At 65.2% G+C, this 222,565-nt stretch carries 217 protein-coding genes and 2 pseudogenes (2 of these 219 cut by a window edge); 121 read left to right on the plus strand and 98 right to left on the minus strand.

Going from position 1 to position 222,565, the window contains the following annotated elements:
- From ACE10W_RS16940 to ACE10W_RS16955, 4 genes are all read left to right on the plus strand, one after another.
- Positions 1-108, plus strand: the 3' portion of a protein-coding gene (locus ACE10W_RS16940) for a hypothetical protein (RefSeq protein ID WP_011086702.1). Its footprint begins 99 nt before the window's first position; only the last 108 of its 207 coding nucleotides appear in the window; its start codon lies beyond the left edge, outside the window; it ends in the stop codon at positions 106-108.
- A gap of 118 nt (positions 109-226) precedes the next feature.
- Positions 227-1,426 carry a CaiB/BaiF CoA-transferase family protein gene (locus ACE10W_RS16945; RefSeq protein ID WP_304552775.1) on the plus strand — a complete coding sequence of 400 codons (1,200 nt, stop codon included), beginning with the start codon at positions 227-229 and terminating at the stop codon, positions 1,424-1,426.
- Between the two features lie 169 nt (positions 1,427-1,595).
- The gene (locus ACE10W_RS16950; protein WP_304552776.1) at positions 1,596-2,732 is read left to right on the plus strand and encodes a thiolase family protein; all 1,137 of its coding nucleotides are present in this window, start codon (positions 1,596-1,598) and stop codon (positions 2,730-2,732) included.
- Positions 2,729-3,088: a Zn-ribbon domain-containing OB-fold protein gene (locus ACE10W_RS16955; RefSeq protein ID WP_304552778.1), complete on the plus strand. Its 360-nt coding sequence runs from the start codon at positions 2,729-2,731 to the stop codon at positions 3,086-3,088. The genes ACE10W_RS16950 and ACE10W_RS16955 overlap by 4 nt, the downstream gene beginning before the upstream one ends.
- A gap of 456 nt (positions 3,089-3,544) precedes the next feature.
- Here ACE10W_RS16955 and ACE10W_RS16960 read toward each other — a convergent pair whose 3' ends face one another.
- Positions 3,545-4,303, minus strand: coding sequence for a FadR/GntR family transcriptional regulator (locus ACE10W_RS16960; RefSeq protein ID WP_304552780.1), 759 nt, complete (start codon positions 4,301-4,303; stop codon positions 3,545-3,547).
- 112 nt (positions 4,304-4,415) lie between these two features.
- On the opposite strand from ACE10W_RS16960, the gene ACE10W_RS16965 reads away from it, so the two are divergent.
- The 5 genes from ACE10W_RS16965 to ACE10W_RS16985 all read left to right on the plus strand — a co-directional run bounded on the left by ACE10W_RS16965 (position 4,416) and on the right by ACE10W_RS16985 (position 10,648).
- Positions 4,416-5,822, plus strand: coding sequence for an aspartate aminotransferase family protein (locus ACE10W_RS16965; protein ID WP_370204394.1), 1,407 nt, complete (start codon positions 4,416-4,418; stop codon positions 5,820-5,822).
- A gap of 20 nt (positions 5,823-5,842) precedes the next feature.
- Entirely contained in the window at positions 5,843-7,447 is a 1,605-nt protein-coding gene (locus ACE10W_RS16970; RefSeq protein ID WP_304552784.1) for an ABC transporter substrate-binding protein, read from the plus strand.
- Positions 7,448-7,460: 13 nt separating this feature from the next.
- Positions 7,461-9,692 (plus strand): N,N-dimethylformamidase beta subunit family domain-containing protein, encoded by a 2,232-nt coding sequence (locus ACE10W_RS16975; RefSeq protein ID WP_304552786.1) that lies wholly within the window; start codon positions 7,461-7,463, stop codon positions 9,690-9,692.
- 99 nt (positions 9,693-9,791) lie between these two features.
- Complete coding sequence (locus tag ACE10W_RS16980; RefSeq protein ID WP_028170970.1) at positions 9,792-10,319, plus strand: carboxymuconolactone decarboxylase family protein; 528 nt, start codon at positions 9,792-9,794, stop codon at positions 10,317-10,319.
- Between the two features lie 26 nt (positions 10,320-10,345).
- Entirely contained in the window at positions 10,346-10,648 is a 303-nt protein-coding gene (locus tag ACE10W_RS16985; RefSeq protein ID WP_027543134.1) for a nucleoside triphosphate pyrophosphohydrolase family protein, read from the plus strand.
- A gap of 16 nt (positions 10,649-10,664) precedes the next feature.
- Here ACE10W_RS16985 and glsA read toward each other — a convergent pair whose 3' ends face one another.
- The 4 genes from glsA to ACE10W_RS17005 form a co-directional block, all read right to left on the minus strand.
- Positions 10,665-12,506: a glutaminase A gene (glsA, locus tag ACE10W_RS16990; RefSeq protein ID WP_304552787.1), complete on the minus strand. Its 1,842-nt coding sequence runs from the start codon at positions 12,504-12,506 to the stop codon at positions 10,665-10,667.
- A gap of 20 nt (positions 12,507-12,526) precedes the next feature.
- The gene (locus ACE10W_RS16995) at positions 12,527-14,602 is read right to left on the minus strand and encodes a TRAP transporter permease (protein WP_370204395.1); all 2,076 of its coding nucleotides are present in this window, start codon (positions 14,600-14,602) and stop codon (positions 12,527-12,529) included.
- Between the two features lie 36 nt (positions 14,603-14,638).
- Positions 14,639-15,805, minus strand: a complete 1,167-nt coding sequence (locus tag ACE10W_RS17000) for a TAXI family TRAP transporter solute-binding subunit (RefSeq protein WP_028170973.1) — start codon at positions 15,803-15,805, stop codon at positions 14,639-14,641.
- 314 nt (positions 15,806-16,119) lie between these two features.
- Positions 16,120-16,341, minus strand: a complete 222-nt coding sequence (locus ACE10W_RS17005) for a biotin/lipoyl-containing protein (RefSeq protein ID WP_011086715.1) — start codon at positions 16,339-16,341, stop codon at positions 16,120-16,122.
- Between the two features lie 94 nt (positions 16,342-16,435).
- On the opposite strand from ACE10W_RS17005, the gene ACE10W_RS17010 reads away from it, so the two are divergent.
- From ACE10W_RS17010 to ACE10W_RS17035, 6 genes are all read left to right on the plus strand, one after another.
- Positions 16,436-17,410: an IclR family transcriptional regulator gene (locus tag ACE10W_RS17010; protein ID WP_161535260.1), complete on the plus strand. Its 975-nt coding sequence runs from the start codon at positions 16,436-16,438 to the stop codon at positions 17,408-17,410.
- Positions 17,340-18,899, plus strand: a complete 1,560-nt coding sequence (locus ACE10W_RS17015) for an acyl-CoA carboxylase subunit beta (RefSeq protein WP_304552789.1) — start codon at positions 17,340-17,342, stop codon at positions 18,897-18,899. The genes ACE10W_RS17010 and ACE10W_RS17015 overlap by 71 nt, the downstream gene beginning before the upstream one ends.
- Before the next feature lie 411 nt (positions 18,900-19,310).
- Positions 19,311-20,720 carry a TadE/TadG family type IV pilus assembly protein gene (locus ACE10W_RS17020; protein ID WP_304552790.1) on the plus strand — a complete coding sequence of 470 codons (1,410 nt, stop codon included), beginning with the start codon at positions 19,311-19,313 and terminating at the stop codon, positions 20,718-20,720.
- A gap of 10 nt (positions 20,721-20,730) precedes the next feature.
- Positions 20,731-21,288 carry a TadE/TadG family type IV pilus assembly protein gene (locus ACE10W_RS17025; RefSeq protein WP_304552791.1) on the plus strand — a complete coding sequence of 186 codons (558 nt, stop codon included), beginning with the start codon at positions 20,731-20,733 and terminating at the stop codon, positions 21,286-21,288.
- Between the two features lie 3 nt (positions 21,289-21,291).
- Positions 21,292-21,951, plus strand: coding sequence for a TadE/TadG family type IV pilus assembly protein (locus ACE10W_RS17030; protein WP_304552792.1), 660 nt, complete (start codon positions 21,292-21,294; stop codon positions 21,949-21,951).
- A gap of 306 nt (positions 21,952-22,257) precedes the next feature.
- Complete coding sequence (locus ACE10W_RS17035; RefSeq protein ID WP_304552793.1) at positions 22,258-22,803, plus strand: hypothetical protein; 546 nt, start codon at positions 22,258-22,260, stop codon at positions 22,801-22,803.
- A gap of 193 nt (positions 22,804-22,996) precedes the next feature.
- Here ACE10W_RS17035 and ACE10W_RS17040 read toward each other — a convergent pair.
- Positions 22,997-23,320: pseudogene (locus tag ACE10W_RS17040) on the minus strand (DUF3734 domain-containing protein); the annotation flags it as partial.
- Positions 23,321-23,537: 217 nt separating this feature from the next.
- Here ACE10W_RS17040 and ACE10W_RS17045 point away from each other — a divergent pair.
- Entirely contained in the window at positions 23,538-24,542 is a 1,005-nt protein-coding gene (locus ACE10W_RS17045; RefSeq protein WP_304552794.1) for a transporter, read from the plus strand.
- A gap of 47 nt (positions 24,543-24,589) precedes the next feature.
- Positions 24,590-25,957: a carbohydrate porin gene (locus tag ACE10W_RS17050; protein WP_304552795.1), complete on the plus strand. Its 1,368-nt coding sequence runs from the start codon at positions 24,590-24,592 to the stop codon at positions 25,955-25,957.
- Positions 25,958-25,963: 6 nt separating this feature from the next.
- Here ACE10W_RS17050 and ACE10W_RS17055 read toward each other — a convergent pair whose 3' ends face one another.
- From ACE10W_RS17055 to ACE10W_RS17065, 3 genes are all read right to left on the minus strand, one after another.
- A complete protein-coding gene (locus tag ACE10W_RS17055; protein ID WP_304552797.1) occupies positions 25,964-27,259 on the minus strand; it encodes an MFS transporter in 1,296 nt (431 codons plus the stop codon).
- A gap of 112 nt (positions 27,260-27,371) precedes the next feature.
- Positions 27,372-28,568 (minus strand): acetyl-CoA C-acyltransferase, encoded by a 1,197-nt coding sequence (locus ACE10W_RS17060; RefSeq protein ID WP_304552799.1) that lies wholly within the window; start codon positions 28,566-28,568, stop codon positions 27,372-27,374.
- A 306-nt stretch (positions 28,569-28,874) separates the two neighbouring features.
- A complete protein-coding gene (locus ACE10W_RS17065; protein ID WP_304552801.1) occupies positions 28,875-29,645 on the minus strand; it encodes an enoyl-CoA hydratase in 771 nt (256 codons plus the stop codon).
- 154 nt (positions 29,646-29,799) lie between these two features.
- Here ACE10W_RS17065 and ACE10W_RS17070 point away from each other — a divergent pair, with 154 nt between their 5' ends.
- Together ACE10W_RS17070 and ACE10W_RS17075 are read left to right on the plus strand one after the other, a co-directional pair.
- Positions 29,800-30,333 carry a PaaI family thioesterase gene (locus ACE10W_RS17070; protein WP_028170984.1) on the plus strand — a complete coding sequence of 178 codons (534 nt, stop codon included), beginning with the start codon at positions 29,800-29,802 and terminating at the stop codon, positions 30,331-30,333.
- A gap of 64 nt (positions 30,334-30,397) precedes the next feature.
- Entirely contained in the window at positions 30,398-31,018 is a 621-nt protein-coding gene (locus ACE10W_RS17075; protein WP_028170985.1) for a TetR/AcrR family transcriptional regulator, read from the plus strand.
- A 112-nt stretch (positions 31,019-31,130) separates the two neighbouring features.
- Here the strand turns inward: ACE10W_RS17075 and ACE10W_RS17080 are convergent, their stop codons facing one another.
- Positions 31,131-32,039, minus strand: a complete 909-nt coding sequence (locus tag ACE10W_RS17080) for a LysR family transcriptional regulator (RefSeq protein WP_060911635.1) — start codon at positions 32,037-32,039, stop codon at positions 31,131-31,133.
- Between the two features lie 101 nt (positions 32,040-32,140).
- On the opposite strand from ACE10W_RS17080, the gene ACE10W_RS17085 reads away from it, so the two are divergent.
- From ACE10W_RS17085 to ACE10W_RS17120, 8 genes are all read left to right on the plus strand, one after another.
- Entirely contained in the window at positions 32,141-33,637 is a 1,497-nt protein-coding gene (locus ACE10W_RS17085) for a CoA-acylating methylmalonate-semialdehyde dehydrogenase (RefSeq protein ID WP_027543112.1), read from the plus strand.
- A gap of 22 nt (positions 33,638-33,659) precedes the next feature.
- A complete protein-coding gene (locus ACE10W_RS17090) occupies positions 33,660-34,805 on the plus strand; it encodes an isobutyryl-CoA dehydrogenase (protein ID WP_304552807.1) in 1,146 nt (381 codons plus the stop codon).
- Entirely contained in the window at positions 34,802-35,869 is a 1,068-nt protein-coding gene (locus tag ACE10W_RS17095; RefSeq protein WP_304552809.1) for an enoyl-CoA hydratase/isomerase family protein, read from the plus strand. The genes ACE10W_RS17090 and ACE10W_RS17095 overlap by 4 nt, the downstream gene beginning before the upstream one ends.
- 27 nt (positions 35,870-35,896) lie before the next feature.
- A complete protein-coding gene (gene mmsB / locus ACE10W_RS17100; RefSeq protein ID WP_271556619.1) occupies positions 35,897-36,784 on the plus strand; it encodes a 3-hydroxyisobutyrate dehydrogenase in 888 nt (295 codons plus the stop codon).
- A gap of 132 nt (positions 36,785-36,916) precedes the next feature.
- Complete coding sequence (locus tag ACE10W_RS17105) at positions 36,917-38,635, plus strand: AMP-binding protein (RefSeq protein WP_304552814.1); 1,719 nt, start codon at positions 36,917-36,919, stop codon at positions 38,633-38,635.
- A gap of 132 nt (positions 38,636-38,767) precedes the next feature.
- On the plus strand, positions 38,768-39,247 hold the full coding sequence (locus ACE10W_RS17110) for a MaoC family dehydratase (protein ID WP_011086736.1): 480 nt from the start codon (positions 38,768-38,770) through the stop codon (positions 39,245-39,247).
- Positions 39,248-39,391: 144 nt separating this feature from the next.
- A complete protein-coding gene (locus ACE10W_RS17115; RefSeq protein WP_011086737.1) occupies positions 39,392-40,309 on the plus strand; it encodes an SDR family NAD(P)-dependent oxidoreductase in 918 nt (305 codons plus the stop codon).
- 199 nt (positions 40,310-40,508) lie between these two features.
- The gene (locus ACE10W_RS17120; RefSeq protein ID WP_375762762.1) at positions 40,509-41,687 is read left to right on the plus strand and encodes a TIGR03862 family flavoprotein; all 1,179 of its coding nucleotides are present in this window, start codon (positions 40,509-40,511) and stop codon (positions 41,685-41,687) included.
- A gap of 30 nt (positions 41,688-41,717) precedes the next feature.
- Here the strand turns inward: ACE10W_RS17120 and ACE10W_RS17125 are convergent, their stop codons facing one another.
- Positions 41,718-42,935 carry an MFS transporter gene (locus ACE10W_RS17125; RefSeq protein ID WP_304552821.1) on the minus strand — a complete coding sequence of 406 codons (1,218 nt, stop codon included), beginning with the start codon at positions 42,933-42,935 and terminating at the stop codon, positions 41,718-41,720.
- Positions 42,936-43,027: 92 nt separating this feature from the next.
- On the opposite strand from ACE10W_RS17125, the gene ACE10W_RS17130 reads away from it, so the two are divergent.
- Positions 43,028-43,930, plus strand: a complete 903-nt coding sequence (locus ACE10W_RS17130; protein WP_304552823.1) for a LysR family transcriptional regulator — start codon at positions 43,028-43,030, stop codon at positions 43,928-43,930.
- On the opposite strand, the gene ACE10W_RS17135 is transcribed toward ACE10W_RS17130, so the two are convergent.
- From ACE10W_RS17135 to ACE10W_RS17145, 3 genes are all read right to left on the minus strand, one after another.
- Positions 43,927-45,006 carry a D-TA family PLP-dependent enzyme gene (locus ACE10W_RS17135; protein WP_304552824.1) on the minus strand — a complete coding sequence of 360 codons (1,080 nt, stop codon included), beginning with the start codon at positions 45,004-45,006 and terminating at the stop codon, positions 43,927-43,929. The genes ACE10W_RS17130 and ACE10W_RS17135 overlap by 4 nt on opposite strands.
- A 112-nt stretch (positions 45,007-45,118) precedes the next feature.
- The gene (locus tag ACE10W_RS17140; RefSeq protein WP_304552826.1) at positions 45,119-46,930 is read right to left on the minus strand and encodes an ABC-F family ATP-binding cassette domain-containing protein; all 1,812 of its coding nucleotides are present in this window, start codon (positions 46,928-46,930) and stop codon (positions 45,119-45,121) included.
- Between the two features lie 2 nt (positions 46,931-46,932).
- Positions 46,933-47,436 carry a YaiI/YqxD family protein gene (locus ACE10W_RS17145; RefSeq protein ID WP_304552827.1) on the minus strand — a complete coding sequence of 168 codons (504 nt, stop codon included), beginning with the start codon at positions 47,434-47,436 and terminating at the stop codon, positions 46,933-46,935.
- A 106-nt stretch (positions 47,437-47,542) separates the two neighbouring features.
- Between ACE10W_RS17145 and ACE10W_RS17150 the strand changes: the two genes are divergently transcribed.
- A complete protein-coding gene (locus ACE10W_RS17150; protein WP_304552829.1) occupies positions 47,543-48,343 on the plus strand; it encodes a hypothetical protein in 801 nt (266 codons plus the stop codon).
- 100 nt (positions 48,344-48,443) lie between these two features.
- Here the strand turns inward: ACE10W_RS17150 and ACE10W_RS17155 are convergent, their stop codons facing one another.
- The gene (locus tag ACE10W_RS17155) at positions 48,444-50,816 is read right to left on the minus strand and encodes a xanthine dehydrogenase family protein molybdopterin-binding subunit (protein WP_304552831.1); all 2,373 of its coding nucleotides are present in this window, start codon (positions 50,814-50,816) and stop codon (positions 48,444-48,446) included.
- Between the two features lie 213 nt (positions 50,817-51,029).
- Between ACE10W_RS17155 and ACE10W_RS17160 the strand changes: the two genes are divergently transcribed.
- Positions 51,030-52,103, plus strand: coding sequence for a Ppx/GppA phosphatase family protein (locus tag ACE10W_RS17160; protein ID WP_011086746.1), 1,074 nt, complete (start codon positions 51,030-51,032; stop codon positions 52,101-52,103).
- Between the two features lies 1 nt (position 52,104).
- Positions 52,105-52,791: an RlmE family RNA methyltransferase gene (locus ACE10W_RS17165; protein ID WP_304552834.1), complete on the plus strand. Its 687-nt coding sequence runs from the start codon at positions 52,105-52,107 to the stop codon at positions 52,789-52,791.
- 153 nt (positions 52,792-52,944) lie between these two features.
- Here ACE10W_RS17165 and ACE10W_RS17170 read toward each other — a convergent pair whose 3' ends face one another.
- Positions 52,945-54,435, minus strand: coding sequence for an MFS transporter (locus ACE10W_RS17170; RefSeq protein WP_304552836.1), 1,491 nt, complete (start codon positions 54,433-54,435; stop codon positions 52,945-52,947).
- A gap of 407 nt (positions 54,436-54,842) precedes the next feature.
- Here ACE10W_RS17170 and guaB point away from each other — a divergent pair, with 407 nt between their 5' ends.
- The 3 genes from guaB to ACE10W_RS17185 all read left to right on the plus strand — a co-directional run bounded on the left by guaB (position 54,843) and on the right by ACE10W_RS17185 (position 58,122).
- Positions 54,843-56,336, plus strand: a complete 1,494-nt coding sequence (gene guaB, locus ACE10W_RS17175) for an IMP dehydrogenase (RefSeq protein ID WP_304552838.1) — start codon at positions 54,843-54,845, stop codon at positions 56,334-56,336.
- Positions 56,337-56,627: 291 nt separating this feature from the next.
- Positions 56,628-57,650 (plus strand): NADP-dependent oxidoreductase, encoded by a 1,023-nt coding sequence (locus ACE10W_RS17180; protein WP_304553785.1) that lies wholly within the window; start codon positions 56,628-56,630, stop codon positions 57,648-57,650.
- Between the two features lie 163 nt (positions 57,651-57,813).
- Positions 57,814-58,122 (plus strand): hypothetical protein, encoded by a 309-nt coding sequence (locus tag ACE10W_RS17185; protein ID WP_028170998.1) that lies wholly within the window; start codon positions 57,814-57,816, stop codon positions 58,120-58,122.
- 10 nt (positions 58,123-58,132) lie between these two features.
- Here the strand turns inward: ACE10W_RS17185 and ACE10W_RS17190 are convergent, their stop codons facing one another.
- From ACE10W_RS17190 to ACE10W_RS17235, 10 genes are all read right to left on the minus strand, one after another.
- Complete coding sequence (locus ACE10W_RS17190) at positions 58,133-59,197, minus strand: LacI family DNA-binding transcriptional regulator (RefSeq protein ID WP_304552839.1); 1,065 nt, start codon at positions 59,195-59,197, stop codon at positions 58,133-58,135.
- 41 nt (positions 59,198-59,238) lie between these two features.
- Positions 59,239-60,267, minus strand: coding sequence for a succinylglutamate desuccinylase/aspartoacylase family protein (locus tag ACE10W_RS17195; RefSeq protein WP_375762642.1), 1,029 nt, complete (start codon positions 60,265-60,267; stop codon positions 59,239-59,241).
- A 62-nt stretch (positions 60,268-60,329) separates the two neighbouring features.
- The gene (locus tag ACE10W_RS17200; protein WP_130362418.1) at positions 60,330-60,674 is read right to left on the minus strand and encodes a RidA family protein; all 345 of its coding nucleotides are present in this window, start codon (positions 60,672-60,674) and stop codon (positions 60,330-60,332) included.
- 57 nt (positions 60,675-60,731) lie between these two features.
- Positions 60,732-61,529, minus strand: coding sequence for a transporter substrate-binding domain-containing protein (locus tag ACE10W_RS17205; RefSeq protein ID WP_375762643.1), 798 nt, complete (start codon positions 61,527-61,529; stop codon positions 60,732-60,734).
- 31 nt (positions 61,530-61,560) lie between these two features.
- Entirely contained in the window at positions 61,561-62,289 is a 729-nt protein-coding gene (locus ACE10W_RS17210; RefSeq protein WP_304552843.1) for an amino acid ABC transporter ATP-binding protein, read from the minus strand.
- The gene (locus ACE10W_RS17215; protein WP_092182998.1) at positions 62,276-62,926 is read right to left on the minus strand and encodes an amino acid ABC transporter permease; all 651 of its coding nucleotides are present in this window, start codon (positions 62,924-62,926) and stop codon (positions 62,276-62,278) included. Before ACE10W_RS17215 ends, ACE10W_RS17210 begins: the two co-directional genes overlap by 14 nt.
- 9 nt (positions 62,927-62,935) lie before the next feature.
- A complete protein-coding gene (locus tag ACE10W_RS17220) occupies positions 62,936-63,595 on the minus strand; it encodes an amino acid ABC transporter permease (protein WP_011086757.1) in 660 nt (219 codons plus the stop codon).
- 11 nt (positions 63,596-63,606) lie between these two features.
- Positions 63,607-64,902, minus strand: a complete 1,296-nt coding sequence (locus tag ACE10W_RS17225) for an amino acid deaminase (RefSeq protein WP_271556660.1) — start codon at positions 64,900-64,902, stop codon at positions 63,607-63,609.
- 142 nt (positions 64,903-65,044) lie between these two features.
- Positions 65,045-65,887 carry a metallophosphoesterase gene (locus tag ACE10W_RS17230; protein ID WP_271556662.1) on the minus strand — a complete coding sequence of 281 codons (843 nt, stop codon included), beginning with the start codon at positions 65,885-65,887 and terminating at the stop codon, positions 65,045-65,047.
- A gap of 70 nt (positions 65,888-65,957) precedes the next feature.
- On the minus strand, positions 65,958-66,593 hold the full coding sequence (locus ACE10W_RS17235) for an acriflavin resistance protein (protein WP_271556664.1): 636 nt from the start codon (positions 66,591-66,593) through the stop codon (positions 65,958-65,960).
- 157 nt (positions 66,594-66,750) lie between these two features.
- Between ACE10W_RS17235 and ACE10W_RS17240 the strand changes: the two genes are divergently transcribed.
- Together ACE10W_RS17240 and ACE10W_RS17245 are read left to right on the plus strand one after the other, a co-directional pair.
- Complete coding sequence (locus ACE10W_RS17240; protein WP_028171008.1) at positions 66,751-67,173, plus strand: MAPEG family protein; 423 nt, start codon at positions 66,751-66,753, stop codon at positions 67,171-67,173.
- Positions 67,174-67,208: 35 nt separating this feature from the next.
- Positions 67,209-68,507, plus strand: coding sequence for an RsmB/NOP family class I SAM-dependent RNA methyltransferase (locus ACE10W_RS17245; protein WP_271556666.1), 1,299 nt, complete (start codon positions 67,209-67,211; stop codon positions 68,505-68,507).
- A 263-nt stretch (positions 68,508-68,770) separates the two neighbouring features.
- Here the strand turns inward: ACE10W_RS17245 and ACE10W_RS17250 are convergent, their stop codons facing one another.
- Together ACE10W_RS17250 and ACE10W_RS17255 are read right to left on the minus strand one after the other, a co-directional pair.
- On the minus strand, positions 68,771-68,980 hold the full coding sequence (locus ACE10W_RS17250) for a cold-shock protein (RefSeq protein WP_008141931.1): 210 nt from the start codon (positions 68,978-68,980) through the stop codon (positions 68,771-68,773).
- Positions 68,981-69,247: 267 nt separating this feature from the next.
- Positions 69,248-69,580, minus strand: a complete 333-nt coding sequence (locus ACE10W_RS17255; RefSeq protein ID WP_011086763.1) for a DHCW motif cupin fold protein — start codon at positions 69,578-69,580, stop codon at positions 69,248-69,250.
- A gap of 284 nt (positions 69,581-69,864) precedes the next feature.
- On the opposite strand from ACE10W_RS17255, the gene ACE10W_RS17260 reads away from it, so the two are divergent.
- Positions 69,865-71,022, plus strand: coding sequence for an IS481 family transposase (locus ACE10W_RS17260; protein ID WP_110116441.1), 1,158 nt, complete (start codon positions 69,865-69,867; stop codon positions 71,020-71,022).
- 148 nt (positions 71,023-71,170) lie between these two features.
- On the opposite strand, the gene ACE10W_RS17265 is transcribed toward ACE10W_RS17260, so the two are convergent.
- The gene (locus tag ACE10W_RS17265; protein ID WP_271556668.1) at positions 71,171-71,542 is read right to left on the minus strand and encodes a nuclear transport factor 2 family protein; all 372 of its coding nucleotides are present in this window, start codon (positions 71,540-71,542) and stop codon (positions 71,171-71,173) included.
- A gap of 150 nt (positions 71,543-71,692) precedes the next feature.
- On the opposite strand from ACE10W_RS17265, the gene guaA reads away from it, so the two are divergent.
- A complete protein-coding gene (gene guaA, locus ACE10W_RS17270; protein WP_271556669.1) occupies positions 71,693-73,291 on the plus strand; it encodes a glutamine-hydrolyzing GMP synthase in 1,599 nt (532 codons plus the stop codon).
- 319 nt (positions 73,292-73,610) lie between these two features.
- Here guaA and ACE10W_RS17275 read toward each other — a convergent pair whose 3' ends face one another.
- Together ACE10W_RS17275 and ACE10W_RS17280 are read right to left on the minus strand one after the other, a co-directional pair.
- Complete coding sequence (locus tag ACE10W_RS17275) at positions 73,611-74,204, minus strand: NADPH-dependent F420 reductase (RefSeq protein ID WP_375762644.1); 594 nt, start codon at positions 74,202-74,204, stop codon at positions 73,611-73,613.
- Positions 74,205-74,220: 16 nt separating this feature from the next.
- Positions 74,221-74,955 (minus strand): SDR family NAD(P)-dependent oxidoreductase, encoded by a 735-nt coding sequence (locus ACE10W_RS17280; RefSeq protein ID WP_271613018.1) that lies wholly within the window; start codon positions 74,953-74,955, stop codon positions 74,221-74,223.
- A 284-nt stretch (positions 74,956-75,239) separates the two neighbouring features.
- On the opposite strand from ACE10W_RS17280, the gene ACE10W_RS17285 reads away from it, so the two are divergent.
- A complete protein-coding gene (locus ACE10W_RS17285) occupies positions 75,240-76,136 on the plus strand; it encodes a LysR family transcriptional regulator (protein WP_028171013.1) in 897 nt (298 codons plus the stop codon).
- Between the two features lie 78 nt (positions 76,137-76,214).
- Here ACE10W_RS17285 and ACE10W_RS17290 read toward each other — a convergent pair whose 3' ends face one another.
- Positions 76,215-76,898, minus strand: a complete 684-nt coding sequence (locus tag ACE10W_RS17290; RefSeq protein WP_271556674.1) for an isoprenylcysteine carboxylmethyltransferase family protein — start codon at positions 76,896-76,898, stop codon at positions 76,215-76,217.
- 63 nt (positions 76,899-76,961) lie between these two features.
- Positions 76,962-77,423, minus strand: coding sequence for a GbsR/MarR family transcriptional regulator (locus ACE10W_RS17295; RefSeq protein ID WP_271556676.1), 462 nt, complete (start codon positions 77,421-77,423; stop codon positions 76,962-76,964).
- A 149-nt stretch (positions 77,424-77,572) separates the two neighbouring features.
- Here ACE10W_RS17295 and ACE10W_RS17300 point away from each other — a divergent pair, with 149 nt between their 5' ends.
- The 3 genes from ACE10W_RS17300 to ACE10W_RS17310 all read left to right on the plus strand — a co-directional run bounded on the left by ACE10W_RS17300 (position 77,573) and on the right by ACE10W_RS17310 (position 80,865).
- Entirely contained in the window at positions 77,573-77,956 is a 384-nt protein-coding gene (locus ACE10W_RS17300; RefSeq protein ID WP_271556678.1) for a glyoxalase, read from the plus strand.
- Between the two features lie 239 nt (positions 77,957-78,195).
- Positions 78,196-78,492: a hypothetical protein gene (locus ACE10W_RS17305; protein ID WP_271556680.1), complete on the plus strand. Its 297-nt coding sequence runs from the start codon at positions 78,196-78,198 to the stop codon at positions 78,490-78,492.
- A 147-nt stretch (positions 78,493-78,639) separates the two neighbouring features.
- The gene (locus ACE10W_RS17310; RefSeq protein WP_375762645.1) at positions 78,640-80,865 is read left to right on the plus strand and encodes a hypothetical protein; all 2,226 of its coding nucleotides are present in this window, start codon (positions 78,640-78,642) and stop codon (positions 80,863-80,865) included.
- Positions 80,866-80,956: 91 nt separating this feature from the next.
- Here the strand turns inward: ACE10W_RS17310 and ACE10W_RS17315 are convergent, their stop codons facing one another.
- Positions 80,957-82,348, minus strand: coding sequence for an NAD-dependent succinate-semialdehyde dehydrogenase (locus ACE10W_RS17315; protein WP_011086774.1), 1,392 nt, complete (start codon positions 82,346-82,348; stop codon positions 80,957-80,959).
- Between the two features lie 278 nt (positions 82,349-82,626).
- On the opposite strand from ACE10W_RS17315, the gene ACE10W_RS17320 reads away from it, so the two are divergent.
- On the plus strand, positions 82,627-83,886 hold the full coding sequence (locus ACE10W_RS17320) for a serine hydrolase (RefSeq protein WP_271556685.1): 1,260 nt from the start codon (positions 82,627-82,629) through the stop codon (positions 83,884-83,886).
- A 175-nt stretch (positions 83,887-84,061) separates the two neighbouring features.
- Positions 84,062-84,943, plus strand: a complete 882-nt coding sequence (locus ACE10W_RS17325) for a GyrI-like domain-containing protein (protein WP_271556687.1) — start codon at positions 84,062-84,064, stop codon at positions 84,941-84,943.
- 74 nt (positions 84,944-85,017) lie between these two features.
- Here ACE10W_RS17325 and ACE10W_RS17330 read toward each other — a convergent pair whose 3' ends face one another.
- Positions 85,018-86,568, minus strand: coding sequence for a carboxylesterase/lipase family protein (locus ACE10W_RS17330; RefSeq protein ID WP_271556689.1), 1,551 nt, complete (start codon positions 86,566-86,568; stop codon positions 85,018-85,020).
- 120 nt (positions 86,569-86,688) lie between these two features.
- Here ACE10W_RS17330 and ACE10W_RS17335 point away from each other — a divergent pair, with 120 nt between their 5' ends.
- From ACE10W_RS17335 to ACE10W_RS17345, 3 genes are all read left to right on the plus strand, one after another.
- Entirely contained in the window at positions 86,689-87,480 is a 792-nt protein-coding gene (locus tag ACE10W_RS17335; RefSeq protein ID WP_304565209.1) for a helix-turn-helix domain-containing protein, read from the plus strand.
- 201 nt (positions 87,481-87,681) lie between these two features.
- Complete coding sequence (locus ACE10W_RS17340) at positions 87,682-88,344, plus strand: SRPBCC family protein (RefSeq protein ID WP_011086779.1); 663 nt, start codon at positions 87,682-87,684, stop codon at positions 88,342-88,344.
- Positions 88,344-88,706 (plus strand): helix-turn-helix transcriptional regulator, encoded by a 363-nt coding sequence (locus tag ACE10W_RS17345; RefSeq protein WP_028171024.1) that lies wholly within the window; start codon positions 88,344-88,346, stop codon positions 88,704-88,706. Before ACE10W_RS17340 ends, ACE10W_RS17345 begins: the two co-directional genes overlap by 1 nt.
- A 42-nt stretch (positions 88,707-88,748) precedes the next feature.
- On the opposite strand, the gene ACE10W_RS17350 is transcribed toward ACE10W_RS17345, so the two are convergent.
- Positions 88,749-89,246, minus strand: coding sequence for a peptide deformylase (locus ACE10W_RS17350; RefSeq protein ID WP_028171025.1), 498 nt, complete (start codon positions 89,244-89,246; stop codon positions 88,749-88,751).
- Between the two features lie 77 nt (positions 89,247-89,323).
- On the opposite strand from ACE10W_RS17350, the gene ACE10W_RS17355 reads away from it, so the two are divergent.
- A complete protein-coding gene (locus ACE10W_RS17355) occupies positions 89,324-89,908 on the plus strand; it encodes a TetR/AcrR family transcriptional regulator (RefSeq protein WP_028171026.1) in 585 nt (194 codons plus the stop codon).
- 107 nt (positions 89,909-90,015) lie between these two features.
- Positions 90,016-90,609 (plus strand): DUF308 domain-containing protein, encoded by a 594-nt coding sequence (locus ACE10W_RS17360; RefSeq protein WP_271556694.1) that lies wholly within the window; start codon positions 90,016-90,018, stop codon positions 90,607-90,609.
- 178 nt (positions 90,610-90,787) lie between these two features.
- Here the strand turns inward: ACE10W_RS17360 and ACE10W_RS17365 are convergent, their stop codons facing one another.
- Positions 90,788-91,249, minus strand: a complete 462-nt coding sequence (locus ACE10W_RS17365) for a cupin domain-containing protein (protein WP_271556696.1) — start codon at positions 91,247-91,249, stop codon at positions 90,788-90,790.
- Between the two features lie 184 nt (positions 91,250-91,433).
- Here ACE10W_RS17365 and ACE10W_RS17370 point away from each other — a divergent pair, with 184 nt between their 5' ends.
- On the plus strand, positions 91,434-92,654 hold the full coding sequence (locus tag ACE10W_RS17370; protein ID WP_271556698.1) for an MFS transporter: 1,221 nt from the start codon (positions 91,434-91,436) through the stop codon (positions 92,652-92,654).
- Positions 92,655-92,697: 43 nt separating this feature from the next.
- On the opposite strand, the gene ACE10W_RS17375 is transcribed toward ACE10W_RS17370, so the two are convergent.
- From ACE10W_RS17375 to ACE10W_RS17385, 3 genes are all read right to left on the minus strand, one after another.
- On the minus strand, positions 92,698-93,570 hold the full coding sequence (locus ACE10W_RS17375; protein WP_271556700.1) for a bifunctional helix-turn-helix transcriptional regulator/GNAT family N-acetyltransferase: 873 nt from the start codon (positions 93,568-93,570) through the stop codon (positions 92,698-92,700).
- A gap of 52 nt (positions 93,571-93,622) precedes the next feature.
- A complete protein-coding gene (locus tag ACE10W_RS17380; protein WP_271556702.1) occupies positions 93,623-94,036 on the minus strand; it encodes a cupin domain-containing protein in 414 nt (137 codons plus the stop codon).
- Positions 94,037-94,115: 79 nt separating this feature from the next.
- The gene (locus tag ACE10W_RS17385; RefSeq protein WP_028171032.1) at positions 94,116-94,517 is read right to left on the minus strand and encodes an Ohr family peroxiredoxin; all 402 of its coding nucleotides are present in this window, start codon (positions 94,515-94,517) and stop codon (positions 94,116-94,118) included.
- 148 nt (positions 94,518-94,665) lie between these two features.
- Here ACE10W_RS17385 and ACE10W_RS17390 point away from each other — a divergent pair, with 148 nt between their 5' ends.
- Complete coding sequence (locus tag ACE10W_RS17390; RefSeq protein WP_011086789.1) at positions 94,666-95,136, plus strand: MarR family winged helix-turn-helix transcriptional regulator; 471 nt, start codon at positions 94,666-94,668, stop codon at positions 95,134-95,136.
- Positions 95,137-95,211: 75 nt separating this feature from the next.
- Here ACE10W_RS17390 and ACE10W_RS17395 read toward each other — a convergent pair whose 3' ends face one another.
- The 7 genes from ACE10W_RS17395 to ACE10W_RS17425 form a co-directional block, all read right to left on the minus strand.
- Positions 95,212-95,367, minus strand: a complete 156-nt coding sequence (locus ACE10W_RS17395; RefSeq protein WP_271556705.1) for a hypothetical protein — start codon at positions 95,365-95,367, stop codon at positions 95,212-95,214.
- Between the two features lie 102 nt (positions 95,368-95,469).
- Positions 95,470-95,823, minus strand: a complete 354-nt coding sequence (locus ACE10W_RS17400) for an MmcQ/YjbR family DNA-binding protein (protein ID WP_011086791.1) — start codon at positions 95,821-95,823, stop codon at positions 95,470-95,472.
- Between the two features lie 65 nt (positions 95,824-95,888).
- Entirely contained in the window at positions 95,889-96,932 is a 1,044-nt protein-coding gene (locus tag ACE10W_RS17405; protein ID WP_271556708.1) for a low specificity L-threonine aldolase, read from the minus strand.
- Positions 96,932-98,182, minus strand: a complete 1,251-nt coding sequence (locus ACE10W_RS17410) for a dicarboxylate/amino acid:cation symporter (RefSeq protein WP_271556710.1) — start codon at positions 98,180-98,182, stop codon at positions 96,932-96,934. The genes ACE10W_RS17405 and ACE10W_RS17410 overlap by 1 nt, the downstream gene beginning before the upstream one ends.
- A complete protein-coding gene (locus tag ACE10W_RS17415; RefSeq protein ID WP_038967643.1) occupies positions 98,179-98,862 on the minus strand; it encodes a GntR family transcriptional regulator in 684 nt (227 codons plus the stop codon). The genes ACE10W_RS17410 and ACE10W_RS17415 overlap by 4 nt, the downstream gene beginning before the upstream one ends.
- A gap of 85 nt (positions 98,863-98,947) precedes the next feature.
- On the minus strand, positions 98,948-99,181 hold the full coding sequence (locus ACE10W_RS17420) for a 4-oxalocrotonate tautomerase family protein (protein WP_011086795.1): 234 nt from the start codon (positions 99,179-99,181) through the stop codon (positions 98,948-98,950).
- 36 nt (positions 99,182-99,217) lie between these two features.
- Complete coding sequence (locus tag ACE10W_RS17425) at positions 99,218-99,958, minus strand: SDR family oxidoreductase (protein WP_038967644.1); 741 nt, start codon at positions 99,956-99,958, stop codon at positions 99,218-99,220.
- Positions 99,959-100,062: 104 nt separating this feature from the next.
- On the opposite strand from ACE10W_RS17425, the gene ACE10W_RS17430 reads away from it, so the two are divergent.
- From ACE10W_RS17430 to ACE10W_RS17480, 11 genes are all read left to right on the plus strand, one after another.
- On the plus strand, positions 100,063-100,956 hold the full coding sequence (locus tag ACE10W_RS17430; protein ID WP_028171037.1) for a LysR family transcriptional regulator: 894 nt from the start codon (positions 100,063-100,065) through the stop codon (positions 100,954-100,956).
- Between the two features lie 996 nt (positions 100,957-101,952).
- Positions 101,953-103,617 carry an acetolactate synthase large subunit gene (locus ACE10W_RS17435; RefSeq protein ID WP_271556715.1) on the plus strand — a complete coding sequence of 555 codons (1,665 nt, stop codon included), beginning with the start codon at positions 101,953-101,955 and terminating at the stop codon, positions 103,615-103,617.
- A gap of 208 nt (positions 103,618-103,825) precedes the next feature.
- Positions 103,826-104,173 carry a Lin0512 family protein gene (locus tag ACE10W_RS17440; protein ID WP_028171039.1) on the plus strand — a complete coding sequence of 116 codons (348 nt, stop codon included), beginning with the start codon at positions 103,826-103,828 and terminating at the stop codon, positions 104,171-104,173.
- 4 nt (positions 104,174-104,177) lie between these two features.
- Positions 104,178-104,870: a GNAT family N-acetyltransferase gene (locus tag ACE10W_RS17445; protein ID WP_271556719.1), complete on the plus strand. Its 693-nt coding sequence runs from the start codon at positions 104,178-104,180 to the stop codon at positions 104,868-104,870.
- A 74-nt stretch (positions 104,871-104,944) separates the two neighbouring features.
- A complete protein-coding gene (locus ACE10W_RS17450) occupies positions 104,945-106,129 on the plus strand; it encodes a serine hydrolase (protein WP_271556721.1) in 1,185 nt (394 codons plus the stop codon).
- A gap of 97 nt (positions 106,130-106,226) precedes the next feature.
- A complete protein-coding gene (locus tag ACE10W_RS17455; RefSeq protein ID WP_271556723.1) occupies positions 106,227-106,436 on the plus strand; it encodes a DUF2892 domain-containing protein in 210 nt (69 codons plus the stop codon).
- Complete coding sequence (locus ACE10W_RS17460; protein ID WP_271556725.1) at positions 106,433-106,954, plus strand: RNA polymerase sigma factor; 522 nt, start codon at positions 106,433-106,435, stop codon at positions 106,952-106,954. Before ACE10W_RS17455 ends, ACE10W_RS17460 begins: the two co-directional genes overlap by 4 nt.
- Before the next feature lie 3 nt (positions 106,955-106,957).
- Positions 106,958-107,305, plus strand: a complete 348-nt coding sequence (locus ACE10W_RS17465; protein WP_271556727.1) for a carboxymuconolactone decarboxylase family protein — start codon at positions 106,958-106,960, stop codon at positions 107,303-107,305.
- 27 nt (positions 107,306-107,332) lie between these two features.
- Entirely contained in the window at positions 107,333-107,998 is a 666-nt protein-coding gene (locus ACE10W_RS17470; RefSeq protein WP_271556729.1) for a DUF429 domain-containing protein, read from the plus strand.
- A gap of 117 nt (positions 107,999-108,115) precedes the next feature.
- Positions 108,116-108,259 (plus strand): hypothetical protein, encoded by a 144-nt coding sequence (locus tag ACE10W_RS17475; protein WP_165448151.1) that lies wholly within the window; start codon positions 108,116-108,118, stop codon positions 108,257-108,259.
- Positions 108,260-108,364: 105 nt separating this feature from the next.
- Positions 108,365-109,069, plus strand: a complete 705-nt coding sequence (locus tag ACE10W_RS17480; RefSeq protein ID WP_271556732.1) for a glutathione S-transferase family protein — start codon at positions 108,365-108,367, stop codon at positions 109,067-109,069.
- A 2-nt stretch (positions 109,070-109,071) separates the two neighbouring features.
- On the opposite strand, the gene ACE10W_RS17485 is transcribed toward ACE10W_RS17480, so the two are convergent.
- The 3 genes from ACE10W_RS17485 to ACE10W_RS17495 all read right to left on the minus strand — a co-directional run bounded on the left by ACE10W_RS17485 (position 109,072) and on the right by ACE10W_RS17495 (position 111,079).
- Positions 109,072-109,854: a sulfite exporter TauE/SafE family protein gene (locus ACE10W_RS17485; RefSeq protein WP_271556734.1), complete on the minus strand. Its 783-nt coding sequence runs from the start codon at positions 109,852-109,854 to the stop codon at positions 109,072-109,074.
- Positions 109,855-109,857: 3 nt separating this feature from the next.
- Positions 109,858-110,490, minus strand: a complete 633-nt coding sequence (locus ACE10W_RS17490) for a TetR/AcrR family transcriptional regulator (protein WP_028171048.1) — start codon at positions 110,488-110,490, stop codon at positions 109,858-109,860.
- A 217-nt stretch (positions 110,491-110,707) separates the two neighbouring features.
- Positions 110,708-111,079 carry a tRNA-binding protein gene (locus tag ACE10W_RS17495; RefSeq protein ID WP_011086810.1) on the minus strand — a complete coding sequence of 124 codons (372 nt, stop codon included), beginning with the start codon at positions 111,077-111,079 and terminating at the stop codon, positions 110,708-110,710.
- A 107-nt stretch (positions 111,080-111,186) separates the two neighbouring features.
- Between ACE10W_RS17495 and ACE10W_RS17500 the strand changes: the two genes are divergently transcribed.
- On the plus strand, positions 111,187-111,540 hold the full coding sequence (locus ACE10W_RS17500) for an ArsC family reductase (protein WP_375762646.1): 354 nt from the start codon (positions 111,187-111,189) through the stop codon (positions 111,538-111,540).
- Positions 111,541-111,564: 24 nt separating this feature from the next.
- Here ACE10W_RS17500 and ACE10W_RS17505 read toward each other — a convergent pair whose 3' ends face one another.
- Entirely contained in the window at positions 111,565-112,245 is a 681-nt protein-coding gene (locus ACE10W_RS17505; protein ID WP_271556815.1) for a hypothetical protein, read from the minus strand.
- A 310-nt stretch (positions 112,246-112,555) separates the two neighbouring features.
- Here ACE10W_RS17505 and ACE10W_RS17510 point away from each other — a divergent pair, with 310 nt between their 5' ends.
- The 7 genes from ACE10W_RS17510 to ACE10W_RS17540 all read left to right on the plus strand — a co-directional run bounded on the left by ACE10W_RS17510 (position 112,556) and on the right by ACE10W_RS17540 (position 119,186).
- The gene (locus ACE10W_RS17510) at positions 112,556-113,311 is read left to right on the plus strand and encodes an ABC transporter ATP-binding protein (protein ID WP_011086813.1); all 756 of its coding nucleotides are present in this window, start codon (positions 112,556-112,558) and stop codon (positions 113,309-113,311) included.
- The gene (locus ACE10W_RS17515) at positions 113,304-114,050 is read left to right on the plus strand and encodes an ABC transporter ATP-binding protein (RefSeq protein ID WP_011086814.1); all 747 of its coding nucleotides are present in this window, start codon (positions 113,304-113,306) and stop codon (positions 114,048-114,050) included. The genes ACE10W_RS17510 and ACE10W_RS17515 overlap by 8 nt, the downstream gene beginning before the upstream one ends.
- A gap of 90 nt (positions 114,051-114,140) precedes the next feature.
- The gene (locus tag ACE10W_RS17520) at positions 114,141-115,364 is read left to right on the plus strand and encodes an ABC transporter substrate-binding protein (RefSeq protein ID WP_011086815.1); all 1,224 of its coding nucleotides are present in this window, start codon (positions 114,141-114,143) and stop codon (positions 115,362-115,364) included.
- A gap of 74 nt (positions 115,365-115,438) precedes the next feature.
- Complete coding sequence (locus ACE10W_RS17525; protein WP_011086816.1) at positions 115,439-116,308, plus strand: branched-chain amino acid ABC transporter permease; 870 nt, start codon at positions 115,439-115,441, stop codon at positions 116,306-116,308.
- Between the two features lies 1 nt (position 116,309).
- Positions 116,310-117,278, plus strand: a complete 969-nt coding sequence (locus tag ACE10W_RS17530; RefSeq protein ID WP_011086817.1) for a branched-chain amino acid ABC transporter permease — start codon at positions 116,310-116,312, stop codon at positions 117,276-117,278.
- 156 nt (positions 117,279-117,434) lie between these two features.
- Positions 117,435-118,079 carry a DUF47 domain-containing protein gene (locus tag ACE10W_RS17535; RefSeq protein WP_011086818.1) on the plus strand — a complete coding sequence of 215 codons (645 nt, stop codon included), beginning with the start codon at positions 117,435-117,437 and terminating at the stop codon, positions 118,077-118,079.
- Between the two features lie 99 nt (positions 118,080-118,178).
- Complete coding sequence (locus tag ACE10W_RS17540) at positions 118,179-119,186, plus strand: inorganic phosphate transporter (protein ID WP_011086819.1); 1,008 nt, start codon at positions 118,179-118,181, stop codon at positions 119,184-119,186.
- Here the strand turns inward: ACE10W_RS17540 and sugE are convergent.
- Complete coding sequence (gene sugE, locus ACE10W_RS17545) at positions 119,179-119,493, minus strand: quaternary ammonium compound efflux SMR transporter SugE (RefSeq protein WP_028171053.1); 315 nt, start codon at positions 119,491-119,493, stop codon at positions 119,179-119,181. The genes ACE10W_RS17540 and sugE overlap by 8 nt on opposite strands.
- 158 nt (positions 119,494-119,651) lie before the next feature.
- Here sugE and ACE10W_RS17550 point away from each other — a divergent pair, with 158 nt between their 5' ends.
- From ACE10W_RS17550 to ACE10W_RS17595, 10 genes are all read left to right on the plus strand, one after another.
- Positions 119,652-121,274, plus strand: a complete 1,623-nt coding sequence (locus ACE10W_RS17550) for a peptide chain release factor 3 (RefSeq protein ID WP_011086821.1) — start codon at positions 119,652-119,654, stop codon at positions 121,272-121,274.
- Positions 121,275-121,380: 106 nt separating this feature from the next.
- Complete coding sequence (locus ACE10W_RS17555) at positions 121,381-121,959, plus strand: hypothetical protein (RefSeq protein WP_028171054.1); 579 nt, start codon at positions 121,381-121,383, stop codon at positions 121,957-121,959.
- A gap of 69 nt (positions 121,960-122,028) precedes the next feature.
- Entirely contained in the window at positions 122,029-122,613 is a 585-nt protein-coding gene (locus ACE10W_RS17560; RefSeq protein ID WP_375762647.1) for an NnrU family protein, read from the plus strand.
- Positions 122,614-122,616: 3 nt separating this feature from the next.
- Positions 122,617-123,438 carry a 3-methyl-2-oxobutanoate hydroxymethyltransferase gene (gene panB, locus ACE10W_RS17565; RefSeq protein ID WP_011086824.1) on the plus strand — a complete coding sequence of 274 codons (822 nt, stop codon included), beginning with the start codon at positions 122,617-122,619 and terminating at the stop codon, positions 123,436-123,438.
- Positions 123,439-123,450: 12 nt separating this feature from the next.
- The gene (locus ACE10W_RS17570; protein ID WP_271556750.1) at positions 123,451-125,043 is read left to right on the plus strand and encodes a class I adenylate-forming enzyme family protein; all 1,593 of its coding nucleotides are present in this window, start codon (positions 123,451-123,453) and stop codon (positions 125,041-125,043) included.
- 169 nt (positions 125,044-125,212) lie between these two features.
- Complete coding sequence (locus ACE10W_RS17575) at positions 125,213-125,866, plus strand: tetratricopeptide repeat protein (protein WP_271556751.1); 654 nt, start codon at positions 125,213-125,215, stop codon at positions 125,864-125,866.
- 30 nt (positions 125,867-125,896) lie between these two features.
- Positions 125,897-126,448 carry a hypothetical protein gene (locus tag ACE10W_RS17580; RefSeq protein ID WP_028171058.1) on the plus strand — a complete coding sequence of 184 codons (552 nt, stop codon included), beginning with the start codon at positions 125,897-125,899 and terminating at the stop codon, positions 126,446-126,448.
- A gap of 49 nt (positions 126,449-126,497) precedes the next feature.
- Complete coding sequence (der, locus tag ACE10W_RS17585) at positions 126,498-127,880, plus strand: ribosome biogenesis GTPase Der (RefSeq protein WP_271556754.1); 1,383 nt, start codon at positions 126,498-126,500, stop codon at positions 127,878-127,880.
- The gene (locus tag ACE10W_RS17590; protein ID WP_271556756.1) at positions 127,877-129,151 is read left to right on the plus strand and encodes a TCR/Tet family MFS transporter; all 1,275 of its coding nucleotides are present in this window, start codon (positions 127,877-127,879) and stop codon (positions 129,149-129,151) included. Before der ends, ACE10W_RS17590 begins: the two co-directional genes overlap by 4 nt.
- Positions 129,152-129,516: 365 nt before the next feature.
- Complete coding sequence (locus ACE10W_RS17595) at positions 129,517-132,597, plus strand: autotransporter domain-containing protein (RefSeq protein WP_375762648.1); 3,081 nt, start codon at positions 129,517-129,519, stop codon at positions 132,595-132,597.
- Positions 132,598-132,773: 176 nt separating this feature from the next.
- Here ACE10W_RS17595 and ACE10W_RS17600 read toward each other — a convergent pair whose 3' ends face one another.
- From ACE10W_RS17600 to radA, 6 genes and pseudogenes are all read right to left on the minus strand, one after another.
- Positions 132,774-134,000, minus strand: a complete 1,227-nt coding sequence (locus ACE10W_RS17600) for an ABC transporter substrate-binding protein (RefSeq protein WP_028171062.1) — start codon at positions 133,998-134,000, stop codon at positions 132,774-132,776.
- Positions 134,001-134,164: 164 nt separating this feature from the next.
- Positions 134,165-135,313 (minus strand): annotated as a pseudogene (locus tag ACE10W_RS17605) (hypothetical protein).
- Positions 135,314-135,414: 101 nt separating this feature from the next.
- Positions 135,415-136,155 (minus strand): SDR family NAD(P)-dependent oxidoreductase, encoded by a 741-nt coding sequence (locus ACE10W_RS17610; protein ID WP_011086835.1) that lies wholly within the window; start codon positions 136,153-136,155, stop codon positions 135,415-135,417.
- A 138-nt stretch (positions 136,156-136,293) separates the two neighbouring features.
- A complete protein-coding gene (purF, locus tag ACE10W_RS17615) occupies positions 136,294-137,817 on the minus strand; it encodes an amidophosphoribosyltransferase (RefSeq protein ID WP_011086836.1) in 1,524 nt (507 codons plus the stop codon).
- A 28-nt stretch (positions 137,818-137,845) separates the two neighbouring features.
- Entirely contained in the window at positions 137,846-138,475 is a 630-nt protein-coding gene (locus tag ACE10W_RS17620) for a CvpA family protein (RefSeq protein ID WP_271556816.1), read from the minus strand.
- Positions 138,476-138,642: 167 nt separating this feature from the next.
- Positions 138,643-140,088, minus strand: coding sequence for a DNA repair protein RadA (gene radA, locus ACE10W_RS17625; RefSeq protein WP_271556763.1), 1,446 nt, complete (start codon positions 140,086-140,088; stop codon positions 138,643-138,645).
- 204 nt (positions 140,089-140,292) lie between these two features.
- Between radA and ACE10W_RS17630 the strand changes: the two genes are divergently transcribed.
- Both ACE10W_RS17630 and ACE10W_RS17635 read left to right on the plus strand, forming a co-directional pair.
- Positions 140,293-141,450, plus strand: a complete 1,158-nt coding sequence (locus ACE10W_RS17630; protein WP_271556765.1) for an ABC transporter substrate-binding protein — start codon at positions 140,293-140,295, stop codon at positions 141,448-141,450.
- Positions 141,450-143,519, plus strand: coding sequence for a bifunctional diguanylate cyclase/phosphodiesterase (locus ACE10W_RS17635; protein ID WP_271556767.1), 2,070 nt, complete (start codon positions 141,450-141,452; stop codon positions 143,517-143,519). The genes ACE10W_RS17630 and ACE10W_RS17635 overlap by 1 nt, the downstream gene beginning before the upstream one ends.
- A gap of 11 nt (positions 143,520-143,530) precedes the next feature.
- On the opposite strand, the gene ACE10W_RS17640 is transcribed toward ACE10W_RS17635, so the two are convergent.
- The gene (locus ACE10W_RS17640; RefSeq protein WP_028171067.1) at positions 143,531-144,256 is read right to left on the minus strand and encodes a sulfite exporter TauE/SafE family protein; all 726 of its coding nucleotides are present in this window, start codon (positions 144,254-144,256) and stop codon (positions 143,531-143,533) included.
- 186 nt (positions 144,257-144,442) lie between these two features.
- On the opposite strand from ACE10W_RS17640, the gene ACE10W_RS17645 reads away from it, so the two are divergent.
- The 3 genes from ACE10W_RS17645 to ACE10W_RS17655 all read left to right on the plus strand — a co-directional run bounded on the left by ACE10W_RS17645 (position 144,443) and on the right by ACE10W_RS17655 (position 146,108).
- Positions 144,443-144,760 carry a hypothetical protein gene (locus tag ACE10W_RS17645; RefSeq protein ID WP_271556770.1) on the plus strand — a complete coding sequence of 106 codons (318 nt, stop codon included), beginning with the start codon at positions 144,443-144,445 and terminating at the stop codon, positions 144,758-144,760.
- 76 nt (positions 144,761-144,836) lie between these two features.
- The gene (locus ACE10W_RS17650) at positions 144,837-145,205 is read left to right on the plus strand and encodes a GFA family protein (RefSeq protein ID WP_271556772.1); all 369 of its coding nucleotides are present in this window, start codon (positions 144,837-144,839) and stop codon (positions 145,203-145,205) included.
- A gap of 84 nt (positions 145,206-145,289) precedes the next feature.
- The gene (locus ACE10W_RS17655) at positions 145,290-146,108 is read left to right on the plus strand and encodes a DUF4886 domain-containing protein (RefSeq protein ID WP_271556774.1); all 819 of its coding nucleotides are present in this window, start codon (positions 145,290-145,292) and stop codon (positions 146,106-146,108) included.
- Position 146,109: 1 nt separating this feature from the next.
- Here ACE10W_RS17655 and ACE10W_RS17660 read toward each other — a convergent pair whose 3' ends face one another.
- The gene (locus ACE10W_RS17660) at positions 146,110-146,880 is read right to left on the minus strand and encodes an exodeoxyribonuclease III (protein WP_011086845.1); all 771 of its coding nucleotides are present in this window, start codon (positions 146,878-146,880) and stop codon (positions 146,110-146,112) included.
- 40 nt (positions 146,881-146,920) lie between these two features.
- Between ACE10W_RS17660 and ACE10W_RS17665 the strand changes: the two genes are divergently transcribed.
- Positions 146,921-147,139 (plus strand): hypothetical protein, encoded by a 219-nt coding sequence (locus ACE10W_RS17665; RefSeq protein ID WP_028171072.1) that lies wholly within the window; start codon positions 146,921-146,923, stop codon positions 147,137-147,139.
- 12 nt (positions 147,140-147,151) lie between these two features.
- On the opposite strand, the gene alr is transcribed toward ACE10W_RS17665, so the two are convergent.
- Together alr and ACE10W_RS17675 are read right to left on the minus strand one after the other, a co-directional pair.
- Complete coding sequence (gene alr / locus ACE10W_RS17670) at positions 147,152-148,417, minus strand: alanine racemase (protein ID WP_271556817.1); 1,266 nt, start codon at positions 148,415-148,417, stop codon at positions 147,152-147,154.
- Between the two features lie 46 nt (positions 148,418-148,463).
- On the minus strand, positions 148,464-149,975 hold the full coding sequence (locus ACE10W_RS17675; RefSeq protein WP_271556775.1) for a replicative DNA helicase: 1,512 nt from the start codon (positions 149,973-149,975) through the stop codon (positions 148,464-148,466).
- Positions 149,976-150,528: 553 nt separating this feature from the next.
- Here ACE10W_RS17675 and ACE10W_RS17680 point away from each other — a divergent pair.
- The gene (locus tag ACE10W_RS17680; RefSeq protein WP_082756721.1) at positions 150,529-150,735 is read left to right on the plus strand and encodes a transcriptional regulator; all 207 of its coding nucleotides are present in this window, start codon (positions 150,529-150,531) and stop codon (positions 150,733-150,735) included.
- A 3-nt stretch (positions 150,736-150,738) separates the two neighbouring features.
- Here ACE10W_RS17680 and ACE10W_RS17685 read toward each other — a convergent pair whose 3' ends face one another.
- On the minus strand, positions 150,739-151,989 hold the full coding sequence (locus ACE10W_RS17685) for a cyclopropane-fatty-acyl-phospholipid synthase family protein (protein ID WP_271556776.1): 1,251 nt from the start codon (positions 151,987-151,989) through the stop codon (positions 150,739-150,741).
- Between the two features lie 280 nt (positions 151,990-152,269).
- Between ACE10W_RS17685 and ACE10W_RS17690 the strand changes: the two genes are divergently transcribed.
- The 3 genes from ACE10W_RS17690 (at position 152,270) to ACE10W_RS17700 (ending at position 154,441) form a co-directional block, all read left to right on the plus strand.
- Positions 152,270-153,256, plus strand: coding sequence for a hypothetical protein (locus ACE10W_RS17690; protein ID WP_271556777.1), 987 nt, complete (start codon positions 152,270-152,272; stop codon positions 153,254-153,256).
- A 109-nt stretch (positions 153,257-153,365) separates the two neighbouring features.
- Positions 153,366-153,962: a TetR/AcrR family transcriptional regulator gene (locus tag ACE10W_RS17695; protein WP_271556778.1), complete on the plus strand. Its 597-nt coding sequence runs from the start codon at positions 153,366-153,368 to the stop codon at positions 153,960-153,962.
- Positions 153,963-153,973: 11 nt separating this feature from the next.
- The gene (locus ACE10W_RS17700) at positions 153,974-154,441 is read left to right on the plus strand and encodes a PaaI family thioesterase (RefSeq protein ID WP_375762649.1); all 468 of its coding nucleotides are present in this window, start codon (positions 153,974-153,976) and stop codon (positions 154,439-154,441) included.
- A 117-nt stretch (positions 154,442-154,558) separates the two neighbouring features.
- On the opposite strand, the gene rplI is transcribed toward ACE10W_RS17700, so the two are convergent.
- The 4 genes from rplI to rpsF all read right to left on the minus strand — a co-directional run bounded on the left by rplI (position 154,559) and on the right by rpsF (position 157,066).
- Complete coding sequence (gene rplI / locus ACE10W_RS17705; RefSeq protein WP_011086852.1) at positions 154,559-155,164, minus strand: 50S ribosomal protein L9; 606 nt, start codon at positions 155,162-155,164, stop codon at positions 154,559-154,561.
- A gap of 50 nt (positions 155,165-155,214) precedes the next feature.
- A complete protein-coding gene (locus tag ACE10W_RS17710; protein ID WP_271556780.1) occupies positions 155,215-156,192 on the minus strand; it encodes a DUF2232 domain-containing protein in 978 nt (325 codons plus the stop codon).
- 128 nt (positions 156,193-156,320) lie between these two features.
- On the minus strand, positions 156,321-156,560 hold the full coding sequence (gene rpsR / locus ACE10W_RS17715; protein ID WP_007592020.1) for a 30S ribosomal protein S18: 240 nt from the start codon (positions 156,558-156,560) through the stop codon (positions 156,321-156,323).
- Between the two features lie 5 nt (positions 156,561-156,565).
- A complete protein-coding gene (gene rpsF, locus ACE10W_RS17720) occupies positions 156,566-157,066 on the minus strand; it encodes a 30S ribosomal protein S6 (protein ID WP_028171082.1) in 501 nt (166 codons plus the stop codon).
- A gap of 318 nt (positions 157,067-157,384) precedes the next feature.
- Here rpsF and ACE10W_RS17725 point away from each other — a divergent pair, with 318 nt between their 5' ends.
- From ACE10W_RS17725 to gmk, 9 genes are all read left to right on the plus strand, one after another.
- On the plus strand, positions 157,385-158,092 hold the full coding sequence (locus ACE10W_RS17725) for a TetR/AcrR family transcriptional regulator C-terminal domain-containing protein (protein ID WP_011086855.1): 708 nt from the start codon (positions 157,385-157,387) through the stop codon (positions 158,090-158,092).
- Between the two features lie 3 nt (positions 158,093-158,095).
- Positions 158,096-159,121, plus strand: a complete 1,026-nt coding sequence (locus ACE10W_RS17730) for a fatty acid desaturase family protein (protein ID WP_271556781.1) — start codon at positions 158,096-158,098, stop codon at positions 159,119-159,121.
- Positions 159,122-159,293: 172 nt separating this feature from the next.
- Positions 159,294-160,253 (plus strand): ACP S-malonyltransferase, encoded by a 960-nt coding sequence (gene fabD / locus ACE10W_RS17735; protein ID WP_271556782.1) that lies wholly within the window; start codon positions 159,294-159,296, stop codon positions 160,251-160,253.
- Positions 160,254-160,355: 102 nt separating this feature from the next.
- Positions 160,356-161,093: a 3-oxoacyl-[acyl-carrier-protein] reductase gene (gene fabG / locus ACE10W_RS17740; RefSeq protein ID WP_011086858.1), complete on the plus strand. Its 738-nt coding sequence runs from the start codon at positions 160,356-160,358 to the stop codon at positions 161,091-161,093.
- 311 nt (positions 161,094-161,404) lie between these two features.
- Positions 161,405-161,644 (plus strand): acyl carrier protein, encoded by a 240-nt coding sequence (locus ACE10W_RS17745; RefSeq protein ID WP_008130699.1) that lies wholly within the window; start codon positions 161,405-161,407, stop codon positions 161,642-161,644.
- Between the two features lie 109 nt (positions 161,645-161,753).
- Positions 161,754-163,019, plus strand: coding sequence for a beta-ketoacyl-ACP synthase II (gene fabF, locus ACE10W_RS17750; protein WP_110116071.1), 1,266 nt, complete (start codon positions 161,754-161,756; stop codon positions 163,017-163,019).
- Between the two features lie 125 nt (positions 163,020-163,144).
- Entirely contained in the window at positions 163,145-164,422 is a 1,278-nt protein-coding gene (mltG, locus tag ACE10W_RS17755) for an endolytic transglycosylase MltG (RefSeq protein WP_028171086.1), read from the plus strand.
- A gap of 115 nt (positions 164,423-164,537) precedes the next feature.
- Complete coding sequence (locus ACE10W_RS17760; RefSeq protein ID WP_028171087.1) at positions 164,538-165,425, plus strand: YicC/YloC family endoribonuclease; 888 nt, start codon at positions 164,538-164,540, stop codon at positions 165,423-165,425.
- Between the two features lie 3 nt (positions 165,426-165,428).
- Positions 165,429-166,088, plus strand: coding sequence for a guanylate kinase (gene gmk, locus ACE10W_RS17765; RefSeq protein WP_011086862.1), 660 nt, complete (start codon positions 165,429-165,431; stop codon positions 166,086-166,088).
- On the opposite strand, the gene ACE10W_RS17770 is transcribed toward gmk, so the two are convergent.
- The 14 genes from ACE10W_RS17770 to lptF all read right to left on the minus strand — a co-directional run bounded on the left by ACE10W_RS17770 (position 166,021) and on the right by lptF (position 179,745).
- Positions 166,021-167,217 (minus strand): hypothetical protein, encoded by a 1,197-nt coding sequence (locus tag ACE10W_RS17770; RefSeq protein ID WP_375762650.1) that lies wholly within the window; start codon positions 167,215-167,217, stop codon positions 166,021-166,023. The two genes, gmk and ACE10W_RS17770, sit on opposite strands and share 68 nt — an antisense overlap.
- Positions 167,218-167,347: 130 nt before the next feature.
- Positions 167,348-167,845: a hypothetical protein gene (locus ACE10W_RS17775; protein WP_060913066.1), complete on the minus strand. Its 498-nt coding sequence runs from the start codon at positions 167,843-167,845 to the stop codon at positions 167,348-167,350.
- Between the two features lie 28 nt (positions 167,846-167,873).
- Positions 167,874-169,220 (minus strand): caspase family protein, encoded by a 1,347-nt coding sequence (locus tag ACE10W_RS17780; protein WP_271556784.1) that lies wholly within the window; start codon positions 169,218-169,220, stop codon positions 167,874-167,876.
- Between the two features lie 614 nt (positions 169,221-169,834).
- Positions 169,835-170,056 carry a hypothetical protein gene (locus ACE10W_RS17785; protein WP_271556785.1) on the minus strand — a complete coding sequence of 74 codons (222 nt, stop codon included), beginning with the start codon at positions 170,054-170,056 and terminating at the stop codon, positions 169,835-169,837.
- Positions 170,057-170,111: 55 nt separating this feature from the next.
- Entirely contained in the window at positions 170,112-170,288 is a 177-nt protein-coding gene (locus ACE10W_RS17790; protein ID WP_202633022.1) for a hypothetical protein, read from the minus strand.
- Between the two features lie 36 nt (positions 170,289-170,324).
- Complete coding sequence (locus tag ACE10W_RS17795; protein ID WP_271556786.1) at positions 170,325-170,516, minus strand: hypothetical protein; 192 nt, start codon at positions 170,514-170,516, stop codon at positions 170,325-170,327.
- 205 nt (positions 170,517-170,721) lie between these two features.
- Positions 170,722-170,952: a hypothetical protein gene (locus ACE10W_RS17800; RefSeq protein ID WP_028171091.1), complete on the minus strand. Its 231-nt coding sequence runs from the start codon at positions 170,950-170,952 to the stop codon at positions 170,722-170,724.
- A gap of 74 nt (positions 170,953-171,026) precedes the next feature.
- Positions 171,027-172,085: an alcohol dehydrogenase gene (locus ACE10W_RS17805; RefSeq protein WP_110116073.1), complete on the minus strand. Its 1,059-nt coding sequence runs from the start codon at positions 172,083-172,085 to the stop codon at positions 171,027-171,029.
- A 24-nt stretch (positions 172,086-172,109) separates the two neighbouring features.
- The gene (rsmA, locus tag ACE10W_RS17810) at positions 172,110-172,964 is read right to left on the minus strand and encodes a 16S rRNA (adenine(1518)-N(6)/adenine(1519)-N(6))-dimethyltransferase RsmA (protein WP_271556787.1); all 855 of its coding nucleotides are present in this window, start codon (positions 172,962-172,964) and stop codon (positions 172,110-172,112) included.
- Positions 172,964-174,001 (minus strand): 4-hydroxythreonine-4-phosphate dehydrogenase PdxA, encoded by a 1,038-nt coding sequence (gene pdxA, locus ACE10W_RS17815; RefSeq protein WP_271556788.1) that lies wholly within the window; start codon positions 173,999-174,001, stop codon positions 172,964-172,966. Before pdxA ends, rsmA begins: the two co-directional genes overlap by 1 nt.
- Positions 174,001-174,927 (minus strand): SurA N-terminal domain-containing protein, encoded by a 927-nt coding sequence (locus ACE10W_RS17820; protein ID WP_028171094.1) that lies wholly within the window; start codon positions 174,925-174,927, stop codon positions 174,001-174,003. Before ACE10W_RS17820 ends, pdxA begins: the two co-directional genes overlap by 1 nt.
- Before the next feature lie 68 nt (positions 174,928-174,995).
- Entirely contained in the window at positions 174,996-177,482 is a 2,487-nt protein-coding gene (locus ACE10W_RS17825) for an LPS-assembly protein LptD (protein ID WP_028171095.1), read from the minus strand.
- Positions 177,482-178,579: an LPS export ABC transporter permease LptG gene (gene lptG / locus ACE10W_RS17830; protein WP_038966780.1), complete on the minus strand. Its 1,098-nt coding sequence runs from the start codon at positions 178,577-178,579 to the stop codon at positions 177,482-177,484. Before lptG ends, ACE10W_RS17825 begins: the two co-directional genes overlap by 1 nt.
- Positions 178,576-179,745 carry an LPS export ABC transporter permease LptF gene (gene lptF, locus ACE10W_RS17835; RefSeq protein WP_011086881.1) on the minus strand — a complete coding sequence of 390 codons (1,170 nt, stop codon included), beginning with the start codon at positions 179,743-179,745 and terminating at the stop codon, positions 178,576-178,578. Before lptF ends, lptG begins: the two co-directional genes overlap by 4 nt.
- A gap of 338 nt (positions 179,746-180,083) precedes the next feature.
- On the opposite strand from lptF, the gene ACE10W_RS17840 reads away from it, so the two are divergent.
- The 10 genes from ACE10W_RS17840 to ACE10W_RS17885 all read left to right on the plus strand — a co-directional run bounded on the left by ACE10W_RS17840 (position 180,084) and on the right by ACE10W_RS17885 (position 192,312).
- Complete coding sequence (locus ACE10W_RS17840) at positions 180,084-181,583, plus strand: leucyl aminopeptidase (protein WP_028171097.1); 1,500 nt, start codon at positions 180,084-180,086, stop codon at positions 181,581-181,583.
- Between the two features lie 6 nt (positions 181,584-181,589).
- Positions 181,590-182,042, plus strand: a complete 453-nt coding sequence (locus tag ACE10W_RS17845; RefSeq protein ID WP_011086883.1) for a DNA polymerase III subunit chi — start codon at positions 181,590-181,592, stop codon at positions 182,040-182,042.
- 166 nt (positions 182,043-182,208) lie between these two features.
- Positions 182,209-182,700, plus strand: a complete 492-nt coding sequence (locus ACE10W_RS17850) for a hypothetical protein (RefSeq protein WP_028171098.1) — start codon at positions 182,209-182,211, stop codon at positions 182,698-182,700.
- Between the two features lie 290 nt (positions 182,701-182,990).
- Entirely contained in the window at positions 182,991-184,103 is a 1,113-nt protein-coding gene (locus tag ACE10W_RS17855) for an efflux RND transporter periplasmic adaptor subunit (RefSeq protein WP_375762651.1), read from the plus strand.
- On the plus strand, positions 184,103-187,177 hold the full coding sequence (locus ACE10W_RS17860; RefSeq protein ID WP_375762652.1) for an efflux RND transporter permease subunit: 3,075 nt from the start codon (positions 184,103-184,105) through the stop codon (positions 187,175-187,177). The genes ACE10W_RS17855 and ACE10W_RS17860 overlap by 1 nt, the downstream gene beginning before the upstream one ends.
- A complete protein-coding gene (locus ACE10W_RS17865; RefSeq protein WP_011086887.1) occupies positions 187,174-187,485 on the plus strand; it encodes a DUF3240 family protein in 312 nt (103 codons plus the stop codon). Before ACE10W_RS17860 ends, ACE10W_RS17865 begins: the two co-directional genes overlap by 4 nt.
- A gap of 243 nt (positions 187,486-187,728) precedes the next feature.
- Entirely contained in the window at positions 187,729-188,031 is a 303-nt protein-coding gene (locus ACE10W_RS17870) for a DUF485 domain-containing protein (protein ID WP_028171101.1), read from the plus strand.
- Positions 188,028-189,719: a cation acetate symporter gene (locus tag ACE10W_RS17875; RefSeq protein WP_011086889.1), complete on the plus strand. Its 1,692-nt coding sequence runs from the start codon at positions 188,028-188,030 to the stop codon at positions 189,717-189,719. Before ACE10W_RS17870 ends, ACE10W_RS17875 begins: the two co-directional genes overlap by 4 nt.
- A 183-nt stretch (positions 189,720-189,902) precedes the next feature.
- Entirely contained in the window at positions 189,903-191,639 is a 1,737-nt protein-coding gene (locus ACE10W_RS17880; RefSeq protein WP_231166703.1) for a putative nucleotidyltransferase substrate binding domain-containing protein, read from the plus strand.
- 1 nt (position 191,640) lies between these two features.
- Entirely contained in the window at positions 191,641-192,312 is a 672-nt protein-coding gene (locus ACE10W_RS17885; protein ID WP_011086891.1) for a 3'-5' exonuclease, read from the plus strand.
- A 150-nt stretch (positions 192,313-192,462) separates the two neighbouring features.
- On the opposite strand, the gene ACE10W_RS17890 is transcribed toward ACE10W_RS17885, so the two are convergent.
- The 3 genes from ACE10W_RS17890 to ACE10W_RS17900 all read right to left on the minus strand — a co-directional run bounded on the left by ACE10W_RS17890 (position 192,463) and on the right by ACE10W_RS17900 (position 195,040).
- Positions 192,463-194,325 carry an ABC-F family ATP-binding cassette domain-containing protein gene (locus tag ACE10W_RS17890; protein ID WP_271556790.1) on the minus strand — a complete coding sequence of 621 codons (1,863 nt, stop codon included), beginning with the start codon at positions 194,323-194,325 and terminating at the stop codon, positions 192,463-192,465.
- A gap of 71 nt (positions 194,326-194,396) precedes the next feature.
- A complete protein-coding gene (locus ACE10W_RS17895; RefSeq protein WP_028171105.1) occupies positions 194,397-194,576 on the minus strand; it encodes a hypothetical protein in 180 nt (59 codons plus the stop codon).
- Positions 194,577-194,788: 212 nt separating this feature from the next.
- Positions 194,789-195,040, minus strand: coding sequence for a hypothetical protein (locus ACE10W_RS17900; RefSeq protein ID WP_027576269.1), 252 nt, complete (start codon positions 195,038-195,040; stop codon positions 194,789-194,791).
- A 312-nt stretch (positions 195,041-195,352) separates the two neighbouring features.
- Here ACE10W_RS17900 and ndk point away from each other — a divergent pair, with 312 nt between their 5' ends.
- Together ndk and ACE10W_RS17910 are read left to right on the plus strand one after the other, a co-directional pair.
- The gene (gene ndk, locus ACE10W_RS17905) at positions 195,353-195,775 is read left to right on the plus strand and encodes a nucleoside-diphosphate kinase (protein WP_011086893.1); all 423 of its coding nucleotides are present in this window, start codon (positions 195,353-195,355) and stop codon (positions 195,773-195,775) included.
- Positions 195,776-195,819: 44 nt separating this feature from the next.
- Positions 195,820-196,680 (plus strand): TerC family protein, encoded by an 861-nt coding sequence (locus ACE10W_RS17910; protein WP_028171106.1) that lies wholly within the window; start codon positions 195,820-195,822, stop codon positions 196,678-196,680.
- Between the two features lie 48 nt (positions 196,681-196,728).
- Here ACE10W_RS17910 and ppx read toward each other — a convergent pair whose 3' ends face one another.
- From ppx to ACE10W_RS17930, 4 genes are all read right to left on the minus strand, one after another.
- On the minus strand, positions 196,729-198,231 hold the full coding sequence (ppx, locus tag ACE10W_RS17915) for an exopolyphosphatase (protein WP_271556791.1): 1,503 nt from the start codon (positions 198,229-198,231) through the stop codon (positions 196,729-196,731).
- A 12-nt stretch (positions 198,232-198,243) separates the two neighbouring features.
- Positions 198,244-200,433 carry an RNA degradosome polyphosphate kinase gene (locus tag ACE10W_RS17920; RefSeq protein ID WP_271556818.1) on the minus strand — a complete coding sequence of 730 codons (2,190 nt, stop codon included), beginning with the start codon at positions 200,431-200,433 and terminating at the stop codon, positions 198,244-198,246.
- A 135-nt stretch (positions 200,434-200,568) separates the two neighbouring features.
- The gene (locus ACE10W_RS17925; RefSeq protein ID WP_028171109.1) at positions 200,569-201,246 is read right to left on the minus strand and encodes a DnaA ATPase domain-containing protein; all 678 of its coding nucleotides are present in this window, start codon (positions 201,244-201,246) and stop codon (positions 200,569-200,571) included.
- Positions 201,247-201,337: 91 nt separating this feature from the next.
- Complete coding sequence (locus ACE10W_RS17930; protein WP_011086898.1) at positions 201,338-201,880, minus strand: CDP-alcohol phosphatidyltransferase family protein; 543 nt, start codon at positions 201,878-201,880, stop codon at positions 201,338-201,340.
- Positions 201,881-202,034: 154 nt separating this feature from the next.
- Between ACE10W_RS17930 and purM the strand changes: the two genes are divergently transcribed.
- The gene (purM, locus tag ACE10W_RS17935) at positions 202,035-203,108 is read left to right on the plus strand and encodes a phosphoribosylformylglycinamidine cyclo-ligase (RefSeq protein ID WP_028171110.1); all 1,074 of its coding nucleotides are present in this window, start codon (positions 202,035-202,037) and stop codon (positions 203,106-203,108) included.
- On the plus strand, positions 203,108-203,761 hold the full coding sequence (gene purN / locus ACE10W_RS17940) for a phosphoribosylglycinamide formyltransferase (RefSeq protein WP_028171111.1): 654 nt from the start codon (positions 203,108-203,110) through the stop codon (positions 203,759-203,761). Before purM ends, purN begins: the two co-directional genes overlap by 1 nt.
- Positions 203,762-203,847: 86 nt before the next feature.
- On the opposite strand, the gene ACE10W_RS17945 is transcribed toward purN, so the two are convergent.
- Positions 203,848-204,054, minus strand: coding sequence for a cold-shock protein (locus tag ACE10W_RS17945; protein ID WP_008129967.1), 207 nt, complete (start codon positions 204,052-204,054; stop codon positions 203,848-203,850).
- Positions 204,055-204,432: 378 nt separating this feature from the next.
- Between ACE10W_RS17945 and ACE10W_RS17950 the strand changes: the two genes are divergently transcribed.
- Complete coding sequence (locus ACE10W_RS17950; protein ID WP_028171112.1) at positions 204,433-205,596, plus strand: autotransporter outer membrane beta-barrel domain-containing protein; 1,164 nt, start codon at positions 204,433-204,435, stop codon at positions 205,594-205,596.
- Between the two features lie 18 nt (positions 205,597-205,614).
- On the opposite strand, the gene ACE10W_RS17955 is transcribed toward ACE10W_RS17950, so the two are convergent.
- On the minus strand, positions 205,615-206,655 hold the full coding sequence (locus ACE10W_RS17955; protein ID WP_011086903.1) for a LysR family transcriptional regulator: 1,041 nt from the start codon (positions 206,653-206,655) through the stop codon (positions 205,615-205,617).
- Positions 206,656-206,729: 74 nt separating this feature from the next.
- On the opposite strand from ACE10W_RS17955, the gene ACE10W_RS17960 reads away from it, so the two are divergent.
- From ACE10W_RS17960 to ACE10W_RS17980, 5 genes are all read left to right on the plus strand, one after another.
- Positions 206,730-207,341: a hypothetical protein gene (locus ACE10W_RS17960; RefSeq protein WP_011086904.1), complete on the plus strand. Its 612-nt coding sequence runs from the start codon at positions 206,730-206,732 to the stop codon at positions 207,339-207,341.
- The gene (locus ACE10W_RS17965) at positions 207,328-207,948 is read left to right on the plus strand and encodes a GNAT family N-acetyltransferase (protein ID WP_011086905.1); all 621 of its coding nucleotides are present in this window, start codon (positions 207,328-207,330) and stop codon (positions 207,946-207,948) included. Before ACE10W_RS17960 ends, ACE10W_RS17965 begins: the two co-directional genes overlap by 14 nt.
- Before the next feature lie 25 nt (positions 207,949-207,973).
- Entirely contained in the window at positions 207,974-208,537 is a 564-nt protein-coding gene (locus tag ACE10W_RS17970) for an isochorismatase family protein (protein ID WP_011086906.1), read from the plus strand.
- 34 nt (positions 208,538-208,571) lie between these two features.
- A complete protein-coding gene (locus tag ACE10W_RS17975) occupies positions 208,572-208,745 on the plus strand; it encodes a hypothetical protein (RefSeq protein ID WP_271556792.1) in 174 nt (57 codons plus the stop codon).
- Positions 208,746-208,888: 143 nt separating this feature from the next.
- Complete coding sequence (locus ACE10W_RS17980; RefSeq protein WP_271556793.1) at positions 208,889-210,271, plus strand: aspartate aminotransferase family protein; 1,383 nt, start codon at positions 208,889-208,891, stop codon at positions 210,269-210,271.
- Positions 210,272-210,468: 197 nt separating this feature from the next.
- On the opposite strand, the gene rnd is transcribed toward ACE10W_RS17980, so the two are convergent.
- Both rnd and ACE10W_RS17990 read right to left on the minus strand, forming a co-directional pair.
- Positions 210,469-211,617 carry a ribonuclease D gene (gene rnd / locus ACE10W_RS17985; RefSeq protein ID WP_011086908.1) on the minus strand — a complete coding sequence of 383 codons (1,149 nt, stop codon included), beginning with the start codon at positions 211,615-211,617 and terminating at the stop codon, positions 210,469-210,471.
- A 354-nt stretch (positions 211,618-211,971) separates the two neighbouring features.
- Positions 211,972-212,871 carry a LysR family transcriptional regulator gene (locus ACE10W_RS17990; protein WP_375762653.1) on the minus strand — a complete coding sequence of 300 codons (900 nt, stop codon included), beginning with the start codon at positions 212,869-212,871 and terminating at the stop codon, positions 211,972-211,974.
- 103 nt (positions 212,872-212,974) lie between these two features.
- Here ACE10W_RS17990 and ACE10W_RS17995 point away from each other — a divergent pair, with 103 nt between their 5' ends.
- Positions 212,975-213,964 carry a zinc-dependent alcohol dehydrogenase family protein gene (locus ACE10W_RS17995; RefSeq protein WP_028171117.1) on the plus strand — a complete coding sequence of 330 codons (990 nt, stop codon included), beginning with the start codon at positions 212,975-212,977 and terminating at the stop codon, positions 213,962-213,964.
- A gap of 77 nt (positions 213,965-214,041) precedes the next feature.
- Here the strand turns inward: ACE10W_RS17995 and ACE10W_RS18000 are convergent, their stop codons facing one another.
- From ACE10W_RS18000 to ACE10W_RS18020, 5 genes are all read right to left on the minus strand, one after another.
- Complete coding sequence (locus tag ACE10W_RS18000; RefSeq protein ID WP_028171118.1) at positions 214,042-215,376, minus strand: ABC transporter substrate-binding protein; 1,335 nt, start codon at positions 215,374-215,376, stop codon at positions 214,042-214,044.
- Positions 215,377-215,387: 11 nt separating this feature from the next.
- Complete coding sequence (locus ACE10W_RS18005) at positions 215,388-216,257, minus strand: carbohydrate ABC transporter permease (RefSeq protein WP_060911762.1); 870 nt, start codon at positions 216,255-216,257, stop codon at positions 215,388-215,390.
- Positions 216,254-217,204 (minus strand): carbohydrate ABC transporter permease, encoded by a 951-nt coding sequence (locus tag ACE10W_RS18010; protein ID WP_271556795.1) that lies wholly within the window; start codon positions 217,202-217,204, stop codon positions 216,254-216,256. Before ACE10W_RS18010 ends, ACE10W_RS18005 begins: the two co-directional genes overlap by 4 nt.
- 1 nt (position 217,205) lies before the next feature.
- A complete protein-coding gene (locus tag ACE10W_RS18015; RefSeq protein ID WP_271556796.1) occupies positions 217,206-218,057 on the minus strand; it encodes a phosphodiesterase in 852 nt (283 codons plus the stop codon).
- Positions 218,058-218,266: 209 nt separating this feature from the next.
- Entirely contained in the window at positions 218,267-219,742 is a 1,476-nt protein-coding gene (locus ACE10W_RS18020) for a YdiU family protein (RefSeq protein ID WP_271556797.1), read from the minus strand.
- A gap of 196 nt (positions 219,743-219,938) precedes the next feature.
- On the opposite strand from ACE10W_RS18020, the gene aspS reads away from it, so the two are divergent.
- Positions 219,939-221,711 carry an aspartate--tRNA ligase gene (aspS, locus tag ACE10W_RS18025; RefSeq protein ID WP_271556798.1) on the plus strand — a complete coding sequence of 591 codons (1,773 nt, stop codon included), beginning with the start codon at positions 219,939-219,941 and terminating at the stop codon, positions 221,709-221,711.
- 156 nt (positions 221,712-221,867) lie between these two features.
- Here aspS and ACE10W_RS18030 read toward each other — a convergent pair whose 3' ends face one another.
- A protein-coding gene (locus tag ACE10W_RS18030; protein WP_271556799.1) for a hypothetical protein crosses the window boundary here: on the minus strand, positions 221,868-222,565 show its 3' portion. It continues 1,273 nt past the right edge of the window; only the last 698 of its 1,971 coding nucleotides appear in the window; the start codon falls outside the window, past its right edge; its stop codon occupies positions 221,868-221,870.

Genomic DNA, 222,565 nt, shown 5'->3' on the forward strand with positions numbered 1-222,565 from the left:
GCCGCTTCCGGCGAGCAGAACGAGTCGCGCATCGCGGACCGGATCAGCCAGCAGAACGAAGAGCTCGACCGGCTGCTGAAGATCCGGGAATCCCGCGAGAAGAAATAGCGGCCGCGCCACCACGCATGCAGCCATACGCCGGCCGCCCTTGCGCGCGCGGCGTCGCTGCCGTTAGCTGGACCGAAATCGCGGGCTGAGCCGAGCCCGCGCAATCGGGAGCGAACGAATGGGGCCGCTAAAGGGCATCAAGGTCGTCGACATGACCACCGTGCTGATGGGGCCCTATGCGACCCAGATGCTCGGCGACTACGGTGCCGACGTGATCAAGGTGGAGTCGCTGGACGGCGACGTCACCCGCCTGATCGGCCCGATGCGCCACGCCGGCATGGGCCCGGTGTTTCTCAACACCAACCGCAGCAAGCGTTCGATCTGCCTCGATCTGAAGAAGCCTTCGGGGCGCGATGCCGTGCTGCGCCTGCTCCGGGACGCCGACGTTCTCGTCTACAACGTCCGCCCGCAGGCGATGGCGCGGCTCCAGCTCGGCTATGACGTCGTCTCGGAGATCAATCCGCGCCTCGTCTATGCCGGCGTGTTCGGCTTCGGCCAGGACGGGCCCTATGCGGCCAAACCCGCCTATGACGATCTGATCCAGGGTGCCACCGCGCTGCCGGCGCTGATGGCGCAGACGGGCGACGGCGTGCCGCGCTACGTGCCCAACGCGCTGGTCGACCGCATCGTCGGCCTCACTGCCGTCGGCGCGATCTGCGCCAGCCTCGTGCACCGCGACCGCACCGGGCGCGGCCAGCGCGTCGACATCCCGATGTTCGAGACCATGGCCGGCTTCGTCATGGGCGACCACATGGGCGGGCTCACCTTCGAGCCGCCGCTTGACAAGGGCGGCTATGCCCGCCACCTCTCGCGCGACCGCAGGCCCTACAAGACGTCGGACGGCTATCTCAGTGTCATCGTCTACAACGACAAGCAGTGGGAGAACTTCTTCAAGGCGACGGGTCGCGACGATCTGCGCGCCGACCCCAAATTCGCGACCTTCGCCGGCCGCGCCGGCAATATCGACGTCGTCTATGCCGAGCTCGCCCGCATCTTCGAGACGCGCACGACAGCCGAATGGATCGACCTGCTGACCAAGGCCGACGTGCCGGTCATGCCGATGCACGACCTTGCCTCGATGCTGCACGACGAGCATCTCGAGGCGACCGGCTTCTTCCCGGTCGTGAACCATCCGACCGAGGGCCCGATCCGCAGCATGAAGGTGACGGCGAGCTGGTCGGAGACCGAGGCCGAGACCACCAGGCTTGCGCCGCGTCTCAACGAGCACGGCGCGGAGATACTGAAGGAGATCGGTTATTCCGCCGACGAGATCGCAGCCATGGTCCGCGACGGCGTGACGCGCTCCGCGCCGGAGTAGAGGAGGAAGCGATGGCGCAAACCCTCTCATCCGTCATTCCGGGGCGCGACGAAGTCGCGAGCCCGGAATCCATAACCACCATCGGGAGTAGGGATTCTCAGGTGCGCAATTGCGCACCGGAGCTCGCGCCTAAAGAAGGCGCGCCCCGGAATGACGGGGAGGAGAGAGCATGAGCTTCATCACCGGCGTCGGCCTCACGCCGTACGGCAAGCACGAAGGCTCATCCTCGCTCGACCTGATGAGCAGGGCCGCGCAAGCCGCGCTCGACGATGCCGGGCTGAAGCGTGCCGAGATCGACGGCGTCCTCTGCGGCTACTCCACCGTCTCGCCGCACATCATGCTGGCGACCGTCTTCGCCGAGCACTTTGGTATCCGCCCGAGCTACGCCCATGCCGTGCAGGTCGGCGGCGCCACGGGGTTGGCGATGACGATGCTCGCGCATCATCTCGTTGAGGCCGGCGTCGCGCGCAATGTGCTCGTCGTCGCCGGCGAGAACCGCCTCACGGGACAGAGCCGCGACGCCTCGATCCAGGCGCTGGCGCAGGTCGGCCATCCCGATTACGAGGTGCCGCTCGGCCCGACCATTCCCGCCTATTATGGCCTCGTTGCTAACAGGTACATGCACGAATATGGCGTGACCGAAGAGGACCTTGCTGAATTCGCGGTGCTGATGCGGGCCCACGCCTGCACCCATCCCGGCGCGCAATTCCGAGATCCCATCACGGTCGCGGACGTCATGGCCTCGAAGCCGGTCGCGATGCCGTTGAAACTGCTCGATTGTTGCCCGGTGTCGGACGGCGGCGCGGCCTTCGTCATCAGCCGCGAGCGGACGGGCGAGGCCGGCGTGCGCATCCGCGGCTGCGCCCAGGCCCACACCCATCAGCACGTCACGGCCGCGCCCGGCTTGAGCGAGCTCGGCGCCGAAATCTCGATCGCGCGCGCCAGGGAGGCCACCGGCCTTGCGATCTCCGACGTGCGCTACGCCGCGATCTACGACAGTTTTACGATCACGCTCGCGATGCTGCTGGAGGACCTCGGCCTTGCCGGTCGCGGCGAGGCGGCGGCCCGCGTACGCTCAGGCCATTTTGGCCGCGACGGCGCGATGCCGCTCAACACCCATGGCGGTCTGCTCAGCTACGGCCATTGCGGCGTCGGCGGTGCGATGGCGCATCTGGTCGAGGCGCATTTGCAGATGACGGGGCGCGCGGCGAATCGCCAGGTGCGCGATGCCTCGATCGCACTGCTGCACGGCGACGGCGGCGTGCTGTCGTCCCATGTCAGCATGTTCCTGGAGCGGGTGCGATGAGCGAGCGTCTAGCCGACTGGACCAAGGGCGAACGGGCCATCACCTTTCAGACCTGCGGCGCATGCGGTCATGTGCAGTATTTCCATCGCGCTTTCTGCGCGGCCTGCGGTGGGTCCGGCCCATCCGAGCAGCGCGCCAGCGGCAAGGGCAGGGTCTACGCGACCTCGCTGGTCTGCCGCGCCGCCACGCCCGAGACGCGCGCGCACGTGCCCTACAACATCCTGCTGGTCGATTGTGCCGAGGGTTTTCGCATGATGGCCCACGGCGAGACCGACCTCGCCATCGGCGACGAGGTCAATGCGAGCTTCAAGCCGTTCGCCGGGAAGCTCGTGCCGTTCTTCACCAAAAGCAAATAGCGGGATTTCGTCATTCGGGGGCGGTCCGGAAGACCGAGCCTGGAACGGGTATTCTGGGCCTGGCCTGTGCGAGGGCCACCCCGGAACGACGAAAACTCTTACAACGCTTACAACTCTTACTAGCGCCCGTAGAACAAGATGCTGGCGATGACGAGCATCGCCGTCACCGCCAGCATATGCGCGAGCGCTCCCGAGGCCGCCCCCTTGGTGGCTTCCTTCATGCCTTTTCTCCCTAGACTTGGGCGTGACTCATCGTTGCGCGGCTAGCGCACCCGACGGCCAATTGTTTTTACTCGGAACACCCCTTGCGAGTATCCGCCGCGATTTGTCCCCACGCGGCGAATATCGACTGTGCCAAGGTCGATCAGCAATGCGGCGGCATTTTGACTCGATGATGTTGCTCTTGCGGTCGCGCAGCACAGGGTTTGCGAAAACTTGCTTCAACCGCAAAAAGTTTCATCTGGCCTTCTTGGGAGGATTCGCGGGCGCCTTGGTCGTGGCCATCGATCTGGCATTCGAAGCCTCCATCAGCGCATCCCTGATGTTGGTGAGGTGACGCGTCATGGCGAGGCTCGCCTTGCGTGGGTTCCTCGCTTGAACGGCTTCGAAGATGGCCTCGTGATCCCTGCGCCACATGGGACGATAGTCCTCCATCTGCATGTGGTTGTGAATTTCCTGCCAGATGCCGGACTCGGTTTGCGCGCGCCACAGCGAGTCGCTGATCTGCACCAGCGCGCCGTTCCCCGTCGCCTCGGCCAGCACCATGTGGAAACGGTGATCCGACGTGTCGGCCTCGCGCCCCTGCGCATGTTCCCAGCGCATCATGGCGAGCGCTTCGGCGAGCTGCGCGAAGGTGGCTTCGGTGCCGCGCTGCGCCGCGATCGCGGCGATCTGCGGCTCGATGAGCTGGCGCGCTTCCAGATTCTCGAACGGCCCAAAACCTTCGAGCACATGCACGTCGGGTGCTTCCTGACGACTGATCACATAGACGCCGCTGTTGCTGCGCACCTTCAGCATGCCGGCCATCGCCAGCGACAGGATGGCCTCGCGCACCGTCGGCCGCGACACGCCAAAGGTCTTCGCGAGATCGCGCTCTGCCGGCAGGCGCTGGCCGATCCGGTAACTCGCCTGGATCATCGCAGCAATGCGCCGGGCGACGATCTCGAAGCTGCGTTCGGGCTTGGACGGGGGATCGTGCAACATCTTCGTGCTCATCAGCTCTTTATTTGAGTTTGACAAGCTGCCGCACGAAAGCCAAGCTGGTCAGACCAATTTGGACTGACCAGTTTCGCGCGACCGGGGTTGGGAATGCTCCGTCGGTGGAACGATGGAGGCTGCGCGCGTGTTCGACAGCAAGCCCAATTCAGCCGAGGCGCGCGACATCGCGTTCCATCTGCACTCGCAGACCAACCCACAGCGTCATGCAGAAATCGGACCGCTGATCATGGCGCGCGGCGAGGGCGTCCATGTCTATGACGCGAGCGGCAAGCGTTATCTGGAAGCGATGGCCGGGCTCTGGTGCACCTCGCTCGGCTTTTCCGAGAAGCGCCTCAAGGCCGCAGCGGCGGCGGCCTACGACAAGTTCGGCTTCTATCACAGCTTCAATCACAAGACGCCGGATAACACGATCGAGCTCGCCGAGAAGCTGGTCGAGATCTCGCCGATCCCGGATGCGCAGGCTTATTTCGCCACCTCAGGCTCGGAAGCCACCGAGACGATGGTGAAGCTTGCCTGGGTGTATCACGCGGTTCGTGGCAAGCCCGGGAAGCGGAAGATCATCGCCCGCGATCGCGGTTTCCATGGCTCGACGATCGTTGCGGCCTCGATGTGCGGCCTGCCGCGCATGCATCGTGAATTCGGCCTCCCGCTCGACGGTTTCCTGCACACGCATTGCCCGGATGCCTATCGCGGCACCAGGCCGGGCGAGAGCGAGGCGGCGTTCGTCGATCGCCTTGCCGCCGATCTCGAAGCGCTGATCATGGCCGAGGGACCTGATACGATCGCCGCCTTCATCGCCGAGCCGATCAACGCCGGCGGTGGCATCGTCGTGCCGCCCAAGGGATATTTCGCTGCGATCGAGGCGGTGCTGCGCCGTCACGACATCCTGGTGCTTGGCGACGAGGTGGTCTGCGGCTTCGGCCGCACCGGCAACTGGTTCGGCTGCCAGACGGTCGGCATGAAGCCGGACATGGTGGCGCTCGCCAAGGGCATCACCTCGTCCTACTTCCCGATGTCCGCGGTGTTGCTGGGACGTCCGATCCGGGATGCACTCAGCGAGATGAACAAGGGCGGCGAGCTGTTCGGCCACGGTTTCACGAATTCCGGACACCCGGTCGGCGCGGCCATCGCGCTCGAAACGCTGAATATCTATCACGAGATGGATGTGGTGCCGCATGTTCGCCGCATGGGCAGCCGGCTCCGCGCCGGGCTGGAGCAGATCGCGCGGGATTCGCGCATCGTCGGGCAGGTGCGCGGCGAGGGATTGATGATCGGGGTCGAGCTGGTCGCCGACCCCGCGACGCGGCAGGCCTTCGATCCCGCGCTGAAGGTCGGCGCGATGTTCGACGCGCTCGCGATCGAGAACGGCCTGATCATCCGCGCGATGGGCGACACGATCGGGTTCTGTCCGCCGCTGATCATCGACGAAGCCGGGGTTGACGAGGCGCTCGACCTTTTCGGGCGGACCTTGTTCAGCGCCGAAGCGAAGCTTGCCGAGAAACGTCCATCCGCGTAACCCGTTGAGGAGACCATAGCATGCGCCGTCGAGACCTGCTCCGATCCACACTGGGCGCCGGTCTCGGCGTCGCCTTGGGCTCGACTTTGCCGATGCCGCGGCTGGCCCGCGCGCAAGCCTCGCGCGTGCTGCGCTTCGTGCCGCAGGCCGATGCCGCAATTCTCGATCCGATGATCACCACCGGCCTGGTCAACCGGAACCACGGTTTCCTGATCTGGGATACTCTCTACGGCGTGGATGAGAAATTCCAGGTTCAGCCGCAGATGGTCGCCGGCCATACCGTCGAGAACGACGGCAAGCTCTGGACGATGACGTTGCGGGATGGCTTGAAATTCCACGACGGTGAGCCCGTGCGTGGACGCGACGTGGTGGCCAGCCTGAAACGCTGGGCCTCGCGCGATGCGTTCGGCAATTCGCTCTTCAACCTGGTCGACGAGGTCTCGGCGCCTGATGACAAGACCGTGCGCTGGCGTCTCAAGTCGCCGTTTCCGCTGCTGGCGGAAGCGCTCGGCAAAGTGGGCGCCATCGTTGCCTTTATCATGCCGGAGCGTCTTGCACAGACGGACAGCGTCACGCCGGTCAAGGAGCTGATCGGCTCCGGTCCGTTCAAGTTCCAGGCCGATCAGCACGTGCCCGGCGCGCGTCTGGTCTACACGCGTTTCGACGGCTATGTGCCGCGCCCCGAGGGGACGCCGAGCCTGCTCGCCGGTCCGAAGGTCGCGCATTTCGACCGGGTCGAGTGGCAGGTCATCCCGGATCCCGCGACGGCGGCGGCCGCACTTCAGCAGGGTGAGATCGACTGGTGGGATCAGCCCATCGTCGACCTGTTGCCGAAGCTGAAGGGCAACAAGGCGCTGAATGTCGAGCTGCTCGACCCGATAGGCAATGTCGGCGTGCTGCGTTTCAACCACACGCAGCCGCCCTTCGACAACCCGGCCATCCGCCGCGCGGTGCTCTCCGCCATCAGCCAGAAGGAATTCATGTCCGCAGTCGCGGGAGAGGACAGCAGTCTCTGGCGGGACAAAATCGGCTTCTTCGCGCCCGGCGGCAACATGGCGAACGATGCCGGCATGGAAGCGCTGACCGGCCCTCGGGATATCGCCGCCGCGGCCAAGGCGATCAAGGACGCCGGCTACAAGGGCGAGAAAGTGCTGCTGATGGCGCCGGGCGATTTCCCTGTGATCGGGCAGATGAGCGAAGTCGCGGCTGATCTGTTCCGCAAGCTCGGTTTCAATCTCGACTACGCGGCGATGGACTGGGGCTCGATGCTGCGGCGCATGGGCAACCGCGAGACGCCGGACAAGGGCGGATACAGCGCCTTCTGCACCTATTCCGCGGGTGTCACGCAGCTGAATCCGTCGGCGCATAACTTCATCCGCGGCAGCGGTGACAAGGCGACGTTCGGCTGGGCGAAGAGCGAGAAGCTGGAACAGCTGCGGGATGCCTGGTTCGCCGCTCCCGATGCCGCCGCGCAGGCCAGGATCGGCGTCGAGATGCAGAAGCAGTGCTTTATCGACGTTCCCTATGTTCCGCTTGGTGTCTTCTATCAGCCGACCGCTTACAAGAAGAGCCTGACGGGCATGCTCAAGGGCCTGCCGTTGTTCTGGAACGTGCGCGGGGCCTGAAGAGGGATTTTCGATGCTTCCGATCACCGGCTATGCGGACCGCTGGAGCGTGCGCTCCGGCGACGCCATCAACTTCATGATCGCGGTCAAGGGCGGCGGCCGCTACTCGGCGCGGATCGCGCGCGTGATCTGTGGCGACCCGAACCCGAAGGGGCCCGGCTATCGCGAGATTCCAGTCAAGTGGGATCTCGAAGGCCAGCACGATGGCATCGAGCAGACCATCGCCAAAGGCTCTTGGGTCGATGTATCAGCACTGACGTTGCCGACAGGTCCGATCGCCTTTGCCGCGACCGTCTGGCCGACCCTGCTCGCCGCGGGCAGGCAGGCCGTGCTGAACTGGGCGGGCGCCAGCGGCGCGCTGACGCTTGGCGTCGGCAAGGCGGGCGCTTTTGCGCGGCTTTTCGTTGGCGAGACAACATTCGAGGTCGAGACCGGCATCGCGCTCACCGAGCGGGCGTGGCACGATATCGCGTGTCTGTTCGACCCGGTGACCGGATCGCTGGCGATCGCACAGGCCCCCCGCAAGATCAGGCTCGACCGCGACGAGCGCGCGACGAAAACGCTGGGCGCGCCGCGCACCGCGTTGGCCGGCATGGGGGCCGTCGCGATTGCGGCGGAGCGCGCAGGGCAAGGCGCAGTCCACCATTTCAACGGCAAGATCGAACGGCCGCGCATCACCGATGGCGGTGCGGGCCTTGAGGGCGTCATCGCCGTGCAAGGGTCTGGAGCCGCGGCCCCGGCCGTCGCCGAATGGGATTTTTCCATCGGCATTCCGACCGACATTGCGACCGATATCGGTCCTTCCAGGGCGCACGGCGTTTGCATCAATTTGCCGACGCGCGCGATGACGGGATCGCGCTGGACAGGCGGCGTGACGCATCGCTGGACAGAGGAGCCGAAGCTCTGGGGCGCGATCCATTTCCACGACGACGATATCGGCGATTCCGGCTGGCAGCCGTCGCTGACCTTCACCGTGCCGGACGACTGGAAGAGCGGCGTCTATGCGCTGCACCTGGAAAAGGACGGCGCGCGCGACAACATCGTCTTCTATGTCCGCGCCCGCATACCGGGATCGCAGGCCAAGGTGGCATTCCTCGCCCCGACCTTCAGTTACACGGTCTATAGTCAGTATCAGAAGAAGGGCAGGCAAGCCCTGATCACGGAGCGGTCACTGGCCTGGGGCGCGCTGGCGCAGGCGCCGGACGGCCATCCCGAATACGGCGTGTCGCCCTACAACTTCCATTCGGACGGCAGCGGCGTGGTGATGTCGACCATGCGCCGGCCGCTGATCGACAAGCGCGTGAACCAGATCCACCTCGTCGATCCCAGCGACTACGGTTCCGGCCTGTACTGGATCTCCGCCGACAGCGCCATCACCGATCTTCTGACCCGCAAGGGCATCGATTTCGAAGTCATCACCGATCACGACGTCCATGCCGAAGGCGTCGATCTGCTGTCGAAATATTCCGTGGTTCTGACCGGCCAGCATCCGGAGTACCACACGCACGAGACGCTCGATGCGCTCGGTGCCTATATCGGCAATGGCGGCCGCTTCATGTATCTCGGCGGCAACGGCTTCTACTGGAAAGTGGTGCCGCACGCGACGGGTACCTGGGCTTTCGAGCTGCGACGCGCCGAGGGCGGCATCCGGCTCTGGGAAACGCTCCCCGGCGAGAGCTATCATGCTTTCGACGGCTCCTATGGCGGCCTCTGGCGACGGCTCGGCCGCCCGCCGCAGGCGCTGGTCGGCGTCGGCTTCAGTACGCAAGGGGAGTACATGGGCTTCCCCTACACCTTCCTCGACGGCATTCTCGATCCCCGCGTCGCATTCATGCGCGAGGGCATCGAGGATCTGGCAAGGCCGGGCGCCAAGCTCGGCGAGCGCGGCTTCATGGGCGGTGGCGCCGCAGGCCACGAGCTCGACCGCGCCGACACGCGCCTCGGCACGCCGCATCATGCGATCATCATCGGCCGGGCTGTGCTTACCGATCCGACCTATCAGCCGGTCAATGAAGAGCGCTACGACCACACCTGGCCGGCGTCGCGCGAGGAGATCATCCGTTCCGACCTGACCTTCTTCGAGACGCCGAATGGCGGCGCGGTCTTTTCCGTCGGCTCGATGAATTTCATCGGCGCGTTGCCGGTGGACGGCTACAACAACGTGGCGGCCCTGCTGGTGACCAATATCGTCCGCCGCTTTGCCGATTCCACGCCGTTCCAGGCGCCGAAAGCGTCAACCGCGTAGCGATGACGCGATGCGCGATGATGTTGCGCTTGCGTCAGCGCAAGATTAGTCTTGGGAACTCCGAAAAAACGACAACAAGACCAAGACCCAAGGTGACTGATGGCCCGTATCAACTACAGCGACCCGTCCAAGGCGTCCGATCGCACCCGCGAAATCCTCGACAAGAACCGCCACGCCAACATCTTCCGGATGATGTCGCATTCGCCGAGCTATTTTGAGCAGTATTGCCGGCTCGGCGGCGCCATCCGCCACAAGGGCGAGCTTGATCCGATCGTGCGCGAGCTCGCCATCACGCGCACCGGCATCCTGTGCGAGGCGCCGTACGAGATCGTCGCCCACAAGCGCATCGGCAAGAATGTCGGCGTCACCGACGAGCAGAACGAGGCGCTCGAGAACTGGCAGGCCGCGAGCTGCTTCAATGAGGTGCAACGCGCCGCGCTCGCCTTCACCGACGAGATCGTCAAGCTGAACAAGCCGACGGACGCGACCTTCAAGGCGATCGCATCGAAGCTGACGCCGGCCGCGCTGGTCGAGCTGCAGCTCTCGGTCGGCTTCTACATCATGACGTCGAAATTCCTGGAGACGTTCGAGATCGATCTTCAGCCGGTCACGGAAGTGGTGGGCTGATCCGAAAGCCGGGGCGAGGGATGCCGATGACGATCGATGAATATGCGGCCTGGGCCGCAAGCGTTGCGAAAGTCGACGAGCATCCGTCGAACGAGCGGCTGTCCTATCTCGGGCTCGGCCTCGCCGGTGAATCGGGCGAGGTCGCCGACCACATCAAGAAGCTGCTGCGCGATGACTGGCTCGACAAGGCGGGTCTCGTCGAAGAGCTCGGCGATGTCATCTACTACTGGGCCTGCCTGTGCGCCGCGACCGGCCAGCAGCCATCCGAATTGCTCAAGGCCAGCGCCGCCAAGATCAGGCGGCGGATCAGCGAGGCGGCAAGCCGATAAGCCATACCGGCGCCGCTCAGGTCGACGTCAGGATGTCCACCTTGGCATTGGCCACAATCAGGCGATCGGCGAGCAGCTGCGCCAGGTTACGCATGATCCGCTCGGAGGCGCGCGGATGCTGCTCGCGGAAGCGCTCGAAATCCTTCAGCGGGGCTTCGAAGGCCGTCGCCGCCATGTCGGCGAACACGTCGGCCGAGCGGGTCTGCTCCAGCAGCGCCATCTCGCCGAACGCCATGCCGGCAGTGAGCGTCGCCAGCCGCACGCCGTCGGGCAGCGTGACATGCACCGCGCCGCTGCGCAGGAAGAACAGGGCATCGGCGGGTTCGCCTGTCGTGAGGATTTTTGCGCCGGACTGATAGGTCCTGATGGTGCAGATCGCGCCGAGCTCCGCCAGCTCGTCCGCGCTGAGACCTTCCAGCAGCGGCTGCTCGGCAAGCTCGGTGGTTTCGTGGAAATCGATCGAACCGCCATAGCGGTAGACGATCTGGTCTTCGGCCCATTCGATCGCGGTGTCGAGCAGGTAGAAGTCGCGGACGTTCTTCAGCTCCGCGGTCCACTCTCGCAGGGTATTCCACTCCTTCGAGGCACGCCTGACGCCCGATAGCACCACCGTGACGTTCAGCGCGGCGAGCTCCTCGAAAGCCTCGGCCACGAGCCGCGCGCCGGCGCGCGTGGTGGAGGTGACGCGGTGAAGGTCGAAGATCACGAATTGCGGCCGTGGCCGGCCCGCGAGCCGCCGCGACACGTAGTCGACCGCCGACAGCGACAGCGTGCCGACCAGCTCGATGATCCGCACCTCCTGCTCGTGCGCGGCCAGGATCTCGCGCTCCTGCGCGCGTCGCACGCGCCGCGACGGGCTCTTGCCGATGTCGTAGTCGGCGATGACGGCGTTGCGCGCGTCGTCGCTGCGGTTGAGCATGTGCAGGTCGTAATGCGAGGACAGGGCCTCGCAGACCTTGATGCCGCGTACGCTGTTGCCGTGCTTGTCGAGTTTCGGCGAATAGCTGCCGAGCCCGAGCCGGGCAGGCAGCGCCGCCAGAATGCCGCCGCCGACGCCGCTCTTGGCGGGAATGCCGATGCGGTAGATCCATTCGCCGGCATAGTCGTACATGCCGGAAGACGTCATCACCGACAGCGTGCGCGAGATCGCGTAAGCGCTCATCACCTGCTCGCCGGTCACCGGATTGATGCCGCGATTGGCGAGCGTTGCCGCCATCACCGCGATGTCGCGCGCCGTGACCAGCACCGCGCATTGTCGGAAATAGACGTCGAGCACGGCGGCGACGTTGTCCGAGATCACCGCATTGGTCTTCAGGAGATAGCCGATGGCGCGGTTGCGGTCGCCGGTCTGGCTCTCCGAGCTGTAGACGGCCTCGTCCACGGCGAGATCGCGCCCGGCGAAGCGGCTGAGCGCAAGGCGGATCTGCTCGAAGGCGTCCGCGCCCTTGCTGTCGTAGATCAGTCCGGTGCAGGCGATCGCGCCGGCATTGACCATCGGGTTGAACGGGTGGTTGTCGGAATTGAGCCGGATCGAGTTGAAGGGATCGCCCGACGGCTCGACGCCGATCGCGCTCTCGACGCGGCCGGCGCCCAAAAGATCCAGCGCCAGCGCGAACACGAACGGCTTTGACATCGACTGGATGGTGAAGGGCACCCTGGAGTCGCCGACCTCGTAGACATGGCCGTCCAGCGTGGCGAGGCTGATGCCAAAATAGGCAGGGTCGGCCTTGCCCAGCTCCGGAATGTAGTCGGCCACCGCGCCGGACGTTTCGGCGGAGAATTCGTTGAGGCAGGTGTCGAGAAACCGCAGCAAGGGCGGCTTCGAGCGGGTCCAGGCGGAGGCGGGCGGCGGTGTCATCGCCTCCTTGTGCAACGCAATCAGGGCACGCGCAACCCGTCCGGTATCGGCCCTTGCCGTCGGATCAACAGCAGCGCGATCAAAATCGTTGGCGCGAGGATCGCAAGGCCCAGCATGGTGACCTGCATCTGCGACAGCGGCATGATTCCGCCGCCGGGGGTCGCCACCACGAATCCGCCGATCACCAGCAGCACGCGGATCGGCCATTCCAGCGCGCCTGCGCCGCGGAGGTCGCCGACGAAGGGCTGGTAGCCCTGGATGCCGCCGCAGATGAACAGCGTGCCGAACGCGGCCAGCGCCATCAGGCCGAGGCCGGCGAGATAGGGGCTCGACCCCTGCAGCACCAGCGCCGGATTGAGCACGAAGAAGAACGGGATGAAATAGATGATGCTGCCGACCCACATCGATTCCCAGCCCGTCTTCATCGCGGGCGAGCCGGCGATGCCCGCGGCGGCGAAAGAGGCTATCGCAACCGGCGGCGTGATCGACGACAGCATGCCCCAGTAGAAGATGAACATGTGCACCGCCATCCTGTTCAGCCCGAGCTTCTCCAGCGCCGGCGCGACCAGGATGGCGAGGAAGATGTAGCAGGCCGTCGTCGTCAGCCCGAGGCCGAGAATGAGGCTGGTGAGGGCGCACATGCCGAGCAGCAGGAAGGGATTGTCGCCGGCAATATGCAGCAGGTCGTTGGCGAGGCTCGACACCACGCCGGTCATCGAGAATGCGCCGATCAGGAGGCCGCAGCCGGCGAGGATGCCGACCAGCTCGACGAAAGTACGGCCGTTGACCTCGAGGAATTTGCCGATCGTTGCGAGCGTCCAGCGCGTGTCCTTGGAGAACAGCTGGTTGAGCACGAGTAGCAGCGCGGTGGCGTAGAACGGCGCGTGGCTCTCGCGCTTGAAGTAGAGCAGCATCACGATCAGGAGCGCGATGACGAAGACGTAGTACCAGCCGTCCTTGATCGTATCCATGATCCGCGGCAGCTCGGCGCGCGGAATGCCCTTCAGCCCGTGGCGCGCCGCGTAGGCGTCGACCTGCATGAACAGGCCGACATAATAGAGCGCGGCAGGAATGATCGCGGCGACCGCGACGTCGGCGTAGCTGACATTGAGGAACTGCGCGATCACGAAGGCGGTCGCGCCCATCACCGGCGGCGCCAGCACCGCGCCCGTGGAGGCGCAGGCCTCGATCGCGCCGGCATAGGAGGCGCGAAAGCCGCTCTTCTTCATCACGGGGATGGTCATGGTGCCCGCGGTGAGCACGTTGGAGATGATCGAGCCCGACATCATGCCGAGCAGGCCGCTGGCAAAGATGCAGACCTTCGCCGCGCCGCCGCGGAACGTGCCGCACAGCGCGAAGGCGAGGTTGATGAAGAATTTGCCGGCCCCCGTCATCATCAGCGCGGTGCCGAACACGAGGAAGCCGATCACGGTGTCGGCAAAGGCCTGGATGGGAATGCCGAGCAGGCTCTCGCCCGACAGCACGTGATAGGCGGTGGCCTGCTCCAGCGTCGATTGCGTGCCGCGGAACGGACCTAACCAGCCGGATTCGGCGAACAGCGGATAGACGGTGAAGGGAAACACGCTGAGCAGCAGGCTCCAGCCGCCGGTGCGGCGCAGCGCCTCCATCAGCATCACCCACATCACGAGGCCCGCGGCGATCACGCTGCTCGGCGCGCCGCCGAATTCCCACCCGGCCTCCGCCGCCTTGCGCACGTTCGACATCAACAGCAGCGCGGCCGCGAAGGTCACGACGAAGAAGACGAGGTCGTACCAGGGAATGCGGTCGAGCGGCGCGCGCTCGGTTCCCGGGAAGATCAGGAAGGTGAAGGGCAGCATCAAGGCGATCAGGAGATAGAAATACTCCGTGTTGAGCTGGGTGTAGCCGATGAAGAAGCGCAGCGAGAACTGCTGGTTGATGCAGAGCAGGATGGTCGCCGCGGTCGCAGTAACCAGCGTCCAGCGCCAGGCGCCGCGCAACGCGCGCACGCGCGTCACCTCGGCCTCCTGCATGTTGCCGGCGGCGCCGTGCGGATCGTCGAACACGACCCGCTTGGCCTCGTCCTTGGGGGCCGTGGAAACTGAAGCAGACGACATGATCGACCCCGATCGTAGGCAGTTAACCGCTGTGGATTAGTCCTCGAACCCGTTCGGCATGTCGGCTTTCGCAAGCGCAGTGGCGCGCGCCTTCATCCAGCCGTCGAGGAACGCCTTGTCGTCGGACGGCGGACTGGACTTGCCGTAGTCCGCCCAGGCGGCCGCGAGCACCTCCTGCCGCTTGATCAGCTTGTTGTTGTGCGCGTCCTGCGCATCGCTCCATTGCCCGGCCTCCTTCAGCGCCTTCACCGCGCCGGGATGCACCGGCACCACCCAGTTCCTGGTCTGGCGTTCGGCGGCGAGACCGCCGGCCCCGGGCGCGGAGTCCTTGTAGGCGTCGTAGTTCACGATCATCGCCTTGGTGATCGCGTAGACCTGGTCGGGTGCTTGCGAGGCGTAGGTCACGAAGATCGGGTAGGGATAGTTGCCGAGCTCGATCGGCTTGTCCGGCGAGATGCCGGCGCCGCAGGTCGCGACTTGCGGGAAGAAGAACGAGCCGACCTTCTGCATCCGCGCCCAGCCCTCCTTGTCCTTGGCCGGCAGCGGCGGCCAGATCAGGCCGCGCGGCGAGGTCTCGGCTTCCTTGGCCGGGCCGGTGATGGTGGTGCCGAAGGCCGCGTCAGTGTCGTTGTTGATCAGGCCCTTCCACATCGCGCCGTAGCTGGCGAACTCGACGACCTTGACGTCCTTCTGCGTCAACCCGGCGAAGGCGAGCACCGCGAGCGAGTTCTGGTTCAGCGCGGGCGAGCCCACGACGAATCCGACGCGCTTGCCTTTCAGGTCTTTCAGATCTTTCACGCCGGTATCGGCTGCGACGCCAAGCGAACCGCAATTGCAATCGACGCTCGAGAGCAGGATCTGAAGCGACTGCGGCCCCCATTCTTTGCTGCCGAACTCGAACACGCCTTCTTGCGCGAAATAGGTGCCCGATCCCATCGCCGCCGCCGCGGCACGCTTGGCGCGCAGCGGCGCCAGCCGCGCGACGTCGTTGCCTGCGGGGAGCACGCGCACGTCGGTGCTGTACTTGTCCTTCATCATCTTGCCGACGCCGACCGCGATGTTGAAGCCGGCAGTGCCGGTGTCATAGGCGGTGAACGTCAATGTCGGCGGCAGCTTGATGTCTTCGGCCGACGCATAGCGTGTAGACGCAAAAGAAATGCCCGCAACCAAGGCAGGCGCGAGCACGAGCAGCCCACGAAGCATGTTTTCCTCCCAACATCCTCGCTTGGTTCGCGAAGACCTTCTTGCTTGAAAAGATCATGTCATCCGTATCAGGCGATGGCAACGTCGTACCGCGGAGGTGAAGCGGAGGTCTGACAGATTGTCGCGGACCACTGACGGCGATAGCGCATCGCTCGGCCATGGTTCGAGACGCGCCGTGAGCGGCGCTCCTCACCATGAGGATGTGTGATTTGCTGCGAAAACCAGCCTCATCCCGATGAGCCTCCCAAAAGCAGGCGTCTCGAAGGCTGGCCACAAAAAGATTGCGCAACCACGTCAGGCGATGCGCATGCGCTTCAGCTCGCGACGATCGCGATGGCCTGTCCCTCGGCGACGACGTCGTCGAGTTTGACGAGAAGCGATGTGATCGTGCCAGAAGCAGGCGAGGGTACCGGGATCTCCATCTTCATCGCCTCGACCACCACAACGTCGTCACCATCCGCAACGGTTCCTCCAACTTGCACGGGAGTTGCGCAGATGCGTCCAGCGACCTCCGTGACGATCTTAATTTCTGGCATGCCATCGCCTTTTTGTTGTCGTCGCAAAATGCCTGAGGTAGCGTCGTCTGCAAGTGGAATTTAATTCCGCACAGCGGAACAGATGGTAGGGAACATGGGACGACGTTCGGAGCGGTTGAGTAGGCAAGGTGCGCTCGCTGGCGAAGCCGGTGAGGGTGATGTCATCCAGGTGGTGTCGCGCGCGTTCGATGTGTTGCGATGCTTCGAGGGCCACGAGGCGCGGCTCGGCAATCTCGAGATTTCAAATCGCTGCGGACTGCCGCGCTCGACCGTGTCGCGGCTCACGCACACGCTGACGCGCATGGGCCAGCTCGTCTATCTGCCGCGCGACCAGAAATATCGCATCGGCCCGAGCGCGGTGGCGATGAGCGCATCGATGATGAAGGGCGCGCAGCTGCGCAGCATGATCCGGCAACGCTTGCAAGAGGTCGCTGAGCAACTGCCGGGGACGGTCGGCTTCGTGGTCCCCGATCGCTTCCATCTCGTCTATCTCCAGTTCGCGCGATCCGCGACTGCGCTCGGCCTGCATGAAGGCACCGGCAGCCGCATCTCGATGGCCTCGACCGCTGCGGGCGCAGCCTACACCGCGGCGCTGGCGCCCGAGGTCGGCGATGCCTTCATTGCGGACATGGAGCGCGAAGCTCCCGAGGCGGCCAAGATCCTGAAGCCTCGCATCGAAGCCAACCGGCAATCGCTGCGCGAGCGCGGCTATGTCACGGCCTGCGGCCTCTGGAGCCCGCACATCAACGGCCTCGCGGTGCCGATCTGGTCGCCGCAGTACCAGACCTTCGTCGTCATCACGATCGGCCTTCTGTCTGCGATGTACGACGAGCAGCGTCTGCATGCGGAAGTCGCGCCGCTGATGCTCGCGCTGGGCCGATCGCTGGGCAGCCTGCTCGAGGGTGCGGAAGGCGACGTCTTCAACAACCGTATCCCGCGCAAACCGGTCGCAATGGCCGTGCACAACAATAACAAGCCGATCAATTCGGAGGGAGTGAATGACCTGGAAGCCGGAACTCGACGAGCTCGCCCGGCGCGAAGCCTTCGCGCGGGAGATGGGCGGCGTTGACAAGGTCAAGCGACAGCATGACCAGGGCCGGCTGACTGTTCGGGAGCGCATCGACAAGCTGATCGACAAAGGCAGCTTTCACGAGATCGGTGCCGTCTCCGGCATCGGTGAGTACGATTCCAGCGGCGAGTTGCAGAAGTTGACGCCGGCGAACTGCGTGTTCGGCCGCGCGCGCGTGGGCGGCCGCACGGTGGTCGTGGTCGGCGACGATTTCACCGTGCGCGGCGGCTCGGCGGATGCATCGATCTCCGCGAAACCGCTGATGGCGGAGGAGATGGCGCACGACTTCCGTCTGCCCATCGTCCGCATCATCGAAGGCTCCGGCGGCGGCGGCTCGGTCAAGACCATCGAGACCAAGGGCGCGGCGAACCTGCCGGGTGGCATCGGCGGCACCCGCTGGTATCGCTTCACGACGGAAAACCTGTCGCAGGTGCCGGTGGTCGCGCTCGGCCTCGGTTCGGTTGCAGGGCTCGGTGCCGCGCGCCTCGCCGCCAGCCACTATTCCATCATGACCCGGAAGTCCGCGATGTTCGTCGCGGGGCCGCCTGTGGTGAAGGCGCTGGGACAGGACCTCTCGAAGGAGGAACTCGGCGGCGCCGACATCCAGACCCGCGCCGGCGCGATTGACCATGCCGTCGACACCGAGGAAGAGGCGTTCGCCTGCGCGCGGCGCTTCCTGTCCTATCTGCCGTCGTCGGTCTACGAGCTGCCGCCGACCTTGCCCTGCACCGACAATCCCGAGCGTACCGAGGAAGCGCTGATGAACGCGGTGCCGCGCAACCGCAAGCAGGTCTACAAGATGCGGCCGATCATCGAGTCCGTTGTCGACAAGGGCTCGTTCTTCGAGGTCGCGAAGAATTTCGGCAAACCAATCATCGTCGGCCTCGCGCGGCTCGAGGGCAGGGCGGTGCTGCTGCTTGCCAGCGACAGTTTTCACTATGGCGGCTCCTGGACGGCGGATGCGTGCCAGAAGGTGGTGCGCTGGGTAGATTTCGCCGAAACCTTCCATCTGCCGATCGTCTATCTCATGGACTGCCCCGGCTTCATGATCGGGCTCGATGCCGAGAAGGCGGCGACCATCCGCCACGGCGTCCGCGTCATGGCCGCGGTCAACCAGACCACCGTGCCCTGGTGCACCGTGATCCTGCGTAACGCGTTCGGCGTCGCCGGCGTGGTGCATCAGCCGGCCGACCGCTTCTCGATCCGCTACGCTTGGCCGTCGGCCTATTGGGGCTCGCTTCCGCTGGAGGGCGGCATCGAAGCGGCCTACCGCGCCGACATCGATGCGGCCGAGGACAAGGCGGCGAAGCTGAGGGAGATCGAGGAGCGGCTGAACAAGCTGCGCTCGCCGTTCCGTTCGGCCGAGAAGTTCTGGGTCGAGGAGATCATCGATCCCAGGAAGACGAGATCGTTGCTCTGCGAGTTCGCAAGGCTGGCCGAGCCGCTGCGAAAAGCCGGACCGCCGACGAACATGACGATCAGGCCGTAGGCGGCCCGGCGCGTCACAGAGGCGGGACATGCGAAAGTCCCGAATCGGACCGACAGGCCCCCCTTGCCAAGAGCGGGACGGGTTTTCCGCCGCTTGCGAGCTGCCTGGAGACGGCGCGCGGCCGTGCCTGATAGCGCCGGTCGTGAGGCCGCAACAGGCGCGGCGAGCACCCGTTGCCGGTTACCCGCCGGTCTCTGCGATCGCGTTTAACCGACGTTAATGATGCCTTCTCAATATGATACATCCAACCTGTTGCAGCCCATGTTGTGGATTGCTCGTAAGCCTTGATTAAGGGAGCCCTCCGCATATTCCGCCCGTGACGGCGAGCGCCGGGATCGAAACCCGGCAGTCGTTTCCGTCGATTTCAGGGGAAGGGCCGCTGCCGTAGCGACGGCAGCCAGGATGAAACTCATGCTCCGCAGCGCAATGCTTCGTTTCGCGAGAGACCGGAAGGCCAACGTTGCCATCATCTTCGCGCTGATGATGGTCCCCACGATCTTTCTTCTGGGCATGGCGCTCGACTATACGCTGGCCCTGCGCAAGCGCGAGCAATTGAACGCAGCTGCCGACGCGGCCGCGATCGCGGCCGTGAGGCCGGCGATGCTGACGCAGAGCGACACCACCGTCGTCAAGGCGACCGCGGAAGCCGTCTTCGCAGCGAAGGCGAATCTTCCCGGATTGTCCGCGGTCCCGACACCGACGGTCACGATCGTCGATTCCGGTCTCGCGCGAACCATCACGGTGTCCTACACCGCGCAGTCCACGAACAATTTCCCCGGCGTTCTCGGCAAGCAGACCTGGCAGGTCGCCGGTTCCGCGACGGCGAGGGCGTCGAGCGCGCCCAACATGAATTTCTATCTGCTGACGGATGACTCGCCGTCCATGGGGATCGGCGCGACCGCGGGCGACATCAGCAATCTCATCAACAAGACCGCCCCCGCGTACCAGACAGCAGCGGCCTCGCAGAATTGCGGCTTCGCCTGTCATCAAACCAATATCGCGCACGACGGCGGGACCAAGGACAACCTTGCGATCGCACGCGCCAACAATATCACGTTGCGGATCGATCTCGTGACGAATGCCGTCAACCAGTTGCTCAATACATGGTCGAACTGCCCGCAGTCGGGCGTTTCGGGCGGCGTCATGCAGTGCATGTCGGCGTTGAACAACACCACCTACAAAGCGGCGCTCTATACGTTCGACCTGAGTTTGAACGAACTGGCCAAGCTGACCACCCCGACCCTCGCCGGAGCCCAGGTTAACAACATCTCGCTGATGCCGGTCGCCTACCAGAACTGCGTCGTTCCGACGACCAACTGCAAGACCGACAACGGCACGGATATCGCCGGCGCGCTCAAAAGCATCAACGACATCATGCCCACTCCCGGGCTTGGCACCAACGCGTCGGGAGATACGCCGCAGGAAGTGGTGTTCCTTATCACCGACGGCGTCGAAGACAAGATCTCCGCGACCTGCCCCAACGCGACCTTCGCCTCCAACAGTCGATGCCAGCAGCCGCTCGACACGACGATGTGCACGACCATCAAGAACCGGGGCATCAAGATCGCCGTCCTCTACACCGAGTATCTGCAACTTATCGCCAATCCTCTCACCGGTATCCAGAAAACGGACGGCTGGTACATGAGCTGGATCGACAAGTACGACCAGCCGAGTTCCCTAACCGGCCAGATCGCACAAAATCTGCAATCCTGCGCGTCGCCGGGGTTCTACAAGAGTGTTCAAAATGGCCAGAACATTTCCGACGCCCTGAGGGACCTCTTCATCAAGGTCGCGTCAAGCACTGCCAGCCTCGTGCAGTAGGGAAAGCGCCATGACTGGTCCAAAGGCTACAACGAGAAAGAGGCGCGGCGGTCGCTGCGCAGCTTTCGCGCGGGACAGCAGGGGCGCCACGGCCGTCGAATTCGCGCTCGTCGCCGCGCCGTTCCTCGCCCTCATTATCGCGCTCATTCAGACGTTCATCGTTTTCTTTGCGCAGGAATTGCTCGAATCCGTGGTGCGTCAATCGGCGCGCCTGGTCATGACGGGACAGGTTCAGTCCGCGCAGATGACGCAGGCCGCATTCAAGCAGAAGGTCTGCGACCAGGTCGTGATCTTGTTCAACTGCAACGGCATGATGGTGGACATGCAGGTCGCCACGTCGTGGAATTCCACGAACACCGCCATGCCCTCCCTGACCTTCGACAGCAAGGGCGCGGTCACCAACACCTGGCAGTTCAATCCCGGCAACTCCGGCGATATCGTCGTTCTCCGGGTGATGTATGTCTGGCCTGTTATGCTCGGGCCACTCGGTTTCAATCTGTCGAATCTTTCCAACGGCAACCGGCTGATCATGGCGTCCGCCGCGTTCCAGAACGAGCCAGGGAGCTGACTGATGATCGCCGGCCTGTCGTTTCGCGCACGCGACCTGTGGACCGACGCTCGCGGCGTTGCGGCGACGGAGTTCGCCATCGTGAGCCCGTTCATGCTGCTGCTCTATATCGGCGGCGTGGAGCTCGGGAACGGGTTGGCCATGAACGTCAAGGTCACAGCGACCGCGCACAGTGTCGCGGACATGGTTTCGCAGAACACCCAGGTCTCGCCCTCCCAGATGTCCGGCATCCTTGCGGCCTCGACCGCCATCATGGCGCCTTATCCCGTCAAGAGCGGCAGCACCTCCCTGATGACGATCACGGTCTCGGGAGTCTCGACCGACAGCAAAGGCAATGCGACGGTGCAATGGAGCACGTCGACCTCGGGAGCGGGGAGAACCGTGGGGCAGCAGATGACCTTGTCCCAGTTCACCGCGACCGATCCGAACAATCCCAACAACGCCAACATCTCGCTCATCCTGAGCGAGGTGTCCTATGACTACACGCCCAACCTCGGCTATACGATCGCCGGCACCGTCAAGCTGACCGACAGCTATTACCTGTTCCCGCGCTGCTCGACGAACAGCCCGGCCAACTCGAGCTTCCCATATTACGACGTGAAGTATACCCCGACGTCGACGACGTGCACATGCGTGCAGCATCTGCAGCAGAAGTCCTGCTAGCGCCGCGACGCGGCGCCGGTTAACCGGGATGCTGGCGGGCAATGCTGGCGTGATGCCGCTGTCCGACGTGTCAAACGGTCCGATAGGTGCACGTGGCATCTGGCGCGAGGCCACCGCTTGGTGCTGGCAAGGCAAGAGTTCGTACTCTGCGGGTTAATCATATCGGTCGCAACGTGTGGCTTATGGGGATTGAAGAGGGCCGCCCGCAAATGCAGCCATTTTCGGCCGCTCTTTAGGCCCATTTCAGCCAAACTGTTATCAGTTGCTCGTCGACCGGGGCAGGACCTTTCAATTTGGAGTCCTGCGATGTTCAAGCTAGTTCTTTCTGCGTGTCTCTTTGTTGCCGTCAGCTCTATTGCTTCGGAAGCACGACCCTACCGCATTGATCACGCGCCCGAGTGCAATGTCATCATGCCCTGCGACTTCTCGTCGTCGCAAACGCGCCGTGAGCGCGTTTCCAGTTACTCGTCACAGACGCCCCATTCAAGACAACTCACAATGGTCGCCGCTGGCAATGCCGTTGCGGCGGTGAATGCCCCTGGCGATCGGGTCGTCGGCGGTCGACCGGCCGGTTGCCCGTCGTCCTTCTGCGGTTGCGGCGCGGCCCTGCGCGTGTTTGGTCGTATGGTGCCGGAATTGAATCTCGCGGCTAACTGGCTACGTTTTCCGCGTACATCGCCAGCGCCGGGAATGGTGGCGGCACGACGCGGCCACGTGTTCGTCCTGGAGCAGCACCTCGGGGGAGACCTCTGGATGGCGTATGACGCCAACTCGGGCGGACACGCAACAAGAATGCACGCGCGTTCCTTGCGGGGGTATACGGTCGTCAACCCGCGCGTCGCGACGCTTTGAGCAAGGCTTCCTGCATCAATGTCGGGCAGGGCATCGGCGACTTGTGTATCCCGCCATGATCACATCATGCCGGTGTCTTGCCCGACGAGTCAAATCGCCTTGCGGACGCGTAAGTCATTGATCCGCCGTGCCTCGGCTACTGTGCATGGGGTTGTTTTCGCGGTTTTTGTTTGCGCCCCCGCTCCAGTGCCCCTTACGCGCTCTCCGTCTCCCGGTGCACGTCGTGCACCACCAGCCCCATGCCTTGCTCGGGCATCTTGATCCGGTCGCGCCGCTTCAGCGTGCGCTTGGTGTCCTCAAAGCCGCTCTGCCAGTGCTCGCGCATCGAGGTGCCCGAGAATTCGTGGTCCTTGGCGTCGCCCTCATAGGCCTTCTGCTGGTAGATCAGATGCAGGATCGCGATCTCGGGTATGTGGCACAGGCTCGCTTTCAACTTGCGCTCTTCCTCGCTCAGTTGTTCCTCCGGCAGCTTCGCCAGGGCCTTGTAGAGCAGGACCTTGAGATTGTGCGTGCGGCGCGCATCACTACATCGCCGATCTGACGTTGCCGTTCGGCCGCGTCGTGCACGACTATATCAGGGAAGCCGAGGCGGCGGCCGCGACGGGGCTGGCCGCGGAGTAGGGCGGCGCCATCATCAAACTGTAACAAAGGCGTAATTGAGTACCCGCGTGGATCCGGACGATGCCGTCAGCCATCTTCCGGAGACGGGGCATTTGTTGACGGTTGGGGCGACCATGGCTGAGCCGGCAAAGCTTGTCAGCGCGATATCGGGGGCTGAGCCTGCCATTCCGGGCCTGGTCTGGGCGTTCCGCCTGCACAGCGACGGCAGCGCCGAGGCGCTGCCGATCGAGTTCAGCCATGACGGCCGGCTCTGGCTGCATTTCAACCTGACCGATGCGCGGGCGCGGCCGTGGATTGCGGCATCGACGCTGCCGCCGCTTGCGCGCGAGCTGCTGCTGTCCAACGACACGTTCCAGCAGCTCCATGTCATCGACCACTGCGTCTACGGCGTGTTCTCCGACCTCGTGCGCGACATCGACAGCGCCACGGAGGAGACCGCGTTCCTGCGCTTCGCCATGACCGAGCACCTGCTGGTCAGCGGCCGCCATCAGGCGCTGTGCTCGGCGGATGCGACGCGCCGGGTGCTCGAAGGCGGCTACCGCGTCGACAACGTCGCCCATCTCCTGGAAAAGATCTTGGACGAGGTCGCCGACACGCTTGATCGGATGGCCGACAAGCTCGGGCAGGAGATCGACGGCATCGAGGAACGCATCCTCGCCGACGATGCCAAGCCGGAGATGCGCCGCAATCTCGGCCGGCTGCGCCGCACCTGCGTCAGGCTGCATCGTCAGCTCACCGGCCTGCGCGTGCTGTTTCACCGGCTCGACCAGAAGAACACGGACCATCTCTCGCCGGGCTTGCGGATCCACGCCGGCAAGCTGGCGCAGCGGCTCGATGGTCTCGATCACGACATCGTCGAGCTGCGCGAGCGCAGCCGGCTGCTCGAGGAGGAGCTGCGCTTCAAGAACGAGGAGGAGAGCAACCACCACCTCCACACGCTCTCCATCGTGACGACGCTGCTGCTGCCGCCGACGCTGATCACCGGCATCTTCGGCATGAACACCAAGGGCCTGCCGCTCACCGACGTCGAGACCGGATTCCTCTGGGCGGCGGCGCTGATGGCCTCGTCGGTCGGCGCGGCCTATTTGTTCATGCGGCGCACGGGCATTTTCAAGTAGCGTACCCAACCGTGAACGCGATTGCCGATAGCTCTCTGCTGCGAAGCATGGCTGCAATTGCGCTGGCGTGCACCTTGGCGAGCACGAGCGCGCGCGCCGGCGCCAAGGACGAAAGCGCGGCGGAATGGCTGGCGCCAAAATGGTCCAACGAATGGCATGACGGGCTCGCCAACAAGGGCCTGAATTTCGGCGCCACCTACATCGCCGACAACATCGGCAATGTGTCCGGCGGTGTTGGGCGCGGCGCGATCCATTTCGGCCGCCTCGATCTCTCGGTCGATGCCGATCTGGACAAGCTCGTCGGCTGGAGCGGCGGCCGCTTCTACGCCAACGCCTTCGTGATCTACGGCCGCGGGCTCTCGCGCAACTACGTGCAGAACCTCGCCACCATCAGCGAGATCGAGGCGCTGCCGGACCAGCGGCTCTACAACGCCTATTTCGAGCAGAGCTTCTTTGGCGACAGGCTGAACATCAGGGCCGGCCAGCAGGCCGCGGATGTGGAGTTCTTCGACAGCCAGACCGACGACCTCTTCATCAACGGCACCTTCGGCTGGCCGGCGATCAAGGCGAGCAACCTTCCGGCCGGCGGCCCGGCCCCGCCGATCGCGGTGCCCGGCATTCGCGTCAAGGCCGCGTTGACGGACCAGATCACCGCCTATGCTGCAGTGTTCAACGGCGATCCGTCCGGGCCGGGCGATGCCGATCCGCAGATTCGCGACCATCACGGCCTCGCGTTCCGCGTCAACGATCCGCCCTGGGTGATCGGGCAGGTCCGCTTCAACTACGACATCGATATCGGGGGCCGCCCGCTCGCCGGCAATTTCACGCCGGGCGCCTGGAAGCACTATGGCTCGTTCGACAGCCAGCGGTTTACCGCGGAGGGCCTGTCGATCGCCGATCCCTCCGGAAGCGGCGTTCCGGCGAAGCTCCGCGGCAACTACGGCATCTTCGCGGTGATCGAGCAGGTGCTCTACCGCCCGCCGGAGGTGAAGGACAACACCACGTCAGCTTCGATCCCGGGCGTCACCGCGTTCGGCCGCATCGCCTACAGCCCGCCGGATCGCAATCTGATCGACCTCTATCTCGACGGCGGCATCGGCTTCGTCGGCTTCACGCCAGGCCGTCCGCTCGACCGCTTCGGCGTGGCGATGGCCTATATGCGGATTTCGAACACGGCCCGCGCGCTCGATCTCGATACGCAGTCCTTCACCGGCGTGCAGAGCCCGGTGCGCAGCAACGAGACCCTGATCGAGATGATCTACGAGGCGCATATCAAGCCGGGCTGGCTGGTGGCGCCGTATTTCCAGTACGTGTTCCGCCCCTCGGGCGGCATCCCCAATCCGAACGATCCGAGCGGGACTTCGCGGATCGGTGACGCCGCGGTCTTCGGCGTCACCACAACGATCCGGTACTAGGGCGGCTTACGCCATTGCGGGTTGCGCCTTTGGCTTCGGCTGCCGCGACAGTGCCAGCACGATCAACGAGGCGAACACGCAGAGCGCGCCGGCGATGAAGAAGGCGGGCAGATAGCTCTGCAGCAGCGTCCGCGACAGGCCCGCTCCGAAGGCCGCGGTGCCGGCGCCGAGCTGATGCCCGGCGAAGATCCAGCCGAACACCAGATTGGCGCGCTCGGGGCCGAACTTCTGCGCGGTGAGGCGCACCGTCGGCGGCACGGTGGCGATCCAGTCGAGGCCGTAGAACATCGCGAAGATCGACAGGCCGTAGAACGAGAAATCGCTGAAGGGCAGGAAGATCAGCGAGAGACCGCGCAGGCCGTAGTACCAGAACAGCAGCCAGCGATTGTCGTAACGGTCCGACAGCCAGCCCGAGAAGATGGTGCCGAAGAAGTCGAAAATACCCATCGCAGCCAGCAGGCTTGCGGCCTGCACCTGCGGGATGCCGAAATCGAGGCACATCGGGATCAGGTGGACCTGGACGAGGCCGTTGGTCGAGGCGCCGCAGACGAAGAAGGTCGCAAACAGGATCCAGAACGCGCTCGACTTCGAGGCATCGCGCAGCGTGCCGAGCGCCACCGCCGTGATCGAGCCATTGTTGACGGGCGGGGCGGGCAGGGGCTCGGTGCCCTCGTCGCCGAACGGGCGCAGGCCCAGATCGCTCGGACGGTCGCGCATCGCGAGCAGGACCGCGAGTGCGGAAACGCCGAGCATGATGCAGACGAAGCCGAGTGCCAGTCGCCAGCCGAAGCGTTCGGTGAGGCTTGCGAGCAGCGGCAGGAACACGAGCTGACCGGTGGCGACGCTCGCGGTCATGATGCCGACGACGAGGCCGCGTCGCGCCGCGAACCAGCGCGTGGCGATGGTGGCTCCCAGCACCAGCGCGGTCATGCCGGTGCCGATACCGATCACGACGCCCCACAGGGCTATGAGCTGCCAGACCTCGGTCATGCCAAGCGATGCGACCAGCGCCGAGACCACGATCAGCTGCGCCGTGAGCGTGACGTTGCGCAGGCCGTAGCGGTTGAGCAGGGCGGCGGCGAATGGCGCCATCAGCCCGAACAGGATGAAGCGGATCGACAGCGCGGAAGAGATCTCCGCCGTGCTCCAGCCGAACTCCTTTTGCAGGGGAACGATGAACACGCCGGGCGCACCGACCGTGCCGGCGCTGATCAGCGCGGCCAGGAAGGTCACGCCGACCATCACCCAGCCGTAGTGGATATTGCGGCGGCTGAGCCTTGCCGCGAGCCAGTTCGAGATCATTGGGCCTCAATCATGGTTGGCGGTCCCTCCCGGGACACGCGTCATCGTTATAATCTGGCATATTCGTCGGAAGTCTAAAATGTCAGACTTCCCTCAATTTCGGACATAACGACTAGTGCGGCAGCCGCTCCACCGCGATGGCCGTGGCTTCGCCGCCACCGATGCAGAGCGCGGCGACGCCGCGCTTGAGGTTCTGCGCCTCGAGCGCATGCAGCAGCGTCACGATCAGCCGCGCGCCGGTGGCGCCGATCGGATGGCCGAGCGCGCAGGCGCCGCCGTTGATGTTCAGCTTGTCGCGGGGAATGCCGAGATCGCGCTGCGCCGCCATCGCCACCACGGCGAAAGCCTCGTTGATCTCGAACAGGTCGACGTCACCGGCGCTCCAGCCGATCTTGTCGAGCAGCTTGCGGATCGCAGGGATCGGCGCCGTGGTGAACCATTGCGGCTCCTGGCTGTGGGTGGCGTGGCCCTTGATCACGGCAAGCGCCGGAAGGCCGTTGCGATCGGCCAGCGACCGCTTCGTCAGCACCAGCGCGGCGGCACCGTCGGCATTGGCGGAGGAGGCGGCCGGCGTGATCGTGCCATTGGCGCGGAACGCCGGCTTCAGTCCGGGAATCTTGGCCGGATCGACCTTCAGCGGATGCTCGTCATTGGCGATGACGCGTGGGCCAGCCTTCTCGGTCAGCGTGATCGGCGCGATCTCGGCCTTGAACGCGCCGCCCTCGACCGCCCTGCGGGCGCGGCTGAGCGTCTCCATCGCATAGGCGTCCTGGTCCTTGCGGGTGAACTGGTAGGCCTCTGCCGTGGCCTCGCCGAAATCGCCCATGGATCGGCCGGTCTCGTAGGCGTCCTCCAGCCCGTCCATCATCATGTGGTCGATGATGCGGTCATGCCCGACGCGATAGCCGCCGCGTGCCTTGGCGAGGAGATAGGGCGCGTTGCTCATGCTCTCCATGCCGCCGGAGACGACGATCTCGGCCGAGCCGGCGCGGATGATGTCGTGCGCCAGCATGGTCGCCTTCATGCCGGAGCCGCAGACCTTGTTGACCGTGGTGGCGCCGGTTGCATCGGGCAGGCCGGACGCGCGGGCAGCCTGGCGTGCCGGGGCCTGGCCTTGTCCTGCGGGCAGCACGCAGCCCATGAAGACCTCATCGACCTTCTCAGGCGCGAGCTTGGCGCGCTCCAGCGCAGCGCCGATCACATGCGATCCAAGCTTATGCGCGGCCAGCGGCGACAATTCGCCCATGAAGCGGCCGAGCGGGGTACGGGCGGCGGAGACGATGACGACGGGATCGGCGGCTTCGGCCATGACGGGACTCCCTGCGATGACGGTTGAGTAAGATTATGCTCATCATATGATGCGGCGCAAAAAATGCAACCGCGGCTGGGATGAGAAAATCTTGTGGTTCGCATGAGATTTCCTCCTGCGATCGGAGGAGGGGCTGTGACTCTAGGAACGAAAGCGCTCCCCCAATGACGATGTCTGCCCCGCGAAGGCGAGGGCATCCAGAACGCCGCGGCTTCTCGGCTCAATCACCGCAGCCTCTGGAATACTGGATCGCCCGCCTCGCGGGCGATGACAGCGTCATGCGGAACGAAGCACCCCGTCCAGCGCCTACCGCTTCCTGTTCACGAACGCCTGCATCAGGCGCGTTGGCTCGTCGGTCAGGAACGACTCGCCGAACACCTTGACGCTGAGGTTCACCGACTCCGTCAGCGGCAGTTCCTCCCATTGCCGCAGCAGCGCCTTTTGCGACCGCAACGCCTTGGGGCCGCATTCGAGCAGCGCCTTCACCGTGTGCTCGACGGCTGCATCCAGCCCGCCCTCGGGCGCCACCTTGTCGACCAGTCCCCAGGCGAGCGCCGTGGCTGCGTCGATGTTCTCTGCCGTCATCACCAGCCAGCGCGCGCGGGCCCAGCCGATCAGGCGCGGCAGCAGCGCGGCGTGGATCACCGAGGGAATGCCGACGCGGACCTCCGGCATGCCGAAATGCGCATCATGCGCGGCGATGCGGAAGTCGCAGGCGGCCGCCACCTCGAGCCCGCCGCCGAGGCACCAGCCGGGCATGCGCGCGATCACGGGGGCCGGGAACTGGCGCACGGCCTCGCAGAGATCGCGCAGGCGGCTGATGAAGGCTTCGGCCGATGCCTGGTCGAGCTTGGCCATCTCCTTGATGTCGGCGCCGCCGATCATGCTCTTCTCGCTCTGGCCGCGCAGCACCACGACGCGGATGCTGCGATCGGAGGCGAGCTGTTGCAGGCCTTCGCGCGCCGCGTCGGTGACGGGCGAGCCGAGGATGTTGAGCGAGCCGGCGTTGCAAATCGCGACGTGAACGACGCCGCGCGCATCGCGCGTTACGCCGCAGTGGTTGTTGAGCATTTCCATCGTGGGATCTCGACGTTTGTTGGACGTGCGCGGGCGCACCGGTCGGGGTCACTTCCGGGCCGAAACGCGTTGCTTGTCAAGCGGGCCGGGGAGACGGAGTTGCCAGCGCGAAGTTCGTGGCATAGTATGATGTATGTCATACAAAGAGGCTGCCATGACCGACATCGATCAACTCGACCTGTTTTCGCCCACGCAGCGGCGCGAGCGTGTGGTGGACTGGCAGGTCCCTGCGCCGGTCGCGAAAGCGGCGATGGGCCTGTCGGGCATGGACGCCATGCTGGGCATTCGCGACGGCCGGCTGCCGCCGCCGCCCTTCGCAAAGCTGATCGGCTTCACCATGGCGGTGGTCGAGCCGGGCCGGATCGTGATGCAATTGGAGCCGCGCGAGGATCTCGAAAATACCATCGGCCTCCTGCATGGCGCGACGGCCGCGGCGCTGATCGACACCGCCATGGGATGCGCCATTTCGACCCGGCTGGAGGCCGGGCAGTCGTCCGTGACCCTCGATCTGAAAATGACGTTCCTGCGTCCGCTGTCGGTCCGGTCCGGGCTGATCACGGCCGAAGGCAAGATCATCAAGCTGGGACGGCAGACCAGCTACACCGAGGGGTTCGTCCGCGACGGCAAGGGGGCGCTCGCAGTCCATGCAACTGCAACCTTTTCCATGATTGGCAATATCTTAACATGAATTAATTCACCGTCCGGTCCATTCTTGTGTTATGAAATGATCTCCGACATTCAATGAGACCCGCATGCGCTATTCCCGGGAACACAAGCAGGAAACCCACGACCGCATCGTGAAGAAGGCCTCCGTGCGGTTGCGCGAAAAGGGTGCGCACGGCATCGGCGTCGCCGACCTCATGAAGGAGGCGGGCCTGACCCATGGCGGCTTCTACGCGCATTTCGATTCCCGCGAGGCGCTGGTGATCGAGGCCTTTGCCTACGCCATGGACCGCTCGATGGAGCACTGGCGCAAGATCAGTGGCGAGGTTTCTCCCGAGAAACGGCTGGCGCTGATCGCGGAGACTTATCTCTCCGCGCTGCATCGCGACAATCCCGGCCATGGCTGCTCGATTCCCGCGCTGGGCGCCGAGATCGCCCGCGAGAGCCCGAAGACGCGAAAGGCCTTCGCCGGCAAGCTCGACGAGATGATCGAGATGATGACCGACTACATCCCGAACCTGCCGCGCAAGGCCGCGCGCAAGCAGGCGATCGCGACGCTGGCGACGATGGCCGGCACCATGCTGCTGGCGCGCATCGCCGGCTCCAGCGAACTGTCGGACGAGGTGCTGAAGGCGGGCAGGGACAGCGCGCTGGATGGTGCGAAGCGTGAGCCGAAGGTGGCGGCGGTGAAGAAGGCGAAGCAGAGTTAGCGAGATGCCGTAGGGTGGGCAAAGGCGCTCTTGCGCCGTGCCCACCGTCTCTCCGTGATCGTAGTTGGCATGGTGGGCACGCTTCGCTTTGCCCACCCTACGGGATCGGTGCTTACCGCCCCGCAAACAACGCCCGCTCGCGCTCCACGATCTCACCGATGTAGTCCGCCACGGCCCTGATCCGGGCGAGGTCCTTGCTGTCGGCGTGCATCAGCATCCAGAACGTCCGCGTGATCGAGATCTCCTCCGGCAGCACCGCGACAAGCTGCGGATAGTCGCTCGCCATGAAATGCGGCAGCACCGCGATGCCGAAGCCCGAGAGCGTGGCGTTGAGCTGTGCGATCAGATTGGCGCTGCGGAAGCGGGCGGAAATCCGCGGCGACACCTGCGGCAGATAGTCGAGCTCCGGCGTGAACAGGAGCTCCTCGATGTAGCCGACAAAGCGGTGCTGCGGCAGCACCTCGCGCGAGACGATCGGCGGGAAGCGGTCGAGATAGGCGGGGGCGGCATAGAGCCCGAGGCGGTAGTCGAGCAGCTTGCGGCCGACGATGCGGCCCTCCTTCGGCATGGTCAGGCTGATCGCGATGTCGGCCTCGCGCTTGGAGAGACTGAACAGCCGCGCAGTAGCCACAAGTTGCAGATCGAGATCGGGGTACCGGTCCGCGAAGGGCGCCAGCCGCGGCGCCAGGAAGGCGGTACCGAAGCCATCGGGCGCACCGATCCGCACCGTTCCGGTCAGCCGCGCCACGGAGCCGCCGACCTGCTCCTGGTTGGCGACGATGGTCGATTCCATCGCTTCCGCGCTGTCGGCGACGCGCTGGCCGGCCTCGGTGAGGAGATAGCCGGTCTTGCGCCGGTCAAACAGCTTGGCCGAGAGGTGCTTTTCCAGCCTGTCGACGCGACGGATCACGGTCGCATGGTCGACGCCGAGCTGTTTTGCCGCAGCCGAAACCGAGCCGCCCCGCACGATGGCCAGCACGAAGCGAAAGTCGTCCCAGTCGATAGCGCCTTGATCCAGCATTTTCGCACATCTATGGTGCAATATATCAGACTTGAATCCTATAAAATGCAGGTCGATAGGATTTGTCAAAGCGAACAGGCTGGCCTGAAGGAGATATTTCCATGCGTTCAATCGGACATTTCATCGGCGGCAAGGAGGTCAAGGGTACCTCGGGCCGCACCGCCGACGTTTTCGAGCCGATGACCGGTGACGTGCAGGCCAAGGTGGCGCTGGCGTCCAAGGCCGAGGTCCGCGCTGCCGTGGAGAACGCCCGCGCCGCGCAGCCGGAATGGGCCGCGACCAACCCGCAGCGCCGCGCCCGCGTCATGATGAAATTCGTCGAGCTGGTCCAGCGCGACTACGACAAGCTCGCCGAGCTGCTGGCCCGCGAGCACGGCAAGACCGTGCCGGACGCCAAGGGCGACATCCAGCGCGGCCTCGAGGTCGCCGAGTTCGCCTGCGGCATCCCGCATCTGATGAAGGGCGAGTACACCGAGGGCGCCGGCCCCGGCATCGACATCTATTCGATGCGCCAGGCGCTCGGCGTCGTCGCCGGCATCACGCCGTTCAATTTCCCGGCGATGATCCCGATGTGGAAGTTCGCGCCCGCGATCGCCTGCGGCAACGCCTTCATCCTCAAGCCGTCCGAGCGCGATCCCGGCGTGCCGATGCTGCTGGCCGAACTGATGATGGAAGCGGGCCTGCCGGCCGGCATCCTCAACGTCGTCAACGGCGACAAGGAAGCGGTCGACGCCATCCTCGACGACCCCGACATCAAGGCCGTCGGATTCGTCGGCTCCACGCCGATCGCGCAGTACATCTATGAGCGCGCCGCGCAGACCGGCAAGCGCTGCCAGTGCTTCGGCGGCGCCAAGAACCACGCCATCATCATGCCCGACGCCGACATGGACCAGGCGGTCGATGCGCTGATCGGCGCCGGCTACGGCTCGGCCGGCGAGCGCTGCATGGCCGTCTCCGTCGCGGTGCCCGTCGGCAAGTCCACCGCCGACCGCCTGATGGAAAAGCTGATCCCGCGCGTCGAGAGCCTCAAGATCGGCACCTCGATTGATCCGTCGGCCGATTACGGCCCGCTGGTGACGCGCGAGGCGGTCGAGAAGGTCAAGGGCTACATCGACATCGGCATCAAGGAAGGCGCGACGCTCGCCGTCGACGGCCGCGGCTTCAAGATGCAGGGCTACGAGAAGGGCTTCTATCTCGGCGGTTCGCTGTTCGACAACGTCACCAAGGACATGCGGATCTACAAGGAAGAGATCTTCGGCCCGGTGCTCTCCGTGGTGCGCGCGCACGACTACAAGGAAGCACTGGCGCTGCCGTCCGAACATGACTACGGCAACGGCGTTGCGATCTTCACCCGCGACGGCGACGCGGCGCGCGACTTCGCGGCCAAGGTCAATGTCGGCATGGTCGGCATCAACGTGCCGATCCCGGTGCCGATTGCCTATTACACCTTCGGCGGCTGGAAGAAGTCCGGCTTCGGCGATCTCAACCAGCACGGCCCGGACTCGGTCCGCTTCTACACCAAGACCAAGACGGTGACCTCGCGCTGGCCGTCCGGCGTCAAGGAAGGCGCGGAGTTCTCGATCCCGCTGATGAAGTGATCCTCTCAAGAGCGAGGCACCCATGCAGTTCGCTCTGAACGAGGATCAGATCGCGGTTCGCGACATGGCGTTGGCGTTTGCGGCGGAAAAGATCGCGCCGCACGCGCTGCGCTGGGACGAGGAGAAGCATTTCCCGGTCGACGTGATGCGCGAGGCGGCGACGCTCGGCATGGGCGGTATCTACATCCGCGAGGATGTCGGTGGCTCCGCTATGACCAGGTTCGACGCGGCGCTGATCTTCGAGGCGCTGGCGACGGGCTGTCCGACCACGTCGGCCTTCATCTCCATCCACAACATGGCGTCCTGGATGATCGATGCCTACGGCAGCGACACCCAGCGCCACAAATGGCTGCCGAAGCTCTGCACCATGGAGCTGATCGCGAGCTACTGCCTGACCGAGCCGGGCGCCGGCTCCGATGCGGCGGCGCTGCGCACCCGCGCGGTGCGCGATGGCGACCATTATGTGCTCAACGGCCAGAAGCAGTTCATCTCGGGCGCCGGCGGCACCGACCTTTTGGTCGCGATGGTCAGGACCGGCGGCGACGGCCCCGGCGGCATCTCGACGCTCGTCATTGACGGCAACACACCGGGAGTCTCCTTCGGTGCCAACGAGCGCAAGATGGGCTGGAATGCGCAGCCGACCCGCGCCGTCATGTTCGAGAACGCCCGCGTGCCGGTCGCCAACCGGCTGAGCGAGGAGGGCGTCGGCTTCAAGATCGCGATGGCCGGCCTCGATGGCGGCCGTCTCAACATCACGGCATGCTCGCTCGGTGGCGCGCAGACCGCGCTCGACAAGGCGCGCAACTACATGAAGGAGCGCAAGGCGTTTGGAAAACGCCTCGACGAATTCCAGGCGCTGCAATTCCGCCTTGCCGACATGGCGATCGAACTCGAGGCCGCGCGCACGTTCCTGTGGCGGGCCGCAGCGGCGTTCGACCGCAAGGATCCTGACGCCACCATGCTCTGCGCGATGGCCAAGCGCTTCGGCACCGATGTCGGCTTCGAGGTCGCCAACCAGGCGCTCCAGCTTCACGGCGGCTATGGCTACCTCAGCGAATACGGCATCGAGAAGATCGTGCGCGATCTGCGCGTGCACCAGATCCTCGAAGGCACCAATGAAATCATGCGGCTCATCGTGGCGCGCAAACTGATCGAGGGCGCGCGATGACGGCAGCGGAAGAGGGCGATCTGGTCGCCCGCGTCGAGGGATCGGCCGGCGTCATCAGGCTCAACCGTCCCAAGGCCATCAATGCCGTGACGCTCGAGATGTTTCGCGACATCGAGACCGCGCTCGACCGCTTCGAGACCGATGCGGCCGTCGCCGTGATCGTGCTGGAGGGCGCCGGCGAGCGCGGCCTGTGTGCCGGCGGCGACATCCGCACGCTCTGGGAAAGCTCGAAGGTTCATGGCGACCTCGGCAAGATCCTGTGGCGCGAGGAATATATCCTCAACGCCCGGATCAAGAGGTTCCCAAAGCCCTATGTCGCCTTCATGGACGGCATCGTGATGGGCGGCGGCGTCGGGCTCTCCGCGCATGCGAGCCACCGCGTCGTGACGGATCGTACCAAGCTCGCAATGCCCGAGGTCGGGCTCGGTTTCTTCCCTGATGTCGGCGGCACTTATTTGTTGTCGCGCTCGCCGGGCGAGATCGGCACCTATTTCGGCCTGACCGGCCAGACCATGAACGGGCCGGACGCGATCCACGCGAAGTTCGCCGATTGGGTGGTGCCGGCGGCGAAATGGCCGGAGCTGCGGGATGCGCTGACGAAGCTGCGCTCCGGTGTAACCGCGGCCGAGGTCGGCAAGCTCATCAACGGCTTTGCGACCGGCGAGACCGCCGGGCCGGTCGCGGCGAAGCAGAAGATGATCGATGCGCTGTTCGGCTTCGACCGGATGGAGGACATCGTCGCCGCGCTCAAGCGCGACGGTTCCGAATTCGCTCTGGCGACACTGAAGACGCTTGGCGAAAAATCGCCGCGCGGCATGGTGGTGACGCTGAAGCTGCTGCGGCTGGCACGCGCCGCGTCGAGCCTGGAAGAATGTCTGGTGCGCGAATATCGCGCCGCGCTGGAGGTCTTCCGCAGCGACGATTTCCGCGAGGGCGTACGCGCCGCCGTGATCGACAAGGACCGCAATCCGATCTGGTCGCCGCCGCGGATCGAGGACGTGACGCCGGAATTGCTTGCGCCGTATCTCGCCGAGATTGGCGCCGACGAACTCAAGTTCAATTAACAACAGTCTTAAGCGGAGGAAACGACAATGGCCACGATCGCATTCATCGGTCTCGGCAACATGGGCGGCCCGATGGCGGCCAATCTGGTCAAGGCCGGTCACAAGGTCGTCGCGTTCGACCTCGTCGAGGCCTCGCGCGCGCAAGCCAAGGCCGATGGCGCCGGCATTGCCGACAGCGCATCGGGCGCAGTGAAGGGCGCCGATGTCGTCGTCACCATGCTGCCGGCCGGCAAGCATGTGCTCGGCGTCTGGAACGAGGTCGTCCCTGTCATGACCAAGGGCGCGCTGATCATTGATTCCTCCACGATCGACGTCGAGAGCGCGCGGCAGGCACACGCGCTGGCCGCCAAGAACGGCGTGCTCTCGGTCGATGCGCCGGTCTCCGGCGGCACCGGCGGCGCCAAGGGGGCGACGCTCACCTTCATGTGCGGCGGCGAGGACAAGGCGTTCGCCGCGGCAAAGCCCGTGCTCGAAAACATGGGCAAGAAGATCGTGCATTGCGGCGGCGCCGGCGCCGGCCAGGCGGCCAAGATCTGCAACAACATGATCCTCGGCATTTCCATGATCGCGGTCAGCGAGGCCTTCGCACTGGGTGAGAAGCTCGGGCTCTCGCATCAGGCGCTGTTCGACGTCGCCTCGACCTCGTCGGGCCAGTGCTGGTCGCTGACGACCTATTGCCCGGTTCCGGGCCCGGTGCCGACCTCTCCGGCGAACAACGACTACAAGCCGGGTTTCGCCTCGGCACTGATGGTGAAGGACCTGACCCTGGCGCAGGATGCCGCCAAGGCCGCCGGCGCGGCGACGCCGCTCGGCCAGCATGCGCAGGAGATTTACCAGGCCTTCGACAAGGCGGGGCAGGGCGGGGTGGATTTTTCCGGAATTATCAAGCACGTTCGCGGCCTCGCTGGAAAATAGCGAGGCTTTGCCCGTAGCCCGGATGGAGCGAATCGAAATCCGGGACAGCTTCTGCCAATTGCGTAGCCGGCCCCGGATTGCGCTCCGCTCCATCCGGGCTACGCTCGCAGGTCAATTGGACGGGCCCGGACCATGACGACATTTCAGGAAGCGCGCGCGTTTCTTCTACAACACCGCACGGATTACGAGGCGGCGGTCAAAGGCTTCCGCTGGCCCGATCCGGCCCCCTTCAACTGGGCGCTCGACTGGTTCGACGCCGAGCTGGCGGCGAATGCGGAGAGCAACGACCGGCCCGCGCTCTGGATCGTCGATGCTGCACAGGACCGGCAGACGAAATTGTCCTTCGCGGCGCTGTCGCGCCGTTCCAACCAGGTCGCCAACTTCCTCCGAGCGCAGGGCCTGAGGCGTGGCGACCATCTTCTGCTGCTGCTCGGCAATGTGGTTCCGCTGTGGGAGACCATGCTCGCTGCGATGAAGCTCGGCGTCGTCGTCATCCCCGCCACCACGCTGCTCACCGCCGACGAGCTGCGCGACCGGCTCGATCGCGGCAAGGCGAAGGCCGTGGTGGCCGCGCAGGATCAGGTCGCGAAGTTCGCGAGCCTCGGTGCAGAGAATGTCGTCCGCATCGTGGTCGGCGCGGCCTCCGATGGCTGGCTCGCTTACGATGAAGCGGCAGAGGCTCCGGACAGCTTCGTGCCCGACGGCCCCACCCACGCCGACGACCCGATGCTGCTCTATTTCACCTCGGGCACCACGGCAAAGCCGAAGCTGGTGCTGCATAGCCAGCGCAGCTATCCCGTCGGCCATCTCTCCACCATGTACTGGATCGGGCTGAAGCCCGGCGACGTCCATCTCAACATCTCATCGCCCGGCTGGGCCAAGCACGCCTGGAGCTGCTTCTTCGCGCCGTGGAACGCGGGCGCCACCGTGTTCGTGGTGAACCAGCCGCGCTTCGACGCGAAGGCGCTGCTCGCCACCATCGGCCGCTGCGGCGTCACCACGCTGTGCGCGCCGCCGACGGTGTGGCGGCTGTTCATCCAGGAGAACCTTGCCTCGTTCAAGGTCACGTTGCGCGAGGTCTGCGGCGCCGGCGAGCCGCTCAATCCCGAGGTGATCGACCAGGTGCAGGCGGCCTGGGGCCTTACCATCCGCGACGGCTACGGCCAGACGGAGACCACCGCGCTTGCCGGCAACTCGCCGGGGCAAAACATCAAGGTCGGCTCGATGGGCCGCCCGCTGCCGGGCTATCGCGTGCAGGTCAGCGATGCCGACGGCAACCCGGCGAAGGAAGGCGAGGTGACGCTGGTGCTCGGGGCGAACCGTCCCGCCGGCCTGATGCAGGGCTATCAGGGCGACGACGGCAAGCTCTCGGGTGCCGAGGGCGCACTCTATCGCAGCGGCGACGTCGTGTTCGAAGACGAAGATGGTTATCTCACCTTCGTCGGCCGCTCCGACGACGTGTTCAAATCGTCCGATTACCGCATCAGTCCGTTCGAGCTGGAAAGCGTGTTGCTCGAGCATGAACTCGTCGCCGAGGCTGCCGTGGTGCCCAGCCCGGATCCGATCCGGCTGGCAATCCCCAAGGCGTTCGTGCTGCTGACTTCGGGGTCGGAGCGAACACCGGAGACGGCGCTTTCGATCTTCAAGCACCTGCACACCCGCCTTGCGCCGTTCAAGCGCATCCGCCGCCTTGAAATCGTCACCGAGCTGCCGAAGACGATCTCTGGCAAAATCCGCCGCGTGCAGCTACGACGTCTCGAGCGCGACGATGATCGGGGCGATCCGCTGCGTGGCCGGGAATTCCGCGAGGAGGATTTTCCGGAGTTGCCGAAAACCCGGGGCGAGAGTTAAGTGGACACCTTCGTCATTCCGGGGCGCGCGGAGCGCGAACCCGGAATCCATTCGGCGACAAGCTCTGTGGCACAATGGATTCCGGGCTCGATGCTGCGCATCGCCCCGGAATGACGCCATCTGGAGCTATCAATGAACGAAGTCTGGAAGAAGCCGCCGATTACGCTGGACGCCTATCAGGCCATGGTCGGCAAGGAGATCGGCGTGTCGTCATGGCACCTGATCGACCAGCCCCGCATCGATACCTATGCCGACGTGATCGAGGATCACCAGTTCATCCACGTCGACCCTGAACGGGCAAAGAAGGAGACCGCGTTCGGCACCACCATCGCGCACGGCTTCCTGACCATGTCGCTGCTGTCGATCATGTCCTATGAGGTGATGCCGGTCATCGCCGGCACCACGATGGGCGTCAATTACGGCTTCGACAAGCTGCGCTTCATCTCGCCGGTGCGCTCGGGAAAGCGCGTCCGTGGCCGTTTCGTGCTGGCGGAAGCCAAGCTGCGCAAGCCGAACGAGCTGCAGTCCCGCACCAATGTCACTGTCGAGATCGAGGGCGAGGACAAGCCGGCGCTGGTCGCCGAGTGGCTGGGCCTGATCTATTTCGCGTAGGTCTGGCCGGGCTTGACCCGGTCCTTCAACGCTGCTCAAAAGCTGTCCGATCTCTCGCGGAGCGCTCTTACCCACTCCCCCTGTGGGAGAGGGTGGCTTCGCGCCACCTTCTCCCACGAGGGGAGAAGGAAGAAAGGAAGCACAATGGCAATCAGGTTTGACGGACGCGTCGCCATCGTCACCGGCGCGGGCAATGGCCTCGGACGGGCGCATGCGCTGGGACTGGCCAGCCGCGGCGCGAAGGTCGTGGTCAACGATTTCGGCGGTGCGCGCGACGGCACCGGCGGCTCGCTGTCGCCGGCGGAAGCCGTGGTCGAGGAGATCCGCAAAGCCGGTGGCACCGCGATGGCCGACGGTGCCGACGTCTCGAACTTCGAGCAGGTCACCGCGATGGTCGAGCGCGCCACAAAGGAATGGGGCAGCGTCGACCTCTTGTGCGCCAATGCCGGCATCCTGCGCGACAAGTCGTTCGGCAAGATGGAGGCGGCCGATTTCCAGAAGGTGCTCGACGTGCACCTCGTCGGCACCTTCTACTGCTGCAAGGCGGCCTGGGCCGGCATGCGCGACCGCAACTACGGCCGCATCGTGCTGACCACGTCGTCCTCCGGCCTTTACGGCAATTTCGGCCAGGCCAATTACGGCGCGGCGAAGTCCGGCATGGTCGGCCTGATGAACGTGCTGGCGGAAGAGGGCCGCAAGACCAACATCCGCGTCAACATCATCTCGCCGACCGCGGCGACCCGCATGACCGAAGAGCTGCTGCCGCCGCAGGCGCTGCAACTGATGAAGCCGAACGCGATCACGCCGGCGGTCGAATACATGCTGAGCGAGGATGCGCCCACCCGCACCATCATGGGCGCCGGCGCCGGCTCCTTCGCCGTGATCAAGATTGTCGAGAGCGAAGGCATCAACCTGCCGGAGTCCGAATGGACGCCGGACGCGGTCGCCGCGCATTTCGCCGAGATCAGCGACATGTCGAAGGCGAAGGCTTTGCAGGGCGCCTTCGAGCAGACGCAGAAGTATGTTGCGCAGGCCGCGGCCAGGGCCGGCATCAAGCTTTGAGGCCGTCATGCCGGGGCGCGCGCAGCGCGAACCCGGAATCCATCGTGCCTCAGAATTCGCCGTCTAATGGATTCCGGGTTCGCGCCCAAGAAGGCGCGCCCCGGAATGACGAGCTGGGCGCTAGAATCTGGCCTAAACTCCCGCCATGACCGCACCCGAATCCCACGTCGCCATCATTGGTGCAGGTCCCGCCGGGCTGATGGCGGCCGAGGTGCTGGCGCAAGGTGGCGCGCGCGTCACCGTCTACGACGCGATGCCATCCGCCGGCCGCAAATTCCTGATGGCCGGCCGCGGCGGGCTCAATCTCACCCATAGCGAGCCGCTGCCGCAGTTCATGCCGCGCTATCGCGAGGCGGCGGCGAAGCTGCAGGCCGCGATCGAAGCGTTTCCACCCGACGCGCTGCGCGCCTGGAGCGCGGCGCTGGGCGAGCCGACCTTTGTCGGCACCAGCGGCCGCGTGTTTCCGAAGGCATTCAAAGCGTCTCCGTTGCTGCGCGCGTGGCTACGGCGACTGGACGCCAGCGGCGTACGGTTCGCCTTTCGCCATCGCTGGACCGGGTGGGATGGGGAAGGGCGGCTGTTGTTTCAAACCCGGAGCGGCACCTCCGTCGTTGCGGCCGATGCCACGGTGCTTGCGCTCGGCGGCGCAAGCTGGCCGCGGCTCGGGTCGGACGGCGGCTGGGTCGATATCCTTGCGGCCAACGGCATTGCCATCTCAAAGCTGCGGCCGGCCAATTCCGGCTTCACCGTCGCCTGGTCCGAATTGTTCCGTGACCGTTTCGAGGGCCAGCCGCTGAAGGGCGTGGCGCTGACGATCGGTGCACACACGGTGCGCGGCGAAGCGATGATCACCCGCAGCGGCATCGAAGGCGGCGCGATCTACGCGCTGTCGGCGGAGTTGCGCGAGGCGGTGCTGGGGATCGGGCAGGCGACGCTGACCATCGCACTGCGGCCCGACCTCGCCGCCGCCGCGCTGACCACGCGCCTGTCAGGTACGCGCGGCAAGCAATCGCTCGCAAACTTCCTGCGCAAGGCCGCGCAAGTATCGCCGGTCGGGATCGGCCTGATGCAGGAGGCCGCGATCGCATCCGGCCGGCCGCTGGCATCGTTCTCGCCGGCCGAGCTCGCACACCTGATCAACGCAATTCCGGTTCAGCTCACCGGCGTTGCCCCGATCGATCGCGCGATCTCGACTGCAGGCGGCCTTTCGTTTGACGAGCTCGACGCGGACTTCATGATCCGCAAGTTGCCGGGCGTGTTCGCCGCCGGCGAAATGCTGGACTGGGAGGCGCCGACCGGCGGCTATCTGCTGCAGGCGTCGTTCGCGACCGGCGCTGCCGCGGGCAGGGGTGTGCTGGGGTGCCTGAAGCGCTCATAGAACCCTGTCGAGGCTCGCTGATAGAGGCGCTCATGACGTCCCCGTCCGGCTGACGAGATCCGTGACCAGGCCGAGCACCCCAAAACCCGCCGCCACCGCGCAGACCATCGTCCAGCCGCCGAGGGTCCATGCCAGCGATGCCGCGGCGGCACCGACACCGCCGCCGATGAAGAACAGCGCGACGAACAGGCCGTTGATGCGGCCGCGTGCCTCGGGCCGCAACAGGTTGATTGCCCGGCGGCCGAGCGTCTGGTCGGTGGTGATGCCGACATCGAGCAGGATGGTGCCCAGACTGAGCACGAGGAGGGCGGCAATGCGGGACTCCAGCGCGCCGGCCCAGGCGCAGAGCGCGAGCGAGCCGATGATGAGCAGATGGGCCGCAACAAACATCGAGCGTGCCCATCCCTTGTCCCCCCACCGGCCGGCCATCGGCGTCGCGGCGGCGCCGACGACGCCAATCAGCGCGAAAGCGGCAATTCCCTTGGCATCGAGGCCGAACGGCGCCTCCGGCAGTCGCAGCGCGACCGCCGACCAGAAGGCGGTGAAGGAGGCCATGACCAGCGATGCGGTCCAGGCGCGCACGCGCAGCACGGGCTCTTCGCGCAGCAGCCTGGGAAATGAGCGCAGCAATTCGCCGTAGCTTGCGCGCGCCGGCGATTGCAGGGCTGGAAGGTAGCGGCCGAGCGCGCCGGCCAGCAGCGCCATCAGGGCGGCGGAGACGACGTAGTAGGCGCGCCAGCTCCAGAGATCGGCGATCAGGCTCGCCGCAGGCCGCGACAGCAGAATGCCGATCATCAATCCGCTCATCACCTCGCCGATGGCCTGTCCGCGCCGCTCCGGCGCCACCATGGACGCAACCAGTGGAACCATCATCTGAATCGCCGCGCAGGAGGCGCCGAGGGCGAAGGTGCCAAGCAAGAGCAGGAACGGCTTCGGCGCAAACGCCGTGGCGAGCGCGGCAAGGATAGCGCAGCCGAGCGTGCGCAGGATGACGCGCCGGTTTTCGACGAGATCGACCAGTGGCACCAGCAGCAACAGGCCGAGGGCATAGCCGAGCAGCGTCAACGTGCTGATCAGGCCCGCCTGCCACGCCGGCATGGACAAGGAGCGCCCGATCTGCCCGAGCAGGATCTGCGGCGCGAACAGGTTGGTGACGACGACACCGGCAGTGATGGCGCCAAGCCAGATCAGGGGCCGTTCGGCGAGCTGGTTTCGCGACGCAAGCGTGGGGGTTTCGGAAATCGTCATGGGACCTCGCGGGGCTCAGTGCAGGTCCCTTTAAGCCGCGGGTCTAATATGCTACAATTCAAATAAGCCTATAAAGAATATGCGAGTTAGTTATGAATACCCATGACCTTGTCGCGTTTGTTGCGGTGGTCGAGACCGGATCGATCGTGGCGGCCTCGGCGCGCCTCAATCTCACGCAGCCCGGCGTGACGCGGCGTATCCAGAACCTCGAGGAGATGCTGGGGGCGAAGCTTCTGGACCGGCTCTCCAAGCCGCTGAAACCGACCGCGGCGGGCCATGAAGCGTATGAGCAGGGCCGGCGCCTGCTCCGGATGCTGGACGATCTCAAATCAGGGGTCGCCAATGACGGCATGGTGCGCGGCGAATTCCGGCTCGGCCTGACGCCGTTCCTCTCGGAGGCGGGGCTGACCGGACCGCTCGACGCGGTGCGTGCCGAATTTCCCGCGCTGGCCGTGCGTGTCGTCTCCGGCTGGTCGCCGAACCAGCTCGAACGTGTCTGCCGCAACGAGCTCGATGCGGCCGCGATCTGTCTGCCCGACGGCGCGGTCCCGCCTTCCGATCTCGCCGCCGACGATCTCGGCGCGCAGCCCGTCGTGTTCGTCGTTGCGCGCGACATGAAGATCCCGCGCATCGTCGATCTTGAACGGCTGTCGCAGCTGTCGTGGGTGATCAACCAGGACGGTTGCGGCTTTCGCGACTCGCTGAAACGAAAATTCGACGCCGAGCATCTGCCGTTCAGCATCGCCGTGGAGGCGCTGGACAGCGAGCTCCGCCTGTCGCTGGTGTCGCGCGGCCTCGGCGTCGGGCTGGTCACTCCGATCGCCCTGAAACGCAGCGCGTTTCGCGACAAGCTCAAGCCGGTGGTGGCGCGCGACTTCAAACCCGCCGTGCGCGCCTGGATAGTCCATCGTGCGCCCGCCGGCCGTCTGGAGCGGCCGATCAAGCTGTTCCGCGATGGACTGGACCGGGAGCTCCAGGCGATGATCGGGAGTTAGCGCAGCTTCCCCCGCGCCGCCACCGGCAGCGTGCCGATGATCTCATCGCCGCGCACCATCACCACCTCGTCCATCATGTTGACGACGACGCAGACATGATTGGGAATGATCCGCACGACGTCGCCGACGTTCGGGCGCGTGTTGCTGCGGGAGAGGTCGAGGAAGCCGTGCTCTTCGGCAAAGCGCGCGATCTTGGCTTCGGGGTGCTCCAGGATCAGGCCGTGGCCGTCCAGCCCGCCGGTGTCCGTCGTCAGCGTCTTCGAGCCGGCGTCCAGAATGCCGCGCTCCGGCGCGGCGCGGCTCACCACGGTCGAATAGATGTGCAGCGCGCAGTCGTCCCAGGTGGCGGAGCCGGCCGCGACCTGCATGCGGTCGTTGTAGATATAAGTGCCGAAGCGATGCTCGGTGCCGCCCTTGAGCTTGCCGATGTTGACGAGGTTCGGCGTGCCGCCGGTGGAGACGATCTTCGCATCCAGCCCGTGCGCGCGCACGCCGGCCAGCGCCTCGTCATAGAATTTCTGCGCGTCCGCCCAGCCGGTCTCGGTCGGATAGAGCATGAAGCCGGCGAATTCGAGCCCCTTGGACCCGGCGATCTCGCGCGCCAGCGCAATCGCCTCGGCCGGCGTCTCGACGCCGGCGCGCTTGCGACCGGTATCGCATTCGACCACCACCGAGAGCGGACGGCCTGATGCTGCGGCCGCCTTGGGCAAACCGGCAACCACGGTCGAATTGTCGGCGGCAACCGTCATGTTCGCCTTCGCCTGAAGCGCGCCGAGCCGCGCCATCTTCTCTTCGCCGAGCAGATTGTAGCTGATCAGGATGTCGTCGATGCCGGCATTGGCCATGATCTCCGCCTCGCCGAGCTTCTGGCAGGTGATGCCCTTGGCGCCGGCCGCGATCTGCATCTTCGCAATCGTTGGGTTCTTGTGCGTCTTGATGTGGGGACGATTGGCGATTCCGGCGTCATCGCAGGCCTTCTGGATCCGCGCGATGTTGCGCTCGACCTTGTCCATGTCGATGACGGCGCAGGGGGTGCCGTATTCACGGGCGATCTTGGCGGCGAGAGGAGTGGTCATGTGATGTCTCTATATTCGGTCCTGTAGGATGGGTAGAGCGCAGCGAAACCCATCATTTGCAGCAACCGGGCAAGTGTCGATGGGTTTCGCTTCGCTCTACCCATCCTACGGTTCAAGCCTGTTCGATTTCTTCGCGGAGCATTTCCAGTTCGAGCCAGCGCTCTTCGGCGGCGGACAATTCGTCATGCGCCTTGGCGATGGCGGCGGAGGTGTCGTCGAATGTCTTGCGATCCTTGGTGTAGAGGTTGGGATCGTCGAGCACGCGTTGCAGCTTGGCGATGTCGGCCTGCAACGTCTCCATCTTCTTCGGAAGTGTTTCCAGCGCGTGCTTCTCGTTGAAGCTCAATCGCCGCTTTGGCGCGGCAGCGGGAATAGCGATCCGCTCCTCTTTCTTCTCCGCGGGGGCTTGCGCCTTCGCCGTCTCGCGCTTCAAGTCCGCGCCGCGCTGCGCCAGCATGTCGCTGTAACCGCCGGCGTATTCGATCCATTTGCCGTTGCCCTCAGGCGCGATCACGGAGGTGACGACGCGGTCGAGGAAGTCGCGGTCATGGCTGATCAGGATGACGGTGCCCTCGTAGTCGCCGAGCATGTCCTCGAGGACGTCCAGCGTTTCGAGGTCGAGATCGTTGGTCGGCTCGTCCAGCACCAGCAGGTTCGAGGGCTTGGCCAGTGCGCGCGCCAGCATCAGCCGGCCGCGTTCGCCGCCCGAGAGCACTTCCAGCGGCGTGCCGCGCTGCTCCTGCGCGAACAGAAAGTCCTTCATGTAGCCGACGACATGCTTCGGCTTACCGCCGACCATGATCTGGTCGCCGCGGCCGCCGGTCAGCGCCTCCGCCAGCGTCGATTTGGGGTCGAGGCTTTCACGGTGCTGGTCGAGGGTTGCCATCTCCAGATTGGCCCCGAGCCGCACGGTGCCGCTGTCAGGCTGCATGCCGCCGGTGAGCAGATTGACCAGCGTGGTCTTGCCGGCGCCGTTCGGCCCGATGATGCCGAGCCGGTCGCCGCGCTGGATGCGAGTGGAGAAATTGTCGACGATCTTGCGCTCGCCATAGGCCTTGGTGATGCCCTTGGCTTCGATCACCAGCTTGCCGGACTGCTCAGCCTCGGCGGCTGCGAGATTGGCGCTGCCGGCGGTGCCGCGATAGTTGCGGCGCTGGTCGCGCAGCGTGTGCAGATTGGCAAGCCGCTTGACGTTGCGCTTGCGCCGGCCGGAGACGCCGTGGCGCAGCCAGTGCTCCTCGTCGACGATCTTGCGGTCGAGCTTGTGCTGGTCGCGCTCTTCTTCCGCCAGCACCTCGTCGCGCCAGGCTTCGAACGAGGCAAAACCGCGGTCGATCTGCTTGATCCGGCCGCGGTCGAGCCAGGCGGTCGAGCGCGAGAGGTTGGTGAGGAAGCGGCGGTCGTGGCTGATCAGCACCAGCGCGCTGCGGCGGCTGTCGAGCTCCTGCTCCAGCCACTCGATGGTGGAGAGATCGAGATGGTTGGTCGGCTCGTCCAGCAGCAGGATGTCGGGCGAGGGCGCAAGCACACACGCGAGCGCCGCGCGGCGAGCTTCGCCGCCGGAGAGGTTGTGCGGGTTCTCGTCGCCGGTCAGCCCGAGCTGCTCGAGGAGATAGCGCGCCTGATGCTGGTCGTCGCCGGGCGCAAGCCCCGCCTCGACATAGGCGAGCGTAGTCTTGTGGTCGCCGAAGTCAGGCTCCTGCGGCAGATAGCGGATCGTGGCGCCCGGCTGCACGAAGCGTGTGCCGCCGTCGGGCTCGACCAGGCCAGCCGCGATTCTCAGCAATGTCGATTTGCCGGAGCCGTTGCGGCCGATCAGACAGACCCGCTCGCCAGTCGCAACGTTGAGCTCGACGCCGTTCAAGAGCGGCGTGCCGCCAAACGTCAGCTTGATGTCCTTGAGTTGGATCAGCGGCGGCGCCATCGTCAGCCCTGACTTGAATTCTGGCTGGTTGCGGCCGCATCAATGCGGCGCCGCTGGATCCGGCGCAGCGTCTGGTCGAGCGCCGAGAGGAACGTCGAACGGTCGCGCGGCGCGAACGATCGCGGGCCGCCGGTGACTTCGCCGGCCGAGCGCAGATCCGTCATGAGATTGCGTACCGCCAGCGTCATCCCGATCGACTCTTCGGTGAACGGTTTGCCGTTCGGCGCGATCACGTCGGCGCCCGCCTTCACGCAGCGGCTGGCGAGCGGAATGTCGGAGGTGACGACGACGTCGCCGGGCCTGGCGCGTTCGGCGATCCAGTCATCGGCGGCATCCATGCCGGCTCCCGCCGCGATGCGCTCGATCAAGGGGTCCTGCGGCACGCGAATGAAGTTGCCGGCCACCACGCTCACGGGCACGCTGTGCCGGAGCGCGACGCGGTAGATCTCGTCCTTCACCGGACAGGCGTCGGCGTCGACATAGATGCGGGTGGGCGTGTCAGTCATTCGCGGGGTGGTACCCCATTCGGGCCGCAAAGGCGAGGGGATTGACCGGTGTTCCCCGGGGCCTACGATTGGCCCGAAACAACGGGAATTTTGGGGACGTCCAGCCATGCCGAACCGGCTCGAAACCTACCGCGTCGAGGCCTACAACACCGCCAAACAATCCGAAAACAAGATGCATGACGACAAGGTGGCGCGCCGCTTCGGCTTCTCAGGCGGGCTGGTGCCCGGCGTCGATGTCTTCGCCTACATGATGCATGTGCCGCTGGCGCGCTGGGGCCGCGATTTCCTCACCCGCGGACTGGTGGAGGCCCGCTTCATCAAGCCGGTCTATGACGGCGAGACGGCCGATGTCGATGCGACCGAGCACAATGGCCTGCTCACGGTCGAGGTGTTCAGCCGTACCGAGCTCTGCGCCACCGGGACGGCTTCGCTGCCGGCGGCTGCGCCTGCGGTGGATTTGAGCGACTATCGCGCGGTCCCCGCGGTCGCCGAGCGCAAGCCGGTCAGCCCGGCGACGTTCGGGACCGGCAAATGGCTTGGCACAGAGCCGCGCCGATGGATCGGGCAGGCCGCCGCGGACTATCTCGCCGATATCAGGGAAACCGATCCGATCTTCGCGCGAGAGGGGCTCGGCCATCCCGGCCTGATCCAGCGCGTGATGAATCGCGTCCTCGTCGACAATACCATTTTGGGCCCGTGGATCCACGTCGGCAGCCGCATGCAGCTGCTGTCGCCCGCGCGTGCCGGCGACGAGATCGTTGCGCGGGCCAAGGTCACCGCGAACTACGAGAAGAAGGGCCACCGCTTCGTCGAGCTCGACGCGCTGGTCGTCGCCAACGGCACGACACCGCTGGCGCATTGCCAGCACACCGCGATCTACCAGCCGCGCGAGGAGGCTGCGGCGTAACATCCAGCGTCGTCATTCCGGGGCGGTCCGCAGGACCGAACCCGGAATCTCGAGGTTCCGGGTTCGATGCTTCGCATCGCCCCGGAACGACAAACAACTCCTACGCCGCCTTGCCCTTCGCATCCTGGATCGCACGCCACACGCGCTCCGGCGTCAGCGGCATGTCGATGTGCTTGATGCCGTGGTCGGAGAGCGCATCGAGCACGGCGTTCACCACGGTCGACAGGCTGCCGGCGCAGCCGGCTTCGCCGCAGCCCTTGCTGCCGAGCGGATTGGTCGTGGCCGGCACCGGGTGATCGCCGACCGTCATGAACGGCACGTCCTCGGCGCGGGGGAGGGCGTAGTCCATCAGCGAGCCCGTGATCGGCTGGCCGCTCTCGTCGTAGCGGACGTGCTCCATCAGCGCCTGTCCAATGCCCTGGACGACGCCGCCATGGAGCTGGCCTGCGACCAGCAGCGGGTTGATCACCGTGCCGAAATCGTTCACCGCGCTGTAGCGCACGATCTGCACCACGCCGGTATCGGGATCGATCTCGACCTCGGCGACGTGGCAGCCGTTCGGGAAGGCAGAGGGCACCGGCTCGCTGGTGTGATCGACGTCGAGGCTATCAGGCACGCCGTCCGGCACCTTGCCGTCATGCAGCTTCTTGGCGAGCTCCATGATGTCGATGCTGCGGTCGGTGCCGGCGATGGTGAAGCTACCGCCTTCGAACTCGATGTCGGCTTCGGACGCCTCCAGCATGTGCGCGGCGGCGCGCTTGCCCTTCTCGATCACGAGCTTGGCGGCTCCCACGATCGCCATGCCGCTCGCGGTGATCGAGCGCGAGCCGCCGGTGCCGTTGCCGGCGTGGACGATGTCGCTGTCGCCCTGCACGAGCTTGACGCTCTCGAAGGGCACGCCGAGCTGCTCGCACAGAACCTGCGCGAATGGAGTGGCATGGCCCTGGCCGTAGTCGAGCGTGCCGGTGATGAGCTGCACGCTGCCGTCAGGATCGAACACGATCTTGCCGAGCTCGGGGCTCGGCGGCGCGGTGACCTCGAGATAGGAGCCGACGGCGATGCCGCGCAGCTTGCCGGCCTTCTTGCTCTCCTTCTTGCGCTTGGCGAAATTCTCGTGGTCGGAGATTTCGAGCGCCTTGTTGAAGACGGCCTGGAAGTCGCCGCTGTCATAGGTGACGCCGGAGGACGCCGGGAACGGCATCTGGTTCGGCTTGATGAAGTTGCGCTTGCGCATCGTCAGCCGGTTGATGCCCATCTCGTCGGCGGCGCGGTCGATCAGCCGCTCCATGTAGTAGTTCGCCTCGGGCCGGCCGGCGCCGCGATAGGCGCCCATCAGCGTGGTATTGGTCAGCACCGTCTTGATGTCGATGCCCATCAGCGGGGTGCGGTAGACGCTGGAGAAGTTCTTGCCGGTGTTGAGCGAGAGCGGGCCCGGCGCAACGCCGGTGATGTAGGCGCCGAGATTGCCATAGCCTTCGAGCTTGGCCGCGAGGAAATGCCCCTCGGCGTCGAGCGCGAGCTCGGCATGGATTTTTTGCGCGCGGCCGTGGCTGTCGGACAGGAAGCTGGTCGAACGCTCGTCCAGCCACTTCACCGGCCGTCCCAGCGCCTTGGCCGCGTACAGGATGCACATGTATTCGGGGTAGTTGATGTTCTTCATGCCGAAGGAGCCGCCGACATTGGCGGTGAGAATGCGCACCTTCTCGTTCGGCACTTTCAGGTTCTTGGCGAGGTTGGCGCGGTTGCCCGCGACACCCTGCGTCGGAACCTGGAGCGTGTAGCGCTCGGCCTTCTTGTCGTAGGAGGCGAGCCCGACGCGCGGCTCCATCGAGACCACGGCGACGCGGGTGTTCTCGATGTCGATCTTGGTGACGTGGGCGGCGCTGGCGAAGGCCGCGTTCACCTGCTCCATGTCGCCATAATGGTAGTCGAGCGCGACGTTGTTCGGGATGTGGTCGTAGAGCTGCGGCGCGCCGGGCTTGGCGGCCTCCTCGGGGTCGGTCACCGCCGGCAGCGGCTCGATATCGAGCTCGACCGCCTCGGCCGCATCGCGCGCCTGGGCCAGCGTGTCGGCCACCACGAAGGCGACGGGATCGCCGACGAAGCGAACCTTGTCGGTCGCCAGCGGCTGGCGGTTGGTCTGGAGCAGGGGCGAGCCGTCACGGCTCTTCAGCGGCAGGCCGCAGGTGAAGGGGCCGTAGCCGGCGGCATCGAGGTCCGTCCCGGTCCAGACCCCCAGCACGCCCGGCATCGCCTTGGCGGCATCGAGGCCGATGCCACGGATGATTCCATGGGCGTGGGTCGAGCGGACCACCACGGCGTAGGCCTGGCCGGGCAGGTTGAAATCGTCGGTGTAGCGGCCCTTGCCGCGCACCAGCGTGTCGTCCTCCTTGCGGCGGACGGGCTGCCCGACGCCGTATTTTTGCAGTGCAATAGCGTTTTCGAGCGTGGACGATTTGGTGTGTTCTTGCATGGAATTGACCTGAAAAGCCGGCAATTGCGCGTTTTGGGGGGCGCTTGGGGGGGCCGGACCCCTCAAAAATAACCCACGGTCCCGTTCACGACAACGCACGAATGGGCATGGTGCCATGTGATGCGTTGTTGCGCAGGCCTGCCGCGCTGCTAATGTTTCAGGCGAAAAAGCAATTCCAGCTCGGCCTCAGCGGGCCGCGGAAAGACAGTTTGTATGAATGACCACACGCGGCTCCGCGACGGCCATGGGCCGCACGGTGAGCTCGAGGGGTCGATGGCGGCGGTGGCGTTGGCCACTGAACCGGCCGTCGCCGCGCAAGCGCCGGGAACCGGCGTCTACGCGGCGCTGGACCTCGGAACCAACAATTGCAGGCTCCTGATCGCCAGTCCGACCAGCGACGGCTTTCGCGTGGTCGATTCCTTCTCGCGCATCATCCGGCTCGGCGAGGGGGTCTCGGCGACCGGCTCCATCAGCGAGGCCGCGATTGAGCGCGCCATCGCGGCGCTCAGCATCTGCCGCGACAAGATCAACTTGCGGAAAGCGCGCCGGCTGCGGCTGATCGCGACCGAAGCCTGCCGCGCGGCCTCGAACGCTGAGGGCTTTCGCAGCCGCGTCGCGGCCGAGACCGGCATCGAGCTCGAGGTGATCGACCGCGAGACCGAGGCCTCGCTCGCCGTGCTCGGCTGCTCGCCGCTGGTTGACCCCAGGGGGCGCGGCGCGATCCTGTTCGACATCGGCGGCGGCTCGACCGAGCTGGTGCGGATCGAGCGCGATCCGGAAAATCCGGAGCCGCGCATCAAGGCCTGGATGTCGATCCCGTTCGGCGTGGTCACGCTCGCCGAGCAGTTCGGCGGCCGCGACGTGACGCCGGAGATCTACGACGCGATGGAGCGGGAGGTCGCACACCACGTTGCGCCGTTCGCCGAACAGCACGGCGTCGATCTCGCCGACATGCACTTGCTCGGCACCTCAGGCACGGTGACGACGCTCGCCGGCATCCATCTCAATCTCGCGCGCTACGACCGCCGCCGCATCGACAGCATCTGGATGAACGATTCCGACATCACCGCGACCATCAACAAGCTGCTCGGCATGAGCTACGAGGAGCGCGCGAACAACAGCTGCATCAGCGTCGAGCGCGCCGATCTCGTGCTTGCGGGCTGCGCCATCCTCGACGCGATCCGCCGCGCCTTTCCGCTGCCGCGCCTGCGCGTCGCCGACCGCGGCCTGCGCGAAGGCATGCTGGTCGAGATGATGCGCGAGGACGGCGCGCTCAGGAGCTGGTGAGATGGCCAAGGACACCACCGGCCGCTTGCACGTCCAGGTCAAGACCGGCGGCAAGCGTAAATTGTCATCGAAGCTGTGGCTGGAACGGCAGCTCAACGATCCCTATGTGGCGAAGGCCAAGGCGGCGGGTTATCGCTCGCGCGCGGCATTCAAGCTGCTCGAGATCGACGACAAGTTTCGGCTGCTGAAGCACGGCATGGCCGTGGTCGATCTTGGTGCCGCGCCGGGCGGCTGGAGTCAGATCGCCGCCAAGCGCGTCGGCTCGGTGGACGGCAAGGGCAAGGTCGTTGCGATCGACCTTTTGGAGATGCCCGAGATTGCCGGCGTCGAGTTCGCGCAGCTCGACTTCATGGACAACGACGCCCCTAGCAAGCTCACCACGATGCTGGGGGGCGGCGCCGATGTCGTGATGTCCGACATGGCCGCCAACACCACCGGTCACCGCAAGACCGACCAGCTCCGCATCGTCGGCCTGATCGAGACCGCGGCGGCGTTTGCGTGCGACGTGCTCAAGCCCGGTGGCACCTTCCTCGCCAAGACGTTCCAGAGCGGCGCCGATGCCGATCTGCTCGCCCAACTCAAGCGCGACTTCGCCACCGTGCGCCATGTGAAGCCGGCGGCGAGCCGGCAGGATTCGTCGGAACGTTACGTGCTGGCGACCGGGTTTCGCGGCGGGGCGAAGGCGTAGCAACGAACTCCGTCATTCCGGGGCGCCTCGAAGAGGCGAGCCCGGAATCCATTTCTCCCGGGACTCTTGCGGGACAATGGATTCCGGGCTCGATGCTCCGGGCCGCGCTTGCGCGGTCCCGTGGCATCACCCCGGAATGACGGAGCGCGTTTTTTACCCCAGCCGCTGGTCGCGCACGTCCTGCGTATCCTCCGTCGCTGCCTTCACGGCGGCCTTGGCCGCGCCCTTGCCGGCGCCCTTGCGGCTCGCGATTTCGGTCGCCTTGCGGCCGGAGATCTCGTGGCCGGCATCAGCGGGCATCTGCCAGAAGAACCAGCTCGACGCCGCCGAGGTCAGCGCGACCACGACGAAGGCCGGCGCGAACACGGTGGCGTTGAGCTCGCTGACATGGCTGAGCCACATCGTCGTCTCGACGGACGCTGCGCCGACGGCGACGCCGGCAGAGACCGCAAGCTGCTGGTTGACGCTGACGAGCGTGGTGGCGCGGCTCATCTGCCCAGTCTCGACCTCGGCATAGGCCACCGTGTTGATCGCGGTGAACTCGAGCGAGCGGAAGAAGCCGCCGACCACCAGGATCACCATGATGATCAGCAGCGGCGTCGTCACCGTGAACAGCGCGCAGACGCCGAGAAAGAACGCGCTGACGATCGCGTTCACCGTCATCAGATTGCGGAAGCCGAAGGTGCGGATGATCCGCGCCGCCAGCGTCTTCATGCCCATGGCGCCGAGCGAGGAGGCAAAGGTGACGAGGCCGGAGTGGAACGGCGACAGCCCGAAGCCGATCTGCATCAGGAGCGGCAGCAGGAACGGTAGCGCCCCGATGCCGAGCCGGAACAGGAATCCGCCGAGCACGGCCGCGCGCAGCGTCGGCAGGTTCAGCAGCGAAAAGTCCAGCACCGGCGATCCCGTGCGCCGGGCGTGAATGACATAAAGCGTCATCGAGATCGCGCCGCCGGCGATCAGCGCGGCGACCGTGCTCCAGGGCAGCAGGTTGAGGCCGGCCACCGACAGGCCGAAGGCGATGCCGGCGAGCCCGATCCCCGCGAGCACCATGCCGTAGAGGTCGAACGGCTCGCGTTCCTCGCTCTTGATGGGATCGATGAAGCGCAGGGCCATGAAGATGCCGAGCAGCCCTATCGGGATGTTGATCAGGAAGATCCAGTGCCAGGACGCGTAGGTCGTGATGAAACCGCCGAGCGGCGGGCCGATCACAGGGCCTATAAGGGCAGGGACCGTCACCCAGGCCATCGCATTGACCAGCGCGCTCTTGTCCACCGAGCGCAGCAGCACGAGGCGCCCGACCGGCGTCATCATCGCCCCGCCCATGCCCTGGAGGATGCGCGCGAAGACGAAATCGGTGACCGAGGTCGAGAGCGCGCAGCCGACCGAGCCGACCATGAAGACGCCGACCGCGATCGCGAACACCATCCGCGCGCCGAACCGGTCCGCGGTCCAGCCGCTCGCCGGGATGAACACCGCGAGCGACAGCAGATAGGAGGTGATCGCGAGCTTCAGCGTCAGCGGACTGGTGCCGATGTCGGCCGCGATCGCCGGCAGCGAGGTGGCGATCACCGTCGAGTCCATGTTCTCCATAAAGAGAGCAGTGGCCACGATCAGCGGAATGACGCGTTGCTTGTCGACCATGACGGATTGGTAACGAAAATCGGAAGGAAGGGCGAGGCTTGCGGCTTAACACCGCCGCCCGGCGGCGACCATTGCGGATCAACGCATGGCACCTAAATCCTGGGTAATAACCATGTGACCCTCGACGGCGGTTGCACTCGCTCCCTCGTCATTCCGGGGCGCGCCCTTGGTCGCGCCCCGGAATGACGAGGGGTCGCCGCCGCCCGGCTATCCCCGCTGAATTTGGGTAAAAAGCCTGTGCATGGCTGGCCAGCGGCTCGATTTGCTTTGATTCGTCACGCGGCCGTGCTATCGACCCGCGTCAACCCCACCGATGGGCTCCGATTCTCCGGCGATGCCGCAAGGTACGCCGAGGGCGGCGCTCATCCATAGCTATTTGCGGCAGGGCCGCAGGAAGGAGTTGGCAGATGGCCACGGTGCAAGTTCAAGGCATCCGCGAAGCCCTTACGTTCGACGACGTGCTGTTGAAGCCAGGCCTCTCGGACGTCATGCCGGGCGAGGTCGACATCCGCTCCCGCGTCACCCGCGCCATTCCGCTCAACATCCCGATCATGGCCTCCGCCATGGACACCGTCACCGAGGCCCGCATGGCGATCGCCATGGCGCAGGCCGGCGGCCTCGGCGTCATCCACCGCAATTTCGATCCCGAAGGGCAGGCCGCCCAGGTGCGCCAGGTCAAGCGCTACGAGTCGGGCATGGTGGTGAACCCGCTCACCATCAGCCCCGAGGCGACGCTCGACGATGCGCTCAAGCTGATGAGCGATCACGGCATCTCCGGCATTCCCGTCGTCACCGGCGCGGGCAAGTCCACGCCGGGCAAGCTGGTCGGCATCCTCACCAACCGCGACGTGCGGTTCGCCACCGACCGCAGGCAAAAAGTCTCCGAGCTGATGACGCATGAAGGCCTCGTCACGGTGCGCGAGAATGTCAGCCAGGACGAGGCGCGGCGGATGCTGCACCAGCATCGCATCGAGAAATTGCTCGTGGTCGACGAGCAATATCGCTGCGTCGGCCTCGTCACCGTGAAGGACATGGAAAAGGCGGTCGCCCATCCGCTCGCCTGCAAGGATGCGCAGGGCCGCCTTCGCGTTGCCGCCGCCACCACCGTCGGCGACACCGGCTTCGAGCGCACCGAGCGGCTGATCGACGCCGGCGTCGACCTTGTCGTCGTCGACACCGCGCACGGCCATTCGCGCCACGTGCTGCACGCAGTGAACCGCATCAAGCGTCTGTCCAACTCTGTGCAGGTCGTCGCCGGCAACGTCGCGACCTCCGAAGGCGCGCAGGCGCTGATCGATGCTGGCGCGGACTGCATCAAGGTCGGCATCGGCCCCGGCTCGATCTGCACCACCCGCATCGTCGCCGGCGTCGGCGTTCCCCAGCTCACCGCGATCATGGATGCGGTGGAGGCTGCAAAGAAGGCCGACATTCCCGTCATCGCCGATGGCGGCATCAAGTTCTCCGGCGACCTCGCCAAGGCGCTCGCCGCCGGTGCCGACATCGCCATGGTCGGCTCGCTGCTCGCCGGCACCGACGAGACGCCCGGCGAAGTCTTCCTGTGGCAGGGCCGTTCCTACAAGGCTTATCGTGGCATGGGCTCGGTCGGCGCAATGGCGCGCGGCTCGGCGGACCGATATTTCCAGCAGGACATCAAGGACACGCTCAAGCTCGTGCCTGAAGGCATCGAGGGCCAGGTACCCTACAAGGGCGCGGTCGGCCACGTCATGCACCAGCTCGCCGGCGGCCTGCGCGCCGCGATGGGCTATGTCGGCGCAAAGAACATGAAGGAGCTGCACGACAAGGCGCAGTTCGTCCGCATCACCGGTGCAGGCCTGCGCGAAAGCCACGTCCACGACGTCACGATCACCCGCGAGAGCCCGAACTATCCGGGCGGGGGTTAGTCGCCTCTGCCGTCATTTCGGGGGCGCGAAGCGCAACCCGGAATCTCGAGATTCCGGGTTCGATGCTTCGCATCGCCCCGGAATGACAATGAGTGGTTTGCGCGCTCGCCTCAACGACGGTGTCATTCCCCGCGAAGGCGGGGAATCCAGTACGCCGCGGCTTCTCGGTTCAATCACAGCCGCCCCTGGACTACTGGATCGCCCGCTTTCGCGATGACAGCGAGTGTGGGATTTGCTTCATTCCCACCTACCTCCTAAATGACTGCAACAAGCATTCAGGAGGAAGCCATGATGTCCCAAGCAAAACGCATCGTTCTCGCCGCGCGTCCCGTCGGCGAACCCAAGCCGTCCGATTTCCGCATTGAGGAATTCGCTGTCCCGACACCGGGGCAGGGCGAAGTCCTGCTGCGCACGATCTGGCTGTCGCTCGATCCCTATATGCGCGGCCGCATGAGTGACGGTCCGTCCTATGCCGCGCCGGTGCCGATCGACGGCGTGATGGAGGGCGAGGCGGTTAGCGAGGTCGCGGCGTCGAACAATCCTGATTTCGCGGCAGGCGACATCGTGCGAGCCCGTACCGGATGGCAGACGCACGCGATCTCCAGCGGCAAGGGCCTGATCAAGGTGGATCCCAAGCTCGGTCCGATCTCGACCTCGATCGGCGTGCTCGGCATGCCCGGCATGACCGCCTATACCGGCCTGCTCGACATCGGCAAGCCGCAGGAAGGCGAGACCGTCGTCGTCGCCGGTGCCTCCGGTGCGGTCGGCTCCGCCGTCGGCCAGATCGCCAAGATCAAGGGCGCGCGGGCGGTCGGAATTGCGGGTGGCAAGGACAAATGCGACTACGTGGTGAGGGAGCTCGGCTTCGATGCCTGCATCGATCACCGCGATCCCGATCTTGCGGCCAAGCTGAAGGACGCCTGCCCGAAGGGGATCGACGTCTATTTCGAGAATGTCGGCGGCGCCGTGTTCGAAGCGGTGTTCCCGCTGCTCAATCCGTTCGCGCGCGTGCCGGTCTGCGGCCTGATCGCCCATTACAACGACACCGAGGCCAAGCCGCCGAAATGGGCCGCCAGCATGATGCGCGCGACCCTGACCAAGCGGCTGACCTTCCGCGGCTTCATCGTCTCCGACTTCGCCGCCCGCCATGGCGACTTCCTGCGCGACATGTCCACCTGGGTCCGCGACGGCAAGGTGAAATACAAGGAGTTCGTCACCGAGGGCCTGGAGAGCGCCCCCGGCGCCTTCATGGGGCTTCTGAAGGGCGCCAATTTCGGCAAGCAGCTGGTGCGGGTCGGGCAAGATAAGGCCTGATAGCGAGGGCCTGGTTGCGCCGCCGACGCCCTCCGGGCGGTGGATGGTTAAGAAAGAGTCACCAAAAGGTCACACCCGGCCCGCAAAAGCCGCAGGTGTGACCGCCGGTTCATTGACCGGCGAGCGAAGGCATTGAATCATCGCGCATATTTTGGGTGTTGCGATGTTAGAGATCAGTGTTTTCTGCGTAATCCTTCTGGCCGCCGGCTATTGGACGACCATGTTCGTCATGGGCCGCCGCGACGACGTCATCCATGGCAAGTTCGTTCATGCCGAGGACGAGGGCGATTTGACCCGGCCCGCGATGCCGACACCGCCGCCGTTCCCGAAGCGTCCGCTCAAAGCTGCGCAGCCCGCCGGCGTCCAGTCCGCCAACGTACAGCCCGAGATGGCCGAGGCGAGGCCGGTGAACAGCGCAGCGCTGGAATCCTTGCTGGCTGCGATCCAGCAGGACCTCAAGAGCGTCGCGTAAGCCGCAATCCTCAGACGCTGCCGCGCTCGATCAGGAACAGGTCGACGGCGAGCCGCTGTTCGGCAAGCTGCGTGCCCGACAGGCGCGCCAGCAGCAGTTCGGCCGCGATGCGCCCCACGGCCGCCGCATCGAACGAGATGGTGGTGAGGCCGGGCGTGATCTGATCGGCGACGTCGTTGTCGCCGAAGCCGAGCACGGCGAGATCGCGCGGCACCGACAGGCCGCGCGCGCGGGCCTCGATCAGCGCGCCGGTCGCGAGCAGATCGTTGGCGCAGAACACGGCATCGACGCGGTCGCCGCGATCGAGCAGGGCGGTGAAGGCGGCGCGGCCGTCTATGAGGCCTGTGATCTCGCCAACGCCGATCTCGTGGACGATATCGAGGCCGAGCTGCGCCGCTGCCGTGCGAAAACCGTCGCGGCGCAGCGCGCCGCGGCCGCTGCTGCGGCCGATGAAAGCGACGCGGCGATGTCCGGCCTCAGCCAGCCTGCGCGCCGCCATCGCACCGGCATCCGCATTGGGCAGGCCGACCAGCATGTCGATGGGATCGCGCGGAAACGCCCAGGTCTCGATCACGGGAATGCCGAGCTCTGCAAGCGCTGCGCGATTCTCCTCGAGCTCGATCACGCCGGTGAACATCACCGCGGCGGGGCGGATGCCGCGCAGCGACTGGATCATCGCGACCTCCTTGACATAGGAGTAGGAGGTCTGGCCGACGAGCACCTCGAAACCTTCCGGCTCCAGCGTGGCCGCGAAGCTGCGCACCGCCAGCCCGAACTGCTGGCTGAGGATGTTGGAGACGAAGGCGACGACCACGTTCGAGCGGCCCGAGCGCAGCGCGCGCGCATGCGGGTTGGAGGCGTATCCGGTTGCCTCGATCACTTCAAGGATGCGCTCGCGGGTCTTTCGATTGACCTTCTGGGGGTGGCGCAGCACCCGCGACACCGTGATCGGCGATACCCCGGCGCGCTCCGCCACCTCCGCGATGCGCGGAGGCCGTCCGGTCGCGCTGGCGCGGCCGGGCGGCGCCGGAATGCGCACCACGTCGTCATAGCTCGGCTTTGCCGGATCGGTCATCGAATCCCGAGGGTAGTCGAAGTCGCTATCGTCTCCAAAGCTCAGCGCGCTGGCAGCTCGTCGCGCGACAGCGCCCGGCCGACCTGGACCAGGCAGTCGCCGCTCTGGCTGTCGGTGTGCAGGCGCTGCGAGATCACGATGCCGTCGGCCGGGAAGCGCAACACTTCCTCCGGCAGCTCCGGCCGCTCGAAATCATGATACCAGCCGGCGACGTCGCCGGCCGCAACGCGCGCGCCGACCATGACCGCGGGCTCGAACCAGCCGCGCCGTGTCGCGAACACCGCCTGCGCATGGCTTTGCAGCGCCAGCAACTCGGTGGCACGCTCAACCGGCGCGTGCGGCCCCAGCACCGGGGCCTGGACGATGCCGAGCGCGAGCAGCAGCCGGTCGACGGCGCGCGCGGTGAACGCCATCGTCTGCGGCGTGACGGTGCCGCCGCCGCCGAACTCGCCTGACAGTCCGATCGCGCCGGCGCGCGCGGCCGCCGCCATCGAGGTCGGCGCAGCGGCGCCGTTCTCGGCGACGAAGGCGAAGGGCATCCCTAATCCTTCCATCAGGCGCAGTGCCTGGCCGAACATCTCGGGCGGTCCCTGCCGCTCGATCAGCGCGCAGGGCACGTGCGCCATCGACGTGCCGCCGGAATGGATGTCGAAGACGACGTCATGGCGCGGAAACAGCTCGTGCTCGAGGAAGTGCGCGAGGCGGAACGTCGGCGTGCCCGCGGCATCGCCCGGGAAGGCGCGGTTGAGATTGCCCTCGTCGAGCGGCGAGCGCCGTCGCGCCGCCATCACGGCAGGAAGATTGGCGAAGGGCAGGATGGTGATCTCGCCCTTGACCACCTTGGCATCGAGCCGGCGATACAGCCGCGTCAGCGTGATCTCGCCCTCGTATTCGTCGCCGTGATTGCCGGCCATCAACAGAAGTTTTGGGCCGGCGCCGTTCTTGATCCGGAAGATCGGGATCTTGAGCTGGAAGTAGGGCGATCGATCGATCGAGAAGGGAATGCCGAGATGCCCGGACCATTTCTGGTCCTTCTCGAAATCGATCTCGTGGAAAAGTCCGGTATGCATGGCTTGCCTCGGGGCCGCGTCGTCGCCGACGCCGGCCGAAGGTTGAAAGAGGGACGATGCCGTTACAGCAAGGCGACCGCGGTCATCTCGACGCGCAAATCGGGATCGGCGAGACGGGCTTCGACGCAGGCGCGCGCCGGCGGATTGGCCGGATCGATCCAGGCATCGTAGACCGAGTTCATGGTGTCGAAGTCGGTGATATGCGGCAGGAAGACGTTGACCGCGATCAGTTTGGAGCGGTCGGTGCCGGCTTCCTTGAGCAGCGCGTCGATCTTGGCGAGCACCTGCTGCGTCTGCGACACGATGCCGGCCTTGCGGTCGTCCGCGACCTGGCCTGCGATATGCACCATGCCGCCGGCGGCGACGGCCTGGCTCATGCGCGAGCCGACCACGTAACGTTTGATCATCTCGAAGTCTCCTTGGGAAAAGCGGCTCCCGCGCGGGCGCGGGAGCCGCTTGTGAACTTACAGCGTCGGCAGCGACTGCTCTTCCCTAAACCATTTCAGCTGAAGTGCGCCGAGCTTGCCGTTGAGCTTGTTGAAGAAGATGTCGGTGTTGATCCAGTTGAGCAGGTTCTGCTCGCCCTGGCGCACGCCGACATGGGCCGGCGACTGGCGGATCAGGAATTTCAGCTCGACCTCCTTGGTCGGGTTCTGGTCCTGCACCTTCAGCGCAATGGCGCTGTTCTCGGCGAAGGTGTCGGCCTGTCCGGCGAGGAAGGCGGCGAGCGCGGCCGGCGTGTCCTCGAAGCGCACCAGCTTCACCTTGGGTGCGTTGTCGGTCAGCCAAACGTCGAGCGTCGAGCCCTTGGCCACGGCGACGCTGCGGCCGTCTAGATTGTCGGGCTTCTTGCCGGTGGCTGATGGCAGCGACTTGGCGCCGTAAACGCCGAGATTCACCACCGCGTAGGGCTGCGAGAACATCACCTGCTGGGCGCGCTCGGGCGTGGCGCCGAGGCCGGCGATCAGCATGTCGATCTTGTCGGAGAGCAGGCTCGGGATGCGCGCGGCGCCGGTCACCGGCACGAGCTCGAGCTTCACGCCCATGTCGGCGGCGATCAGCCGGGCGAGATCGGCATCAAGGCCCGCGATCTCACCCTTGTCGTCCTTGAAGCCCCAGGGCGCGGCATCGGTGAGAATGCCGACGCGCAGCTTGCCGGAGCCGAGCACATCCTGCAGCTTGTCGGCGTGTGCGAGATTCGGCGCGGCGAGCACTGCGAGTGCCGTGGCTGCGATCGCAAAGAGGGATTTCAGTTGTCTCATGACTCTCTCCTGGTGGCGGATGGCTGGATGATCATTTCGCGGAGGCGATGAAGCTGGCGAGCTCGGGGGTCTCAGGGTTGGCGAACAGTTTTGCCGGCGGCCCCTGTTCCCAGACGCGGCCCTGGTGCATGAAGACGATGCGGTTGGCGACGTTGCGGGCAAAGCCCATCTCGTGGGTGACCAGGATCATGGTCATGCCTTGCTTCGCCATCGCCTCCATCACCTTCAGCACCTCGCCGACGAGTTCAGGATCGAGCGCGGAGGTCACCTCGTCGAACAGCATGAGATGAGGCGCCATGGCGAGGCAGCGCGCGATCGCGACGCGCTGCTGCTGGCCGCCGGAGAGCTGCTCGGGCCAGGCGTCGATCTTCTCGGCAAGGCCGACGCGGGTGAGCACATCCTCCGCCAGCGTGCGTGCGCGGGCCTTGTCGATGCGGCCGGTGAGCAGCGGAGCCAGCGTGATGTTGCGCTCGACCTTCAGATGCGGAAACAGGTTGAAGGCCTGGAACACGATGCCGACGCGCTGACGGAATTTCTTGAGGTCGGGCATCTTCGTATGGACCCGCTCGTCCTCGACGCGGATCTCGCCGGAATCGACGCTCTCCAGCGCATTGATGCAGCGGAGCAGCGTCGACTTGCCCGAGCCCGAGCGGCCGATGATCGTGACGATCTCGCCTTCCTCGACGTCGAGCGAGACGCCCTTGAGCACCTCGACCTTGCCGAATGTCTTGTGCACGTCGCGGATTTCAACGAGAGCCATCGAGGCGGGCCTCCAGGGAGCGGGACCAAAGCGTGAGCGGCAGGCACAGCGCGAAATAGATCGCGGCGACCAGCGCGTAGGTGAGCAGCGGCTGGAACGTCGCCGCGCTCACCACTTGGCCTGCGCGGGCGAGCTCGACGAAGCCGAGGATCGAGGCGAGCGAGGTGCCCTTGATGAGCTGCACCAGGAAGCCGACGGTCGGCGGCAGCGACAGCCGCAGCGCCTGCGGCGCGATGATGTGGCGGAATTGCTGCCAGGCGGAGAGGCCGAGGCAGGCACCGGCCTCCCATTGCGCCTGCTTCACGGCCTCCAGCCCGCCGCGCCAGATCTCGCCGAGGAAGGCGGCGGTGTAGAGCGTGTAGGCGACGGTCACGGCGACGAGCGCCGGCACCTGGATGCCCAAGAATACCGGCATGCCGAAATAGAAGAAGAACAACAGCCCGAGCAGCGGCACGCTCTGGATCACCTGGATGCACGCCGCCATGGTCCAGCGCAGCCCGGCGAAGCGGCTGATGCGGCCCATGGCGAGCCCGAGCGCCAGCGGCGCGCCGAAGGCGAGCGCGAGCACGACCAGCGCGACGGTCCAGCGCAGCGCCGCGAACAGCGAGACGAAATCGATGAGGGAGAAGGATCGCATCGCTGTCCCTCAGCGCCGCCGCGGCCAGCGGAAGGCCGCCAGACCGATGATCGCGAACAGCGCCTTGAACGACATCGCCATCGCGAAATAGACCGCGCAGATCACCGCATAGACCTCGAAGCTGCGGTAGGTGCGGCTCTCAATGAATCCCGCGACATGGAAGAGTTCGTCGGCGGCGACCTGCGAGGCGAGCGAGGTGCCGAGCAGCAGCAACACGAACTGGCTGGTCACGGCCGGATAGGCGTTGCGCAGCGCCGGCGGCAGCAGGATGTGACGGAACACCTGCCAGCCCGATAGTCCAAGGCACTGGCCGGCCTCAATCTGGTTCTTCGGCACGGAGTCGAGGCCGGCGCGGATGATCTCGACCGAGTAGGCGCCGAAATACAGCGACAGCGCGACGGCAGCCGCCTCGAACGCCGGCAGCTTCAGGCCGAAGTTCGGCAGCACGAAGAAGACGATGAAGATCTGGATCAGCGACGGCGTGTTGCGGAACAGCTCGATATAGCCGCGCACCAGCCAGCGCAGCGGCGTGATGCGGCCGTTCAGCGCGACCGCGCCGGCAACGCCGATCACGAGCCCGGCCAGTGCCGCGATCACCGTCAGCTCGAGCGTGACGATGGCCCCGTCGATGAGCTGGTTCTGATAGCGCCAGAGCGGCAGGAAATTCATCGCGCGCGCTCTCAGCCGAACTGGGTGGGGAGGGCGCGCGTGACCACACCATCGGCGTCGAGCCCGAGGATCACCCGCCAGCGGTCGAGGCAGGTGCAGGGATGCGAGATGCCGAAGGCGATGATGTCGCCGACGGCAAGGACGCTTTCGGGGGCGACGGACAGGAACGCATGCTGGTCGTTGAGGCGCGTTACCGTCAGCGCAGCGTCGAGCCCTTGCTGCTCGACGCCGTCGCGGAATACGCGCAACGGGACGGGCAGTCCCTGATCGAAGGAGGCGTCGCGCATGCCGAAGCCGGCAATCGCAAGGCCTGTCTCGGGGCGCGACAAGACTTCGGCCCAGAGCGTCAGCGCGGGGCGAAAGCCTTCCACGGCGGAGTGGTGCAGACCGTCGATGAGGAGACCGCCGCGCCGGTCTACTTCCGCGAAGGCGCGGGCATAGATGCCGTGATCGGCGAAGAACAGCGCGCCGGAGCGCAGGATCACGCTGACGTTGCCGTCAGCCTGCGCGCCAGGCGCCAGCGCGCGCGCGACGATGTCGAAAAAGGCCGAGCCGCCGGCACTGATGATCAGTGGCCGCTGCGGGGCGGCGGCGCGCACCAGCGCAAAAGTCTCGATGGTGCGCTCCATCAGTGCCGCGATCGCGCGCATCGTCTCGTCGGCATCGGGCGTTGCGGCTGCGCCCTCATAGGTCGCAACGCCGCCGAGCACGAGCCGGTCGGCGGCGAGCACGGCTGCGATCGTCGCCTCGATGGCGGCGCGATCGCGCGCGCCGGCGCGGCCTGCGCCGAGCTCGACCAGCACGGACAATTCGCGGCGCTCCGCGATCCGTGCCGCTTCGGCGAGCGCGGCGACAGCGGCGGGTGAATCCGCGAAGGCGTGAAATTCGGCGTCGGGATAGGCGCTGAGCAGCGCGCCGAGCCGCCGACCGGCTGCCAGCCCGCCGATCTCGTTGGCCAGCAGCAGGCGCCGCTCGCCGCTCGCGAGCAGCACGGCGGCCTGCTGGACGTTGGCGACCGTCGTACCCCAGGCGCCGGCTGCGCGCAGCGAGCGGGCGAGCTCCGGCGACATCGGGGTCTTGGCGTGGGGCGCGACGCTGACGCCGGCGCTGGCGCACCATGTCAGGAAGAGGTCGCGGTTGGCCGCGAAGGCGGCTTCATCAAGGGTGAGGGCGGGCAGGGCAAGATCGCCGCGCGAAGGCGACCAGCGCTGGTTGCCAATGTCCTCAGTGGCCAGGCCATCGACCAGGGGAATGCCCCGCGTAGTCGTCGAAACGCGTTGGCTATCCCACCGGGACAAGAACTGCATCGTCGCTCCCTCCGCGGCCCTCGACCGCTGAAGTGAACGATATGTCCGAATGACAACGTTGTCATTAGCGGATTTTAGCCATCCACGGGCCAAGTTCAGTGCAAATAGGTATGAAAGTAGGGGTGAATGCCGTCGGATTGGGCTAGTGCTCGCCACCCATCTGGCCGAGGACCTCCTCGATATCGATGTCGATCTGGCCCGCCGCCCTGAGATGGCGGACCTCGAGACTGTCGCCCCGGAAGCGGTACTCGACGAGGCCGGTCTCCTTGATCGCGATCCGGTCCTGGCGCGCATCGTTGATCTTGAAGCCGACCGACGGCGCCCAGACGTGGCGCGTGTGGCGGAACGTGAAGTCGCGGCGCTGGTGCACGTGGCCGCTGCCGATGAGGCGCAGATCGACACGCGCAAACATCTCGATCAGCCGCGCCCGCGCCGGCTGCGGCACGTAGCGGATCGAGGTCTCCGGCGTCTCTGGATCGTGGGGCAGGTTGAGGAACACCGGCTTGTGCAGGAACAGCGCGACCGGCCTGCCATTGGTGCGTGCGATCTCCTGGGTTAGCCAGTCGAACTGCGCGGCCTCGAAGGCGAGCCCGGAATTCATCACCAGCGTGTTGAGGCCGATGAAGCACCAGCCCGCGGCCTCGAACGACCAATGGTCTTCGCCGATGATGTCGCGGAATTGCTGGCGGTATGCCTCGCTGACCGGCGGCTTCGGCGCCGGCCCGATCGCGGTCGGATTGTCGCCGATGTCGTGATTGCCGGGGAGGTAACGGCAGGTCACGGGCAGGGCGTCGTGCAGGCCTTTGGCGAATACGACATCATCGCGGCTGGTCGGGCCGTCGAAGGAGACGTCGCCGGTGTTGATGACGAGATCGGGCCGGTCAGCGTCGATGTGCTCGCAGACGCGGTGGAAGTTGGCGATCAGGCCGGGAAAGCGCCGGCCGAGATGGGTGTCGGAAATCTGCGTCAGGCGAAATTCGGACATGGCGTCAGCATACGCGTCGTCGCACGTCGGAACGATGACGGCGCGCGCATTATCCGCGATCGAACAATGTTTAAAGCACGCGATAGCGGATCGTGTAGGCGTCCTGCGGCGCGATGCTGCCCGCCACCGGCGAGGCGATGCGGTCGGCGAGATGCCAGGGGCTGAATTGCTCGGAGCGATGCGGCTCGGCCGGAAGGCGGAGGCGGAATTCGAACGTGCCCTTGCCGGGCAGGTTCACCACCAGCACGCGGTCGGCGGTGCGGTGGTTGAGCGCCACCGCGCCGCGCAGCAGTGCGCGGCCGTCGGCGAGGTCGCGCACGCCGTCGGCCAGCGCCAGCGTCTGGTTGCGGTCGGTATGCAGCTCGATCTGGGTGTCGGATACAGCCGTCAGCGTCTCCCTGGGCATGCGGATCTCGAACTCGACCGCAGGCTTGGATGGGTTGAGGCCGAGATAGGCGAGCGCAGCGTGGCGCACGTCGGAGGCGGCGAAGGCGAACAAGGCGACGGCGGCGAGCGTGGCGAGGCCATGCCTGACGACATCGCGCCAAGGGGAATAGCTCATCCGATAGCCCAGGCGGAAATACACCGTCATCGCCAGCGCGACCGCGAGCGCCATCGCGATACCTGACAGCGCCGACATCAGGATGCCGAGCCGGTCGCTGGCGGATTCGGCAAGGGGGCCGATCAGGCCGGAGAGGGTGTTCATGGCGGTCGCTCGCCTTGCGCCCCAAAGGGGACGAAATTGCTTTAACAATCGGTGGTTGGTCGCAAGAGCGGGAACACCGGTTCAACTCGCTGATTGTCAGCGTCAGAAGTCGCGGCTAATGACGGTCCGCGGTGTTCCGCCTTACGGGAAAGTTCCGATGTCTGTCCAAATGGTCCTGCTGCCTGTCTTCGTGCAGGTCGGTCTCACCTTCGCGCTTCTGATCGGCATGGTCTTCGGGCGCCGCAAGGCGCTGGTCTCGGGCGAGACCAAGATCCGCGACATTGCGCTGGGCGAGCCGAACTGGCCCAAGAGCACCACGCAAATCGCCAATTGCTACCGCAACCAGTTCGAGCTGCCGTTGCTGTTCTACGCCCTGATCGCGCTGGCGCTCCCCTTGCGCCATGTCGATCTCTTCATCGTGCTGATGTCATGGGTGTTCGTGGTGACACGGTTCGCCCATGCCGGCGTGTTCGTCTCCTCGAACGATCTCGGCCGCCGCTCGACGATCTGGCTCGCCGGCGTACTGGTGCTGCTGGTGATGTGGATCTACTTCGCGCTGAGAATGCTCTTGTTGATCTGACTTTTAACGGTCGGATTTCATCTGAAAGATTTGAAATGACCCCCGCTGCCCGGCTGTCCGCAGCCATCGAACTGATCGATACCATCGAGAGAGACCGCGTGCCCGCGGCCAAGGCACTGAAGGAGTGGGGCACCGCGCACCGCTTCGCCGGCTCCGGCGACCGCGCCGCGATTGCCGGCCTCGTCTGGGACGTGCTGCGCCGCTATGCCTCGAGCGCCTTCCTGATGGACGCCGACACCGCGCGGGCGCGGCTGATCGGCATGCTCCGCCTCGAGCGCGACATGGACGCGGCCACCATGGCCGCCCTGTTCGACGGCAGCCGGTTTGCGCCGGCGCCGCTGACGGAGGCCGAGCAGGCGGCGCTCAGCCATCGCTCCCTCAGGGACGCTCCCGCTGCGATCGCCGGCGACTACCCCGAATGGCTCGATCCGCATCTGGCAAAGGTGTTCGGCGAGGACCGTGCGGCGGAGGCGGCCGCGATGGCGAGCCGGGCGCCGCTGGACCTGCGCGTCAACACGCTAAAGTCCAATCGTGACAAGGTGCTGCGGGCGCTTGCTCATCTTCATGCGAAACCGACGCCCTGGTCTGCAACCGGCCTGCGCATCGAGCTTTCCGCCGATGCGCGCAACCCCGGCATCCAGGCCGAGGAGGATTTCATCAAGGGCGCCGTTGAAGTGCAGGATGAGGGATCGCAGCTTGCGGCCCAGTTCACCGCGGCAAAACCCGGCGAGCAGGTGATCGATCTGTGCGCCGGCGCCGGCGGCAAGACGCTGGCGCTCGCCGCCATGATGCAGGGCAAGGGCCGGCTGATCGCCACCGATCGCGACAAGCGGCAGCTTGCGCCCATTCACGAACGCCTGTCGCGCGCCGGCGTCCACAATGCCGATGTCCGCACGCCCAAGGGCGAGGCCGATCCGCTGGCCGACATCAGTGCCACGGCCGACCTCGTTGTGATCGACGCGCCCTGCACGGGAACCGGCACCTGGCGCCGCAACCCCGACGCCAAATGGCGGATGCGGCCGGGCGCGCTGGAGATTCGCCTGCGCGACCAGGCCGAGGTGCTGGAGCGCGCCGTGCCGCTGGTGAAGCTAGGTGGCCGCATCGCCTACATCACCTGCTCGGTTTTGGCGGAAGAGAACGGCGAGCAGGTGAGGGCGTTCATCGGCCGTCACCCGGAGTTCGCGGTGGTCCCACCCGAGCAGATCGCGAGCGTGCTCTGGGACAAGGCGGAAGATTTCGCAAAAGCCGCGCTGCAATCGCCCGAGGGCTGGCTGATGACGCCGCGCCGGACCGGGACGGATGGCTTCTTCGTCTCGGTGCTGCGGAAAGTGTAGCTCTCGTAGGGTGGGCAAAGCGAAGCGTGCCCACCATTCCCAGTGTGAAAGATGGTGGGCACGGCGCGCGAAGAGCGCGCCTTTGCCCACCCTACGGCACTCGCGCCCTCGTCATTCCCGGGTTCGCCCTCCGGGCGCCCCGGAATGACGGCCGTTGGGCCCCCCAAAACAAAAGCCCCGCAGACCGAATCCCGGTCACGGGGCTTTCAAGTTCTCGCGCTCTGCCGGTACGTCCGTGGTCAGAAGCGCTGGTGCGTTGGCGATTAGCCGACGCGGAGATTATCAGCCGACGACTTGCCGCTGCGACGGTCGGCGACGATGTCGAACGAGACCTTCTGACCCTCGTTGAGGGAGGAGAGGCCAGCGCGCTCGACGGCGCTGATGTGCACGAACACGTCCTTCTGGCCGTCGTCCGGCTGGATGAAACCATAACCCTTTTGGGTGTTGAACCACTTCACGGTGCCCATAGCCATGGGAATTTCCTTTAGTTAGTTAGAGAGGATACGCACGCGGACCGGTACGCAGCACTGCGCCCATAGTCCTGATGAGTCGATGTTTTGGAGAAATCATCTGAAGCGTGCGCGCCTGTCTTAGACGAGGCGAAGCGGCCCAGTCGTTCGGCCAAGTATCGATGATCACAATATAGCGAGAATTTTGGGCCACTTCAAGGCACCACCCGCCACCCGGTACCTCGCCCGGATTTGCTATTTTGCGGTGCAAATTAACCGCTCCGGCGCATCTCAATCGACGATAAACAGCGTCGCCCCGGTGGCCGTCGAGGACCGGTGCGCGGCGTCTCCGAAGTCCGAGACCTGGTAGCTCATCCCCGCCGTGAGCTTGAACTTGCGGCCGTCGCGCAGCTCCGAATCGAGCTCGCCCTTGACCACGAAGATGACGTGGCCGCGGTCGCACCAATGGTCGGCGAGATAGCCCGGCGAATACTCGACCATCCGCACCCGGAGATCGCCGATGTTGAGCGTGCGCCACAGCGCCTGGCCGGTCTCGCCGGCATGCTTGGTCGGCTCGACCTTGCTCCAGTCGGTGACGGTGAAGGGGGAGGTGGGAAGTTTCATGGGGGATCCTGTCTCAGAGCCGGCAATGCCGGTGTTAGCGTACGCTGCCGCCGCAGTCTCCGTCATTGCGAGCGCAGCGAAGCAATCCAGAAATGCATCCGCGGAGGCCATCTGCTTCCGCCTTCGCCAAGGCTTTGGCGGACGAGTCGCGGAGCTTGCAATGACGCGCTTCTCTCGCTGTCATCGCCCGCGGAGTGTTTAGCCCGGAGACATGACTGACGGGTGTTCGGGGACATGGTTGACACGTCAAAATCGGCTCGATTCGTCAAACAAGGGGGCGAGCGATGCCGTGGCGCGAGGTGTCTGTCATGGATCAACGGCGAGAGTTTGTGATGCTTGCCAAGCAGGAGGGAGTGAACCGGCGGAAGCTGTGCCGGCAGTTCGGCATCAGCGCCCAGACCGGCTACAAGTGGATCCAGCGGTACGAAGCGGGCGATGCGACGTTGGCAGACCGGTCGCGACGACCTCATCACAGTCCGGAGCGTACAGCTGCTGCGACCGAGCAGCAGATTGTCGAGCTGCGAGATGCGCACCCGGCCTGGGGTGCGCGCAAGCTCGCGCATCGCCTGAAGCGCAATCGGCAAGCCACTCCCGCGATATCGACCGTGCACGAAATTTTACGCCGTTACGATCGTGTGAAGGAGCCCGCGGGCACGCCTGGACAGCCCTATACCCGCTTTGAGAAGGATGCGCCCAACCAGCTTTGGCAAATGGACTTCAAGGGGCACAGTGCGCTGGAGAACGGCGTGTCTTGTCATCCACTGACGACGCTAGACGATCACTCGCGCTTTTCCTTATGCCTGGCAGCCTGTGACAACGAACGAGGCTCGACGGTACGAGGACATCTTGAGGCGACGTTCCATCGCTACGGACTGCCGGATGCGATGTTCGTCGACAATGGCGGCCCCTGGGGCTTCACCCTTGAAGACCCCTGGACCACGCTGACGGTGTGGCTTCTCAAGCTCGGCGTCCGCACGATCCACAGCCGGCCCTATCATCCCCAGAGCCGAGGCAAGAACGAACGGTTCCATCGCAGCCTGAAGGCCGAGGTTCTCGCCTTCAAGCGCTACCGGGACCTTGCCGATGTCCAGCGGGCATTTGACCAATGGCGAGCCGTCTACAATCTAGATCGGCCGCACGAGGCATTGGGCTTCGATGTGCCCGCAAGCCGTTATCGACCAAGCCAGCGCCTCATGCCGGATCGCCTTCCAACGGTGGAGTACGACGAGGGCGAGATCGTCCGTTCCGTCTCCACCACGAAGGCCTATGTCAGCTTCAAGGGACGGCTCTGGAAAGTCCCGCAAGCCTTCCGTGGTGAGAAACTCGCCATTCGTCAGCTCAGTGCTGAGGGAAAGTTCGGAATATTCTTTGCCGCTCACCAGATCGAAACGATCGATCTACGTAACCCCAAAAGTGTCAACCATCTCCCCGAACAGGTGTAAGCTATGTGCCCGGGCTGAACAGAAGGCGGGCGATCCAGTACGCCGAGACGGTCGTGATTGAATCGACAGGCCGCGGCGTACTGGATTCCCCGCTTTCGCGGGGAATGACAGCGGTGGGTGGGGCGGCACCGTTCAACACGGCGAGACGTCACCCCACCAGATGGTTCGCCGACCCCTGCACGATCAGACCCGCGTCATTCACCCGCAGATATTCGCAGATCTTCTTGCCCCGCTCGTTCGCGTAAAACACCACCACGCTATCCGGGCTGACGAACACATCGATCAGCGAGAAGTGCAGCTCCGGCAGCAGCCCGAGCGCCTTGCCCCAATAGGCCCGCAAAGCATCCTTGCCGCGCACGGTGCCGCTGGCATCGAACCCCAGCGCCGGGATGCGGTCCGAGGTCATCACGGTGTCCTCGTCATAGAGCGTCAGCACGCGTTCGAGATCGCGCGCGTTCCAGGCCTCGACCCAGGTCCGGCCGAGCGCGGCAAGCGTCGATGGCTGATGGTGCTGTGACATGGCATTCTCCCTGATCGGCCCCTGGTTGAAGGGTGGGGCAAATTAGGTCAATAATACTTACCTATATCCGTTTGTCCATGCCCAAAGAAGAATGTGGGCGCGCAAACCTGCGCGGTTGCGGGCCGGGCGCCTGTCGCGTATCTGCTTGCCATGACAGCAGCACAGAACGACCGCTCCGCGTCGACGCCCTCCGTGGCCTCGGCGCATGACAAGATTCTCATCGTCGACTTCGGCAGCCAGGTGACGCAGCTGATCGCGCGTCGCGTGCGCGAGGACGGCGTCTATTGCGAGATCGTCCCGTTCAACAAGGCCGAACAGGCTTTTCTGGAGATGAAGCCGAAGGCGGTGATCCTCTCCGGCGGGCCGGAGTCGGTGCACGAGGCCGGCTCGCCCCGCGCCCCGCAATTGATCTTCGCCTCCGGCGTGCCCGTGATGGGCATCTGCTACGGCCAGATGACCATGGCGGCGCAGCTCGGCGGTGAGGTCGAGGGCGGCCATCACCGCGAATTCGGCCGCGCCGATGTCGAGGTGAAGGCTGACAGCAAGCTGTTCGAGGACGTCTGGTCATCAGGCAGCAAGAACCAGGTCTGGATGAGCCATGGCGACCGCATCACCAAGATGCCGCCGGGCTTCTCGGTGGCCGGCACCTCGCCGAACGCGCCCTTCGCGATCATCCAGGACGAGAAGCGCAAATATTACGGCCTGATGTTCCACCCCGAAGTGGTGCACACGCCCGACGGCGCCAAGCTGATCCGCAACTTCGTGCGCAAGATCGCCGGCCTCACCGGCGACTGGACCATGCGCGCCTTCCGCGAGGAGGAGATTGCCAAGATCCGCGCCCAGGTCGGCAAGGGCAAGGTGATCTGCGGCCTCTCCGGCGGCGTCGATTCGGCCGTCGCGGCCGTGCTGATCCACGAAGCCATCGGCGACCAGCTCACCTGCGTCTTCGTCGATCACGGCTTGATGCGCCTCAACGAGGCCGAGCAGGTGGTCGACCTGTTCCGCCACCACTACAACATCCCGCTCGTGCACGTGGATGCGTCGAAGCAGTTTTTGGGCGAACTCGAAGGCGTCACCGACCCCGAGACCAAGCGCAAGACCATCGGCCGCCTCTTCATCGAGGTGTTCGAGGCCGAGGCCAAGAAGATCGGCGGCGCCGACTTCCTGGCGCAAGGCACGCTCTATCCTGATGTGATCGAGAGCGTCTCCTTCACCGGCGGCCCCTCGGTCACCATCAAGTCGCACCACAATGTCGGCGGTCTCCCTGAACGCATGAACATGAAGCTCGTCGAGCCGCTCCGCGAGCTGTTCAAGGACGAGGTCCGCAAGCTAGGGCGCGAGCTCGGCCTTCCCGAAATCTTCGTCGGCCGCCACCCGTTCCCGGGCCCGGGCCTTGCCATCCGCTGCCCCGGCGACATCACAAGCGACAAGCTCGACATCCTGCGCAAGGCCGATGCCGTCTACATCGACCAGATCCGCAAGCACGGCCTCTACGACGACATCTGGCAGGCTTTTGCGGTGCTGCTCCCCGTGAAGACGGTGGGCGTCATGGGCGACGGCCGCACCTACGACTACGTCGTGGGTCTGCGCGCCGTCACCTCCACCGACGGCATGACCGCGGACTTCTACCAGTTCGACATGAAGTTCTTAGGCGAGACCGCCACGCGCATCATCAACGAGGTGAAGGGCGTGAACCGGGTGGTGTACGACGTGACCAGCAAGCCGCCCGGGACGATTGAGTGGGAGTAGTGGACCGGTTGTCATCGGGCAGTTTGGCGTGGTTTTGGAGCGTCTATCTCATTTCTTCCCGGTCGCGTCGTCACATAAGCCTGATCGAGGTCTGAAAACTATCGCGCTTCCGCGAACAGCGCAATGTGGCGTACTGCGGCGTGCAGAAAGGTCGGAAGCGGTGAGCCGAAGTCTCAGTTTGAGGGATCGGGATTACGGTGACAGTGCATTTGACTATCGCTCGCTAAAGAAGGCTTGCGAGTTGAATTCACTGTCACCGTAATGTTCGAAGAAGTCAGCGCGCGACCGGTTCTCGGCGTCGATCACGGCCATAGATCGATTACTGCTCCTTCCTGAACAAATCCTGGAAGACCAGCGGGCCCCAGGTGCGGCCGCGCGCGTGCACCAGCGCGCCACCCTCGTTGAGCTTTCCGAGCTTCACGGGTGCGAAGCCGAGTTGTTTCGCCAAGGCCGCGACGGGAACGATCGCGTCCTCGTCGTCGCTGGACAGAAAGACGACCCGGTGGCCGCCCTCGACGACCGGATCGGTAGCCAGTTTGGCTGCAATCAGATGATTGAAACCTTTCACGAACCTGGCTCCGGTGAACGCCTTCGCGACGACGGCGGAGGACAGAAGACCGTCCAGCTCTTCTCCAAAGCCGTTCGTCGCGTCGATGATCGTCTTGCCTTGCCAACTCGGCAGGGCCTTCGCAACCGCGCGATGCTCCCCGAACGGGACCGCCAGAATGATGGTGTCGGCCTCGAGTGCGTCCTCCAGCGACCTGGCGACGACCGTGGGTCCGATCGCCCGAGCCTGCGGCGCCAACGTCTCGGGCGGCCGGCGGCTCGCGACTGATACGTCGATGTTCCTGCGGGCGCAGGCATGGGCGAGGGCCTGGCCTATCTTGCCGAATCCTATGATTGCGTAGCTCATCATACGTCTCCTATTTTCAGATGGCCGAGAAGCCGCCGTCGACGGACAACTCCACCCCGTTCACGAAGCTTGAATCGTCTGAGGCAAGAAACAGCGCGACCGCCGCGATTTCCTCAGGACGACCCATCGTTCCCCTGGGGATCAGGGATTCGAACATCCGCTTCGCGTCCTCGGTGAGAACCTGGTCCTGCATCGGTGTGGCGATCGGCCCCGGGCTCAGCACGTTCACCCGGATATTCCTGCCCTTCAGTTCGTTGAGCCACGTGCGTGCGAATGAGCGCAGCGCCGCCTTGCTCGCCGCATACACGCCGTAACCGGGAAAACCTTTCACCGACGCAACGGACCCGGTCATGAAGATCGATCCGCCATCGCGGAACAGCGGCAGCGCCTTCTGAACCGTGAACAGCGTGCCGCGCGTATTCAGGCCGAAGGTTGCATCGAAATGCTGCTCGGTAATCTCGCCGAGCGGAACGGCTTCCCCCATGCCGGCGCTCGCGTAGAGGACGTCGATCCTACCCTTGTCCCGCTTGACCGTGTCGAACAGACGGTCGAGGTCGTCGAGATTGGCCGCGTCGCCGCGCACGCCGATCACGTTCCGGCCAATCAGCTTGACGGCCTCGTCGAGCGCCTGCTGCCTCCGGCCCGTGATGAAAACATAGGCGCCTTCTTCAACGAACCGCCTGGCGCTCGCCAGCGCCATACCGCTCGATCCACCCGTGACGACTGCGACCTTACCTTCAAGCTTTCCCATGACTTCTCCATTCGTGGTGTCGGGGCAGCATCTGCCTCCGAGAACCTCGAAATGGGTCCGCAGGGGTCAGGTGTTGAGTGCGGAAGCGCGCACATCGGTGGTGCGAAATCGAACCGGCTGGACGATCGACGCCAGCCGCGACGAGCGGTGTCCGCCGGTCGGAATTGGGCCGTACTTGCCGGCATGGGGCTGTGATCGCTGCCCGTGCTACCCAAATACGAGATGCCGCTCGATGTGTTGGACACGGGCTTTGGAAGGCGCACCGTGCGGTGCGGGATTGCACCATGATCGACTGGGATGACGTTCGTTACTTTCTTGCCGTCGCGCGCGGAGGCTCGGTGCGGGCTGCCGCCGAGCGCCTCGGTGTGAACCACGCGACCGTGCTGCGACGCATCGCCCAGCTCGAGGAGCGCCTCGGGGTCCATATGTTCGAAAAGCTGCCTTCGGGCTACCGCCTGACGGCTGCAGGCGAGGAGGTCCTCGAGTTCGCGGACCAGATGGAAACGTCTTCGCACCTGCTGGAGACGCGCGTCTTCGGGCGCGACCAGAGCGTGCGCGGGCTTCTGCGGGTGACGCTGGCGCCGCCGCTGGCGACACACCTGCTCATGCCTGATTTCGCCGATTTCGCGCGTCTGCATCCGGACATTGAGATGGAAATCCTGTCGTTCGGCGAGTTGGCAAATCTGACCAACCGGGAGGCCGACGTCGCGATCCGCGTCGTCTACGACCGCAAAACCCTGCCGCTCAATCTTCACGGCCTGAAGGGACCGGAGCTGTTCGGCGCCGTCTACATGTCCAGGGATCGACTGGCCGCGTGGCGTGCGGGCGCGCCTGATCCTGTCAGGTGGATCGTCATCAGCATGCATGGGATTCCGGATTGGGCCAGCGAGGGTGAGGTTCGCACCACGGGCGGTCCGTTCAGGGTCACGGATGCCGGCGCGCAGATCGCTGCCGTACGGCAAGGGCTCGGGATCACGACACTGCCGTGCTTCGTCGGCGATGCCGACCCCCTGCTGGTGAGGGTGCCGGGCACCGACCTGCACATGTACGGAACGGTTTGGCTTCTCACACAGGGCGAGACACGCAAGACGAAGCGCGTGCGGCTCTTCACCGAGTTCGTATCCCGCAGGCTCACCGCGTACGCGCCGCTTCTCGCGGGGCTGTCCGTATCGCGCGACTGATGCAGCGTCGTACTAAGGCGATGTTGTGTCAGCAATAGCAGGCGATCGTTCTCGCGTTGCCATGCAGGACGTACCGTCTCACCAGATGAACGGAATCAGGCGCCGGCGCACACGGCGCGCGTAGTCGTCATAGCCCTCGAGGCCCGCGCGCAGCGTCCGCTCCTCGATGCCGATCCGGATGCCAAACAACAGGGCGAGGATGGGGACCGTCGGAAGTCCCCACCACGAGCCGAGCACCAGCGATGTCCCGGCGACGTAGAAGAGCGTGCCGAAATACATGGGATGGCGGACGATGGCATAGGGGCCTGTTGTGATGACGGCCTGCCCGCGGTCCTTTTGCAGTTTCACGACCGGCGCCGCGAAGCTGTTCGTGCGCATGATCCAGTAAATGAACAACATCGCCGCCAGCAGGAGCCCGCAGCCCGCCCACTGCACGGAAGATGGCATTGCCGACCAGCGCCAGCGCGCCGCATCCGCCGCCATGAAGCCCATTCCTCCAAATATGACGAGCAGGATCGGGATGAGAATCAGCTTGTCCGCGAGCGGCTGATCTTTCTGCACGGGCGGCTTGAGGCGTTCTCTGAGCAGGCTCGGATCCACGCGCGCCATGATTGTCCCAAACACGACTGAGGATAAGACCATCACGCCGAGATAGAGCCATCCGCCGGTGTAGTCCGTCGTGCCTGCAGCAACAAAGATGATCGCGCCCATGAAGCCGAACCAGACGATCGTCTGAACGATGAGATTGAGAACGAGACCCATTTTTCTGCCTTTCCCGTCGAAGGTTCGGAGTCTTCCGCACGGTCAGCGCCGCTGCGGGATTCCTCATTGCCGTCGTCGGCCACGCGTCCAGCGGCTGATGGCGTCCTCCATGGCGCCACGCATGACCCGGTAGAAGTCGGCCATCTCCCTGAGGCGTGCGCTTGCCGCCTTTGACGCAGCTATTTCAGCCCCGGCGTTCAACTGCCCGGCCAACGCGTCGAGCAGACGATTCTGCTGCCGGACCATGGCTTCGTAGTCGTCTGCCACGGCATAGAGCGCGCGTTTTGTCCCAGCCTCGCTATGGCGACGCGCCAGCGTGTAACTCTCCAGCAGTCGAGCGGCTACGCTTGCGCTGCTCTTGCTGATCCCGAGGCTTTCGGTGATCTGATCGAGGCTGACGGGGCGAGGGCAGAGAAGCAAATAGCCATAGAGACGGGCGGCGACGGGCGGTACGCCCCAGGGCGTGAGCAGCCTTGCCACGTCCTCCGTGAACCGCTGCTCGTCCCTGCTGGTCTTGTTTGACATATTCGGCATATTCCGAATATATAGAATTTATGGCTGACGGCAAGCGCCAAGCGGGGGCTCATGCCTCCCTGTCAGTCCGCTGCGGCCTGTGTTTTGCAGGATCGGTATCATGTCGCCGGAGTTCACGCTTCGGCGGGAGCCATCGCGTCATGGACGAGCGGCAGACGTCGAGCGTAGTCGCAATCATTCCCTGCAACGACCTCGATGCAGCGGAACGGTGGTGGAACAGGCTCGGCTTCTTCAGGCCGGTCGATCAAGGCTACGAAGACTATCGGATGCTGTCAGATGGTGTTGGTTGCGAGGTGCATTTGCAGCAGGCGGTGGAAGGCTGGCTCATTCCGGGGAGCAACCCGTTTGGCGTCTACGTCTACACGCCCCGGGTTCGCGGCCTGGCCGCGGCGATGTGCATGGAGATCGTCGAGCCGAGCCGCGCGGCCGAGCACAAGCCGTGGGGCATGTATGAATTCGCGCTAAATGGCCCTGACGACCTGCTCGTCCGCGTGGGCTGGCCGAGCCGGTTGATGACGGAGTAGGTCTGGCGTTGGCGCGAGCCTCTCGGCGCTCAATTGTCGCACCTTCATGTGAAGCATCTCACACGCACGCTTGCGTCAATCATGCGACAGAACACCTGCTGTGATTGTACGTGGTGAATTGGGCTTATTGAGATGCCCGCCACCACATCAGCTGAAATGAGCTGCACACGCCAGAACGACATGTTGAAATAGCTATGAACCGGCCGATTGCGTCGGTCCATGAGAGCTATGGAGACACTATGGCTGACAAACACGAACAGAGCATGGTTGGTACGTGGACCAAAACCACGGCGGCTGCGTGTGCGGACAAATATCCCGCCACCATCACCTTCTCGACCGGCACCTACCGCGGCATGCGCGGCGAGGGGCAGGGCATGGTGTGGTGGGACGCGGGAATTTACCGTCTCGAGGATTCCAACACACTCGTCGTCGGGACGGCCAACGATGAACTTGTGACCTATCGCATTTCACTCGAGGCCGACCGGTTTGAGTTTACGGATTCCGAGGGCTGTGTCGTGACCTATCGGCGCGCGTAGGACTGCGCACGCCACAGCTGACTTGAGATAACGCGGGCGTACCCGCGAACGAGCCCGATGCTCACGTCGATCGCCTCGTCATTTCAACGAGGAGATTACGACATGTGCAATTGCTCAGAGCATGAATCGAGTGGCAGCCTTGCAAAGATGACCGGGGCATCGGTCGAGCCGGCCATGAAGCCGCAGGTGCCGCTGTCGCGTCAGATCAGCATCAGCGATGAGGATTCCGGCGACCAGCCGGCCGCGACCGATCTGCAGCCGTTTCCGCCCTTCAGGCTGTGCAGGCTCGACTTTCGCGAGGGCTGCTACCAGATCAACTTCAGGCCGACGGCCGGCTTCGTGTCTTTCGAAGGCACGCTGCGCGTCGATCGCTCGGCGCCCGACGGCGGCGCGGATCATCTGATCGTCAGCAGCGATCTCTACTCGAAGCGGCCGGTGATCGGTCCTATCCCCCATCCGTTGCCGCCGGTGGGGAACAAGGACGCAGATGAAGCCGCAGCAGACGCGGGGCTGACGAGCCTCGCCGGTTCGCTTAGCGCGGTCGACGAGCCGGCTATTCCGTTCCCGATCCGCAGGCCGAGGATCCCCATCTTCCCCCGCGCGCGCTATCACTCCTATCTCAGGGTGACCAGCGTGTCCGCGCCGGTCGCGGTCCCGCTGCCGAAGAAGTGCGAGCTCACCATCGTCGCCGAGCAGTTCAACTACACGCAGCCGCCGGTCGGGCAGTTCAAGGGCACGTTCCCGGCGACGCCGTCGCGCACCGTGACGATGAAGCTTTCAAAGGTGCCGGCGCCGTTTCCGTTCTCCCTGACCGGCGGACCGTTCTACGAGGGCCGGCTGCTCGAGGGCGGCGTGGACAAGGGCAGCGTCACGCTCGCCTGGGTGTCGAAATTCTTCCGCAGGGCGACGCTCGAAATCGATACGCTGGTCGGCGCCGTGCGGCCCGCACCGGTGCCCGACGGCGCCGGCGGCACGGAGTTCTTCGACACGATCTTCGCGAGGACCGGCTGGCAGCTCACGGTGGTGCAGGACCAGCTCAACGTCCCGGTGCCATCGGGCGTGGTGCCGACCAACTGCTGGAGCTCTGCGGATCTGCACGCGCTGATGACGACCGTGCGCAATCCGGCGACGAATCTGGACGCCGAATGGCGCGTGCACATGATCGTCGTGCCTGCGAAGCTCGGCTGCTCGCGCGGCATCATGTACGACCAGATCGGCGTTCCCCGCGAAGGCTGCGCGAGCTTCTCCGATGACGGCTATCCCACCTCGGACTCGTCGAACTTTGGTCTCGCCGCGAACAGGAAGCAGCGCGACGTGCCGCGTGCGTTCCTGCGCAGCGCGACCCACGAGCTGACGCACACGCTGAACCAGATCCACCAGGAGCAGGAGACGGCGGCCGACAACTCGATCATGACCACGACGCCGAGCGTGGCCGACGTGCTCGGCGGTCCCGCGACCGGCGAGCCCGGCGTGTTCCCGGATCAGATCAAGCTCGCGCACAACACCAACGTCCGTCATCACCTGAACCACATGCCGGATCCGGTCATTCGTCCGGGCGGATGGCCGTTCGCAAGCTGGTTCCCGACCGGCGCGCCGCAGGCCGCCGACCGGCACGACTTCGAACCTTCCGAGCTGACGCTTGCGGTGACGGCTACGACCGACCGCGTCGCGCTCGGCCAGCCGCTGGATCTGACCTGGACGATGACGAACACCAGCGGCGTGTCGCTGCGCGCGCCGAACGACGTCGGCATCGAGGCCCTGTTCGCGTCGATCACGGTCACCGATGCCGAGGGGCGCGAGCGCCCGGTGAGGCCCTTCGTGATCCTGTGCGAGCACGCAAAATTGAGCGAGCTCGAGCCCGGCAAGAGCGTCACGGCCTCGGCGAAGGTGTTCTGGAGCACGGCGGGCTTTGCGTTCGAGAGGCCGGGCCGCTACCGCGTCGACGTCGCCGTGTCGTGGTCGGCGCAGGGCGTGATGGTGGGTGTGCAGTCGGGGATCGACGTGTTCGTCGACTATCCGTCCAGCGCGTCCGACAACCATTCGGCCAATCTCGTGCTGCATCCCGAGGTCGGCAAATGGGTGGCGCTCGGCGGCGATGCCTATCACCTCGGCGAGGCGTGCCGGCGCTTGCAGGCGCTCAGCCAGACCGCGGCGCCGGCAGGTGCACTGGCCGTCGCCGGCGACGGTGCGCCCGCGCCGCGGGTGCTCGACGGCTTCGCGGACCTGCTGCCGGACCGCGCCAAGCTTGCGAGGCTGCGTCCCGAGCTGACCGCCGACACGGGCGGCCGTGCGGCACGCGGTCCCGCGCGCGCGGCAGCCCCGGGGCGCAAACGCGCGGCGAAGGCGAAGAAGCGCACGGGGCGAAAGGGGTAAGCCGCAGCCGGAGCGACGGGTATCCATCGCCCGACCCATCCATCGCACGTCACCCGCGCCACGCACGGCGCGGGTGACGCACGACGCGCCGTCAGAACCGGGCGTCGATGTCGACGACGTCGATCAGCTTGTGATTGACGAACTCCTTGAGGCCGAGCCCCAGCAATTCGCGTCCGTAGCCGGAGCGGCGGATGCCGCCGAAGGGCAGGTCGGCCTCGACCTTGGTCGGATGGTTGACGAACACCATGCCGGTCGAGATCTTCCTGGCGACGTCCGCGCCGTGCTTCGTGTCGGAGGTGAACACCGAGCCGCCGAGGCCGAACGGGGAATCATTGGCGATGCGCACGGCATCATTCTCGTCCCTGGCGCGAAATAGCATCGAGACGGGGCCGAAGAATTCCCAGTAGCGCGCCGGATTGTCGTCGGCGACATCGGTCAGGATCGTCGGCTGCACGAAGGCGCCCTGGTTGGGGACGGGCGGGCCGACCTGCTCGGCCTTGGCGCCATGCGCAACGGCCTGGCGGATCTTCTCTCTGATCTCGTCGGCCGCCGCCTGCGAAGAGAGCGGCGCGAGCGTGGTTTCGGGGGCGAAGGGGTCGCCCGCCCTGAGGCCGGCCACGCCCTCGCGGTAGCGCGCAAGAAATTCGTCATAGACCGCATCGACGATGATCATGCGCTTGGACGAGACGCAGACCTGACCGCCGTTCCAGTGACGGCCGAAAACCGCCCATTTGATCGTCTTGGCCATGTCGGCGTCGGCGAGCACGACGAACGCGTCGGCGCCGCCGAGCTCCATGGTCGACTTCTTCAGCGCCTTGCCGGCCTGCGCGGCGACGACCGCGCCGGCATCTTCCGAGCCCGTGAGCGCCACGCCATGGACGCGCGGATCGTTGATGATCGTCTCGACCTGCGAGCGTGTCGCGTAGAGATTGATGAAGGCGCCCTCGGGCAGCCCCGCCTCACGCATCAGCCGTTCGAACGCCGCCGCGCTCTGCGGCACGTTGGAGGCGTGCTTCAGCAGCATGGTGTTGCCGGCCGAAAGCTGCGGGGCGATGATGCGGGCGATCTGGTAGTAAGGGAAGTTCCAGGGTTCGATCGCGAGCAGCACGCCGAGCGGCTCGCAGACGATGACGGCCTCGCCCTCGGCGGGATCGGCGACAGTCAATTTCTCCGGCCGGAGCAGGCTTTCGGCATTCTGGACGTAATATTCGAAGATCTTCGCGGACAATTCGACCTCGGCCTTCGCTTCGGTGAACAGCTTGCCCATCTCGAGCGTCAGGAGCTTTGCGTAGGCGTCGGCGTCCTTGCGCAGCAGGTCAGCTGCCTTTTGCAGGATCGCGCCGCGCGCGGCAAAGGACGTCTCGCGCCAGGCAAGGAAGGCCGCATGCGCCGCGTCGATCGCGCGGGCGACCTCGGCATCGGTGGCGGTGGGGAATGTCTCGAGGACTTCACCCGTGTAGGGGTAGGTGGTTGCGTAGGCCATGTGTCGTTCTCGCTCCAGGCATCGTGCAGTGTTTGGTGCCGGCTGCCTTCATGCGCTTCCGACGGGACTGCTGATGAAAGGATGGATCACAACCCAATTCGTCACTTTGAGACAGGTCAATCGAGATGCCTCAGCGCCGTTCACGAGACTGCGAGCGGGCGGTGGTCGGACCTGTCGTCATCAGGGGGCACTGCACAGCACCCCGGCACAAACGCGGGATGTGGGTTGCGCTGTCTCATGATACGCCAGCCACATCGTCCTCTCCGGAGCCTGCCTTCATGTCCGTCGCGACCACCGCCAATCAAGCCCCCGCAACCGCCGCCGAGACCGATCCCGAAACGCTCGGCTGGATGAAGGGCTTCCCGCCGGCGCCGGAGCGGACGATCACCTTCCAGGACGGCTCGTTCCGCAGCTTCCCCGAGCTGCGCTGGGCCTGGAGCAATATCCGCCAATTGGTGCCGACCGTGAACGTCTGGCGCGGGGCGGGACCGGCATCGCCGCTGCCGCGCGAGGACCACGACATCGGCGCGGTCGCCTCGACCACGATGGACGGCCGTCCCATGACCTTCGCGAAAATGCTGGAGGAGACCTACACCGACGGCATCGCCGTGCTGCATCGGGGCAAGCTGATCTACGAGCGCTATTTTGGTGCGTTGAAGCCGCACAAGCCGCATATCGGAATGTCGGTAACGAAATCCTTCACCGGCGTGCTCGCGGGCATTCTGGTCACCGAGGGCAAGATCGATCCGCAGGCACCGGTCACGGACTATGTACCGGAGCTGAAGGCGAGCGCATTTGGCGATGCGCGCGTGCACGAGGTCATGGATATGACCACCGGCCTCGAATACACCGAAGTCTACACCGACAGGAATTCGCATGTGTGGGGCTTGCGGCGCGCCAACGGCATGGCGCCGATCCCGCCTAATTATGACGGCCCGACCACCATTTTCGATTTCCTCGAGGCGCAGAAGAAGCAGGGCGAGCACGGCAAGGCCTTTGCCTACAAGACCGTCAACACCGACGTGCTGGCCTGGATCTGCCGGCGCGCCAGCGGCCTGACGCTGTCCGATCTTCTCTCCGAGCGGATCTGGACGCAAATCGGCGCGGAAGAGGACGCGCATTATCACGTCGACCGCATCGGCACCGAGAGCGGCGGCGGCGGTCTCTCGACCACTTTGCGCGATCTCGCCCGCTTCGGCGAGACCATGCGCAATCACGGCCGTTTTAATGGCCGCCAGATCGTGCCGTCGTCCGTTGTCGAGGACATTTCGCGCGGCGGCGATCCCGAGAAATTCAAGCCGGCCGGCTACACCACGTTGCCAGGTGCCTCCTATCGCAATCAATGGTGGGTGACGCACAACCCCCACGGCGCCTACATGGCGCGCGGCGTCCACGGCCAGGGCATCTACGTCGATCCCAAGGCCGAGATGGTGATCGCGCGCTACGCCTCGCACCCTGTCGCGGGCAACGCCGCCAACGATCCCGTGACGCTGCCGGCCTACATGGCGCTGGCAAAGGCGCTGATTGCGGGCGGATGAGGTGAGGTTGCAGGATGGGTAGAGCGATAGCGAAACCCATCGGCTTCTCTCGCGGAGCACCAGCGATGATGGGTTTCGCTGCGCTCTACCCACCCTACGAGTCCCCAAACCGCAAGATCGGTCGAGCACGTCGCAGCCGTCAGCGACTAACTGGAGCCGCCACGGAGGAGGGACGATGAAGGCGGCGCTGCAAAATTATCAGGATCGGATGTGGCGGGTGCTGGAGCATATCGACCGGCATCTTGACGCTGATCTGGACCTCGACACGCTGAGCGCTGTTGCGGCCTTCTCGAAATTTCATTTCCACCGGCAGTTCACGGCGACCTTCGGGCTGTCCGTGCATCGCTATGTTCAGCTTGCCCGTATGAAGCGCGCTTCGCATCGGCTGGCCTACAGGGACGACGAAAGCGTCACCGACATCGCGATGGATGCCGGCTACGACGCACCGGACGCCTTCGCCCGCGCCTTTCGGCAACGGTTCGGGCAATCGCCGTCGTCGTTCCGGAAATCTCCCGACTGGGAGCCGTGGCTTGCGGCCTTCGGGCCTCTCGACAACGCGAGGAGCAAGCTCATGCAGAAGACCTTTACCCCTGACGACGTGATGATCCGCGATGTGCCCACGACGAAGGTGGCGATCATGGAGCATCGGGGCGACCCGGCGACGCTTCCTGCCACCATCCAGCGGTTCATCGCCTGGCGCAGGGCGGCTAACCTGCACCCCAGGACAAGTCCGACCTTCAATGTCTGGCGTTCCGAGCGGCGTCCCGCCTCGCCGGCCGATTACAGCGTGGACCTCTGCGCCGGGACCGACCAGCCGATCCAGGCGAATGGCGAAGCGATCAAGGCCGGCGAGATCCCCGGCGGACGTTGCGCGGTGCTGCGCGTCGTCGGCCACACCGACAATCTGGAGCCCGCCGCGCTCTACCTTTATCGCGACTGGCTTCCGGCCAGCGGCGAGGAAGCGCGCGACTTCCCGATTTATTGCCAGCGGCTGAGCTTGTTCCCGGAGGTGCCGGAGCATGAGGCGGTCGCGGAGCTTTTCCTGCCGCTGAAATAGCGCACCTGACGGCGGCCTGTCCGTTTCGGTCGTAGGAGACGGACTGGTCGCTATCGAGTTGGCGGTTAAGCCGCTTATGCCATCTCGCGCCAGCGCATCGGCAATACGCCGTCCTGCCTGAAACTGTCGAGGAAGCGGAAGCGGGCGGCTTGCGGATTGGAACGGGCTTCGATCGTCGTATCGAGGATCTGCACGACGTCGTTCTCGTCATAGGCGGGCCAGGGTGGCAGGCCTGATCCGTTCGGATTCCCCTGCGTCGCGAAATTCACCCAGTAACCCATCATCGTCCGCGCCAGCGCGCGGTCCTCCTCGGCCGGCGGTGCTGTGCTGCCGATCACCTGTTGCGGCGTCAGCGTGCCGAACACGAACGGGATTTCGGTGACATGCGAGGCGATCGGCGTGTAGCGCGACGTATAGCTGAACAGATAGCCGTAGGCGGGCGCGCGCCGGCGACGCCGATGCAGCCGCAGCCACTGCCAGCACTGCTCGCCGATCACGGTGTCGCCGGTGAGGGCCGCCGCGGAGGCCTTCGCCTCGGCATCGGTCGCGGCAGGGTAGACCTTCAGGAAATCGGCCATGCGTTCCCCGCCGAACATTGCCTCGGCCGCGGTGAGAAAGGCGCGCGCCGAGTGGTCGGGCAGGGATTGCGCAGGGAAGGGGAATTCCTCCGCGCTATTCCAGCCCGCCAGCAACGGGATGTGCATCTGCTCGCCGCGCAGGAATCTGCGGGCGGGCACGTCGGGCACCACATCATGATCGATGCTCGGTGAGAATGCCGAGACAACGGGGCTGGCCTTGAAGCTCCATGGTGCGGCTGCATTCAACTGATCGGCCGGCATCGCGCGCAAGGCGGCGATGGACTCATCGCCTTGTTGCCGGGCGAACGCGAGACCGCGCGCGCGGGCTTCTTCAAAACTCTGAAGTGGCCCGTGCTTGCCATCCCAGAACGCGCCGCTCTGTCCGATGGCCTTGTGAAACAGTCCGTGCGCGAGCGGCGAGGCCATCAGGATCCCGACGGCCATGGCGCCGGCGGACTCGCCGAACAGGGTGACGTTGTCAGGATCGCCGCCGAAGCCGGCAATGTTGGCCTTGACCCAGCGCAGCGCCGCCAGTTGGTCTCTGAGGCCGTAATTGCCCGACGGCGCTTCCGCGTCGAGATCAGGATGGGCGAGGAAGCCGAAGACGCCGAGGCGATAGTTGAAGCTGACGACGACGACCCCGCTGGCCGCCAGCGCGCCTCCGTCGGTCGCGGGGTTGGCCGAGGAGCCGAATTGAAAGCCCCCGCCATGAATCCACACCATCACGGGCCGCCTCTCGTCCGGATGCTCCGCTGTGGTCCAGACATTGAGATAGAGGCAATCCTCGTCGCGCGGTCCCGGCCGATGGTCGTTTTCGACAGCTGAAAGACAGCCTGCGCCAAACACACTTGCATCTCGCACGCCGTCCCAAGGCGCTGGCGGCCGCGGTGCGCACCAGCGCAGCCGTCCAACCGGGGGCGCCGCGTAGGGGATGCCCTTGAACGACAGCACGCCGCTTGCGTCCCGCACGCCGCCGCGCACGAAACCGGCTTGGGTGCGGACCACACGTCCGAGTTCGGCTGCTGTCGCGGTCGTGAAGGCATTCATGGTCGTATCCCGTCATCGGTAGGCGCCTGGCCGCCGCCCGGCAGGTTTGGCAGCAACCTATCGACTTTCGCCCTCGTTGAATTTAGATATTTAGCCAATCAATGACTAAAAACCGGCAGCATGCGGCAACCCCTTCGCTTTCCATGGTCCAGCCTCGATGTGGACGATCGCTCCGCCCCGGTCATCGCCGTGCGCGTTGACGTGACGGGGACCAAGGGGGAGGTCCCCGATCACAGCCACCGCAAGGGACAACTGGTCTTCGCGTTGGGAGGTGGTGTCACATGTCGCGTTCCCAGTGGCCTGTGGATGGTGCCGCCACATTGCGCGGTGTGGATTCCCGGCGGCATGCAGCACAGCAACCTCGCCACAGAGAATGCCCGGCTGTTTTTCGTCTACATCGAGCCCGACATCGTGGACCTGCCGGGTCGATGCTGCACGCTGTCGATCTCGCCGCTGCTGCGTGAGCTGATCGTCGAGTTGTGCGATCAGGTCGGGGATGACTTGGCGAGGGTGGACCTCCTGGCGAGCGTCCTGCTCCGCGAGCTGCCGCGCATGCCCGTCCAGCAGCTCCATCTGCCGCTCTCGTCCGAGCCGCGGTTGAAGCGGATCGCGGCTGCGCTGGCAAAAGATCCTTCCGACCGCAGGACCCTCGCCGAATGGTCGAAGCGCGTCGCGCTCAGCGAGAGCAGCCTCGCGCGTCTCGTCGTCAGGGAAACGGGTCTGAGCTTCGGGCGCTGGCGCCAGCAATTGCACCTGATCGTCGCCCTGCGAGAACTCACTGCCGGCGCCAGCGTGCAGCAGGTCTCGGCCGATCTCGGCTACGAGTCCGTCGCGGCCTTCATCACGATGTTCAAGAAGGCGCTCGGCAAACCCCCGGCAAAATATCTCAGCAGTATCGTGCGGGATGCGTAGGGAAGCACGCAACTTCCCGATCTATTGCCAGCGGCGGAGCTTCTTCCCGGAGGTGCCGGAGCACGAGGCGGTTGGGGACCTTTTTCTGCCGCTGAAGGAGGGGCACCGAATTCCAGGCGTCGAACGTCGTGAATATAAGACTTGACTTATATTAGTGCAGATCGATATTTGCCCTTGCGATCAACGACAAGGAGGAATGCAATGGAGATCGACGTCGCCAGAGTCTTGGGGCTTGTGACGCGTTCGGTGCGGAATTTCGAGAAAGACGGCAAGCCGGCCAGCGCGGTGACACTGACGCGGCTTTACGAGACGAGCGTTGACGATCTTTGGGACGCGGTGACCAGCAGGGAGCGCATTCCGCGCTGGTTCTTGCCGGTCGAGGGAGACCTCCAGCTCGGCGGAAGGTACCAGCTCAAGGGCAATGCGGGCGGCACCATCACGGCATGTACGCCGCCGACCCATTTTGCAGCGACGTGGGAATTCGGTGGTGCGATGAGCTGGATCGACGTCCAGCTCGCAGCAGAACGACATCAGGCGCGGTTGACGCTGGAGCACACCGCGATCATCGAGGATCACTGGAATCAGTTCGGCCCAGGCGCCGTGGGTATCGGTTGGGACCTCGCCATTGCCGGACTTGAGCGATATGTTGCCACCGGGGCATCGGTCGACCATGAGACGGCCGAGGCATGGATGGGATCTCCTGCGGGCAAGGAATTCATGACACGAAGCGGCGAGCAATGGCGCGAGGCGCATGTCGCGAGCGGGGTCGACCCTGACACGGCGAAGCAGCGCTCGGACCGCACCATCGCCTTCTATCGCGGCGAGATGCCGCCCGATGTCGCACATCCAGGCACAGGAAGCTGATGCACGTCTTCGAGGTCCTCGCCGATCCCGTGCGCCGTCGCATCCTCGAGCTGCTGTCGCCCGGGGAAATGGCGTCCGGCGAGGTCGTCGAGGCGATCGGGGCGGAGTTCGGAATCACGCAGGCCGCCGTGTCGCAGCACCTCAAGGTGCTGCGCGAGAGCGGCTTCGCGACGGTTCGGGCGGAGGCGCAAAGGCGGCTCTATTCGGTCGACGTTGCGGGGCTTCGCGCGGTGGATGCGTGGATCGGTCAGTTCAGGAATTTCTGGGAGCCGAAGCTGGACGCGCTGGCGACCGAGATCGCGCGCGGCAAGCGGGAGCGTCGTCACGCTCCCGTCACCAAACGGAGCGGGAAGAGGGCTTGAAGGCGTCGCGAACAAGGTGGCGAAGCCGCCTTAGCGTCACGGTCACCCCCGCGACATTTTCTCGAACTTCTTCACCAGCCGTTCCCGCTTCAGCCGCGACAGCCGCTGGATCCAGAACATCCCGTCGAGCTGATCGATCTCGTGCTGGTGACAGACGGCGCGCAGGGCTTCCGACTCCTCGGTCTGCATGGTGCCGTCGAGATCCCAGTAGCTGATGCGCACGCGGGCGTGACGCTGGACCTCGTCGTTGACCCCGGGCATCGAGACGCTGCCCTCCCGGTGCATGATCATCTCGGGCGAAGCCCATGTGATCTCAGGATTGACATAGGTCCGTGCGCCGTCTTTGGCGTCGAGCTCGAGCACCACGACGCGCAAGGGCACGCCGATATGCGGAGCCGTGATGCCGATGCCGGGCGCGGCGCGCATGGTGTCGAGCAGGTCCGCGGCGAGCTCGCGGAGCTCGTCGTCGAACGCAGTGACGGGGCGGGCAGGAATCGCCAGCCGGCGGTCGGGGTAGCGGACGAGGGGACGGATGGTCATGCACGCTCCTACCACTCACGGATGGTTGAAGCACCTCGTTCTTGACGCCCTACCAACTGGAAGGTAGTTAATGCGCCATGACCAACGTTTCCTCGACCGCCGACGACATCCTGGCCTGCGCGCGCACGCTGATCATTGCCGGCGGCTATAACGGCTTCAGCTACGCCGACATCGCCGACATCGTCGGCATCCGCAAGCCGAGCATCCACCACCATTTCGCCAGCAAGGTCGACCTGGTCCGCACCCTCGTGTCGCGCTATCGCGAGGAGGCCGCGGCGGGACTCTCCGCCATCGAGCGCAACATCCCGGACCCCGGCGCACAGCTCAAAAGCTATCTCGCCTATTGGGAGGCGTGCATCAAGGACGCGACGGCTCCGTTCTGCGTGTGTGCGCTTCTTGCCAGTGAGCTTCCGCTCCTGCCCGAGGAGGTGGCGCTTGAAGTGCGCGCCCATTTCCGCGCCCTGGCATCCTGGCTGACCTCGGTGATGGAGCGCGGCAAGCGGCAGGGGCGGCTACAGCTTTCCGGCACGGCGCGGGTCGAGGCCGAAGGATTCATGGCCACGGTTCACGGCGCGATGCTGTCGGCGCGTGCCTATGGCGATCCCAAGATGTTCGGTGTCATCACCCGGCCGCTGCTGGAGCGGCTGTCCGCAACGCGCTGAGATCCACCCGGCGGGCCCCCCGACAATCGCACAAGCTGCAAGCCACCTGCGTCGCTGCAATTTCGCTTCGCTTGAGAAACTACCAACTAGTAGGTAAGGAGACTGTCATGAGAGATCATCATCAGCCGGATTCGGCCCTGGCCGGTCAGGAGCAATGGCTGAGGCTGTACTACTTCACGCGCGCGGGTTTTTCCGTCGCCTGGGTCGCCGCTGCGTTTGCCGTCGGTCAGTCCTCCGCGCCGGTCGCCGGAGCTTTGCTCGTCGCCTATCCGGCGTGGGACGCCGCGGCCAATTGGCTCGACGCGCTGCGCAGCGGTGGGCTCGGCCAGAACCGCACCCAGGCTCTGAACGTCCTGGTCAGTCTGGCGACCACAGTCGCGGTCGTCCTTGCCTTGCAGGTCAGCATGAACTGGGTGCTCGGCGTGTTCGGTGCATGGGCGATCCTGTCCGGATTGCTGCAGCTCGGGACGGCAATCCGGCGCTGGAGGCGTTTTGGCGCGCAGTGGGCCATGGCGCTCAGCGGTGGCCAATCAGCGCTGGCAGGCGGCTTCTTCATCGCTCAAGCCGCGATGCCCGCGGCTCCGTCGATCACGAATGTCGCCGGTTATGCTGCGGTCGGCGCGCTCTACTTCCTGGTCTCGGCGATCTGGCTCACCGTCAGCGCGTGGCGGCGTGGCGCCAGGCGGGCTCAGCTGGGGTGATGCGATGGCGTTGGCGGGATCATGACAGGATGCCGGTGTTTTGCCCGACGAGTCAAATTGCGGCCTGGTATCGCAAGTGATCGGCATCGCAAGTGACCGACATCGTAAGTCATTGATCCCGCAGCGCCCGCCTACTGTGCATGGGGTTGTTTTCGAGATTTTTGTTCTCGTGGCCGAACTAGCCGTCCGGATAGGGCTTGCCATCCTTGTGCAGGAACCGGCCGTCGGAAGCCGGGCTCATCATGTCGATGTCGGAGCAGGTGATGAGGTCGGCGGGCGAGCGCGAGCCGATTTCGAGGTAGAAGGCCGTCGCGTCCGACCGGTTGATCATGTGATGGCCGTTGCCGCTGCCTTTCGGAAAGGCGGCGCAATCGCCCGCGCGCAAGACGGTTTCACCGTCGTCCTCGATCAGTGTCAGTTCGCCTTCGAGCAAATAGACGAACTCGTCCTCATGCGAATGCCAGTGCCGCTGGCTCGACCAGCTGCCCGGCGGCAGCCGCATCAAATTGACGCCGAAATCGGAAAGGCCCCCGGCGTTGCCGAGCCGCTGCCGGATACGCTCGGCGCAAGGAAGGCTGAAGGGCGAGGGATAGCCGGAGCCTCTGCGCTCCGGCACTGCGGCGATGTCGATCTTGGGCATGCGGGTGCTTTCCTGAAACCTTTGGAGTTATGAGGCGCGAACAGGCCGCATCAGGGGCGGCGCTTGCGGAACCGCGCACCGGCGGCGCGGTCGCGATCGCCGGAAAATTAAAGTACCGTCGCCTGTCGGCGCGCGCCAATCCCAATCGTCTTTCATTCAGACAGACTGACGGGAGACAAGGAAAATGAACTCGTCCTACTATCGCTGGGTGATCGTCGCCGCCGGCGGCCTGCTTGGCTGTGTCGCGATCGGCGGCATGTTTTCGCTGCCGGTGTTCCTGCAGCCGATCGCCAAGGACACCGGCTGGTCGGTGACCGGCATCTCCAGCGCCATGACGATCGGCTTTCTGGCGATGGCCTTCACCAGCATGGCCTGGGGCACCGCGACGGACAGGTTCGGACCGCGGCCGGTGGTGCTGACGGGCTCGACGGTGCTGGCGCTGAGCCTGTTCGGGGCGAGCCATGCGACCTCGCTCATTGCGTTCCAGTTCGTGTTCGGCCTCTTGGTCGGTGCCTCCTGCGCGGCGATCTTCGCGCCGATGATGGCGACCGTCACCGGCTGGTTCGACACCCACCGCAGCCTCGCGGTCTCGCTGGTGTCGGCCGGCATGGGCATGGCGCCGATGACGATGTCGCCGCTCGCGGCCTGGCTCGTCTCCGGCCATGACTGGCGCACCTCGATGCAGATCGTGGCACTGGTGGTCGGCGCCATCATGATCCCGGTATCGCTGCTGGTGCGCCGTCCGCCCGCGCTTGCGCAGGCGATGCCCGTGCCGTCGGGTGAGGACGCCGCGCAGGCGGAGATGTCGCTGGGGGAGGCGCTGCGCTCGCCGCAATTCCTCATCCTGCTCGCGACCAATTTCTTCTGCTGCGCCACCCATTCCGGCCCGATCATCCACACCGTCAGCTATGCCGTGAGCTGCGGCATTCCGCTGATCGCGGCGGTGACGATCTACAGCATCGAGGGTTTTGCCGGCATGGGCGGCCGCATCGCCTTCGGGCTGCTCGGCGATCGCTTCGGCGCCAAGCGCGTGCTCGTCACGGGCCTGCTGTTGCAGGCGTTCGGCGCGCTCGCCTACGTCTTCGCGCATCAGCTCGCGGCGTTCTACGCGGTCGGCGCCATCTTCGGCTTCATCTATGCTGGCACCATGCCGCTCTACGCGGTGCTGGTGCGCGAAAACTTTCCGCTGCGCATGATGGGCACGGTGATCGGCGGCACCGCGATGGCCGGCAGCCTCGGCATGGCGACGGGGCCGCTCGCCGGCGGCCTGATCTACGACGCGTTCTCGAGCTACGCCTGGCTCTACATCGCCTCCTGGGCGATGGGCCTCGGCGCCTTCCTGATGGCGATGACCTTCCGCCCGTTCGCGAAGCCGCAAGGGCAGGTGGCGACCGCGGCGGCGTGAGGCTGTAGCCCGGGTGAGCGAAGCGACACCCGGGACTTCTGCCTCACAGCTGCTTTTCGAAGAACAGATCCGGATAGGGATCGTCATTGAACCGCGGGATCTCGCGCCAGCCCGTGCTGCGGTAGAGCTGGCCGGCCTCGGGGAGGGCGCTGTTGGTGTCGAGCCGCAGCAGCGCGATGCCGAGCTCGCGCGCCGCGTCTTCGGCCGCGTCCATCAGGCGACGGCCGAGCCGCAATCCGCGCGCGGCGGGGGCGACCCACAGCCGCTTGATCTCGGCATAGCCGTGATCGGTTCCCTTCAGCCCGACACAGCCGATCGGGAGCGTGTCCGACATCGCGACGATGAAGCTCCCGCGCGGCCGGCGCATGTCCTTGGCATCGGGATCGCGCGACAGCGAAACGTCAAAGCCCTGTTTGAAACGGCGGCTGAGCTCCGCGTAATATTCGCCGAGGCAATAGCGCGCCTCCTCGGATCGCGGGTCCGTCTCGTCGAGCGCAACGCGCTCGCGTGTCAGCGCGGAGGCGATCATGTCCATGGCCGCCAGCAGCGCATCGCGCTGCGAATGGTGGGCGAGGAAGCTTTCTGCCTGCGTATTCGACAGCGCCTCGTAGGCCGCGAACTCGCGCCGGCCCGTGCGCGTGAGTTTTGCCACGCGGCGGCGCGCATCGTCCGCATGCGCCGTGGTCTCGACCAGCCCTTCGTCCTCGAGGCTGCGCAACAGCCGGCTCATCAGCCCGGAATCGAGCCCGAGATAGTCGCGGATCTCGGCCACGTCCGAACGTCCGTGCCCGATTGCGTTGAGCACGCGCGCGGCGCCGAGCGGCCGGCCACGACCGAGGAACGAGGTGTCGAGCGCGCCGACGGCGGAGGTGACGGCACGGTTGAAGCGGCGAACGCGTGAGACGGGATCGAGCATGATATCTGACTTTAGTCAGATATCGTCTCTTGGTCAATTGGAGTGGCTGGCCTCACTTTGCCAGCGTCAGCAGCGGCTTGTCCTTCGCGACGATATAGGTCGCAAGCTCGCTCGCGGTCCCGGTGCCCACGTTCTTCGCCGCATGCACCGTGCCGGACGGGATGAACAGCACGTCGCCGGCCTTCAGCGTCACCGGTGGCTTGCCTTCGACGGCGTATTCGATGGCGCCTGACAGCACGTAGATGATCTCTTCGCCCGGATGGGTGTGCCGGCCGAACGCCACGCCGGGGGCGAGGTCGACGCGCACCTGCACGGCTTCGCGGCCGGGCGTGCTGAGATCGTGGCGCTGGAGGTCGGTGCGCGTGACACCCGCCGGCTGCGCCGCTACCGGCAGCGTGAACAGGTTTGCGGCCAGTACGGCTGCGCTGGCGAGGATACGCACGGCGGGCAAAAGACGATGGCTCATGGTCGGCTCCGTGTGGTCGCTGGATTGATCGCACCGCGCGAGCCCGGCCGATGCCGGCCGGTTCCCGCGTCGTGGCGCTTCAGACGAGGGTGGTGGTCACCTCGATGTTGCCGTGCACTGCCTTGGAGTAGGGGCAGATGCCGTGCGCGGCTTCGATCAGCTCCTGCGCCACCGCGCGGTCGACGCCGGGGACGCTGACGTCGAGACGGGCGCGCAAGAAGAAGGCGCCGTTCGCATTGTTCAGGTCGATCGCGGTGTCGACCGACGGCTCGCTCGGAAGCTTGACCTTGCGCTGGGCGGCGGCGAGCCCAAGCGCGCCGAGGTAGCAGGCCGACCAGGCGGCCGCGAACAGGTTTTCGGCGGCCGGATGCGGCTGCGCCAACTTGATGTCGAGGAAGCCGTCGCTGGAGCGCGCGGCACCGTCGGAGCCTGAGGTGACGTGGGTCTTGCCGGTAAAGAGAAGCTTGGCAGCGGATGACATGGCGGTGTCCTTTCGGGATGCTATTTATCGCGTCCGATCTAATCGGATGCGCTTTGAAATAAACCCGCCGCATCCGCCGGTCAAGATCTTCCGATTTAATCGGATACGATTTATATCGGTTGGCAGATCACGAATTGCGGAGGTTCCCGTGGCCCGTTCCCCCAAAGCCGCCGGCAAAGGCCGAAAGCTGTCGAATTTCCTGTGCTTTGCGGTCTATTCGGCCAATCTCGCCTTCGGCCGTGCCTACAAGCCCCTGTTGGACAAGGTCGGGCTGACCTACACCCAGTACATCGCCCTGGTGGCGCTGTCGGAGGAGGACGAGCAGACCGTCAGCGCGCTCGGCGAGAAGCTGTTCCTGGAATCCAACACGCTGACGCCGATCCTGAAGAAGCTCGAGCAGACGGGTTACATCAGGCGCCACCGTGATCCCGCCGACGAGCGGCAGGTGCGGGTGAGCCTGACGCCGGGCGGGCGCAAGCTGATCGAACAGGATCTCGGCGAGTCCCTGATCGAGGCGACCGGCCTCGGCGACGATTTTCCGGTGGTGCAGAAGACGGTGAGCACATTGCGCGACAATCTGCTGCGCGCGACCCAAACGGGTGCAGAGAAGAAGCGCTGAGCGGAGCGGGCTTCTGCAGGGAAGCCGGAGGCGGCGTCCGCCTCCGGCGCAAGCACGAGGGACAAGCGCTCCGCTTCAGCTGCAGACCGTGCGCGGAATCATCCATGTCGCAAAGGTCTGCCAAATCCCGTCTTCGCGACGGCGCTGGTAGGCGACGAAGTCGGCTCCGTCACCATGCACGAGTTCATAGCGATGAGATTTGGCGGCTGTGGTGGTGTTCGGTGGGCTCATAAAACACTCCATCTCGAATGGACTTTGCCTTGAGCTAGTTGCGGTGCAGCACAAGTCCATAAGAGGAACATCACGTTATGGCGAGGGCGGCTCAGCGAGGCTCTAGTCCAGCCCCAGCATCTTGCGCGATTTGCGCGTCAGCTTGGCCACGATCAGCGCGTGGGCCTGCGCCAGATAGGCGGTGAGCTCGGCATCCGGCAGGGCGTTGTTGCTGACGAGCTGCACCCATTTGGCGCGGGCGAGATACGGCGCCGGACGTGCCACGCCGTGCTCGATCAGCATCGCATAGGCCATGTCCGAGACCTTGAACATGTAGCCGCCGGAGCTTGCGACAAAGCCGCCGCCGAGCGCGAACATCTTGCCGCCGACCTTGAATACGGAAGTGCCCTCCCACTGCACCACCTTGGTGGCGGCGGGCAGGCGCAGGCAGCGCGCTTCGAAGCTTTTCGGAGTCATGGGGCGAGCGATAGCACGCCGCGTGCGGCTTGCAATGCGCGCGCTTGCTGCTTGCAATGCGCGCGCTAGCGGCCGAGCGCCGCGAAGGCGGCAATGGTGCGGTCCACCGCCGCTCCGTCGATGTGGCGATGGGTGACGAGCCGGAGCTGCGAGGGGCCGCTGGCCTGCACCAGGATGCCGCGCTGCTTCACGCCCTCGGCCCATGCGGCGGCCTCGCGTCCGCTTGCGGAGACGTCGACGCGCAGGATGTTGGTTTGCACCTGGTCGGGATCGGCGAGTGCCGGGTCGAGCCAGCTCAAGGCCGCGGCGAGCCGCCTTGCTGCCGCGTGATCCTTGGAGAGGCGCTCGATCATCGTCTCCAGCGCGACGAGGCCCGCGGCTGCGACGACACCGGACTGGCGCATGGTGCCGCCGACGAGTTTCCGCAACGTGCGCGCCCGTGCGACGAACGCCGCGCCGCCGCACAGCAGGCTGCCGACCGGCGCGCTCAGGCCCTTGGACAGGCAGACCATCACGCTGTCGGCATGCTCGGCGATCCGTGCCGCCGGCACGCCGAGCGCGACCGAGGCATTGAACAGGCGGGCGCCGTCCAGATGCACGGGGATCCCGTTGCTCTGTCCGAGCGCGTGAATTCGCATCATGTGCGGCGGGGGCAGCACGGCGCCGCCGGCGCCGTTATGCGCAGTCTCCATTGCGATCAGGCCGGGACGTTCCGAGCCGCGGATCGCGTCTGCAAGCGCCGCTTCGTCCATTGCACCGCGACGGCTCGGCATGGGCTTGGGCACCAGCCCCGCGATCGTCACGACGCTGCCGAGCTCGGAGTTGAGCAGGTGCGCACCAGCGTCGGCGAAGACCTCTCCGCCGCGCTCGGCATGGGCGAGCATCGCCAGGAGATTGCCCATCGTGCCGCTCGGCACGAACAGGGCAGCTTCCTTGCCGGTCAACGCGGCGCCCCGCGCTTCGAGCGCGCGGACGGTCGGGTCGCCCTCGCGGCCGTCGTCGCCGAGCGGGGCCCGCTGCATGCGCTCCAGCATCGCGGCCGTCGGCAGCGTGACGGTGTCGCTGCGCAGATCGACGATGCCGTCGCCGCCGTTCTCCTGTGCGGCCATCAGGCGTCCTGCACTTGCAGGCCGGCCGCCGCCGGCTGTGTCTCATCGGCGGCCATGTCGCCGGCAAACTTCTCGACCAGCTTCACCGCGACCGTGTTGCCGAACACGTTGATCGCGGTGCGGCCCATGTCGAGGAAGGCGTCGACGCCGGCGATGACCGCGAGCGCCTCGATCGGCAGCCCGATCGCCGACAGCACCATGGCGATGGCGACGAGCCCGCCGGAGGGGACGTTGGCGCTGCCCTTGCTCGCGATCGTCGTGACCATGACGATGGTGAACAGCGTCGACCAGGTCAACGTCACGCCATAGGCTTCCGCGAGGAAGGTGACGGCGAGGGCAAAATACATGATGGCGCCGTCGCGGTTGAAGGCATAGCCGAGCGGCAGCACCACCGAGACGATGCGCTCTGAGGCGCCCATCGCCCGCAGCTTCTCCATGTGCAGCGGCAGGGTCACTTCCGAGGAGCGGGTGGAGAAGGCCAGGATCATCGGCTCCATCACCGCCTTGGTGACGGCAAGCGGCTTCTCGCCGATCGCAAGCAGCATCAGCCAGAAGATCGCGACCATGATCGCAAGGCCGAGATACATCACGCCGACGAGCTTTGCGAGCGCGACCACGGTGGCGAGGCCTTGCGTCGCGAACAGCCACGCCATCACCGCGAAGATGGCGATCGGAGCGAGCGAGGTGATCCATTTGGTGATCTTGAACATCGCCGCCATCACCGCCTCGAGCACGGCGACCATGGGCTCGCCGACCTTGCCGCTAGAGGCGAGTGCGAGGCCGAACAGAATGGCGAAGACGAGCGTCGGGAGAATCTTCTGCTCGGCCATCGCCGCGACGATGTTGGAGGGGATCATGTCCATGAAGAACTTGATCCAGTCCACCGACACTGCGAGGTTCTGCGGCACCTTGCCGGTCGCGGCCAGCGGGGCGCCGGCGCCGGGATGGAAGGCGGCGTTGAGGAGCAGGCCGATCAGGATCGAGATCACGGTGGCGAGGTAGAAATAGCCGAGGCTGATCGCGGCGACGCGCCCCAGGACCTTCAACTCGCTCCCCATGCGGTAGAGGCCGAGCGTGACGGCTGCGAACACCACGGGAATGACGATCATCTTCACCGCCTCGACGAAGGCGGTGCCGATCGGCCGCAGGCTCGCGCCGAAATCCGGCCAGAGCAGGCCGACGCCGAGGCCCAGCACCAATCCGAGCAGCATCTGGAACACGAGCGGCAATCTGAACAGCGGCCGGATCATGCGTGGTGGTCTCCTTGTCCCGGATATTGCGTGCGGATCGCGCCCAGCGCGGTGAGGCGGGCCTCGAATGCGGACGACAGATGCCGCCACATGCGCTGCTGCGCGGCGTCAGGATCGTGCGCTTCGATGGCCGCGTAGATGTCGAGATGCTCGCTGACGGCCTGGCGCGTGCGCTCGACGCTGTATTGCCGCATCTTCTGGAGGGCGAGGCCGCTCTGCGCGCGCAGATTGTCGTAGGACTGCGCCAGCCGGCCATTGCCGGTCGCGCGAAAGAGTTCGTCGTGGAAGGCCCAGCCGACCTGCTGCGCCTCCTCGACATCGATGTTTTCGCGCGACTGAATGCTGCGCAGCTCCCCGGCGCATTGGCGCAGCGGCTCCGTCGGCCCGCGCGTCGCGGCGAGATAGGCGGCCATGCCTTCGAGCGCGAGCCGCAATTCATGAATCTCGCGCAGATCGTCAAAGGACATCTGGCGCAGGAAGGTGCCGCGCATCGGATGGATGGTGAGCAGGCCGTCCTTGGCGAGCGCCTTCAGCGCCTCGCGGATCGGGGTGCGGCCCAGCGCCAGGCGGCTCGACAGGCTGCGTTCGGAGAGGGGTTCGTCAGGCGCAAACTCGCCTGACACGACGAGGTCGCGGAGCAGGGCATAGGCGCGGTCGCGGTCGAGGGAGGCGGTGGGCATAACTGACATACCAGCGGCATGTCAGAGGAATGTCAAGCGGGCCTACTGATTTTGCTGGTGAAACGAACCAAGGGCGGCACCGAGCTCAGCCTGAAGCTGGCGTGACGGCGTCGCGGGCGCGCCAGGCGTCGGGAACGACGAACACCTCGTCGGCGCGGCCGTAGCCGCCGTCGGGGACTTCCTCGATCAGCACCATCGTGTGCGGCCGCGCCGCTTCGCCGAAATAGTCGACGAACAGCGCGGTGAGGCGATGCACGATCTCCGCCTTCTGGGTGCGAGACAGCGCGGCTTGCGGAATCTTGATGTTGGCGAAAGGCATGATGGGTCTCTCCGTGTGATGCGATCGTGCCGTGCGTCAGACCACGCCGCCATTGGCGCGGATGACCTGGCCGTTGATCCAGCCGCCATCGCGACCGGTGAGGAAGGCGACGATTCCTGCGATGTCGTCGGGCTGGCCGAGGCGGCCGAACGGGTTCATGGCGGCAATGGCGCGCACCTGCTGCTCGCTCTTGCCTTCGAGGAACAGCCGGGTCTCGACCGGCCCGGGCGCCACCGCGTTGACGGTGATGCGCCGGCTGCCGAGCTCCTTGGCGAGGATGTGCGTCATGGTTTCGACCGCGGCCTTGGTCGCGGCGTAGACGCCGTAGCCGGGCTGGTAGAGACCGACCACGCTGGAGGAGAAGCTGACGATGCGGCCGCCGTCGCGAAGCCGCCGCGCCGCCTCGCGCAAGGACCGGAACACGCTTCCGAGATTGATCGACGTTTGCCGCGCGAACGCTTCATCGGTCACCTCGGCGAGCGGCCCGAGCTCGATGATGCCGGCATTGTTGACGAGGATGTCGACGCCGCCGAAGGCGCGCTCGGCCGCATCGAACAGCCGCGAAGGGGTTGCCGAATCGGCGAGGTCGGCCTGCACGGCGATGGCGCGCCCGCCGGCGGCCTCGATCTCGGCGACGAGCGCATCGGCAGCCGCGCGGCCGCTCGCATAGTTGATCGCGACCGCAATCCCGCCCTGCGCCAGCCGGCGGGCGATCGCTGCGCCGATGCCGCGGGAGCCGCCGGTCACGATGGCGGCGCGCTGATGTTGGTGGGTCATGGCAGGTCTCCTCGTTGTCTTCAGCCGGAGATTTAGCTGATCGCCGTGGCCGGATAATCGCCTCAGACTTGCCATCACTTGTCGGCTGTGGTGAACAATCGGCCATGGACCGATTTGACGCCATGCGTCTGTTCGTTCGCCTCGTCGAGCGGCAGAGTTTTACGGCTGCGGCCGCCGATCTCGGCATTCCCCGCTCGACGGCGAGCGAGGTCTTGCGCGGCCTGGAGTCGCGCTTGGGCGCGCGCCTGCTCGACCGCACGACGCGGCATGTCACGCCGACGCTCGACGGCGAGGACTATTACCGCCGCTGCGTCGCCATTCTGGCCGAGGTCGAGGAAGCGGAAACCGCGATGCGCGATGCGCGGCCGCGCGGCCTGCTCCGCATCGACGCCCATCCCTTGCTGACCCGCACCTTCATCCTGCCGCACCTGCCGGCATTCCTGGCGCGCTATCCGCAGCTCGACTTGCAGATCGGGCAGGGCGACCGCCTGGTTGATCTCGTGCGCGAAGGCATCGATTGCGTAATCCGGTCGGGCGAGCCGGAGGACAGCGGGATGATCCTGCGCCGCCTCGGCACGATCGCGGAGATCACGGTGGCGAGCCCGGCCTATCTCGCCAGCCACGGCGTGCCTATGGCACCGGATACGCTCGACGGCCATCAGATGGTCGCCTTCGTCTCCTCGCGCACCGGCGATGTGCTGCCGCTGGAATTTTCGGTTCCCGGCGCGCTGCATCACGTCGTGCTGCCGAGCCGGGTTCGCGTCAACAATTCCGACACCATGGCCGATCTCGCACGGCTCGGCTTCGGCCTCGCCCAGGCTCCCCGCTATCGCTTCGCCGATGATCTCGCCAGCGGCGCGCTGGTCGAGGTGCTCGCCGACTATCCGCCGTCGCCGACGCCGCTTTCCGCGCTGTACCTGCAAAACCGCCAGCCCGCGCTGCGCCTGCGCGTCTTCCTCGACTGGATATCGGGCATTTTTGCCGAGGCGAAGCTTTGATGTGACTCGTAGCCCGGGTGAGCGAAGCGATACCCGGGACCGCCGCCCGCACGGATCCCGGATATCGCTTTGCTCATCCGGGCTACAAATCCTTGTGGTGCCCGTCGGGCAAAACACCCATTCAGCGGGTCAATCGATCTTCGCGAAAATATTTCGCTTTACCGAATTTCTGATTTGACGCATTCTCCCGCCACCTCATCCCGGTCAGAGGGGCGTATCGCGATCGTCACGACATGCGGGGTGAGCTGCGGTGGACGCCAGTCACATCGGCGCGAAGAGCTTCGCAGGGCGGGCAACCGTGAGCGAAACCCATCGCGCACACGACCGGTGTGATTTGCGTACGGCAAAACCGTGTCGTCCTGGCGCCCGGGGTCTGTGCGCCAAGTCTTGCGGTGATGTGGCGGCCCGACCGGGCACGCGCATCAGCGATCCGCAAGGCGACGGGGGCAATAGTGCATCGCTCCCCGGGGAGAACGCGGCATAAGCCGTCAAACCACTGCGCAGGGAAGGCCGTGTGTTGGGCTTCACCTGTATGCCGCTGTGCAGCTTCCTGTAGCGCAACCTTCGCACAGTGGACCGTGGGTGCCAGCCGGCACCCGGCCTTCCCTGCGCCCTCTGACATCGGAGGGTGTCGCGATGAAGCAAAGCTCGGGCGAAGCAAGCCGCGAGGATGCGAAGATGTGTCTGCGATTGGGAAATCCGACTGGTCGCGAGCACCAATTTATCACCGTCACCCTGAGGTGCTCGTCCTGCGATGTATCGCAGGGCGAGCCTCGAAGGGCGACGGCCCGGCTGCATCCCGGCCGTTCATCCTTCGAGGCTCGGCTTGCGATGCATTCGCACCGCAAGCCTCGCACCTCAGGATGACGGAACAGTCACTCTCTACATCGTTGGCCAACTGCGCCGCTTTGTGAGTTGTGCCGGAGCGCCACGCGGTTACGATACACTTGAGGTTCCCGTCGAACACAGGGGCCGACATTGTGACCGGGAGGCGACATGAGCGGGCAGGAACGCAAGGTGAAGGGATCGGACCTGTTTGTAGCGGCGCTGGAGAATGAAGGCGTCGATCGCATCTTCGGCGTTCCCGGCGAAGAAAACCTCGATCTCGTGGAATCGCTCCGCACCTCCAAGATCGAGCTGATCCTGACCCGCCACGAGCAGGCGGCCGCCTTCATGGCTGCCACCCATGGCCGGCTCACCGGGAAGCCCGGCGTCTGTCTCTCGACGCTCGGCCCCGGGGCACTCAATCTGTCCACGGGTGCGGCCTATGCGCATCTCGGCGCGATGCCGATGATCCTGATCACCGGCCAGAAGCCGATCATGAGCAGCCGGCAGGCGCGTTTCCAGATCGTGGACGTGGTCGCGACCATGAAGCCGCTGACAAAGCTGTCGCGGCAGATCATCAGCGCCTCCAGCATCCCGACCGTGGTGCGCGATGCCTTTCGCGTGGCGATGGAGGAGCGGCCGGGGCCGGTGCATCTCGAACTGCCGGAGGACATCGCGGGCGACGAAGTGCCGGCCACTCCCGTGATTCCGATCCATCCGATCGAAATTCCGGTCGCCCACCGCGCCGCGCTCGATCGTGCGGCCGAGATGATTCTCGCCGCAAAGCATCCACTGGTGATGATGGGCGCTGCGACCAGCCGGCCACGATCGACCCACGGCATCGCGAGCTTCGTGCGGCGAACCGGCATTCCCTTTTTCACCACGCAGATGGGGAAGGGCACCGTGCCGGGCGGCACCAATCTCTATATGGGCACCGCGGCGCTGTCGGAGCGGGACTATGTCCACGACGCGATCGATGCCGCCGATCTGATCGTGGCGATCGGTCACGACCCGATCGAGAAGCCGCCCTTTATCATGGGGCCGTCGGGCCCGAAGGTGATTCACGTCAGCTACACGTCGGCGAGCGTCGAGCAGGTCTATTTCCCGGATGCCGAGGTTGTCGGCGACGTCGGCCCGAGTCTGGAGCTGCTCGCCGACCGGCTCGAAGGCAAGCTGCCGCAAGCCGCGGCGCTGCTGCCGCTCCGTGAGGAGATCCTCAGGCATATCGCCGACCGCGCCACCGAGGCGCGCTGGCCACCGACGCCACAGCGGATGGTGCACGACATTCGCCAGGTGATCCCGGAGAACGGCATCGTCGCGCTCGACAACGGCATGTACAAGATCTGGTTCGCGCGCAACTACCGCACCCGCGTCGCCAACACGCTGCTGCTGGACAACGCGCTGGCGACGATGGGCGCAGGCCTGCCGTCGGCGATGATGGCGGCGATGCTCTATCCCGACCGCCGCGTGCTCGCAGTCGCCGGCGACGGCGGCTTCATGATGAACAGCCAGGAGATGGAAACCGCGGTCCGCCTCAAGCTCAACCTGGTCGTGCTGGTGCTGGAGGACAACGCCTACGGCATGATTCGCTGGAAGCAGGCAGTCGATCATTTCGCCGATTTCGGCATGACCTTTGGCAATCCCGATTTCGTCCTCTACGCGAAGGCATACGGAGCCAAGGGGCATCGCATCGCGAGCATCGACAGCTTCGGCCCGACGCTGGATGCCGCGTTCAGGGAAGGCGGCGTGCACCTGGTCTCGATCCCGATCGACTATTCGGAGAACGTGCGGGTGCTCGTGGATGAGCTGCGGGCTCACGAGAAGTCGAAGGCGTGATTGATGGGGCGAAGCCATTTCGACATCGTCATTGCGAGCGCAGCGAAGCAATCCAGGCTGCCTCCGCGGAGAGACTCTGGATTGCTTCGCTGCGCTCGCAATGACGGAGGTCTCGGCAAAGACCTCCTGCTAACATGACAACCTCACTTGTGCCGCAGCCACTGATCCCCGACACTCTCAATCACCCAACCAGCCACAGGAATATGAAATGACTCGCGTTCGCTGTATCACCGAGATGGGCATGGGCGTCGACGTTCACGGCAGGGACGCCACCAAGGCGGCGAAGCGGGCGGTGTCCGATGCCATCCGGCATTCGAGCCTCGGTTTCTTCCGGATGATCGGTAAGACCGCGAACGACATGTTCGTCGATGTCACGATCGGAGTGCCCAACCCCGAGGCGGTGGACAAGGAAGCCGTTGCGAAGGAGCTGCCCTACGGCACCGTGACCGTGACTGCGGTCAAGGGCGGGCTTGAGATTCCCTCGGCCACGGAGGTGGCCAACGACCCCATCCTCATCGCCAATGCCGCCGTCATCGTCAGCTTCGACAAGGAGTAGGCCGGTGTCCGACAGCGATGAGGCGCTGCTGGATCGCCCGATCTGGAGCGCGCTGACAACGAGCCAGAAGCATCTGGCGGAGGGCGGCCCGCGAGCGCTGCGCTATCCCGTGGACATGACGCCGTTTGCCGACATGGCCGACATGTCCGCGACAAGTTTTGCCGCGCTCCGTGATCTCCTGTCGGGCTCGCAGGTTGCCGCGCTGTTCACGCCGGAGCCGGTCGAAATGCCCGCCGGTTTCAAGGTGGTGCTGGCCGAGACCGGCGAGCAGATGATCGGCTCGCCCGCTGACAGTTCGCTGCGCGACGCCGAGATCGTCAAATTAAGCGCCGCCGACGTTCCCGCCATGATGGCGCTGACGGATCTGACGAAGCCCGGTCCATTCGCACTGCGTACACATGAGCTCGGCACATTCCTCGGCATCCGCGTCGGCGGCGAACTGGTCGCGATGACCGGCGAGCGGATGAAGCCGGGAAGGTTCGTCGAAATGACAGCCGTCTGCGTCCATCCGGACTATCGCGGGCGCGGCTATGCGCAGGCGCTGCTCGCGGCGGTCGCGCGCCGGATCGAGGCGCGCGGCGAGATTCCGTTCCTGCACGTGTTTTCCGGCAACGCGTCCGCGATCGCGCTGTACCAGCGACAGGGCATGCGAATTCGGCGGCGCCTGTACGTCACTGCGTTCATGAAGGAGGGATAGGCTCCCTCAAGGACCGCCCTTCATTTCCTTCGAATTCACGCTATATCCGTCCCAACCACAATTGGGGGAAACACATGGACGCCAGGACAACCGATTTTTCCGCCGTACGGACGGCGATGCAGCGCTACGTCGATCAGGAGATCATTCCCGGCGTGTCCTGGGCGGTGCTGCGCGGCCGGGAGGTCGTTGACCAGCAATGCGTCGGGCTTGCCGACCGCGAAGCGAAAACCGCGCTCCGGACCGACCACATTTTCCGCGCGTTTTCGAATACCAAGATCTTCGTCACGTGCGCGATCATGCTTCTGGTGGAAGAGGGCCGCATCGGGCTTGACGATGTCGTCGAAAAATTCTTGCCGCAGCTCGGCAATCGCAAGGTGCTGAAGCAGGGCGCTTTGAGCCTTGCCGATGTTGAGCCGGCGAAGGGCTCGATCACGATCCGCCAGCTCCTGACCCACACCTCCGGCCTCAGCTACGGCATCTTCGACCCCGGCACGGTGCTGTTCAAAGGCTATAACGAGGCGGGCGTGCTTAATCCGTTGACGCCGCTGACCGACATGATCGACAAGCTTGCCGATCTGCCGCTGTCCTATCATCCCGGAACGGGCTGGGAATATTCGGTGGCGACCGACGTGCTCGGCCGCGTCGTCGAGGTCGTCTCCGGAAAATCCCTCGATGCCTTCCTCAAGGCGCGCATTTTCGATTCCCTCGGCATGACCGATACCGGCTTCTACGTGCCCGAAGCGCAGCAGGGCAGGCTGGTCGCGCTCTACACCGGCGCCGACGTGCTCGATCCGATGAAGCCCGGCCTGACGCGGGCCGACAATCTGCCTTACCCGCAGGCCTATCGCCGTCCGTTCCCGCGGCTCTCGGGCGGCGGCGGTCTGGTCTCGACCCTGCCGGACATGCTTGCGCTGGTGCGCGCCTTGGTGCCCGGGTCAGATGCACTGCTGAAGCCGGAGACGCTGCGGCAGATGATGACGAACCAGCTGCCCGCAGGCCAGACCATCCGCTTTGCCAATCTCGGGCCGATGCCCGGCAAGGGTTTTGGTCTCGGCGGCGCCGTCACCTTCGCGCCGACGCCGTTCGATCCGGCGAATTCCACCGGCGAATTCCAGTGGGGCGGCCTTGCCGGCACCCATTGGTGGATCTGCCCGCAGGCGAATACCGCCGGTGTCCTGATGGCCCAGCGCTACATGGGCTTCTGGAATCCGTTCTTCTTCGAGTTCAAGCGCCTGGCCTACCAGGCGGTCGGAGGCTGACCGCGAAAAAAAATTGCAGGCCTCCGCGAATCCTTTTCGCCCGTCGCGTCCTCCTTGTCCTCGAGGCATTCCGCCTCGGCGCGTGTCGGAGGATGTGATGGGATTTTACAGGAAGAACATCGGTGGCGTGCATCAGGCGGTGCGGGTGGCGCTCGGAATTGCGGTCGGGATTGCCGCGTTCGCGTATCTGTCCGGGTTTGCGGCGTGGCTGGTCGCGCTCGGCGGCGCAGGCTTCGCGCTGACCGGCCTCGTCGGCTACTGCCCGATGTGCGCGATGGCCGGAATCGGACGAGGAGGCGTGTCGTGAGTGCGGCTGCGATCTCGCCCAACCTGTTCGAGGCGGCGCGGCTTGGCGATCCCGAGGCGATCGCGGCGCTGCTCGCGACGGCGCAGCCCGATATCCACCGCTACGCGCGCGCCACCTGCCGCAGCTCGGCGGATGCCGAGGATGCGACGCAGGAGGCGCTGTGGATCCTGTTCCGCCATGTCGGCACCATCCGCTCGCTGCTGGCGCTGTCCGCCTGGCTGTTCAGCGTGGTTCGGCGCGAATGCCTGCGGCTCGCGCGCAAGGCCGGCCTTATGCCGGCCATCGATGCGAGTGACGCGGAGGCCGCACTGCTGTCGCGGCCCGAGGCCGATCTGCGGCTCGACGTGGCCGCGGCCTTCGAGGCGCTGCCGCTGCACTATCGCGACGTCGCGCTGATGCGCGACGTCAAGGAGATGACCATCGACGAAATCGCCGTCGCACTCGGCGCGTCCAGGCAGACCGTCAAGGCACGCCTGCATCGCGCCCGCGCATTGATGCGCGAATATCTGACGAGATGAGACATGACCGATTATCAAAACCCCGATGACCTGAAATCCGTCCCGGCCTTCGTCGCGCTCGCGCCGGTCGAGGCCAACGCCTTCCTCGCCTTCAATCATGCCGTCGAGCGCAAGGACGGCTTGATCCCGCCGAAGTATCGCGAGCTGATTTCGCTCGCGGTCGCGCTCACCACGCAATGCGCCTATTGCCTCGACGTGCATACGGCGCAGGCGGCGAAAGCCGGTGCGACGCGCGAGGAGGTCGCGGAAGCTGCGTTGATCGCCGCTGCGGTCCGCGCCGGCGGCACGCTCGGCCATGCGCTGTTGGCGCAGCGCCTGTTCGAGCGACATCGAGGTGAAACCACGGCATGAACGCGCATCGGAGGCTCGGTCGTACGCGTGAATAATTATCTCGGCCTCGACGGATTTCGCTACGGTTGGGTCGCAGCCTGGATCGACGAGCGCGGCGATCACGCCTTCGACTATTCGCCGGGGCTGACGCAATTGCTCGCGATGCCGCATGCGCGCGCGATGATCGACATGCCGATCGGATTGAATACGAGCGGCTATCGAACGTGCGACCTGCGTGCGCGCGAGCTGGTCGGCCCCGCCGTGTTTCTCGGCGCGCGCCGCGACCTCTGGAGATTTCCCGACATGGCGGCAGCCAATCGGCACTACTGGAAGCACGAGGGCGAGGGCAGGGGCGTGTCGGCGCAGCTCTGGAACATCAGGGACAAGATCAGGGAGGTCGACGAGATCATGACGCCGGCACGGCAAGCCGCGATCGGCGAAGCGCATCCGGAATTGATCTTCTGGAATCTCGCCGGGCGCCTACGGCTCGAGAGCAAGACATCGGCGCAGGGCCGCGAACAACGCATCGCGCTACTGGAGCAACGCGGCTTCACACGCTTGCGGAAATGGCTGACGCAGCGTCACGGCACCGGCATCGGCCGTGATGATCTCATCGACGCCTGCGCCTGCGCGGTCGCGGCGCGCGACAGCACGCAGTCGGTCGGTGATGGCGAGATCGATCCGCGCGGATTGCGAATGGAGATCAACTATTGAGGCGACCGGCCGCCAAGGCGCGCTCGGGATAAAGCGGCAATTTATTTGACAGATATAGGAACTGTCGATGGTCGGCCCGCGTTCCCCGTGCGAAGAGATTACAGAGATGCTCGTGCGATGAATGATACCAGTCAATTCGCGACCGCGCTGCTCGCGCTCGTTTTCACCGGAGCCCTGCTCGTCACCGGGCAGCGCTTCATCGAGCAACGTGCGCAGCGCGACATCGTGTATGCGACAAGTCACTTGCTGCGGCCGCTGTGATCCGGCTTCGGTGCGAAAAGATCGTGTGACCTCTGCATCGGCCTTGTGCCGTTCGTCCGCTCGCCTAGATTAGGCGACAATCTCACGAACGATGCCGGGGTCCCGATGTACGATCTCTCCGCCTTTCCCATCACCAAACGCTGGCCGGCAAGGCATCCGGAGCTGCTTCAGCTCTATTCGCTGCCGACGCCGAACGGCGTCAAGGTGTCGATCATGCTGGAGGAGATCGGGCTTCCCTACGAGGTCCATCTTGTCGATTTCGGCAAGGACGACCAGAAGACGCCCGAGTTTCTGTCGCTCAATCCGAACGGCAAGATCCCGGCGATCCTCGATCCCAACGGTCCCGGCGGCCGGCCGCTGCCGCTGTTCGAGTCCGGGGCGATTCTGCAATATCTCGCGGAGAAGACCGGCAAGCTGCTGCCGCAGGATGCCGCGCGCCGCTACCAGGCCATCCAGTGGGTGCATTTCCAGATGGGCGGGATCGGGCCTATGTTCGGCCAGGTCGGTTTCTTCCACAAATTCGCCGGCAAGGATTTCGAGGACAAGCGGCCGCTCGAACGCTACGTGGGCGAGTCCAGGCGCCTGCTCGGCGTGATGGAGACGCATCTGGCCGGCCGGCAATGGTTCATGGATGACGACTACACCATCGCCGACATCTCGATGCTTGGCTGGGTGCGCAACCTCATCGGCTTCTACGGCGCCGGTGATCTCGTCGAATTCACCCAGTTCAAATCGGTTGCCGCATGGCTCGAACGGGGACTCGCGCGTCCGGCGGTGCAACGTGGGCTCAATATTCCGAAGCGGCCGTGAAACTAGCTCAGCGCCTTGTAGGTCATGTAGAGCGCCATCAGCGAGACGAGGGCGATCATGACCCGGCGCAGCACCGATTTGCTGACCCCATTGGCCATGCGTGCGCCGAGATCGGTGCCGACCCAGAGGCCGGCGACAATGCCGATGACGGCCGGCCAGCCGACCATGAGCCCCTTGCTCCAGTAGATCCACGCCGCTGGAATGTTGGTCGGGATCACCGAGAAGACGAGGCTGACGAGTTGCGCCTGGTGCTGCGGCACGCGCAGGCCCGCGGCAAGGCCGACGGTGATCGCCAGGCCGCCGCCGATCCCCATGAAGCCGGAGGAAAAGCCGGCCAGCGCGCCGATGAGGAACAGCGGGAGCCAGGGTAGTTCGGCGGGATCGCCGGCCTCGCCAGCTCCGTCCTTGCGGTCGCGGCGCAGCAGCAGGGCTGCGATCAGCAGAGCGAGGTAGACGACGTAGGTCCATTGCAGCACTGCGTCGGACACGCCGGCCGCGGCATAGCCGCCGCCCGCGCCACCGACGAGAAATCCGATGCCGATCCAGACGATCCATTGCAGCGGACTGCGATTGCCGCTCTGCCAGTAGCGGCGCACTCCGGCGAAACCGGTCGGCGGGACCTGCGTGATCAGCGAGGTGCCCTGGGCGACGTGCTGCTCCGCGCCGAGCAGCAGAACGGAGAAGATCACGAGACCGCCGCCCGGGCTCGTGCCCATGAAGCCCGATGTCGCGCCGCCGACGAGGCCGACGCCGATGCCTGCGAGCAGTTCGTAGATCCAGGACATCGCTCAAGCCCGGGTTCGTCGCTTGACGTCCGGCTTCGTCGTGCGGAAGCCGTCGATCACGCCATCGACAGCCGCCATGCAGGCATCGACGTCAAAGTCCTCGCCCCAGCATTTTTGCAGCACAAAGCCCTGGAAGATAGCGATCAACACGCGCGCGATGGCGTCGGCGCCGAGGTCGCGCCTGATGAGGCCGTCGTGCTGGGCGCGCTCGACCAGCGCCACGATCAGGGCGCGCGGCATCTCGATGCCTTCGACGACGCTGGTGCGGACGCGGCGGTTACGCAGCGCCTCGGCCCAGCCATGGATGCCGACGCGCCGCCGCGCTTCGCCGGCGGGATCGGTGAGCCATTGCGCGTAGACGCGGACCAGCGCGTGAAGTCCTTCGATCGGATCGCCCGATCCCTGCGCGACCGAGTTGAGCACGGCTTCGCGGCGGTGCCGGTCGTCGGCGAGCGCCTCGATCAGGTCGTCCTTGCTCTGGAAGTAGAGATAGACCGCGCCATGGCTCAGCCCCGACCGCTTCACGATGTCGGCCATGCCGGTCTGGTGAAAGCCATTCTCGGCGAAGCAGGCGAGGGCGGCCTCGAGGATCTGCCGTCGCCGGCCTTCACGCTGCTTGTCGCTGATCTTCGGCATCGGAGCCTCCGCAAATAACTGACTGATCGATCGTTTTAGCGATTCATCGAGGGCAGCTTGATTATTGGCGAGTATAATAAAAAACGATCAGTCAGTCATTTTTAAATCAACGACGGGTTTTGGTCAAGTCTCGATGGCTCCGAGCCGGGGAACAGGAGACGTAAACGGCTGGCGAGCCGCCGACAGACGCAACGGCTCGGCTCGCGACCGTGTGCCGCTAGAACAGCCGTCCGCCGTTCGGCACCGGCTTGCCCGGCTGCACCAGCACGACCTTGCCGTCGGCATCGGGAAATCCGAGCGTCAGCACTTCCGATACGACCGGCCCGATCTGGCGCGGGGGAAAATTGACGACGGCCGCGACCTGTTGCCCCACCAGCGTCTCGAGCGGATGGTTCTCGGTGATCTGCGCCGAGCTCTTGCGCACGCCGATCGCCGGGCCGAAGTCGATCCACAGCCGCCAGGCCGGCTTGCGCGCCTCCGGGAACGGCTTGGCATCGACGATGGTGCCGACGCGAATATCGACCGCGAGGAAGCTGTTGAAGTCGATGGTCGGCGACGGGGCCGCGGCGGGATCGTGGGTGACGTGCATGATGAGTCCGTTGACAGAGTTCGTAAGCTTCGCTCGCAATATTGTCGCGCGAACCGGAGTTTCGTACAACGCCGCAGCCGAAGCATCACGCATGCGAGAGGAACGTCTTGCCCAACATCATCTACGGCATCAAGAACTGCGACACCATGAAGAAGGCGCGCGCCTGGCTCGACAGCCATGGCGTTGCCTATGAGTTTCACGACTACAAGACGGCGGGCGTCGAGAAGGACAAGCTCAAGCAGTGGAGCGACAAGCTCGGCTGGGAGATTCTGCTCAATCGTGCCGGCACGACCTTCAAGAAGCTGCCCGAGGCCGACAGGGAGGGTCTTACCGAGAATAAGGCACTGGCGTTGATGCTAGCGCAACCATCGATGATCAAGCGTCCGGTGCTGGAAGTCGGCGGCAAGCTGCTGGTCGGCTTCAAGCCGGACATCTACGCCAACGAAGTCAGGGCGAAGTAAGTCGGCGCCAAATCGCGCTGAAGGCTAGTTCAGCTCGATGATCTCGGTGGCGTCGGCGGGACCGGACTGGTCCGCGAACTCGACGACGTCGGCGGCCGCGATACGGCCGGGGGCGCGATGAAAGAGGTCGCGATCGATCACGGCGCGCAGCTTCGGTCGCGGCGGCGCGTCATTTCCGCGCATCAGATTCTTGATCTCGAAGCCGCCGTCCTCGCAGAAGGTCTTGAGCGAGGCGATGATGTGACAGACCTTGCCGTCGGTGAGGAACGGCAACAGCAGGCGTTCGTAGGCGACGATGCGCCCATAGATGTCGTCGACGTCGGCAACGCTGTAGACCGGAAGCCCGCGCGCGACGCATTCGTAATAGATGGGCATCACGGAGGGCACGAGCCGCGGCCCGATATATTCATCCAGCGGCACGCCTTTGCCGGTGTGTCCATAGGCGCGCGAGATCCGCGTGCCTTCGCTCTGGATGACGAGGCGCGGCACCGGAGTTGAGGCGTCAACGGTATAATAGATGAGATCGGACAGCTCTTCCTCGAGCCGCGCGGGCTGGTACTCCCAGATCGCCGGCGCGATCTGCTGGCGCGCATAGAGTCGCAGCCACGTGTTCAGGAGATCACGCTGCCTGATCGACTTGACGGCGGAGGGAGCGGCGCTTGCGAAATCCAAAACAATATTCCCGGCAGATCGAAACCCGCGCATCATCCATGCCGCGGGAAAATTTTCTATGAAGGCTGGCGCGCGGGACGAAAGACCGTTAACGACGGCTTGACGACCGGTGCTTTCGCGAACCGGAAGGCCGGGCAGGCGTGACATCAAAACATCTCCGACTAAGGGAGCATTTGTATCCCAGCCGGAGACCTGATCTGCTCAGCTTTCCGCCTTGCCTAACCCCCGTCACCTCCGGCATATTCCGCGCCCGGAGGCGGCGTTCCGGGAAGGCTCCAAGGCCTCCTGAAAGCCGAAGCAACAAGGACAGCCACGCGGGTCGCGCGGGCAGGGGGAAATCTGTTTGGCCGATGAGTTCATTCTCGAAACGGAAGGCTTGACCAAGGAGTTCGCGGGCTTCTTCGCTGTCCGCGACGTTGCGCTCAAGGTCCGCCGTGGGAGCATTCACGCGTTGATCGGCCCGAACGGCGCCGGCAAGACGACGTGCTTCAATCTTTTGACCAAGTTCCTCAGGCCGTCCGCCGGGAAGATCCTGTACAAGGGACAGGACATCACCGCGATGGCGCCGGCCGACGTGGCCCGCATGGGACTGGTGCGATCGTTCCAGATCTCGGCGGTGTTTCCGCATATGACCGCATTGGAAAACGTTCGCGTCGCGCTTCAGCGCCAGCACGGCAGTTCCTTCGATTTCTGGCGCTCCAAGTCCGTGCTCAACCGTTTCAACGATCGCGCACGCGACCTGTTGAACGATGTCGGCCTCAGCGAGTTTGCCAATACGCCTGCGGTCGAAATGCCCTACGGGCGCAAGCGCGCACTCGAGATTGCAACCACGCTCGCGCTCGACCCCGAGATGATGCTGCTGGACGAGCCGATGGCCGGCATGGGCCACGAGGACATCGACAAGATCGCGGCGCTGATCAAGCGCATCTCCGCGAAATACACCATCCTGATGGTCGAGCATAATCTGAGTGTCGTGGCGAATCTCTCCGACATCATCACCGTGCTGACGCGCGGGCAGGTTCTCGCGCAGGGCCATTACAGCGAGCTCACCAAGGACGAACGCGTCAAGGAAGCCTATCTGGGAGCCGGTCATGCCTGACACTGCGATCGCCGAGGCTCCGGCAAAGGCTGCGAGCGGCGGAAACATCCTCCAGGTCCGCAACCTCGAGGCCTGGTATGGCGAGTCCCACATCCTGCATGGGATCAATTTCGACGTGAACGCGGGCGAGGTTGTCACCCTGCTCGGACGAAACGGCGCCGGCAAGACGACCACGCTGAAGTCGATCATGGGCATCATCGGCAAGCGTACCGGCTCGGTGAAGTTCAACACCCAGGAGATCATCCGCACGACCTCCGATAAGATCGCGCGCATGGGCATCGCGTTCTGCCCGGAAGAGCGGGGGATATTCTCCAGCCTCGACGTGCGGGAGAATTTGTTGTTGCCGCCAGTGGTCCGCGAAGGCGGACTGCCGCTCGAGCAGATCTTCGACCTGTTTCCGAACCTGAAGGAGCGGCTCAACAGCCAGGGCACGAAGTTGTCCGGCGGCGAGCAGCAGATGCTGGCGATCGCGCGCATCCTGCGCACCGGTGCGAGCTTCCTGATGCTGGACGAGCCGACCGAAGGGTTGGCGCCAGTCATCATCCAGCAGATCGGCCACACCATTGCGCGGCTCAAGAAGGAGGGCTTTACGATCCTCCTGGTCGAGCAGAACTTCCGGTTCGCATCCACCGTTGCCGACCGCTACTACGTGGTCGAGCACGGCAAGATCATTGACGGATTTTCCAATGCGGAGCTTGCCGCCAACATGGACAAGCTCCACACTTATCTCGGCGTCTAGGCATGATCCGGAAGGTGTGAAGCGATTTTCCGAAAAGATCATGCTTAAACAGAAGAACTGCCAACGAGAAAATTCAAAAAGGAAAGTTGCATGAAGACCAGGTCGATTGCATCATTGCTGCTGACCACCGCGCTCACCTTCGCCGCAGCCGGCGTCGCGTCCGCGCAGGACAAGACCGTCAAGATCGGCGCGCTGTCCGATCAGTCAGGACTCTATGCCGATCTCGGCGGCCCCGGCTCGACGCTCGCAGCGCAGATGGCCGTTGAAGATTCCGGCCTTACCGCCAAGGGCTGGAAGATCGACATCGTCTCCGGCGATCACCAGAACAAGCCCGACATCGGCACCGCGATCGCGCGGCAGTGGTTCGACGTCGACAAGATCGATGTCATCGTGGACGTGCCGAATTCCGGTGTGGCGCTCGCCGTCAACAACGTCATCAAGGAAAAGAACGGCGTCTACATCAACTCTGGTGCGGCGACCTCCGACCTCACCAACGCGCAGTGCTCACCCAACACCGTGCACTGGACCTACGACACCTACATGCTGGCCCACACCACGGGCCAGGCGCTGGTGAAGGCGGGTGGCGACAGCTGGTTCTTCCTGACCGCGGACTACGCCTTCGGTGCGGCGCTCGAGCGCGATACTACGGCCGTTGTCACCGCCAATGGCGGCAAGGTGGTCGGCGGCGTGAAGCATCCGCTGAACACGCCGGACTTCTCGTCCTTCCTGCTCCAGGCGCAGGCCTCCAAGGCCAAGATCATCGGCCTTGCCAATGCCGGCGGCGACACCACCAACGCCATCAAGCAGGCGGCCGAGTTCGGCATCGTCAAGGGCGGCCAGAAGCTCGCCGCGCTCCTGCTGTTCCTCACCGACGTCAAGGCGATCGGTCTGGAGACCGCGCAGGGCCTCAACTTCACCGAGACGTTCTACTGGGACATGAACGACCAGACCCGGGCGTTCTCGAAGCGCTTCGCCTCGAAAATGAAGAACAACGCGCCGCCGACCATGGTGCAGGCCGGCGTCTATGCCGGCGTGCGCCACTATCTCAAGGCGCTGGACGCACTCGGCGGCAATCCTCACGACGGCGTCAAGGTCGTCGAGAAGATGAAGTCGATGCCGACGGAGGACGATCTGTTCGGCAAGGGCGAGATCCAGCCGAACGGCCGCACCATCCACAGCGCCTATCTGTTCGAGGTCAAGAAGCCCTCGGAGTCCAAGGGCCCGTGGGACTTCTACAAGCTGGTCGGCACGGTGCCGGGCGATCAGGCCTTCACGCCGCTGTCCGAGAGCAAGTGCGCGCTGTTGAAGAAGTAGGATAACGGCCCGCAGGCCTTTGAGGCCTGCGGGCGACTTTCAGGGGAACGCCGAAGGGACCGGGTGCGGGATCGATGCAGGCACTTTACGCTCAGCTACTGGTGGGACTGATCAACGGCTCGTTCTACGCGCTGCTCAGTCTCGGGCTTGCCGTGATCTTCGGCATGCTCAACATCATCAATTTCGCCCACGGCGCGCTCTACATGATGGGCGCCTTCGTCGCCTATTTCCTGCTGAACAATGATTATCTCAGTATCGGCTACTGGCCGGCATTGATCGTCGCTCCGATCGTCGTCGGCATCTTCGGCATGATCCTGGAACGGACCATGCTGCAATGGCTGACCGGGCTTGACCATCTCTACGGCCTGCTGCTGACCTTCGGCATTGCGCTGATCGTGCAGGGCGTGTTCCAGAACTATTTTGGATCGTCGGGCCTGCCTTATGCCATTCCTGACCAGCTCAAGGGCGGCATGAATCTCGGCTTCATGTTCCTTCCGGTCTATCGCGGCTGGGTCGTCGTGTTCTCGCTTATCGTGTGTCTGGCGACCTGGTACCTGATCGAGAAGACGCGGCTCGGCGCTTACCTCCGCGCCGCGACCGAAAACCCGACGCTGGTCCGCGCCTTCGGCATAAACGTGCCGCGCATGATCACGCTGACCTACGGTCTCGGCGTCGGCCTTGCCGCGCTCGCCGGCGTGCTCTCGGCGCCGATCAACCAGGTGCGGCCGCTGATGGGCGCCGACCTCATCATCGTCGTGTTTGCCGTGGTGGTGATCGGCGGCATGGGATCGATCATGGGCTCGATCATCACCGGTTTCGCTCTCGGCGTGATCGAGGGCCTGACCAAGTATTTCTACCCCGAGGCCTCCAACACCGTCGTGTTCGTGCTGATGGTGCTGGTGCTCTTGGTGAAGCCATCGGGATTGACGGGAAGGGCGGCCTGATATGACAGCCTTGACGGACGATACGCTGCGGGCGACCCCGCGCGCGATGCGTGACGAGATGATCGTGTTTGCGGTGATGGCGCTGCTGCTGGCGTCGGTGCCGTTCACGGGGGTCTATCCGTTCTTCGTGATGCAGGCGCTGTGCTTCGCGCTCCTCGCCTGCGCCTTCAACCTTCTGATCGGCTATGGCGGCCTGCTGTCGTTCGGCCACGCGATGTTCTTAGGCACAGCCGGCTATTGCAGCGCGCATGCGCTGAAGGTGTGGGCGTTGCCGCCGGAGCTCGGCATCCTCGTCGGCGTCGCCGGTGCTTTCGTGCTCTCGATCGTGACCGGCTACATCTCGATCCGCCGCCAGGGCATCTATTTCTCGATGATCACGCTGGCGCTGTCGCAGCTCCTGTACTTCATCTACCTCCAGGCGCCGTTCACCCATGGCGAAGACGGCATTCAGGGCATTCCGCAGGGGCACATGTTCGGCGTCCTCGATCTCTCCAAGCCGACGGTCCTGTACTACGTCGTGCTGGTCGGCTTCCTCGCCGGCTTCCTGTTGATCTTCCGCATCATCAACTCGCCGTTCGGCGAGGTGTTGAAGTCGATCCGCGAGAACGAGCAGCGCGCGATCTCGCTCGGCTACCGGACCGACCAGTACAAGTTCCTGGCCTTCGTCCTGTCGGGCACGCTGGCCGGCTTCGCCGGATCGCTGAAGGTGTTCGTGGCGCAAAATGCCTCGCTCACCGACGTACACTGGTCGATGTCGGGCGAAGTCGTGCTGATGACGCTGGTCGGGGGTCTCGGGACCATCTTCGGACCCGTGGTCGGCGCCTTCGTGATCATCGCCATGCAGCAATATCTGGCGAGCTTCGGCCAATGGGTGACGGTGATCCAGGGCTCGATCTTCGTGATCTGCGTGCTCACCTTCCGCCGCGGCGTCGTCGGTGAAATCGCGCATTACTTCCGGCGTTCGCTCTAAGTAATTGATTTAAGGTCAATTTACCCGCTTCGTGAAAGTGGTGGATGATCCGGCACCGCGGGCGTGAGGTGGCACGCGCGCGGACCGAAAATGGTCTATGACAGTTTCGTGACGGCCCTTCCGGGCCGGGCCATTTCCAACCGGTAGTCTATCCCCATGATGCGATGGTTTCGCGCTTTCCTGCCCAAGGAAGAACGGTTCTTCGACCTGTTCGACCGACATGCCCAGACCGTGATCCAGGGCTCGATCGCGCTCCAGGGCATGCTCAACGGGGGCGAGGAGACGCCGGTCTATTGCCAGCGCGTCAACCAGTTCGAGAACGATGCCGACAACATCACCCGTGAGGTGCTGACGGCGGTGCGCCGCACCTTCATCACGCCGTTCGACCGCGGCGACATCAAGAACCTCATCACCTCGATGGACGATGCCATCGACCAGATGCAGCAGACCGCCAAGGCCGTGATGCTGTTCGAGGTCCGCGCCTTCGAGCCGCCGATGCGCGAGATCGGCGGGCTTCTGATCGAATGCGCCAATCTGGTCGGCCGTGCGCTGCCCCTGATGCAGCAGATCGGCAAGAACGTGGCCATGCTGACCGCCATCACGGAAGAGCTGACCAAGCTCGAGGGCCGGGTCGACGATCTCCACGACATCGGGATGAAGGAGCTGTTCCTCAAGCACCGCGACGGCAACGCGATGGATTTCATCGTCGGTGTCGAGATCTACGACCATCTCGAAAAGGTCGCCGATCGCTTCGATGACGTCGCAAACGAGATCAACAGCATCGTCATCGAGCAAGTGTAGCGCATGATCCGGAAAAATGTGCAGCGGTTTTCCTTCGCGACAAACGCGGAACGCGTTTGCGCGGAGATCATGCGAAAACTTTAAGGCAGGGGCCTCGCCGTGGATGCTGCGTTGGGTCTTCCCGTCCTGGTCGGACTGATCGCCGTCGCGCTGCTGTTCGACTTCTTGAACGGCCTGCATGACGCTGCCAATTCGATCGCGACCATCGTCTCGACCCGCGTGCTGCGGCCGCAATTCGCGGTGTTCTGGGCCGCTTTCTTCAATTTCGTCGCCTTCATGGTGTTCGGGCTGCACGTCGCCCAGACCATAGGCACCGGCATTATCGATCCCTCAATCGTCGATGCCCACGTGATCTTCGCGGCGCTGGTCGGCGCCATCGTCTGGAACCTCGTGACCTGGGCGCTCGGCATCCCGTCTTCGTCGTCGCATGCGCTGATCGGCGGGTTGTTCGGTGCCGGCGTGGCCAAAGCCGGGATTTCGGCGGCGGTCTGGAGCGGATTGTCCAAGACGGTGATCGCCATCGTGCTGTCTCCGCTGGTCGGCTTCCTGCTGGCGATGCTGCTGGTTGCGATCGTCTCCTGGGCCTCGGTGCGATCGACGCCCTTCGCCGTGGATCGCGCCTTCCGCATCCTGCAATTCGCCTCCGCCTCGCTCTATTCGCTCGGCCATGGCGGCAATGACGCGCAGAAGACCATGGGCATCATCGCCGTGCTGCTCTATTCACAGGGCCATCTCGGCAGCGAATTCTCGGTGCCGTTCTGGGTCGTGCTGTCCTGCCAGGCCGCGATGGCGATGGGCACGCTGATGGGCGGCTGGCGCATCGTCCGCACCATGGGCCTGCGCATCACGAAACTGACGCCGATGCAGGGCTTTTGCGCCGAAACCGGCGGCGCCGCGACCCTGTTCATGGCGACCTTCCTCGGGGTTCCCGTCTCGACCACCCACACCATCACCGGCGCCATCGTCGGCGTCGGCGCCGCCCGCCGCCTCTCGGCGGTGCGCTGGAACGTCGCCAGCTCGATCGTCTATGCCTGGGTGATCACGATGCCGGCCTCGGCGATCGTCGCCGCGCTGACCTGGTGGGCGGTCAGGATTTTCGTCAAGTAACGAGCTTCAGCCCGATGATACCGGCAACGATCAGTCCGATGCTGGCCAGGCGAAGCGCGGTCGCCGGCTCGCCGAACAGGATGATCCCGAGCGTCGCCGTGCCGACCGCGCCGATGCCGGTCCACACCGCATAGGCGGTCCCGACGGGCAGCGATTTGAGCGCGAGCCCAAGCAGGATGACGCTGCCCGCCATCGCCGCGAGCGTGATGACGGAGGGAACAAGCCTGGTGAAACCCTCGGTGTATTTCAGGCCGATCGCCCAGGTGATCTCGAGAAGACCGGCGACGAACAGGATGCTCCAGGCCATGACGACCCTCCATTCAAGGCAGGGTCGTCCCCGCGGCTGATATGCTGGTGGATAGGAGGGCCGTCCCTCCCAAACGGCGATATGGGGCTGGCCGAAGGGCTCCGCAATTACCAAATCAGGCTTGATCCGGCCCATTTTCCCTGCCAAACGCTCCCGCCATGTCCGACATCGCCACCACCACAGCCGAATCGCCGGCCCGTTCCCCGCTTGCCGCTGAAGTGGCGCGGCGGCGCACCTTTGCGATCATCTCCCACCCCGACGCCGGCAAGACCACGCTGACCGAAAAGCTGCTGCTGTTCGGCGGCGCCATCAACCTCGCCGGTCAGGTCAAGGCCAAGGGCGAGCGGCGCAACACGCGCTCGGACTGGATGAAGATCGAGCGCGAGCGCGGTATCTCGGTCGTGACGTCCGTGATGACCTTCGAGTTCGAGGGCCTCGTGTTCAACCTGCTGGACACGCCGGGCCACGAGGATTTTTCGGAAGACACCTATCGCACGCTGACGGCCGTCGATTCCGCCGTCATGGTCATCGACGCCGCCAAGGGCATCGAGGCGCGCACCCGAAAACTGTTCGAGGTCTGTCGCCTGCGCGACATTCCGATCATCACCTTCATCAACAAGATGGACCGCGAGAGCCGCGACGTGTTCGAGCTGCTGGACGAGATCGAGAAGACGCTGGCGCTCGACACCACGCCGATGACCTGGCCGGTCGGCCGCGGCCGCGACTTCCTCGGCACCTATGACGTCGTCAATGGCGGCGTGCGCCTGCTCGAAGGCGGCGGCGCCAAGACCGGCGCGGCGCAGCAGATCGAGATCGAGGAGCTCGCCAAGCTCAACGCCAATCTCGACGTCTCCGCGGTGAAGGACGAGCTCGAGCTCGTCACCGAGGCTTCAAAACCGTTCGAGCTGGAGGCGTTTCGCGAGGGCCACCTGACGCCGGTCTATTTCGGCAGCGCGCTGCGCAATTTCGGCGTCGGCGACCTCCTGGAGGGCCTCGGCAAGTTCGCGCCCGAGCCGCGTGCGCAGGAGAGCGACCAGCGCAAGGTCGAGGCGACCGATCCGCGCATGAGCGCCTTCGTGTTCAAGATCCAGGCGAACATGGATCCGAACCACCGCGACCGCATCGCCTTTGCGCGCCTGTGCTCGGGCAAGCTCAGCCGCGGCATGAAGGCGAAACTGGTGCGCACCGGCAAGAGCATGCCGCTGTCGAGCCCGCAATTCTTCTTCGCGCAGGACCGTTCGGTGGCGGATGAGGCCTTTGCCGGCGACGTCGTCGGCATTCCCAACCACGGCACGCTGCGCATCGGTGATACCCTGACCGAGGGCGAGGATTTCAACTTCGTCGGCGTGCCGAGCTTTGCGCCGGAAATCGTCCGCCGCGTCCGTCTCACCGACGCGATGAAGGCGAAGAAGCTGAAGGAAGCGCTTCAGCAGATGTCGGAAGAGGGCGTCGTCCAGGTATTCCGCCCGCGCGACGGTGCACCGGCGCTGGTCGGCGTGGTCGGCGCGCTCCAGCTCGACGTGCTGAAGGCACGGCTGGAGGCGGAATATTCCCTTCCGGTCGAGTTCGAAGTCAGCGAGTTCCAGCTTGCGCGCTGGGTTTCTTCAGACGATCGCAAGAAGCTCGACACTTTCATCGCCGCCAACACCTCGAGTATCGCCGACGACGTCGATGGTGATCCCGTCTATCTGGCGAGGAACGAGTTCTATCTCGGCTACACCAGGGAACGCGCCGAGGGCATCGAGTTCACCAACGTCAAGGACGTCAAGAAGAAGGGATAACGCGCGCCAAGGCCGCCTAAACGCGAGCATGTGAACGCGCGCGCACTTGACGCTTTCGCGACCAATGCCACCTTTCGTCCACAGTGGCATTGTGAGCTCGCATACCATGTGGCGCGGCATTCTCCTTCTTATACTGCTGGCGATATCGACGGTGGCCGCCGACGCGCAGCGGCGCCAGATCAATCCCATCCCGTTTGCGCATGAACCGTGCAGCGTGCTCGACAACCGGCCCTGCACGCCGTCCTATTGCAGCCCGCTCGAGCCCGGGCCCTGCATTCCCGAGATCGACTATCCTTACGGCCAGAATCTCCAGCTCACGATCGTCAGCGTGCCGTCCGAATCCGACCGCGCCAAATACCGGAAGCCGGATCACGATCTCGATACGATCGGCGACCTCTTCGCCGAATTGCGCACTTGCTGGTCGCCGCCAGCGGACAACGCGCGGGCCGGCATGCAGATGTCGGTGCGCTTCAGCTTCAACAAGGCGGGCGGCCTGATCGGTCCGCCACGCCTCACATACGCCACCGCGGGCGTCCCGGCCGACACCCGCACGACCTATCTGAACGCCATCGATGCTTCGCTGAAGGCCTGCTTGCCGCTGAAATTCACCAGCGGTCTCGGCGGCGCCCTGGCAGGGCGGCCGATCGCGATCCGCTATGTCGACAATCGGCAGCTCGGCAAGTAGCGCATCGGTTGCGACCGACCGCCAATCGATGCTACGCCAGAGGCGGGCGCTGGTTGAGGGGAGGATGTCGTGGGTCTGCTGGTCATGATCCTGGGGCTGGTGCTGTTTTTCGCGGCCCATGTCTTCACAACGAAACGCGAGGCGCGCGCGCAGGCCATCGCGAGGCTGGGCGAGGGGACCTACAAGATCCTTTATGCGCTCGTCTCACTCGCGGGGCTCGCGCTGATCATCTGGGGCTTTGGTCATTACCGTGCGACCGGCTGGATCGACGTCTGGTATCCGCCGAAGGCGATGAAGCACATCACGCTCGCGCTGATGCTGCCCGCGGTCATCCTAGTTGTCGCGTCATACCTGCGCGGCCGCATCTACGCGACGCTGAAACATCCGATGCTGGCCGGCATCAAGCTGTGGGCGGCCGCGCATCTCCTCGCGAATGGCGATCTCGGTTCCATCATCCTGTTCGGCTCGTTCCTGGGCTGGGCGGTGTTTGACCGCATTTCGTTGAAGCATCGCACTGACGCTGGCGGCCCGCCGATTCCGGTAGGCGGCGTCTCCAACGATCTGATCGCGGTCGCGGTCGGCGTGGTTGCGTATCTTGCGCTGGCGTTTGCGTTCCATCGTGTCGTGATCGGAGTTCCCGTCGTAGGGGTCTGACAAATGTCCGTCCAATCCGCCATCAGGCGCAAGACCGCGCCCGACCTCCGCATCCGCAAGAATGGCGAGCCGATCGTGATGCTGACCTCCTATCACGCGCACACCGCCGCGCTGGTCGACAGGCACTGCGATGCGATCCTGGTTGGCGATTCCCTTGGCAATGTCATGCATGGCTTCGAGACCACGGTGCCCGTGACGCTTGAGATGATGATCCTGCAGGGCTGCGCGGTGATGCGCGGCTCCAGCCAGGCGCTCGTCGTCGTCGACATGCCGTTCGGCTCCTACGAAGGCTCGAAGGAGCAGGCCTTCCAGTCGGCGGTGCGGATCATGAAGGAGACGCTGTGCGGCGCGGTCAAGCTCGAGGGCGGCGCGCGGATGGCGGAGACGGTGGCGTTTCTCTCCGAGCGCGGCATTCCCGTGATGGGCCATATCGGGCTGACGCCACAGTCGATCAACACGCTTGGCTCGTTCCGCGCGCAGGGCCGCGAGGAGGCGAACTGGGCTCCGATCGAGAACGACGCCAGGGCGATCGCAGAGGCGGGGGCCTTCTCGATCGTGATCGAGGCGGTCGCCGAGCCGCTGGCGCGCAAGATCACGCAATCGATCGCAGTTCCTACCATCGGCATTGGCGCGAGCGCAGCCTGCGACGGCCAGATTTTGGTGCTGGAAGATATGCTCGGCTTGTCGCCGCGGTCGCCGAAATTCGTGCGCCGCTATGGCAATCTCGGACCGGCGATCGAGGAAGCCATCGCGGGCTATGCGCGCGACGTGAAGAGCCGGGCCTTCCCGGGCCCGGAGCATGTCTACGACATGAAGAAGAGCTGAGGAGGGGCGCGCATGGACTGGTCGCAGCACGCACTTCCGTCGATGCGGCTTGAGCCGCGCTTCGGCGACCGCGTCGTGCCGGCCTTTGTGAAGCGGCCGGGCAGCGTTTGGGCGATGATTGCGGAAGCGGTTGCGCAGAACGCCGATGGCGAGGCCCTGATCTGCGGTCATGTCCGGCTGAGCTGGCGCCAGGTCGTCGACCGGGCCGCCCGGATCGCCGAGGGCTTTCGCAAGCTCGGCCTCAAGCGCGGTGATCGCGTGGCCATCCTGCTGGGCAACCGCATCGAATTTCCGCTGCTGCTGTTTGCCGCCGCGCATGAGGGGCTGGTCACGGTTCTGCTCAGCACGCGTCAGCAGAAGCCGGAGATTGCCTATGTGCTCACCGATTGCGGCGCCAAGATCCTGATCCACGAGGCAGGGCTCGCCGGGCGGCTGCCGGATGCGCGGGATGTGCCCGATGTGATCCACCGCGTTGCCGTCGACGACGACCCGCGTGAGTCGCGCTTCGCGGTGCTCGCAGACAACGCCGCGGCCGCCGCGCCCGTCGACGTGAGCGAAGAGGACACGGCGATGATCCTCTACACCTCGGGCACGACGGGCAAGCCAAAGGGCGCGATGCTGGCCCATTGCAACATCGTGCATTCCTCGATGGTGTTTGCGTCCTGCCTGCAATTGACGGAAGCGGACCGTTCGATCGCGGCCGTGCCGCTCGGTCACGTCACTGGTGTCGTCGCCAACATCACGACCATGATCCGCTGCGGCGGCGCGCTGATCATCATGCCGGAGTTCAAGGCCGCCGATTATCTCAAGCTCGCTGCGCGCGAGCGCGTCACCTACACGGTGATGGTTCCGGCGATGTACAATCTCTGCCTGCTCCAGCCCGATTTCGACAGCTACGATCTGTCGAGCTGGCGCATCGGCGGCTTTGGCGGCGCGCCGATGCCGGTCGCGACCATCGAGAGGCTCAAGGCGACGATTCCCGGCCTGAAGCTGATGAACTGCTACGGCGCGACCGAGACGACATCGCCCTCGACGATCATGCCGGGCGAACTGACGGCGAGCCATATCGACAGCGTGGGCCTGCCGTGTCCCGGCGCGCGCATCGTCGCGATGGGACCCGATGGGCGCGAGCTGCCCCATGGCGAGATCGGCGAGCTCTGGATTCAGAGCGCCTCCGTCATCAAGGGTTACTGGAACAACCCGAAAGCCACGACCGAGAGCTTCACCGGTGGGTTCTGGCACTCGGGCGATCTGGGGTCAGTCGATGCGGACGGTTTTGTCCGCGTCTTCGACCGCCAGAAGGACATGATCAATCGCGGCGGACTGAAGATCTATTCCGCGGAGGTCGAATCCGTGCTGGCGGGCCACCCCGCGGTGATCGAGAGCGCGATCATTGCCAGGGCCTGCCCGGTGCTCGGTGAGCGCGTCCATGCTGTCGTGGTGACCCGCACCCCGGTCGCCGGCGACGTCTTGCGGGCCTGGTGCGCCGAGCGGCTGTCCGACTACAAGGTCCCCGAAACCATGGCGATCACCACCGAGCCGCTGCCGCGCAACGCCAATGGCAAGGTGCTGAAGCGGCAGTTGCGGGAGCACTTGGGAACCTGAGCCGGGCAGGGGCTTCTTCCGGGCTCTCCCGGGTGGTTAACGCCTTGATCGGGCTCGCTTTGCCTTGCCACCGCCATATCGTTAGGCTACCTCGCCGCCACGCGGGGGACGGGATTCCTGACGCGAACGCTGTGGCGCGCGCACCCGGACGGGCATGGGATTAGCATAAGTGTCTGAATTATTTGACGAAGTCGACGAGGAAGTACGTCGCGAACAGCTCAAGAAGCTGTGGGAAAAATATTCGATCTACTTCATCGCCCTGATGGTGCTCATCGTGGCCGCCGTGGGCGGCTGGCGCGGCTACCAGTATCTGGAGGCCAAGAAGGCCGCCGAGGCCGGCGCCGCCTTCGAGAAGGCCGTCGAGCTGTCAGAGCAGGACAAGCATGCGGAGGCCGAGACGGCCTTCACTGAGCTCGCCGCCAAGGCTCCGTCGGGCTATCGCACCCTGGCGCGGCTGCGTGCTGCGGCCGAGGCCGCTGGCCGCGATCCCAAGGCCGCCGCCAAGATGTACGACGACATTGCCGCTGACCGCGGCGTCGGCGGCGAGTGGCAGGATCTGGCGAAGATCCGCGCCGCCGGCCTGCTGGTCGACAGCGCCAGCTACGCCGACATGCAGCAGCGGCTGGAGGCTTCCGCCACACCCAAATCGACCTTCCGCCACAGCGCCCGCGAGTTGCTGGCGCTGTCGGCCTGGCGCAACAACGACACGACCGCAGCCCGCAAATGGCTCGACGCGATCGCAGAGGACGGCGAAACGCCGCCGGGCCTGCGTTCGCGCGCCGAGGCGCTCCAGGCCCTGCTGCCGCCCGTCGCCAAAAGCTGACGGTCCCGAGAGCTGAGACGAGACACCGATATGCGCCGCACGCCACGCTTGATCGCAGCCGCCGTCCTGATCGCCTTCACGGGCGTGCTGGGCGGCTGCTCCAGCTTCGATCCGAGCGACATGCTCGATTTCCTCGACACCAAGAAGAAGCTGCCAGGCGACCGCAAGCCGGTCTTCCCGGAGGGCGTGCCGGGCCTCGAGCAGGGTGTGCCGAAGGACATGTACAAGGGCGCACAGCAGCAGCCCGATCCGAATGCGCCTGCCGTTGCGGCTTTGCCCACGGAGCCGCCGCCTGAGCCGGCCAAGCCGGCGAAGGGTGCGAAGGCGAAAAAGACGAGACAGCCGGCTGCCAGCGCGGCCGCGCCCGCCGATGCGCCTGCCGGCGAAGTCGATGGCGAGGCCCAGCCGGAGGCTGCGCCGCCCGCGGCCGCTCCGCAGCCCAAGCAGAAGATCGTGCGCAAGCGCACCACCGCGCCGCCGCCCGATCAGCCCGTCCAGCAGGCCCAACCGACCCAGACCACGCAGCAGCAGTCGCAGGGCGGCTTCCCGGCGCCGCTGCCGAGCGGCAGCTTCTCGCGCTAATAATTTCATTGCATTGACAGGCGCGGCCTTCGCAGCGCACGAATGACCGATGTCCTTCACGATTGCCATTATCGGCCGGCCCAATGTCGGCAAATCGACGCTGTTCAACCGCCTGGTTGGGCAAAAGCTCGCGCTCGTCGATGACCTGCCGGGCGTCACCCGCGACCGCCGCGAGGGTGAGGCCAGGCTCGGCGACCTCGAATTCACCATCATCGACACCGCCGGCCTCGACGAGGGGGCCAAGGGCTCGCTGACCGCGCGGATGCAGGAGCAGACCGAGGCCGCGATCGCGCAGGCCGACGCGCTGTTCTTCGTCGTCGATGCCCGCATCGGCCTGACGCCGACCGACCGCGCCTTCGCCGACTTCGCCCGCAGGGCCAACAAGCCGGTGCTGCTGGTCGCCAACAAGAGCGAAGGCAAGCATGGCGATGCCGGCGCGATGGAAGCCTTTGCGCTTGGTCTTGGCGATCCCATCCAGATCTCGGCCGAGCACGGCGAGGGGATGGGCGAGCTTTATGACGCCCTCGCCAAGCTGATGCCGGAGCCCGTCGAGGAGGATGAGGACGAGGACGACGCACCGCTCTCCGAGGAAGAGGCCGCGACGCGCCCGATCCGGGTCGCCATCGTCGGCCGGCCGAATGCCGGCAAGTCGACGCTGATCAACCATTTGCTCGGCGAAGAGCGCCTGCTGACGAGCCCGGAGGCCGGCACCACGCGCGATTCCATCGCGGTCGAGATCAACTGGCAGGGCCGGGATTTTCGCGTGTTCGACACCGCCGGCCTGCGGCGTCGCTCGCGCATCGAGGAGAAGCTCGAAAAGCTCTCGGTCGCCGACGCGCTGCGCGCGGTGCGCTTTGCCGAAGTCGTCGTGCTGATGATGGATACGCAGAACCGCTTCGAGGAGCAGGATCTGCGCATTGCCGATCTGGTCGAGCGCGAGGGCCGCGCGCTCGTGCTCGCCGCCAACAAATGGGACCTGATGGAGACCAAGGGCGGCGGCGCGATCTCGGGCCTGCGCCGCGACGCCGACCACTGGCTGCCGCAGGTCAAGGGCGTGCCGATTGTCGCGGTATCAGGCCTGATGGGCGAGGGCATCGATCGCCTGATGCAGGCGATCCAGGACGCCTACGCGGTCTGGAACAGACGCGTGTCGACGTCAGCGCTCAATCGCTGGTTCGAGCAGGCGGTCCAGGCCAATCCACCGCCGGCCGTATCCGGCCGCAGGCTGAAGCTGAACTACATCACGCAGACCAAGGCGCGGCCGCCGAGCTTCGTGCTGTTCTGCTCGCGTGCCGACGCGGTGCCGCAGTCGTACTTGCGCTACCTGACCAATTCCATGCGCGAGGCTTTCGATCTGCCGGGCACGCCCGTGCGCATCACCTTGCGCGAGAAGGCCAACCCCTTCGCCCATAAGCGCAAGCGGCCGTCGTGAGCAACGATGCCGGCGAGGCGATGGCGCGGGGCGCTGCGCCGGTCCGGCGCGGCGCGGTCGCCTTCATCTTCGTCACCATCCTGCTCGACATGCTCGCGCTCGGCGTGATCATGCCGATCCTGCCAAAGCTCATCGAGAGCTTCGTCGACAACGACACCGCACACGCGGCCCGCATCTTCGGCCTGTTCGGCACCGCCTGGGCGTTGATGCAGTTCGTGTTCTCGCCGGTGCTGGGCGCGCTGTCGGATCGTTTCGGGCGGCGGCCGGTGGTGCTGCTGTCGAATTTCGGGCTCGCCGCCGACTACGTGCTGATGGCGCTGGCGCCGTCGCTGGTGTGGCTTTTCATTGGGCGCGTGATCTCCGGCATCACCTCGGCCAGCATCTCGACGGCGTTTGCCTATATTGCCGACATTACGCCGCCGGAGCGGCGCGCGGCGATCTTCGGCAGGATTGGCGCGGCCTTCGGCGCCGGCTTCATCCTGGGCCCGGCGCTCGGCGGCTTGCTCGGCGACATCGATCCGCGCCTGCCGTTCTGGGCGTCGGCGGCTTTGAGCTTCGCCAATGCGCTCTATGGGCTCCTGGTCCTGCCGGAATCTTTGGCGCCCGACAAGCGCGCGCCGTTCCGCTGGACCAGCGCCAATCCGGTCGGGGCGCTGCGTCTGCTGCGTTCCAACGCGATGCTGGCTGCGCTGTCGGTCGTCAACTTCATCGCGCAGGTCGCGCATGTCGTGCTGCCGTCGACCTTCGTGCTCTATGCGACCTATCGCTACGGGTGGGATTCCAAGACGGTCGGGCTGACGCTCGCGATGGTCGGCATCTGCGCCATGGTGGTGCAGGGGCTCGCCATCGGCCCGATCGTGCGCGCGCTCGGCGAGCGGAACACACTGTTGCTGGGCCTGTGCTGTGGTGCGATCGGGTTCGTGATCTTTGGCGCAGCGCCGACCGGACCGCTGTTCTGGATCGGCATTCCAGTGATGTCGCTGTGGGGCATCTCGGGTGCCGCGATGCAATCGCTGATGACGCGGCTGGTCGCACCCGATCAACAGGGTCAGCTGCAGGGCGCAACCGCGAGCGTGCAGAGCGTGTCGCAGCTCGTCGGGCCGTTCCTGTTCACGCTGACGTTTTCATACTTCATCGGCACCAGCGCGCCCTGGCAATTGCCCGGCGCGCCATTCCTCCTCGCGGGCGCGCTGATGGTGGTATGCGTGGCCATCGCGATGCGGACGCTGGCGACAGTCGCATCCGCCCGGCAGACTGGTGGCCGCGAATAGGACGGTTGCGACTGTCGCCAATTCGCAACAGAGATTCCGATTCGTCGGATTCTCGCCAGACGTGCGTACATGGAGCCTTTCGGCGGCGATACTTAGCATATTCAATAAATCTGTTGATTCGTTCTTTTTGCAATTGAAGGCCGGGGCCGCCGACGCCTCGGAAGCAAGCCATTCAAATGACGCGCCTGCCGATTCGGATATGGTGTTTCCCTCGGCAGCGCTTGCTGATTTGGCGAGCTGCCGCTGCAATTGCGATCACGGTTACCGTCACGCTGGCTCTGATGGGCGGGGCGTATGCGGCCTGTTCGCCGGCGGCCGACAATAGCCCCAATCCTCCGCCAGGCACGACCATTACATGCTCGGGCGTGACGACCGATCAGAACGGGACCAACGGTTACGGGACGGGCAACCAGACCGGCATTGTCATCAATGTCGATAGCGGTGCCTCTGTCACCGGAAGCGTGAATAGCGGAATCAATATCGGCAACGCTACGGTCAGCAATTCGGGAAGCATCACAGGCGCAACGAACGGTGTCTTCTCTCAAAATGACGTCACCGTCACCAACAACACCGGCGCCACCATCACCGGCACTGTCCTATCCGGCATCGGCTCGAACAACGGCAGTGTGACTGTCGTCAACTCCGGCACGATCACGGGCAACGCAAACGTTGGCGTATTCGCCTTCGTCAACGCCACGGTTACCAACAATGCGGGCGCCACCATCGCCGGCGATCTCGGCGTCAATTCCGGCTATTCCGCTGTCGGGAATGTCACCAATGCCGGCAATATCATCGGCACCTCTTACGGTTTCATTGCCTACGGCACGGGGGTCGTCTCCAACGCTGCGGGCGGTCTGATTTCCGGCGGGATAAGCGGTGTCCAGGCCAACCAATTGTTGAATGTCACCAATGCCGGCACGATTACCGGTACGACCAGCTATGGCCTGGAGGTGACCGGCAATATGGACGTCACCAACGCCGCCGCCGGGACGATTACCGGCGCAACGGCTGCCATCCGCGCCAACAGCGGATCGATGTCGGTAACGAATTTCGGCACCATCTCGAGCCCCACCGGCTTTGCCGCCTCTGCGAATGCCAATCTGACAATAACGAACGGTGTCACTGGAAGCATTACCGGCGGCATGGTTGCCAATTTGGGCTTTGCTCACGTTACCAATCACGGGACCATTTCCGGTCTCAACAATATCGCCATCTTTGCCTTCACCGACGTCAATGTAACCAACGGCGTTGGCGGACAGATCACGAGCCTGATCAACAACGGAATCTATGCCAGCAATGGCGTCGCAACCGTCGTCAATTCCGGAACCATAAGTGCCGGCGGCTTTGGCTACGCCATTCGCGCCGAGACGAGTGCGGTGGTGACCAACAATGCCGGCGCGCAGATCAGTGGCGGCGACACCGGCGTCCGCGCCAGCCTCGGGTCCGTCTCAGTCATCAACTACGGCTCCATTTCCGGCCTCACGGGCAACGGCATCTATGCGGGCACGGGTGGGTCGGACGTGTTCAATGCGGGGACCATCACTGGAGGAACGGCCGCGATCCAGTTCGCCGGTAGCGGCAACGTTCTCACGCTCGCGCCGGGATCGGTCATATCGGGCAACGTGCTCGGTGGGGGCAATGATACGTTCCAACTCGGGGGCAGCGGTGCGGCGACCTTCGATGTCAGCACGTTGGGTGCGGCGGCCCAGTATCGGGGGTTCACGACCTTCAACAAGGTCGACGCTTCAGTCTGGACGCTGACTGGCACCGGCTCCTTCTCCGGTGATGTCAATGTCGGCGGCGGGGCGCTGATCGTGAACGGCAACATCGCATCGGCCAGCAATCTCGTTGTCAATGCCGGCGGCACGTTGGGCGGCAACGGCATCGTCGGCAATGCCGTCATCAACGGCGGCATTCTGTCTCCAGGCAACTCGGTCGGCACCATCAACGTTCAGGGCAGCCTCGTCTTCACGGCCGCCTCGACCTACCTCGTGCAGGTGTCATCGGCGGCTTCCGACCTCACCAATGTGACGGGGGCGGCGACGTTGGCCGGGACGGTTCGGGTTGCGCTCGCCAGCGGCACCCTGCGGTTCAATTCGCCCTATACCATCCTGACCGCGGGGGCGCTGAACGGTTCGCGCTTTGATTCGGTGGCGACGCCGACGGGAATTTCCGGTTCGCTGACCTATTCGGGCGGCACGGTGCAGCTTGTTCTGGCCTCGGGCCTTGGGGAGATTGCCGGCCTCAACATCAACCAGCGGGCCGTCGCCACCGCGCTCGACAGGGCGTTCAATTCCTTCGGCAACGTTCCTTCGGCGTTTGGCGGCATCTTCGCCGGCAATGTCCCGGCGAACCTGACACAGGCCTCGGGCGAGCTGGCGACAGGTTCGCAGCAGACAACATTCGACGCGATGAACCTCTTCGTCAATTTGCTGGCCGATCCGCTTACCGCGGGCCGCGACGGGACCGCACCGACGCCCGTTTCATTTGGGAAAGAGGGAGCAGCCGATAGCTATGCCGGCGGTCGCCGCCGGCCCGGTGCCGAGCGTGACGCCTACGCCATGATCGCCAAGACGCCGGGCGCGATCGATTTCGGCCAGCGCTGGAGCGTATGGGGCGCGGGCTATGGGGGCTCGCAGACCACCGACGGCAATGCCGTACAGGGATCGAACACGTCCACCAGCCGCATCGCTGGCACGGCCGTCGGCGCCGATTATCGGATCTCTCCATTCACCCAGGTCGGGTTCGCCTTGGCCGGCGGCGGTACCAACTTCGTCGTCGCCAACGGTCTCGGTTCGGGACGCTCCGACCTGTTCCAGGCCGGTGCATTCGTTCGTCATACGGCCGGCGCCGCGTATGTCTCCGGCGCCCTGGCCTATGGCTGGCAGGATATCACGACGAACCGGACGGTCACGATTGCGGGCAGTGACCAGTTGCGTGCGCAGTTCAACGCCAATGCGTGCGCGGGGCGTATCGAGGGCGGCTATCGCCTCATCACCCCATGGGCCGGCATCGGCCTCACGCCCTATGCCGCCGCGCAATTCGCGACCTTCGAGCTGCCGGGCTATGCCGAACGGCCCATCGTCGGTGCCAACACCTTTGCGCTGGCCTATGCGGCCAAGACCGCTACCTCGCCGCGCTCCGAATTGGGATTCCGCACTGACCGATCGTTGGCATTGCCGGGAGCGATCCTCACCCTGCGCAGCCGCTTCGGCTGGGCACATGACTACAATATCGATCGCGGCATCGCCGCCACTTTCCAGGCGTTGCCGGGCGCATCCTTCGTCGTCGGCGGTGCATCGCCTGCGCGAGACGCGGCGCTCACCTCGGCAACCGCCGAGGCGAAATGGCTGAACGGTTTCTCGCTCGCCGGGACCTTTGAGGGTGAGTTCTCGAACGTCACCACAAGCTACTCCGGAAAGGGCGTGGTGCGCTATGCCTGGTAGGAAGCGCTCGTCCGCGTTGTAGAGACGCGACGTAGAGAAACGGCGCGAGCGGCGCCTTGCCCGCCGGTACCCTCGTCCTTTGTGCAGGCACCGAACGTAAATGCCCGGGACGAAGACGCGCTTCGCGCTCTCGCCCGGGCATGTCGTCGTGGAGCCTGTGCGCGTCCGCTACGCGGTCACTTCTTGACCAGCGGGCACTCGCTGGCTTCGAGCGGCTTGGCGGCGTCTTCCGGCGCGATGGTGGCCACCAGCTTGTAGTAATCCCATGGCCCCTTCGACTCTTCCGGCTTCTTCACCTCGAAGAGATAGGCCGGGATGAGGCGGCGGCCGTCGGCGCGCAGCGGGCCCTTGCCGAACAGCGGATCGTCGGTCGGCAGCTCCTTCATCTTGGCGACGACCTTGGCGCCGTCATGCGGATTGCCGCCGAGCGCGTCCATTGCCTTCAGGTAGTGCAGGATTTCCGCATAGAGGCCCGCTACCGTCATCGAGGGCATCGAGCCCTTGGGTGACACTTTCTGGAAGCGCTTCGACCATTCGCGGGTCTGATCGTTGAGGTCCCAGTAGAAGGACTCGGTGAAGGTCAGCCCCTGTGCCGTTTTCAGGCCCAGCGAATGCACGTCGTTGATGAACAGCAGCAGCGCGGCGAGCTTCTGGCCGCCGGCCACGATGCCGAACTCAGCCGCCTGCTTGATCGCGTTGGTGGTGTCGCCGCCGGCGTTGGCAAGGCCGATGACCTTGGCCTTCGACGACTGCGCCTGCAGCAGGAAGGAGGAGAAGTCGGAGGAGTTGAGCGGATGCTTGACGCCGCCGAGCACCTTGCCGCCGGTGGCCGTGACCACGGCGCTGGTGTCACGCTCCAGCGCGTGGCCGAAGGCGTAGTCCGCGGTCAGGAAGAACCAGCTGTCGCCGCCGGCTTTGGTCAGGGCCTTGCCGGTGCCGTTGGCGAGCATGTAGGTGTCGTAGGTGAAGGAGACGGTGTTGGGCGTGCAGGCCTTGCCGGTGAGGTCGGCCGTGGCGGCGCCCGAATTGAGCAGCACCGAATTCTTATCCTTGACGAGGTTGCTCACCGCGAGTGCAACGCCGGAGCTCGGCGTGTCGGCGATGGCGTCGACCTTGTCGGCATCGATCCATTGCCGGGCGATGTTGACGCCGATGTCGGGCTTGTTCTGGTGATCACCCGAGAGGACATCGATGGTCCAGCCCTTGGCCTTCAGGCCGGAATCTTCGACCGCCATTTTCACCGCGGCGACCGAGTTCGGGCCGCCGATGTCGGCATAGAGGCTCGACATGTCGTTCAAGACGCCGATCTTGACGGTCTTGTCTTGCGCGAAGGCGGATGTGGAAAAACCGAAGGCGGCACAGGCCAGAAGGGCCGCGGAGCGGCGCGCGAATGTCGTCATAATAGATTCCCTCCATTGTCAAACATGCGGACGGCTCTCTTGCGGAGCCTTGGTCCGGCTGATGGCTCTACCGTGTCCCACGGCCGGCGGCAATGCGCCTAAAGCCGGATGACGCTGCGTCGTTACGTCATCCGTCGGTTAACTTTTGGGCAAAATGCGTTGAGGCGCTATTTGAGCGCGTCCGACGTCAGCTTGAATTTCTGGATGCGCTTTCCGGTATCGACCTCGGCGGTATAGACGTTACCCTTGGCGTCGATCGCCATGGCGTGCACCCAGTGGAATTGACCGGCATTGCGGCCGTTGCGCCCGAAGCTGCCGACCACGCTGCCGTCGTCGCGCCTGATCACCCTGATCTCGTTGTTCTCGCCGTCGGCGCTGAGCAGCCAGGTCTGCTTTGGATCGGGCCAGATCGCGATGTCCCACACCGCGCCGTTGCCGAGCGTGTTCTTCTCGAAGAAGAACTCCTTCACGAAGGTGCCGTCCTTCCTGAATACCTGGATGCGGTTGTTGATGCGGTCGCAGACATAGACGAGCCCGTCATTGGCGAGCTTCACGCAATGGACGGGATTTCCGAATTGCTGCGCAACCGGCGCCTTGGGGTCGTAGGGACCTTGCTTGTCGTCGTTGGGCTTGTTGCCGTAGGCGCCCCAGTGCCGCTTGTAGGCGAGCGTCGTCGCGTCGAAGACGATGACGCGGCGGTTGCCATAGCCGTCGGCGACGTAGATCTCGTTCGCCGCCTTGTCGATCGCGGTCTCCGCGGGCTTGCCGAGTTGCGTCGTGTCGTTGCTGCCGAGGCTCGGCGCGATCTTGCCGATCTGGGCGACGAACTTGCCGTCGAGCGTGAACTTCAAAATGGCGTTGTCATTGTCGGCGTTGCCGCCGACCTAGACGAAGCCGCGCTCGTCGACCTCGATGCCGTGCTCGCGGCCGACCCATTCGTAGCCTTCGCCCAAGCCGCCCCAGGACCGCAGCAGGTTGCCGTCGGTGTCGAATTCGAGCACGGGCGGCGCCGAGACGCAGCATTTCGAGCGCGGCGGATTGAGGCTTGCGCCTTTCTCGTCATCGGTGAGCGAGCGCGGGCGATGGATCACCCAGATATGGCCCTGCCAGTCGACCGTGATGCCGCCGACCTGGCCGAGGATCCAGTTGTTCGGCAGCGGCTTTGGCCAGGCGGGATCGACGGCGAAGGTCGGGACATCGCCGGCGGTCGCAACGCCCGGAAGCGCAAATGTGAGTGCCGCGATCAGGATGGAGAAGGCGTGAGAGACGCGTGCGAGCGCACGGTCAACGCGTCCGCGATCATGCGATGGTGCCATCGCAACCTCCCTTTTTTTGGCCTGCGGCTTGCTGCCGCTTGAGCACGGGCAGTCAATCGCGGGGAGGAGACCAAGTCAATTGGCCAAGCCAATCAGGTCAATCAGGCCGGCGGGCGGAAGCTCATCAAGGTTCGCGTCTTGTAGTCGTAGAACTTGCCGGTCTCGGTCCAATCAGGCGCGCACATCGGCACGATGAATTCGGCGACCTGCTCGGCGGTGTCGAGCGTCGCGGGATCCTCGCCCGGCATCAAGGTGGCGCGCATGCGGGTGCGGACCGGGCCGGGGTTGAACAGGTTGACACGAAGAGGCGTGTTCGCGGTCTCCTGCGCCCAGGCGCGCGCCAGCGTTTCCAGCGCGGCCTTGGAGGCGGCGTAGGGGCTGACATAGGCGGTCGCCTTGTTGGCGGCGCCCGAGGTGATGAACACGGCGCGGCCGGCATCGGACTGCTTCAGCAGCGGCTCCATGCAGCGGATGAGCTGGAAGTTGGCGGAGACGTTGACGGCCATGACGTCGTTGAAGGCCTTCAGCTCGATATGGCCAATTGGCGAGGAGGGGCCGAGCACGCCGGCATTGCCGACGAGGATGTCGAGCTTGCCGTAGCGCTCGTGCAGGCCTGCGCCCAGCCGCGCGATGCCGTCGGAATCGGTGAGGTTGAGCGGTACCAGCGTGGCGCTGCCGCCCTCTTTCCGGATCTCGTCGTCGAGCTCTTCCAGCCCGCCCTGCGTGCGCGCCACCGCGACGATGTGTGCGCCGGCCTTCGCCAGCGCCTTGGCCGTGGCGAAGCCGATGCCGCGTGAGGCGCCGGTGACGAGAGCGATGCGGTCGGCGAGGGGATTTGTCATGGCGGGGTTTTACAGCCGTGGATGGCCGGGACAAGCCCCCCGCATCCCCGTCATTCCGGGGCGCGCGTAGCGCGAACCCGGAATCTCGAGATCCCGGGTTCGGTCCTTACGGACCGTCCCGGGATGACGGCTTCGCCGTCAGCTCGCCTCCGCCAGCAGCGACAATTGCCGGGGCTGCTGCTCGGTCTGGGTCTGGTCGGTGAGGTGGGTCGGATACGCCCCGGTGAAGCAGTGATCCGAGAACTTCGGATTGGCAGGGTCGCGGCCGGGCTCGCCCATGGCGCGGTACATGCCGTCGATCGACAGGAAGGCGAGCGAGTCGGCGCCAATGATCTCGCGCATTTCCTCCAGCGAATGCGTTGCGGCCAGCAGGCCGCCGCGGTCCGGCAGGTCGATGCCGTAATAATCGGGATAGAGGATCGGCGGCGAGGCGAGGCGGAAATGCACTTCCTTCGCGCCTGCATCGCGCATCATGCGCACGATCTTCTTCGAGGTGGTGCCGCGCACCAGCGAGTCGTCGATCAGGATGATGCGCTTGCCTTCGATCGCGGCGCGGTTGGCCGAATGCTTCATGCGCACGCCGGATTCGCGGATTGCCTGCGTCGGCTGGATGAAGGTGCGGCCGACATAGTGGTTGCGGATGATGCCGAGCTCGAACGGCACGCCGGAATGCTGGCTGTAGCCGACAGCGGCGGGCACGCCGGAATCCGGCACCGGCACGACGACGTCGATCGGCACGTGGCTCTCGCGCGCGAGCTGCGCACCAAAGGCCTTGCGCACCTCGTAGACCGAGCGGCCGTGGACGATGGAATCCGGACGGGAGAAATAGATGTATTCGAAGATGCAGGGACGCGGCGCCATCGGCGGGAACGGCTTGTGGATGTCCTGGCCGTTCTCGTCGAACACGATGACTTCGCCCGGCTCGATGTCGCGGATGAAGCGCGCGCCGATGATGTCGAGCGCGCAGGTCTCCGACGTCAGGATCGGGCAGCCATCGAGCTCACCGAGCACCAGGGGGCGGATGCCGCGCGGGTCGCGCGCGCCGACCAGCTTCTTGTTGGTCAGCGAGACCAGCGCATAGGCGCCCTCGATCTCGCGCAGCGCGTCGATATAGCGCTCGATGAAGCGGCTGCGCCGGGAGCGCGCGACGAGGTGCAGGATCACCTCGGTGTCGGTGGTCGACTGCATCATCGCGCCGTTCCTCACGAGCTCGCGGCGCAGCGTCAGGCCGTTGGTGAGGTTGCCGTTATGGGCGACCGCAAGGCCGCCGGCGTTGAGTTCGGCGAACAGCGGCTGCACGTTGCGCAGGATGGTCGCGCCGGTGGTGGAGTAGCGGACATGGCCGACCGCCATGTTGCCGGGCAGGCGGTCGATCACCTCGCGGCGGGAGAAAGTGTCGCCGACGAGGCCGAGGCGGCGTTCGCTGTGAAAGCGGCTGCCGTCATAGGAGACGATGCCGGCTGCTTCCTGGCCGCGGTGCTGAAGGGCGTGGAGGCCGAGGGCGGTGATGGCGGCGGCGTCGGGGTGGCCGTAGATGCCGAATACGCCGCATTCCTCGCGGAGCGTATCCCCCTCCAGATCGTCCTGAAGCTCTAGCGCGGCCGGGCTCAAACCGGCTTTTGGATCGAGATCAAGTTGGGCGTCCTGGTCAGGGTGTCGCATCTCGTCCGCGCCTCTCTTTAGGGCCTAATCAACGCGCCGCAGGTTTCTCGATCAGCTTTTTCAGGCTGTCACGAGCAGGTTTACTGTATCCGTCGCCACTGCCCGAAGGCTGCTGCTCGGAATCAGCTTGATCATCATCTGGTTTGTTTTTCTTGAATCTCTTCAAGATGGTGTTCTCGGGGTCGTCCGGCAAGAGCGCCATCAGCCAATCGCCGGTTCCCTGGAGCACCACGCGGGATTTCGCCCCCGTAACCCAGTCCGGGCGCTGCTTGTCCGGCACCAGCCAGGTGAAGAACAGGAAGGCGACCACGACGATCAAAAGGCCGCGAGCCAGCCCGAACAGGAAGCCGAGGGTGCGGTCCAGCGCGCCGATCCGCGAATCCAGGATCATGTCGGAGATCCGGACGGTGATCACGGAGACCACGACCAGGGTACCGACGAACACGCCGGCGACCACGACCACACTCGCGACCGTGTCGTTGTTGAAATAGGTCTTTGCGGTCGGCAGCAGCTTGGAGAAGGAGTACAGCGTCATGATCGCGGCCGCGCCCCAGGCTGCGATCGACAGGATTTCGCGCATGAAGCCGCGGACCATTGCAAGCAGGCCCGAGATCAGCATCACACCGAGCAGGATCAGGTCGAGGAGTGTTACTGGCATCGGCTGGTCTGGTCCGCTCGTACTCTCAAAGGTGCTCAGCGAATCGGTGTTTGGCCGCTGCCCTAAAAGAGGGGCAGACGGCGTTCCCGGCAAGGCCGCAACCACGCAATCCCATGCTGCTTTTGTGACGGCTGTATAGCGGCGGGGGCCGGGGACGTCACCTCCGGCTACCCCTCTCCGCGGCGGAATCTTGCCGGTGTGGCATTTTTCTCTGCCGATCCGCCGGATTCGCCCCGGCGGGAGCCGCGGGCGGCGATCTCGGCCACCAAAGTCGTCAGGCTGTTCACCGCGTTGAGCGACAGTCCGGCGTCGCCGCCGGCTTCGCCCCGGGCCGATTCGGGCAGCACGGCGCGCTGGAAGCCGAGTTTTGCCGCTTCCTTCAGCCGGGCCGGGGTCTGCGCCACCGGACGGACCACGCCTGAGAGCGAAATCTCGCCGAAATAGACTGCATCCGTGGGTAACTGCGCATTAACCAGGGACGAAACCAGTGCCGCCGCCGCGGCGAGGTCGGCCGCCGGCTCGTGGATGCGCAAGCCGCCGGCGACGTTCAGATAGACGTCATGGCCGGACAGCTTGACCCCGCAATGGGCTTCCAGCACCGCCAGCACCATCGAGAGGCGGCTCGGGTCCCAGCCGACCACGGCCCGGCGCGGGGTGCCGAGCGAGGTTGGTGCGACCAGTGCCTGCAATTCGACCAGGACCGGCCTCGTGCCCTCGATGCCCGCAAACACGGCGGTGCCCGGCGTGCCGAGATCGCGCTCCGACAGGAACAGTTCGGAGGGGTTGGTGACCTCGCGCAGACCAAGGCCGGTCATCTCGAACACGCCGATCTCGTCGGTTGGCCCGAAGCGGTTCTTGACGGCGCGCAGGATGCGGAATTGCTGCGAGCCTTCGCCCTCGAACGACATCACGGCATCGACCATGTGCTCGACCACGCGGGGGCCTGCGATCTGGCCGTCCTTGGTGACGTGGCCGACCAGGATGATGGCGGCGCCGGTTTTCTTGGCGAAACGGATCAACGCCTGCGCCGAAGCGCGCACCTGCGTGACGGTGCCGGGCGCGGATTCCACGGTGTCGGTCCACATGGTCTGGATCGAGTCGATCACGATCAGGCGGGGAACCGCGCCCTCCGACAGCGTCGAGACGATGTCCTCGACCGAGGTCTCGGCCGCAAGCTGCACCGGCGCGTCCGACAGGCCGAGCCGCTCGGCACGCAGCCGCACCTGGGCGATGGCTTCTTCGCCGGAGATGTAGACGATCCGATGCCCGGCGCGCGCCATCAGACTGGTCGCCTGCGTCAGCAGCGTCGACTTGCCGATGCCGGGATCACCGCCGACGAGGAGCACCGAGCCGCGGACGAAGCCGCCGCCGGTGACGCGGTCGAGCTCGGTCATCCGCGAGGACAGGCGCGGCGCGTCCGGGCTCTTGCCGGCAAGGCTCTCCAGCGCAAAGGTCCGGCCCTTGCGCTTGGAACGGATCGAGACCGGGACGCTGCCGCTCGTGTCCTCCTCGGCGAGCGTATTCCACTCGCCGCAGGACTCGCACTTGCCCTGCCAGCGGTTATAGGCCGCGCCGCAGTTCTGGCAGACGAAGGAAAGCGTGTTCTTGGCCATGGGGACAGTTGAGTCGGGGGTCTTGATGTCAGCTGATAGCACGGAATGGCGGGCCGCGAGGCCGATCGCCCGCGCGCCCAATATCGCAATTCAACGCAACCAGTACACCCTTTGTTAGTTCTAGGCCCCAGCGCCGCACCGGGCTTTGCCAAATGTTAGCGGACGACGGTCCAGTTTCGGAACCAGTACGGGGTGACGAGACCAATGACGATATTTTTGCGGATATTGCTCGCCGTGGGCATGGCCTGCGGCGTTCTGGCGCCTGCCGGCCGTGTCGTCGCGGCTGACGCCAAATCCCTCAACATCGTCTTCGTGAATCCCGGCAAGACCGGCGAGGTCTATTGGGACATGGTCGCGCAGACCATGCAGGCCGCGGGCCGCAAGCTTGATGCGCATGTCGAGGTGCTGACCAGCGAGCGCAACTACCGCACCATGCAGGAGCTGGGGTTCGGCGTGGTGGCACGTCCCGACAAGCCCGACTTCCTCATTCTCTCGAACGAGGAATCCGCCGCCGTTCCGATCCTGGAGGCGGCCGAGGCCGCGGGCGTCAAGACGCTGCTGCTCTCGAACACGCTGATCGGCGAGGATGCGGCGCGGCTCGGACCGCCGCGCCGGACGCTCAAGACCTGGCTCGGCGACATCACGACCGATCTTCAGACCGCGGGCGCGCGGATGGCGAATGCGCTGATCAGCGCGGCGCGTGCCGAGAAATGGCAGAGCCCGGACGGCAAGATCCACATTCTCGGCATCGGCGGCGACGAGATCACGCCCGCCTCGATCGCGCGCAACGCCGGGCTCCAGCTTGCGGTGGCGGCCGCGCCCGACGTGGTGGTGGACCGGATGCTGTTCGCCAACTGGACGCAGTCGGAGGCCGAGCAGGTCACGGCGAATTATCTGAGCTGGGCCGCGCGCAAGGAGATACGGCCCGCCGGCATCTGGGCCGGAAACGATCCGATGGCGCTCGGCGCGCTTCGCGCGGCGACCGCTGCCGGCCTCATGCCCGGTCGGAATATTCAGGTGGTCGGCCTCAACTGGTCGGAGGATGCACTGCGCGAGATCAGGGCCGGCCGTCTGCTCCTGACCGACGGGGGGCACTTCCTGCTCGGCGGCTGGTCGATCATCCTGCTCCGCGACTACGCCGATGGCTGCGATTTCGCGGCCACATCGCCCCGCGTCGAGGCCAAGACATCCGCGATCACCCGCGACAATCTCGCTGCGGTCGGAGACCTCATCAAGACGCGCGCCTTCGATCGGATCGATTTCGCGCGTTTCAGGGCGAGGGCGGGGCGCTGCGGCCAGTACGATTTCTCCGTCGATGCGCTGATTTCTTCGCTGACGCTGCCGGAAGGCACCGCTGACTGATGCGAAACGGTGACGACATGACCGATCCGGATCGCAAGCAGCAGGCGGCGGCGCCGTCGCGCTCGCGCTCGGTGGTCCGCGCGATGATCTGGGCCACCGTGCCGGTGCTGCTGGTGGTGCAGTTGCTCGCCTCCGCCGGCGTCGAGGCATCCAGCTTCTGGTCGCAGATCAGGCAGCTCGACGCGCGCATTGCCCGCACGGCCGAGAGCCGCGCCGAGCTGATCGCCGAGCCGCTCTGGAAGATGCGTTACGACCAGGTCACGAACGTGCTCAATGAGATCATGCACGACGAGACCATCGCTGCGGCGGCCGTCTATGACGACACCGGCGTTGCGATCGCCCGCGTGGTGGCGCGCCCCTCCGGGCAGGGTGTCGCGGAGGTGTCGCGTCCGATCAACTACAGCAACGGCAACATGGCCGTGCAGGCCGGCCGCATCGCGATCGCCTATTCCTACGCGACAGTCTACGCCGACACGGGCAGCCGTCTGATGCGGCTGCTGATCGTCGGCCTGCTCGCAACGCTTGCGACCGTGGTCGCAATGCGGATATCGGCGAACATCTTCATCGGCAAGCCGCTTGACGCAATCATGTCTGCGATCCAGCGCAGCAAGCGGGATGGTCGCGCCTATCCGGCGGACATCACATCGTCGAACGAATTCGGCCAGCTCGCGCACGCCTTCAACGCGATGCAGCACACGACGTCAGGTGCGCTCGACCGGCTCGGGCACATGGCGTCGCACGACCCGCTTACGAGCCTGCCCAATCGGCGCTCGCTGTCCGAGCGCCTGGTGACCTTGAGCGGCGATGCAGGCTCGCCGGATTCCCTGATCGCCTTCTGCTTCATCGATCTGGACGACTTCAAGGGCATCAACGACACTTTCGGTCATGATGCCGGCGACAAGTTCCTGGTCCACATTTCCGGGCGTCTCCGCGAGGCGGTCGAGCCGCAGGATTGGGTGGCGCGGCTCGGCGGCGACGAATTCGTCGTGATCCGCCCCGAAGTCAGCAACGAAGCGACCGCGCAGGCCTTCGCGCGCCATCTGCTGGCCGCGATTTCCGAGCCGATCCGGCTGCACGACAAGCAGGTCGTGCCGCGGGCCAGCATCGGTCTTGCCGTGCGCCGCGCCGGCGATCCCGAGCTATCGCACCTGCCGGCGCTCGCCGACATCGCGCTCTACCATGCCAAGACCAAGGCGCCCGGCACCGTCGCGGTGCTGAACGAGGCGCTCCAGCGCGACTACCGCCGTCGTAGGGAGCTCGAGCTTGCCATTCCCACAGGCTTTGCCGAGGGCCAGTTCGAGGTCTGGTATCAAAGCCAGGTCGACCTCGACAGCCAGGGCGTCGTCGGCCTGGAGGCGCTCATTCGTTGGCGCCACCCTGAATATGGCGTGATCGGTCCCGGCGAATTCCTGTCACTGATCGAGCGCAGCGGCAACAATGCACGGCTGACGCGCTATGTGCTGACCGATGCCTGCCGCGCGCTGCGACATCTGGCTGCCGCCGGCAGGCCGGATATCCGGATCGCGATCAACCTGCCGCCGTCCGAGCTCGCCGACCATTCGCTTGCCGCCGAGCTGCGCGAGACCTGCCAGCGCTTCGGCGTCGCGGCATCGTCGCTCGAGCTTGAGATCACCGAGGGTTCGCTGATCAACAACATCGCCAGCGCGTCCGAGACGTTGCACCGCCTGCGGCGCCTCGGCGCCACCATCGCGCTCGACGATTTCGGCACGGGCTACAGCTCGCTCGCCCATCTCAGGCGTTTCCCACTCGACAAGGTCAAGATCGACAAGGCCTTCATCAGCGAGATTCCGGACAGCGCGGAAGACAAGGCGATCGTTGGCGTCATCGCCTCGCTCGCCGGCACGCTGGGGCTGACGCTTGTCGCGGAAGGTATCGAGCGGCCCGAGCAAGCTGACGCCATGCGCGAGATGGGTGTGATGCTCGGGCAGGGTTATCACTATCATCGGCCGCAGCCGCTCGACGCCGTGCTGCAATGGCTCGAGGGACAGGCGGCTGGGAGCCGCGTCGTCACCGACAGCCCGTCGATCGCGCCCGAATTTGCCGCCTGAGCGCTGTGCGGCTACGGCTGTGTCGCGTTCCAGAACATCGAGAGCCCGGCCGCGATCATGATCGCGTCCATCAGCAGGCGGAACATCTCGGGCTTCAGATGCAGCACGAAACGCTTTGCGATGAAGGCGCCGGCCATCAATGACGATCCTGCGATCAGACCTTTGATGAACACATCGCTCGTCAGTGCGCCGAAGCGCTCGAAGGTCACGGACTTCGCGAAGTAGAGGCCGAGCGAGGCGGCCGCCTCGGTGGCGAGAAAGGCACCCTTGGACAGGCCGTAGAACAGGAACAGCGGCACGCTGAGCGGCCCGGTCGAGACCACGATGCCGGTGAGATAGCCGATGACGGCGCCGCCGATCGCAAGATGCCAGAGATTGGCCTTGAGGTCGTGCCGCGCCAGCCAGTGCCGGACCGGCACCATCGCGATCAGGAAGATGCCGATGGCAAGATCGACGGTGTGGGAGGGGAGCGCGAGCAGCGTGCGCGCGCCAAGCGCTGCGGCCGGAACACCCGTCACCGAATAGGCCGCGCAGGCCCGCCAGTCGACCTCGCGCCACCAGGCCAGGATCCGCGAGAAATTCGCCATGACGGAGGCGACCGCCATGATCGGCACGGCTTCCTTCGGCCCATAGGCGTAGACCAGCACCGGCATCAGCATGATCGACGAGCCGGTGCCGACGATGCCTGAGATGGTGCCGGCGACGAGGCCGACGGTGAGGACGAAGAGGAAGGCCAAGGGCGGGGCTCCGGGAATCGGACGAATGTAGCCCGTGGCCGGCAACCGTGCCCAGCCGCATCGACATCGCCTCTTGGTTAATCGGCGGTGTCGCAGGAACCGCCAATCCGACCCGCTCGGCGGCCTGGTCCTTAGAATTTGAAGCGTATTGATCGGAGCGCTCGCCTAGAGAATTTGAGGTCCGCGATGCCCGATCACCATTCCTTCTCCGCGCTCGACCGCCATGCCGTGCTCAGCGGGTCCGACAATGGTTTTCCCTGGTACGCCGGCGCGATGCTCGCGGTCGAAGCGAGTGAAGTGGTGCGGCTGCGCTGCGAAAAGCTCAGCCATGGCGATGAGGCCGCCGGGCAGGAGGCCGTGCTGATGGTGAGCGAGAAGATCGCTGCAGCCTTCGAGGCCGCCGCGGGCCTGCTTGCGGGGGCAACGCCGGCCGCCATCGTCCGGCGCTATCGTGAGCATGTGGCCGCGAATGCCAGGCGCCTCTCCGTGAACGAGACTCCATGAGGGAATTGCGCTGCTGACAGCATGTTGGCAGCAGGGGCCGGCTACGACCATCTCCTGACAAAACGGAGAGGTGGTCATGTCGATCGAGGCAAGCTGTCATTGCGGTGAAACGGTGTTCGAGGTGACGGAGGCGCCCTCCAGCGTGACGCGCTGCACCTGTTCGCTCTGCGCCAAGCGCGGCGCGTTGTGGGCCTATTACAAGCCGGCGCAGTTTCGTCTGCTGTCGCCGCCGGAAAACGTGACGACCTATCTCTGGGGCAGCCGCACCGTCAAACACCATTTCTGTGCGAGCTGCGGCTGCGGCACCTATTCGGAGTCGCCGGACTGGTCGACCGGCAAGCCTGACTTCGACAACCCCAAGGTCGCGGTGAACGCGCGCCTATTCGACGATTTCGACCTCGACGCGGTACCGGTGAACATGATCGACGGCAGGAATTTGTGGTGAGGATGCCGCCTCCCGTCCTCTTGAGGCTGGCGGAGAAAGCTGATCTGTTTCCGGCCTCGGTGAGAAGAAAAGGCGAGGAAACCCATGATGCGTCTTTTGACGCGAGCGATGCTCGCAATGTGTCTGGGAGTTGTAATCTGCTTCAACGCGGCGCAGGCGCAGACCAGGCCGAAGGTCACGACGCTCGGACCTGACTTCCCCAAGGCGGCGCTGTTCGTCGGGAACAGCTTCTTCTATTACAACAACGGCATGCCCTGGCATCTCTCCTTCATGGAGCGGGCTGGGGATGCGGCCAACAAGGCGGCGTATCGCAACACCATGGTCACGATCGGCGGCTCCGGCCTCGACTGGCACGACATGGACAATCTGCTGCGGCCGGGCGGCATCGGCGCCTACTCCTTCGACGAGCAGAACGTCGTGGTCTTCAACAAGCCCGGCAGGCAGTTCGAAGCGGTTGTGATGATGGATTGCAGTCAGTGCCCGATCCATCCGCAATTGAAAGACGCCTTCGTCGCCTTCGCCAAGAAGGACAGCGAGATCGTCCGCGCCCACGACATGCGGCCGGTGCTGTTCATGTCCTGGGCCTACGCCGACAAGCCGGAGATGACGGAAGGACTGGCCGAGGCCTATACGCTCGCCGGCAATGCCAATGATGCGCTCGTCATTCCCGCGGGTCTTGCGTTTGCGCGCGTCCGCAAGCTTCAGCCCGAGCTCAATCTCTATGCGCCGGACAGGCGGCATCCGAGTCCGGCCGGCACGTATCTGGCGGCCTGCACGACGCTCGCCGCGCTGACAGGTCGCACGCCGGTCGGCAATTCCTACACGATGGGGCTGGATCCGGAGACGGCGCAACTGCTGCAAAAGGCGGCATGGGACACGGTGCAGGAGTATTACGGGCGCTGATCTAGCGCAGGACGATCCAGGCCGGCGCGTGATCGCTTGCGCCGTCCTCGCCGCGCACCTTCTTGTCGACGCCGGCCTTGGCCAGGCGTGAAATAAGGGCAGGGCTGAGCAGCAGATGATCGAGCCGCAGGCCCGCATCGCGCGGCCAGCGGTTCCGCTTATAGTCCCAGAAAGTGTAGATGCGCTTGTCCGGATGAAGCTCGCGGATCGCGTCGCCCCAGCCTTGCGCGACCAGCGAGGCAAATGCCGCGCGGCTCTTCGGCTGGATCAGCGCATCCTTGTCCCAGGACCTCGTCGGATAAATGTCGATCGCCGTCGGCGCCACGTTGTAGTCGCCGGCGAGCACCACGGGCAGATCCTGCTTGATGAAGGTCTTGGCGTGGCGCTTCAGGCGCGCGAACCAGTCGAGCTTGTAGTCGAATTTCGGCCCCGGCTGGGGGTTGCCGTTGGGCAGGTAGATGCTGGTGACGATGATGCCGCGCACGGCGGCCTCGATGTAGCGCGCCTCGTGATCGTCGCTGCCGCCGGGCAGGCGGTCGCGGGTGAGAATGGGCTCGGCATCGCGGGCGAGGATGGCAACGCCGTTCCAGGTTTTTTGTCCACGCCATACTGCGCCATAGCCGGCCTTTTCGATGGCTGCCGCCGGAAATTCGCCATCACTTGCCTTCAATTCCTGGAGCGCGACGACATCTGGCTTTGCCGCGCGCATCCATGCCAGCAGATTGGGCAGGCGGCGGTTGATGTTGTTGATGTTGAATGTCGCGATCTTCATGTAGAGCTAGCGGCTCCTGCCTTCCGTCACCGGAGATACAATGTCCAAGTTGAACTTTGCTGCTCTCGTCGTCGTGGCCGCGATCTCCGGAGCGGCTTCGGCACAATCGTCCGATCCACGCGGCGCGTGCAAGGCGGATTACGACAAGTTCTGTGCCGGCATTGCGCCGGGCGGCGGCATCGTCGCCTGCCTCAACGGCAAGCGCGACCAGCTCAGCGCGACCTGCAAGGCGGCGCTGGACAACAGGAAGAAGAAGTAGGCGGCTGACGGCTCAGCTCGGCAGCGGCGGCGGGCTCGCCGGCTGCTCGACCGGCGGCGGAGAGGACGGCTGCTCGGCTGCCGGCTTTGCCAGCGGCTCCACCACATTGCCGCCCTTGTAGACGCGGGCATAGCGGTGGCCGAGGCTGGTCAGCACCTCATAGCCGATCGTGCCAAAATGATGCGCGAGCTCGTCGACGGTGATGCCTTCGCCGATCAGCGTCACCAGGTGGCCGCGCCGTACCGCGTTCGGCGGCAGATCAGTGATGTCGATCGCGATCAGGTCCATGGAGACGCGGCCTGCCACCGGGCAGCGTTTGCCGGCAACGATCACCTCTGCGCCGCGCGTGCCGTCGTTTGAACTGGCGGCGCGGAAATAGCCGTCGGCATAGCCGACCGCGATGATTGCAAGCTTGGTCGGCCGGCGCGCGGTCCAGGTGCCGCCATAGCCGACGCTCTCGCCGCGCTCGACATTGCGGATCTGCACGATGCGCGCCTTGAGGTCGACCACCGGCTGCATCGGATTATCGGCCTCCGGCGTCGGGTTGACGCCGTAGAGCGCGGCGCCCGGCCGCACCAGGTCGAACTGGAACGGCGCCCCGAGGAAGATTCCGGACGAATTGGCGAGCGCCGCCGGCACGCCGGAGAATTCGCTGGCGATGCCGCGGAAGGAAGCGAGCTGTTTGGCATTGACCGGGCTGTTGAGCTGCTCGGCCGAGACCAGATGGCTCATCACCAGCGTAATGCCATGGTCGCCGGCATTGATGCGGGGAATGATGGCCTGTGCTTCCGATAACGTCAGCCCGAGCCGGTTCATGCCGGTGTCGATGTGAACAGCGGCGCCTCCGTTCCAGCCGGTGCGGCGGCAGAACACGTCCCATTCGGCGAGCTCGTTGAGATCGCCGATCACCGGACGGCAATTGATCTGGGCGTAGTGCTCGCCGGTATTCTGGAAATAGCCGCCGAGCACGTAGATGGTCGGCTCCGGTACGGCGGCGCGCACCTTGCGCGCCTCCTCGATGGTGGCGACGAAGAAGGTCTTGCAGCCGGCCTTGTGGAGGGCACGCGCGACCTGCGCGGCGCCGCAGCCATAGGCATCGGCCTTGATCACCGCCGCGCATTCGGCCGGCACCGCCGTCTTCTCGAGCTTGCGCCAGTTGGCAATGATGGCGTCGAGGTCGACGGTGAGCACGCCGCCGAAGGCAGCGAGCGCGGCGGCATGGTTGGCCTCCGCTGAGAGAAGGCCGGATTGCGGGTTCATTTTCGGGTCGGACGCCATTGTCATGGCGCCGTTTTACGCAAGAGGCAGGTCTGGTTCAAGGAACTCAGTAGTCGTTGCCGCTGCGAGCCGGCATCTGGCTGTCGGGCGCGAGGTCACCGAACCGCGTGACCGAGGCTTCGAACGCCAGATCGACGGTGCCTGTCGGGCCGTGGCGCTGCTTGCCGATGATGACCTCGGCTTTTCCGTGCGCAAGGCTCATGTCAAGCTGCCACTTCTCGTGTTCAGGCGTGCCCGGGCGGGGCTCCTTCATCGCGAGGTAATATTCCTCGCGATAAACGAACAGCACGACGTCGGCGTCCTGCTCGATCGATCCGGATTCACGCAAGTCGGAGAGCTGCGGCCGCTTGTCGTCGCGGGATTCGACCTGACGCGAGAGCTGCGACAGCGCGATCACAGGGACGTTGAGTTCCTTCGCCAGCGCCTTGAGGCTGGTCGTGATCTCCGTGATTTCCTGCACGCGGCTGTCGCTGGCGCGCTTGCCCGACCCCGAGAGCAGCTGGATGTAGTCGATCACGAGCAGGTCGAGGCCCTTCTGACGCTTCAGGCGGCGCGCGCGCGCCATCAGCTGCGCGATCGACAGGCCACCAGTCGCGTCGACATAGAAAGGAAGCGATTGCAGCTCGATCGAGACCTCCCGGATCTTCTCGAAATCGGCTTCCGAGATGCCGCCGCGGCGGATGTGGGAGGAGGGAACGCCGGTGCGCTCCGCCACGATACGCGTGGCGAGCTGGTCGGCCGACATTTCGCAGGAGAAGAAGCCGATTACGCCGCCATTGGCGGCCTTCGTGGTGCCGTCGGCCTGGAGTTCCGGAACGTAGGCGCGTGCAACATTGTAGGCGATGTTGGTCGCCAGTGACGTCTTGCCCATGCCGGGACGTCCCGCGACGATGATGAGATCGGAGTGCTGCAGGCCGCCCATCTTGGTGTCGAGGTCGCGCATACCCGTCGAGATGCCCGACAGCTTTCCGTCGCGCTGGAACGCCTTTGCCGCGAGATCGACCGCGACCGCCAACGCCTGCGAGAATTTCTGGAAGCCGCCGTCATAGCGGCCGGACTCGGCGAGTTCGTACAGCTTTCGCTCGGCGTCCTCGATCTGCGCGCGCGGCTGGAAATCGACCGGAGCGTCATAGGCGACATTGACCATGTCCTCGCCGATGCCGATCAGGTCGCGCCTGAGCGACAGGTCGTAGACGGTGCGGCCGTAGTCCTGGGCGTTGATGATGGTGGTCGCTTCGGCAGCGAGGCGCGCCAGATATTGCCCGATGGTCATGCCCCCGACGTCGGTATCGGCGGGCAGGAACGTCTTCAGCGTGACGGGCGTGGCGATCTTGCCCATCCGGATCAGGCTGCCGGCGGTGTCGAAGATGGTCTGGTGCAGCGGCTCGAAGAAATGCTTCGCCTCCAGGAAGTCGGAGACGCGGTAGAAGGCATCGTTGTTGACCAGGATGGCGCCCAGAAGGCTCTGTTCCGCCTCGATATTGTGCGGCGCGCTCCGATAGGTCGGAGTTCCTGCGTCAGGCGCGAGTTTGAGAACGTTCGAATCAGTCAGGGCCATGGTCGGACGTGCTTAGCAATTTTCTTGGGCGGATGCGGGGCCGGGATAAAGCGCCGCCTGCGCCCAAAGCGGAAGCAAAAGCTGACCGCTATCAACCGCTCAGTTAAAATGGTGGATGATTAGCAGCCGCAGCATGCGCCGCGCTTGACGGATTTTTGCGGAACTCCCCCCGGCCTGGAAGCGGCCGCGACTGTGCCGCGGAAAAATACTGAAACAGTGAACCTAATGGATTGGGGTGCAGACGTATGAAGAGCGCGCGAAATGACGCGCGCTGGCCGCTTTCGGCTCGGGCTCAGACCAGCAGGAGGTAGACCAGTGCAACCAGGGCCGCCCCGACGCCGGTAGCGATCAGGGCGTAATCGGTGCGGAGGTCGTCCTGCACGTCGAATGAGGTTTGGGTCTCTTTGCTCATGGCGACGGTCTAAGCCAGGCCCGACCAGACTTATGTGAAGCAGATCACATCTCCCCGGATTCTTTCGGGGGTAGAGCCGGAACGGACGGGCGGACAGGGGATTGTCCCCGGTAACCCGCCATCAGGGGGACGAGGCAAGCGATGCGGCCAGAACGGCAGCACGGGATATGGCGAAGCGAGGCAGGCAGCCGGCTCTGGCTGTCCGGGCTGATCGCGGCCATGCAGCATGCCGAGCGCCCCGAAGTCCGCCGCCAGCCGGTCGCGCCCGAGATCCTGGCGGAACTGCGGGCGCAGTTGGCGTTAACGGCGTCTTTCCGCTCTTCTCCGATTTCAACCTCGCGCCACTAGCCTCTATTCACCGGCCAGCTTCAGCCGTGGCTTGGCGCCGCCTTCGATGGCCCGGAGGCGGGCTTCTTCGTGCGCGACGTAGTCACGGGTGATTGGCACCACGCCCTGACGCTTGGTGAGCTGGATCTGGAAGTTCATCATGTGCTGCTTGCGGAACGTCATCTCGCTGGCCGCCAGATAAAATTCCCACATCAGGGCGAAGCGCTCGTCGTAAAGCTGCACGGCCTCCTCGCGCCGCGCCATGAAGCGCTCCCGCCAGGCCTTCAGCGTCTCGGCGTAATGCAGCCGCAGGATCTCGATGTCGCAGACCAGGAGACCAGCACGCTCGATCGCCGGCAGCACTTCGGACAGAGCGGGGATGTAACCGCCCGGGAAGATGTACTTGGCGATCCAGGGATTGGTCGAATCCGGGCCCTGCGAACGGCCGATCGAGTGCAGCATCATGACGCCGTCCTCGTTCAGGAGTTCGGCGCAGCGCTGGAAGTAGGCGTCGTAGAACCTGACGCCGACATGCTCCAACATGCCGACCGAGACGATCCGGTCGAACGGCCCGTCAATGTCGCGATAGTCCTGGAGCAGGAATTTGGCCGATCGGGTCAGGCCCTTTTCGGCCGCGCGCGCATTGGCGATCTGCAACTGCTCTGACGACAGCGTGATGCCGGTGACGTCGGCGCCTGCGGTCTCGGCGAGATAGAGCCCGAGGCCGCCCCAGCCCGAGCCGATGTCGAGCACGCGCTCGCCGCCCTTGACGCGAAGCTTTGCGGCGATGTGGCGCTTCTTGGCGAGCTGCGCGTCGTCGAGGGTGCTCTCCGGCGTCTCGAAATAGGCGCAGCTATATTGCTTGTCGGCGTCGAGGAAGAGCGAATAGAGCCGGGCGTCGAGATCGTAGTGATGCGCGACATTGCGACGCGAGCGCGCGCGCGGATTGAACTGCTTCAGATGCCGCGTCAGATAGCGCAGGTGCCACCAGGGTTTTGCCCACTGCGGCAACAGGTCGGGTTGATCGAGCAGGATCGCGAGGGCATCAGCTATGGTGCCGCGCTCGACGACGAACTCGCCGTCCATATAGGCCTCGCCAAGCCCGAGCTCGGGATTGATGAGGATCTTTCGTTCCGCGTCCGCAGTCACGAAACGGACTGCGATCGGTTCGCCTGAGCCGTCGCCGACGGTGAACTTCGACCCCTTCGCCGTGGTCACCGTCATCGACCCGCGGCGAATGAATTGAGACAGGAATTGACGCAACAAACGGTCCATCGACACCTTCCTCTCGAGCGAACCCGAAGAGATGCGACCAACCCGGCTTTCACATCAGACGCTCAGGTCCCGCTCAGGTTCCTATGCGTTTGCATCTAAATCTAGGGAGGGTATTCCGCTCCCGCTATTGCGCTGTATTCAAAGCCGATATTCCAAAAGCGCTTAATCACATCCTTGCGCGCGGACCCTGCTTCCATTCGCGGCTCAATCCGGTAAAAGGTGACCGCCGCCGCGCCGGGATGCCGGCTGCATTCGCGGAAATTCAATGGAGATGATGGGAATGTCGAGCCGAGCGCTCAGCCTCGCGACGGTAGTGCTTCTGATCGGCTTCGGTGCGACCGATGCCGTTCTGGCGCAGGCGACGAACCTCGAGGCCGGCAAGGCCCCATCCCAGCTCTTCGCGCAGACCTGCAGTGCCTGCCACAAGAGCCCGAGGGGGCTGCTGAAGACAGTCGCGCCGGGTTCGCTCCCGGGTTTCCTGCGTCAGCACTACACGACCAGCTCCGACATGGCCGGCGTGCTGGCCTCCTACCTCGTTTCGAACGGCGCCACCGACACCCGCTACCAGGCCAAGGACGGCAAGGACAAGAAGGACGGCGCCAAGGACAAGGAGGCGAGCACCAATCCTGCGCAGTCGCCTGAGCATCAGGGCCGTCGCCAGCGCTCCCAGGAGGCCGCCAAGCCGGAAGGCGAAGCTGCCGCCCCAGCCGCCGAGGGCGCGCGCCAGAAGCGCGCGGCGCGGCCGAGCGAGGAGGGGGTAAAGGAAGGCGCGAAGCCCGAGGGGCAAGCCACGCCGGAGGGCCGCAAGGCCAAGCGTCTCAGCAAGCGCGGCAAGCCGGAGACCGAAGAGGCGCCGAAGGTCGATGCCGCCGCGCCGGCCGCTGACGACAGGAAGAGCGAGCCCAAGCCCGACACCGCCAAGGTCGAGCCCGGTCGCGACGAAGCCAAGCCCGACAGCGCCAAGGCCTCAGAGAAACCCGCCGAGCCGAAGCCGGAGAGCGCCAGGGTCGAGCCGCGCGGCAGCGAAGCTCCGGCGCTGCGGCCCGATCCGCTGCCGCAGGTGACGCCGGCCCCGCCGGCGGCCGCCACGAAGCCCGCCGAGCCGGCCGCGCCCAAGGCGGCGGAAGAGGCGGCTCCCAAGCCTGCCGCGCCTGCCGCAAGCTCCGAGCCGGCGGTCAAGCCGCAGGAGCCGGCGCCGCCCACGACCGCTGCGGCCCCGCCGCCGGCGGAGTCATCGGGACCGCCAGCACCGCCGATTTCGCGCTAAGCCAACCCGCATTCTCAGATCAAGTTGCGAAGGTCGCGCTCGCCGCGGCCTTCGCATCGTCTTGACCGCGATTAGAGCAGTACTCTAGAGTGATACTCTAGGAGGCGCGATGACGACGAGCGTGCGTGACGACCTGTTGGCGGCGGGGCTGTTCGTGTTCGACCGCGTCGGCTTCGAGGCTGCGACAGTGGCTGCGATCCGCGCCAAGGCGCGCGCCTCCAACGGCAGCTTCTTTCATGCCTTCGGGTCGAAGAAGGAGCTGGCCGGCGCGCTGTTCCTGGAGGTGCTGCGGCATTATCACGCCGCGGTGCTGGCCGCGCTCGATCCCGTGCCCGACGCCGAACAGGGCATCGATCGCCTGATCCGGGCGCATCTCGACTGGGTCGTCTCGAGCCGGCGCGAGGCCCGCTATCTCTTCGAGATCTCGCGCAGCGAATGGGGCGAGGACGTCCGCGACGCCCAGCGCGCACAGAATGCGCGCCTTGCCGAAGGCATCGAACGCTGGCGCGCGCCTCTGGTTGCCGGCGGCGAGCTCCTGCCGATGACGCCGGTGACGTTCATCAGCCAGCTCATCGGCCCGGCGCAGATCTTCTGCCGCGCCTTCCTGTCGGGCCGCGATCGTGCCGATCCGCGGAGCGAGGCCGACACGCTGATCGCCTGCGCCATCCGCGCGCTGCGGCCGCCCGATCGCATCAACAAACAATAAGGAGAGATGCCATGCAAGCCGAAGCGGATCCGGAATTTGCGGCCGTAGCCGAGCGCATCCATGCCAATGTCGGCCGCCAAGGCTTTATGAACCTCGTCGGTGCCGAGCTCTCGGAATTGTCGCGCGGCACCTGCACGATCGCGGTGGAGCGCCGGCCGGAACTGCTCCAGCAGCACGGCTTTTTCCACGGCGGCGTCACCGCCTTTTTGGTCGACAACGCCACGACGATCGCGACCGCCACTTCGCGCGGCCAGCCGGCGCTGACGGCGGAATACAAGCTCAATTTGTTGTCGCCCGCTGTCGGCGAGAAGCTGATCTGCCGGGCAAGGGTGATCAAGCCAGGACGCCAGGTCTCGGTGGTGGCGGCCGACGTGTTCTGTGTCAGCGACGGAGTCGAGAAGCACACGGCAACGGCGCTCGCTTCGATCGCGATGCTGAGCGAGGACGTCGCCGCCAAAACGAAAAGCCCGGCCGCTTGAAGCGACCGGGCTTTTGATTTGTCTTCGTCATTCCGGGACAGCGCATCGGCGCTGGACCCGGAATCTCGAGATTCCGGGTCTGGTCCTTCGGACCATCCCGGAATGACGACGTTGGAGTTACTTCTCGGTCTCTTCCGCAGCCGGGGCCGGCTCGACGTCGTCGTGCTGGGCTTCCGGATCGAAGAATTCGCCGGCGGCGGCGATCGCCTCGGCGGCCGCATCGCGGTCCTCGTTGCGGGTCGAGATGTCCTCGCCGCGGTTGATGCGCTCGGCCTCGTCCTGGCTGCGCGCAACCGTGACGGTGATCTCGACCTCGACCTCGGGGTGAACGGCGACGGTGATGGTGTGCTTGCCGATGGTCTTGATCGGTGCGTCGAGCTGGATCTGCGGGCGAGCGAGCGAGATGCCGTCGGCTTCGAACGCGACGACGATGTCACGCACGTTGACCGAGCCGAACAGCTGGCCGGCTTCCGAGGCCTGGCGGATCACGATGATGTTCTTGCCCTGGATCTTCTCGGCGACCTTGGACGCCTCGGCCTTGGACGCGAGGTTGCGGGCCTCGAGGTCGGCCTTCATGCCGTCGTACTTGGCGCGGTTGTCGGCGGTGGCGCGCAGCGCCTTGCCGCGCTTGAGCAGGAAATTACGGGCGTAGCCGTCGCGAACCTTCACGACTTCGCCCATCTGGCCGAGCTTGTTCACGCGTTCCAGCAAAATGACTTCCATATTCGTTCTCCTTTGAAGTGCTCTGTGAGTTCTGGGTTTCAGGGGTGGACTTAAGGGGTCGGGAGCGGCGGCGGCTGGCGGCTGCGCAGGAAGCGCTCGCGGAAGCCGAACACGGCGTCCGCAAGGCCCAGGATCACCATCGCGATGACAGGCCATCCGAACACGACGACGACGGCGTAGGTCGAGCCGAGCCAGAACGTGCGGCTCTTCAGCGCGAGCGTCAGCGTATGCAGCACGGCAAAGCCGGTCAGCGCATAGCCCATCATCAGCGCCGCCGTGGTGATCTGCGCGACGATCGCCAGCAGCCCGCCGGTGAAGCAGAAAGCGAGCGCGATGCAGAGCGCCACGAGCGTCATCGGCGGCAGCTCGGCCGTCATCAGATCCGGCCAGGGGCGGCGCAGCCGGCCCGACGTCGCCGTCACCCTGGCGCTGAGCCAGAGGTTGAGGGTCAGCGTCATCATGGCGACGATGGTGGCGGCGGCCGGCGCGATGCGCACCAGTGCGTCGACGAACTGGTCGGCTTCGCCGGAGGCTTGCGGATCGGTGGCGCGGAGGATGCGCATCAGGCCGCGCCGCAGCGTGCCGATGATGGTGTCGGCGTCGGTGCCGAGCGTGAGCAGGGCGGCGATCGTGGTCAGCGCGGCGAAGCCGGCGATCCACAGCAGGATACGGCCGACCGGGTACCACTCGAGCTCAGGCCCTGCCGCCGGCTCGGTCGCGGCGTCCGGCGTGACATGTCCCACCTGCCGGCTGAGCAGGACGAGATGGCCGAGCCACCACGCCGGCAGCGCGACGGTGACGGCGAACGCGATGCAGTAGGGCAGGCCGAACAGGGCGCCGAGGCCGATCGCAGCGGCGATGCCGCCAAGGCTCGCGCAAAGCGGTCCCCAGCCGATCGCGGCGACCGTCAGCGGCAGTGGTGCGAGATAGAACAGGACGAGCGAGATCAGCGCGCCCGAAACGATCGAGGCGAACATCAGGGCCGACGCAGCGCCGGCGATCAGGGCTATCAGTCCAAAGGCCATCATCAGCTGTCCCGCTCCTTCCGAGCGGTTAGAGGCATCTCGCCCCAACCATCGGCGACCGGACGACCCGGAAGCCTTATGAAACTTCGAGAGTGCGGCCGGCGGCGATGTCGCCGCCGGCCGAATTCGTCTTAGCGAATGACGTAGGGCAGCAGGCCCAGGAAGCGCGCGCGCTTGATGGCGCGGGCGAGCTCACGCTGCTTCTTCGCGGACACTGCGGTGATGCGGCTCGGCACGATCTTGCCGCGCTCGGAGACGTAACGCATCAGCAGCTTGGAGTCCTTGTAGTCGATCTTCGGAGCATTGGCGCCCGTGAACGGGCAGCTCTTGCGACGACGGAAAAACGGACGGCGTGCACCAGCTTCAGCCATTGATCTTACTCCCCATCCGTCGTGGTTTCAGCTTCTTCGCGCGGACGGCGCGGGCCGCGATCACCGCGGAAGCCACCACCGTCACGATCGCCGCCACGGAAACCACCCTCGCGGTCGCCACGGAAGCCGCCTTCACGCTCGCCGCGGAAGCCGCCGCCACGATCGTCACGTTCGCGATCGCGATCAGCCTTGCGCATCATCGCGGACGGGCCTTCCTCGAGCTCCTCGACGCGGACGCTGAGATAGCGGATCACGTCTTCGCTGATGCGCTCCTGGCGCTCGATCTCGGCGATCGCCGCGGACGGCGCGTCGATGTTGAGCAGCACGAAGTGCGCCTTGCGGTTCTTGTTCATGCGGTAGGTGAGGGAGCGAACGCCCCAGTTCTCGGTCTTGGTGACCTTGCCGCCGAGACCCTCGACGATACCGGTCATCTGCGCAGTCAGCTCTTCGACCTGCTGCGGGCTCGCGTCTTGGCGCGCGAGAAAAACATGCTCATAGAGAGCCATGGAAGTCCTTTCCTCATGTTGGCGCATCGCCCGGCGTCAAGCCCTTAAGAGGCCTTCGGAAAGGACTCTGGGATTAAGCTCAGAAGGCGGAAACACGGGACGACGGGCCGACTGGCCCTGCCACACCAAAATCACGAATGATTTGTTGAGACCGTCCGTTCAGCTCCCGGCCGGGGTCTGCGGATGCGCGCCTTATACGGATTTTGGCCGGCTTTGCAAGGTTGGAGGGCCAGGTTTCGCCCCTGGCGCCCGGGCTGGGGGCCCTCGGCTTGATTTATTTGTTTGTATAGCATACAAATAAATCAACGGGAGGATCCCATGGCAGACAAATCTGCCCGCGCCCCATCCGAGCCGGCCGCCGGCGACCCCAAGCATGCGGCGCGCGCCACACGCTCGGCCGGTCGCAAAATGCGCTCGTTGCTGCTGGATGCGGCCAGCCCGCTGTTCCGGGAGCGGGGATTGTCGGGCGCCTCGATCACCGACATCGCGGCCGCCGCGGACGCATTTCCGAGCCAGATCACCTACTATTTCCGCACCAAGGAGGCGCTGTTCGTCGAATGCGCCTGCCGCGAGCTCCTGTACGTCGCCCGCGCGACCGAGCAGGCTGCGCTGAAGGCGCGCACGCCGCGGGACTACACCCACGCGCTGGCCGAGACGGTGACGGCGAGCGATTCGGTGGCCTTCTTCGCCGAGGCGTTGACGTTGACGCGGCGTCGCCCGGATCTCGCGCCGCTGGTCGAGCGCACCATCGAGCGTCTGCACGCCGAGGGCGCACGCGCCTATGCGAGCCAGGTCGAGCGCCACGGCTGGCGTTCCCTGCGCGCGCCCGACGAGAGCTCGCGGCGGTTCTGGGCCGTCGCCATCGGCGTCATCCTCGAAGGCTATGCCATGGGGCGCTCGCCGGATGAGCTCTGCGCCGAGATGCTGCGCGTGCTGGGCGAGCAGGCGAAATCTGCCGGCGACGCCGCGCGCCTGCGCCTCGTCGACGACCGCGACGCATCGACCACTTCGGATGAGGAGAGCTAGGCCATGACCGCACTTCGCATGCGTGCCCGCGATTTCCTGACCGAGGATCAGCTCGTCGACGTGCGCCAGCGCGTAACGTGGAAGGGTGTCGCACTGATCGCGCATGCCTGGGCGCTGATTGCCGGTGCCATCGCCCTCGTCGCATGGTGGCCGAATCCGCTGACGTACATTTTCGCTGTCGCCGTCATCGGCTCGCGCCAGCTGGGCCTGTCGATCCTCATGCACGACGGCGCGCATGGTTGTCTCTCCGCCGATGAGAACACCAATTTGACGCTGAGCCAGTGGTTCTGCGCCTATCCCGTTTTTGCCGAGACGCGCGCCTATCGCCGCTATCACTTGCAGCACCACGCGCGCACCCAGCAGGAGGACGATCCCGATCTTGTGCTGTCGGCGCCATTTCCGATCACGCAGCTGAGCTATCGCCGCAAGTTCATTCGCGACATCACCGGGCAGACCGGCTACCAGCAGCGCAAGGCGCAGCTGCTCAACGCACTCGGCCCGCAGGACTGGCCGTGGCGGCAGCGCGCTGCGCATTTCTGGGAGAAGCTCGGCCCGCAATGCGTTTTCAACGCCATCCTGCTTGCAGGGCTTGCGGCGGCCGGTGTGTGGTGGGCTTACCCGCTGCTATGGCTGGTGCCGCTGCTCACCTGGATGATGGTCATCACCCGCATCCGCAACATCGCCGAGCATGCCGTCGTCCCCGACAGCAGCGATCCCCTGCGCAACACCCGCACCACGCATGCCAATTTTCTCGAGCGCCTGTTCATCGCGCCGTATTACGTGAACTATCACCTCGAGCATCATCTCTTGTTCTACGTGCCCTGCTACAATCTGCCCAAGGTCCATCGCCTGCTGAGCGAGAGTCGTCATGCCGGCCGCATGGAAGTGCAGCCGAACTACGCCGCCGTGCTGCGGCTCGCCACCGCCAAGCCGAACCGCGACGACCGGCCGGGGCAATTGGTCAGCAGCGCGCGCCGCGCGCGGGCTGGCGCCGAGGTCGGCGCGGATCAGAAGGCGGGTGGTTTTTAAGGGGCGCATCCCCAGTTGAATGCCGGTCGACGTTCCCATCTTGGCTTGACATTGCAGGCCCGGACGGTGTCTACGGCCCCCTTTGAGGCACGATCCGGAACCATGGCCCAAGGCCGCGCGTAATCGGCTGCCGGTTCTCGCAGGGATCGTGCTCGACAAGCAGGGAGCGCCGATGACGGCAGCATTCACATTTCCGGGGCAGGGGTCCCAGGCGGTTGGCATGGGCAAGGCGCTGGCCGACGCCTTCCCGGTGGCGCGCGCCGTGTTCGACGAGGTCGATGCAGCGCTTGGGGAGAAGCTGACGGCCACCATCTGGGATGGGCCGGCCGAAACCCTCCAGCTCACCGAAAACGCCCAGCCGGCGCTGATGGCCGTTTCTGTTGCGACCCTGCGGGTGCTTGAGGCTGAAGCCGGTTTTTCCGTAGGGCGGGACGCGGCCTTTGTCGCCGGCCACTCGCTTGGTGAATATTCGGCGCTGGCCGCGGCCGGCAGCCTGACGGTTTTCGATACCGCGCGGCTGCTTCGCACCCGCGGTCTCGCAATGCAAAAAGCCGTGCCGGTCGGCGCCGGTGCGATGGCCGCTCTGCTGGGCCTCGATTACGAGGCCGCCATGGAGGTCGCCAATGAGGCGGCTCAGGGGCAGGTCTGCCAGGCCGCCAACGACAATGGCGGCGGGCAGGTGGTCGTCTCCGGCGACAAGGCAGCGGTCGATCGCGCCGTCGAGATCGCCAAGACCAAGGGCGCCAAGCGCGCGATGCTGCTGCCGGTGTCCGCACCGTTCCATTGCAAGCTGATGCAACCGGCTGCCGACGCGATGGCGGAGGCGCTGGCCAAGGTCACGATCAAGGCTCCGGCAGCTCCGCTGGTGTCGAACGTGCTGGCAACCGCCATCACCGATCCCGATGAGATCCGCCGCCGTCTGGTCGAGCAGGTCACCGGAACGGTGCGCTGGCGCGAGTCGGTTGCCTATATGGCCGGGCAGGGCGTGACCCGTTTCTTCGAGATCGGCGCCGGCAAGGTGCTGACGGGTCTCGTCAAGCGTATCGCCGACGGCGCCGTCGGTGTCGCGGTGGGCGGACCGAACGACATTGCGGCCGCCAAGGATGCGCTGGCCGCTGCGAAGCAGGCCTGAAGCGCGATGAATCGTCATCGCGCTTTGGTTCTTTAGTTTGCGCACGATCTTGCCGGAAAACCGCTGCGCACGTTTCCGGATCGTGCTTTGAAGGAGTTATCCATGTTCGATCTGACTGGCAAAAAGGCGCTCGTCACCGGCGCGACCGGCGGTATCGGCGGCGCAATCGCGCAGGCGCTGCACGCGCAGGGCGCCACGGTCGCGATATCAGGAACGCGGAAGGAAGTGCTGGATGAGCTTGCCGGCAAGCTCGGCGAGCGCACCTTCGTGCTGCCCTGCAATCTCTCCAAGGCCGACGAGGTCGAGGCGCTGGTGCCTGCGGCGGAAGCCGCGATGGGCCAGGTCGACATCCTCGTCGCCAATGCCGGCATCACGCGCGACAATCTCTTCGTCCAGCTCCGCGACGAGGACTGGGACGAGGTCATCAACGTCAATTTGACCTCGACCTTCCGCCTGGCGCGCGCCGCCACCAAATTGATGATGCGCAAGCGCTTCGGCCGCATCATCGCCATCACCTCTGTGGTCGGCGTCACCGGCAATCCCGGGCAGGGCAACTACACGGCATCGAAGGCAGGCTTGATCGGCATGATCAAGACGCTGGGTGCCGAATACGCCAAGCGCGGCGTCACCGCCAACTGCATCGCGCCCGGCTTCATCAAGACGCCGATGACGGACGCGCTCAATGACAAGCAGCGCGAGACGATTCTGACCAAGGTTCCGGCGGCCCGGCTGGGGACGCCCGAGGACATCGCGGCGGCCGCCGTCTACCTGAGTTCAAACGAAGCGGCCTACGTCACCGGGCAAACCATCCATGTCAACGGCGGCATGGCCATGATCTGAAGTCCTCGTTCCGTGCCGCCCACATGGCGGTGCGGGATGCGGCAAACGGCCGTTTCCGATGCGAAATGAGGCTTGTAGTCAAGGCAGTTGAAGTATGGTAACCGGACCTTCAACGGATGGGCAAAGAACGCCATTGCAGGTTTTTGAAACCCTGTATATTGGCGATGCGGAGCCTTGGCCGTCGTTCGCCGGGCCCTGCATCGGTTAGGATGGGGCCAAATCAAAGTTCGTAAGCGAAGGCAGTCAACGACCACGACGGCTCGTATCGTCCCGGGGGGTCGGGTCTACAGGGAACAACACGAGGTTATGCAATGAGTGACATTGGCGAGCGGGTTAAGAAGATCGTGGTCGAACACCTTGGTGTTGAACCCGAGAAGGTTGTCGACGCTGCGAGCTTCATCGACGACCTCGGCGCCGACAGTCTGGACACCGTCGAGCTGGTGATGGCGTTCGAAGAAGAATTCGGTTGCGAGATTCCGGACGACGCCGCGGAGACGATTCTCACCGTCGGCGACGCCACGAAGTTTCTCGAGAAGAACGCGAAGAGCTAAGGCTCTTCAATTTTCGCGGGGACAACATTGAAACCGGACGGGCCGCTTCGCAGCGGTCAGCCGGTTTCTTGTTATTGGCCGTGAATCTTTCGATGCGGAGTTTGCGGATATGAGGCGGGTTGTCGTCACGGGTCTCGGCATGGTCTCGCCACTCGGCTGTGGCGTCGAGCCGACCTGGAAACGCATCCTCAACGGCGAAAGCGGTGCGCGCAGGATCGAGAGCTTCGATGTCTCCGATCTTCAGACTAAGATCGCCTGCACGGTGGTGCGCGGCGACGGGTCGAACGACACCTTCAATCCCGACAAGTGGATGGAGCCGAAGGACCAGCGCAAGGTCGACGACTTCATCATCTTCGGCATGGCCGCAGCCGGCCAGGCGCTCGACGATGCCAACTGGCATCCCGAAACCGAAGAGGACAAGTGTGCGACCGGCACCATGATCGGGTCCGGCATCGGCGGCCTTAACGGCATCGCGGAAACCGCCATCCTGCTGAAGGAGCGCGGACCGCGCCGGGTGTCGCCGTTCTTCATTCCAGGCCGCCTGATCAATCTCGCCTCCGGCTACGTCTCGATCGCGCACGGGCTGAAGGGGCCGAACCATTCGGTGGTCACGGCCTGCTCGACCGGCGCGCATGCGGTCGGCGATGCCGCCCGCCTGATCGCGCTGGGCGATGCCGACGTCATGGTCGCCGGCGGCGCTGAGTCGCCGATCAGCCGCATCGGCATTGCCGGCTTCAACGCCGCGCGCGCGCTCTCGACCGGTTTCAACGACACACCCGAGAAGGCCTCACGTCCCTACGACAAGGATCGCGACGGCTTCGTGATGGGCGAGGGCGCCGGCGTCCTCGTCCTGGAAGAACTCGAGCACGCGAGGCGGCGCGGCGCCAAGATCTATGCCGAGGTGATCGGATATGGTCTGTCGGGCGACGCCTATCACATCACGTCGCCGTCGCCCGACGGCGATGGCGGCTTCCGCAGCATGCAGGCCGCGCTCAAGCGCGCCGGCCTCACGGCGTCCGATCTCGACTACATCAACGCGCACGGCACCTCGACGCCGCTCGGTGACGAGATCGAGCTCGGCGCGGTCGAGCGTCTGCTCGGCAATGCCGCCTCCAAGGTCGCGATGTCCTCGACCAAATCGTCGACCGGCCATCTGCTCGGCGCGGCCGGTGCGATCGAGGCGATCTTCGCCATTCTCGCGATTCGCGATAATGTCGTGCCGCCGACTATCAACCTCGACAATCCGTCGGTCGAAACTGCGATCGATCTCGTGCCGCACACGGCGAAGAAGCGAGAGGTCAACGTCGCGTTGTCGAATTCTTTCGGTTTTGGCGGTACCAATGCGTCGGTGATCGTCCGCCGTTTGGCCAATTAGTTTGCGTTTGAAACGAATCCACCGTTTTGCCGTATTCGGCGATAGTCATGGTAGTGGGCGCGTGCATTTGGCAGGGCAAACGGTTGTCAGGCCGCGATTGAACCGGCAGGATTCAGGTTGCTTCGATGAGTGAAAGGCCGCCCATTTCGCCCCGGAGTCCGCGGGCAGCGCTCGAGCCCGAGCAGGTCCCGCCGCCGCCGAAGCGATCGGACCGCGCGCGCAATCCCTTCGTGATCGTCGGCAACGCCATCATCACGCTTCTCTTGATCTCCATGATCGGGGCGGGCGCCGTCTATTACTACGGCCGGCAGGTGCTCGAAGCGCCGGGTCCGCTCAAGGAAGACAAGATCGTCAACATCCCGCAGCGCGCCGGCAAGCGCGACATCGCCGAGACGCTGAACCGGGAAGGCGTGACCGACGTCAACCCGTGGGTGTTCATCGCAAGCGTGGCCGCGCTGAAGGCGAGCTCGGACCTCAAGCCCGGCGAGTATTCGTTCCAGAAGAACGCATCCCTGCGCGACGTCATCGCCACCATCGTCGAGGGCAAGGTGGTGCAGCATGCCGTCACGATTCCGGAAGGCCTGACCTCCGAGCAGATCGTGGCACGGCTCTCCGACAACGATATCTTCACCGGCAGCGTGCGCGAGCTGCCGCGCGAGGGCACGCTCTTGCCCGAGACCTACAAGTTCCCGCGCGGCACCACGCGCGAGCAGGTGATCCAGCGCATGCAGCAGGCGCACAAGCGCGTGCTGACCGAGATCTGGGAGCGTCGCAGCCAGGACATTCCGGTCAAGACTCCGGAGCAGCTGGTGACGCTGGCCTCGATCGTCGAGAAGGAGACCGGCAAGCCGGACGAGCGCAGCCGCGTTGCCGCCGTGTTCGTCAATCGCCTGAAGCAGAAGATCAAGCTCCAGTCCGATCCGACCATCATCTATGGCCTCGTCGGCGGCAAGGGCACCCTGGGCCGCCCGATCAAGCGCAGCGAGATCACGCAGCCCTCGCCCTACAACACCTATGTGATCGAAGGCCTGCCGCCGGGCCCGATCTCCAATCCCGGCCGCGCCTCGCTCGAAGCCGCCGCCAACCCGGCCCGCACCCGCGACCTCTATTTCGTCGCCGACGGCACCGGCGGGCATGCCTTCACCGAGACCTACGACGCGCACCAGAAAAACGTCGCCAAGCTGCGCGCGATGGAGAAGCAGATCCAGAACGACACGGTCGAGCCGGCCGAGGACGCGCAGCCGCCGGCGGCGGCAGCGCCCGGCGCTGCCGACACGCCGACCGCGACCACGCCGGCACGGCCGAACCAGCAGAAGAAGCCGCCGGCTGCTCCTCGCCCCGCTGGTCCCGCCCCTGCCCGGCAGGGCGCGGTGCAGCCCTCGTCGCCGGTGATCCAGCGCTAGGCCCGCGCAGACCTGCCTACGGGACTTTGCGGATTCCACTTTCCGGCAAAATAGTCTTAAGATTCGCGTGCCTTGATGGCCTCGCGAATCCTGTGTTTCTGGAGAATTTGACCTGATGGCGCTGTCGTCCATGACCGGCTTTGCCCGAAGCCACGGCGCTAGCGGGCCGTACACGTTCGAATGGGAATTGAAGTCGGTCAACGCCAAGGGCTTTGACCTCAGGGTGCGGCTGCCGCAGGGGTTCGACGAGCTCGAGGCCCACGCCAAGAAGCGCGCCGGCGAGCTTTTGTCGCGCGGCACCGTCTACGCCAATCTCAACGTCAAGCGCGCCAATGCCGCCGCCTCCGTCCGTGTCAACGAGGACGTGCTCAACGCCGTCCTGAAGGCCGCCTCGATGATCGCCGGAAAGGTCGATGCGGTGGCACCGAGCGTCGACGGCCTGCTCGCCATTAAGGGCGTCGTCGAGGTCGCCGAGCCCGAGGGCGACGAGGAGGAGGACAAGGCGGCGCGCGCCGCGGCAGCGGAGGCCTTCGACAAGGCGCTCGCCGATCTCGTCGAGATGCGCAAGCGCGAGGGGACCTCGCTCGGGCAGATCCTGACCCAGCGGGTGGACGAGGTCGAGCAACTGGCGAAGAAGGCCGAAGCCGCACCCGGCCGCAAGCCGGAGGCGATCAAGGCCAGGCTCGCCGAGCAGATCGCAACGCTGCTCGACACCTCCGACCGTTTCGATCCCGACCGCCTGATGCAGGAGGCGATCCTGATCGCGACCAGGGCCGACATCCGCGAGGAGCTCGACCGTATCGCCTCGCATATCGCGCAGGCGCGCGAGCTGATCGGCAAGGGCGGCCCGATCGGGCGCAAGCTCGACTTCCTGGCGCAGGAGTTTCACCGCGAGGTCAATACCTGCTGCTCGAAGTCGAACGACATCGAGCTGACCAATACGGGGCTCGCCATGAAAAACGTGGTCGAGCAATTTCGCGAGCAGGTCCAGAATCTGGAGTGATCGATGACGACGGGCGGTCACGGAACTGACGGTGTCGAGCGGCGTGGATTGATGTTCGTGCTGTCCTCGCCGTCGGGCGCAGGCAAAACGACGCTGTCGCGCTTGTTGATCGAGCGGATGCCGGGCCTGCGAATGTCAGTCTCGGCGACCACGCGGCCGATGCGGCCCGGCGAGGTCGACGGCCGCGACTATCTGTTCGTCGACAAGCCCCGCTTCGAGGCGATGGTGAGGGACGACGAGCTGCTGGAATGGGCGACCGTGTTCGACAACCGCTACGGCACGCCGCGCGCGCCGGTCGAGGCGGCGCTGTCGGCCGGGCAGGACGTGCTGTTCGATATCGACTGGCAGGGCACGCAGCAGCTGCGCGAGAAGGCGCGTGCCGACGTCGTCAGCGTGTTCATCCTGCCGCCGTCAGCCGGCGATCTCGAGAAGCGGCTGCATTCGCGCGCGCAGGATTCCGACGAGGTGATCCGCAAGCGCATGAGCCGCGCCAGCCACGAGATGAGCCACTGGGCCGAGTACGACTACATCGTGATCAACCACGACGTCGACGAAGCCTTTGCCGAGGTGCAATCGATCCTGAAGGCCGAGCGCCTCAAGCGCGAGCGGCGGATTGGCCTCGTTGGTTTCGTGCGAGGTTTGCAAGGCCAGCTGCAGGGTTAGAGCCAGGGCCAGGCTGCCTCAGCCGCGGCCCTTCCTGCGCCAGCCGTTCCAGCATCGCGGTGATGATGTCGACGTCGACCGCATCCTCATCGCGACCAGCCGGCTTTTCATCGCTGTCGGCCCGGTCCGCGGCTAACCGGGGTGAACTGGCCTCGATCTCGAATTCCCTGTCGAATACCGCGATCTCGGGCTCGCCGGATTCCGCGACTTCGACGATGCCAGCCGGCTCGTGCGCTTCGATCACATCGATCTCGCGGTCGATCGCGGCGAGCTGTGCCGCCTGCGGGCGTGCGGCATCGAAGTCGATCGGGCGCGGCGGCTGCGCGCGCGGCGTGACGGCCGGCATCGCCTTGAGCCAGGGCGCGCGGCTCTCGTCCTGGTCCTGCGGCTCCCAATCGTCCCAATTCACGCGGCGGTGGTCGCTCGCCTTGACGCGGGAGCGCGCACCGGCGAGGCGGTAGATGACGCTGGCGAGGATGCCGGCGATCGCCAAAGCGCCGCCGATCACGAGCAGGAGCATCTGGAGCGAGCCGGTCGGCTTGTCGGCGGGAATTTCGGCCGCGGCGAGCGCCACCGGGGCGTTGGCCTTTGCCGGCGTCGCGCCCGGCTGCGTTGCGGGTGCGGGAGCAGCGGAACTCGCGGAAGCATCGGGCCAGCGCGCGGCAACGGCGGGCTGCTGCGCGTTGTTGTCGGCGATGGCGCCCGGCGGCTGTTGCATGACCTGTGGCGCGCTCGTTGCGGCCGGCGCAGGCGCGGTCATGTTCGGCGAGCCCGGCGCGGCACCAGTCTGCGGTGCAATGTATTCCGCGCGCGCATTCTGCACCGACGGCGGCGCTGCTGAATCTGCGTTTGGCGTGTCGGCCGTCGCTTGCGCGCTCGGCGTCGCCTTGCCGCCTTCGGCACGCAGGTACCAGCACTGCCGCTTGGTCGCGCGATCGAGGCGATAGTGCCAGTGCTGTCCCTGCGGCGCGGTGCTTTTCGGCGAGGTGAGGCAGTCGGCGGCCGCATTGGCCGTGCTCGGCGCGTTCTGCGACACCGCAGCGAGGGGGGCGCCGGCAATGATACTGCCAACAAGCGCTGATATGAATTTCGCGGTGCGGTTGCCCATCCTGGTCTCCCGGTTACGCATGACGCAACTCTTAACCTTCCCTTTCTCTTCAAAGAGTTGGGTGGCAATGAGCCGCAAATCCGGAGAGGATGTGGCTTGAATCGGGCCTGCGCGGCGATCGTTCCGCCGCGAAATCAGGCATTTTCGACCATTATTGTTTGGTCGAGGTCCATGTTCCCGAGCAGCCGTCGGAGCGGCGGAAGGTTCCGGAACCGCTGCGCCCCGAAAGGCGGCCGGCGCCCGTGAAGGTCACGCCATTGCCCGCGCCGGAGGTATGAACCGCGCCGCTCGCGCTGACGCTGCCGCTGACGCCCTCGCCGATGACCCGGCCCGAGCTCACGACCACCGCGCCGGAGGTCGAACCGCCGCAGCCGACGCTGAGGACGACCCAGGCGCCGTCGAAACCGCCGCCACCACCGCCGCCGCTTCTCCGCGGCGCCGAGCGTTCCTCGGCCGCCGGCTTGCTCCGGCGCGCGGAGGGCGCGGGCTCGGCCGAGCGGCCTGAAGAAGGATCCTGGCGCGAGCCGGACAGCGATTTCTCGTCATTGCCGATCGAGCCACCGGCGCTGCCGGATTGCGCGAAGGCGGACGACGAGGCGAGGGCGAGGAGGGAGGCGAGAGCGAACGTGCGGGCAGTGGCGTTGGGCATGGGCAAATAATCCAAAATGAAAATCGTATCAGCGGCCGGAGCCGTCGGCGCAGACGGATCCGATAATGCGGCAAGCCTTGCCAGCCTTGCCGCATTCGTCAAGCGCGGCATCCCTGGCGCGCTGGACGCCCTCGCGCTGGACCAGCGACCAGGATTTGTCGGAGATCGCGAAGACGCCGCAGCCCTTGCCATAGAAGGAAAGCTCGATCGGACATTTGGCGCCGGCGCAGTTGCCGCGCGCATCCGCGACCGCCGCGCGCCGCGAGGCGTGGTTCCACGACATGCCCCATTTGCTGCCGTCGGGGCCGTAAACGATCGAGCCCCATGGCTTCAGATCGTCCATCTTGCGCATCCGCAGCAGCAGGCCTTCGGTCGCCTCTCCGGTCGGCGCCATGGATATCCGCTGCTGAAGCTTCGTGATGGAGCGAGTAAGGCCGTCGGGTGTGTCAGGATCGAAATTGAGCTCGTAGAGCCGTTCGCTGAGTTCGCTGAGCAATGCGGCATCGCGTAGGGGGACGCGGTCAGGATCGGCGCGCAGGCGATCCGCCGGCAGCGGATCGGGCTGCATCGCCGCGACCTGCGGCGGTGCCGTCTGCGTCGGCGGCACGAAATAGAAGGTGCCGTCGATCGGCGAGGACGACACCCAGGGCTGCTGCGCGCCCGATGTGGCGCGCTTCACGGCGAGGCCGACCTGGTTGAAGGTCTGGAATACGTCGAGACCTGCGGTCCGGATCGTCGTCGCCAGCGCCTTGGTGTAGGGGCTATGGCCGTCGCTGCCGTCCTGGGCGACGTTGCCGGGTTGCGTCGCATAGGAGATCAGCGTGCCCTCGGGTGCGCGCATTTGCGCAAGGCCGCCGTCGGAGGAACGCAAGCCGCGCGAGCCGAACGGGTTGTTGCGGCAGGCGTCGAGGATGACAAGGTTGAGCCGCGTGCCGGACCCCTGCATCTGGCGCAGCACGAGATTGACGTCGGTCATCTGGAAGTCGACGTCGGCCTCGCGCGTCGGATTGGCGCCGACCGGCACGAGATAGTTGGAGCCGGCGACCTGGACACCGTGGCCGGCATAGTAGAACAGCGCGACGTCGGCGCCTTGCACCTGCCGGCCGAAGCTCTGCACCGCGATGTCCATCGCGCCCTTGTCGAGATCGAGCTGGGCGCGGCCGCCGACCAGTGTGAAGCCGAGCGTGCCGAGCGTCTCCGCCATCAGGCTGGCGTCCTTGGACGGGTTGTCGAGCGGCGTGATGTTCTTGTAGGCGGAGTTGCCGACGACGAGCGCGATGCGCTTATCGGCGGATGCAGGCGTTGCCGCGGCGACGAGCAGCGCTGTGGCGAGTGCCGCCAGCCCCACAACGCGATTGAAAATCCTCGCGCGCATAAAAATTCCCCAAAGCAATGGCGCCAATGTACCAGCTAGGTGCGCGGGCGAAAAGCGGTGCGACATTCTGTGCGGCCACGGGCCCGTCCGCATCGTGCCGGGAAAGAGGCGCGGCTGTGCGTTCCCGCGGCAGGTCTTGCCCGAGCCTTGCTTCCGTTCGCCGCCCGATGGAGGCCAAAGGGCGCAGGGAAGGCCGGGCGCCGGCGGCACCCGCACGTCCGTGCGCGATAGAAGTGCACACGGTTTGGACCACAGGTGATGCCGGTCGCCCGGCCTTCCCTGCGCGGATGGTTTTAACGGTGTCCTTCGTGCTCTCCCCGGGGAGCGATGCACTATTGCCCCCGTCGCCCTGCCGATCGCTGATACGCGCGCCCGGTCGGGCCGCCACATCACCGCAGGACTTGACGCACAGACCCCGGGCGTCAGGACCACGCGACTTCTCCGTCCGCGGACGGCCACGCCTGGTCATGCGCGTCATTCCGGGGCGCCCTGGAAGGGCGAGCCCGGAATCCATCGCACGGCAGAACGCGTAGCCCGATGGATTCCGGGCCTGCTTGCTGCGCGCGCATCCCGGAATGACGGAGCGGGAGGTGATTTCCTGGAAATTGCGAAGCCTATTTCCAGACGCGCGCCAATTTCAGCGCCAGCAGCCCCAGCGCGGCGCTGATGAGGCCCACCAACGCGTAGGATTGCGCGAAGACGCCGGTCTGAACAAAGACTTGCGCCGCGATAGCGAAGCAAACAGCCGCGAGCAGCAGGCAAGCGCAGCCGACGATGATCGACAGATAGCGTATCGCGACTGCGACTGGCCTTGCGGGCGATGCGGGATCGTTCATGCGGAATGACAACAGTGCAGCCGACGGCGGGTTCCTCCGTTGCTGCGCGCGAGCATCAATCGCGTGCGCAGCAATCGACGAGCGCGCGCCAGATGCGCTGGATTTCGACCGTCCTCTGAAGCTCCAGGACGTGGTTCTCGCTCGTTGGGGAGGATGGCGTCTCAGGGCGGGGTTCGCGCGGCACGATCCAGCGTTCGGATATCGGATCGTACCACTTGCCGAGACTGACCACGTTCGTCTCTCCTCGTTTTACCCCCCGGTGTATCGCTTATCCCTTGCGCCTGTTGCTTGTGTTCTGGGTGAGATTGCCGTGCGCCGCCTGCTCGCGAATATTCTGCTTCTCGTCGTCGCGGTGGCCCTTGGTGGTGTCGACCGGGACCGACGGCGCGCTGCCGGCGCCCTTGTGGCTCTGATTTTCTTCAGGAACAGGTTGCACTGTCTTCGTCAGCGGTTTTGTCATCCGCTCTGACTCCGTCGTTGCCTTCACGAGAGACAAACGCGCCCGAGGCGCGCGACGTTCCAAGGTCAGGCCGAAGTGATCGGCCGGCGATCGGCATGATGGTGTCGCGAGGCGGAGCTTCCTGGCTTCATCGAAGGGGCAGGCATTGGGCTCGATTGGGGGCGCATTTTCCGGAACGGGGCCCGACGGTATCGCCTGCCGCCCATCACCCGAAGCGGGCTTCCTGCGACGGCCGGCGCTTCGCCGCGTGGGCACGCCAGGTATCGATCGCTCTGTTCGCGAGCATCAACTGCCGGCGTTCACCGGTTCTGAGCTGGGCTTCGATGGCGTCGAGAAGGACGTTCGCTGTCTCGTCCGGAGGGCCGAGCTCTCCGCTCTGCTCCAGGAAGCTCCAGGCGATGAAGAATGCGCTCTCGACGGTGCAGCGAATGGACATACTCTGCCAACGCGGCGTGGCCGCAGCCGTTCCGCGCGGCGGGCGAAACTTGCGTCCGGCCGCCGCGGGCGGTGTCAGTTCTTCAGCACGATGCGGCCGACGACCTTGCCGGCGCGCAATTCGTCGATCCATTTCTGGACGTCGCCCATCGGCTCCTCGCGCATCGGCGTCGGCTTGATCTTGCCGGCGCGGGCGAGTGCCATCAGCTCCTTGGCCTCCGCAAGCGTGCCGACCATGAAGCCTTCGATGGTCATGCGCTTGTAGACCCATTGCACCATGGGCAGCGTGAACTGGCCGCCCATCAGGCCGGAGACCACGATCTTGCCGCCGCGCGCGGCGACCGCGACCGCAAACGCCATCGACTTCTCGTTGCCGGCGAAATCGACGATCTCGTCAAAACCGCCTTCGGTCTCCTTGAGGATGCGCTTGATCACGTCGGGCTCGGCCGGATCGTAGGCGTTGGCTGCGCCGTTCTTCAGTGCGGTGTCGCGCGCGGCCGGCGAGAGATCGGCGACCGTGATCGGCTGCTTGAACATCGCCTGCGCGAACGACAGGCCCATCATGCCGACGCCGCCGAGGCCGATCAGCAGCAGGTTGCGCTGGCGCGGACGGTCGACCAGGCGCTTGAGCGCGCCGTAGGCGGTGACGCCGGAGCACATCAGCGTCGCGGCCTGGTTGACGGGCAGGGGATCGTAGTCGAGCAGATATTTCGCGTCGGGCACAAGCACATGGGTGGCGAAACCGCCGTCGATGGAGACGCCGAGGAAGCGCTGCTTGACGCAGAGGTTCTCGTCGCCATTGGCGCAGTCGCGGCACTGGCCGCAGCCGATCCACGGAAACACCGCCTTCTTGCTGCCGACGAGGCCGCCCGGAACGTCGGGGCCGACTTCATCGACGACGCCGGCGATCTCGTGGCCGAGCGTGAAGGGCAGCGTCATGCCGCGCGTGGTGTCGAGCTTCTTGCCGCCGCCGAGATCGGCATAGCCGTCCTGGATGTGCAGATCCGAATGGCAAAGGCCGCAGCGCTCGATGCGCACCAGCACCTCGGCGCCTTTCGGCTTTGGCGTGTCGACGATGGTCTCGCACAAGGGCGCATCGAACTTGACCAGCGACTGCCGACGCATCAACGCCATTTTCTTTCCTCCGGAATTTCTGTCTTAGCCTTCGCTGCGTATATCCGCCAATTCACGCGCCATGGCAACAAAGCCGGATATCGGAATGGTCTCGGCGCGCCGCGTCGCATCGACGCCGGCGGCCTGCGCAAGCCGCGCCGGATCGACGCCGAGCGATTTCAGGCTTTGCCGCAGCATCTTGCGGCGCTGGCCGAACGCGGCCGCCGCGACCTGCTCGAGCATTTTTCGATCGCATGGCAAGGGCTCGGCGCGCGGCACCAGGCGCACGACGGAGGAGGTGACCTTCGGCGGCGGCACGAAGGCGGACGGCGCGATGTCGAACAGGATCTTCGTCTCGCAGCGCCAGTTGGCGAGCACGCCGAGGCGGCCATAGGCTTCCTCGTCCTCGCGCGCCACGATGCGCTCGCCGACCTCGCGCTGGAACATCAGGACCATCATGTCGTACCAGGGCGGCCATGGTTCGGTGGTGAGCCAGTTGATCAGAAGCTGAGTCGCGATGTTGTAGGGCAGGTTGGCGACGATCTTTGCGCTTTCGCCATTGAGCCGCGGACGCGGGTCGAAGGTCATGGCATCGCCGTGGACGATCTCGAGCCGGCCGGGATAGCGCGCGGAAATATCTTGCAGGGCGGGGATCGCGCGCTCGTCATGCTCGATGGCGACGACGCGCCTGGCGCCGAGCGCAAGCAGCGCGCGGGTTAGTCCTCCCGGGCCCGGGCCGATCTCGACGATGGTGGAGTTGTCCAGTGGCGCCGCCGCGCGCGCGATGCGCGCGGTGAGGTTGAGATCGAGCAGGAAATTCTGGCCGAGCGATTTGCGGGCCGACAGCGCGTGCTGGCGAATGACCTCGCGCAGCGGCGGGAGGTCGTCGATCGCGCTCATCAGGTCTTGGCAGCCGCCATGCGGCTGGCGAGCTCAAGCGCTGCGATCAGGCTCGCCGGATTGGCTTTGCCGGTGCCGGCGATGTCGAAGGCGGTGCCGTGATCGGGCGAGGTACGGATGAAGGGCAGGCCGAGCGTGACGTTGACGGCGTCGTCGAAGGCGACCGTCTTGATCGGGATCAGCGCCTGGTCGTGATACATGCAGACCGCGCAGTCATAGAGGCTGCGCGCGGCCTCGTGGAACATGGTGTCGGCGGGCAGCGGCCCCCTGGCGTCGATGCCGTCGTTGCGCAATGTCTTGAGCGCAGGCGCGATGATGGTCTGCTCCTCGTGGCCGAGCGAGCCGTCCTCGCCGGCGTGCGGATTGAGTCCGGAGACCGCGATACGCGGCCGCGCGATGCCGAAGCGGGATTTCAGTTCGGTCGCGACGATGCGCACGGTCGAGACGATCAATTCGCTCGTGAGCTGGGACAGCGCATCGCGCAAGGAGACGTGGATGGTCACGGGCACCACGGCGAGCCGCGGCGACCACAGCATCATCACCGGCTGCGGCACGCGGCCGTCCTCTGCGGCGAGCTCGGCGAGGAATTCGGTGTGGCCGGGATGGCGGAAGCCCGCGCGGTAGAGCACGCTCTTGGCGATCGGATTGGTGACGACGGCGCCGGCGCGGCCGGCCCGGACATCGGCCACCGCCTGGCGGATCGAGGCGAGCGCAGCCGGCGCGCTCGAGGCGTCGGGCTGGCCGGGTTCGGCCGTGGCGCGCTCGCCGGTCGCAACCACCGGCAGGGCTTCGGTGAAGGCGGCCGCGGCTTCGTGTGCGCTCACGGAGGCGATCCGGATCTCGGCGCCGAGCGCCTTACCCAGGGTCTTGTCCAGTGTCTTGGCGCGCCGCGCGATCAGCGCCTCGTCGCCGAGCAGGTAGAAGGCGGGCAGGTTCAGCTCGCGGCGCCGGAGCCAGGCTGCGATCGTGATGTCGGGGCCGATGCCGGCAGGCTCTCCCAGGGTCAGGGCGAGGGGCTTTGCTGCGTGGTTGGCCATCAGCGGTTGCGATATTCGATCATCGCCGCCTTGCGGAGCTCGTCGAGATAGGCCTTCTGGGTCTTCTCGTACTTCTCCTGATACATCTTCTCGCGGACCTCGCGCTTCTTCGGCGTGTCGATCATGGTCGGCTTGCGCGAGCAGAGCACCACCATCTCGATGCCCGCCTTGGTCACCTCCGGCGCGGTCAGATGGCCGATCGGCGTGTCGTCGAGCACCTTGCGCAGCGCCTCGGGCAGCTCCGCGGTCGTCTTGGTGACGCTCTCGCGGATGGTGGCGTTCGGCGTCGAGCGGAACAGCGAATTGGCCTCCTCGCAGCTCGCAACGCGCGAGCGATATTGTTCGGCTTCCTTCATCCGCGTTTCCTGAAAGGCCGGAGACGAGCCGCGCGGCACGATCAGCACGATCGGCTGCATCTTGTATTCGGTGCCCTCGATCTGCAGCTTGTCGCCGGCCTGGGCCTGCACCGCCTGCGCGACGTCGCGCTCGCCGACCATCAGCTTCTCCTTGAAGCGGCCGCGCACGAGGCTGGTCCAGACCATCTCCGACTTCATGCGGGCCTTCAACGTCTCCGGGCGGACGCCCTTGACCTCGAGCGACTTGGTCAGCTGATCCGTCGTGATGCGCATGCGCTGCGCCATGCCCTCGAAGGACTGGTTGATGTCGGAGACGCCGGGATCGACGCCGTACTTCTTGCCTTCCTTCAGCTTCACCCTGTCGTCGATCAGCTCGTTGATGACCTCCTGCCGGCTAGGGGTCTTCTGCGTCGTCAGCAGGTCGAGCTTGGAGCGCTGGTCGATGTCGAAATCGGTGATCGGATCGCCGTTGACCATGACGACGATGTTCTGCGCGCGCGACGGCGTGCCGGCCAGAAACAGGGCGGCGAGGACGAGGAGGAGGCGGAACAAAGGCAAGGCAGTCGTCATGGATCTCGCTCGCATGTCAGCCGCGGTGAACCTGCGATTGGGGCAACGCGGTCGGCACTTCAAACCGTTTACTGGAGGCCGCCGGTACTGCTGGTCGTCGACGAGGTCGCCAGCGTACGCAGCCCGAACGTGAACATGTACGCATGGCTCAGCACTGGCGGCGTAGTGCCCGCCGAATAGCTATACGAAGTTACATAGTTCGCCGCCAACACGAAGCAATCGTCGACATAGCCGGCGCCGAGCACATACTGGTTGATCTTGTTGGCCTCGAGGTCCCAGCGCGCCGAGCCCGACACCACCCAGTTGGTCGCGACCTTGAGCGAGCCCGAGGTCAGGATGCCCTCGCGGCGCGTCAGATAGCCGAGTTCCGGCTGTGCCGCGTAGTTGCCGTACATCACGCTGATCGACCAGCGATCGAAGTTGGCGCGGCCTTCCGCCTCGAAACGCTGGACGTTCCAGGTCTGCTCGTCCATGCGGGAGCGGACGCTGAACGTGTAGGTGCGGTTGGGCGAGTAGGCGATGCTCGCCACGTAGTCGGAGCGAGGCTTGTCGAGACCGGAATCCAGGCCCGTGTTGATGGAGTCCTGGACCGCGTAGGAGTTCATGCCGAACAGCTGGTAGGACTGGCCGAACAGCGTCTTGACGGCGCCGCCCCTGTCGAACTGCGTGGTGGCCTGCACGCCGACATTGGCGCGGCCGCCGCCCTCGACGCGGTCATAACCGGAGAACTTGTCGACGCTGAACAGGTTCGAGGTGTCGAACACCATGCTCTGCGCGTCCTCGTTCGGCAGCTTGCCGGCATAGGTCTCGTTCGGGCGGATGATGATCTGCGCGATCGGCTCGATGGTGGTCGAGCCCCAGGGCTGAACGTTGATGAAGGGATAGCGGTATTCGAGGCCGACGGTCGGCATCAGGCGGATCGCCTGGGTGTCGCCGACCGGCAGGTAGTTCGACACGCCCGGCTGGTTCGAGACCGAGGAGTTGATCGCATCGGCACGGAGGCTGGCGAACGGCGTCCAGATCTGGCCGAGCGGGTCGGTGAAGGATTTGCGCCACTGCGCTTCCGCCGTCAGGCGGGTATAGGTGCCGGGGAAGCCGCGCAGCAGGCACTGCGACGGCGTGCGCGCGAGCGGATCGGCCGACGCCGTCGTGCACAGGCTGTTGGTGTTGGCGAGCGTCGTGATCGGATCGAACACGGCGGTGTCACGCGACAGGTTCACGAAGTTGGTCTTGTAGCTGAACTCGCCGCCGAACACCGGATAGTTGAGCACGTTCGAGTAGTCGATCACGGGGTAGACGATCGGCACCTGGTTCTGGTTGCCCGAGAAGCTCAGCCAGTACATCGTGCGCGCGTCGAAGAAGCTGCGATTGCCGACGCCGGTCAGATAAAGCTGCGAGATCGCATCGGTCGGCAGGTTCAGGAACGATCCGAGCGGGTCCCTGTAGGCCGCGAGGCGATAGTCCGAGAAGAAATAGTAGTCGGACATCAGGACACCGTCCCAACCCCAGACCCATTTGTCGTTCAGCGCGAACTGACCCTTGGTGTCGATAGCGCCGCGGAACTGGCGGTCTCCGGGCTGCCCGGCAAAGGCCCCGGGATCGAGCTGGTAGATGCCGTAGGCGCGGATCTGATAGGCGCCGTCGATCAAGCGCTGACGGAATTCGCCTTGCAGCAACGCGCCCTGTCGCGACATGAAGCGCGGGGTGAAGGTTGCGTCCATGTCGGGCGCGATCGCCCAATAATAGGGAACTTCGGCGCCGAAGCCGGTGTTCGTCGTGCCGGGGAAGTAGCCGGGCATCAGGAAGCCGGACTTGCGCTTCACGGTCGGGTCGGGCGTCGAGAAATAGGGCATGTAGGCGATCGGCACGCCGAAGAATTCGAGCTGCGCCGTCTCGAAGTACAGCATCTTCTCCTGCTGGTCGTGGATGATGCGCGCACCCTTGACCTGCCACAGCGGCGGCTTCTTCGGATCGTCCTTGCACGGCGCGCAGGCCGTGTAGACGCCGTTGTCGAACACCGTGTAGTTGCCGCTGGACCGGTCGGCACGGGTCGCGGCCATGCGGGTCTGGTCGGCGGTGTCCACGCGCAGCGAATCGACGAAACCGTCGCGGTAATCGTCCGAGAGATCCATGATCTCGGCATAGGTGATCTTGCCGTCGGCATCCGTCATGCGGATGTTGCCTTCGGCATGGAGCCGCTTGGTCTTCTGGTCGTAGATGACCTTGTCGGCCTCGACGCTGGTGCCGTTGTAGAACAGCTGGACGTTACCGACCGCGGAGACGCGCGAATTGTTGTAGTCGTAGTCGACCTCGGTCGCCTGAACCAGCATCTGGTTGTCGTTGGCGGCCTTCGGCGGCTTCGGGCGCGGCGGCAGCGGATTATAGGTGAACTGGGCCGAGGCCGGCGCCACGGCTGCAATGTCGATCAGCCCGCCGAGCGAGACGGCAGCGACGACGGCGAGCAGAAGCCTGCGCACGGACAAGCCGCGCCCGTTCGCGCGCATCACAGTGCGGCGCGTCAAACGAGACACGGGCCCTCGATGGACGGCAGTCACTAACCGTCCTCCTGGTACAACAAGGCCAAAAAGCCGGTGAGGCCGCCCACCACCACGGGCAACCACGCCGCAGCGATCGGATGCATCAACTCAGCCTTGCTCAAGTCTTCAGTCACTTTCGACAGAACGTAGAGCAGAAAGCCTGCGCCCACGCCACTCAAAACCATCTTCTGCACGCCGCCCATCCGGAAGAAACGCAACGACACCGAGGCCGCGAGCATCACCATGGCGGCGAGCAAAAACGGCTGCGCCAACAGCTTGTGATACTGGAGTCGATAGCCGGCTGTCGCGAAGCCTGAGCTTTCGGAGGAGCGGATGTAGCTCGGTAGTTGCCAAAAGGACACAGTCTCGGGTGTGGAAAAGCTGTTGCGGACCTGGGCCTCGGTCAACGTCGTCGGAATCGCCAGAACGGCCTGCTCGATCGGCGGCCCGTCGAGCGAGAAGCGGCGGACGTTCCTGAATATCCACTGGCCGACTTCGAGCTCCGCCTCGCGCGCCTCGACGCGTTCCTTGAAGTGCTGCTCTGTGTCAAACCGGAACAGCGTGAGCCCCGTGAGCCGGACGCCCTGCTGCTCGCTGCGCGCCGCATTGATGATCGTTTGGCCGTCGTTGGTCACCTGGTTGAGCCAGAAGCCGGAGGCGTCCTGGATGCCGCCGCCGGGCGCCGAGCCGAACAGCTCGGCCTCCATGCGCTTGGAGAGCTCGCGCAGATTGGCCGACATCGGATTGTAGGCGACGGTGGCGATCACCCCGATCAGGAGCGCGCTGCCGAGCGCCGGCGAGATGAACTGCCAGGCCGAGACGCCGGCGGCGCGCGCGACCACGAGCTCGAGCCTTCGCGAGAGCGCGAGATAGCAGGTCATGGCGCCGATCAGCATGCAGAACGGCGTCAGTTTCTCCAGGAGCTGCGGCACCCGGAACAGCGAGGTCTCGGCCACCATGATCGCCGAGGCGGACGCAAGGCCGGAGGTCTTGCGCACCATCTCGATGTAATCGACCAGCACCAGCAGCAGGAAGATGCTGGCGAACACGCCGAGCGCCGCGACCACGAAGCGGCCGGCGAAATAGCGCCCGAGTGTATTGGTGAGCATGCTCATGCGGTGGCCGGCCGTCCGAACAACCGTGCGATGCGCGCGTTCGACCTGTTGATGGCCTCCATGAGGCGGGGCGGCGGCTCGACCACGATGCCGCCGACGATCATCCACATCCCGACGCCGATGGCGCCCAACACCATCGCGTATTGGACCAGCACCGCGGCGGGCGACTTCACCGCCATCACCGAGCAGGCGAAGCCAGCCATGCGCAGGCCGAACACTGCGACGATGGACGAGCCGATCGAGAAATTGCGGCTCTGGCGGGTGGTGCGAGGCGCACCGAGGAAGGCGAAGGTCAGCACGGCAAAGGCGAACGGATAGATCGGCGCCAACAGGCTGTCGTGCAAGGCCGAGCGGAACTGACCGGGAATCTGCTTGTAGACGGGATCATCCTCGGACGGCGAGAACAGCTCCCAGAGATAGCGCTCGCGGATGCCGAGGGTGACGTCGCGGCCCTGGCCGGAGAACTTCGACATGTCGAAGCCGTAACGGCCGAACGCCACCAGCGCGGGATCGCGCTTGCCGACCTCGAAACGCTGCAGGTTTCCCGTCTCCAGCACCAGGAACGATCCGGTGTCGTTCTTCATGACCTCGCCATGCTCGGCGACGATCGAGACGCGCTCGTTGGGATCGCGGCGGTCGTCGATGAAGATGCCGGCGAGGATGCCGCCCGGCAGGCGCTCGCGGATCCGGATCGTCAGGTTCTTGTCGAGCTGGGCGAAGCGGCCGGGCTGGAGGATGTTGGTGAGCACGTCGGCGGTGATCTCGGCGTCCCACTGCTTGATCCGCCGCATGCCGTCGGGCGCAAGATAGGCCGCGATGAAGGCGACCAGCAGGGCCACCACGCAGGTGGCGTAGAAGAACGGATAGAACAGCCGGAACGGCGAGAAGCCGGCGGCATTCATCACGATGATCTCGGAATCGGTCGCGAGCTTGTTCAGGGTGTGCGAGATCGCGATCATCAGCGCGATCGGCGAGATGATCAGGACCAGCGCGGGCACGACGAGGCTGGTGATGCCGAGGAAGGTGAGGATGGTCTGCCCCTGGCTCGTCATCAGGTCGATGCCGCGCAACGCCTGCGTAATCCAGATCACGCCGGTGAGGCTGACCAGGACCAGCGCAAACGACGCCAGCGTCGTGCGGAAGATATACCTATCGATTGACCCCATGCGCTACCGCACGAATCCCACCAAGTCCCCAATGTCGGCCGGAGTTCTGGCCGTCCAACCAATCCCCGGAAGGGGATCCCCAAGGTCGGACAAACAGCTCTTACGCCGGCTTACTCTCTCACTACCATCCCTTTGATCCGTCAACAAAATGGCTGCCCCGTGGCACCCTCAACATATGGTTAATATTTCCCTCTTGTGGCCTGGCGGCCACGGGCGGTGCTTGGCATCTGCCCGGCCGGTGGCCCATAGTGGGGAAAGTCCAGTGAATCGCCGTTCAGCGCCGGCCCGTGGCCGGACCCGTCGAGCGGCAAAAGCCCCATGTTTTAGAGGAGTTACCCATGTCCGATGCCATCAAGGTCGGCTTCGTCCCGTTGTCTGCTGCCGCCCGTGGCATCCTGGTCGTGTTCTGCGACGACGGTTTGAAGCTGGGCCCGGCGACCGCCAAGGCGCTCGGCGGCGCTACCGAACTTGTGAAGCGGGCGGCCTCGGCCGCCGCTTTCAAAGGTAAAAGCGGCGCCGCGCTGGACATCCTGGCGCCGGAGGGGGTGAAGGCCACCCGCCTGATCGTGATCGGGGCCGGCAAGGCGACAGGCCTGAAGGCGAACGACTTTCTCAAATTCGGCGGCGTGGCGGCGGGCAAGCTCTCCGCCACTGCTGCCGCGATGACCATCATGGCGGAACTGCCTGACGGCGCCATGACGAGCGAGCAGGCGGTTGCGATCGCCGCAGGGCTCCGGCTGCGCGCCTACAAGTTCGACCGCTACAAGACCAAGAAGAAGGACGGCGAGGAGGGCGGCTCACGCGCCGATATCTCGCTTGCGGTGGGCGATGTCGCCGCGGCCAAGAAGGCGTTTGCCTCGGCCGGCCATGTCGTCGACGGCGTGATCATCGCGCGCGACCTCGTCAACGAGCCGCCGAATGTGCTTTTCCCCGAGGAATTCGCACGCCGCGCAAGCCTGCTCCGCAAGCTCGGTGTCAAGGTCGAGGTGCTCGACGTCAAGGCGATGGACAAGCTCGGCATGGGCGCGCTGCTCGGCGTCGGCCAGGGCTCGACGCGGCCGAGCCGCACCGTGATCATGCGCTGGGACGGCGGCAAGAAGGGCGAGGCCCCGGTCGCCTTCGTCGGCAAGGGCGTCTGCTTCGACACCGGCGGCATCTCCATCAAGCCGGCCGGCAGCATGGAGGACATGAAGGGCGACATGGGCGGGGCTGCCTGCGTCGTCGGGCTGATGCACGCGCTTGCGGCGCGCAAGGCCAAGGCCAACGTGGTCGGCGCCATCGGCCTCGTCGAGAACATGCCCGACGGCAATGCGCAGCGGCCGGGCGACATCGTCACCTCGATGTCGGGCCAGACCATCGAGATCATCAACACCGACGCCGAAGGCCGCCTCGTGCTGGCCGACGTGCTCTGGTACGTGGCCAAGAAGACGAAGCCGAAATTCATGGTGGACTTGGCGACGCTGACCGGCGCGATCGTGGTCGCGCTCGGCACCGAGCATGCCGGCATGTTCTCCAACAATGACGAACTTGCCGACCGGCTGCTGACGGCCGGCATCGAGAGCGGCGAGAAGGTCTGGCGCCTGCCGCTCGGCCCCGAATACGACAAGCTGATCGATTCGCAGTTCGCCGACATGAAGAACACCGGCGGCCGCCACGGCGGTTCGATCACCGCGGCGCAGTTCCTGCAGCGCTTCGTCGACGGCACGCCCTGGGCGCATCTCGACATCGCCGGCACCGCCATGGGCGCGCCGAAGACCGACATCAACCAGAGCTGGGGAAGCGGCTATGGCGTCCGCCTCCTGGATCGCCTGGTGGCGGACCACTACGAGCGCAAATGATCCAAAATGACTGAAGTGCTGTTCTACCATCTGCAAAACATGACGGTGGAGAACGTGTTGCCGCCGCTTCTCGAGAAATCGCTCGAGCGCGGCTGGCGCGTCGTGGTGCAGTCGACCTCGGAGGAACGCGCCGATGCGCTCGATGCGCATCTGTGGACCTATCGCGACGATTCCTTCCTGCCGCACGCGACATGGCGCGTGAACGATGCCGCCGATCAGCCGATCGTGCTGGCGATCGAGGAGGACAATCCCAACGGCGCCCATGTCCGCTTTCTGGTCGACAACGCAGCGCTGCCGCAGGATGCGCAGGGCTATGAGCGCATGGTGCTGCTGTTCAACGGCGACGATCCGGACGCGCTGGCGCTCGCCCGCAGTGCCTGGACGGATTGCAAGGCGCGGGGATTTGATGTCACCTATTGGCAGGCCGACGAACGGGGTCGGTGGCAGCGGCGGAATTAGCGGTCGATCGCAATTAATGATAATTTGCACTTTACGGGTGATGCTGGCTTCGGCCACCTTCGTGCCGCAAAGTGATGTTGGGACAATCGTTTAGGGCTGGTCCTTCACGCGGGGAATTTAGTTTATCGTGCGACATCAAAAGCTTCCCGGCTCGCTCATAGTTGCGTTGGCTGCCGTAGCACCGCTGGTCGCGGGCTGCTCGGGCGGGACCGATCTGCTGTCCAAGGATGCCCAGTGGTTCAACACGCCCAGCCGCCTGTTCATCAGGAACATCTCGATCGAATCACCGCCGCTGACTCCCGAAAAGCCGGTCGGGGCTGAGGATCTGGTCAGCGCCGACGGCGCCTGTCCCGGCATGGCGGCGCCTCCCGGACCTGCCGATGCCAATGCATCGACGACCGCGCCGGCGGCCGCCGGCGGCACAGTCGCGCTCGGCCATACCGAATGCGACGTGGTGCGCGGCATCGGCGCGCCCTCGAACGTGAACCTCTCCAATGATGCCGTCGGCAGGCGCGTTGCCGTTGTCACATGGACGACCGGTCCGCGCGCGGGCATCTACACGTTCACGGCCGGACGCCTGTCCTCGATCGAGGGCACGCCGGAGGCGCCTGTGATGCCGAAGGCGACCAAGCCCAAGGCGAAGAAGAAGTCGGCGTAAGCGCAAGCCCGCGTCCCGGCGCAACGCTACGAGCTGGTCGTCGATCCGAACGCGGCCAGGGCGATCGACCTCGACATACGGTCCTTGCCGCTGGTTCGCGCGGATCGCGCAATTGAAGAGCGCGCGCCGCGCGCGACCAAAACAACAACATCGTCCGCGACAGCCAGCTCGAATACCCGATTTGCCGCAATGGGCTGCCGTTGACGTAGGTCAACACCTTCAATCGCATCCGGCCTAGAAAGACCCGGCAACGGTCTTCGAAGCTGGTATTGATGCGATCTTTCCATCAGATGGAACGTCTTCTACGCAGGGCGTGCCGCGTCGTTGTTGCGCTCTCGCTCGTCGGGTGCCCCGGCATCGCTGCGGCCGACGACGACATGAAACTGACGCCCACGCAGGTCGAAAGCCTCGGCATTCGTGTCGTGCATCCGGTTTCGAGCAGAACCGACCAGACACTGCCTTATCCGGCGCAGATCGTCGTTCCGACGCCTCAATTGTGGGTGGTGAGCACACCCGTTGCCGGCATGGTCACCAATCTGGCCGTCGCGCGCGGGGATCGCGTGAGCGCCGGCCAGCCGCTTCTTACGTTGGAGAGCCAGGGTTTCGTGTCACTCCAGCGGGACTATCTTCACGCCGTCGCGCAGGAGGCTCTTGCGAACCAGCAGCTCAGGCGGAACGCCGATCTCTTCGAGGGCAAGGCCGTCCCACAACGCGTTCTCGAGGCGAGCCAGACCGAGGCGCGCCAGGCCACCATCGCGGTCGCGGAGCGCCGGCAGATGCTCCGGTTGGCGGGGCTCTCCGATGATGCGATCTCCCGGTTGGCGAGCGACGCGGCAATCAGCGGGACGCTGACCGTCAATGCGCCGCAGACGGGATCCGTGGTCGAGATCGCGGTCTCGCCGGGGCAGCGGCTGGAGCAGTCCGCGCCGCTGGTCAAGCTTGCCCGGCTTTCGCCGTTGTGGGCCGAAATCGCCATTCCAGCGGCCAACATCCGCGCAATCCGCACCGGTGCGCGGGTCGAGGTCGAAGGTTACGCAACGCCCGGTCGCGTCGTTCTGATTTCCGAGACGACCGATGCGGCGACGCAAACCATCCTGGTGCGGGCCGAAGTGCCGAACAGCGGCCAATTGCACCCGGGCCAGACGGCGTCCGTCCGTCTCAGCTTCCTCTCCGAGGGCGAGAGCGCCTGGGAGATTCCCTATAGCGGTCTCGTCCGTCGTGGCGAGCAGAGCTGGATATTCAAAGCCATCGAGGGCGGCTTCCGGCTGGTATCGGTCACGCTGCTCGCAGAGGACCAGGATCACGTCGTGATATCCGGCCCGATCAGCGACAAGGACGAGGTTGCGATCGCGGGCATCTCGGCGCTTCGGGGCATTCTCTCGCGGCTCGGAGCCGGCCAATAATGCTCCAGCGTCTGGTCGCCTTTGCGCTCTCGCAGCGGCTGTTCGTCCTGCTCGCCGTCTTGCTGCTGATCGGCGCGGGCGCAACGTTCCTCCCCAGCCTGCCGATCGACGCGTTCCCCGACGTTTCACCGGTCCAGGTGAAAATCATCATGAAGGCACCGGGCCTGACGCCGGAGGAGGTCGAGCAGCGCATCACCGTCCCGATCGAGCTCGAACTGCTGGGCCTGCCGAACAAGAAGATCCTGCGCTCGACCACCAAATACGCGCTCGCCGACGTCACGATCGATTTCGAGGACGGCACGGATATCTACTGGGCGCGCAACCAGGTCTCCGAGCGGTTGTCGAACATCGCTCGTGACCTTCCCGAGGGGGTGAGTGGCGGGCTTGCGCCGATCACCAGTCCGCTCGGCGAGATGTTCATGTTTACCATCGACAGCTCCGAGCTGTCGCTGGCGGAGCGGCGAACCCTGCTCGACTGGGTGATCCGACCAGCGCTGCGCACGGTTCCCGGGGTTGCCGACGTGAATGCCCTCGGCGGCTATGTGCGGGCGTTCGAGATCGTCCCGCTCAACGATGCGCTCGCCGCGCGCGGCATTTCGTCGGAGCTGTTTCGCCGCGCCGTCGAAACCAACAGCCGCAACGACGGCGCGGGGCGCGTCAACCAGGGCGAGGACAGTGCCCTGGTGCGGATTGAAGGCAGCATCCGCACGATCGACGACATCAAGGCCATTGTCGTGGACACCCGCGACGGGGTCCCGATACGCGTGAACGACGTTGCGCGGGTCAAGGTCGGGGCCCTGACACGCTATGGGGCAGTGACGGAGAACGGCCAGGGCGAAACGGTTGAAGGGCTGGTGCTGGGCTTGCGCGGAGCCAATGCCGGCCAACTCGTGCGTGACGTCCGCGCAAAGCTCGAGGAGCTGAAGCCCGCGCTGCCCCAGAGCGTATCCCTCAACGTGTTCTATGACCGAAGCCGCCTCGTCGGTCGCGCCGTCGGCACGGTGGTGCGGGCGCTCGGCGAGGCGACCGTGCTGGTGGTCGTCCTGTTGTTGCTGTTCCTGGGCAATTGGCGCGCATCGTTGGTGATCGCCCTCAGCCTGCCGCTCGCGATCGTCATTGCGCTCCTGGCCATGCGTGCGGTTGGAATGTCTGCCAATCTGATGAGCCTCGGCGGGCTTGCGATCGCGATCGGCATGCTGATCGATGCGCTGGTGGTGGTGGTCGAGAACATCGTCGGAAATCTCGGCAACCACGAGCCGGGCAGGGGCCTTCCGCTGATCCACGTCATCTTCCGGTCGGTCTGCGAGGTGCTGCAACCTGTCGCTTCCGGCGTGCTGATCATCATGATCGTGTTCGTGCCGCTGCTCACCTTGCAGGGGCTCGAGGGCAAGCTCTTCATCCCCGTTGCGCTCGCAATCATCTTTGCGCTCGCCGGCTCGCTGTTGCTGGCGCTCACCGTGATCCCGGTCGCGACCTCGTTCCTGCTCAAATCGGCAGGGCACGGCGAGCCGCTGCTGATCCGCCTCGCGCAGCGCGTCTACGCACCCGCGCTGGACTGGTCGCTGCGAAACGAGCGAAAGGTTATTGCTGCAGCTCTCCTGGCGCTGGTCGCGGCAGGGTACGCCTATTCGCAACTCGGCAAGACCTTCATGCCGACCATGGACGAGGGCGACGTCATCGTCAGCGTCGAGACGTTGCCGTCGGTCAATCTGGACGAATCCCTCGCGATCAACGCGAGGATCCAGTCGGCGCTCTTGAAGGTTCCGGACGTCACCGGGATCATCGCGCGAACCGGTTCCGACGAGCTCGGGCTCGATCCCATGGGACCGAACCAGACTGACACGTTTCTCGTGCTCAAGCCTGTTGAAGAGAGAGCCGCCCCGGACACGGCGGAGCTCTTGAAGGCGCTGCGCAACGTGCTCGCCGACTTTCCGGGCATCTCGCTCAGCTTCACCCAACCCATCGACATGCGGGTGCAGGAGATGATCAGCGGCGTGCGTGGCGACGTCGCCGTGAAGGTCTTCGGCAGCGACGTCGGCAGGCTCAACGAGATCGCGACGAAACTGTCCGAGATCCTCACCAGCATCGAGGGTGCGGAAGACGTCTACACGACGCTCAACGAGGGTGCGCAATACTACACGGTCGTCGTGAACCGGATGGAGGCCGGCCGTCTCGGTCTGACGGTGGACACCATTGCCAATGCGCTGCGGACCCAGATCGAGGGGCGGACGATCGGCACCGCGCTCGAGGAGGGCCGTCGCACGCCCATTCTGGTCCGGGGAAGCGAGACGACGCGGGAGGCGCCCACATTGCTCGCGAGCCTGCCACTCACGCTCGCCTCCGGGCAGCACGTCGCGCTGTCCCAGGTCGCGCGCATCCAGCGCGTCGACGGCCCGGTGAAGATCGACCGCGAGGACGGCAACCGGATGAGCGTCGTTCGCGCCAATGTGCGCGGCCGCGACATGGTCGGCTTCGTCGAGGCGGCCCAACGGAAGGTCGCCGCCGACCTTTCGCTGCCGAAGGGCTATCGGCTCACCTGGGGCGGACAGTTCGAAAACCAGCAACGCGCTGCCGCGCGCCTTTCGATTGTCGTGCCCGTCGCCATCGGTCTCATCTTCGTGTTGCTGTTCACGACCTTCGCTTCCGTCCGGCAGGCCTTGCTCGTGCTCGTGAACATCCCGTTCGCGCTGATCGGAGGCGTGTTTGCCCTCGTCTCGACCGGCGAATATCTGTCGGTTCCGGCCTCTGTCGGATTCATCGCCCTGCTCGGAATCGCGGTCCTGAACGGCGTCGTGCTGGTTTCGTATTTCAATCAGTTGAGGGCGCATGGCGTCGGCGAGGACCAGATCGTGGTCGACGGTGCCAGGCGGCGGCTCCGCCCTGTGCTGATGACCGCCAGCATCACCGCATTGGGCCTGATCCCGCTCTTGTTCGCTTCCGGTCCGGGATCGGAGATCCAGCGGCCGCTGGCGATCGTGGTGATCGGAGGATTGCTGTCGTCCACGCTGCTCACGCTCATCCTGCTCCCCATCCTCTATCGCCGGTTCGGCGGCACTGCGAAGGAGTCAAAATGACCAGCGAATATGTGTGCCTGTCGTTGATCCTGGCGCGAAAGCTGCGCGAGGAGCTGCTCGACTTTCTCAGCGAGCAGCCGGGCCAGACGTCCGGCTTCACGGTCTCCGATGCCGCGGGACACGGCTCAGGCGTGCAGTTGCCGACGGCCGCCGAACGTGTGAAGGGCCACGCCGATCAGGTGCATGTCCAGATCGTTCTGCCAGGAGCGGACGCCAGGCGCCTGGTCGATCAGCTCCGGCATTCGTTCGCGGGCTGCAATCTCGTATATTGGATTGCCCCGGTGGCCGAGTTCGGAACCATCGCGTAGTCCGGAGCAACCTCTACCCCGCCGCTTCGTCAAACTGCGTGCTGGCTCCGAGCCATTGCTCGGCCGCGCGCCTTCGACAGCTGCGCGGCCGCTGGCCGTTTGTCACGCACGTCACAGGGATCAACCGGACTTGATCTGGATCATGGAGCTTGGCCGTCCGGCAGTGCAGGCTCGGATGGTCCCGCCAGACAAGGGACCGCTTTGACGACAAGAACTCCAGAGGATCATCCAGGGACCATTGATGTGAGCAACCTCGCCAAGATTGAACGCGATCCGAACTACCAGGAGCTCGTGCGCCGACGTTCGTCGCTGGGCTGGATGCTGTCGGCGGTTATGCTTGTTGTCTATTTCGGCTTCATCCTGCTGGTCGCCTACGCTCCCAAGTTCCTCGGGATACCGCTGGGCAGCGGCGTGACGACGATCGGCATTCCAATCGGACTGTCCGTCATCGTGCTCGCCTTCCTGCTGACGGGTATCTATGTCCGCCAGGCGAATTCCAGTTACGACGTGCTCATCCGCAAGATTGTCGAGGAGAACCGCTCGTGAAGAAATTCTCATGGCTCCTGGCGATCCTGCTCGCAGGCCTGCCCACCATCGCGCTCGCCGCAGGCAGCATCGACGGCGGCGTTAAGCAGGCGACCAACTGGTCGGCGATCGGTATGTTCGTCGGGTTCGTTGGCCTGACGCTCGTCATCACCTATTGGGCCGCCAAGAGGACCGCATCGGCCGCGGATTTCTACTCGGCCGGCGGCGGAATTACGGGCTTCCAGAACGGACTTGCGATCGCAGGCGACTACATGTCGGCGGCGTCCTTCCTCGGCATATCGGGCCTCGTCTATACTTCGGGCTACGACGGCTTGATCTACTCCGTCGGCTGGCTGGTGGGATGGCCGATCGTCACCTTTCTGATCGCCGAACAATTGCGCAACCTCGGAAAGTTCACCTTTGCCGACGTGACCTCGTTTCGGCTCGGGCAGACCGAGATCCGTATCCTGGCGGCGTGCGGCTCGCTGGTGACGGTTGCGTTCTATCTCATCGCGCAGATGGTCGGTGCCGGTAAGCTGATCCAGCTGTTGTTCGGTCTCGACTACTGGATCGCGGTCGTCCTGGTTGGCGGCCTGATGATGATCTACGTGACGTTCGGCGGGATGAAGGCGACGACCTGGGTGCAGATCATCAAGGCGGTGCTGTTGCTCTCAGGCGCAACGTTCATGGCCGGAGCCGTCCTCTACAAGTACGGGTTCAGCCCGGAAGCGCTGTTCACCAAGGCAACAGAGGTGCATCCCAAGAAACTCGCGATCATGGAGCCCGGCAGCCTGATTTCCAATCCGCTCTCGGCCATCTCGCTCGGCCTGGCGCTGATGTTCGGAACGGCGGGCCTGCCTCACATCCTGATGCGCTTCTTCACCGTGAAGGACGCTCAGGCGGCCCGCAAGTCCGTGTTCTACGCCACGGGTTTCATCGGCTATTTCTACATCCTGACCTTCATCATCGGCTTTGGCGCGATCACGCTGGTTTCGACCGACGCGATGTTTCTCGATGGGAGCATTCTCGAGAAGACCAAGAGCGGAATCGCGGCGATCAAGGGCGGCTCCAACATGGCGGCGATTCATCTCGCGAACGCCGTCGGCGGCAATCTGTTCCTTGGCTTCATTTCGGCCGTTGCCTTTGCCACGATCCTGGCCGTCGTGTCAGGCTTGGCTCTGGCCGGGGCATCATCCATCAGCCACGATCTCTACGGCATGGTGATCAAGGGCGGCAACGCAAACGAGCAGGACGAGATCCGGGTCTCGAAGATTGCGACACTGGTGCTCGGCGTGCTTGCGATCTTCCTGGGCATCGTGTTCGAGAACCAGAACGTCGCCTTCATGGTGGGCCTTGCTTTCGCCATCGCGGCATCCTGCAATTTCCCCGTGCTGGTGATGTCGATCTTCTGGAAAGGCCTGACGACGCGGGGAGCCGTGTTCGGCGGCTTCCTTGGCCTGTTCAGCGCGGTTGTGGGCGTGGTCCTCTCGCCGGCAGTCTGGGAGGCGACCCTTGGCTTTGCCAAGGGGTCGGCTCCCATCAAGCTGGACAATCCGGCGCTGTTCTCGATGGCGCTCGCCTTTGCGGGGATCTGGCTGGTCTCGATCCTGGACCGCAGCAAGCGTGCCGCGGCCGATCGCGATGGCTTTGACGCGCAATATGTCCGATCGCAGACCGGTATCGGTGCTGCTTCGGCCACGGCTCACTAGGCGAGGATCTGCGGGACGTCGCTTCGGTACCGACCGGCTCATATGGGCCGGCCGGTGCCGCGCTTTCGATGATCAGTCGTCGGATCCTCGGATGGTCCGTATCTTCGAAAGGCCGAAATGCCCAAGGCGTTCGACATCACCAACCCGCCGTTCGATCGTCTGACGCCGAGCGAGGCCGAGACGTTGCGGGCCGCGCTGGACATCGGGTACTTCAGTCCGGGCGAAGCGATCATCGGGCGGGACGCCCCGGCGGAGGCGCTCTATGTCGTGATCAAGGGCATCGTCGAGGAGCGGAACGAAGCCGACCTGCTGGCATTGCTCGGTCCCAAGGACACGTTCGACAGTCGCGCGCTCGTTCACGACCATAGCGGCCACCAGTTTATCGCCCGCGACGAGACGCTTTGCTACGTGATCCCCCGGAAGGTCGCGCTCGGTCTGATCAAGGCGAACCCGCGCTTTGCGGCTTTTTTTTACCGGGAGATATCCCAGAAGCTGGACGAACTCGCCAACGACGAGGAGACGGGACGTTACGGCTCGTTGATGCACGCCAAGGTCGGCGAACTGTTCCTGCATCCGCCGGTGTTTCTGGCTGCCAGTGATACGATCGAGGCCGCCGGGCATCTGATGCGCGAGATCAACAGCAATGCGCTGTTTGTCCGGGACGGTGAGCGGATCGGCATCGTGACCGGCATGAACCTGTCCAAAGCGGTGGTGCTGCGGCGCCAGTCCATCCAGACGCCGGTCGGCGAGCTCGCGAATTTCGACATCGTGTCGCTGCGCCGTGACGATTTCGTCTCCTCGGCCCTCCTGCTCATGACCAAGCACAACAAGCGGCGGCTTGCCGTGCGCGACGGCGAAGAGCTCGTCGGAATTCTGGAGGAGATCGATCTGCTGGGGTTCTTGGCGGGAAGCGCTCAAGTCATTGCCGGCCGCATCGATCGAGCCTCGAGTCAGCAGGACCTCGCCACCGCGGCGCGGGAGATCGAGACGCAAACGCGCGTGCTGCGACGGCAAGGGGTCAAGGTAGAGGTCATTGCGGAGATCGTCTCCGACCTCAATCGACGCCTGCTGTCTCGATTGTTCGAAATGGTCGCGCCGGCCGAGCTGCGCACCAGCAGCTGCCTGATCGTGATGGGAAGCGAAGGGCGGGGCGAGCAGACCATCCGTACCGACCAGGACAACGGCCTTATCCTCGCAGGTCCGATGCAGGGCGAAATCCTGGAGGCGTTCCGCCAGGAATTCTTCGTCGCTCTGCAGAGCTTCGGCTTTCCGCCCTGTCCGGGCGATATCATGGTGCGCAATCCGCTATGGTCCCGGCCGCTTTCGGAGTATCGCGCGGATTTGCGCCGCTGGATCGTGCTTCCCGATCAGGCCGGGCACATGAATGTGGCCATCGTCTACGATGCGCAGGCGATCGCGGGCAATGAGCAGCTCCTGAACGACGCCAAGACGGCGCTGATCGACATGACCCGGGGCGAGCAGGCGTTCATGGCACACTTCGCGCGCGCCGTTGACGCGTTTGAAACGCCGATCGGCCTCTTCAACAACCTGATCACGTCGGAGGGCACCGGCGATGCGCTGGATCTCAAGAAGGGCGGCATCTTTCCCATCGTGCACGGCGTTCGCAGCCTGGCGCTCGAGCAGGGCCTGCGCGAGACCTCCACCGACAAGCGGATTTCCCGGCTCTGTGATCTCGGCGTGCTGCAACGGGACTTTGGACGCGACTTGAAACAAGCCTTCCGATTCCTGCTGATGCTTCGGCTCGACGGGCAGCTGGCCGCATCCGCGGGCGCATCGGGAACTCTGGTAAGACCGGCGCACTTGTCCAGCATGGAACGTCATCTGCTGCGTGACGCGCTCCAGGTGGTGAAGAAGTTTCGGGAAATTGTCGGTCATCATTTCAAGCTCGGCATGTTCTAGAATGCTGCCCCGTGCGATCAAACGACTGTTGCACCAGGCGACCCTGAGCGATCAATCTTATCGCTTCATGTTCGATCGCGCTCCGGACGACGAGTTTGTCGTCATCGATTGCGAGACCACCGGTCTGAATGTGCGAACGGACAACGTCGTCGCCATTGCCGCAATCAAGATCCGCGGCAACCGGATTTTGACCAGCGCGCGCTTCGAAGCCATCGTCCATCCCGACAGCGAACTGGAGGCGGAGGCGATCAAGATTCACCGCTTGCGCCGGTCCGACGTCGAAGCGTCGCCGATCGTCTGGAAGGTGCTGCCAGGCTTTCTGCATTTCATCGGGCCGCGCCCGCTGATCGGCTATTATGTCGACTTCGACATCGCCATGCTGGACAAGTACATCCTGCCGCTGGTGGGAATCGAACTGCCCAACGAACGCATCGAAGTGTCGCGGCTCTACTACGAACGCAAATACGGCAACGCGCCGCCGAATACCGAGGTCGATCTGTCGTTCGCCGCGATCCTCCACGACCTCTGCATTCCGCCTCTTGGGCAGCACGATGCTTTCAACGACGCATTGATGACTGCAATGATGTTCCTGCAGTTGCGCGACTTGAGCAGGCGCGGCGTACGTATCGCGCGCCAACGTGCCAGCCCCGTTTTCAATCAGTTCGGGGGATAACCGGGCCCGGCGCAGCGGAGCAGATTGTCCAGTGGCCACAGATGGAAACGTGCAGGTATTTTGATACCTGTACTGTGCATGGGGTTGTTCTTCAGATTTTGATGGAGCCTTGGCCGGCCGAGCCCGGACCGACGTTCCGCGGTCGCAAGACTAGCCCGCCGCCTCGTCGAATTGTGTGCTCGCCTCGAGCCACTGCTCCTCGGCGCGCGCCAATGCCTCGGCCGCATTGGCGCGGGCCTTCGACAGCTGCGCGGCCTGCTTGGGATCGCGGGTGAAGATGTCGGGCAGGGCGAGCGCCGTGTCGATTTTGGTGATGATGTCGCTGACGCGGGCGATCTCGGCTTCGGCTTCGGTAATGCGCTTCTTGAGCGAGCCGCGATTGTCCGACTTCGGGCGCTGCGGCTTCTCGGCTGCCGTGCTGCGCTCGCGCGGGGCGGGTTCGCTGTTGCGCGCTGACAGGACCAGGCGGCGGTATTCGTCAAGGTCGCCGTCGTAATTGGTGACGGTGCGGTCGGCGACGATCCAGAGCCGGTCGGCGCAGGCCTCGATCAGATAGCGATCATGCGAGACCATGATCACCGCGCCGGGGAATTCGTTGATGGCTTCCGCAAGCGCGGCGCGGCTGTCGATGTCGAGATGGTTGGTCGGCTCGTCCAGGATGATCATGTTGGGGCCGAAGAAGGTCGCAATGCCGAGCAACAGCCGCGCCTTCTCGCCGCCCGACAGTTTTGCCACCTTGGTGTCGGCCGCCTTGCCGGAGAAGCCGATCGCGCCGGCGCGTGCCCGCACTTTCGCTTCCGGCGCATCGCCCATCAGCTTGCGGACGTGATCGTAGGCGGAGGCGTCCTCGTTCAGCTCGTCGAGCTGATGCTGCGCGAAATAGGCGATCGAGAGCTTGTCGGCGCGCGTGACCTTGCCCGAGAACGGCGCGAGGCGGCCGGCGAGCAGCTTCACCAGCGTCGACTTGCCGTTGCCGTTGGCGCCGAGAAGCGCGATGCGGTCGTCATTGTCGATGCGCAAGGTGACGCGGCCGAGCACCGGCGTCGCCGGATCGTAGCCGACCGAGGCGTTGTCGACGGCGATGATCGGCGGCGACAGGATTTTTTCCGGCGCGGGGAAGCTGATCTCGCGCACGTCTTCGGTGACCAGCGCGGTGATCGGCTTCAGCCGCTCCAGCATTTTGACGCGCGATTGGGCCTGGCGCGCTTTCGAGGCCTTGGCCTTGAAGCGGTCGACGAAGGCCTGCAGGCGGGCGCGTTCGGCCTCCTGGCGCTTGACCGCCTTTGCATCGAGCAGCTCGCGCGCGGCGCGCTGCTCCTCGAAGGAGGAGTAGCTGCCCTTGTAGAGCGTGAGCTTGCCGCGCTCCAGATGCAGGATCTGGTCGACCGAGCTTTCGAGGAGGTCGCGGTCGTGGCTGATCACGATCACCGTGCGCGGGTAATGCGCGAGGTGATCCTCGAGCCACAGCGTGCCTTCGAGATCGAGATAGTTGGTGGGCTCGTCGAGCAGCAACAGGTCGGGGGCCGCGAACAGCGTCGCGGCGAGCGCGACGCGCATGCGCCAGCCGCCGGAGAATTCGGCGCAGGGACGGAGCTGATCGGCGGCGGAAAAGCCGAGGCCGGACAGGATCGCGGCGGCACGGCTCGGCGCCGAATGCGCGTCGATGTCGACCAGCCGGGTCTGGATCTCGGCGATCCGGTGCGGATCGGTGGCGCTCTCGGCTTCGTGAAGCAGCGCGTCGCGTTCGAGATCGGCCTTGAGCACGACGGAGATCAGGCTCTCGGGGCCGTTCGGCGCCTCCTGCGCGAGGCTGCCAACCCGCCAGCGCGGCGGCAGGGTCACCGCGCCGTGCTCGGCCGCGAGCTCGCCGCGGATCACCTTGAACAGCGTCGATTTGCCGGTGCCGTTGCGTCCGACCATGCCGACGCGCGATCCGGGCGTGATCTGCACGGAACTCTGGTCAATCAAAAGGCGTCCGGCGAGGCGGATGGAGAGGTCGGTGATGGACAGCATGCGGCCTTGTCACCGCAGCCGGGATCAAACGCAACCCGTTTTTGCGCAGCCCGTTCTATGTCTACGGCCTGTCAGTGAGCGCCGCCTTCGCGGTCGCGCTTCTTCAGCTCGTCGAGGAGCTGTTCGAGATGCGTGGGCAGCCGGGGGTCGGGGCGGAGTCTCTGCTGAAGCCGTTCCCCCACGGCATCGCAAATCGAGCGGCTGGTGCGCCGGTCGATTTGTTCGCTGTCATTGGCGAAAGGGCCCGTCATCACGAGGTTCCATGTTGCAGAGTAACGACACGGTACCAAGTCGTTGGCCTCCAAATGGTTTCGCCGGTCGTGGGGAATGCCGGACATTCTCGTGAAAATTGTATGAATTCGTCGTGCCTGCTCAAATGCGAGGCCCCGGCGGGGGGATCGCCGGGGCCTCTCTTGGAAGGTGCCGTGGGGGGCCGGCACCCTGAGTTAAGGTGCTGTCGGGCTCAGTAGCAGCGGTTGATCAGCCGCCAGCGGGGTCCCCAGGGGGTCGGGACCAGCCGGCGCACATAGCAGCCGCCATAACCGTAGGAGACGGGGGCATAGAAGCGCGGGCCACCCCAGCCATAGCCGTGATGCCAGCCGCCGCCGTGCCAGCCCCAGCCGCCGCCATGCCAGTGAGCAGAGGCCGAGGTCGGTGCCAGCGCGGCACCCAGCGCGACCGCAGCGACAGCGGCAAGCGAAAGTTTCCTCAACATGGTGATCTCCTCAAAACTGCCGGCGCGGGGTATCGCGTCGATGGAAAGGCCGCCGAAACGGTCTGCCTGATGATCAGGCTTTGGTTTCGATAGACCCAACCTTACGCCGGCGAAGCTGAACCAAAGCCTGAATGGGGGCTTCAGATTGGGTTCATCTCGATGAAATCTCGGTAATCCATCGCTGGATCCGCCGGGGCGGCCTGCGGCGAAGCGCCCGGGAGGCGGGTTTTGGCGGTCGCTTGCCGTCTGGCGAAGGCGCCGATATAAGCCCCGCAACTCCGAACCACCGCTTTTCTTCTCAAGGACAAGATCATGGCCATCGAACGCACTTTCTCGATCATCAAGCCCGACGCGACCGCGCGTAACCTGACCGGTGCGGTTAACGCCGTGATCGAGAAGGCGGGCCTGCGAATCGTCGCGCAGAAGCGCATCCGCATGACCAAGGAACAGGCGGAGACCTTCTATGCCGTCCACAAGGCGCGTCCGTTCTTCGGCGAACTCGTCGAGTTCATGACCTCGGGCCCGGTGGTCGTCCAGGTGCTCGAAGGCGAGAACGCCGTCGCCAAGTACCGCGACGCGATGGGCGCGACCGATCCGTCCAAGGCGGCCGAAGGCACCATTCGCAAGCTCTACGCAAAGTCGATCGGCGAGAACTCCGCACACGGTTCGGATGCTCCGGAGACCGCCGCGATCGAGATCGCGCAGTTCTTCTCGGGCAACGAGATCGTCGGCTGATCATTCAGCCGATACGTTAAAGCGACGGGGCGAAAGGACTCATTGTGAACTGGCTCTGGCAGATCTTCGATCCCGCTACGATCGGGGCATTCTTCACCCAGTTCCGCAATGAGATGGCCGAGCCGACCTTCTGGATTGCGGTCGGAAAGATCATCTGGATCAACATCCTGCTCTCCGGCGACAACGCGCTGGTGATCGCGCTCGCCTGCCGCGGCCTCAAGCCGCGGCACCGTCTGTGGGGCATGATCCTGGGCGCCGGCGCGGCGGTGCTGCTGCGGATCATCTTCACCGGCATCGTCGCAAGCCTAATGGAGCTGCCGTATCTCAAGCTCGTCGGTGGTCTCGCGCTGATCGTGATCGCGGCCAAGCTCCTGGTGCCTGAAAACGAGGACGAGGACGGCGTCGAGTCGGCCTCGCATCTGTGGCAGGCGGTGCAGATCGTCGTCGTCGCCGACATCGTCATGAGCCTGGACAACGTCATTGCGGTCGCCGCCGCGGCCAATGGCAGCGTGCCGCTGCTGATCCTCGGCCTTGCCATCAGCGTTCCCCTGATCGTCGCCGGTGCGGCGCTGATCATGGCGCTGCTCGCCAAGCTCCCGGTCTTGGTGTGGGCTGGTGCCGCGCTGCTCGGCTGGATCGCGGGCGAGGTGATCGCGACCGATCCCGGCGTCGCACCGAAGCTGCACACGCTGTTCGACGGTCCGTTCGGTGCCTCGCTGGACAATATGCTCGGTGCACTGCGCATCCCGGCCCAATTCGGCCATGGCGGTGGAGGCGGCGAATATTTCTGCGCGGCGCTCGGCGTCATCGTCGTGCTGGTCGTCGGCACCATCTGGCGCCGGCGCAGCCTGAGCCAGGCGGCGCTGGAATCCTCCGAGCGCCACGCCAAGGCGTCGGCAGAGTAAACTTTTCCGAGGGACGCATATCTCACCTCTCCCGCAGGGAGAGGTGAACTACCGACGCACGATCGAGCCGGCCCGGTTGACCAGGCGGGCGAGCTGGCGGAAGCGGCTGCCGACGCGGTCGGCGACGATGTCGCCGAGACGATGCTCGAACACCAGCATCAATTTGCGGCCCTGGCTGCGGAAATGCGTGGCGGGCAGCACGCCCGGCCGCGCCGCCGAGATCAGATGCGCGACGCGGAATGCCGCGCCGAGCAGGCGGGCGCGGTCGAGCTGGGCCGGCGTCAGCAACTCCTGCATGGTGGCCGGCGGCTGATTTTCCTCGCTCAGGCCCGCATAGCGATAGAACACGGACAGGCCCACGAAGGCGCGCTCGGTGTGGGTGATCGCGCCGAAATTGCCGTTGACGACGAGGCTCAGCGTCTGCTCGCCGCGGTGATCGGGATGCACGCGCCAGCCGATGTCGGAGAGCAGGCACGCGGTGTGGCGCAAGCGGCGGTCTTCTTCCGTCTCGCGCAGCTTCACGACGCGCGCCAGGCGATCGGTCCAGGCGATCAGCTCGCGGGCGTGCTTGGCCGAGCGCGACAGCAGCTGGTTGAGCTCTTCGGCTGCGCAGATCAGCCCGTCCTTGTTGCGCTCGGTTTCCGTCAGCTTCTCGTGCAGCAGGCCCTCGCGTACGCCGAAGGTCGAGAACACGATGGTCTTGGGCTTTGCCACGCGGATGATGTGCTCCAGCACCAGCGCCGCGTAGGTGAGGAGCGGGCGCCGCGCATCGGCAACGATCTCGATATCGGCGAGCATGTCGGCGGCCGCCAGACGGCGAAGGCGGCGCGAAAAGTCGAGCGCTTCCGCTGCAGAGATGGAATAGCCGTGCATCACCTGGAGCGGATAGCCGCTCTGAATGATGTGGATGCGCGCGAGCGCGCGCCAGGTACCGCCAACGGCGTAGAATGTACGGCCGCTCCCCGCCTTGAGCTGCGGCACCTCGTCGAGCTCCTCGCGCACGATACGGTCGGCGCGCTTGAGCGATTTGTGGGCGAGGTCCTGGAGCGCGAGCCCGCCGAGCGGCAGCGTCACGCCGCTGCGCACGCTGTTCCTGCGCACGTCGATCAGTTCGAGCGAGCCGCCGCCGAGGTCGCCGACGATGCCGTCGGGGTGGTGGATGCCGGAAATCACGCCGAGCGCCGACAGCCGCGCCTCGCGCGGGCCCGACAGAATCTCGATCTTCACTGCGCAGATGCGCTCGGCCTTGGCGATGAAGTCGGGGCCATTGGAGGCGTCGCGGCAGGCGGCGGTCGCGATCGCGAACACGCGACCGACCTGCATCACGCGGCACAGCGCGCGGAATCGCTTCAGCGAGGTCAGCGCCTTGTCGACGGCGTCGGGCGCAAGCAGGCCCGTGCTCTGCACCTCACGCCCGAGGCCGCACAGCGTCTTCTCGTTGAAGATCGGAATGAGGCTCCGCGCCAGTCCCTCGTAGACGACGAGACGGACCGAGTTGGAACCGATGTCGATGACCGCGACGCTCGAGCCGCGCTTGCGCGACCGAGTCACGTCGACGTCCGATCAGGATGGATGGCGTTCGTTCCGGCGCGTGAGACGGCGCGGCGAGGATTCCTTGAGCGACTTTCCACGGCCAGACAGACTCGGATTTGTCATGAAGTAGTTGTGGACGTTGAAAGGCTCCTCGCCCTTCGCGGTCTTCATACGCGTTGAGGACCCATCCGGCAACAATTGCCAGCTCTGCTCATTGTCCTTGAGATTCGCGACCATGATCTGTTCGAGAACCTGCTGATGCACCGTGGGATTTTGCAGTGGACACAGCACTTCGACGCGGCGGTCGAGGTTGCGCGGCATCATGTCGGCCGAGGAGATATACACAGCCGCTTTCGTACTCGGCAGCCCCTGGCCCATGCCGAAGCAGTAGATTCGGCCGTGTTCCAGGAAGCGCCCGATGATCGACTTGACGCGGATGTTCTCCGACAGGCCGGGGATACCGGGCCTGAGGCAACAGATACCGCGTACCACGAGCTCGACCTGGACACCGGCCTGTGAGGCCTCGTACAGCGCGTCGATGATGTCGGGGTCGACCAGCGCATTCATCTTCATCCAGACCGCGCCGGGGCGGCCGTGCCGCGCATGCGCGGTCTCGCCCTGGATATGCTCGATGATGCGCTTGCGCAGGGTCAGCGGCGACACCGCCATCTTTTCCAGATCGCTCGGCGCGGCATAGCCGGTGATGAAGTTGAAGACGCGCGCGGCGTCGCGCCCGATGGTCGGCTCGGAGGTGAAGTAGGAGAGGTCGGTGTAGATGCGCGCGGTGACCGGGTGGTAGTTGCCGGTGCCGGTGTGGACGTAGGTCGTGAGGCTGCCGCCCTCGCGGCGCACCACCATCGAGAGTTTTGCGTGCGTCTTCAGTTCGAGGAAGCCGTAGACGACCTGCACGCCGGCGCGTTCGAGGTCGCGCGCCCAGCGGATGTTGGCCTCCTCGTCGAAGCGCGCCTTGAGCTCGATCAGCGCGGTGACGGACTTGCCGGCCTCGGCGGCTTCGGCAAGCGCGCGCACGATCGGCGAATTGTTGGAGGTGCGGTAGAGCGTCTGCTTGATCGCGACGACATCGGGGTCGCGCGTTGCCTGCTGGAGGAACTGCACCACCACGTCGAAGGATTCGTAGGGGTGATGGACCACGAGGTCCTTCTGCCGGATCGCGGCAAAGATGTCGCCGCCATGCTCGCGCACGCGCTCGGGATGGCGCGGCACGTAAGGGGTGAATTCGAGGTCGGGCCGGTCGAGGCGGGTGAGCTGCGAGAGCTCGTTCATGGCGAGCACGCCGTCGACCAGGAATACTTCGTCGTCGGCGGCGGAGAGGGCATGCTGCACGAAGTTGCGCAGCTGCTCCGGCATCTTGGCGTCGATCTCGAGCCGGATCACCGATCCGCGGCGGCGGCGCTTCAGCGCGGTTTCGAACAGGCGGACGAGATCCTCGGCCTCTTCCTCGATTTCGAGCTCGGAGTCGCGGAGGATGCGGAAGGCGCCCTGTCCATGCAGATTGTAGCCGGGGAACAGTCGGTTGATGAACAGGGCGGTCGCCTGCTCCAGCGAGATCAGCCGCATCGTGCCCTCGGACGGCAGGCGGATGAAGCGGTCGATCTTGCCGGGCATGCGGATCAGCGCATTCATCTGCTTGCCGTCGGCGGCGCGCGTGAGCTGGAGCGCGATGGTGAAGCCGAGGCTCGGGATGAACGGGAAGGGATGGGCCGGGTCGATCGCGAGCGGCGTCAGCAGCGGGAACACGTTGTTGAGGAAGTAGTCCTCGATCCAGGTCCGCTCCGCCTTGGTGACCTCCTTGCCGTCCACCAGCACGATGCCGACATCGGCCAGCGTGGCGCGCAGGTCGCGCCAGATCGCCTGCTGGTCGGAAGCAAGCTGGGAGACCGTGCGGTTGATCAGCGCGAGCTGCTCGGACGGCGTCAGGCCGTCGGGGCTGCGCTCGGCAATGCCCTCGCGCACCTGGGCCTTGATGCCGGCGACGCGGACCATGAAGAATTCGTCGAGGTTGTTCGCGGAAATCGACAGGAATCGCACCCGCTCCAGCACGGGATGGCTGGGATTGACCGATTCCTCCAGGACGCGGCGGTTGAAATGCAGCCAGGAGAGCTCGCGGTTGATGAATCGCTCGGGGCTCGATGCGATCGCCGGCAGGCTCTCGGTCTCCGGGGCTTTTTCTTTTATTTCAACAGCTTGCGCGGAGTCCATGAGAAGTCGGTCCATCCAGTTTGCCCCAATTTGCGACTGACGCGCAAAACCGCCGGGAGCATGTGTTAGGGCGATGACGTTTCGATGACATTGATGTTCCGCCGTTCCGCGCCGTCAAGCGGCGTTGGGGCGGGGTCAGGCGTCGCGGAGCAGCTCGGCGGCCAGCGCCCGGGTCACGGGGCGGCCGAGCCGCAGAGCCTCGCTGTCGAGCAGTTCGACGGCCTGCCGGGCGGCGGCCGAGGATCGCTCCAGGCGGGTGGCGAGGTAGCTGACCACGCTCTCGTCCACGGTGAGCTGGCGGTCGGCGCAGAATTTGACGATCAGGCCGCGGAAGAGCTGGTCGTCAGGAGGCAGCAGCGTGACCACCGGCACTGCGCGCAGCCGCGAGCGCAGGTCGTTGAGCTCGATGTCCAGCGCAGCCGGCACATCGCGCCCCGTGAACAGGACGTAGGCGCCGTCCTCACGGGCGAGGTTCATCAGGTGGAAGAGGGCGCGCTCGTCAAAATCCTTGGCCTTGAGATCCTCGACCACCAGCGCGCCGGTGGCGAGCGCGCCAGGAACGCCTGCGGCGGTCAACGCATTGGCCGTGGTCGAGCGGGCGCCGGCCTCCTCGGCCCAGATCGCGGCGAGATGGCTCTTGCCGCTGCCTTCGGGGCCGGCCAGCCACATGATCCGGTTCGGCCATTCCGGCCAGCCGTCGATCAAGGCGAGGCCGGCAGCGTTGGCGGGACCTTCGAGGAAATTGTCCCGGCTGAGGCTCTCCGCGTGTGGCAGCGAGAACGCCAATTGTCGGGGGTGAACGCGGCCTGCCACGCTTGCTTTGCTCCATGCCGGACGGCCGGCTTCGCTTGAAAGATTCGACTTGATCGGGCGTGAGTTGGCCTTTTGCGGGGCCGGTTCGCGCTCATTTGGCCTCGATCGTGCTCATGTGCCGCACCCACTCGACGAGATAGAGCGACACGGAGGAGAGCGTGAAGATCGTGACGAGGCCCATCAGGATAATATCATAGGGCGCCGGCTTGAAACCGAAGGCAAGCGCGGCCAGCACCAGCGCCGCGAATGCCACCTGGGCGACGGTGTTGAGCTTCGACACTTTCGACGGCTTCATCTCGACGGGCCGGTCGAACAGCCAGGACACGATCACGGCGGCGACGATCATGATGTCGCGGGATACCACCAGGATCACGATCCAGCGCGGAATCGCGCCCCAGATGCCGAGCGACATATAGATCGAGACCAGCAGCGCCTTGTCCGCGAGCGGATCGAGCAAGGCCCCGAGCTCGCTTGCCATGTTGAAGCGCTTGGCGAGGAAGCCGTCCACGGCATCGCTGATCCCGGCGATCAGGAAGACGGCGAACGCCACCTCCATTTGGCTCGACACGATGGCCCAGACGATGATCGGGACCAGCATGATGCGGCCCAAAGTGATGATGTTCGGAATACTCACGCGGCGCTTCCCGGCACCCGGCCTGACCTCGAATCCGCCCCGTTTGAAGGCTGAACCCGTTGATATCTACATAGTATGGCGCCGAGCGCCATGCGAGCCATTGCGCGTCCCCGGAATTCGACGTAACCAGCCGCAACCCCACTGGAAATCGGGCATGACCGACCGCAAAAACGGCCTCACCTACGCCGATTCAGGCGTCGATATCGACGCGGGCAACCGCCTGGTCGATCTGATCAAGCCGATGGTGCGCGCCACCGCGCGGCCCGGCGCCGACGCCGAGATCGGCGGCTTCGGCGGTCTGTTCGACCTCAAGGCGGCCGGTTTTAGGGATCCCGTCCTGGTCGCCGCCACCGACGGCGTCGGAACCAAGGTCAAGATCGCGATCGAAACCGGCCTGCATGGCGGCATTGGCATCGATCTGGTCGCCATGAGCGTCAACGACCTCGTGGTGCAGGGCGCCGAGCCGCTGTTCTTCCTCGACTATTTCGCCTGCGGCAAGCTCGATCCGGAGGCGACCGCCTCGATCGTCGCCGGCGTCGCCGATGGCTGCCGGGAATCCGGCTGTGCCCTGATCGGCGGCGAGACCGCCGAGATGCCAGGCCTCTACAAGGACGGCGACTATGACCTCGGCGGCTTTGCAGTCGGCGCCGCCGAGCGCGGTACGCTGTTGCCGCGCAAGGACATCGCCGCCGGAGACGCCGTGATCGGTCTTGCCTCGTCGGGCGTGCACTCCAATGGCTTCTCGCTGGTGCGCAAGATCGTCGAGCAGTCCGGCCTCGGCTTCGAGGCGCCGGCGCCGTTCGCGCCTGTCATGACGCTCGGCGGCGCGCTGCTGACGCCGACGAAGCTCTACGTCAAATCCTGCCTGCGCGCGATCCGGGAGACCGGCGCGGTGAAGGGGCTCGCCCACATCACCGGCGGCGGCTTCACCGACAACATTCCGCGCGTGCTGCCCAAGAACCTTGGCGTCGGCATCGATCTGGCGCGGCTGCCCGTGCTACCGGTGTTCAAATGGCTGGCCGCGCAGGCCGGGATCGCCGAGCTCGAAATGCTGCGCACCTTCAACTGCGGCATCGGCATGATCGCGATCGTCGAGCCGGACAAGGTCGACCGGGTCGTGCAGGTCTTCACCGAAGCAGGCGAGAGCGTGGCGCAGCTCGGCACCGTGATCCCCGCCGAGGGCGAGCATCGCGTCGTCTACAATGGCCATCTCGATCTGGCGCCGTGATGAAGCGCCGCGTCGCCATTCTGATTTCCGGCCGCGGCTCCAACATGGTCGCGCTGATCAAGGCAGCCAGCGCGCGGGATTTTCCGGCGGAAATTTCCCTCGTCATCTCGAACAAGGCCGATGCACCGGGGCTCGAACGGGCCAGGGCGAGCGGCGTGAACACGCTGGTGATCGAGAGCAAGCCGTTCGGCAAGGATCGCGCCGGCTTCGAGGCGGTGCTGCAGGCCGCGCTCGATCAGCACGGCATCGAGCTGATCTGTCTTGGCGGCTTCATGCGCCTGTTCACGGCCGAATTCACCAAGGCCTGGTACGGGCGGATGCTCAACATCCATCCCTCGCTGCTGCCGTCCTTCCCCGGCCTCGACCCGCACGGTCAGGCCCTGCGCGCCGGCGTGAAACTGTCTGGCGCGACGGTGCACTTCGTGATCCCCGAGACCGATGCCGGCCCGATCGTGATGCAGGGCGCGGTTCCCGTCAGCGACCACGATACAGCGGACACGCTGTCGGAACGCATCCTCGAAGTCGAGCACCGCATCTATCCGGCCGCGCTGCGGCTATTGGCGACCGGCAAGGTCCAAATCGAGGGCGATGTCTGCAAGACGGCGGGCAGCGGACCGTCGGAGAATTTCCTGGTTTCGCCCGTGGCGAGCTGAGGCGCCGTCGCGTTTCGTCGTCACAAACAAAATCCCCCGGCAGAGCCGGGGGCATCGTCGTGATGTCTCGCGTGTGGAACGAGAGATCAGGAGACCTTGAGGTTCTCCGCGGATGATTTTCCGCGGTTCTCCACGAGGTCGTATTCAACCACCTGGTTTTCGTTGAGGGTGGAGAGTCCAGCACGCTCGACGGCGGAGATGTGGACGAACACGTCCTTGTCGCTGCCGTTCGGTTTGATGAACCCATAGCCCTTGGTCGGGTTGAACCACTTGACGGTGCCCTTTTGTGGCATCGTTCGTCTCCTCCGCTAGATACAAAAAAGACGCGGCCGCTTTTCGCGTGCCACGCCACAAACGGGCTTCCGGAAGTCTGTTCGAGTCTTGAGTCTCAATGTCGCGAAACGCACAGCCGAGCGCCAATTCCGATTGTGTCGGATATTGCAACACGAAAATCGCGCGTTAGCAAGCCATGCGCGAATTTCAAGGCCGGGCCGGGAGTGCCCGTCTGCAATTTCCGACCTGTGGCCGCGGAACCACAATCGGGAGCAATCACCCCCGTCTCAAGGCGCCAGCCGGTTGACCCTCCGTAACAGTTCGGCGCAAATCGCAGCATGCGTGCGCCGCTCGTGTTGCATTTTTGCGCGCCGCCATTTGCTTCGGGATTTGTCGTCATGCGCTGCACATCGCAGCCCTCCGGGACACGGCAGACGATCGGGCTGAACCGCGTCCGCCGGGGCGCGGCAGCGATCGCGATGTTGCTTGCGCTCGTCGTGGCGATGTTGGCGGCGACGCCCGGCTACGCGCAGACCCCGACGCCAACGCCGACCCCAACCCCAACGCCCACGCCGTCGCCGACGCCAATTCCGATGCCGACCTCGACCAATTACGACCAGTCGGTCGGTAACAGCACGCTCAATCTCGGGTCGGGGTTTCTGGAGCGGCTCGGCAACCAGGCGTCGGGTGGTTTCAACCGGGCGTTCCGGACCAATCCGGGCGGCGGCGGCGCGTCCGCAAGCACGGAAGATCCCCGTTACCGCACCTGGTTCGAGGGCTACGGTATTTCGGTCCGCACCGATGCGCAGGGGGATTTCGTCGGCGACAAGCGCAAGACGTTTGGCGGCGTCGCCGGCTTCGGCGCGCGACTCGCGCCTGGCGTCAATCTCGGCTTCTCCGTCGATCAGAGCCACACCGATATCGACGTGCCGCTCGCGCTCCAGTCGGCGACGCTCGATTTGACCCAGGTCGGTTTCAACGGCTCGATCGACAAAGGCCCGTGGACCTGGGCGTTCGCGGTGGTGCACGGTTTCGGCAAGGTCCGTTCCAGCAGGGATACCGGCTTTGGCGTTGCCTCCGCCGGCTATCGCGCCGCGGTCGACGGCGCACTGACCGAGATCAGCTACTACTGGACCAAGGATCAGATGCGCGTCGTGCCCAAGGGTGCGCTCGAATATGTCCGCGCCACCAGTGCGGCATTCCAGGAGGCTGGCGGCCTCGATCCGCTCAACGTCGGCTCGACGGCGCTCTCGCGCGCGCGTGTCATGATCGGGGCCGAGGTCGGGCGCTACTTCATCTTCGACCAGAAGATTCTGGATCTCTCAGCGTACGGCAAGTTCGTTGACAATTTTTACCAGAACCTCGGCTCGGTCCAGGTCAGCCTCGGGACCCAGAGCATCGTCGTCCCCGGCATCGGTGAGAGCCGCTACGGCATGGATGCCGGCGCGTCAGCCTCGCTCAGCCTGACCAACACCGCGCGGCTCTACGTCAATTACGACGGCAAGTTCCGCAACGAGCTCACCTCGCACCAGGGCACGGTCGGCTTCGAGTATCGGTGGTGAGGCACAGCTCGCCTGCGCCTATGTCGGCGTCGTCGCGACATAGCCTTTCAATCCGAAGCCTTCGCGCGCGGCCGTCATCATCGGCACCAGCGCATTCGGATGGATGAACTCGTCGCGGAAGCAGGGATAAGTCTTGGGGTCGAAGATCTTCTTCAGCCAGTCGACCACGATCTTGTGGCGCTCGGAATCGCGAAACTCCTTGTGATAGGTGAGCCATAGGTCGGCGTGGTGGCTCACGCCGAGATCGACGGCAATGAACGGTGCGCCGAGCGCGATCGACACCGTCGGCAGGAAGCCGATGCCGGCGCCGCGCTCAACCGCATAGAGTACGCCGACCGAGGAGTTGGTCTTGATTCCTACGATGCCCTCGAGCGTCTCCAGCCCGAGCACGCGGGCGTAGGCGGTGTCGTCGACCTGCGGAGCACTCTGCTTGATGATGCGGTGGTTCTTCAATTCGGCGAGCGTCGCCGGCAGGCCGTAGAGGCTTTCGTACTCCTTGGAGACGAAGGGATAAATGTGCAGACGGCCGAGCTTTGCGACGATCAGATCGGGGTTGGTCGGCGGCTCGAGCTGGATCGCGATATCGGACTCGAGCCGCGCGACGTCGGCCTGCTCCATCGCGCAGCGCAGATCGACGGTGATCTTGCGATAGGTTTTCTGGAAATCGATCAGCCGCGGCAGGATCCAGAAATTGCCGGGACCTTCCGTCACTGCGACGCGCACGGTGCCCGACGTGTCGTTCGACGAGCGCGAGGCGCGCCGGAAGACGTTGAAGGCATGACGCTCCATATGCGCGACGTCGGCAATCATTGCCGTGCCTTCGTCGCTGAGCGTGAGCCCGCTCTGATCGCGCAGGAACAGCTTGCAGTCGATGCTCTCTTCGAGCCGGTCGATCCGGCGCATCAGCGTCGTCGAGGTGAGGCCGAGCTCTTCGGCGGCGTTGCGGAAACTTTTATATTTTGCGCACGCTAGAAATAGCTTCAAATCGTCCCAGGACGCGTCCAGGGCTTCTTCACGGTGCTGCGTCATCGCAGCACCCCGGTGCAATAACTGCTGCATACTCCTGGTCCCCAACCGCTAAGCTCGACATAGCGGGGCACGAAAGCCGCAGACGATAGAAGGGCGATCAGGCTATGGAAAGGGGCTCCTTTGCCGCAAGGCATGATTTCGACGCGCTGCCGCTCAGTCCGGATGTCGACGTCCGTTGCGCGCAATTTTCTGAAATTGCGGCACTTTCCGAGATGGCGCGCCGGCTGGTGCCCGGCGTGCAGCTCGGAACCGCGGAGCTTGCAAAATACTTCACCTTCGATCCTCAGAGCATCCTGACGTTCAGCCGGAACGGCAAGCTGCTCGGTGGCATGGCCTTCCTGTTCCTGAGCGACCGCGGGCACGATGCCTTGTTGCTCGACGAGATTTGCCTCACCGCGCCGGAGACGCACTATCTGGCTTCCGCGAAGGAGGAGGTTGCTGCCATCTACATCTGGGCGGTCGCGGCGACGGGCCGTGGCATCGCTGGTCTCGGCAAGGCCGCGGCGCACCTCCGACAGCCGAGATTTCGCGGCGCGGATTGCTATGCGCAGCCTTCAACCGTGGCCGGACGCGACATCATGAGGGCGACCGGCTTCGAGCCTGTCCCGAGCTTCCAACCCGACCTGTGGTGCTACGAGCGCCCATGGCACCGGCGGCCGATGCGCATGCCGGGCGCGATCATCCAAGCAAGGAGTTTTGCAGATGCACGGCACTAGGATTCCCCCGGCGAAGCCCGACTCCCGCGCCATCACCATCCGCCTTGCGCGCAATCCCAACGATCTCATGCTGGTCACCGCCATCCGCTCGGCGGTCTATCTCGCCGAGCAGGATTGTCCGTTCGAGGAGGAGTTCGACGGCAACGACATGGTAGCCGCGCATTTCATCGGCTTTGTCGGCAGCGAGCCTGCGGGCTGCCTGCGGGTGCGCTTCTTCGGCGATTTCGCCAAGGTCGAGCGGCTCGCGGTGCGACACCAATATCGGCGCTCGCGCGTCTCGTTCAAGCTGGTGCAGGCGAGCGTCGACTATGTGAAGCGCAAAGGGTTTCGCAAGATCTACGGCCAGGCGCAGGACCGGCTGGTCGATTTCTGGGCCCATTTCGGCGCCAAGCCGCTCGGCCACAATCGCAAGATCACCTTCTCGGATTTTTCCTACACGGAAATGCTGCTGGAGATCGAGCCGGGTCCGGATGCCATCACGCTGGACAGCGATCCCTATGTCATCATCCGTCCCGAGGGCGATTGGGACCGGCCGGGCGTGCTTGACGCCTCGGCGGGGCGGGCGGTGACCTCGCCGCTGCGGGATCTCGCGCTCGCCGATCACTGAAACTGGTGCAGCTCTGCGCAAGATAATGCTGACTTCCAACACCGATGATCCGCCGATCCTGGTTTGTGCGGATCTCCAGGTCGAATATCTGACCCCAGGGCGTCGCCACGTCATCCTCGACGGCGAGGCGGCCACTGCGCGCTGCCTGGAACTCCTGATGCTGTGGCGCGACAATCTCTGGCCCGTGATGCATCTGAAGCGCATCGCCCAGGCGGCCTGGTTCAATCCGGCATCCAGGCTGACCGATTGGATCGCCGAGACCAAGCCGCGGCCCGGCGAGATGACGTTCGAGCACCCGCTGCCCTCGGCCTACAGCTCGGCGCGGTTTGTGGATTACATGTCCAATATCCGCAATGTGCGCTGCGTGTTGGTCGGCTTCTCCCTGGACGAGACCATCCTCGCCACCGCCGTTGACGGGTTTCACCGCAGCCATCGTTATCAGGTGGTGGCCGACGCCGTGGCCTGCCGCCAACCGGGCGCGGGCGATGCCGCCGCCTACAAGCATGCGGTAGTGAATGTCATCGGTAACTTTGCTACAATCCAGTCCAGCGCCGAACTGATCAGAACCAGCGGCGCCGTTGCGGTATAGGCGGCCGCGATCGGCGGATGGATGGGGTGGGACATTGTCACGGGGAGACGAGCTCAAGGAGCTGGCAAGCGACCTGTCGCGTGCCGTCGAGACGGCGCGCCGCGTCGGCTTGCCCACGACCGTCTATCTGCTCTCGATGGCGCTCGTGGAGGTGCGGGAAGCCGCTGCTGCCGCCGACGATGGTGATGATGATGACAGCGCGCCCTGAGAGCTGTTCCGTGTGCGGCTTTGTGCAACGCTGCTGAGCGCCTGCTGCCGACGAATTGGCGTTGCAAGTTCTGCGTTGTCGCAATAGCCAAGAGATGACGCTGGCCGCGCCGGCGATGTGACGACCTTGAGGATCTTTCGCAAATGTCCATGCTGCCGAATTCGCAAGAGGCCCGGGATGTGGCCTACCAGCTCCATCCCTACACCAACGCGCGCACCCATCAGCAGGCCGGTCCCCTGGTGATCGAGCGCGGCGAGGGCCCTTACGTCTTCGACGCATCGGGCAAGCGCTATTTCGAGGCGATGGCCGGCCTGTGGAGCGTCGGGCTCGGCTTCAATGAGAAGCGCCTGGTCGAGGCTGCGCACAAGCAGATGCTGGCGCTGCCGTTCTACCACACGTTCTCCGCCAAATCGCACGGGCCCTCGATCGATCTCGCCGAGAAGCTGGTGGCGCTCGCGCCGGTCCCGATGAGCAAGGTGTTCTTTACCAATTCCGGCTCGGAGGCGAACGACACCGTCCTGAAGCTGATCGCCTATCGCTCCAATGCGCTCGGCCAGCCGCAGCGCAAGAAGGTGATCAGCCGGATGCGCGCCTATCACGGCGTCACCATCGCGTCGGCCAGCCTCACGGGCCTGCCGAACAACCACCGCTCGTTCGACCTGCCGCTGCCGAACATCCTGCACACGGGCTCGCCGCACTTCTACAAGGACGGCGCGCCGGGCGAGAGCGAGGAGGCGTTTGCCACGCGCCGGGCCGAGGAGCTCGACGCGCTGATCCAGAAGGAAGGGCCGGACACGATCGCAGCCTTCTTCGGCGAGCCGGTGATGGGAGCGGGCGGCGTCATCGTGCCGCCGGCGACCTATTGGGACAAGATCCAGGCGGTCCTGAAGAAGTACGACATCCTGCTGGTCGCCGACGAGGTGATCTGCGGCTTCGGCCGCACCGGCAAGATGTTCGGCTGCGAGACCTATGGCATCAAGCCGGACGCGATCGTTGTCTCCAAGCAGATCACCTCGAGCTATTTCCCGCTGTCGGCGATCCTGATGAACGACCGCATGTTCGAGCCGATCGCGGATGAGAGCAACAAGATCGGCGTGCTCGGCCACGGTTTCACCGCGGCCGGCCATCCGGTCGGCTCGGCGATTGCGCTGGAGAACCTCAAGATCATCGAGGAACGCGGCCTGGTCGCACATGCCGCCGAGCTTGGCGGCTACATGCAGGGCAAGCTGCGTGAGCTTGCCAGCCACCCGCTGGTCGGCGAGGTCCGCGGCGTCGGCATGATCGCGGCGATCGAGCTGGTGCTCGACAAGCAGCGCAAGACGGCAGCGGCGACACCCGGCGCCGTCGGCGGCATTGCCAGCCGCATGCTCCAGGAGCGCGGTGTGATCTCCCGCAACATGCTCGATGCCATCGCCATCTGCCCGCCGCTGATCGTCAACAAGACCCAGATCGACGAACTGGTGGCGGCGATATCGGGCGTGCTGGAGGATATGAAGGGCGAAGTGGCGAAGCTGACGCCGGCGTAAGGTCGAGCGTTTCAATGTGGCCGGAGCAGCCGACCACATTCACCGGTGTCGTCCTGGCGAAAGCCAGGACCCATACCGCGTGATCCATCGATTTGTGGCGGTTGGAGTACCGAACGCAGAGTCTTCGCCAAACTCCGCCATTGAGTAATGGGTCCTGGCTTTCGCCAGGACGACGACGGAGGGAGAGCGGGGCGCGCTTACGCCCGCTCGACCCCGATCACGCGACCCTTCTCGATCGCCAGCGCCAGCTCGCCGCGCTTCAGCTTCAGCGCGGCATCGCCGAACAGCTCGCGGCGCCAGCCGCGCAGGGCGGGGACGTCGGCCTCGTCACTGGCTGCGATCTCCTCGAGATCGTCGACGGTCGCGATCACCTTGCTTGCGACTGCATGGCGCTCCGCGGTCATCCGCAGCAGGACCTTCAAGAGCTCGACGATGGCCGCGCCGTTGGAATTGTTGCGCGGCTTCTCCAGCTTCGGCAGCGTCGAGAAATCCCGCGCCAGGCCGCGCTCGACCGCGGCAACGATGTCCGCGCCCCATTTGGATTTCTCGAACCCCTTCGGCACCGAGCGCAGATGGGCGAGCTTTTCCAGCGTGTTGGGGGCGTGGGTGGCGATGTCGCTGACGGCCTCGTCGCGCAGCACGCGGCCGCGTGGCACGTCGCGGCTTTGCGCCTCCTGCTCGCGCCAGGCCGCGACCTCCATCAGCACCGCGAGGTCCTTCGGCTTGCGCACCCGCGTCTTCAGCCGCTCCCAGGCGCGCTCGGGGTGGAAGTCGTAGGTGCGGGGCGAGGTCAGGACCTCCATCTCGATGGAGACCCATTCGCTGCGGCGGCGCTTCTTCAGGTCGGCATCGAGCGCCGCGAATACGTCGCGCAGATGGGTGACGTCGGACACCGCGTAGTGCATCTGCTCCTTGGTCAGCGGGCGGCGCGACCAGTCGGTGAAGCGGTGGGTCTTGTCCGGGCGGTGGCCGGTGACCTTCTCGACCAGCTGGTCGTAGGCGATGCTGTCGCCATAGCCGAGCACCATGGCCGCGACCTGGGTGTCGAACACCGGATGCGGGATGATGTTGGCCTGGTGCCAGATGATCTCGATGTCCTGCCGGGCGGCGTGGAACACCTTCAGCACGGCCTCGTTGCCCATCAGCTCGAAGAACGGCTTGAGGTCGATGCCCACGGCCAGGGTGTCGATGACGATCGCTTCCTCGGGGCTGGCCATCTGCACCACGCACAGCAGCGGGTAATAGGTGGTCTCGCGCAGGAACTCGGTATCGACAGTAATGACGGGGTGCTTGGCCAGTCGGCTGCAGGCAGCCGCAAGGTCAGCGGTGGTGGTAATCAAATCCATGAACGGCCCATGACACTTGATATCAGCCGTTCTGCCGAAAGCGCTGTGATGTCAAGGGGCTCGAAGCGAATTCGAGCCTTGCAATTGGGCCGGAATCGCTCCTTCCGACGAAATTCCTATTCGTAACGGACCCTTTGCGAGGGTTTTCGGGCGCAGGGCAGCGCCACCACGACCACGCACATGGCGACCAGCGCCAGTCCCAGGAACTCGAAAACCAACAGATCCACGGCAAAATCCCCCGACAGAACCGTTAGACTTGTCGGGAGCGTGTTGACGGTCTGTTAATTCCAATGGTTACCGGCGGTGCGGGCGGCCGGATGGTGGACAGCGGGTTAATGGCGCGGACGACCACCATCACGGCATCAGTTTCGGCAAGGCGGCGGCGAGGGCGTCCACGGCGGCGCGGACCTTTAGCGGCATCCGCGGCGAACGTGGCCACAGGGCGTGGCAGTCGTACAGGAATTCCGGTTGGCCCCCGAAGAGACCGACCAGCGCGCCGTTGTTGAGGCGTTCGCGGACCAGCCAGCAGGGTAGCCAGGCGAGCCCCATGCCCTGTGCCGCGGCGTCCGCGATCGCCTCGAGATCGTCGAGCCTGAGCCTGCCGGCCGGCATGATCTCGCGCGGAGGCTGACCGTCCCGCGGAAACAGCCAAGGCCGGACCCGCCCGGAGCGGCGATAGATGATCGCCTGGTGGGCGGCGAGATCGTCGATCGATTTCGGTTTGCCATGGGCGCGCAAATAGGATCGCGCGCCGCACACCACCATTCGCTGGCGAGCGAAGCGCCGCGTAATCAGGCCGGACTGGTTATCGAGATCACCGGTCCGGATCGCAAGATCGTAGCCGCCCTCGACGATGTCAGCGATCGGGTCGCCGAAGGAGAGGTCGAGCTCGAGATGCGAATGTTTGCGCGCCAGCTTCATCAACAAGGGCGCGATGCAGTGCCGCCCCAGCAGCGCGGGCATTGTCACGCGCAGCCTGCCGCGCGGTTCGGATAATTCGTCGGCAACTACGGCGTCAGCCGCTTCAGCCGCGTTGAGCACGGCACGGCAGCGCTCGTAATAGGCTTGCCCTGCGTCGGTCAGGCTCTGGCGCCGCGTGGTACGGTTGAGGAGGCGGGCGCCGAGGCGCTGTTCGAGGAAGCGCACATGCTTGCCGACCATCGGCCCCGACAGCTCCAGCGCGTCGGCGGCGGCTGCGAACGAGCCGAGATCGACGGCCTTGACGAACACGGCCATGCTGGTCAGGCGGTCCATATTGAAAACTCCTGGTTTCGACTGTTCGCTTGTTTGGGTGATTTATCCGCTTCCACGGGACCGGCATAGCTCCATTCAGTTCAACTGATTTGGAGTATATCCCATGACCCGCATCGTTCGCTTTCACCGGCACGGCGGTCCCGAAGTGCTGTGCATCGAGACCGCCAGCGTTCCACCGCCGGCAAAGGGCGAGGTTCAAATCCGGGTCAGGGCACTCGGTCTCAACCGCGCCGAGGCGCTGCTGCGGAGGGGCACGTATATCGAGTCCGCGAAATTTCCGTCCGGCCTTGGTCTGGAGGCGGCCGGCATCGTTGAGGCGGTCGGCGAAGGCGTGGCCGGCTTTGCGCCCGATGACACTGTGAGCATCGTGCCGCCGCTGTCGATGGTGCGATGGCCGGCCTACGCCGAGCTCGCGACGTTTCCGGCCGAGCTCGTCGTGAAGCATCCGCCCGAGCTTGGCTTCGAGGTCGCGGCTGCGATGTGGATGCAATATCTGACGGCCTACGGCGCGCTGGTCGATATCGCCGGACTTGGGCGCGGGGACGTCGTCGCCATCACGGCGGCATCGAGCAGCGTCGGGCTTGCGGCCATTCAGATCGCGAACCGGATCGGCGCTGTCCCGGTTGCACTAACGCGGACCTCGACCAAGCGGCGCGCCTTGCGCGATGCCGGCGCCGCGCACGTGATCGCCTCGGACGAGGAGGACATCGGAGCGCGGCTCGCGGAGATCGCCGGTTCAAACGGCGTCCGCGTGGTGTTTGACGCCGTCGGCGGTCCCGCATTCGAGCCGCTGACCGCGGCGATGTCGCCGGGCGGCATTCTGATCGAGTATGGCGGGCTCAGTCCGGCGCCGACGCCGTTCCCGCTCTTCAACGTGTTGACCAAGAGTCTGGTCCTGCGCGGCTACCTCGTGCACGAGATCATCCGCGATCCCGTGCGCCTTGCGAAGGCCAAGGCATTCATTCTTGATGGGCTGTCGGACGGCACGCTGAAGCCGATCATCGCCAGGACATTCCGATTCGAGGAGATCGTCGAGGCGCATCGCTTCCTGGAGTCGAACGATCAGTTCGGCAAGATCGTGGTGACGATCTAAACGCGCGCATCTTGCGAAACGCATTCGGCGCCCCGTATGACGGAGCGCCGAAGTTCGTTTGGACGTAAGCGTCGGTCTTACGGCAGCTTCAGCGACGTTTCCGCGTTGTACGGCTTCAGCGTCTCGTCGGCCGCTTTCTGGGCGGCGGCGAGCGCCTCCTTCGGCTGCTTCTTGCCGTTCAGGACCAGCATCACCTCGTCCTCCAGCGTCTTGCGGACCGGGACGGTCTTGTAGGTCGCGAACCAGGGCTTTGCGACGTCGAGCTGCTCGACGGCGGTCTTGGCGTCCGGGTTCTTGTTCAGGAAGTCGACCATGTCAGGCGTCTTGTAGGCGGCCATGTTGGGGGCGAAATAGCCGGTGGCGCGGCTCCACCAGGCGCTCTTCTCGGGCGAGGTCATCCACTTGATCAGCGTCCAGGCGGCCTTCTGCTTGTCGGCTTCGAGACCGGCCGGAACGATCAGCGAGGCGCCGCCGATCGGCACGGCGTTGCGGACGTTGCGCGGGATGAAAGCGACCTTGTAGTTGAACTTGGCGTTGTCGCGCACATAGGTCAGCGAGCCCGTGGACAGCATCATCATCGCGGCGTTGCCGGAGATGAAGGAGGTGCTGACGGCGGGACCGGGCGTCGCGCCAGGCGCGTGGACCTTGTGCTTGTAGACGAGGTCGTTCCACCAGGTCAGCGCGCCGAGCATCGAGGGCGTGTCGTAATAGACCTCGCCGCCGAACTCCTCGTTGTAGTAGCGCCCGCCATTGGTCATGGTGAGCGTTTCCATCATCCAGCCGCAATAGTCATAGGCGCAGGGGATCGCGATGCCCCATTGGGTCACCTTGTCGCCCTCGCGCTTGGTGAGCTTCTTGGCCCAGTCGGTCAGCTCCGCCCAGGTCTGCGGCGGCTTGTTCGGATCAAGGCCCGCTTCCTTGGCCTTGTCGGCGTTGATGTAGAGCAGCGGCGTCGAATTGTGGAAAGGCACGCCATAGACCGAGCGGTTGATCACCGCGTTGCCCTGCAGCGCCGGGAAGAACTGGCCGAGGAACTGGTCCTTGGTCTTGCCGTCGGCGGCGATCAGGCCGTCGAGATTGGTGAGCTCGTTCTCGATCTGCATGTCGAGCAGGAAGTTCGCCGACATGATCACGGCGGACGGCGGCTTGCCGGCCTTGATGGCCGCGCGCGTCTTGATCAGCGTGTCGTCATAGGAGCCGGTGTAGACCGCGGTCGCCTTGACCTCGGGATGGGTCTCGTTGAACTCCTTGATCAAGGTGCCCATGTCGCGGGCGAGCTTGCCGTCGACGGGGACGGGGAAGAACAGGTCGATCTCGGTCGGACCTTCGCCGGCGAGCGCGGGAAAGGCGAGGGCGCCTGCCATAGTGCCTGCCATGGCGAGGCCAAGCATGAGCCTGCGGGAAAACAGCATCGGAAAATCTCCTATTTGATGCCTGAGGTGACGAAAGAGCTGATGAATCGCTTCTGGAAGATCAGGAAGGTGACGAGCAGCGGCGCGATTACCATCAGCGTGCCGGCGGCGATGGTGCCCCAGGCCTGGGTGCCTTCGGCCGTTGCGGTGAAGACGGAGAGGCCGACGGTGAGCGGCCGCTTGTCCGGCGAATTGATCACCATCAGCGGCCACAGGAAATCGTTCCAGTGGCTGGTGACCGAGATGATGGCGAAGGCGGAGAAGCTCGGCATCGACAGCGGCACGTAGATGTGGCGGATGCGCTGGAACAGGCTGGCGCCGTCGATCAGCGCGGCATCTTCCAGCTCGGTCGGGATCGCCTCGAAGGCCTGGCGCATCAGGAAGGTGCCGAAGGCGGAGGCGAAGAACGGCATCATCACGCCGGTGAGCGTGTCATAGAGACCGAGCTGCGCCACGAGCGTCAGGTTCGGCACGATCAAGAGCACCGGCACCAGCATCAGCTGCATCAGGAACAAATAGAAGATCAGCGTCTTGCCGGCGAAGGCGAGGCGCGCAAAGGCAAAGCCCGCCAGCGTGATGGTAACGAGCTGCACCAGCAGGATGCCGGTGCAGATGATCGTGGTGTTGAGGGCGTAGCGCGGGAAATCGCCGATCTCCCAGGCATCCCTGACATTGTCGAGCGTCGGCTTCAGGCTCGGCATCAGCTCGGCCATGGCGTTGATGCCGTCCGAGGCGGGGCGCAGTGTCGCAACGCCCATCCAGAGGAAGGGGATGAGCCAGATGATCGCGAGCAGCACGGTCAGCACGAAGCCGAGCTTCGGCGTGATCTCGCGGCGCGTGGCGAGCGGGGCGTCCTTGAGCAGCCAGTCGATCAGCTTCATGGCCCGCCCTCCCGGTTCGCCATCGTCCGGAACGAGAGCGCGGTGAGGCCCATCAGCACGGCGAGCGTCAGCAGCGTGGCCGCCGAGGCCTTGCCGATGTCGTAGTGCTCGACCGCCTGCTGGTAGATGTAGAACAGCACGAGATTGGTCGCGTTGGACGGCCCGCCCTTGGTCATGACGAAGACGTGGTCGACCTGCGTGACCGCATTGAGCGTTGCGATGACAGTGACGAACAGGAAGGTGGGCTTGAGCTCCGGCAGGATGATGTGGCGCAGGCGCTGGTACGGACCGGCGCCGTCCAGATGGGCGGCTTCCATCACATCCTCAGGCACCGCTTGGAGGCCGGCGAGGAAGAACAGCATGTAGTAGCCGGCGTTCTTCCAGATGGTGATGACCATGATGGCGTAAAGCGCGATGTCGGAATCGCCGAGCCAGTTCGGCAGCACCGGCAGCAGGCGGCCGATGTAATAGTCGAGCAGGCCGACATTCGGCAGGAAGATGAACAGGAACAGCGCGGATGCCGCGACCATCGGGATCAGCACCGGCAGGAACAGCGCGGCACGCAGCACGCTGTTGAAGGCGTTGGTGCGCGACAGCGCCAGCGCAAACAAGAGCGCCAGGCCGATGCTGGGGATCGCGGTGCCGACGGCGTAGACGAGATTGTTGACGATCGCCCCGGTGAAGGCGGGATCGGCGAGCACCGCGTTGATGTTCTCAAAGCCGACGAAGCGGACCGGCGCCTTGGGCGTGGCGCGCTGATACAGCGCGTCGATCATCACGCGTCCCATCGCGCCGTAAGTGAACAGCGCGAGGAAGATCAGCGAGGGCAGCAGCAGGAGATAGGCCGGCAGCGAGGCTTTGAAGCGGGCGGAGAACCGCTTCAGGAGAAGCAGGCGCGGCGGCGCAGTTGCCGCGACCGGGAGAGTCGCGGGTTCAGCGAGGCTCATCTCACCGCGCCGGGAAGTTGAGCGCATAGTCGCGGCCGTCCACTCCTGCCGGTGGCTCGAAGGGGAAGCGCAGACTTTCGTCGAGGAAGTCGTGGCTGTGCACGACCAGGTTCTCGCCGTCGATCAGCACCACGCCATAGGCCGGCGGCTCGTGGCTGGCGAGATGCTCGGCGGCGGCAGCGTCAAGCTCGAACCAGACCTGGTGGTTGGTGCCGCGGAGCGTCGAGAACGGAATCTTGCCGTAGCTGCCGAAGATCGGCCGGTGGACATGGCCGAAGAAGAGGTGGCGGATGCGCGAGCGATAGGGCGCAATGACTTCGGCGAATTCGGCGCTCTGCTTCAGTGCGATCTCGTCCATCGCGTGGACGCCGACCGGAAAAGGCGGATGGTGCATGAAGACGACGAACGGCATGTCGGCCGGTGCGGCGGCCAGCGTGCTTGCGAGCCAGCCGAGACGCTTGGCGCACATCTCGCCGGCGTGGCTGGTCTCGTCCAGCGTGTCCAGGAAGACGAACAGGCCGTGCTCGGTGGTGCGCGTGCCCTGCACGAAGCCGTCGGAATCGCGCGGTGCGGCCTTCAGGCCGTCGAGGCAAGCTACGCGTTTGTCGTGGTTGCCGACCATGGCGATGTACGGGATTTTCAGCGCAGCCATCGCGTCTGTGAAATTGGCGTAGGATTCAGGCTCGCCCCAATGGGTGAGGTCGCCGGTCACGACAGCAAATGCAGCGTCGGACTGGTGCTTGTTGATGTCGGCGATCGCCGCGTCCAGCCGGGCGCGCGGATCGAGCCCATAGAGCTTCAGCCCGGGGTTCGCGAGATGCGTATCGGTGATGTGAATGAATTTGAAGGGCATGGCGCGCTTTGTCGGGACTTGTTGGAGGACGGGCGCCTCCGGCAAGATGGCGCTGACAGGCCGTTAGAGCGCGAGTGTTTCAGTTTGATGACAGCGGTTCCCGCGGGCAGGACGTGTCCACAACGTCCACCGGACAGGAATGGATTCGCGCAAGGCGCAATCCATGCAGCGAATCAATTAGAGGTGGTGATGCGGGGGCGTGCGAGCTTTCACGTCCCGCAGAACGTCTGCAACACCCGCTGGTCCGGTAGCGGCGGATCGGCATAAGCCGCATAGTCCGGCTGGTCCTCGAACGGTTTCGCCAGCACCTTCACCAATTCCTCGAACAGCGCGTAGTTGTCATCGTTGACCGCGGCCTGGATCACGGCCTCGACGCGGTGGTTGCGCGGGATGAAGAGCGGGTTGACGGCGTTCATGGCGGACTGCCGCTCGGCGGCGGATTGCGGCTCGGCGGCGAGACGCTCGCGCCACCGCCGGGCCCACTCATCGAAGGCTGCGGGGTCCATGAACTCTGCGCGGGCGTCGTCCGCGGCCGGATCGCCGGCGGCGTCACCCAGCCTGCGGAAGGTGAGGGTGAAGTCGGCCTGGTTCTTCGCCATGGCGTCGAGCAGGTCCTGGATCAGGGCCTCGTCGCCGTCGCGCTCCGTGAACAGGCCGACCTTCTTGCGCAGGCCCGCCTGATAGGCCTTGCTGAATGTCTCGGGGAATGCGCCGAGAATGTCCTGTGCCTGCTCGACCGCCTTCTCCTGCTCCTCGCCGAACAGGGGCAGCAGGCACTCGGCCAGCCGGGTCAGATTCCACAGCGCGATGCGCGGCTGGTTGGCGTAGGCGTAGCGGCCCATCTCGTCGATCGAGGAGAAGACCTGCGCGGGATTGTAGGCATCCATGAAGGCGCAGGGGCCGTAATCGATGGTCTCACCCGAGATCGAAGAATTGTCGGTGTTCATCACGCCGTGGATGAAGCCGACCAGCAGCCAGCGCGCGACGAGCTCGGCCTGGCGCGCGACGACGCCGGCAAGCAGCGCGTGATAGGGCCGCTCGGTACCGAGCAGCTCGGGATAGTGACGGGCGATGACGTGATCGGCGAGCCGGCGGATCGCGTCGGTATCGCGGCGGACGGCAAAGAACTGGAAGGTGCCGACGCGGATGTGGCTCGCGGCGACGCGGGTCAGCACCGCGCCAGGCAGCGCGGTCTCGCGGATGACGTGCTCGCCGGTGACGACGGCGGCAAGCGAGCGTGTGGTCGGAATGCCCAACGCGTACATCGCTTCGCTGACGATGTATTCGCGCAAGACGGGCCCGAGCGCAGCGCGGCCGTCGCCGCGGCGGGAGAACGGGGTGGGACCGCTTCCCTTGAGCTGGATGTCGCGGCGGACGCCGTCCCGGTCGATGACCTCGCCGAGCAGGATCGCCCGGCCGTCGCCGAGCTGGGGCACGAACTGCCCGAATTGGTGGCCGGCATAGGCCATGGCGATGGGGTCGGCTCCATCAGGAACCGTCTTGCCCGCCAGGATCTCGGCGCCCTCAGGGGTCTCCAGCATATCCGGGTCGAGGCCGAGCTGGACCGCCAGCGGCCGGTTCAGCTTGATGAGCCGGGGGGCTGCGACCGGGGTCGGCGCGACCCGGGCAAAGAAGCTGTCCGGCAGCGCCGAATAGGAGTTCTGGAAGGGGAAATGGACGGTCATGGAGGTAAAGATAGGCGGGGAACGCCTGATGGCAAAGGCTTGAGCCCAGATCGGCCAAAAATGGGCCTTCCGGGCCCGAAACAGGCCGTTCCCTTGGTTGCCGCCTTGGGCCTCGTCGGGTAAACCCTGCCGCAACTTTCGGACCGGCCACCTCAGTCGTCCGATTCGCTTCCTCAGACATCAATTTGGGACGACCATGCATCGCTACCGGTCACATACATGCGGCGCGCTCCGCGAGAGCAACATCGGCGAGACGATCCGCCTCTCGGGCTGGGTCCATCGCGTTCGCGACCATGGCGGCGTGCTGTTCATCGACCTGCGCGACCATTATGGCCTGACCCAGTGCGTGGTCGACCCGGACTCGCCGGCGTTCTCGCTGGCCGAAAAGCTGCGCTCGGAATTCGTGGTCAAGATGGACGGCAAGGTCCGCCGCCGCCCTGAAGGCACCGACAACGACGATTTGCCGACCGGCAAGATCGAGATCTATGTCAGCGAGATCGAGGTGCTGGGCCCGGCCGGCGACCTGCCGCTGCCGGTGTTCGGCGACCAGGAATATCCTGAGGATATCAGGCTCAAATATCGCTTCCTGGATCTGCGTCGCGAAAAACTGCACCAGAACATCATGACGCGCGTCGAAATCATCAAGTCGATGCGTCGGCGCATGGAGGGGCAGGGCTTCTTCGAGTTCAACACCCCGATCCTGACCGCGTCCTCGCCGGAAGGCGCGCGCGACTTCCTGGTGCCCTCGCGCATCCATCCCGGCAAGTTCTACGCGCTGCCGCAGGCGCCGCAGCAGTACAAGCAATTGCTGATGATGTCGGGCTTCGACCGCTACTTCCAGATCGCGCCGTGCTTCCGCGACGAGGACCCGCGCGCCGACCGTCTGCCCGGCGAGTTCTACCAGCTCGACGTCGAGATGAGTTTTGTCACGCAGGAAGACGTCTTCGCGGCGATGGAGCCCGTCATCACCGGCGTGTTCGAGGAGTTCGCCAAGGGCAAGCCGGTTAGCAAGAACTGGCGCCGCATCCCGTTCGCCGAGGCGCTGCGCAAATACGGCAGCGACAAGCCGGACCTGCGCAACCCCATCGAGATGCAGGACGTCTCCGAACACTTCCGCGGCTCCGGCTTCAAGGTGTTCGCGCGCATGCTCGAAGACCCCAAGAACCAAGTCTGGGCGATCCCGGCGCCGGGCGGTGGCAGCCGCGCCTTCTGCGACCGCATGAATTCGTGGGCGCAAGGTGAAGGCCAGCCCGGTCTCGGCTACATCATGTGGCGCGAGGGCGGCGAGGGCGCTGGTCCCTTGGCGAACAACATCGGACCTGAGCGCACCGCTGCAATCCGCGCGCAGATCGGTGTCAAGGAAGGCGATGCCGCCTTCTTCGTCGCCGGCGATCCCGACAAGTTCTGGAAGTTCTCGGGTCTTGCCCGCAACAAGGTCGGCGAGGAATTGAACCTCACCGACAAGGAGCGGTTCGAGCTCGCCTGGATCGTCGACTTCCCGATGTACGAGTACAACGAGGACGACAAGAAGGTCGACTTCTCGCACAACCCGTTCTCGATGCCGCAGGGCGGCCTCGAGGCGCTGAAGGGCCAGGATCCGCTGACCATCAAGGCGTTCCAGTACGACATCACCTGCAACGGCTACGAGATCGCCTCGGGCGGCATCCGCAACCACGTGCCGGAAGCGATGGTGAAGGCGTTCGAGATCGCCGGCTATGGCGAGCAGGAGGTGGTTGACCGCTTCGGCGGCATGTACCGCGCCTTCCAGTACGGCGCGCCGCCGCATGGCGGCATGGCCGCGGGCGTTGACCGCATCGTGATGCTGCTGTGCGGCACCACCAATTTGCGCGAGATCTCGCTGTTCCCGATGAACCAGCAGGCCATGGACCTCCTGATGGGCGCACCGTCGGAAGCCACGACCAAGCAGCTCCGCGAGCTGCATGTGCGAGTGAACCTGCCGCAGAAGTGAATGCGTACCCCGGACGCAGCGCAGCGCTTCTTCAGCGGTGCGCTGCAGAGCCGGGGCCCAGACTTCACGGACGGTGACCCTGGGTCCCGGCTCTGCGTCGCGTCATTTCATGCCGCGCCGCGTCCGGGACACGAGACCGCCGAGCGAACGCTCGGCCTACAACCCCGTCGACGCCTCGATGCGGAATTGTGCCAGCGCGACGATCGGCTCGCTGTTCAGGGCGCCGAGCAGCTGAAGCATCGGCACCTTGCCGAGCGGCGTCAGCTTGATGGTGAGCGTTTGCCCTGACGTCTCGACGAAGCCGGCGATGGCATCGACCGCGGTCTTGGCATCGGGATTGGCGGCCGCGATCTTCTCGCCCTGTGCCCGGATCATCTCGACGATGGCGCCGCGCGCCGCGTCGCGGCTGACATTCTGCATGCGGGAGAACTGCGCCACGAGCAGATCGACGACGCCGCTGTCGCGCAGGGAGAGCTCGATCGCGCCGGCTTCGATCTGCCCGGCCTGGCTCATGGCTTGCACCGGGTCGGCCGTGAACACGCCGCGCGGCACGTTGGCGAGTGCGAGGCGGGCCTGCGCCTTGGCGAGGTTGCCGAGGTCGATGGTGGCCGGCGCGAGCGCCAGCGCGCCCGAGGACTCCGTCCAGGCCGCGCCGAGATCGAGGTTGATTGCCAGTTTGTCGATGCCGGCCATCGTCAGCGGCAGCTGCGTGGGATTGGCCGGATCGGTGGGGGCGACCATCTTCACGACCAGATTGGCCTTGCTCGGGATCGACCCGACCAGTTGGCCCCAGTTCAGGCTGATCGTGTCGATGGTGACGAGCTGCCGCGTGTTCTTGTAGGGCGAGACCACGC

This window comes from Bradyrhizobium sp. B025 (assembly GCF_042257955.1).
GTDB lineage: Bacteria > Pseudomonadota > Alphaproteobacteria > Rhizobiales > Xanthobacteraceae > Bradyrhizobium > Bradyrhizobium diazoefficiens.

What these genes read in the sequence shown, in the direction of transcription:
- ACE10W_RS17785 (WP_271556785.1), bottom strand. Translation starts at nt 170,056, where the DNA reads ATGAACGATCCCGCATCGCCCGCAAGGCCAGTCGCAGTCGCGATACGC.
- ACE10W_RS17070 (WP_028170984.1), top strand. Translation starts at nt 29,800, where the DNA reads ATGACCGACATCGATCAACTCGACCTGTTTTCGCCCACGCAGCGGCGC.
- pdxA (WP_271556788.1), bottom strand. Translation starts at nt 174,001, where the DNA reads ATGGCCAACCACGCAGCAAAGCCCCTCGCCCTGACCCTGGGAGAGCCT.
- ACE10W_RS17230 (WP_271556662.1), bottom strand. Translation starts at nt 65,887, where the DNA reads ATGTCCGAATTTCGCCTGACGCAGATTTCCGACACCCATCTCGGCCGG.
- ACE10W_RS16960 (WP_304552780.1), bottom strand. Translation starts at nt 4,303, where the DNA reads ATGAGCACGAAGATGTTGCACGATCCCCCGTCCAAGCCCGAACGCAGC.
- purF (WP_011086836.1), bottom strand. Translation starts at nt 137,817, where the DNA reads ATGCGACACCCTGACCAGGACGCCCAACTTGATCTCGATCCAAAAGCC.
- ACE10W_RS17950 (WP_028171112.1), top strand. Translation starts at nt 204,433, where the DNA reads ATGCGCTGCACATCGCAGCCCTCCGGGACACGGCAGACGATCGGGCTG.
- ACE10W_RS17235 (WP_271556664.1), bottom strand. Translation starts at nt 66,593, where the DNA reads ATGAACACCCTCTCCGGCCTGATCGGCCCCCTTGCCGAATCCGCCAGC.
- ACE10W_RS17335 (WP_304565209.1), top strand. Translation starts at nt 86,689, where the DNA reads ATGCGGCAACCCCTTCGCTTTCCATGGTCCAGCCTCGATGTGGACGAT.
- ACE10W_RS17450 (WP_271556721.1), top strand. Translation starts at nt 104,945, where the DNA reads ATGGACGCCAGGACAACCGATTTTTCCGCCGTACGGACGGCGATGCAG.
- ACE10W_RS17535 (WP_011086818.1), top strand. Translation starts at nt 117,435, where the DNA reads ATGATGCGATGGTTTCGCGCTTTCCTGCCCAAGGAAGAACGGTTCTTC.
- ACE10W_RS17845 (WP_011086883.1), top strand. Translation starts at nt 181,590, where the DNA reads ATGACTGAAGTGCTGTTCTACCATCTGCAAAACATGACGGTGGAGAAC.
- alr (WP_271556817.1), bottom strand. Translation starts at nt 148,417, where the DNA reads ATGGCGTCCGACCCGAAAATGAACCCGCAATCCGGCCTTCTCTCAGCG.
- ACE10W_RS17160 (WP_011086746.1), top strand. Translation starts at nt 51,030, where the DNA reads ATGAATGACCACACGCGGCTCCGCGACGGCCATGGGCCGCACGGTGAG.
- ACE10W_RS17415 (WP_038967643.1), bottom strand. Translation starts at nt 98,862, where the DNA reads ATGCCCACCGCCTCCCTCGACCGCGACCGCGCCTATGCCCTGCTCCGC.
- ACE10W_RS17695 (WP_271556778.1), top strand. Translation starts at nt 153,366, where the DNA reads ATGACGACGAGCGTGCGTGACGACCTGTTGGCGGCGGGGCTGTTCGTG.
- ACE10W_RS17490 (WP_028171048.1), bottom strand. Translation starts at nt 110,490, where the DNA reads ATGCCGAAGATCAGCGACAAGCAGCGTGAAGGCCGGCGACGGCAGATC.
- ACE10W_RS17515 (WP_011086814.1), top strand. Translation starts at nt 113,304, where the DNA reads ATGCCTGACACTGCGATCGCCGAGGCTCCGGCAAAGGCTGCGAGCGGC.
- rpsF (WP_028171082.1), bottom strand. Translation starts at nt 157,066, where the DNA reads ATGGCTCTCTATGAGCATGTTTTTCTCGCGCGCCAAGACGCGAGCCCG.
- ACE10W_RS17780 (WP_271556784.1), bottom strand. Translation starts at nt 169,220, where the DNA reads ATGCGCGCGAGGATTTTCAATCGCGTTGTGGGGCTGGCGGCACTCGCC.
- ACE10W_RS17410 (WP_271556710.1), bottom strand. Translation starts at nt 98,182, where the DNA reads ATGATCCGGCCGCTGTTCAGATTGCCGCTCGTGTTCCAGATGCTGCTC.
- ACE10W_RS17530 (WP_011086817.1), top strand. Translation starts at nt 116,310, where the DNA reads ATGACAGCCTTGACGGACGATACGCTGCGGGCGACCCCGCGCGCGATG.
- ACE10W_RS16950 (WP_304552776.1), top strand. Translation starts at nt 1,596, where the DNA reads ATGAGCTTCATCACCGGCGTCGGCCTCACGCCGTACGGCAAGCACGAA.
- ACE10W_RS17000 (WP_028170973.1), bottom strand. Translation starts at nt 15,805, where the DNA reads ATGCTTCGTGGGCTGCTCGTGCTCGCGCCTGCCTTGGTTGCGGGCATT.
- ACE10W_RS16985 (WP_027543134.1), top strand. Translation starts at nt 10,346, where the DNA reads ATGACGATCGATGAATATGCGGCCTGGGCCGCAAGCGTTGCGAAAGTC.
- ACE10W_RS16955 (WP_304552778.1), top strand. Translation starts at nt 2,729, where the DNA reads ATGAGCGAGCGTCTAGCCGACTGGACCAAGGGCGAACGGGCCATCACC.
- ACE10W_RS17550 (WP_011086821.1), top strand. Translation starts at nt 119,652, where the DNA reads ATGTCCGACATCGCCACCACCACAGCCGAATCGCCGGCCCGTTCCCCG.
- ACE10W_RS17245 (WP_271556666.1), top strand. Translation starts at nt 67,209, where the DNA reads ATGACCCCCGCTGCCCGGCTGTCCGCAGCCATCGAACTGATCGATACC.
- ACE10W_RS17225 (WP_271556660.1), bottom strand. Translation starts at nt 64,902, where the DNA reads ATGCAGTTCTTGTCCCGGTGGGATAGCCAACGCGTTTCGACGACTACG.
- ACE10W_RS17485 (WP_271556734.1), bottom strand. Translation starts at nt 109,854, where the DNA reads ATGTCCTGGATCTACGAACTGCTCGCAGGCATCGGCGTCGGCCTCGTC.
- ACE10W_RS17405 (WP_271556708.1), bottom strand. Translation starts at nt 96,932, where the DNA reads ATGGCCGCACAGGAGAACGGCGGCGACGGCATCGTCGATCTGCGCAGC.
- ACE10W_RS17195 (WP_375762642.1), bottom strand. Translation starts at nt 60,267, where the DNA reads ATGCATACCGGACTTTTCCACGAGATCGATTTCGAGAAGGACCAGAAA.
- ACE10W_RS17360 (WP_271556694.1), top strand. Translation starts at nt 90,016, where the DNA reads ATGAGAGATCATCATCAGCCGGATTCGGCCCTGGCCGGTCAGGAGCAA.
- ACE10W_RS18020 (WP_271556797.1), bottom strand. Translation starts at nt 219,742, where the DNA reads ATGACCGTCCATTTCCCCTTCCAGAACTCCTATTCGGCGCTGCCGGAC.
- ACE10W_RS17250 (WP_008141931.1), bottom strand. Translation starts at nt 68,980, where the DNA reads ATGGCTATGGGCACCGTGAAGTGGTTCAACACCCAAAAGGGTTATGGT.
- ACE10W_RS16945 (WP_304552775.1), top strand. Translation starts at nt 227, where the DNA reads ATGGGGCCGCTAAAGGGCATCAAGGTCGTCGACATGACCACCGTGCTG.
- mltG (WP_028171086.1), top strand. Translation starts at nt 163,145, where the DNA reads ATGAGTGAAAGGCCGCCCATTTCGCCCCGGAGTCCGCGGGCAGCGCTC.
- ACE10W_RS17035 (WP_304552793.1), top strand. Translation starts at nt 22,258, where the DNA reads ATGTTCAAGCTAGTTCTTTCTGCGTGTCTCTTTGTTGCCGTCAGCTCT.
- ACE10W_RS17920 (WP_271556818.1), bottom strand. Translation starts at nt 200,433, where the DNA reads ATGGACTCCGCGCAAGCTGTTGAAATAAAAGAAAAAGCCCCGGAGACC.
- ACE10W_RS17015 (WP_304552789.1), top strand. Translation starts at nt 17,340, where the DNA reads ATGACCTGGAAGCCGGAACTCGACGAGCTCGCCCGGCGCGAAGCCTTC.
- ACE10W_RS16975 (WP_304552786.1), top strand. Translation starts at nt 7,461, where the DNA reads ATGCTTCCGATCACCGGCTATGCGGACCGCTGGAGCGTGCGCTCCGGC.
- ACE10W_RS17045 (WP_304552794.1), top strand. Translation starts at nt 23,538, where the DNA reads ATGGCTGAGCCGGCAAAGCTTGTCAGCGCGATATCGGGGGCTGAGCCT.
- ACE10W_RS17055 (WP_304552797.1), bottom strand. Translation starts at nt 27,259, where the DNA reads ATGATCTCGAACTGGCTCGCGGCAAGGCTCAGCCGCCGCAATATCCAC.
- ACE10W_RS17140 (WP_304552826.1), bottom strand. Translation starts at nt 46,930, where the DNA reads ATGGCGCCGCCGCTGATCCAACTCAAGGACATCAAGCTGACGTTTGGC.
- ACE10W_RS17955 (WP_011086903.1), bottom strand. Translation starts at nt 206,655, where the DNA reads ATGCAGCAGTTATTGCACCGGGGTGCTGCGATGACGCAGCACCGTGAA.
- ACE10W_RS17900 (WP_027576269.1), bottom strand. Translation starts at nt 195,040, where the DNA reads ATGTTGAGGAAACTTTCGCTTGCCGCTGTCGCTGCGGTCGCGCTGGGT.
- ACE10W_RS17155 (WP_304552831.1), bottom strand. Translation starts at nt 50,816, where the DNA reads ATGCAAGAACACACCAAATCGTCCACGCTCGAAAACGCTATTGCACTG.
- fabG (WP_011086858.1), top strand. Translation starts at nt 160,356, where the DNA reads ATGTTCGATCTGACTGGCAAAAAGGCGCTCGTCACCGGCGCGACCGGC.
- ACE10W_RS17525 (WP_011086816.1), top strand. Translation starts at nt 115,439, where the DNA reads ATGCAGGCACTTTACGCTCAGCTACTGGTGGGACTGATCAACGGCTCG.
- ACE10W_RS17655 (WP_271556774.1), top strand. Translation starts at nt 145,290, where the DNA reads ATGATGCGTCTTTTGACGCGAGCGATGCTCGCAATGTGTCTGGGAGTT.
- ACE10W_RS17210 (WP_304552843.1), bottom strand. Translation starts at nt 62,289, where the DNA reads ATGGCTCTCGTTGAAATCCGCGACGTGCACAAGACATTCGGCAAGGTC.
- gmk (WP_011086862.1), top strand. Translation starts at nt 165,429, where the DNA reads ATGACGACGGGCGGTCACGGAACTGACGGTGTCGAGCGGCGTGGATTG.
- ACE10W_RS16970 (WP_304552784.1), top strand. Translation starts at nt 5,843, where the DNA reads ATGCGCCGTCGAGACCTGCTCCGATCCACACTGGGCGCCGGTCTCGGC.
- ACE10W_RS17220 (WP_011086757.1), bottom strand. Translation starts at nt 63,595, where the DNA reads ATGAATTTCCTGCCGCTCTGGCGCTATCAGAACCAGCTCATCGACGGG.
- ACE10W_RS17710 (WP_271556780.1), bottom strand. Translation starts at nt 156,192, where the DNA reads ATGATGGCCTTTGGACTGATAGCCCTGATCGCCGGCGCTGCGTCGGCC.
- guaA (WP_271556669.1), top strand. Translation starts at nt 71,693, where the DNA reads ATGACAGCAGCACAGAACGACCGCTCCGCGTCGACGCCCTCCGTGGCC.
- ACE10W_RS17215 (WP_092182998.1), bottom strand. Translation starts at nt 62,926, where the DNA reads ATGCGATCCTTCTCCCTCATCGATTTCGTCTCGCTGTTCGCGGCGCTG.
- ACE10W_RS17200 (WP_130362418.1), bottom strand. Translation starts at nt 60,674, where the DNA reads ATGATCAAACGTTACGTGGTCGGCTCGCGCATGAGCCAGGCCGTCGCC.
- ACE10W_RS17075 (WP_028170985.1), top strand. Translation starts at nt 30,398, where the DNA reads ATGCGCTATTCCCGGGAACACAAGCAGGAAACCCACGACCGCATCGTG.
- ACE10W_RS17855 (WP_375762651.1), top strand. Translation starts at nt 182,991, where the DNA reads ATGGAACGTCTTCTACGCAGGGCGTGCCGCGTCGTTGTTGCGCTCTCG.
- panB (WP_011086824.1), top strand. Translation starts at nt 122,617, where the DNA reads ATGTCCGTCCAATCCGCCATCAGGCGCAAGACCGCGCCCGACCTCCGC.
- ACE10W_RS17440 (WP_028171039.1), top strand. Translation starts at nt 103,826, where the DNA reads ATGACTCGCGTTCGCTGTATCACCGAGATGGGCATGGGCGTCGACGTT.
- ACE10W_RS17340 (WP_011086779.1), top strand. Translation starts at nt 87,682, where the DNA reads ATGGAGATCGACGTCGCCAGAGTCTTGGGGCTTGTGACGCGTTCGGTG.
- guaB (WP_304552838.1), top strand. Translation starts at nt 54,843, where the DNA reads ATGGCCACGGTGCAAGTTCAAGGCATCCGCGAAGCCCTTACGTTCGAC.
- ACE10W_RS18005 (WP_060911762.1), bottom strand. Translation starts at nt 216,257, where the DNA reads ATGAAGCTGATCGACTGGCTGCTCAAGGACGCCCCGCTCGCCACGCGC.
- purM (WP_028171110.1), top strand. Translation starts at nt 202,035, where the DNA reads ATGACCGACCGCAAAAACGGCCTCACCTACGCCGATTCAGGCGTCGAT.
- ACE10W_RS17840 (WP_028171097.1), top strand. Translation starts at nt 180,084, where the DNA reads ATGTCCGATGCCATCAAGGTCGGCTTCGTCCCGTTGTCTGCTGCCGCC.
- ACE10W_RS17350 (WP_028171025.1), bottom strand. Translation starts at nt 89,246, where the DNA reads ATGACCATCCGTCCCCTCGTCCGCTACCCCGACCGCCGGCTGGCGATT.
- ACE10W_RS17395 (WP_271556705.1), bottom strand. Translation starts at nt 95,367, where the DNA reads ATGAGCCCACCGAACACCACCACAGCCGCCAAATCTCATCGCTATGAA.
- ACE10W_RS17300 (WP_271556678.1), top strand. Translation starts at nt 77,573, where the DNA reads ATGGACGAGCGGCAGACGTCGAGCGTAGTCGCAATCATTCCCTGCAAC.
- ACE10W_RS18010 (WP_271556795.1), bottom strand. Translation starts at nt 217,204, where the DNA reads ATGAGCCTCGCTGAACCCGCGACTCTCCCGGTCGCGGCAACTGCGCCG.
- ACE10W_RS18000 (WP_028171118.1), bottom strand. Translation starts at nt 215,376, where the DNA reads ATGCTGTTTTCCCGCAGGCTCATGCTTGGCCTCGCCATGGCAGGCACT.
- ACE10W_RS17375 (WP_271556700.1), bottom strand. Translation starts at nt 93,570, where the DNA reads ATGCTCGATCCCGTCTCACGCGTTCGCCGCTTCAACCGTGCCGTCACC.
- ACE10W_RS17675 (WP_271556775.1), bottom strand. Translation starts at nt 149,975, where the DNA reads ATGGCCCTGACTGATTCGAACGTTCTCAAACTCGCGCCTGACGCAGGA.
- sugE (WP_028171053.1), bottom strand. Translation starts at nt 119,493, where the DNA reads ATGGCCTGGAGCATCCTGTTCGTCGCCGGTCTTCTCGAGATCACCTGG.
- ACE10W_RS17885 (WP_011086891.1), top strand. Translation starts at nt 191,641, where the DNA reads ATGCTGCCCCGTGCGATCAAACGACTGTTGCACCAGGCGACCCTGAGC.
- ACE10W_RS17795 (WP_271556786.1), bottom strand. Translation starts at nt 170,516, where the DNA reads ATGACAAAACCGCTGACGAAGACAGTGCAACCTGTTCCTGAAGAAAAT.
- ACE10W_RS17185 (WP_028170998.1), top strand. Translation starts at nt 57,814, where the DNA reads ATGTTAGAGATCAGTGTTTTCTGCGTAATCCTTCTGGCCGCCGGCTAT.
- ACE10W_RS17065 (WP_304552801.1), bottom strand. Translation starts at nt 29,645, where the DNA reads ATGGAAATGCTCAACAACCACTGCGGCGTAACGCGCGATGCGCGCGGC.
- ACE10W_RS17665 (WP_028171072.1), top strand. Translation starts at nt 146,921, where the DNA reads ATGTCCAAGTTGAACTTTGCTGCTCTCGTCGTCGTGGCCGCGATCTCC.
- ACE10W_RS17130 (WP_304552823.1), top strand. Translation starts at nt 43,028, where the DNA reads ATGAATACCCATGACCTTGTCGCGTTTGTTGCGGTGGTCGAGACCGGA.
- ACE10W_RS17865 (WP_011086887.1), top strand. Translation starts at nt 187,174, where the DNA reads ATGACCAGCGAATATGTGTGCCTGTCGTTGATCCTGGCGCGAAAGCTG.
- ACE10W_RS17610 (WP_011086835.1), bottom strand. Translation starts at nt 136,155, where the DNA reads ATGACAAATCCCCTCGCCGACCGCATCGCTCTCGTCACCGGCGCCTCA.
- ACE10W_RS17520 (WP_011086815.1), top strand. Translation starts at nt 114,141, where the DNA reads ATGAAGACCAGGTCGATTGCATCATTGCTGCTGACCACCGCGCTCACC.
- ACE10W_RS17090 (WP_304552807.1), top strand. Translation starts at nt 33,660, where the DNA reads ATGCAGTTCGCTCTGAACGAGGATCAGATCGCGGTTCGCGACATGGCG.
- rsmA (WP_271556787.1), bottom strand. Translation starts at nt 172,964, where the DNA reads ATGAGCGCGATCGACGACCTCCCGCCGCTGCGCGAGGTCATTCGCCAG.
- glsA (WP_304552787.1), bottom strand. Translation starts at nt 12,506, where the DNA reads ATGACACCGCCGCCCGCCTCCGCCTGGACCCGCTCGAAGCCGCCCTTG.
- ACE10W_RS17630 (WP_271556765.1), top strand. Translation starts at nt 140,293, where the DNA reads ATGACGATATTTTTGCGGATATTGCTCGCCGTGGGCATGGCCTGCGGC.
- ACE10W_RS17990 (WP_375762653.1), bottom strand. Translation starts at nt 212,871, where the DNA reads ATGGACCGCCTGACCAGCATGGCCGTGTTCGTCAAGGCCGTCGATCTC.
- ACE10W_RS17645 (WP_271556770.1), top strand. Translation starts at nt 144,443, where the DNA reads ATGCCCGATCACCATTCCTTCTCCGCGCTCGACCGCCATGCCGTGCTC.
- ACE10W_RS17730 (WP_271556781.1), top strand. Translation starts at nt 158,096, where the DNA reads ATGACCGCACTTCGCATGCGTGCCCGCGATTTCCTGACCGAGGATCAG.
- ACE10W_RS17180 (WP_304553785.1), top strand. Translation starts at nt 56,628, where the DNA reads ATGTCCCAAGCAAAACGCATCGTTCTCGCCGCGCGTCCCGTCGGCGAA.
- ACE10W_RS17650 (WP_271556772.1), top strand. Translation starts at nt 144,837, where the DNA reads ATGTCGATCGAGGCAAGCTGTCATTGCGGTGAAACGGTGTTCGAGGTG.
- ACE10W_RS17725 (WP_011086855.1), top strand. Translation starts at nt 157,385, where the DNA reads ATGGCAGACAAATCTGCCCGCGCCCCATCCGAGCCGGCCGCCGGCGAC.
- ACE10W_RS17170 (WP_304552836.1), bottom strand. Translation starts at nt 54,435, where the DNA reads ATGGTCGACAAGCAACGCGTCATTCCGCTGATCGTGGCCACTGCTCTC.
- ACE10W_RS17165 (WP_304552834.1), top strand. Translation starts at nt 52,105, where the DNA reads ATGGCCAAGGACACCACCGGCCGCTTGCACGTCCAGGTCAAGACCGGC.
- lptF (WP_011086881.1), bottom strand. Translation starts at nt 179,745, where the DNA reads ATGGGGTCAATCGATAGGTATATCTTCCGCACGACGCTGGCGTCGTTT.
- ACE10W_RS17365 (WP_271556696.1), bottom strand. Translation starts at nt 91,249, where the DNA reads ATGCCCAAGATCGACATCGCCGCAGTGCCGGAGCGCAGAGGCTCCGGC.
- ACE10W_RS17135 (WP_304552824.1), bottom strand. Translation starts at nt 45,006, where the DNA reads ATGACCACTCCTCTCGCCGCCAAGATCGCCCGTGAATACGGCACCCCC.
- ACE10W_RS17660 (WP_011086845.1), bottom strand. Translation starts at nt 146,880, where the DNA reads ATGAAGATCGCGACATTCAACATCAACAACATCAACCGCCGCCTGCCC.
- ACE10W_RS17370 (WP_271556698.1), top strand. Translation starts at nt 91,434, where the DNA reads ATGAACTCGTCCTACTATCGCTGGGTGATCGTCGCCGCCGGCGGCCTG.
- mmsB (WP_271556619.1), top strand. Translation starts at nt 35,897, where the DNA reads ATGGCCACGATCGCATTCATCGGTCTCGGCAACATGGGCGGCCCGATG.
- ACE10W_RS17970 (WP_011086906.1), top strand. Translation starts at nt 207,974, where the DNA reads ATGCTGACTTCCAACACCGATGATCCGCCGATCCTGGTTTGTGCGGAT.
- ACE10W_RS17475 (WP_165448151.1), top strand. Translation starts at nt 108,116, where the DNA reads ATGAATGATACCAGTCAATTCGCGACCGCGCTGCTCGCGCTCGTTTTC.
- ACE10W_RS17760 (WP_028171087.1), top strand. Translation starts at nt 164,538, where the DNA reads ATGGCGCTGTCGTCCATGACCGGCTTTGCCCGAAGCCACGGCGCTAGC.
- ACE10W_RS17095 (WP_304552809.1), top strand. Translation starts at nt 34,802, where the DNA reads ATGACGGCAGCGGAAGAGGGCGATCTGGTCGCCCGCGTCGAGGGATCG.
- ACE10W_RS17085 (WP_027543112.1), top strand. Translation starts at nt 32,141, where the DNA reads ATGCGTTCAATCGGACATTTCATCGGCGGCAAGGAGGTCAAGGGTACC.
- ACE10W_RS17555 (WP_028171054.1), top strand. Translation starts at nt 121,381, where the DNA reads ATGTGGCGCGGCATTCTCCTTCTTATACTGCTGGCGATATCGACGGTG.
- ACE10W_RS17105 (WP_304552814.1), top strand. Translation starts at nt 36,917, where the DNA reads ATGACGACATTTCAGGAAGCGCGCGCGTTTCTTCTACAACACCGCACG.
- ACE10W_RS17960 (WP_011086904.1), top strand. Translation starts at nt 206,730, where the DNA reads ATGGAAAGGGGCTCCTTTGCCGCAAGGCATGATTTCGACGCGCTGCCG.
- fabD (WP_271556782.1), top strand. Translation starts at nt 159,294, where the DNA reads ATGACGGCAGCATTCACATTTCCGGGGCAGGGGTCCCAGGCGGTTGGC.
- rnd (WP_011086908.1), bottom strand. Translation starts at nt 211,617, where the DNA reads ATGGATTTGATTACCACCACCGCTGACCTTGCGGCTGCCTGCAGCCGA.
- ACE10W_RS17860 (WP_375762652.1), top strand. Translation starts at nt 184,103, where the DNA reads ATGCTCCAGCGTCTGGTCGCCTTTGCGCTCTCGCAGCGGCTGTTCGTC.
- ACE10W_RS17480 (WP_271556732.1), top strand. Translation starts at nt 108,365, where the DNA reads ATGTACGATCTCTCCGCCTTTCCCATCACCAAACGCTGGCCGGCAAGG.
- ACE10W_RS17260 (WP_110116441.1), top strand. Translation starts at nt 69,865, where the DNA reads ATGCCGTGGCGCGAGGTGTCTGTCATGGATCAACGGCGAGAGTTTGTG.
- ACE10W_RS17030 (WP_304552792.1), top strand. Translation starts at nt 21,292, where the DNA reads ATGATCGCCGGCCTGTCGTTTCGCGCACGCGACCTGTGGACCGACGCT.
- ACE10W_RS17310 (WP_375762645.1), top strand. Translation starts at nt 78,640, where the DNA reads ATGACCGGGGCATCGGTCGAGCCGGCCATGAAGCCGCAGGTGCCGCTG.
- ACE10W_RS18015 (WP_271556796.1), bottom strand. Translation starts at nt 218,057, where the DNA reads ATGCCCTTCAAATTCATTCACATCACCGATACGCATCTCGCGAACCCC.
- ACE10W_RS17280 (WP_271613018.1), bottom strand. Translation starts at nt 74,955, where the DNA reads ATGGGAAAGCTTGAAGGTAAGGTCGCAGTCGTCACGGGTGGATCGAGC.
- ACE10W_RS17700 (WP_375762649.1), top strand. Translation starts at nt 153,974, where the DNA reads ATGCAAGCCGAAGCGGATCCGGAATTTGCGGCCGTAGCCGAGCGCATC.
- ACE10W_RS17290 (WP_271556674.1), bottom strand. Translation starts at nt 76,898, where the DNA reads ATGGGTCTCGTTCTCAATCTCATCGTTCAGACGATCGTCTGGTTCGGC.
- ACE10W_RS17620 (WP_271556816.1), bottom strand. Translation starts at nt 138,475, where the DNA reads ATGCCAGTAACACTCCTCGACCTGATCCTGCTCGGTGTGATGCTGATC.
- aspS (WP_271556798.1), top strand. Translation starts at nt 219,939, where the DNA reads ATGCATCGCTACCGGTCACATACATGCGGCGCGCTCCGCGAGAGCAAC.
- radA (WP_271556763.1), bottom strand. Translation starts at nt 140,088, where the DNA reads ATGGCCAAGAACACGCTTTCCTTCGTCTGCCAGAACTGCGGCGCGGCC.
- ACE10W_RS17320 (WP_271556685.1), top strand. Translation starts at nt 82,627, where the DNA reads ATGTCCGTCGCGACCACCGCCAATCAAGCCCCCGCAACCGCCGCCGAG.
- fabF (WP_110116071.1), top strand. Translation starts at nt 161,754, where the DNA reads ATGAGGCGGGTTGTCGTCACGGGTCTCGGCATGGTCTCGCCACTCGGC.
- ACE10W_RS17580 (WP_028171058.1), top strand. Translation starts at nt 125,897, where the DNA reads ATGCGCCGCACGCCACGCTTGATCGCAGCCGCCGTCCTGATCGCCTTC.
- ACE10W_RS17685 (WP_271556776.1), bottom strand. Translation starts at nt 151,989, where the DNA reads ATGGACCGTTTGTTGCGTCAATTCCTGTCTCAATTCATTCGCCGCGGG.
- ACE10W_RS17060 (WP_304552799.1), bottom strand. Translation starts at nt 28,568, where the DNA reads ATGGCCGAAGCCGCCGATCCCGTCGTCATCGTCTCCGCCGCCCGTACC.
- ACE10W_RS17150 (WP_304552829.1), top strand. Translation starts at nt 47,543, where the DNA reads ATGCCGAACCGGCTCGAAACCTACCGCGTCGAGGCCTACAACACCGCC.
- ACE10W_RS17145 (WP_304552827.1), bottom strand. Translation starts at nt 47,436, where the DNA reads ATGACTGACACGCCCACCCGCATCTATGTCGACGCCGACGCCTGTCCG.
- ACE10W_RS17495 (WP_011086810.1), bottom strand. Translation starts at nt 111,079, where the DNA reads ATGCACGTCACCCACGATCCCGCCGCGGCCCCGTCGCCGACCATCGAC.
- ACE10W_RS17345 (WP_028171024.1), top strand. Translation starts at nt 88,344, where the DNA reads ATGCACGTCTTCGAGGTCCTCGCCGATCCCGTGCGCCGTCGCATCCTC.
- ACE10W_RS17745 (WP_008130699.1), top strand. Translation starts at nt 161,405, where the DNA reads ATGAGTGACATTGGCGAGCGGGTTAAGAAGATCGTGGTCGAACACCTT.
- ACE10W_RS17385 (WP_028171032.1), bottom strand. Translation starts at nt 94,517, where the DNA reads ATGTCATCCGCTGCCAAGCTTCTCTTTACCGGCAAGACCCACGTCACC.
- ACE10W_RS17315 (WP_011086774.1), bottom strand. Translation starts at nt 82,348, where the DNA reads ATGGCCTACGCAACCACCTACCCCTACACGGGTGAAGTCCTCGAGACA.
- ACE10W_RS17465 (WP_271556727.1), top strand. Translation starts at nt 106,958, where the DNA reads ATGACCGATTATCAAAACCCCGATGACCTGAAATCCGTCCCGGCCTTC.
- ACE10W_RS17325 (WP_271556687.1), top strand. Translation starts at nt 84,062, where the DNA reads ATGAAGGCGGCGCTGCAAAATTATCAGGATCGGATGTGGCGGGTGCTG.
- ACE10W_RS17010 (WP_161535260.1), top strand. Translation starts at nt 16,436, where the DNA reads ATGGGACGACGTTCGGAGCGGTTGAGTAGGCAAGGTGCGCTCGCTGGC.
- ACE10W_RS17265 (WP_271556668.1), bottom strand. Translation starts at nt 71,542, where the DNA reads ATGTCACAGCACCATCAGCCATCGACGCTTGCCGCGCTCGGCCGGACC.
- ACE10W_RS17080 (WP_060911635.1), bottom strand. Translation starts at nt 32,039, where the DNA reads ATGCTGGATCAAGGCGCTATCGACTGGGACGACTTTCGCTTCGTGCTG.
- ACE10W_RS17110 (WP_011086736.1), top strand. Translation starts at nt 38,768, where the DNA reads ATGAACGAAGTCTGGAAGAAGCCGCCGATTACGCTGGACGCCTATCAG.
- ACE10W_RS17355 (WP_028171026.1), top strand. Translation starts at nt 89,324, where the DNA reads ATGACCAACGTTTCCTCGACCGCCGACGACATCCTGGCCTGCGCGCGC.
- ACE10W_RS17275 (WP_375762644.1), bottom strand. Translation starts at nt 74,204, where the DNA reads ATGAGCTACGCAATCATAGGATTCGGCAAGATAGGCCAGGCCCTCGCC.
- rpsR (WP_007592020.1), bottom strand. Translation starts at nt 156,560, where the DNA reads ATGGCTGAAGCTGGTGCACGCCGTCCGTTTTTCCGTCGTCGCAAGAGC.
- ACE10W_RS17505 (WP_271556815.1), bottom strand. Translation starts at nt 112,245, where the DNA reads ATGCGCGGGTTTCGATCTGCCGGGAATATTGTTTTGGATTTCGCAAGC.
- ACE10W_RS17635 (WP_271556767.1), top strand. Translation starts at nt 141,450, where the DNA reads ATGCGAAACGGTGACGACATGACCGATCCGGATCGCAAGCAGCAGGCG.
- ACE10W_RS17805 (WP_110116073.1), bottom strand. Translation starts at nt 172,085, where the DNA reads ATGGCGTTGATGCGTCGGCAGTCGCTGGTCAAGTTCGATGCGCCCTTG.
- ACE10W_RS17430 (WP_028171037.1), top strand. Translation starts at nt 100,063, where the DNA reads ATGGACCGATTTGACGCCATGCGTCTGTTCGTTCGCCTCGTCGAGCGG.
- purN (WP_028171111.1), top strand. Translation starts at nt 203,108, where the DNA reads ATGAAGCGCCGCGTCGCCATTCTGATTTCCGGCCGCGGCTCCAACATG.
- ACE10W_RS17295 (WP_271556676.1), bottom strand. Translation starts at nt 77,423, where the DNA reads ATGTCAAACAAGACCAGCAGGGACGAGCAGCGGTTCACGGAGGACGTG.
- ACE10W_RS17895 (WP_028171105.1), bottom strand. Translation starts at nt 194,576, where the DNA reads ATGACGGGCCCTTTCGCCAATGACAGCGAACAAATCGACCGGCGCACC.
- ACE10W_RS17680 (WP_082756721.1), top strand. Translation starts at nt 150,529, where the DNA reads ATGCGGCCAGAACGGCAGCACGGGATATGGCGAAGCGAGGCAGGCAGC.
- ACE10W_RS17965 (WP_011086905.1), top strand. Translation starts at nt 207,328, where the DNA reads ATGCACGGCACTAGGATTCCCCCGGCGAAGCCCGACTCCCGCGCCATC.
- ACE10W_RS17205 (WP_375762643.1), bottom strand. Translation starts at nt 61,529, where the DNA reads ATGAGACAACTGAAATCCCTCTTTGCGATCGCAGCCACGGCACTCGCA.
- lptG (WP_038966780.1), bottom strand. Translation starts at nt 178,579, where the DNA reads ATGAGCATGCTCACCAATACACTCGGGCGCTATTTCGCCGGCCGCTTC.
- ACE10W_RS17800 (WP_028171091.1), bottom strand. Translation starts at nt 170,952, where the DNA reads ATGTCCATTCGCTGCACCGTCGAGAGCGCATTCTTCATCGCCTGGAGC.
- ACE10W_RS17775 (WP_060913066.1), bottom strand. Translation starts at nt 167,845, where the DNA reads ATGCCCAACGCCACTGCCCGCACGTTCGCTCTCGCCTCCCTCCTCGCC.
- ACE10W_RS17380 (WP_271556702.1), bottom strand. Translation starts at nt 94,036, where the DNA reads ATGAGCCATCGTCTTTTGCCCGCCGTGCGTATCCTCGCCAGCGCAGCC.
- ACE10W_RS16980 (WP_028170970.1), top strand. Translation starts at nt 9,792, where the DNA reads ATGGCCCGTATCAACTACAGCGACCCGTCCAAGGCGTCCGATCGCACC.
- ACE10W_RS16965 (WP_370204394.1), top strand. Translation starts at nt 4,416, where the DNA reads ATGGAGGCTGCGCGCGTGTTCGACAGCAAGCCCAATTCAGCCGAGGCG.
- ACE10W_RS17420 (WP_011086795.1), bottom strand. Translation starts at nt 99,181, where the DNA reads ATGCCTTTCGCCAACATCAAGATTCCGCAAGCCGCGCTGTCTCGCACC.
- ACE10W_RS17005 (WP_011086715.1), bottom strand. Translation starts at nt 16,341, where the DNA reads ATGCCAGAAATTAAGATCGTCACGGAGGTCGCTGGACGCATCTGCGCA.
- ACE10W_RS17890 (WP_271556790.1), bottom strand. Translation starts at nt 194,325, where the DNA reads ATGCTGTCCATCACCGACCTCTCCATCCGCCTCGCCGGACGCCTTTTG.
- ACE10W_RS17690 (WP_271556777.1), top strand. Translation starts at nt 152,270, where the DNA reads ATGTCGAGCCGAGCGCTCAGCCTCGCGACGGTAGTGCTTCTGATCGGC.
- ACE10W_RS17125 (WP_304552821.1), bottom strand. Translation starts at nt 42,935, where the DNA reads ATGACGATTTCCGAAACCCCCACGCTTGCGTCGCGAAACCAGCTCGCC.
- ACE10W_RS17240 (WP_028171008.1), top strand. Translation starts at nt 66,751, where the DNA reads ATGTCTGTCCAAATGGTCCTGCTGCCTGTCTTCGTGCAGGTCGGTCTC.
- ACE10W_RS17435 (WP_271556715.1), top strand. Translation starts at nt 101,953, where the DNA reads ATGAGCGGGCAGGAACGCAAGGTGAAGGGATCGGACCTGTTTGTAGCG.
- ACE10W_RS17945 (WP_008129967.1), bottom strand. Translation starts at nt 204,054, where the DNA reads ATGCCACAAAAGGGCACCGTCAAGTGGTTCAACCCGACCAAGGGCTAT.
- der (WP_271556754.1), top strand. Translation starts at nt 126,498, where the DNA reads ATGTCCTTCACGATTGCCATTATCGGCCGGCCCAATGTCGGCAAATCG.
- ACE10W_RS17330 (WP_271556689.1), bottom strand. Translation starts at nt 86,568, where the DNA reads ATGAATGCCTTCACGACCGCGACAGCAGCCGAACTCGGACGTGTGGTC.
- ACE10W_RS17400 (WP_011086791.1), bottom strand. Translation starts at nt 95,823, where the DNA reads ATGACTCCGAAAAGCTTCGAAGCGCGCTGCCTGCGCCTGCCCGCCGCC.
- ACE10W_RS17425 (WP_038967644.1), bottom strand. Translation starts at nt 99,958, where the DNA reads ATGACCCACCAACATCAGCGCGCCGCCATCGTGACCGGCGGCTCCCGC.
- ACE10W_RS17820 (WP_028171094.1), bottom strand. Translation starts at nt 174,927, where the DNA reads ATGACGACTGCCTTGCCTTTGTTCCGCCTCCTCCTCGTCCTCGCCGCC.
- ndk (WP_011086893.1), top strand. Translation starts at nt 195,353, where the DNA reads ATGGCCATCGAACGCACTTTCTCGATCATCAAGCCCGACGCGACCGCG.
- ACE10W_RS17455 (WP_271556723.1), top strand. Translation starts at nt 106,227, where the DNA reads ATGGGATTTTACAGGAAGAACATCGGTGGCGTGCATCAGGCGGTGCGG.
- ACE10W_RS17305 (WP_271556680.1), top strand. Translation starts at nt 78,196, where the DNA reads ATGGCTGACAAACACGAACAGAGCATGGTTGGTACGTGGACCAAAACC.
- ACE10W_RS17190 (WP_304552839.1), bottom strand. Translation starts at nt 59,197, where the DNA reads ATGACCGATCCGGCAAAGCCGAGCTATGACGACGTGGTGCGCATTCCG.
- rplI (WP_011086852.1), bottom strand. Translation starts at nt 155,164, where the DNA reads ATGGAAGTCATTTTGCTGGAACGCGTGAACAAGCTCGGCCAGATGGGC.
- ACE10W_RS17570 (WP_271556750.1), top strand. Translation starts at nt 123,451, where the DNA reads ATGGACTGGTCGCAGCACGCACTTCCGTCGATGCGGCTTGAGCCGCGC.
- ACE10W_RS17770 (WP_375762650.1), bottom strand. Translation starts at nt 167,217, where the DNA reads ATGCGTAACCGGGAGACCAGGATGGGCAACCGCACCGCGAAATTCATA.
- ACE10W_RS16995 (WP_370204395.1), bottom strand. Translation starts at nt 14,602, where the DNA reads ATGTCGTCTGCTTCAGTTTCCACGGCCCCCAAGGACGAGGCCAAGCGG.
- ACE10W_RS17115 (WP_011086737.1), top strand. Translation starts at nt 39,392, where the DNA reads ATGGCAATCAGGTTTGACGGACGCGTCGCCATCGTCACCGGCGCGGGC.
- ACE10W_RS17980 (WP_271556793.1), top strand. Translation starts at nt 208,889, where the DNA reads ATGTCCATGCTGCCGAATTCGCAAGAGGCCCGGGATGTGGCCTACCAG.
- ACE10W_RS17255 (WP_011086763.1), bottom strand. Translation starts at nt 69,580, where the DNA reads ATGAAACTTCCCACCTCCCCCTTCACCGTCACCGACTGGAGCAAGGTC.
- ACE10W_RS17120 (WP_375762762.1), top strand. Translation starts at nt 40,509, where the DNA reads ATGGCGGCCGAGGTGCTGGCGCAAGGTGGCGCGCGCGTCACCGTCTAC.
- ACE10W_RS17025 (WP_304552791.1), top strand. Translation starts at nt 20,731, where the DNA reads ATGACTGGTCCAAAGGCTACAACGAGAAAGAGGCGCGGCGGTCGCTGC.
- ACE10W_RS17020 (WP_304552790.1), top strand. Translation starts at nt 19,311, where the DNA reads ATGCTCCGCAGCGCAATGCTTCGTTTCGCGAGAGACCGGAAGGCCAAC.
- ACE10W_RS17050 (WP_304552795.1), top strand. Translation starts at nt 24,590, where the DNA reads ATGGCTGCAATTGCGCTGGCGTGCACCTTGGCGAGCACGAGCGCGCGC.
- ACE10W_RS17285 (WP_028171013.1), top strand. Translation starts at nt 75,240, where the DNA reads ATGATCGACTGGGATGACGTTCGTTACTTTCTTGCCGTCGCGCGCGGA.
- ACE10W_RS17995 (WP_028171117.1), top strand. Translation starts at nt 212,975, where the DNA reads ATGACCCGCATCGTTCGCTTTCACCGGCACGGCGGTCCCGAAGTGCTG.